The organism is Streptomyces sp. NPDC001606 (genome assembly GCF_053596835.1).
Map to the genome: position 1 here is coordinate 1 of NZ_JBSFHC010000001.1, position 222,371 is coordinate 222,371.

Annotated in this window: 213 protein-coding genes, 6 pseudogenes and 1 riboswitch (1 of these 220 running past the window's edge); of the genes and pseudogenes, 110 read left to right on the forward strand and 109 right to left on the reverse strand. The window is 71.5% G+C overall.

Annotated elements, in window-relative coordinates; all coding sequences use genetic code 11:
- Positions 1 to 625: 625 nt before the first annotated feature.
- The 4 genes from ACWCV9_RS00005 to ACWCV9_RS00020 all read right to left on the reverse strand — a co-directional run bounded on the left by ACWCV9_RS00005 (position 626) and on the right by ACWCV9_RS00020 (position 3,912).
- Positions 626 to 928, reverse strand: coding sequence for a hypothetical protein (locus tag ACWCV9_RS00005; protein ID WP_450783268.1), 303 nt, complete (start codon positions 926 to 928; stop codon positions 626 to 628).
- A gap of 195 nt (positions 929 to 1,123) precedes the next feature.
- Positions 1,124 to 1,828 carry a DUF4232 domain-containing protein gene (locus ACWCV9_RS00010; protein WP_450783269.1) on the reverse strand — a complete coding sequence of 235 codons (705 nt, stop codon included), beginning with the start codon at positions 1,826 to 1,828 and terminating at the stop codon, positions 1,124 to 1,126.
- Between the two features lie 1,143 nt (positions 1,829 to 2,971).
- Positions 2,972 to 3,466 (reverse strand): DUF3237 domain-containing protein, encoded by a 495-nt coding sequence (locus ACWCV9_RS00015; protein WP_450783270.1) that lies wholly within the window; start codon positions 3,464 to 3,466, stop codon positions 2,972 to 2,974.
- Positions 3,463 to 3,912, reverse strand: coding sequence for an ester cyclase (locus tag ACWCV9_RS00020; RefSeq protein WP_450783271.1), 450 nt, complete (start codon positions 3,910 to 3,912; stop codon positions 3,463 to 3,465). The genes ACWCV9_RS00015 and ACWCV9_RS00020 overlap by 4 nt, the downstream gene beginning before the upstream one ends.
- Positions 3,913 to 3,969: 57 nt before the next feature.
- Between ACWCV9_RS00020 and ACWCV9_RS00025 the strand changes: the two genes are divergently transcribed.
- The 9 genes from ACWCV9_RS00025 to ACWCV9_RS00065 all read left to right on the forward strand — a co-directional run bounded on the left by ACWCV9_RS00025 (position 3,970) and on the right by ACWCV9_RS00065 (position 13,417).
- Complete coding sequence (locus ACWCV9_RS00025; protein ID WP_450783273.1) at positions 3,970 to 4,590, forward strand: TetR family transcriptional regulator C-terminal domain-containing protein; 621 nt, start codon at positions 3,970 to 3,972, stop codon at positions 4,588 to 4,590.
- 15 nt (positions 4,591 to 4,605) lie between these two features.
- Positions 4,606 to 4,791 (forward strand): hypothetical protein, encoded by a 186-nt coding sequence (locus tag ACWCV9_RS00030; RefSeq protein WP_450783274.1) that lies wholly within the window; start codon positions 4,606 to 4,608, stop codon positions 4,789 to 4,791.
- Positions 4,792 to 4,843: 52 nt separating this feature from the next.
- Positions 4,844 to 5,965, forward strand: a complete 1,122-nt coding sequence (locus tag ACWCV9_RS00035) for an epoxide hydrolase family protein (protein WP_450783275.1) — start codon at positions 4,844 to 4,846, stop codon at positions 5,963 to 5,965.
- A 543-nt stretch (positions 5,966 to 6,508) separates the two neighbouring features.
- Positions 6,509 to 7,192: a GNAT family N-acetyltransferase gene (locus tag ACWCV9_RS00040; RefSeq protein ID WP_450783276.1), complete on the forward strand. Its 684-nt coding sequence runs from the start codon at positions 6,509 to 6,511 to the stop codon at positions 7,190 to 7,192.
- A gap of 194 nt (positions 7,193 to 7,386) precedes the next feature.
- Positions 7,387 to 7,632, forward strand: coding sequence for a DUF5133 domain-containing protein (locus tag ACWCV9_RS00045; RefSeq protein WP_450783277.1), 246 nt, complete (start codon positions 7,387 to 7,389; stop codon positions 7,630 to 7,632).
- A gap of 477 nt (positions 7,633 to 8,109) precedes the next feature.
- Positions 8,110 to 9,654, forward strand: a complete 1,545-nt coding sequence (locus tag ACWCV9_RS00050) for an MFS transporter (protein WP_450784204.1) — start codon at positions 8,110 to 8,112, stop codon at positions 9,652 to 9,654.
- A 271-nt stretch (positions 9,655 to 9,925) separates the two neighbouring features.
- The gene (locus ACWCV9_RS00055) at positions 9,926 to 11,680 is read left to right on the forward strand and encodes a diacylglycerol kinase family protein (protein ID WP_450783278.1); all 1,755 of its coding nucleotides are present in this window, start codon (positions 9,926 to 9,928) and stop codon (positions 11,678 to 11,680) included.
- Positions 11,681 to 12,634, forward strand: a complete 954-nt coding sequence (locus tag ACWCV9_RS00060; RefSeq protein ID WP_450783279.1) for a YihY/virulence factor BrkB family protein — start codon at positions 11,681 to 11,683, stop codon at positions 12,632 to 12,634.
- The gene (locus tag ACWCV9_RS00065) at positions 12,635 to 13,417 is read left to right on the forward strand and encodes a phosphatase PAP2 family protein (protein WP_450783280.1); all 783 of its coding nucleotides are present in this window, start codon (positions 12,635 to 12,637) and stop codon (positions 13,415 to 13,417) included. It abuts the gene before it with no gap.
- Positions 13,418 to 13,534: 117 nt separating this feature from the next.
- Here ACWCV9_RS00065 and ACWCV9_RS00070 read toward each other — a convergent pair whose 3' ends face one another.
- Positions 13,535 to 13,711 carry a hypothetical protein gene (locus ACWCV9_RS00070; protein WP_450783281.1) on the reverse strand — a complete coding sequence of 59 codons (177 nt, stop codon included), beginning with the start codon at positions 13,709 to 13,711 and terminating at the stop codon, positions 13,535 to 13,537.
- Between the two features lie 192 nt (positions 13,712 to 13,903).
- On the opposite strand from ACWCV9_RS00070, the gene ACWCV9_RS00075 reads away from it, so the two are divergent.
- From ACWCV9_RS00075 to glgX, 3 genes are all read left to right on the forward strand, one after another.
- Positions 13,904 to 14,296, forward strand: coding sequence for an STAS domain-containing protein (locus tag ACWCV9_RS00075; protein WP_450783282.1), 393 nt, complete (start codon positions 13,904 to 13,906; stop codon positions 14,294 to 14,296).
- Positions 14,297 to 14,445: 149 nt separating this feature from the next.
- Positions 14,446 to 14,895: a hypothetical protein gene (locus tag ACWCV9_RS00080; RefSeq protein ID WP_450783283.1), complete on the forward strand. Its 450-nt coding sequence runs from the start codon at positions 14,446 to 14,448 to the stop codon at positions 14,893 to 14,895.
- Between the two features lie 155 nt (positions 14,896 to 15,050).
- The gene (gene glgX, locus ACWCV9_RS00085) at positions 15,051 to 17,144 is read left to right on the forward strand and encodes a glycogen debranching protein GlgX (protein WP_450783284.1); all 2,094 of its coding nucleotides are present in this window, start codon (positions 15,051 to 15,053) and stop codon (positions 17,142 to 17,144) included.
- Between the two features lie 286 nt (positions 17,145 to 17,430).
- Here the strand turns inward: glgX and ACWCV9_RS00090 are convergent, their stop codons facing one another.
- From ACWCV9_RS00090 to ACWCV9_RS00110, 5 genes are all read right to left on the reverse strand, one after another.
- Positions 17,431 to 17,847: a helix-turn-helix domain-containing protein gene (locus ACWCV9_RS00090; RefSeq protein ID WP_450783285.1), complete on the reverse strand. Its 417-nt coding sequence runs from the start codon at positions 17,845 to 17,847 to the stop codon at positions 17,431 to 17,433.
- Positions 17,848 to 17,953: 106 nt separating this feature from the next.
- The gene (locus tag ACWCV9_RS00095) at positions 17,954 to 18,382 is read right to left on the reverse strand and encodes a MarR family winged helix-turn-helix transcriptional regulator (protein WP_450783287.1); all 429 of its coding nucleotides are present in this window, start codon (positions 18,380 to 18,382) and stop codon (positions 17,954 to 17,956) included.
- Positions 18,382 to 18,798 (reverse strand): polyketide cyclase, encoded by a 417-nt coding sequence (locus tag ACWCV9_RS00100; protein ID WP_450783288.1) that lies wholly within the window; start codon positions 18,796 to 18,798, stop codon positions 18,382 to 18,384. The genes ACWCV9_RS00095 and ACWCV9_RS00100 overlap by 1 nt, the downstream gene beginning before the upstream one ends.
- A 158-nt stretch (positions 18,799 to 18,956) precedes the next feature.
- A complete protein-coding gene (locus ACWCV9_RS00105; RefSeq protein ID WP_450783289.1) occupies positions 18,957 to 19,886 on the reverse strand; it encodes a YihY/virulence factor BrkB family protein in 930 nt (309 codons plus the stop codon).
- Between the two features lie 150 nt (positions 19,887 to 20,036).
- Positions 20,037 to 20,222: a CsbD family protein gene (locus ACWCV9_RS00110; RefSeq protein WP_031171553.1), complete on the reverse strand. Its 186-nt coding sequence runs from the start codon at positions 20,220 to 20,222 to the stop codon at positions 20,037 to 20,039.
- Positions 20,223 to 20,348: 126 nt separating this feature from the next.
- On the opposite strand from ACWCV9_RS00110, the pseudogene ACWCV9_RS00115 reads away from it, so the two are divergent.
- From ACWCV9_RS00115 to ACWCV9_RS00150, 8 genes and pseudogenes are all read left to right on the forward strand, one after another.
- A pseudogene (locus ACWCV9_RS00115) lies at positions 20,349 to 20,429 on the forward strand (DNA-binding response regulator); the annotation flags it as partial.
- 369 nt (positions 20,430 to 20,798) lie between these two features.
- Positions 20,799 to 22,265, forward strand: a complete 1,467-nt coding sequence (locus ACWCV9_RS00120; protein WP_450783290.1) for an NUDIX domain-containing protein — start codon at positions 20,799 to 20,801, stop codon at positions 22,263 to 22,265.
- A 485-nt stretch (positions 22,266 to 22,750) separates the two neighbouring features.
- A pseudogene (locus ACWCV9_RS00125) lies at positions 22,751 to 22,876 on the forward strand (protein-L-isoaspartate O-methyltransferase); the annotation flags it as partial.
- A gap of 139 nt (positions 22,877 to 23,015) precedes the next feature.
- A pseudogene (locus tag ACWCV9_RS00130) lies at positions 23,016 to 23,612 on the forward strand (protein-L-isoaspartate O-methyltransferase); the annotation flags it as partial.
- On the forward strand, positions 23,609 to 24,088 hold the full coding sequence (locus tag ACWCV9_RS00135) for a hypothetical protein (protein WP_450783291.1): 480 nt from the start codon (positions 23,609 to 23,611) through the stop codon (positions 24,086 to 24,088). The pseudogene ACWCV9_RS00130 and the gene ACWCV9_RS00135, both read left to right, overlap by 4 nt.
- Positions 24,085 to 24,699, forward strand: coding sequence for an NUDIX hydrolase (locus ACWCV9_RS00140; protein WP_450783292.1), 615 nt, complete (start codon positions 24,085 to 24,087; stop codon positions 24,697 to 24,699). The genes ACWCV9_RS00135 and ACWCV9_RS00140 overlap by 4 nt, the downstream gene beginning before the upstream one ends.
- A 371-nt stretch (positions 24,700 to 25,070) precedes the next feature.
- The gene (gene fxlM / locus ACWCV9_RS00145; RefSeq protein ID WP_450783293.1) at positions 25,071 to 27,446 is read left to right on the forward strand and encodes a methyltransferase, FxLD system; all 2,376 of its coding nucleotides are present in this window, start codon (positions 25,071 to 25,073) and stop codon (positions 27,444 to 27,446) included.
- Complete coding sequence (locus ACWCV9_RS00150; protein ID WP_450783295.1) at positions 27,443 to 27,784, forward strand: AAA family ATPase; 342 nt, start codon at positions 27,443 to 27,445, stop codon at positions 27,782 to 27,784. Before fxlM ends, ACWCV9_RS00150 begins: the two co-directional genes overlap by 4 nt.
- Positions 27,785 to 27,943: 159 nt before the next feature.
- On the opposite strand, the gene ACWCV9_RS00155 is transcribed toward ACWCV9_RS00150, so the two are convergent.
- The 18 genes from ACWCV9_RS00155 to ACWCV9_RS00240 all read right to left on the reverse strand — a co-directional run bounded on the left by ACWCV9_RS00155 (position 27,944) and on the right by ACWCV9_RS00240 (position 44,894).
- Positions 27,944 to 28,540, reverse strand: a complete 597-nt coding sequence (locus ACWCV9_RS00155) for a dihydrofolate reductase family protein (RefSeq protein ID WP_450783296.1) — start codon at positions 28,538 to 28,540, stop codon at positions 27,944 to 27,946.
- Positions 28,541 to 28,793: 253 nt separating this feature from the next.
- Positions 28,794 to 29,954, reverse strand: coding sequence for an LLM class flavin-dependent oxidoreductase (locus ACWCV9_RS00160; protein WP_450783297.1), 1,161 nt, complete (start codon positions 29,952 to 29,954; stop codon positions 28,794 to 28,796).
- A gap of 93 nt (positions 29,955 to 30,047) precedes the next feature.
- Positions 30,048 to 30,605: an NADPH-dependent FMN reductase gene (gene ssuE / locus ACWCV9_RS00165; protein ID WP_385846896.1), complete on the reverse strand. Its 558-nt coding sequence runs from the start codon at positions 30,603 to 30,605 to the stop codon at positions 30,048 to 30,050.
- Between the two features lie 51 nt (positions 30,606 to 30,656).
- Positions 30,657 to 31,808 carry an LLM class flavin-dependent oxidoreductase gene (locus ACWCV9_RS00170; protein WP_450783298.1) on the reverse strand — a complete coding sequence of 384 codons (1,152 nt, stop codon included), beginning with the start codon at positions 31,806 to 31,808 and terminating at the stop codon, positions 30,657 to 30,659.
- A complete protein-coding gene (locus tag ACWCV9_RS00175) occupies positions 31,801 to 32,892 on the reverse strand; it encodes an LLM class flavin-dependent oxidoreductase (protein WP_450783299.1) in 1,092 nt (363 codons plus the stop codon). The genes ACWCV9_RS00170 and ACWCV9_RS00175 overlap by 8 nt, the downstream gene beginning before the upstream one ends.
- The gene (locus tag ACWCV9_RS00180; RefSeq protein WP_450783300.1) at positions 32,889 to 34,262 is read right to left on the reverse strand and encodes an NtaA/DmoA family FMN-dependent monooxygenase; all 1,374 of its coding nucleotides are present in this window, start codon (positions 34,260 to 34,262) and stop codon (positions 32,889 to 32,891) included. The genes ACWCV9_RS00175 and ACWCV9_RS00180 overlap by 4 nt, the downstream gene beginning before the upstream one ends.
- A 22-nt stretch (positions 34,263 to 34,284) precedes the next feature.
- On the reverse strand, positions 34,285 to 35,493 hold the full coding sequence (locus ACWCV9_RS00185; protein WP_450783302.1) for an LLM class flavin-dependent oxidoreductase: 1,209 nt from the start codon (positions 35,491 to 35,493) through the stop codon (positions 34,285 to 34,287).
- Positions 35,494 to 35,570: 77 nt separating this feature from the next.
- Positions 35,571 to 35,657, reverse strand: coding sequence for a putative leader peptide (locus ACWCV9_RS00190; RefSeq protein ID WP_450784205.1), 87 nt, complete (start codon positions 35,655 to 35,657; stop codon positions 35,571 to 35,573).
- A gap of 59 nt (positions 35,658 to 35,716) precedes the next feature.
- A complete protein-coding gene (locus tag ACWCV9_RS00195) occupies positions 35,717 to 36,442 on the reverse strand; it encodes a GNAT family N-acetyltransferase (protein WP_450783303.1) in 726 nt (241 codons plus the stop codon).
- A gap of 91 nt (positions 36,443 to 36,533) precedes the next feature.
- Complete coding sequence (locus ACWCV9_RS00200) at positions 36,534 to 37,562, reverse strand: transporter substrate-binding domain-containing protein (protein WP_450783304.1); 1,029 nt, start codon at positions 37,560 to 37,562, stop codon at positions 36,534 to 36,536.
- Positions 37,563 to 37,631: 69 nt separating this feature from the next.
- Positions 37,632 to 38,429, reverse strand: coding sequence for an amino acid ABC transporter ATP-binding protein (locus tag ACWCV9_RS00205; RefSeq protein ID WP_450783305.1), 798 nt, complete (start codon positions 38,427 to 38,429; stop codon positions 37,632 to 37,634).
- A complete protein-coding gene (locus tag ACWCV9_RS00210) occupies positions 38,426 to 39,406 on the reverse strand; it encodes an amino acid ABC transporter permease (RefSeq protein ID WP_450783306.1) in 981 nt (326 codons plus the stop codon). Before ACWCV9_RS00210 ends, ACWCV9_RS00205 begins: the two co-directional genes overlap by 4 nt.
- 324 nt (positions 39,407 to 39,730) lie before the next feature.
- A riboswitch (SAM riboswitch) is annotated at positions 39,731 to 39,839 on the reverse strand.
- A gap of 65 nt (positions 39,840 to 39,904) precedes the next feature.
- Positions 39,905 to 40,768 carry a glutathione S-transferase family protein gene (locus ACWCV9_RS00215; protein WP_450783307.1) on the reverse strand — a complete coding sequence of 288 codons (864 nt, stop codon included), beginning with the start codon at positions 40,766 to 40,768 and terminating at the stop codon, positions 39,905 to 39,907.
- Between the two features lie 223 nt (positions 40,769 to 40,991).
- A complete protein-coding gene (locus ACWCV9_RS00220; RefSeq protein WP_385846909.1) occupies positions 40,992 to 41,102 on the reverse strand; it encodes a putative leader peptide in 111 nt (36 codons plus the stop codon).
- Between the two features lie 176 nt (positions 41,103 to 41,278).
- Positions 41,279 to 42,337 carry an aliphatic sulfonate ABC transporter substrate-binding protein gene (locus ACWCV9_RS00225; RefSeq protein ID WP_450783308.1) on the reverse strand — a complete coding sequence of 353 codons (1,059 nt, stop codon included), beginning with the start codon at positions 42,335 to 42,337 and terminating at the stop codon, positions 41,279 to 41,281.
- Positions 42,338 to 42,379: 42 nt separating this feature from the next.
- Positions 42,380 to 43,111 (reverse strand): ABC transporter ATP-binding protein, encoded by a 732-nt coding sequence (locus ACWCV9_RS00230; protein ID WP_450783309.1) that lies wholly within the window; start codon positions 43,109 to 43,111, stop codon positions 42,380 to 42,382.
- On the reverse strand, positions 43,108 to 44,001 hold the full coding sequence (locus ACWCV9_RS00235; RefSeq protein ID WP_450783310.1) for an ABC transporter permease: 894 nt from the start codon (positions 43,999 to 44,001) through the stop codon (positions 43,108 to 43,110). Before ACWCV9_RS00235 ends, ACWCV9_RS00230 begins: the two co-directional genes overlap by 4 nt.
- Positions 43,998 to 44,894 carry a TauD/TfdA dioxygenase family protein gene (locus ACWCV9_RS00240; protein ID WP_450783311.1) on the reverse strand — a complete coding sequence of 299 codons (897 nt, stop codon included), beginning with the start codon at positions 44,892 to 44,894 and terminating at the stop codon, positions 43,998 to 44,000. The genes ACWCV9_RS00235 and ACWCV9_RS00240 overlap by 4 nt, the downstream gene beginning before the upstream one ends.
- A 1,061-nt stretch (positions 44,895 to 45,955) precedes the next feature.
- Between ACWCV9_RS00240 and ACWCV9_RS00245 the strand changes: the two genes are divergently transcribed.
- The 4 genes from ACWCV9_RS00245 to ACWCV9_RS00260 all read left to right on the forward strand — a co-directional run bounded on the left by ACWCV9_RS00245 (position 45,956) and on the right by ACWCV9_RS00260 (position 50,278).
- Complete coding sequence (locus ACWCV9_RS00245) at positions 45,956 to 46,879, forward strand: LLM class F420-dependent oxidoreductase (RefSeq protein ID WP_450783312.1); 924 nt, start codon at positions 45,956 to 45,958, stop codon at positions 46,877 to 46,879.
- Positions 46,880 to 47,016: 137 nt separating this feature from the next.
- Positions 47,017 to 47,841, forward strand: coding sequence for a DUF1684 domain-containing protein (locus ACWCV9_RS00250; protein ID WP_450783313.1), 825 nt, complete (start codon positions 47,017 to 47,019; stop codon positions 47,839 to 47,841).
- Between the two features lie 334 nt (positions 47,842 to 48,175).
- A complete protein-coding gene (locus ACWCV9_RS00255) occupies positions 48,176 to 48,736 on the forward strand; it encodes an HdeD family acid-resistance protein (RefSeq protein ID WP_450783314.1) in 561 nt (186 codons plus the stop codon).
- Positions 48,737 to 49,144: 408 nt separating this feature from the next.
- The gene (locus ACWCV9_RS00260; protein WP_450783316.1) at positions 49,145 to 50,278 is read left to right on the forward strand and encodes an FUSC family protein; all 1,134 of its coding nucleotides are present in this window, start codon (positions 49,145 to 49,147) and stop codon (positions 50,276 to 50,278) included.
- 59 nt (positions 50,279 to 50,337) lie between these two features.
- Here ACWCV9_RS00260 and ACWCV9_RS00265 read toward each other — a convergent pair whose 3' ends face one another.
- Entirely contained in the window at positions 50,338 to 51,540 is a 1,203-nt protein-coding gene (locus ACWCV9_RS00265; RefSeq protein WP_450783318.1) for a PucR family transcriptional regulator, read from the reverse strand.
- A gap of 149 nt (positions 51,541 to 51,689) precedes the next feature.
- On the opposite strand from ACWCV9_RS00265, the gene ACWCV9_RS00270 reads away from it, so the two are divergent.
- A complete protein-coding gene (locus ACWCV9_RS00270; protein ID WP_450783320.1) occupies positions 51,690 to 53,087 on the forward strand; it encodes an alkyl sulfatase dimerization domain-containing protein in 1,398 nt (465 codons plus the stop codon).
- A gap of 311 nt (positions 53,088 to 53,398) precedes the next feature.
- Here the strand turns inward: ACWCV9_RS00270 and ACWCV9_RS00275 are convergent, their stop codons facing one another.
- Together ACWCV9_RS00275 and ACWCV9_RS00280 are read right to left on the reverse strand one after the other, a co-directional pair.
- Positions 53,399 to 54,463 carry a sodium:calcium antiporter gene (locus tag ACWCV9_RS00275; RefSeq protein ID WP_450783321.1) on the reverse strand — a complete coding sequence of 355 codons (1,065 nt, stop codon included), beginning with the start codon at positions 54,461 to 54,463 and terminating at the stop codon, positions 53,399 to 53,401.
- An 87-nt stretch (positions 54,464 to 54,550) separates the two neighbouring features.
- Positions 54,551 to 55,762, reverse strand: coding sequence for a PP2C family protein-serine/threonine phosphatase (locus tag ACWCV9_RS00280; RefSeq protein ID WP_450784206.1), 1,212 nt, complete (start codon positions 55,760 to 55,762; stop codon positions 54,551 to 54,553).
- A gap of 109 nt (positions 55,763 to 55,871) precedes the next feature.
- Here ACWCV9_RS00280 and ACWCV9_RS00285 point away from each other — a divergent pair, with 109 nt between their 5' ends.
- From ACWCV9_RS00285 to ACWCV9_RS00300, 4 genes are all read left to right on the forward strand, one after another.
- Positions 55,872 to 56,243 carry a DUF6207 family protein gene (locus tag ACWCV9_RS00285; RefSeq protein WP_450783322.1) on the forward strand — a complete coding sequence of 124 codons (372 nt, stop codon included), beginning with the start codon at positions 55,872 to 55,874 and terminating at the stop codon, positions 56,241 to 56,243.
- A 122-nt stretch (positions 56,244 to 56,365) separates the two neighbouring features.
- A complete protein-coding gene (locus tag ACWCV9_RS00290) occupies positions 56,366 to 56,908 on the forward strand; it encodes a peptidase inhibitor family I36 protein (RefSeq protein WP_450783324.1) in 543 nt (180 codons plus the stop codon).
- Positions 56,909 to 57,080: 172 nt separating this feature from the next.
- The gene (locus tag ACWCV9_RS00295) at positions 57,081 to 57,665 is read left to right on the forward strand and encodes a DinB family protein (protein WP_450783326.1); all 585 of its coding nucleotides are present in this window, start codon (positions 57,081 to 57,083) and stop codon (positions 57,663 to 57,665) included.
- 624 nt (positions 57,666 to 58,289) lie between these two features.
- The gene (locus ACWCV9_RS00300; RefSeq protein WP_450783328.1) at positions 58,290 to 58,652 is read left to right on the forward strand and encodes a DUF1330 domain-containing protein; all 363 of its coding nucleotides are present in this window, start codon (positions 58,290 to 58,292) and stop codon (positions 58,650 to 58,652) included.
- A gap of 202 nt (positions 58,653 to 58,854) precedes the next feature.
- On the opposite strand, the gene ACWCV9_RS00305 is transcribed toward ACWCV9_RS00300, so the two are convergent.
- Positions 58,855 to 59,403 carry a MarR family winged helix-turn-helix transcriptional regulator gene (locus tag ACWCV9_RS00305; protein WP_385846927.1) on the reverse strand — a complete coding sequence of 183 codons (549 nt, stop codon included), beginning with the start codon at positions 59,401 to 59,403 and terminating at the stop codon, positions 58,855 to 58,857.
- 69 nt (positions 59,404 to 59,472) lie between these two features.
- Between ACWCV9_RS00305 and ACWCV9_RS00310 the strand changes: the two genes are divergently transcribed.
- Complete coding sequence (locus tag ACWCV9_RS00310; protein WP_450783329.1) at positions 59,473 to 60,765, forward strand: MFS transporter; 1,293 nt, start codon at positions 59,473 to 59,475, stop codon at positions 60,763 to 60,765.
- Positions 60,766 to 60,960: 195 nt separating this feature from the next.
- Here ACWCV9_RS00310 and ACWCV9_RS00315 read toward each other — a convergent pair whose 3' ends face one another.
- Positions 60,961 to 61,581, reverse strand: coding sequence for a hypothetical protein (locus ACWCV9_RS00315; protein ID WP_450783330.1), 621 nt, complete (start codon positions 61,579 to 61,581; stop codon positions 60,961 to 60,963).
- Positions 61,582 to 61,890: 309 nt separating this feature from the next.
- On the opposite strand from ACWCV9_RS00315, the gene ACWCV9_RS00320 reads away from it, so the two are divergent.
- From ACWCV9_RS00320 to ACWCV9_RS00365, 10 genes are all read left to right on the forward strand, one after another.
- The gene (locus ACWCV9_RS00320; RefSeq protein ID WP_450783332.1) at positions 61,891 to 63,012 is read left to right on the forward strand and encodes an FAD-dependent oxidoreductase; all 1,122 of its coding nucleotides are present in this window, start codon (positions 61,891 to 61,893) and stop codon (positions 63,010 to 63,012) included.
- A 265-nt stretch (positions 63,013 to 63,277) separates the two neighbouring features.
- A complete protein-coding gene (locus ACWCV9_RS00325; protein WP_450783334.1) occupies positions 63,278 to 63,958 on the forward strand; it encodes a hypothetical protein in 681 nt (226 codons plus the stop codon).
- Positions 63,959 to 64,030: 72 nt separating this feature from the next.
- On the forward strand, positions 64,031 to 64,564 hold the full coding sequence (locus ACWCV9_RS00330; protein ID WP_450783335.1) for a kinase: 534 nt from the start codon (positions 64,031 to 64,033) through the stop codon (positions 64,562 to 64,564).
- An 824-nt stretch (positions 64,565 to 65,388) separates the two neighbouring features.
- Positions 65,389 to 66,552, forward strand: coding sequence for a 4-hydroxyphenylpyruvate dioxygenase (gene hppD / locus ACWCV9_RS00335; RefSeq protein ID WP_450783336.1), 1,164 nt, complete (start codon positions 65,389 to 65,391; stop codon positions 66,550 to 66,552).
- Between the two features lie 37 nt (positions 66,553 to 66,589).
- Positions 66,590 to 67,816 (forward strand): acyltransferase family protein, encoded by a 1,227-nt coding sequence (locus ACWCV9_RS00340; protein WP_450783337.1) that lies wholly within the window; start codon positions 66,590 to 66,592, stop codon positions 67,814 to 67,816.
- A gap of 3 nt (positions 67,817 to 67,819) precedes the next feature.
- On the forward strand, positions 67,820 to 68,890 hold the full coding sequence (locus ACWCV9_RS00345; protein WP_450783339.1) for a prenyltransferase: 1,071 nt from the start codon (positions 67,820 to 67,822) through the stop codon (positions 68,888 to 68,890).
- Between the two features lie 157 nt (positions 68,891 to 69,047).
- Positions 69,048 to 70,109, forward strand: a complete 1,062-nt coding sequence (locus tag ACWCV9_RS00350) for a polyprenyl synthetase family protein (protein WP_450784207.1) — start codon at positions 69,048 to 69,050, stop codon at positions 70,107 to 70,109.
- A gap of 58 nt (positions 70,110 to 70,167) precedes the next feature.
- Complete coding sequence (locus ACWCV9_RS00355; protein WP_450783340.1) at positions 70,168 to 71,904, forward strand: prenyltransferase/squalene oxidase repeat-containing protein; 1,737 nt, start codon at positions 70,168 to 70,170, stop codon at positions 71,902 to 71,904.
- Complete coding sequence (locus ACWCV9_RS00360) at positions 71,901 to 73,235, forward strand: FAD-dependent oxidoreductase (RefSeq protein ID WP_450783341.1); 1,335 nt, start codon at positions 71,901 to 71,903, stop codon at positions 73,233 to 73,235. The genes ACWCV9_RS00355 and ACWCV9_RS00360 overlap by 4 nt, the downstream gene beginning before the upstream one ends.
- On the forward strand, positions 73,232 to 74,758 hold the full coding sequence (locus tag ACWCV9_RS00365) for an FAD-dependent oxidoreductase (RefSeq protein ID WP_450783343.1): 1,527 nt from the start codon (positions 73,232 to 73,234) through the stop codon (positions 74,756 to 74,758). The genes ACWCV9_RS00360 and ACWCV9_RS00365 overlap by 4 nt, the downstream gene beginning before the upstream one ends.
- Positions 74,759 to 74,805: 47 nt before the next feature.
- Here ACWCV9_RS00365 and ACWCV9_RS00370 read toward each other — a convergent pair whose 3' ends face one another.
- Positions 74,806 to 75,939 (reverse strand): hypothetical protein, encoded by a 1,134-nt coding sequence (locus ACWCV9_RS00370; protein ID WP_450783345.1) that lies wholly within the window; start codon positions 75,937 to 75,939, stop codon positions 74,806 to 74,808.
- A gap of 398 nt (positions 75,940 to 76,337) precedes the next feature.
- Here ACWCV9_RS00370 and ACWCV9_RS00375 point away from each other — a divergent pair, with 398 nt between their 5' ends.
- From ACWCV9_RS00375 to ACWCV9_RS00385, 3 genes are all read left to right on the forward strand, one after another.
- Positions 76,338 to 76,886 carry a hypothetical protein gene (locus ACWCV9_RS00375; protein ID WP_450783346.1) on the forward strand — a complete coding sequence of 183 codons (549 nt, stop codon included), beginning with the start codon at positions 76,338 to 76,340 and terminating at the stop codon, positions 76,884 to 76,886.
- A 443-nt stretch (positions 76,887 to 77,329) separates the two neighbouring features.
- Positions 77,330 to 78,589, forward strand: coding sequence for a PP2C family protein-serine/threonine phosphatase (locus tag ACWCV9_RS00380; RefSeq protein ID WP_450783347.1), 1,260 nt, complete (start codon positions 77,330 to 77,332; stop codon positions 78,587 to 78,589).
- Between the two features lie 68 nt (positions 78,590 to 78,657).
- A complete protein-coding gene (locus ACWCV9_RS00385; RefSeq protein ID WP_450783349.1) occupies positions 78,658 to 79,239 on the forward strand; it encodes a GNAT family N-acetyltransferase in 582 nt (193 codons plus the stop codon).
- Positions 79,240 to 79,272: 33 nt separating this feature from the next.
- Here the strand turns inward: ACWCV9_RS00385 and ACWCV9_RS00390 are convergent, their stop codons facing one another.
- Positions 79,273 to 80,397 carry an MFS transporter gene (locus ACWCV9_RS00390; RefSeq protein WP_450783350.1) on the reverse strand — a complete coding sequence of 375 codons (1,125 nt, stop codon included), beginning with the start codon at positions 80,395 to 80,397 and terminating at the stop codon, positions 79,273 to 79,275.
- Between the two features lie 137 nt (positions 80,398 to 80,534).
- Entirely contained in the window at positions 80,535 to 81,776 is a 1,242-nt protein-coding gene (locus ACWCV9_RS00395) for a M20 metallopeptidase family protein (RefSeq protein WP_450783351.1), read from the reverse strand.
- Between the two features lie 143 nt (positions 81,777 to 81,919).
- Here ACWCV9_RS00395 and ACWCV9_RS00400 point away from each other — a divergent pair.
- Both ACWCV9_RS00400 and ACWCV9_RS00405 read left to right on the forward strand, forming a co-directional pair.
- A pseudogene (locus ACWCV9_RS00400) lies at positions 81,920 to 81,982 on the forward strand (hypothetical protein); the annotation flags it as partial.
- A 22-nt stretch (positions 81,983 to 82,004) separates the two neighbouring features.
- Entirely contained in the window at positions 82,005 to 82,790 is a 786-nt protein-coding gene (locus ACWCV9_RS00405) for an AsnC family transcriptional regulator (RefSeq protein WP_450783352.1), read from the forward strand.
- Between the two features lie 94 nt (positions 82,791 to 82,884).
- Here the strand turns inward: ACWCV9_RS00405 and ACWCV9_RS00410 are convergent, their stop codons facing one another.
- The gene (locus ACWCV9_RS00410; protein ID WP_450783354.1) at positions 82,885 to 83,319 is read right to left on the reverse strand and encodes an ArsI/CadI family heavy metal resistance metalloenzyme; all 435 of its coding nucleotides are present in this window, start codon (positions 83,317 to 83,319) and stop codon (positions 82,885 to 82,887) included.
- An 82-nt stretch (positions 83,320 to 83,401) separates the two neighbouring features.
- Here ACWCV9_RS00410 and ACWCV9_RS00415 point away from each other — a divergent pair, with 82 nt between their 5' ends.
- The 3 genes from ACWCV9_RS00415 to ACWCV9_RS00425 are packed head-to-tail and all read left to right on the forward strand — an operon-like array spanning position 83,402 to position 84,965.
- A complete protein-coding gene (locus tag ACWCV9_RS00415) occupies positions 83,402 to 83,782 on the forward strand; it encodes an ArsR/SmtB family transcription factor (RefSeq protein WP_450783355.1) in 381 nt (126 codons plus the stop codon).
- A complete protein-coding gene (locus ACWCV9_RS00420; protein ID WP_450783357.1) occupies positions 83,779 to 84,552 on the forward strand; it encodes an aquaporin in 774 nt (257 codons plus the stop codon). Before ACWCV9_RS00415 ends, ACWCV9_RS00420 begins: the two co-directional genes overlap by 4 nt.
- Complete coding sequence (locus ACWCV9_RS00425; protein ID WP_450783359.1) at positions 84,549 to 84,965, forward strand: arsenate reductase ArsC; 417 nt, start codon at positions 84,549 to 84,551, stop codon at positions 84,963 to 84,965. The genes ACWCV9_RS00420 and ACWCV9_RS00425 overlap by 4 nt, the downstream gene beginning before the upstream one ends.
- Before the next feature lie 74 nt (positions 84,966 to 85,039).
- Here ACWCV9_RS00425 and ACWCV9_RS00430 read toward each other — a convergent pair whose 3' ends face one another.
- The 7 genes from ACWCV9_RS00430 to ACWCV9_RS00460 form a co-directional block, all read right to left on the reverse strand.
- Positions 85,040 to 85,801, reverse strand: coding sequence for a maleylpyruvate isomerase family mycothiol-dependent enzyme (locus ACWCV9_RS00430; RefSeq protein ID WP_450783360.1), 762 nt, complete (start codon positions 85,799 to 85,801; stop codon positions 85,040 to 85,042).
- Between the two features lie 75 nt (positions 85,802 to 85,876).
- Entirely contained in the window at positions 85,877 to 87,112 is a 1,236-nt protein-coding gene (locus ACWCV9_RS00435) for a hypothetical protein (RefSeq protein ID WP_450783361.1), read from the reverse strand.
- On the reverse strand, positions 87,102 to 88,349 hold the full coding sequence (locus ACWCV9_RS00440) for a hypothetical protein (RefSeq protein ID WP_450783362.1): 1,248 nt from the start codon (positions 88,347 to 88,349) through the stop codon (positions 87,102 to 87,104). The genes ACWCV9_RS00435 and ACWCV9_RS00440 overlap by 11 nt, the downstream gene beginning before the upstream one ends.
- On the reverse strand, positions 88,346 to 90,688 hold the full coding sequence (locus tag ACWCV9_RS00445) for a B12-binding domain-containing radical SAM protein (protein ID WP_450783363.1): 2,343 nt from the start codon (positions 90,686 to 90,688) through the stop codon (positions 88,346 to 88,348). The genes ACWCV9_RS00440 and ACWCV9_RS00445 overlap by 4 nt, the downstream gene beginning before the upstream one ends.
- A gap of 76 nt (positions 90,689 to 90,764) precedes the next feature.
- Entirely contained in the window at positions 90,765 to 90,920 is a 156-nt protein-coding gene (locus tag ACWCV9_RS00450) for a hypothetical protein (protein WP_385846952.1), read from the reverse strand.
- On the reverse strand, positions 90,917 to 91,246 hold the full coding sequence (locus tag ACWCV9_RS00455) for a PqqD family protein (protein ID WP_450783364.1): 330 nt from the start codon (positions 91,244 to 91,246) through the stop codon (positions 90,917 to 90,919). The genes ACWCV9_RS00450 and ACWCV9_RS00455 overlap by 4 nt, the downstream gene beginning before the upstream one ends.
- Positions 91,247 to 91,249: 3 nt before the next feature.
- The gene (locus ACWCV9_RS00460; RefSeq protein ID WP_450783365.1) at positions 91,250 to 92,245 is read right to left on the reverse strand and encodes a radical SAM protein; all 996 of its coding nucleotides are present in this window, start codon (positions 92,243 to 92,245) and stop codon (positions 91,250 to 91,252) included.
- 206 nt (positions 92,246 to 92,451) lie between these two features.
- Between ACWCV9_RS00460 and ACWCV9_RS00465 the strand changes: the two genes are divergently transcribed.
- Positions 92,452 to 93,882, forward strand: a complete 1,431-nt coding sequence (locus ACWCV9_RS00465) for a GNAT family N-acetyltransferase (RefSeq protein WP_450783367.1) — start codon at positions 92,452 to 92,454, stop codon at positions 93,880 to 93,882.
- A 229-nt stretch (positions 93,883 to 94,111) separates the two neighbouring features.
- Here the strand turns inward: ACWCV9_RS00465 and ACWCV9_RS00470 are convergent, their stop codons facing one another.
- Both ACWCV9_RS00470 and ACWCV9_RS00475 read right to left on the reverse strand, forming a co-directional pair.
- The gene (locus tag ACWCV9_RS00470; protein ID WP_450783368.1) at positions 94,112 to 94,663 is read right to left on the reverse strand and encodes an SRPBCC family protein; all 552 of its coding nucleotides are present in this window, start codon (positions 94,661 to 94,663) and stop codon (positions 94,112 to 94,114) included.
- Positions 94,664 to 94,893: 230 nt separating this feature from the next.
- On the reverse strand, positions 94,894 to 95,838 hold the full coding sequence (locus ACWCV9_RS00475; protein WP_450784208.1) for a helix-turn-helix domain-containing protein: 945 nt from the start codon (positions 95,836 to 95,838) through the stop codon (positions 94,894 to 94,896).
- A gap of 112 nt (positions 95,839 to 95,950) precedes the next feature.
- Here ACWCV9_RS00475 and ACWCV9_RS00480 point away from each other — a divergent pair, with 112 nt between their 5' ends.
- Complete coding sequence (locus ACWCV9_RS00480; protein ID WP_450783369.1) at positions 95,951 to 97,474, forward strand: dienelactone hydrolase family protein; 1,524 nt, start codon at positions 95,951 to 95,953, stop codon at positions 97,472 to 97,474.
- 83 nt (positions 97,475 to 97,557) lie between these two features.
- On the opposite strand, the gene ACWCV9_RS00485 is transcribed toward ACWCV9_RS00480, so the two are convergent.
- Positions 97,558 to 97,764 (reverse strand): DivIVA domain-containing protein, encoded by a 207-nt coding sequence (locus tag ACWCV9_RS00485; RefSeq protein ID WP_450783370.1) that lies wholly within the window; start codon positions 97,762 to 97,764, stop codon positions 97,558 to 97,560.
- 1,103 nt (positions 97,765 to 98,867) lie between these two features.
- On the opposite strand from ACWCV9_RS00485, the gene ACWCV9_RS00490 reads away from it, so the two are divergent.
- Both ACWCV9_RS00490 and ACWCV9_RS00495 read left to right on the forward strand, forming a co-directional pair.
- On the forward strand, positions 98,868 to 99,380 hold the full coding sequence (locus ACWCV9_RS00490) for a hypothetical protein (protein WP_450783371.1): 513 nt from the start codon (positions 98,868 to 98,870) through the stop codon (positions 99,378 to 99,380).
- Between the two features lie 340 nt (positions 99,381 to 99,720).
- Positions 99,721 to 100,932: a serine hydrolase domain-containing protein gene (locus ACWCV9_RS00495; protein WP_450784209.1), complete on the forward strand. Its 1,212-nt coding sequence runs from the start codon at positions 99,721 to 99,723 to the stop codon at positions 100,930 to 100,932.
- A 7-nt stretch (positions 100,933 to 100,939) separates the two neighbouring features.
- Here ACWCV9_RS00495 and ACWCV9_RS00500 read toward each other — a convergent pair whose 3' ends face one another.
- Positions 100,940 to 102,190 (reverse strand): MFS transporter, encoded by a 1,251-nt coding sequence (locus tag ACWCV9_RS00500; RefSeq protein ID WP_450783372.1) that lies wholly within the window; start codon positions 102,188 to 102,190, stop codon positions 100,940 to 100,942.
- A gap of 100 nt (positions 102,191 to 102,290) precedes the next feature.
- On the opposite strand from ACWCV9_RS00500, the gene ACWCV9_RS00505 reads away from it, so the two are divergent.
- Positions 102,291 to 102,743 carry a winged helix-turn-helix transcriptional regulator gene (locus ACWCV9_RS00505; protein WP_450783373.1) on the forward strand — a complete coding sequence of 151 codons (453 nt, stop codon included), beginning with the start codon at positions 102,291 to 102,293 and terminating at the stop codon, positions 102,741 to 102,743.
- Positions 102,744 to 102,890: 147 nt separating this feature from the next.
- Here ACWCV9_RS00505 and ACWCV9_RS00510 read toward each other — a convergent pair whose 3' ends face one another.
- Positions 102,891 to 103,253 (reverse strand): MerR family transcriptional regulator, encoded by a 363-nt coding sequence (locus ACWCV9_RS00510; RefSeq protein WP_450783374.1) that lies wholly within the window; start codon positions 103,251 to 103,253, stop codon positions 102,891 to 102,893.
- 59 nt (positions 103,254 to 103,312) lie between these two features.
- Here ACWCV9_RS00510 and ACWCV9_RS00515 point away from each other — a divergent pair, with 59 nt between their 5' ends.
- Positions 103,313 to 104,518, forward strand: a complete 1,206-nt coding sequence (locus ACWCV9_RS00515) for an MFS transporter (RefSeq protein ID WP_450783375.1) — start codon at positions 103,313 to 103,315, stop codon at positions 104,516 to 104,518.
- A gap of 36 nt (positions 104,519 to 104,554) precedes the next feature.
- Positions 104,555 to 105,346: an alpha/beta fold hydrolase gene (locus ACWCV9_RS00520; RefSeq protein ID WP_450783376.1), complete on the forward strand. Its 792-nt coding sequence runs from the start codon at positions 104,555 to 104,557 to the stop codon at positions 105,344 to 105,346.
- Between the two features lie 128 nt (positions 105,347 to 105,474).
- Here ACWCV9_RS00520 and ACWCV9_RS00525 read toward each other — a convergent pair whose 3' ends face one another.
- A complete protein-coding gene (locus ACWCV9_RS00525) occupies positions 105,475 to 106,137 on the reverse strand; it encodes a TetR/AcrR family transcriptional regulator (protein WP_450783377.1) in 663 nt (220 codons plus the stop codon).
- Positions 106,138 to 106,288: 151 nt separating this feature from the next.
- On the opposite strand from ACWCV9_RS00525, the gene ACWCV9_RS00530 reads away from it, so the two are divergent.
- Positions 106,289 to 106,966 (forward strand): hypothetical protein, encoded by a 678-nt coding sequence (locus ACWCV9_RS00530; RefSeq protein ID WP_450783379.1) that lies wholly within the window; start codon positions 106,289 to 106,291, stop codon positions 106,964 to 106,966.
- A 148-nt stretch (positions 106,967 to 107,114) separates the two neighbouring features.
- On the opposite strand, the gene ACWCV9_RS00535 is transcribed toward ACWCV9_RS00530, so the two are convergent.
- On the reverse strand, positions 107,115 to 107,393 hold the full coding sequence (locus tag ACWCV9_RS00535; RefSeq protein WP_450783380.1) for a hypothetical protein: 279 nt from the start codon (positions 107,391 to 107,393) through the stop codon (positions 107,115 to 107,117).
- A 143-nt stretch (positions 107,394 to 107,536) separates the two neighbouring features.
- Here ACWCV9_RS00535 and ACWCV9_RS00540 point away from each other — a divergent pair, with 143 nt between their 5' ends.
- Positions 107,537 to 108,031: a GNAT family N-acetyltransferase gene (locus ACWCV9_RS00540; protein WP_450783382.1), complete on the forward strand. Its 495-nt coding sequence runs from the start codon at positions 107,537 to 107,539 to the stop codon at positions 108,029 to 108,031.
- Positions 108,032 to 108,125: 94 nt separating this feature from the next.
- Here ACWCV9_RS00540 and ACWCV9_RS00545 read toward each other — a convergent pair whose 3' ends face one another.
- On the reverse strand, positions 108,126 to 109,004 hold the full coding sequence (locus ACWCV9_RS00545) for a GNAT family N-acetyltransferase (RefSeq protein WP_450783384.1): 879 nt from the start codon (positions 109,002 to 109,004) through the stop codon (positions 108,126 to 108,128).
- 600 nt (positions 109,005 to 109,604) lie between these two features.
- Here ACWCV9_RS00545 and ACWCV9_RS00550 point away from each other — a divergent pair.
- The 3 genes from ACWCV9_RS00550 to ACWCV9_RS00560 are packed head-to-tail and all read left to right on the forward strand — an operon-like array spanning position 109,605 to position 110,757.
- A complete protein-coding gene (locus tag ACWCV9_RS00550) occupies positions 109,605 to 109,976 on the forward strand; it encodes a phage holin family protein (RefSeq protein ID WP_450784210.1) in 372 nt (123 codons plus the stop codon).
- The gene (locus ACWCV9_RS00555) at positions 109,973 to 110,485 is read left to right on the forward strand and encodes a DUF3618 domain-containing protein (RefSeq protein WP_450783385.1); all 513 of its coding nucleotides are present in this window, start codon (positions 109,973 to 109,975) and stop codon (positions 110,483 to 110,485) included. The genes ACWCV9_RS00550 and ACWCV9_RS00555 overlap by 4 nt, the downstream gene beginning before the upstream one ends.
- A 5-nt stretch (positions 110,486 to 110,490) precedes the next feature.
- Complete coding sequence (locus ACWCV9_RS00560; protein WP_385846976.1) at positions 110,491 to 110,757, forward strand: DUF4235 domain-containing protein; 267 nt, start codon at positions 110,491 to 110,493, stop codon at positions 110,755 to 110,757.
- A gap of 491 nt (positions 110,758 to 111,248) precedes the next feature.
- Here the strand turns inward: ACWCV9_RS00560 and ACWCV9_RS00565 are convergent, their stop codons facing one another.
- Complete coding sequence (locus ACWCV9_RS00565; protein ID WP_450783387.1) at positions 111,249 to 112,451, reverse strand: GH25 family lysozyme; 1,203 nt, start codon at positions 112,449 to 112,451, stop codon at positions 111,249 to 111,251.
- 92 nt (positions 112,452 to 112,543) lie between these two features.
- Positions 112,544 to 113,488 (reverse strand): peptidoglycan-binding protein, encoded by a 945-nt coding sequence (locus tag ACWCV9_RS00570; RefSeq protein WP_450783389.1) that lies wholly within the window; start codon positions 113,486 to 113,488, stop codon positions 112,544 to 112,546.
- A 266-nt stretch (positions 113,489 to 113,754) separates the two neighbouring features.
- Between ACWCV9_RS00570 and ACWCV9_RS00575 the strand changes: the two genes are divergently transcribed.
- The 4 genes from ACWCV9_RS00575 to ACWCV9_RS00590 all read left to right on the forward strand — a co-directional run bounded on the left by ACWCV9_RS00575 (position 113,755) and on the right by ACWCV9_RS00590 (position 120,317).
- Positions 113,755 to 117,597 (forward strand): nSTAND1 domain-containing NTPase, encoded by a 3,843-nt coding sequence (locus tag ACWCV9_RS00575; RefSeq protein WP_450783390.1) that lies wholly within the window; start codon positions 113,755 to 113,757, stop codon positions 117,595 to 117,597.
- 213 nt (positions 117,598 to 117,810) lie between these two features.
- A complete protein-coding gene (locus ACWCV9_RS00580; protein WP_450783391.1) occupies positions 117,811 to 118,275 on the forward strand; it encodes a hypothetical protein in 465 nt (154 codons plus the stop codon).
- A gap of 81 nt (positions 118,276 to 118,356) precedes the next feature.
- A complete protein-coding gene (locus ACWCV9_RS00585; protein WP_450783392.1) occupies positions 118,357 to 119,391 on the forward strand; it encodes a hypothetical protein in 1,035 nt (344 codons plus the stop codon).
- Between the two features lie 161 nt (positions 119,392 to 119,552).
- Positions 119,553 to 120,317 carry a MerR family transcriptional regulator gene (locus ACWCV9_RS00590; protein ID WP_450784211.1) on the forward strand — a complete coding sequence of 255 codons (765 nt, stop codon included), beginning with the start codon at positions 119,553 to 119,555 and terminating at the stop codon, positions 120,315 to 120,317.
- 89 nt (positions 120,318 to 120,406) lie between these two features.
- Here the strand turns inward: ACWCV9_RS00590 and ACWCV9_RS00595 are convergent, their stop codons facing one another.
- The 5 genes from ACWCV9_RS00595 to ACWCV9_RS00615 all read right to left on the reverse strand — a co-directional run bounded on the left by ACWCV9_RS00595 (position 120,407) and on the right by ACWCV9_RS00615 (position 124,045).
- On the reverse strand, positions 120,407 to 120,634 hold the full coding sequence (locus ACWCV9_RS00595; RefSeq protein WP_450783394.1) for a hypothetical protein: 228 nt from the start codon (positions 120,632 to 120,634) through the stop codon (positions 120,407 to 120,409).
- 140 nt (positions 120,635 to 120,774) lie between these two features.
- Positions 120,775 to 121,419: a response regulator gene (locus tag ACWCV9_RS00600; protein WP_450783395.1), complete on the reverse strand. Its 645-nt coding sequence runs from the start codon at positions 121,417 to 121,419 to the stop codon at positions 120,775 to 120,777.
- On the reverse strand, positions 121,371 to 122,648 hold the full coding sequence (locus tag ACWCV9_RS00605; protein WP_450783396.1) for a sensor domain-containing protein: 1,278 nt from the start codon (positions 122,646 to 122,648) through the stop codon (positions 121,371 to 121,373). Before ACWCV9_RS00605 ends, ACWCV9_RS00600 begins: the two co-directional genes overlap by 49 nt.
- A 12-nt stretch (positions 122,649 to 122,660) precedes the next feature.
- Positions 122,661 to 123,458 (reverse strand): CPBP family intramembrane glutamic endopeptidase, encoded by a 798-nt coding sequence (locus ACWCV9_RS00610; protein ID WP_450783397.1) that lies wholly within the window; start codon positions 123,456 to 123,458, stop codon positions 122,661 to 122,663.
- Positions 123,459 to 123,622: 164 nt separating this feature from the next.
- Positions 123,623 to 124,045 carry a MerR family transcriptional regulator gene (locus tag ACWCV9_RS00615; RefSeq protein WP_450783398.1) on the reverse strand — a complete coding sequence of 141 codons (423 nt, stop codon included), beginning with the start codon at positions 124,043 to 124,045 and terminating at the stop codon, positions 123,623 to 123,625.
- A 55-nt stretch (positions 124,046 to 124,100) separates the two neighbouring features.
- On the opposite strand from ACWCV9_RS00615, the gene ACWCV9_RS00620 reads away from it, so the two are divergent.
- The gene (locus ACWCV9_RS00620) at positions 124,101 to 125,072 is read left to right on the forward strand and encodes an SDR family NAD(P)-dependent oxidoreductase (protein WP_450783399.1); all 972 of its coding nucleotides are present in this window, start codon (positions 124,101 to 124,103) and stop codon (positions 125,070 to 125,072) included.
- Positions 125,073 to 125,122: 50 nt separating this feature from the next.
- Here ACWCV9_RS00620 and ACWCV9_RS00625 read toward each other — a convergent pair whose 3' ends face one another.
- The 3 genes and pseudogenes from ACWCV9_RS00625 to ACWCV9_RS00635 form a co-directional block, all read right to left on the reverse strand.
- Positions 125,123 to 126,016, reverse strand: coding sequence for an aminoglycoside phosphotransferase family protein (locus ACWCV9_RS00625; RefSeq protein ID WP_450783400.1), 894 nt, complete (start codon positions 126,014 to 126,016; stop codon positions 125,123 to 125,125).
- Between the two features lie 38 nt (positions 126,017 to 126,054).
- Positions 126,055 to 126,255, reverse strand: a complete 201-nt coding sequence (locus tag ACWCV9_RS00630) for a DUF3117 domain-containing protein (protein WP_450784212.1) — start codon at positions 126,253 to 126,255, stop codon at positions 126,055 to 126,057.
- Positions 126,250 to 126,444: pseudogene (locus ACWCV9_RS00635) on the reverse strand (DUF3117 domain-containing protein); the annotation flags it as partial. The gene ACWCV9_RS00630 and the pseudogene ACWCV9_RS00635, both read right to left, overlap by 6 nt.
- A gap of 680 nt (positions 126,445 to 127,124) precedes the next feature.
- On the opposite strand from ACWCV9_RS00635, the gene ACWCV9_RS00640 reads away from it, so the two are divergent.
- The 3 genes from ACWCV9_RS00640 (at position 127,125) to ACWCV9_RS00650 (ending at position 129,982) form a co-directional block, all read left to right on the forward strand.
- Complete coding sequence (locus tag ACWCV9_RS00640; protein WP_450783401.1) at positions 127,125 to 127,832, forward strand: VC0807 family protein; 708 nt, start codon at positions 127,125 to 127,127, stop codon at positions 127,830 to 127,832.
- A 315-nt stretch (positions 127,833 to 128,147) separates the two neighbouring features.
- Positions 128,148 to 128,687, forward strand: a complete 540-nt coding sequence (locus ACWCV9_RS00645) for an ArsR/SmtB family transcription factor (RefSeq protein ID WP_385842773.1) — start codon at positions 128,148 to 128,150, stop codon at positions 128,685 to 128,687.
- Complete coding sequence (locus ACWCV9_RS00650) at positions 128,684 to 129,982, forward strand: MFS transporter (RefSeq protein WP_450783402.1); 1,299 nt, start codon at positions 128,684 to 128,686, stop codon at positions 129,980 to 129,982. Before ACWCV9_RS00645 ends, ACWCV9_RS00650 begins: the two co-directional genes overlap by 4 nt.
- 353 nt (positions 129,983 to 130,335) lie before the next feature.
- Here the strand turns inward: ACWCV9_RS00650 and ACWCV9_RS00655 are convergent, their stop codons facing one another.
- A complete protein-coding gene (locus ACWCV9_RS00655; protein WP_450783404.1) occupies positions 130,336 to 131,313 on the reverse strand; it encodes an L-threonylcarbamoyladenylate synthase in 978 nt (325 codons plus the stop codon).
- Positions 131,314 to 131,705: 392 nt separating this feature from the next.
- On the opposite strand from ACWCV9_RS00655, the gene ACWCV9_RS00660 reads away from it, so the two are divergent.
- From ACWCV9_RS00660 to ACWCV9_RS00670, 3 genes and pseudogenes are all read left to right on the forward strand, one after another.
- The gene (locus ACWCV9_RS00660) at positions 131,706 to 133,649 is read left to right on the forward strand and encodes a LodA/GoxA family CTQ-dependent oxidase (RefSeq protein WP_450783405.1); all 1,944 of its coding nucleotides are present in this window, start codon (positions 131,706 to 131,708) and stop codon (positions 133,647 to 133,649) included.
- Entirely contained in the window at positions 133,646 to 134,767 is a 1,122-nt protein-coding gene (locus ACWCV9_RS00665; protein ID WP_450783407.1) for a tryptophan 7-halogenase, read from the forward strand. Before ACWCV9_RS00660 ends, ACWCV9_RS00665 begins: the two co-directional genes overlap by 4 nt.
- Before the next feature lie 222 nt (positions 134,768 to 134,989).
- Positions 134,990 to 135,094, forward strand: a pseudogene (locus tag ACWCV9_RS00670) (IS5/IS1182 family transposase); the annotation flags it as partial.
- 42 nt (positions 135,095 to 135,136) lie between these two features.
- On the opposite strand, the gene ACWCV9_RS00675 reads toward ACWCV9_RS00670, so the two are convergent.
- The 3 genes from ACWCV9_RS00675 to ACWCV9_RS00685 form a co-directional block, all read right to left on the reverse strand.
- Positions 135,137 to 135,880, reverse strand: a complete 744-nt coding sequence (locus ACWCV9_RS00675; protein WP_450783408.1) for a class I SAM-dependent methyltransferase — start codon at positions 135,878 to 135,880, stop codon at positions 135,137 to 135,139.
- Positions 135,881 to 135,972: 92 nt separating this feature from the next.
- Entirely contained in the window at positions 135,973 to 136,407 is a 435-nt protein-coding gene (locus ACWCV9_RS00680; protein ID WP_450783409.1) for an ASCH domain-containing protein, read from the reverse strand.
- A gap of 342 nt (positions 136,408 to 136,749) precedes the next feature.
- Positions 136,750 to 136,923 (reverse strand): hypothetical protein, encoded by a 174-nt coding sequence (locus tag ACWCV9_RS00685; RefSeq protein WP_450783410.1) that lies wholly within the window; start codon positions 136,921 to 136,923, stop codon positions 136,750 to 136,752.
- Between the two features lie 63 nt (positions 136,924 to 136,986).
- Between ACWCV9_RS00685 and ACWCV9_RS00690 the strand changes: the two genes are divergently transcribed.
- Together ACWCV9_RS00690 and ACWCV9_RS00695 are read left to right on the forward strand one after the other, a co-directional pair.
- A complete protein-coding gene (locus ACWCV9_RS00690) occupies positions 136,987 to 137,145 on the forward strand; it encodes a hypothetical protein (protein ID WP_450783411.1) in 159 nt (52 codons plus the stop codon).
- Positions 137,146 to 137,254: 109 nt separating this feature from the next.
- Positions 137,255 to 137,710 (forward strand): hypothetical protein, encoded by a 456-nt coding sequence (locus ACWCV9_RS00695; protein ID WP_450783412.1) that lies wholly within the window; start codon positions 137,255 to 137,257, stop codon positions 137,708 to 137,710.
- Between the two features lie 115 nt (positions 137,711 to 137,825).
- Here the strand turns inward: ACWCV9_RS00695 and ACWCV9_RS00700 are convergent, their stop codons facing one another.
- Together ACWCV9_RS00700 and ACWCV9_RS00705 are read right to left on the reverse strand one after the other, a co-directional pair.
- A complete protein-coding gene (locus tag ACWCV9_RS00700) occupies positions 137,826 to 138,410 on the reverse strand; it encodes a Clp protease N-terminal domain-containing protein (RefSeq protein ID WP_450783413.1) in 585 nt (194 codons plus the stop codon).
- Positions 138,410 to 138,619: a helix-turn-helix domain-containing protein gene (locus ACWCV9_RS00705; protein WP_450783415.1), complete on the reverse strand. Its 210-nt coding sequence runs from the start codon at positions 138,617 to 138,619 to the stop codon at positions 138,410 to 138,412. Before ACWCV9_RS00705 ends, ACWCV9_RS00700 begins: the two co-directional genes overlap by 1 nt.
- A 126-nt stretch (positions 138,620 to 138,745) precedes the next feature.
- On the opposite strand from ACWCV9_RS00705, the gene ACWCV9_RS00710 reads away from it, so the two are divergent.
- The 3 genes from ACWCV9_RS00710 (at position 138,746) to ACWCV9_RS00720 (ending at position 141,067) form a co-directional block, all read left to right on the forward strand.
- Entirely contained in the window at positions 138,746 to 139,351 is a 606-nt protein-coding gene (locus ACWCV9_RS00710) for a hypothetical protein (RefSeq protein WP_450784213.1), read from the forward strand.
- A gap of 240 nt (positions 139,352 to 139,591) precedes the next feature.
- Entirely contained in the window at positions 139,592 to 140,032 is a 441-nt protein-coding gene (locus tag ACWCV9_RS00715; protein WP_450783416.1) for an N-acetyltransferase family protein, read from the forward strand.
- 225 nt (positions 140,033 to 140,257) lie between these two features.
- Complete coding sequence (locus ACWCV9_RS00720; protein WP_450783417.1) at positions 140,258 to 141,067, forward strand: hypothetical protein; 810 nt, start codon at positions 140,258 to 140,260, stop codon at positions 141,065 to 141,067.
- A gap of 37 nt (positions 141,068 to 141,104) precedes the next feature.
- Here ACWCV9_RS00720 and ACWCV9_RS00725 read toward each other — a convergent pair whose 3' ends face one another.
- On the reverse strand, positions 141,105 to 141,986 hold the full coding sequence (locus ACWCV9_RS00725) for a TIGR03620 family F420-dependent LLM class oxidoreductase (protein WP_450783418.1): 882 nt from the start codon (positions 141,984 to 141,986) through the stop codon (positions 141,105 to 141,107).
- Entirely contained in the window at positions 141,983 to 142,909 is a 927-nt protein-coding gene (locus ACWCV9_RS00730; protein WP_450783419.1) for an NmrA/HSCARG family protein, read from the reverse strand. The genes ACWCV9_RS00725 and ACWCV9_RS00730 overlap by 4 nt, the downstream gene beginning before the upstream one ends.
- A gap of 119 nt (positions 142,910 to 143,028) precedes the next feature.
- Between ACWCV9_RS00730 and ACWCV9_RS00735 the strand changes: the two genes are divergently transcribed.
- Together ACWCV9_RS00735 and ACWCV9_RS00740 are read left to right on the forward strand one after the other, a co-directional pair.
- Complete coding sequence (locus tag ACWCV9_RS00735) at positions 143,029 to 143,616, forward strand: TetR/AcrR family transcriptional regulator (RefSeq protein ID WP_450783420.1); 588 nt, start codon at positions 143,029 to 143,031, stop codon at positions 143,614 to 143,616.
- A 112-nt stretch (positions 143,617 to 143,728) separates the two neighbouring features.
- The gene (locus ACWCV9_RS00740) at positions 143,729 to 144,550 is read left to right on the forward strand and encodes a MerR family transcriptional regulator (protein ID WP_450783421.1); all 822 of its coding nucleotides are present in this window, start codon (positions 143,729 to 143,731) and stop codon (positions 144,548 to 144,550) included.
- 154 nt (positions 144,551 to 144,704) lie between these two features.
- Here the strand turns inward: ACWCV9_RS00740 and ACWCV9_RS00745 are convergent, their stop codons facing one another.
- A complete protein-coding gene (locus ACWCV9_RS00745; RefSeq protein ID WP_450783423.1) occupies positions 144,705 to 145,223 on the reverse strand; it encodes a transposase family protein in 519 nt (172 codons plus the stop codon).
- 304 nt (positions 145,224 to 145,527) lie between these two features.
- Positions 145,528 to 146,097: a GNAT family N-acetyltransferase gene (locus tag ACWCV9_RS00750; protein WP_450783424.1), complete on the reverse strand. Its 570-nt coding sequence runs from the start codon at positions 146,095 to 146,097 to the stop codon at positions 145,528 to 145,530.
- 295 nt (positions 146,098 to 146,392) lie between these two features.
- Here ACWCV9_RS00750 and ACWCV9_RS00755 point away from each other — a divergent pair, with 295 nt between their 5' ends.
- Together ACWCV9_RS00755 and ACWCV9_RS00760 are read left to right on the forward strand one after the other, a co-directional pair.
- A complete protein-coding gene (locus ACWCV9_RS00755; RefSeq protein ID WP_450783425.1) occupies positions 146,393 to 147,832 on the forward strand; it encodes a hypothetical protein in 1,440 nt (479 codons plus the stop codon).
- Positions 147,829 to 148,989 (forward strand): ARPP-2 domain-containing protein, encoded by a 1,161-nt coding sequence (locus tag ACWCV9_RS00760; RefSeq protein WP_450783427.1) that lies wholly within the window; start codon positions 147,829 to 147,831, stop codon positions 148,987 to 148,989. Before ACWCV9_RS00755 ends, ACWCV9_RS00760 begins: the two co-directional genes overlap by 4 nt.
- Here the strand turns inward: ACWCV9_RS00760 and ACWCV9_RS00765 are convergent.
- The 5 genes from ACWCV9_RS00765 to ACWCV9_RS00785 all read right to left on the reverse strand — a co-directional run bounded on the left by ACWCV9_RS00765 (position 148,980) and on the right by ACWCV9_RS00785 (position 152,550).
- Positions 148,980 to 149,441: a hypothetical protein gene (locus ACWCV9_RS00765; protein ID WP_450783428.1), complete on the reverse strand. Its 462-nt coding sequence runs from the start codon at positions 149,439 to 149,441 to the stop codon at positions 148,980 to 148,982. The two genes, ACWCV9_RS00760 and ACWCV9_RS00765, sit on opposite strands and share 10 nt — an antisense overlap.
- 78 nt (positions 149,442 to 149,519) lie before the next feature.
- A complete protein-coding gene (locus ACWCV9_RS00770) occupies positions 149,520 to 149,921 on the reverse strand; it encodes an aromatic prenyltransferase (protein WP_450783430.1) in 402 nt (133 codons plus the stop codon).
- A complete protein-coding gene (locus ACWCV9_RS00775; RefSeq protein WP_450784214.1) occupies positions 149,918 to 150,211 on the reverse strand; it encodes an aromatic prenyltransferase in 294 nt (97 codons plus the stop codon). The genes ACWCV9_RS00770 and ACWCV9_RS00775 overlap by 4 nt, the downstream gene beginning before the upstream one ends.
- Positions 150,212 to 150,292: 81 nt before the next feature.
- On the reverse strand, positions 150,293 to 151,555 hold the full coding sequence (locus ACWCV9_RS00780) for a phosphatase PAP2 family protein (protein ID WP_450783432.1): 1,263 nt from the start codon (positions 151,553 to 151,555) through the stop codon (positions 150,293 to 150,295).
- Between the two features lie 296 nt (positions 151,556 to 151,851).
- Positions 151,852 to 152,550 carry a restriction endonuclease gene (locus tag ACWCV9_RS00785; RefSeq protein WP_450783433.1) on the reverse strand — a complete coding sequence of 233 codons (699 nt, stop codon included), beginning with the start codon at positions 152,548 to 152,550 and terminating at the stop codon, positions 151,852 to 151,854.
- 209 nt (positions 152,551 to 152,759) lie between these two features.
- On the opposite strand from ACWCV9_RS00785, the gene ACWCV9_RS00790 reads away from it, so the two are divergent.
- On the forward strand, positions 152,760 to 153,149 hold the full coding sequence (locus tag ACWCV9_RS00790) for a cupin domain-containing protein (RefSeq protein WP_385842740.1): 390 nt from the start codon (positions 152,760 to 152,762) through the stop codon (positions 153,147 to 153,149).
- 73 nt (positions 153,150 to 153,222) lie between these two features.
- Here ACWCV9_RS00790 and ACWCV9_RS00795 read toward each other — a convergent pair whose 3' ends face one another.
- From ACWCV9_RS00795 to ACWCV9_RS00805, 3 genes are read right to left on the reverse strand one after another with little or no spacing between them, the layout of a single operon-like run.
- Positions 153,223 to 155,979, reverse strand: coding sequence for an alkaline phosphatase family protein (locus ACWCV9_RS00795; RefSeq protein ID WP_450783435.1), 2,757 nt, complete (start codon positions 155,977 to 155,979; stop codon positions 153,223 to 153,225).
- Positions 155,980 to 156,028: 49 nt separating this feature from the next.
- Positions 156,029 to 157,396 (reverse strand): ABC transporter permease, encoded by a 1,368-nt coding sequence (locus ACWCV9_RS00800; protein ID WP_450783436.1) that lies wholly within the window; start codon positions 157,394 to 157,396, stop codon positions 156,029 to 156,031.
- Between the two features lie 34 nt (positions 157,397 to 157,430).
- A complete protein-coding gene (locus tag ACWCV9_RS00805) occupies positions 157,431 to 158,480 on the reverse strand; it encodes an ABC transporter ATP-binding protein (RefSeq protein ID WP_450783438.1) in 1,050 nt (349 codons plus the stop codon).
- Between the two features lie 318 nt (positions 158,481 to 158,798).
- Between ACWCV9_RS00805 and ACWCV9_RS00810 the strand changes: the two genes are divergently transcribed.
- Entirely contained in the window at positions 158,799 to 159,359 is a 561-nt protein-coding gene (locus ACWCV9_RS00810) for a hypothetical protein (RefSeq protein WP_450783439.1), read from the forward strand.
- 86 nt (positions 159,360 to 159,445) lie between these two features.
- On the opposite strand, the gene ACWCV9_RS00815 is transcribed toward ACWCV9_RS00810, so the two are convergent.
- Both ACWCV9_RS00815 and ACWCV9_RS00820 read right to left on the reverse strand, forming a co-directional pair.
- Complete coding sequence (locus ACWCV9_RS00815) at positions 159,446 to 160,111, reverse strand: acetate uptake transporter (RefSeq protein WP_450783440.1); 666 nt, start codon at positions 160,109 to 160,111, stop codon at positions 159,446 to 159,448.
- A 564-nt stretch (positions 160,112 to 160,675) separates the two neighbouring features.
- Positions 160,676 to 161,683, reverse strand: coding sequence for an alpha/beta hydrolase (locus tag ACWCV9_RS00820; RefSeq protein ID WP_450783441.1), 1,008 nt, complete (start codon positions 161,681 to 161,683; stop codon positions 160,676 to 160,678).
- Positions 161,684 to 161,781: 98 nt separating this feature from the next.
- Here ACWCV9_RS00820 and ACWCV9_RS00825 point away from each other — a divergent pair, with 98 nt between their 5' ends.
- Positions 161,782 to 162,231, forward strand: coding sequence for an HIT family protein (locus tag ACWCV9_RS00825; protein ID WP_450783442.1), 450 nt, complete (start codon positions 161,782 to 161,784; stop codon positions 162,229 to 162,231).
- Positions 162,232 to 162,418: 187 nt separating this feature from the next.
- Positions 162,419 to 163,726 (forward strand): alpha/beta hydrolase family protein, encoded by a 1,308-nt coding sequence (locus ACWCV9_RS00830; RefSeq protein ID WP_450783444.1) that lies wholly within the window; start codon positions 162,419 to 162,421, stop codon positions 163,724 to 163,726.
- A 26-nt stretch (positions 163,727 to 163,752) separates the two neighbouring features.
- Here the strand turns inward: ACWCV9_RS00830 and ACWCV9_RS00835 are convergent, their stop codons facing one another.
- The gene (locus tag ACWCV9_RS00835; RefSeq protein ID WP_450783445.1) at positions 163,753 to 164,061 is read right to left on the reverse strand and encodes a hypothetical protein; all 309 of its coding nucleotides are present in this window, start codon (positions 164,059 to 164,061) and stop codon (positions 163,753 to 163,755) included.
- A 295-nt stretch (positions 164,062 to 164,356) separates the two neighbouring features.
- On the opposite strand from ACWCV9_RS00835, the gene ctaD reads away from it, so the two are divergent.
- Positions 164,357 to 166,093 (forward strand): aa3-type cytochrome oxidase subunit I, encoded by a 1,737-nt coding sequence (ctaD, locus tag ACWCV9_RS00840; RefSeq protein WP_450783446.1) that lies wholly within the window; start codon positions 164,357 to 164,359, stop codon positions 166,091 to 166,093.
- Complete coding sequence (locus ACWCV9_RS00845) at positions 166,090 to 166,467, forward strand: hypothetical protein (RefSeq protein WP_450783447.1); 378 nt, start codon at positions 166,090 to 166,092, stop codon at positions 166,465 to 166,467. Before ctaD ends, ACWCV9_RS00845 begins: the two co-directional genes overlap by 4 nt.
- A gap of 125 nt (positions 166,468 to 166,592) precedes the next feature.
- Here the strand turns inward: ACWCV9_RS00845 and ACWCV9_RS00850 are convergent, their stop codons facing one another.
- A complete protein-coding gene (locus tag ACWCV9_RS00850) occupies positions 166,593 to 168,827 on the reverse strand; it encodes an MMPL family transporter (RefSeq protein ID WP_450783448.1) in 2,235 nt (744 codons plus the stop codon).
- A 211-nt stretch (positions 168,828 to 169,038) separates the two neighbouring features.
- On the opposite strand from ACWCV9_RS00850, the gene ACWCV9_RS00855 reads away from it, so the two are divergent.
- Positions 169,039 to 169,704, forward strand: coding sequence for a TetR family transcriptional regulator (locus ACWCV9_RS00855; RefSeq protein ID WP_450783449.1), 666 nt, complete (start codon positions 169,039 to 169,041; stop codon positions 169,702 to 169,704).
- 78 nt (positions 169,705 to 169,782) lie between these two features.
- On the opposite strand, the gene ACWCV9_RS00860 is transcribed toward ACWCV9_RS00855, so the two are convergent.
- Positions 169,783 to 170,157: a VOC family protein gene (locus ACWCV9_RS00860; protein WP_450784215.1), complete on the reverse strand. Its 375-nt coding sequence runs from the start codon at positions 170,155 to 170,157 to the stop codon at positions 169,783 to 169,785.
- A 276-nt stretch (positions 170,158 to 170,433) separates the two neighbouring features.
- Complete coding sequence (locus tag ACWCV9_RS00865; RefSeq protein WP_450783451.1) at positions 170,434 to 171,432, reverse strand: asparaginase; 999 nt, start codon at positions 171,430 to 171,432, stop codon at positions 170,434 to 170,436.
- Positions 171,433 to 171,697: 265 nt separating this feature from the next.
- Between ACWCV9_RS00865 and ACWCV9_RS00870 the strand changes: the two genes are divergently transcribed.
- On the forward strand, positions 171,698 to 172,651 hold the full coding sequence (locus ACWCV9_RS00870) for an SDR family NAD(P)-dependent oxidoreductase (protein WP_450783452.1): 954 nt from the start codon (positions 171,698 to 171,700) through the stop codon (positions 172,649 to 172,651).
- Between the two features lie 58 nt (positions 172,652 to 172,709).
- On the opposite strand, the gene ACWCV9_RS00875 is transcribed toward ACWCV9_RS00870, so the two are convergent.
- Positions 172,710 to 173,642, reverse strand: a complete 933-nt coding sequence (locus ACWCV9_RS00875) for a LysR family transcriptional regulator (RefSeq protein WP_450784216.1) — start codon at positions 173,640 to 173,642, stop codon at positions 172,710 to 172,712.
- A gap of 150 nt (positions 173,643 to 173,792) precedes the next feature.
- Here ACWCV9_RS00875 and ACWCV9_RS00880 point away from each other — a divergent pair, with 150 nt between their 5' ends.
- On the forward strand, positions 173,793 to 174,842 hold the full coding sequence (locus ACWCV9_RS00880; RefSeq protein WP_450783453.1) for a YncE family protein: 1,050 nt from the start codon (positions 173,793 to 173,795) through the stop codon (positions 174,840 to 174,842).
- A gap of 20 nt (positions 174,843 to 174,862) precedes the next feature.
- Here the strand turns inward: ACWCV9_RS00880 and ACWCV9_RS00885 are convergent, their stop codons facing one another.
- On the reverse strand, positions 174,863 to 175,435 hold the full coding sequence (locus ACWCV9_RS00885) for a TetR family transcriptional regulator (RefSeq protein ID WP_450783454.1): 573 nt from the start codon (positions 175,433 to 175,435) through the stop codon (positions 174,863 to 174,865).
- An 87-nt stretch (positions 175,436 to 175,522) separates the two neighbouring features.
- Between ACWCV9_RS00885 and ACWCV9_RS00890 the strand changes: the two genes are divergently transcribed.
- Entirely contained in the window at positions 175,523 to 176,437 is a 915-nt protein-coding gene (locus ACWCV9_RS00890; RefSeq protein WP_450783455.1) for an SDR family oxidoreductase, read from the forward strand.
- A gap of 39 nt (positions 176,438 to 176,476) precedes the next feature.
- Here ACWCV9_RS00890 and ACWCV9_RS00895 read toward each other — a convergent pair whose 3' ends face one another.
- From ACWCV9_RS00895 to ACWCV9_RS00915, 5 genes are all read right to left on the reverse strand, one after another.
- A complete protein-coding gene (locus ACWCV9_RS00895; protein WP_450783456.1) occupies positions 176,477 to 177,184 on the reverse strand; it encodes an LmeA family phospholipid-binding protein in 708 nt (235 codons plus the stop codon).
- A gap of 166 nt (positions 177,185 to 177,350) precedes the next feature.
- Positions 177,351 to 178,574, reverse strand: coding sequence for a lanthionine synthetase LanC family protein (locus tag ACWCV9_RS00900; protein WP_450783457.1), 1,224 nt, complete (start codon positions 178,572 to 178,574; stop codon positions 177,351 to 177,353).
- A gap of 145 nt (positions 178,575 to 178,719) precedes the next feature.
- Positions 178,720 to 178,890, reverse strand: a complete 171-nt coding sequence (locus ACWCV9_RS00905) for a hypothetical protein (RefSeq protein WP_385842712.1) — start codon at positions 178,888 to 178,890, stop codon at positions 178,720 to 178,722.
- A gap of 12 nt (positions 178,891 to 178,902) precedes the next feature.
- The gene (locus ACWCV9_RS00910; protein WP_450783459.1) at positions 178,903 to 181,677 is read right to left on the reverse strand and encodes a lantibiotic dehydratase; all 2,775 of its coding nucleotides are present in this window, start codon (positions 181,675 to 181,677) and stop codon (positions 178,903 to 178,905) included.
- A 1-nt stretch (position 181,678) separates the two neighbouring features.
- A complete protein-coding gene (locus tag ACWCV9_RS00915) occupies positions 181,679 to 182,644 on the reverse strand; it encodes a thiopeptide-type bacteriocin biosynthesis protein (RefSeq protein WP_450783461.1) in 966 nt (321 codons plus the stop codon).
- Positions 182,645 to 182,862: 218 nt separating this feature from the next.
- Between ACWCV9_RS00915 and ACWCV9_RS00920 the strand changes: the two genes are divergently transcribed.
- Positions 182,863 to 183,864, forward strand: a complete 1,002-nt coding sequence (locus ACWCV9_RS00920) for an NAD-dependent epimerase/dehydratase family protein (protein WP_450783462.1) — start codon at positions 182,863 to 182,865, stop codon at positions 183,862 to 183,864.
- Between the two features lie 12 nt (positions 183,865 to 183,876).
- On the opposite strand, the gene ACWCV9_RS00925 is transcribed toward ACWCV9_RS00920, so the two are convergent.
- Together ACWCV9_RS00925 and ACWCV9_RS00930 are read right to left on the reverse strand one after the other, a co-directional pair.
- Complete coding sequence (locus ACWCV9_RS00925) at positions 183,877 to 184,986, reverse strand: sensor histidine kinase (protein WP_450783464.1); 1,110 nt, start codon at positions 184,984 to 184,986, stop codon at positions 183,877 to 183,879.
- Between the two features lie 2 nt (positions 184,987 to 184,988).
- Positions 184,989 to 185,723, reverse strand: coding sequence for a response regulator transcription factor (locus tag ACWCV9_RS00930; protein ID WP_450783466.1), 735 nt, complete (start codon positions 185,721 to 185,723; stop codon positions 184,989 to 184,991).
- 112 nt (positions 185,724 to 185,835) lie between these two features.
- On the opposite strand from ACWCV9_RS00930, the gene ACWCV9_RS00935 reads away from it, so the two are divergent.
- From ACWCV9_RS00935 to ACWCV9_RS00945, 3 genes are read left to right on the forward strand one after another with little or no spacing between them, the layout of a single operon-like run.
- Positions 185,836 to 186,528: a glycosyltransferase family 2 protein gene (locus tag ACWCV9_RS00935; RefSeq protein ID WP_450783467.1), complete on the forward strand. Its 693-nt coding sequence runs from the start codon at positions 185,836 to 185,838 to the stop codon at positions 186,526 to 186,528.
- Entirely contained in the window at positions 186,525 to 187,142 is a 618-nt protein-coding gene (locus tag ACWCV9_RS00940) for a TIGR04282 family arsenosugar biosynthesis glycosyltransferase (RefSeq protein ID WP_450783469.1), read from the forward strand. Before ACWCV9_RS00935 ends, ACWCV9_RS00940 begins: the two co-directional genes overlap by 4 nt.
- Positions 187,139 to 187,891: a class I SAM-dependent methyltransferase gene (locus ACWCV9_RS00945; RefSeq protein WP_450783470.1), complete on the forward strand. Its 753-nt coding sequence runs from the start codon at positions 187,139 to 187,141 to the stop codon at positions 187,889 to 187,891. The genes ACWCV9_RS00940 and ACWCV9_RS00945 overlap by 4 nt, the downstream gene beginning before the upstream one ends.
- Positions 187,892 to 188,204: 313 nt before the next feature.
- Here ACWCV9_RS00945 and ACWCV9_RS00950 read toward each other — a convergent pair whose 3' ends face one another.
- Positions 188,205 to 189,503, reverse strand: a complete 1,299-nt coding sequence (locus ACWCV9_RS00950; RefSeq protein WP_450783471.1) for a molybdopterin-dependent oxidoreductase — start codon at positions 189,501 to 189,503, stop codon at positions 188,205 to 188,207.
- A gap of 113 nt (positions 189,504 to 189,616) precedes the next feature.
- Here ACWCV9_RS00950 and ACWCV9_RS00955 point away from each other — a divergent pair, with 113 nt between their 5' ends.
- The 3 genes from ACWCV9_RS00955 (at position 189,617) to ACWCV9_RS00965 (ending at position 193,282) form a co-directional block, all read left to right on the forward strand.
- Positions 189,617 to 190,960, forward strand: coding sequence for a hypothetical protein (locus ACWCV9_RS00955; RefSeq protein WP_450783472.1), 1,344 nt, complete (start codon positions 189,617 to 189,619; stop codon positions 190,958 to 190,960).
- A gap of 62 nt (positions 190,961 to 191,022) precedes the next feature.
- A complete protein-coding gene (locus tag ACWCV9_RS00960) occupies positions 191,023 to 191,496 on the forward strand; it encodes a MarR family winged helix-turn-helix transcriptional regulator (protein WP_450783473.1) in 474 nt (157 codons plus the stop codon).
- 199 nt (positions 191,497 to 191,695) lie between these two features.
- Complete coding sequence (locus ACWCV9_RS00965) at positions 191,696 to 193,282, forward strand: MFS transporter (RefSeq protein ID WP_450783475.1); 1,587 nt, start codon at positions 191,696 to 191,698, stop codon at positions 193,280 to 193,282.
- A 188-nt stretch (positions 193,283 to 193,470) separates the two neighbouring features.
- On the opposite strand, the gene ACWCV9_RS00970 is transcribed toward ACWCV9_RS00965, so the two are convergent.
- Together ACWCV9_RS00970 and ACWCV9_RS00975 are read right to left on the reverse strand one after the other, a co-directional pair.
- Positions 193,471 to 194,187 (reverse strand): class I SAM-dependent methyltransferase, encoded by a 717-nt coding sequence (locus ACWCV9_RS00970; RefSeq protein ID WP_450783477.1) that lies wholly within the window; start codon positions 194,185 to 194,187, stop codon positions 193,471 to 193,473.
- A gap of 53 nt (positions 194,188 to 194,240) precedes the next feature.
- Positions 194,241 to 194,720 carry a hypothetical protein gene (locus ACWCV9_RS00975; protein ID WP_450783479.1) on the reverse strand — a complete coding sequence of 160 codons (480 nt, stop codon included), beginning with the start codon at positions 194,718 to 194,720 and terminating at the stop codon, positions 194,241 to 194,243.
- A 171-nt stretch (positions 194,721 to 194,891) separates the two neighbouring features.
- Here ACWCV9_RS00975 and ACWCV9_RS00980 point away from each other — a divergent pair, with 171 nt between their 5' ends.
- Both ACWCV9_RS00980 and ACWCV9_RS00985 read left to right on the forward strand, forming a co-directional pair.
- Positions 194,892 to 196,163, forward strand: a complete 1,272-nt coding sequence (locus ACWCV9_RS00980; protein WP_450783480.1) for a histidine kinase — start codon at positions 194,892 to 194,894, stop codon at positions 196,161 to 196,163.
- Positions 196,151 to 196,801, forward strand: a complete 651-nt coding sequence (locus ACWCV9_RS00985; protein ID WP_450783481.1) for a response regulator transcription factor — start codon at positions 196,151 to 196,153, stop codon at positions 196,799 to 196,801. Before ACWCV9_RS00980 ends, ACWCV9_RS00985 begins: the two co-directional genes overlap by 13 nt.
- A 261-nt stretch (positions 196,802 to 197,062) precedes the next feature.
- On the opposite strand, the gene ACWCV9_RS00990 is transcribed toward ACWCV9_RS00985, so the two are convergent.
- The 3 genes from ACWCV9_RS00990 to ACWCV9_RS01000 form a co-directional block, all read right to left on the reverse strand.
- Positions 197,063 to 198,361 (reverse strand): SLC13 family permease, encoded by a 1,299-nt coding sequence (locus tag ACWCV9_RS00990; protein ID WP_450783482.1) that lies wholly within the window; start codon positions 198,359 to 198,361, stop codon positions 197,063 to 197,065.
- 147 nt (positions 198,362 to 198,508) lie between these two features.
- Positions 198,509 to 198,970 carry a CBS domain-containing protein gene (locus ACWCV9_RS00995; RefSeq protein WP_450783483.1) on the reverse strand — a complete coding sequence of 154 codons (462 nt, stop codon included), beginning with the start codon at positions 198,968 to 198,970 and terminating at the stop codon, positions 198,509 to 198,511.
- Between the two features lie 76 nt (positions 198,971 to 199,046).
- Complete coding sequence (locus ACWCV9_RS01000; RefSeq protein ID WP_450784217.1) at positions 199,047 to 200,273, reverse strand: PP2C family protein-serine/threonine phosphatase; 1,227 nt, start codon at positions 200,271 to 200,273, stop codon at positions 199,047 to 199,049.
- Positions 200,274 to 200,323: 50 nt separating this feature from the next.
- On the opposite strand from ACWCV9_RS01000, the gene ACWCV9_RS01005 reads away from it, so the two are divergent.
- Positions 200,324 to 200,683 (forward strand): hypothetical protein, encoded by a 360-nt coding sequence (locus ACWCV9_RS01005; protein ID WP_450783484.1) that lies wholly within the window; start codon positions 200,324 to 200,326, stop codon positions 200,681 to 200,683.
- 61 nt (positions 200,684 to 200,744) lie between these two features.
- Here ACWCV9_RS01005 and ACWCV9_RS01010 read toward each other — a convergent pair whose 3' ends face one another.
- Positions 200,745 to 202,238, reverse strand: coding sequence for a long-chain-fatty-acid--CoA ligase (locus ACWCV9_RS01010; RefSeq protein ID WP_450783485.1), 1,494 nt, complete (start codon positions 202,236 to 202,238; stop codon positions 200,745 to 200,747).
- Between the two features lie 395 nt (positions 202,239 to 202,633).
- Here ACWCV9_RS01010 and ACWCV9_RS01015 point away from each other — a divergent pair, with 395 nt between their 5' ends.
- From ACWCV9_RS01015 to ACWCV9_RS01040, 6 genes are all read left to right on the forward strand, one after another.
- Entirely contained in the window at positions 202,634 to 203,725 is a 1,092-nt protein-coding gene (locus ACWCV9_RS01015; protein WP_450783486.1) for a hypothetical protein, read from the forward strand.
- 91 nt (positions 203,726 to 203,816) lie between these two features.
- Positions 203,817 to 205,463, forward strand: a complete 1,647-nt coding sequence (locus tag ACWCV9_RS01020; RefSeq protein WP_385842687.1) for an APC family permease — start codon at positions 203,817 to 203,819, stop codon at positions 205,461 to 205,463.
- 273 nt (positions 205,464 to 205,736) lie between these two features.
- Positions 205,737 to 206,369, forward strand: coding sequence for a hypothetical protein (locus ACWCV9_RS01025; protein ID WP_450783487.1), 633 nt, complete (start codon positions 205,737 to 205,739; stop codon positions 206,367 to 206,369).
- 239 nt (positions 206,370 to 206,608) lie between these two features.
- The gene (locus tag ACWCV9_RS01030) at positions 206,609 to 209,455 is read left to right on the forward strand and encodes a lectin (RefSeq protein WP_450783488.1); all 2,847 of its coding nucleotides are present in this window, start codon (positions 206,609 to 206,611) and stop codon (positions 209,453 to 209,455) included.
- 313 nt (positions 209,456 to 209,768) lie between these two features.
- Complete coding sequence (locus tag ACWCV9_RS01035; protein ID WP_450783489.1) at positions 209,769 to 210,569, forward strand: thioesterase family protein; 801 nt, start codon at positions 209,769 to 209,771, stop codon at positions 210,567 to 210,569.
- A 169-nt stretch (positions 210,570 to 210,738) separates the two neighbouring features.
- A complete protein-coding gene (locus tag ACWCV9_RS01040) occupies positions 210,739 to 211,455 on the forward strand; it encodes a hypothetical protein (RefSeq protein ID WP_450783490.1) in 717 nt (238 codons plus the stop codon).
- A gap of 6 nt (positions 211,456 to 211,461) precedes the next feature.
- On the opposite strand, the gene ACWCV9_RS01045 is transcribed toward ACWCV9_RS01040, so the two are convergent.
- Positions 211,462 to 212,415: a hypothetical protein gene (locus ACWCV9_RS01045; RefSeq protein ID WP_450783492.1), complete on the reverse strand. Its 954-nt coding sequence runs from the start codon at positions 212,413 to 212,415 to the stop codon at positions 211,462 to 211,464.
- A gap of 222 nt (positions 212,416 to 212,637) precedes the next feature.
- Between ACWCV9_RS01045 and ACWCV9_RS01050 the strand changes: the two genes are divergently transcribed.
- Positions 212,638 to 213,378: a flavodoxin family protein gene (locus ACWCV9_RS01050; protein ID WP_450783493.1), complete on the forward strand. Its 741-nt coding sequence runs from the start codon at positions 212,638 to 212,640 to the stop codon at positions 213,376 to 213,378.
- An 8-nt stretch (positions 213,379 to 213,386) separates the two neighbouring features.
- Here the strand turns inward: ACWCV9_RS01050 and ACWCV9_RS01055 are convergent, their stop codons facing one another.
- Entirely contained in the window at positions 213,387 to 215,873 is a 2,487-nt protein-coding gene (locus tag ACWCV9_RS01055; protein WP_450783494.1) for an ATP-dependent Clp protease ATP-binding subunit, read from the reverse strand.
- 137 nt (positions 215,874 to 216,010) lie between these two features.
- On the opposite strand from ACWCV9_RS01055, the gene ACWCV9_RS01060 reads away from it, so the two are divergent.
- Positions 216,011 to 216,370 (forward strand): thioesterase family protein, encoded by a 360-nt coding sequence (locus ACWCV9_RS01060; protein WP_450783495.1) that lies wholly within the window; start codon positions 216,011 to 216,013, stop codon positions 216,368 to 216,370.
- A gap of 78 nt (positions 216,371 to 216,448) precedes the next feature.
- Here ACWCV9_RS01060 and ACWCV9_RS01065 read toward each other — a convergent pair whose 3' ends face one another.
- From ACWCV9_RS01065 to ACWCV9_RS01075, 3 genes are all read right to left on the reverse strand, one after another.
- Positions 216,449 to 216,826 (reverse strand): NUDIX domain-containing protein, encoded by a 378-nt coding sequence (locus ACWCV9_RS01065; RefSeq protein ID WP_450783496.1) that lies wholly within the window; start codon positions 216,824 to 216,826, stop codon positions 216,449 to 216,451.
- Between the two features lie 29 nt (positions 216,827 to 216,855).
- The gene (locus tag ACWCV9_RS01070) at positions 216,856 to 217,770 is read right to left on the reverse strand and encodes a diacylglycerol kinase family protein (protein ID WP_450783498.1); all 915 of its coding nucleotides are present in this window, start codon (positions 217,768 to 217,770) and stop codon (positions 216,856 to 216,858) included.
- A gap of 111 nt (positions 217,771 to 217,881) precedes the next feature.
- On the reverse strand, positions 217,882 to 219,474 hold the full coding sequence (locus ACWCV9_RS01075; protein ID WP_450783500.1) for an FAD-binding oxidoreductase: 1,593 nt from the start codon (positions 219,472 to 219,474) through the stop codon (positions 217,882 to 217,884).
- Between the two features lie 97 nt (positions 219,475 to 219,571).
- On the opposite strand from ACWCV9_RS01075, the gene ACWCV9_RS01080 reads away from it, so the two are divergent.
- Both ACWCV9_RS01080 and ACWCV9_RS01085 read left to right on the forward strand, forming a co-directional pair.
- Entirely contained in the window at positions 219,572 to 220,207 is a 636-nt protein-coding gene (locus ACWCV9_RS01080; protein WP_450783502.1) for a TetR/AcrR family transcriptional regulator, read from the forward strand.
- Complete coding sequence (locus ACWCV9_RS01085) at positions 220,204 to 221,775, forward strand: glycerol-3-phosphate dehydrogenase/oxidase (RefSeq protein ID WP_450783503.1); 1,572 nt, start codon at positions 220,204 to 220,206, stop codon at positions 221,773 to 221,775. The genes ACWCV9_RS01080 and ACWCV9_RS01085 overlap by 4 nt, the downstream gene beginning before the upstream one ends.
- A 40-nt stretch (positions 221,776 to 221,815) precedes the next feature.
- Here the strand turns inward: ACWCV9_RS01085 and ACWCV9_RS01090 are convergent, their stop codons facing one another.
- Together ACWCV9_RS01090 and ACWCV9_RS01095 are read right to left on the reverse strand one after the other, a co-directional pair.
- Complete coding sequence (locus ACWCV9_RS01090; RefSeq protein WP_450783504.1) at positions 221,816 to 222,289, reverse strand: hypothetical protein; 474 nt, start codon at positions 222,287 to 222,289, stop codon at positions 221,816 to 221,818.
- Positions 222,290 to 222,347: 58 nt separating this feature from the next.
- Positions 222,348 to 222,371, reverse strand: the end of a protein-coding gene (locus ACWCV9_RS01095; protein WP_385842667.1) for a WGR domain-containing protein. The gene runs 1,428 nt beyond the window's last position; only the last 24 of its 1,452 coding nucleotides appear in the window; the start codon falls outside the window, past its right edge — the gene reads right to left on this strand; its stop codon occupies positions 222,348 to 222,350.

The following is a 222,371-nucleotide window of genomic DNA, read 5'->3' on the forward strand; positions in this document are numbered from 1 at the left end:
GCCCGTTCGGGCTCGTGGCGCCTGGCGACGTCCTCAAGACAAGCAGCCCGCACAGCCGTCCGCAATGACCCCTTTTACTAGTTGTGGCCGGATCGGGGGGAAATATCGGCTCTGTGGCGTGGGTCTCAAAGTGCAGGTCAGAAGGGGTGCCCGAAAGGATGTATCGGACATTTAGGGCTACGGCTCCGGGTCGTAGGTGACCTGCGTCATGTGGGGTGCTTCACCGTCTCACTCACGGCCCGCACGGAACCCGTCACCCACAGGTCACCGCCCGGGACCCTCGAATGTGACCGCGGACACCGGGCGGCCTGCCGTGTGGCCCGACGCAGCGCCCACAACCCATAAACCGAGCACCGCAGTCACCACGACCGCGGCAAGGCCTGCACAACAGGCCTGCACCAACTGATCGAGTAGCGCCAGCCGCGGCCCAGCAGGCCGCCCTGCCCCGCGAGGGGGATGAAGCCGTCGGTGCTGTCGTTGATGGCTGCTGCGGACCACCAGGCCAGGTGCGCGGCCTGCTCCTCGTGACTCGCACTGCTGTCACGGGTGAAGCGGCGGATCTTCTTGGGTTCGACGCCGCTGCAGCGACGGCCGCGCCCCCCTAAGGATCAGGGATCGCGCTTCGTCAGGTGTTCTGAGCGACGCGCGCACAGACACGTTCCGAGTGGCGGGCGCGGCGCCGTGCCCGCGGCTCCTCCAAGGTGCCTGTCGCCTCGACCACCAGACGGACGCAACACGAGAAGGCAGTGAGGAGGGCCGACGCCAGGAACGCCCCGTCCCAGACGACGGTGCTCAGGACGAGGAGCGCCACCCCCCACACCGCAGCGGCGGCGGCCCCTGCCCGGCGGCGCATCGGAAACAGCAGCCACGGGACGACCGGAGCAAAGAAGAACATGGCGAAGCCTATGAGCAGTGCTGCGGCGGCCATGGTGGAAACCTCGCTCTTCTCTTACGAACAAAGGGGTCGCGCCCGCCCCGGTCGCGAGGGCCACCTTCATGGAGGTCGCCGCACTGCTGCCGCTGCGAGCCCCGCCGGCCGAAGTGCCGGAAGAAGTACAGGCGCCGACCGGGTGCCGGATCCCCTCTATCGCCGACGTGTGCGGTGGACGGGACGAAGCCGCTGCTACTTGGTCGTGTGCGTGGGGTAGACCTCGACGTCGGTGTAGGCGCCCTTGATCTGCCCCGCGCCCGCCGGCCACTTCAGGGTAACGGTGTGGGTCTCGTTCGGCGGCGTCACGAGGATGTCGGTCGGAGACGTGAGGCTCTTGCCGGTGGTGTCGATATCGTAGGCGAGGTCGAAGACAGCGGCGTCGCCGGGCTTGAGGATCGTAAGACGCGGCTGGGCGTGGCCGCGCTTGATGGGGCTCGAAGTGTGGTCGGCGTCCTTGATGTCGACGCCCGCGAAGCCCGTCGCCGAGCACGTGGTCGAACCCCGGTTGGTCATGGTGATGTCGATCCTCCCGGAGGTCTTGTCGGGCGCGGCGTTCCTGGCATCGATGGCCAGGTCTGCCGTCTTGCAGAAGGTGACTTTGCCGCCGGCCTCCTTCGCACCGCCCCCGGCGCCGGCCTCGGTGCCCTTGCCGGAGGCCGCCTGGCTGGAGCCGCCATTTGCGTTGCTGGAGCCCGCCGTTTCCTTGCTGGCCGTCGAGCTGCCGGAGCCCGAACCGCCCTCGGTCTTCGAGTCACTCTCCGACGACGAGGAGGCCGAGGAAGCCGAGGACCTCTTGGGCGACGAGTCCTTTCCGGAGCCGTCGCTGCCACAGGCGGTGAGCGAGAGGGCGGCGGCCATACCGATGGCGGTGAGCGCAGTGACGCGGGCGTACTTCACGGTGTTCCCCCAGGACTGGCACGGTTCATGCGGTCGGAGATATTTGTATCCCGCACCGAGTTACGAGCGGTCCACCGCGAGGTCTTCGTTCTGTCACAGGCGTCGTGCTCGAACGCTGCACCAAGACGGCCCCAGCCTGTTCCGCCCTGCCCACACGCATGACCGGCTCAGTCCCGGACCAAGACGTTGAACCCGCCCGCCGGATGAGCAACAGTGCTCAGACGCTGCACCATGTCAGTGGCCGGGCTATGAGGCACCCACGCAGATGTCCCGCCCCCGGCCATCGCGCACTCCCCCTCTCCTCCGGCGTCGCGACGTCGGCGAACTCCGGAACCCGGAAACCCTCACCGAATCCGAGCATCTCCAGCTCAAGGCCGTCCAGGCTCACTGCCCCGAACTCGACGCTCTGGCCTGGCACGTCCGCTCCTTCGCGGACATGGTCGCCGGCCGCCAGGGCGAGCGCCTGACGGACTGGCTCCATGTCGTCCGTCAGGACGACCTGTTCCAGGCATACACGGTCTGCCAGCCGGTCACTCGTATCGCTGATACAGCCGGGACATCGGCTTCCGCCATAGCTCGGACAGTCAACATCTCGGCACCGTACGAGACCCGTGACCGCGACCGCCCGGCAATGACGGCCGAGCAGCCGTAGCAACCACACAGAGTGGCCGCTGCACGGGAGCTGTGCCAGAACCCGAGTCGTCAGTGCTTCACCGCCCAACACCCCCCACGCGTCCGGGCATGTGTCCGCGGTCTCGAACACGGTCCTCCGGCGGGCGGCGCAGCGTGCCCCGCCCGCGGACCGAGCGCCACGGTCAGGACGACCGTGCCAGGACCTGCACAACAAGGCAGCACCAACTGATCCAGTAACCAACAGCAGCCCAGCAGACCCCTGCTCGGCCACCGCCCCCGCCATACGGACTGCCGTCCACCCGGCCGACACCAGGCCATCCCAGCAGGCACCGACACCCTGCCGCCGGCGAGGTCGTCATCCAGGCAAGCGGGCAGTCGTCGCGCGGTGCCCCGTACTGCACCCCGCAGGTCGAACAGATCGGAAGCTGTAGACCCGCCACCGACACGGTGCGTTTCGAATGCAGCACGGGCACTTCTCCCTGAGTGGAGCCCGCCATCTCAAGAACCGGCTCATTCAACCTGGGCGACCTTATAGGCGACCCCGCCTTCGATGAGGTAACCCGCTCCGATGCAGACGATGTCGTTCAGCCATGCGTACTTCTGCGATCCGGTCTCGAAAAGCGGGTTGGTGCGGAAGTAGTAGCGGGCCGGGTCGATGTCGTACCTCTTGGCCGGATCGGCGATGTCGGCCCGCAATTCGGGCGGGGTGACCCAGCGGCCGCCGTAGCTCATGTACACCAGGGCGCCGTCGTGGGTGCGCAGGGTGAGGCGCACGTCCAGTGACAGCGTCCCGTCGGGGCGGAGCAGTGCCCAGTCGCCGCCGATCGGGAGCACGTCGCCGTGCAGGCGCGGTCCGTGGAAGGTGCCTCCCGTGTCGCCGAAGAGGGTTCTGCGGCCGAGCGGGCCGGTGCCGAAGTCCAGTCGGGGGCTGAGGTCGATGACGAGGTCGAAGAGGTGGCACGTGGTGATCTCGCCGATGGTCTTGGTGCGGGGGTCGGGGGTCATGCGCTGCCTCCCAGCAGGGTGTGCCGGACCTGGTCGGTGGAGACGCCCGACTGGGCGCACAGCTCGGCGAGGTCGAGGAAGAACCGCTCGCCGGCGATCAGGCCGTCAGCAAAAGTGAACTGGAGGAACACCGGCAGTTCGGCGCGCCTGCCGTTGGGCGCCACGCCGAACCGGTCACCGGTCATGGTCATGCGTGCCGTTCCCCAGCAGGCAAGGGTGTCGTCGTTGCCGGCATGCCCGTCGAGGGTGACCTCGTAGTCGGGAAAGGACGCGAAGAAGCGTGCCAGCGCCTTCTCGTTGTCGGGCAGGCCGCGGGCCTTGGTGCCGAAGGGTGGCGACTCCAGCAGTACGTCCTGGTGCAGGAGCCGGAGCGCCGCGGGCAGGTCCTGACGGCTCTTGGCGTGCGCCAATGCCTGGGCCAACTCGAACATCTGATGGGTGTTCACGAAGAAAACGTACGGTCGTACGTACGTTTTTCGCAAGGGGGTGGCACAATGAGGTAGGTGAGCGAGGATGTGCAGGACGGGCGCCTGCTTCGAGGGCTGCGGTCGCGACGGACGATCGTGCGGCACGCCGTCGACACGGCGTCGTTGGAGGGGCTCGACGGGCTCAGCTTCGGCCGGCTCGCGACGGATCTGAACGTGGGCAAGAGCAGCGTCCAGACGCTCTTCTCCACGAAGGAGAAGCTCCAACTGGCCGTGATCGAGGCGGCACGCGAGGCCTTCGAGGAGGCCGTGATCCGCCCCGCGCTGACCCGACCCCAGGGCGCCGAGCGGCTGCGCGCCCTGGTCGAGCACTGGCTCGCCTACGCCGAGCAGCCGCTTTTCCCGGGCGGCTGCTTCTGGGCGGCGAACCTGCCCGAATTCGACAGTCGGCCGGGCCCAGTGCGGGACATGCTGGCCGGCCAGCAACGGGCCTGGCGCGACCGCATCGCCGCCGAACTGCGACACGCCATCGACGATGCGGGGACGAGTGCCGGCCTCGACGCCGACCTCGCAGCGTTCCAGATCGACGCCGTGCTCACCGCCGCGAACACCGCGATGCGCCTGGGCGACGACACGGCAGCCGCGAAGGTCCGCCGCGTCGTCGACAGCCTCCTCGCGCCGCTGACCGCGCCCGGCTGAGAAGTGATCAGTGTCATGAACGCCCTGGGCGGCGGGATCAGTCCGGCCGCTGTCGCGGGTCTGTCCGGCATCGTGCCGGTGCCGGTGGCCCTCGCCGCGCTCGCGGCACTCCCCCTGTCCGGACTCGTCCTCAGCCTGACCCGGCGCCCTACCGCCGACCGCCGCCCCGAACCCGGTACCACGCGTGGGAGCCCGCGCTGACAGTCCACCTGCAACTGATCCGAGAACGCCTCGACCAGCAAGGAGCCGTGCCATGTCCGCCGAGCCATTCGAGGTCAGCATCACCGAAGCCGAGATCGCGGAGCTGCGTGAACGACTGCGACGGACACGGTGGCCCGAGCGCGAGCCGGTGGACGACTGGTCGCAGGGGCTGCCGCTGGCGTATGCACAGGAGCTGTGCCGCAGCTGGGCCGAGGACTACGACTTCGGGTTCGCCGAGCGGCTGAACGTGTTCCCGCAGTACCGCGACACCATCGACGGGCTGGGCATCCACTTCCTGCACGTCCGCTCGCCGGAGCCGGACGCGTTCCCGCTCGTGCTCACGCACGGGTGGCCGGGTTCGGTGCTCGAATTCCTGGAGGTCCTCGGCCCGCTGACCGACCCCCGCGCGCACGGCGGTGACCCGGCGGACGCCTTCCACGTGGTCGCGCCGTCGTTGCCCGGGTACGGCTGGAGTGACAAGCCGTCGACGACCGGCTGGGGCATCACTCGCATCGCGCGCGCCTGGGACACGTTGATGGTCTCGCTGGGTTACGAACGGTACGGCGCGCAGGGCGGTGACTGGGGTTCGGCGGTGTCCGCGGCGCTGGGCGAGGTGGCGCCCGAGCGGGTCGCCGGCGTCCACCTGAACCTGGGATCCGTGGCGGCGGGCACGTTCGACGACCCGACGCCCGCGGAGCGGGCGAATCTCGAGGCCGAGAAGGAGATGCAGCGCACCGGCCGGGGATACTCGGCGATCCAGGCGACCCGGCCGCAGACGCTCGGCTACGGCCTCACCGACTCCCCGGCCGGGCAGGCGGCCTGGATCGCCGAGAAGTTCTGGGCGTGGACGGACAACGACGGCCATCCCGAGGACGCGTTGTCGCGGCAGACGATCCTCGACGAGATCTCGGTCTATTGGTTCACCGCGTCGGCCACCTCGTCGGCGCGCCTGTACTGGGAGAGCTTCGCCAACTTCCGGGACAAGGTGACCGCGCCCTCCGGGCTGTCGGTCTACCCGCGCGACATAACCCGCCCGTCGAGGCGGGAGGCCGAGCTGCGGTTCACCGACCTGCGCTGGTTCGAGGAGCTGCCGCACGGCGGCCACTTCGCCGCGCTGGAGCAGCCGGAGTCGCTGGTCCAGCAGGTGCGCGGATTCTTCCGCCTGTTCCGCTGACGGTCCGTCCCCCCTGGGAAGCCCGCGCCCGGGAGATGGTCCTGTCCGTCCCCCGGGTCAACGGCAAAACGACGGCCGCGCACCGCGTTCTCCTGAATGACCGTGAAGCCCCGGCCGGTAGCCCGTGCCGCGGCAGGAGCGCCGGGGGACATGCTCTCGTGAACAGCGGTCGGTGCCCTCCAGCGAACTCGGCAGCAGGCGCTGGACGCGGTGCGACGGCCTGGCACCGGGCTGTGTCCCTGTCGGCCGGACGCGATCCGGAGGCTCTTGGAGCAACCCCATCCGCTCAGGCTGTGTTTTCGGCGGCACTCGGAGCGGGTTTGCTTACAGTCAGGGGGTGGTTGGCGAGTTCTTCGCGGAGTGCGGGGACGAGGGTGAGGCGTGCGGTGTGGGGTACTTCGTCGCGCATCTCCCGCTCCGGGTTGTCGGGCCGGGAGCCTGTGGTTCGGGCACATGGGAAGGGAGGGCGGCGTCTCCTGACGGTGGCCGGCCGGGGATGGTTATTCGCCCGTCCACCGGTTGCCGTCATGCTCTAATCACCGGATGACGAAGATCGACTCAGAGCTGATACGACGCTGGGTGAACGGCTGGACCGTGGCCCGCTCCCTGCCCGAGGCCGAGCCGGTCGGACCCGCCGGGGACGGCCTGCGGTCCGAGTGCGATCAACCCGGCCGCGAGGTCGAGGTCTTCGCACTCCGCGCGGACGAAAACCCCGAGTCCCTGGCACAGCTGGCAGCAACCGTCGCCACCGCAGACAAGACCACCTGGCTCACGGTACCTACGCTGCGCCCGGGCGCCGTCGAAGCCGTAGTCGGCGCCGCCGGACTGGAGTTGCTCCACCGGTCGGAGTGGTTCATGACGACCGATCTGGCCGAGCACCCGCAGCACACGCCCGCCGCGCCGTACGAGCGCGAGGTCCAGGTGCAGGGACCGGTTACGGTCGTCTCCCTCCACGACTCCTCCGGGTACGTGGCGGCGCGCGGCACCATCGCCGTGGTCGGCGCTGATGCGATCGCCGATCGCATCGAGACGGACCCGGCGCACCGGCGACGCGGCCTGGGCCGCGCCATGATGAGCGCTCTGGCGGAAGCCGCCGTGGCCCAGGGCGCCCGTACCGGTCTGCTCATCGCCAGTGAGGAAGGCCAGCGCCTGTACTCCACCCTCGGCTGGCGCCGCGAAGCCGACGTCCTGATCGCCCGGGGACCAGTGGCGCCCTCCAACCGGTAGGCATGGCTTCGCTGGCCGACCAGTCCTCGCGCAGGGAACGTCGCGGCGGGCGATGCTTACGGTGCGTCTGCGGGGGCACACGAGTCACCGGAGAGAGGTGTGCTCCATTTCGGCTGGGGTGCCACCTGTTGGGTGAGCGCTCACGGATGTAGCAGGCCCTGGGAGTGGCCTGCCTGACGAGGGAGGGCGTCGCAGTGTTGCTGCCGGCGGAGAAGGAACTGCGTGCTGTATTGGCTCGTTTCGCGGCGGCCCGCCTCAACCATGACCGGCAGCCCACCGGCTCCTCAAACCGGGAACTGGAAGATGCCTCCTACACCTTGTGCGTCATCACCGGCACCCGGTCCGTGGACCAGGCGCTCTTGGCGGCCGACGCCCTCCTGCAACAGCTGCGAGTGAACCGCTCTACGACCGCCACAACGCCCCAGGTCTTGGCGGCTTGACGACACCCTCGGGTGTGCCCCGGCCGTCGCCGCGCACAGGGCTCCGGCCGGGACACGTCCGTGACCGCGCCGCGGCCTCGGACCTGCCGGTGAGCACTCCCCGACCGAGCCGAGGCCTTGGCTTTCGAGAGCGCGACTGGATTACGCCCTGGACACGCATCAGGCCCCGCTTGTCGAGGAGCTGAAACATCTCGCTGGCTGAACCAGCGCCGCTATGCCGACACCATGCGGATCCCGCTGCCGTCGTCGCCGCCCGAAGGAATGGAGGCGGCCTCACCTGTGGGGGACAGGAGGCAGGCCCCCTACGGGTGCGGTCCGCCCAACAGCACCCGTGGTCACCGTTGACACGTGCGTGACTTCGATCTTCTCGGGCAGCAGATCCTGTGCGGGGTATTCACACTCGCCCCAGAGATCGCTTCAGCAAAACGTGTGGTCGTGGAAGAGGGTGGCAAGGTGGCCGAGACCGTACCCGACACAATGGGCGAAGCCGGGTCGACGAGGTTGCAGAAGCCGGTCGAGTTGCCCCGGCAGGTCCGCGACGAGCTCTTGCAGAGACTGCGACGGAACAAGCGGGCTTTCCGCGTCGATGACGTGCAGGTCGTCGAGCCTGCACTGCTGCGGCGTGCGGTCGGCGCGTCGGCGCTCGGCAACTGCATGGAATGGTTCGATTTCGGCGTCTACAGCTACCTGGCCGCGGTCATCGGCAAGGTCTTCTTCCCCGGCGCGTCCCCCAGCGCGCAGGTGATCTCGTCGTTCGCCACCTTCGCGGCGGCCTTCGTGGTCCGCCCGCTCGGCGGGCTCGTGTTCGGGCCACTCGGCGACCGCGTCGGCCGGCAGAAGGTGCTGGCCACCACCATGATCATGATGGCCGTGGGCACGTTCGCCATCGGTCTCATCCCCAGCTACGCAACGATCGGCATAGCCGCCCCGATCCTGCTCCTGCTGGCCCGAATGGTGCAGGGATTCTCCACCGGTGGGGAATACGGCGGGGCCACCACGTTCGTCGCCGAGTACTCACCGGACCGGCGCCGCGGCTTCCTCTCCAGCTGGCTCGACTTCGGCACCTTCGTCGGCTACGCACTCGGCTCCGCGCTCGTCACCGCTCTGCATCTGCTGCTCACCGACCACCAGATGCTCACTTGGGGATGGCGTCTGCCGTTCCTGATCGCCGGGCCGCTCGGTGTGATCGGCCTGTACATGCGGCTCAAGCTGGAAGAATCGCCGGCGTTCCAGCAGCAACTGGACGGACACAAAAAGACCGTCGCCCAGGAGTCCGCGGGCAGCGAGTTCAGGACCATCGTCACGCGGCACTGGCGTCCACTGCTCATCTGCATGGGTCTGGTGCTGCTCTACAACGTCACCAATTACATGGTCACCGGGTTCTTGCCGACGTACCAGACGGAGACTCTCCATCGGTCCAGTGGCTCGGCCGACCTCTTCGTGCTGATCGGCATGGTGTGGATCGCGCTGTTGATCACCTTCGTCGGACGGCTCAGTGACCGGTTCGGACGGCGGCCCGTCTACGGGATCTCGTCGGTTGCCATGATCGTGCTTGCCGTACCGTCCTTCCAGCTGGTCAAGGCACACGGCATCTGGCTGCCGGTCCTCGGCGTACTGATCCTCTCCTCGTTGTTGGCCTGCTTCGCCGCACCGAGCGCGGCCACGCTGCCGGCGCTGTTCCCCACGGCTGTTCGTTATGCTGCGATGGGCATCGGTTTCAACATCGCGGTCGCGGCTTTCGGCGGTACCACGCCGCTGGTGACCGAAGCGCTGATCAGCGCCTCAGGGGACGACCTCATGCCCGCCTACTACCTCATGCTGGCCGGTGCGATCGGCCTGGTCACCGTACGGTTTCTGCCGGAGACCGCGCAGGTGCCACTCGACGGGTCGCGGCCCATGGTCGGTTCGGGCAAGGAGCAACGCGAGCTGATCGGCGTGTCCAAGGTGCTGTACCGGGCAGCTTCGCCGCTTCCGGGGAACGGCGGACGCCCGTCGTCGTCCACGCACTCGTCGCTGTCCTGATGGCGCACGTCGTGGGGGTGTGAGGGCGTCAGGGCGGGCGCATCGACTCGATCTGAACGATCTCGAGCCAGATCTGGTTCCGCACGGTGTCGTGGAGAGTGGCAGTCACCGGCACGTTCGGCGCCCCAGGTGCCGCCGCGCCGGCCAACGCCCGTCCCCCTTCGCGAACTTCAGCGCGCCCGCCTGCTTCCGAGCAGAGCGGGCATACGGCGGTGAGCCGGAGGACGACCTCCGGCCGAACCTTCCGCGAGATGTTGATCAGGGGGTACGGATGCCGACCGCTGTATCGGGGACACCTGCCGAGTTGCCCGGGGACAGACCTGGGCACCGCCCCGGCGTCGCCAGGAGCGGGCACTCCGCAGTGCCGCACGGAATCGGCTGGTCCGCTGGATGGATCGGCGCGCTGACCGCCTGTCAGGCGGCGTTGATGGTGGGCATCGGCCTGCTGATCACCGGACCCGCCCACGGTGTGTGGCCGCTGACGGTCGAGGACAAGGTCAATGAGGCCTTCGAACGGATGCGCACAGGCTCCTTCACCGCGCTGTCCTCGGTCGCGTCGGAGGCCGGCAACACCCCGACGGTGATCGCCGTGACTCTGTTGAGTTGTCTGGGCCTGATCCTGATCCCCAGGCTGCCGATGTGGCGGCAGGCAGCCTTCCTCGCTGTCGCCGTGTCGTTGCAGTCGCTGGTCTTCCTGGTCATCACCGTGGCGGTCGACCGTCACCGTCCGGACGTGCACCGTCTCGACGGTTCGTTGCCCACCTCCAGTTACACCTCCGGTCACACCGGCGCGGCCACGGCACTCTATGGCGGCCTGGCGGTGCTGGTGCTGTCCCGGTTGCGCGGTCCTTGGCGGAGAGTCGTGGCCGGCCTGCTGTTCCTCATACCCGTCGCGGTGGGCCTCGCCCGGCTGTACCGGGGCATGCACCACCCCACCGATGTCGTGGGCGGGCTCATGAACGGCGGCCTGTCCCTGCTGATCGTCGGACGCGCCCTGCTCACGGACGGACTCGTCACTGCTCCGCCCGCCGCCTCCCCGCTTCCCGCCGTCTCCGACCACGCGGGGCGGCCGCCCGGTCACGCCGCCGTGATCTTCAATCCCACCGTCACCGACCGGACCGACCGTGACGCCCTGAGCCGGATCCTGGAACGACACGGCTATGACGCACCGGTGTTCAAGGAGACCTCCGCCGACGACCCAGGGGGTGGCCAGACGGCCGACGCTGTCCGCCAAGGTGCCGTGCTCGTGGTGGTCTGCGGCGGCGACGGCACAGTTCGGGCTGCCGCCGACGCCCTGGCGGGCAGCGAGGTCCCTCTCGTCCTGGTGCCCTGCGGGACCGGCAACCTCCTCGCCCGTAACCTCGGCCTGCCGTTGTCCCCTGCCGACGCCCTCGATGCCGCGCTGCGCGGTACGACTCACCGCGTCGACCTCGGCCTCATCGACGGCGACGGCCTGGCCGCCACCCACTTCGCCGCCATGTGCGGGGCCGGCCTCGACGCCGCGATGCTGGAGCGCGCCAACCACAGCGCCCGCACCAAATCCGTGCTGGGCTGGCCCGCCTACGCCGTGGCAGTTCTCCGCGTGCTGCGCACCCCTCGGATGGGGGTGAGCATCCGCCTCGACGACGCGCCGGCCCTGCGCCGTACGGCTCGCATGGTGCTCCTCGGCAATATCGGCACCGTACAGGGCGGTATGACGCTGCTGCCGGGTGCCCGCCCCGACGACGGGCGGCTCAACCTACTGATCCTGGACCCACAGGGCACGAGCGGCTGGATGCGCGCCGTATGGACGCTGCTGCGAGGCAGAACCGTGGAACCACCGTCGGCCGCGGCCACGGTTCCCGCACAGAACGGCCGCACGGACGGCGCATCCGTGGAGTTCTTCGCCTTCCGGCGTGCCGAGATCACCTTCGACGACGCACAGCCCCGCGAACTCGACGGCGATCCCATCGCGTGCGGCCGCCGTCTGACCGCAGAGGTCAGGCCGGGTGCCCTGACCATGCTGCTGCCGGCGCGGGGGGAATGAATGGGTACCGCCACCAAGGTCCCGGAGACACGGGACATGAGCGGAGAAGAACTGTCCGCAGACGAGGCCTGGGCCGCACTGCGCCGTTACGGCGGCTGGTCGCTGTTGCGCGATGCCTTCCTCCGCTTCCGCTACGCCGACGGCTTCACTCACGCCCGGGCTCTCGCCCTCCAGACGGTATTCGCGGTTATCCCCCTGGTCATCGCCTTCGTCGGTCTGTCCACCACACTCCACACCGAGAAGGTCGGCAGACTCGCCGAACTGACGATCCACCGGATGGCACAGGGTCCCAGCGCCGGCGTCGTCGACAACGCACTCGACGGCAGTCGCCGCACGTCGGGCGGCGGCGCAGAGGTCGCCCTCTGGTTCGGCGCCGCGTTCTCCCTGGTCAACGTCACCACCGCCATGGGACAGATCGAGCGTGGCGCCAACCGGATCTACGGCAACGAACGCGATCGCCTCTTCCACCACAAGTATCTGCGCGGCCTGGTGATGTCCGTCAGCGCCGGTCTTCCGCTCGGCCTCGGGTTCGTCGCCCTGGTCGCCGGCGACGACCTGGCCTCGGCGGCGGTCACGGTCTACCACCTGGGCGGCAGCGCCCAGAAGGCCTGGGACATCGTGCGCTGGCCGTTCGGGCTGCTGCTGGCGTTGATCTCCGCGAGCGCCGTCTTCCGTCGCTCCCCACGCCGCAGGCAATCCGGCTACACCTGGCTCGCCTTCGGTGCGGCCGTGTACCTGGTGCTGTGGATGACACTGACTTGGCTGCTGAGCCTCTACCTCAACCTCAGCGGCTCCTTCGACACCATCTACGGCCCGCTGAGCGCCTTCATGTCGCTGCTGCTGTGGGCCTACCTGACGTCGATCGCCCTGTTCCTCGGACTGTCCTTCGCCGCCCAGCTGGAAGCGGCACGCGGCCGGCGTCCCGGCCCCGTCCAAGAAGATCCAGGAGTCTGAATGGGCACGCTGACCGCCCTACGGCAGCTCAGTGAACGTCGCCGGCAGGCCGACCGTAGGTTCGGTGCACGGCTGCTGGCCTCCACCGCCGTCGCCGCTGCGGCCGCGGTTCCCTTCGCATTGATCCTCGTACTGGTCGAGGCGCAGTGGACGCCCTTGCGGCGCATCGACATCGGCGCCGCACAACGCCTGCACGACATCGCCGTCCGCCACCCGTCCTGGACCGCCGTCCTGCACCTGCTGTCCGACCGAGTCTGGGACCCCGTCACTCTCCGCATGGCCGTCGCAGCCCTGACCGCCTGGCTGCTGCACCGCAGGGCGTGGCGCCTGGCCGCCTGGGCGGCGGTGACCGCCGTGGCCGGCGGGCTGATCGGCTTGCTGGTCAAGGCGGTGGTGGAACGTGCCCGCCCGGCTCTGCGGGACCCGGTGGCGCACGCCCCGGGCTACTCCTTCCCCTCCGGCCACGCCCTGACGGCCACCACGTCCTTCGCCATCTTCATCCTGGTGCTCCTGCCCCTGGTACCGAAGGTCTGGCGGACTGCCTGCCGGTGCGTCGCCGTGTTCAGCGTGCTCGGCGTCGGCTTCACCAGAGTCGCCCTCGGTGTGCACTGGTTCAGCGACGTGCTGGGCGGCTGGCTTCTCGGCCTGGCCGTCGTCGCCGTCACCACCTGGGCCTTCGAAGCGTGGCGTATCGAAGCCGGTCTGGGGCACACCCCGGCGAGCGAGGGCCTGGAACCCGAACTCGCGGAAGCCACGCCTGAGCCGGGCCGGTCACGCTGGTAGGCCGACGCCGCGAGGTTGGCCAGCATGAACCGGCCCGCCCGGGTCAGGATCTCGTCCGTCACCGTCTCGACCAGGCGATCGGACAGGTGCCGGCCGACGGGGATCCCGGAGAGGTCTTCAGCGTCTGCGACCGCGGACAGTCCAGCCGCCTCCCAGTCCCGCAAGGTGCAGGGCCAGAACTGTGAGGCCAAGGAGCATGACGTTGGTCGAGGTGAAGGTGTGGTTGGTCGTGATATCCGCCGCGTTGATCAAAAAGGCGATGAAGAACAGGACAGCAGAAACAATGGCCGGCATGGTTTGTCTCCTCGTCGGGTGACGTGCGTGGTGCACTGCACTGCGAATTCCCGGCACCTGAGGACTCATACCGGCTGTGAGCAGACCCGCCGAGTCTCGTCGGCACCGTCGCGGTTGGGTGGAGACATGTAGGGCAGACGGTCCTCCACGGGTGCGACCTGCGTACCATGAAGAATGGCGGGGAGGGCTCGGATGCCCAGTGTTCCTTCGGTCAGGACGACCCACGCCGACCACTGGCTAGTGGCTTCCTTCAATGGCGACATGGATTACCTGACCGGGCCGATGTTTCGAACCGAGTTCTTGAACCTCATCGATTCCGGCGCGCGGTTCATCGTGCTGGACCTCGCTGGTGTCCCGTTCTGCGATTCGGCTGGGCTGAATGCCCTTCTGGCGGCCCGTCGGCATGCACATGAGACCGGTGTGAGGTTGGCACTGGCCAGGGTGCAGGTGCAGCTGCGACAGCTACTGAAACTCACCGGCGTCGACAGGATTCTTGACGTCTACGACGCTACGGAAGACGCCCTGACGGACCTGGCGAGCCGCCGTGGCAACAATTCGAGGAAGGAGGGAAATGTCGACCCTTGAACGGGAGCTGCATCACCCAATTGACCGAACAGTTCTCTATACGATTCACCTCTCGCCCCAGCTCACAGCACCTTCGAACACATAGGCGGGGCTGACGGTCCGTCGGTCGGGTAAGCGCGTACGCAACGGCATCGAGGAAAGGGGAAGCCATGTCAGTGGAACCCGAACATGCCGAAGCGGGCCCTACGGCGGAACACGCCGCCCAAGCGCTGATCAACTTGTGGAAGCGGGCCCATGAGGACGTCGCTCCCACGGTTTCCGAGGAGCAGATGCGCGTCCTGCTCGCCCTGGGCACCGAGCCAACCGGTCCTGATCGCATTGCCGGGGACCTCTGTGTCAGCGCCTTGTGGGCAACCGGTGTGCTCGACCGCTTGGCTCAGCGCAGGCTGGTACGACGGCTCCCGTCCGGCGAGTTCTCTCTCAGCGGCGCCGGACAGTGTGTGCTCGAAGCGACGCGTCAGCGCCGTCGGCAACTTCTGGAACAGACACTGGTGACCGCCGCGCCACCGGACCGCCCGGTACTGCGGGACGTGTTCAACCAGCTGTACGGAGTTGCGAGCCCCCTGACGCGAGTGCCGCGCAGCCGCTCGCCGCTCTGATCACCCTCGGACGTACAGGGCGCCATGCGCATGCTTACCGGGGAGGAGGGCAAAAGGGAACGAACAAGGCGGGGCTGCCCACCATCCGTGTTGGGGAGGGGCGTGACGTGCGTATCTGGCAGGAAAGCATCGAGGTAGGCCCGCGACCGGGACAGATGTCGCCCTTGGGCGCGGCCTTCGACGGTGCCGGGACGAACTTCGCCGTGTTCTCCGAAGTAGCGGAGCGCGTGGAGCTGTGTCTCTTCGACGAGGACGGCGCCGAGGAGCGCATCGCGCTGAAGGAAGTGGACGGCTTCGTCCACCACGTCTACTTGCCGGACGTCGGCCCGGGCCGGCGCTACGGGTTCCGCGTCCACGGCCCGTACCGGCCCGAGTGCGGTCAGCGCTGCAACCCGAGCAAACTGCTGCTCGACCCTTACGCCAGAGCGATCGAGGGCGGGGTCGAGTGGAACGAGGCGCTGTTCCCCTACCACTTCGACGATCGCGGCCAACGCAACACCCTCGACTCGGCGCCGTACGTGCCGAAGTCGGTGGTGGTGAACCCCTTCTTCGACTGGGGCAACGACCACCCACCGCACACCCCGTATCACGAGACCGTCATCTACGAGGCCCATGTGAAGGGCATGACGAGGACGCACCCGGCGATACCGGAGGCGATGCGCGGCACGTACGCCGCACTGGCGCACCCGGCCATGCTCGACTACTTCGTCAAGCTGGGTGTCACCGCGGTGGAGTTGATGCCGGTCCACCAGTTCGTCCAGGACCACGCGCTGGTGGAGCGGGGGCTGTCCAACTACTGGGGGTACAACACCATCGGCTTCTTCGCCCCGCACAACGCATACTGCTCGTCCGGGCAGCGGGGCGAACAGGTGCAGGAGTTCCGCTCGATGGTCAAGGCCCTGCACGAAGCGGGGATCGAGGTCATCCTCGACGTCGTCTACAACCACACGGCCGAGGGCAACCACCTCGGGCCCGTGCTGTCGCTGCGGGGACTGGACAACGCGGCGTACTACCGCCTGTCCCCGGAGGATCCGCGCTTCTACTGGGACACCACGGGTACGGGCAACAGCCTGCGGATGAACCACCCGCACACCCTGCAACTGATCATGGATTCGCTTCGCTACTGGGTGACCGAGATGCACGTCGACGGCTTCCGCTTCGACCTGGCCGCCACCCTGGCCCGCCAGTTCCACGAGGTGGACCGGCTGTCGTCGTTCTTCGACCTCGTCCAGCAGGACCCGGTCATCTCCCGGGTGAAGCTCATCGCCGAGCCCTGGGACGTCGGCGACGGCGGCTACCAGGTCGGCAACTTCCCGCCGCTGTGGACCGAGTGGAACGGCAAGTACCGCGACACCGTACGCGACTTCTGGCGCGGCGAGGGCGGCACGCTCGGTGAATTCGCCTCCCGTCTCACCGGTTCCTCCGACCTGTACCAGAACGACGGCCGCCGGCCCTACGCCTCGGTCAACTTCGTCACCGCGCACGACGGTTTCACCCTGCGCGACCTCGTCTCGTACAACGGCAAGCACAACGAGGCCAACGGCGAGGGCAACCGCGACGGCGAGGACCACAACCGCTCGTGGAACTGCGGCGCGGAAGGCCTCACCGACGATCGCGGCATTCTCGCCCTCCGCGCCCGCCAGCAGCGCAACCTCCTCGCCACCCTGCTGCTCTCCCAGGGCGTCCCCATGTTGCTGCATGGGGACGAACTCGGCCGCACCCAGCGCGGCAACAACAACGCCTACTGCCAGGACAACGAACTGACCTGGGTCGACTGGGCACAGGTCACCGAAGGCAGCGAGCTGCTCGACTTCACCCGCAAACTGATCTCCCTGCGCCGCGAGCACCCGGTCTTCCGTCGGCGACGGTTCTTCAGGGGACGGGCGGCCCAGGCATCCGGCGAGGCGGTGCAGGACATCACCTGGTTCACCCCTGCCGGCCGGGAGATGACCGACACGGACTGGGACACCGGCTTCGCCAGGTCCCTGATGGTCCATCTCAACGGCAGGGCCATCACGGAACCGGACCTGCGGGGCCTGCGTGTGGAGGACGACTCGTTCCTCCTCCTCTTCAACGCCCACAGCCAGGCTCTCGGCTTCACCGTTCCCGAGGAGCTCGATCCGTGGTGGGCAGTGGAGGTGGACACCGCCATCCCGTACACCGAGTACCGGCCATTGATCAAGGGCGGCAGCGAGGTAGAGGTCGAGGGCCGCGCCATGCTCGTCCTCCGAGCTCTCCAGGATGGTTGATCTCACCTCACGTGCACCCGCGGCCGTTGCTCCGGGTCCCGGTCGGCGCGGCGCAGTACCTCGCGGGTGACCGGAGCCACACCTCACCGTCGCCGCAGACCAGCGGAGCAGAGGGCCCACGGGGCCGCCCTCGGACCAGCTGAAGTACACATCGGCCATTCTCGGCTTCGGGAACGCGCTGGTCAGGCGGGTGATGCCCTTCCGGCCACGGTGGGACGAGCCGTTGCCGACGACCCAGGAGACGCGCTTGGCGCTGGCGGAGGGCTCGGTGCTCATGCGCCTTGAGTCAGCGGTGCACGGTGGAGGCCGACATGGCCGGGGCGATGGCCCGGGCGACCACCTCGCGGGCCAGTTCCGGGCACGACCAGCGTGACAGCGGGGCCCCGGTCTCGGGGGGTAACTGGCGGGCCAACGCCTTGACTTCGGCGACGTACAGATCGAGGGCGGTCGGCCCCGAGTGCCTGCGGTCGGACAGGGGAGGCAGGCCGCCGGCGGCGAACCGGCCCCGCCAGATGCGCACCCTGTCCACGTGCATCCTCGTCTGCGCGGCCATCCGGGCGTGGGGGCAGACTCGGGCCGCCAGAAGCACGATGGTTGCCCGCTGTCGGGCCTGATGCGGCGTCTTGTGACCATAGGCCGTCTTCTTCAGCCGGTGGCGCCCGGAGACGGTCAGTGCGACGGCCACGGCGCGGGTGGCAGGCATGAGAGGAGGGCGGCCGCTCCTTTTGGGTCGGTGGGGATGGCCTGTTGCAGATGCCACCGACCGGTGGATTCGGGTTCGGTGGCTTGCAGTTGTCAGTGAGGGCGTTTCAGGTTTCGGGATGAGCCAGACGGCCGAGCAGGGCCACCGCGTCGTCGATGGGCACCGGCTGGAAGAACCGCGCGTCGGCGCGCTCAACAGCAGCAATCGCGCGGGGGGCCAGGTCGGCGCCGGCGTCGGTGACGCGCAGTCGTTTGGCGCGGGTGTCGGCCGGATCGACTTCACGCTCGATGAGTCCTTTGTGTTCCAGGGTGCGGAGTACCTGGGAGGTCATCTTGACGTCGGTGCCGGCTTGGCGGGCGAGGGCCAGCTGGTTGGGGTGCTCGCCCTGGGTGTTGAGCCACCAGGTGCAGGAGAGCAGCACGAACTGCACGTGGGTGAGATCGAGCGGGGCCAGAGCTGTGGCGATGTCGCGCTGCCAGCGCAGGGTGGCGTGCCACAGCAGGAATCCGGGGCTGTCGCCGGGGCTGAGGGGCATCAGCGAAGCGCCAGCTCGGCCAGCGAGGCCATCGTCTCGGGCCAGTCGGCGGTGATGCCCGGGCCGATCTGCGGGCCGGCCTCGTCGGCGCCGGTGCCGGTGATCTCCATCCGGTACACCACGCGGATCCGGTCCTGGTCGATCCGGTCGATCCGGTGCATGGTGCGCAGCAGCAGGCCGTTGAAGCGCGCCTCGTCGACGAACAGTTCGTCCTCGACCGCCTCGGCGATGCGCAGCAGTACCGGGTCGTCCCCGGGCGGCGTCATCGTGATCTGCGTGCCCGCCGCGAACGGACCATTCATCTCGATCTTCTCGATCTCGGCGTTCCAGGTGCCCCAGTTCTCAACGTCGGCCCAGAGCCGCCAGATCGCCTCGGGGGTGGCGCTGGTCTCGATGCTGTGCTCGTACTCCCACATGAGTGGTCTCCTCGACTAGATGATCCATCTGTAGATTATCTGCGCAGAGACTATCTGTCCAAGGGGTACGGCCCCCCTCCCGCGGCGCCGCGCTCACCCACCCGAATCACCGCCCGCGCCCGCGCCACCCTGGGGGCCTGCCATTGGGGCCGACCAGCTCAGGCGCCGTGGTCGTCCTGAAGGAGACGATCAGCCGGGAGGCTGTGGGTCGGCGACGCTGAGGCGGTCATCGCTTTCGATCGATGCGGGGTGGGTTTCGCCAGCTCCACGTTGAACTGCGCGCCGATCAAGAGGGCCAGGTTGGACAGCCACAGCCAGATGAGGAAGACCACCACGCCGGCCAGTGAGCCGTACAGACGGTGGTAGGTGCTCACGTGCGAGGTGTAGAGAGTGAAACCGAGGGAGATGGTCAGCAGAAGCACGATCGCCAGACCACCACCCGGCGCCATTTTCCGCACCGGCCGCGAAGACGCAGGACCCGACCGATAGAGGACCAAGACCAGGGCGACCGCCACCGCCGCCAGAACGGCCCAGCGCAGCGCGTCCCACGCGGTCTGAGGCACGGTGCCCAGGTTGAACGCCCGCCCCAGGCGCCTGGCGAGGCTCCCGCTCACCAACAGCGCGAGAGTCGTGGTCAGCAGCAGGCTGATCAGTACGATCGCGGTGACGACGATGCGGGGAGCGGTGCGCCACACCGGCCGGTGCGCGTCGACGTGGTGGATCGCGTGCAGGGCCCTGCGGAAGACACTCAGATAGCTGCAGCCCGACCACAACGCCCCCACGGCACCGAAGAAGACCAGCATCCATGCGGCGGACGACTGTTGGGCCATCTCCAGAAGAGCGCTGCGCAGCAGCCCGCGGGAGGTGGCCGGGACAGCCTGCGTCACCCGGTCGATCACCTCGGGGGTCGCCGTGGGCATGGTCAGTCCCAGAACCGAGAGGATCACCAGCAAGACGGGGAACAGCGCGAGGACGGCGTAGTAGGTCAGAGCGGCGGCCCAGTCGGTGACGTCATCGTTCCAGACGGCCAGCGGTGTGCGGCCCAGTGCCGCCCACCACCCCTGCTTTCGACCGTCAGCACCATCCATGATCGCCTACTTCCCACAGGAATGACCAGGCACTCTCACAGCCGCCGTACCGGTCCGCTGCCGCGCGACTGCGCTGTCGAACCGTGGGCTGCGCGCGGAAGGCGGGCCGCAGCCGGATGAGCCCTGGCCCGCCTTCGTCGGGAATGCGACTCAGTCCCTGAAGAGGTCCTTCGCCGCGTCCTTGGCCTTCTCTCCGGCCTGCTTGACGTCGCCTTCGACCTGGTCGGCCTTGCCTTCCGCTTGCAGGCGCTCGTTGCCGACCGCCTTGCCGACCGCTTCCTTCGCCTTGCCCTTGATCTTGTCGCCGGCGTTGCCGGCCTTGTCCGCAGTGCTCATCGAAACCCTCCTCCTCAGCCCGCGCTCGTCGCGGTCCCTGCCCCTCTACCCCCGCCGCCTCAGGTGATGTCCGCTCCGCGTCCGGACCACCCATGCGGCCTCCCCACCGACGACACGCCGGTGACAGAGCTTGACCTGCCCGTGGCCGAGGCGGACCACCGCCGCGTCCTGGCCGTGCTGCGGTTCCTCGGAGCGTCCCGGGCCTGACCTTTGGCCGCGACGACCGAGCGTCGGCGTTTCGGCCAACTCGCCTGCACCTGCGTGCTCTTGCGTGGCAAGGGTCGGTGCACTGCGCACCTTCCCGCACCCGCGGAATTCCGGTGCGCGAAAGCCGTCCGAAAGAACACGTGCTCGAAACCAGGGCTGACTCGTTGAGCACGCTGACGCCACCACCACATCTCCGGGAGGGAACACATTGACGCACGTCGAACCGGGCAGCGACACGACCGCGACTTCGCTGAAGGCCGCCGCGGTGGCCCCGGCCGGGATCCCGGACGCCGAGCGCGAGACGGCGAGCTGACCAGCCAAGGCGTCCTCCACAGCCCAGGCCCCTACGTCGAAGGTGAGACGACACTCGTGCCTCCCAGCTCCTCCTCGATCCGTAAGACCGTCGAGGCGTACCTTGGCCGCCACCCTGACGAGCGTGATGCCCTGGCCGGGCTGCTCGCCGCCCTGGACCGGCCCGTCGACGTGACCGCCCGCACGACGCTGCCCGGCCATATCACGTGCAGTGCCGTCGTCGTGGACCGGCGGTGCCGGGTCCTGCACATCCGGCACCGGGCCACCGGCGGCCTGATGCTCACCCCCGGCGGTCACATCGAGCCTGAGGACCGCACGCTGCTCGCCGCGGCGCTGCGCGAGGTGGCGGAGGAGGCAGGGATCGCACCTGGGGCCTTGTGCCTGACCCCGCAGACGCTCGGCTCGCCCGTCGACATCGACGTCCACGACATCGACGCCAGCCCTTCGAAGGGCGAACCGGGCCACCAGCACTACGACTTCCGCTACGTGTTCTACCTCGCCGCCGACGAGCCGCCGGCGATCACCCTCCAGAACGAGGAGGTGTCCGGCTCACGGTGGCTCGCCATGCCGGAGGTCACCTCGCTCACGTTGCGCACGAAGCTCCTGCGCGCCCAGTGGGACGGTCGGCCGGAGCCGGTGAACGCGTCCGCACTGATCCACGACGGGCAGGGCCGGTACCTCCTCCATCTGCGCGATCACAAGCCTGGCATCCGGCAGCCGGGGGCGTTCGACCTGCTTGGCGGCGGCCGCACGCACGACGACCCGGGCCTTGAGGGCACGTTGCTGCGGGAGCTGTCCGAGGAGGTCCCCGACCTCCGCCTGGAGAAGCTGGAGCCGTACGCCGTGGAGACGGCGACGAGTGTCGACGGGCTCAGCATCCCGATCCAGGTGTTCACGGGCCGGTGGCGCGGCAACCCTGATCGCCTCCGACTGCGCGAGGGCGTGCTGCTGCGGTGGTTCACCACCGACGCACTGGACCGGCTCCGCCTGAGCCCCGCCACGCGAGACCTCATCCGCCGGCACGCGGCCGAGAACCCTCCCAGCGGCACGCCCGGCGCCGCCCCTGTGCCGGGGGACGCGGGCGGCCGGCCCGTGCTCAACGGCATCGGCGTCCACCTCCACCTGGAGGACGACGACGGGCGGGTGCTCCTGGGCCTGCGCCACCCCAATTCGCGTTTCGCGGGGAACACGTGGCACTACCTGGCCGGCAAGTGCGAACAGGAGTCCGCGGTTGCGTGCCTGGTGCGGGAGGCACGGGAGGAAGCCGGGCTGGTCATCGACCCCGCGGACGTGGATCTCGCGCACGTCGTGCACGTCGTCGACACCACGGGCGGACCGCCGTTGATGCACCTCGTGTTCCGCACGCGCCGCTGGGAGGGAGAGCCGAGGGTCCTGGAGACCGACAAGTGCCTGGCCTGGCGGTGGTGGCCGCGGCACGAGCTGCCGGAGCGGCTCGTCTCCTACACCCGGACGGCCCTGGCCGGCATCGCCGAAGGCCGCGTCTACTCCCAGCTGGGCTGGTGAACGGCGTGAGCACACCAGTCGGGAGCGGGCCCGAGCCGCACGCCGCAGTGCTGACGTCCGCCGTGCCCGCCCCAGCTGAGCCCCACGAGTGCGACGGGCGCAGTGACACCGCCTTGTCCGCCGCGCCCCTCCTGCCGCCGCAGTCCTCCGCCGACACGCCCGGGGCCGCGCACGCCCGGGCGGCGATGGTCGCCCGGCTCGAGTCGAGCGGAGAGCTGCGGCCCGGGCCGGTGCGTGAGGCTCTGCTGGCGTTGCCCCGCCAGGTCCTGATGCCCCAGGCGTATGTGCGGCGCAGCGCTCCGGACGAGACCCCGCCGCGCTGGGATCTGCTGGACTGGACCCGCCCGGCCGACCAAGAGGAGCTGCTGGAGCGGCTGCACAGCGGTGACAGTGTCGCGATCCAGCACGACGGGGAGCCGATCCTCGGCCGTACTGCCGGGTCGCGCCGCGGGGGCCTGATGACCGCGATGTCGAGCACGATGGGCATGACCGCGGAGCTGCTCCAGCTCCTGGACCTGCGGGCCGGGCAGCGCGTGCTGGACGTCGGGACCGGTGCCGGGGTGACCGCGGCGGTGGCGTGCTTCGTGTGCGGTGACGCAGGCGTCGTCACCCTCGACATCGACCCGCACGTCACCGCGGCCGCCCGCGAGCGCCTGTCCGCAATCGGCCACCAGCCGGCCGCGGTGACCGGGGAACGGCACCGCAGGCTGGCCCGACGCGGGCCCGTACGAGAGGGTCTTCGTCTCCTTCGCCGTCCGCCGCGTACCGACAGCCCTGGTGGAGCAGCTGGCGCCGGGCGGGCGGGCCCTGATGACGCTCGGGACGTCGTCGCCGTCGTGGCCGGGCCTGGCCGTGATCGACAAACGGCCGGACGGGACCGTGGAGGCGGAGCTGCGCGCGGTCGAGTTCGGGCACCGCGCCGGTGCCGGCTTCGACCGGCTGTTCCTGTCCGCCTCCTTCCGTCATACGATCGCCACGGCCGACGGGTGGACGCGGCGCACCCTGCTTGCGCCGCCGGCGGACACGGCGCGCGGCATGTGGCTGGCCCTGGACGCCCTGTATCCGGGGCTGGTGCGTCACTTCGGGGCCGAGGACCTGACGATCGGCGCGCCCGAGTGCGGGTCGTGGATGCGCGTGCGAGCCGCCGGCCACCGCCGGTGGGACGTGACGACCTGCGGCCCCCGGGATATCTGGGCGGAGATCCAGGACGTCGCCGCCCGCTGGCGGGCGGCCGGTGAACCGGCCGCCTACCGGCTCCACCTCGACACCGACGACGTCCAGCGGGTCACCAGCCCGGATGGCTCCCTGACCTGGCAGCTCCCCCACGCTCCTGGAGATGCACGATGACCCGCCCCGACCAACCGGCCTCTGCGGCGGTCTCGTACCACGCTCTGTTCGGGTTCGAGGCCGACGACTGCGCCCGCTCCCGTCCCGGCACGAGTGAAGGCGTGTCCCGCCCGGAGGTCCTGGTCATGGTGGACCGGGTGGCCGCGGCGTACGTGGTGGTGATCACGGGAGACGGCAGCCTGTGGACCCACGAATCGGGATGGACCGCCGCCCTTCGGGGGCTGATCCGGACCTACCTCGGAGACGACCGGCGCGCGGGCACCCGCAGCACGTACACCGGAACCGGCCGCTCCTACGAAGACATCCTCGGCTACCTGCGCACCACCAGCCTCGCCCTCCCCGCCCTCTTCGCCAGCCGGCACCACGAGGTCGAGGCCGCGGCGGTCCGGCTGCTCCGGGGCTCTGCCTGCGGCGGCTCCCTGAAGGAGGACGCAGCGTTCACGGTGCTCGCCCACCGCCCCGGTGGTGACGTGTGACCCGCACCCAGCGGCACACCGAGCCGCTCGACGTTCACCTCATCGCCCTGCGCGACGGCCCGGCCGGACCCGAGGTGCTGCTGTCCCGGCGGGCCGGCGACGTGTACGCGGCGGGATGCTGGCATCTGGTCAGCGGTCACCTGGACGGGCCGTGGGAGGACATGGTCACGGCCCTGGTGCGCGAAACCCGGGAAGAGGCCGGCATCGTCGTCGATCCGACCGACGTCCGCGCAGCCGTCACCGTGCACCACCGCTCCCCCGCCGGGGCTGCCCGGCTTGGGGTGTTCTTCGAGGTGAGGCGCTGGGACGGCGCCCCAAGGGTTATGGAGCCCCAGGTGTGCGACGCCATGGGCTGGTTCGCGTTCGACAAGCTTCCGGAGCCCATGGTCGCGTACTGCCGGGCCGGGCTGGACGCCTACCGGGCCGGTGCGCGGATGGCCGTGCACTTCCAGGAGCCCGGCGACCCGATCGCCTACACCTTGTCCGCCGACCGGCTGACCCTCGTCCCCGAACCCGGCCCGCCTCGGGGCGGTCCCGCAGGAGGTGCGCACCTTCGCCGAGCGGGCGGTGGGCCGGTTCACCGACCGGACGGACGTGTCCAGGGCGCGTGAGGAGAGTCGCGTGTGGCGGGCGTGCGACGCTGCGGGCGGCGCGTGGTAGGTCAAGGTCCATCAGAACGCCCGCTTCCACCAGCGGGAAGTCGCCGCGCTCCGCGGCTGGGTGCCGGGTCTCGGCCCGGCCGCGCCCCAGCTCATGGCTGCGGACGCGCAACTGCGGGCCGCGGTGGGAGGCCGGTCCCTGCACGGCGCCACGTACTCGCCCGAGCAGCAGCGCCACATCTTTTGGATTCCGTCTCCGGCATCTCCTACGGCGCCGTCCACGGCGATCCCGAACTCGTCGAGCGCGGCCGACGCACCGTGGCCCGGCTCCGCGCCGCACAACGCCCCTGACCCCACCGCACCTATCCACGAGGAGCAGCACATTGACGTACACCGTCCGCGATCAGTGGGAGCAGCACTTCCGCGACGGCAAGGGGTTCCGGCGGGTCGGTGAGCGGGAGCGGGAGCTCCTCGTCGAACACACCCCCGCCCCGGACGGCGGTGGCCGGGCGCTCGACGTGGGTTGCGGCACCGGCGAGCTGGCCGTCTGCCTCGCCTCCCTCGGCTACACCGTGGACGCCGTCGACTTCACCGAGAGCGCGCTCGCCCGGGCCCGTACCGAGCACAGCGACGTGCAGGGCGTGCGCTGGCTGCAACTGGACATCGAGCGCGACGACCCCGTCCCGCTGCACGAGGAGGGGTACGACCTGGTCGTCATGCGCCTGATGTACCCGTTCCTGAAGGACCGTGGCCGCGTCCTTCACGGGCTGGGTGAGCGGCTCCGGGACGGCGGCGCTCTCGTCATCATCACCCCGGTGGCGGCGAACACACCCGAGGAGCGGCGCGGCATCGCCTTGGACGAGGACGAGATCACCGTGCTCGCCGCCGGATGGGAGACGGTGGAGCGGATGGACGCGGACGGTCTGGCCTTCCTGGTCCTGCGCGGCCCCTGTCACTCCGGCACCCGGGCCGTCGAGAAGCGGCCGACCACCGCCCATGCCCTGACCGGCGCCCTCGCTGTCGTCACCGACGGCGCCGGGCGGGTCCTGCTCGGCCGGTCCCGCCGCGGCATGCTCGAGCTTCCCGGCGGCAAGACCCGCGGCCCGGAGGGCTTCGCCGCCGCGGCGGTCCGCGAACTCGCCGAGGAGACGGGCCTGGTCGCCGACCCGGCCGACGCGTACGTGGTGACGATGCTGGTCGACGACAGCCACGGCATCCCACGGCTCACCGCCGTCGTCCGCATCACCGCGTGGACGGGCACCCTGACCAACCCGGAGGAGGACAAGTTCGCCCGCTGGGAGTTCTTCGACCTGCACGCTCTCGCCTGTGCCGGAGACATCTTCGTCCCCGCCGCGTCCGCGTTGGATGCGGTGTGGCCCGGCGTGATCCCGGACCTGCCGCCCGTGATCTCCTACCCGCTCGCCCCCGACCGTCCGCCGGTGCCGGGTGAGCCGGCCGAAGCCGTCCGACTGCGGCAGGCGATGGCCCAGATGGTGATCGACGGCGGCTGGGCCCCGTCCGAGCCGGTCCGCGACGCGCTGCGGACCGTGCCCCGCCACCGTTTCGCCCCGGAAGCGAACCTGGCGGCCGCGTACGACGGCGGCGACCGCGCCGTCGTCACCCGCCGCGACGAGACCGGAACGGCCATCAGCTCGGTGTCCGCGGCCTGGCTCCAGGCCGACATGCTCGAAGGCCTGCGCCTGAAACCGGGCGCGATCGTGTTCGAGGCGGGCTCCGGTGGCTACGACGCCGAGCTGATCGCTCACGTCGCCGGGCCCGAGGGGCGAGTGGTGACCGCCGACATCGACCCGTGGGTCGTACGCCGCACCCGCGCCTTCCTCACAGAGACCGGCAGTGGACGCGTCACCGCCGTCGAGGCCGATGCGACGCTCGGCGCCCCCGCCCACCTCGCGCCCCGCGGCGGCTTCGACGGCAGCGTGATCACGTACAACTGCCGGGACGTCGCCCCGGCCTGGCGCGAGCAGCTGGCCGAAGGCGGCCACCTCGTCCTGCCGCTGGCGATGGGCGGCTACACCCGGACGATCGCGTTCGAGCGGCGCGGCGAGGTGCTGCACGCCCGCCGCTTCACCTACTCCGGCTTCGTCCGCGACCAGGGGCAGCGGGCCCGTGCCGTCGCGGTCGTCCCTCTTCTCGGCGGCGGGCTGACCCTTCGCTTCGACGACGGCGCCGCCGCCGACACGGAGGGCCTGGAGGAGGCGCTGCGCGGGCGGCGGCACGAGGTCGCGACCGGCGTGACCATGGGGGCGGGCGCCTATTTCGGCTCCCTTCAGCTGTACGCGGCCACCACCCTGCCCGCCTTCTGCCGCCTGGTTGCCCACCAGGACCGGGAGGAGGGGGTGACCGGCGTCGCGAAGGATCGGGACGCACCCGCCATCGTCGGCGACGCCTCGCTCGCCTATCTGATCCACATCCAGACCAAGGACGGTGACCGCCCGGAGGACAAGGAGTGGGAGTGGGTCGTGCACGCCTTCGGCGAGGAGGGCCCGCAGCTCGCCGATCAGCTCGCGGCCACGGTCCGGGCTTGGGACCGCCATGTTCGCGCCGAGGACAACGACCAGCACGCCGATCCCGTGCTGACGGTCCACCCGGCCGGCACGCCCGACCATCTGCTCCCTGCCGGGGACGTCTTGGACAAGGAGCACTCCCGGCTGGTGTTCCGGTGGCCGGGCCGGGGCGGACACCTCCCGGCCCCGGGCCGGGGCACCGACACGGTCACCGCGACAACGGGGGATGCGTGATCGTCTGGCTGAACGGCCCCTCCGGCGGCGGCAAGACCACCCTCGCCGCCGGGTTGTGCCGCGCTGTGCCCGGCGCGACGGTCGCCGACCCGGAGGGCGTCGGCGACCTGCTGCGCAGCGCGCTCGCCGGATACGCCCTGCGCCCCAGCGACTACCAGGACCTGCCGCTGTGGCGGCAGTTGACCGGCGCCTTCGTCGCCGGCCTGGCCCGGCACGCCGGCGGCCACGTCATCGACACCAGCGCCCTCACCCCCGAGCAGACCCTGCACACGGCCCTCGCTCACCTGCGTCTTCCAGTCCCCCACACGGCCCGACGGCCGGAGGCACCCCAGACATGACCGTCACCAGTTGCTTCAAGGCGACGCCCACCGGCCCGGACCGGTGGGCTGACAGGGCCGCACCCTGGGTCGCAGGGCCCTGGCATGCGGTACGGCGGCGCTTGCGTGACCCGGAGCGCGCCCGCGCCCCGCCTCCACAAGCGCCGCCCCTCCGGAGCGTCAGCTGTCGGCGCGCGTGTAGGTGAGGAACACTGCGCCGCTCTTGAGGACGGTGTGGTCCGCGAGTGTCCAGGTACGGGGGTCGAAGGCAGCCTTGCGGGAGAACAGCGGGATGCCGTCGCCAATGGTCAGCGGGCCGACTTTGAGGATGAGCGTGTCGATCTCGGCGTACAGGGAGCCCGCGAGCTCGGCGCCGCCCAGCAGCCAGATGTCCTTGCCTTCCTGCTGCTTGAGTTCGCGCACGGTCGCCACCGGGTCGTCGGCCACCAGTTCCACGGCCGGGTCCGGGCTCTCGGTCAGGGTCCGGGAGAACACCAGGTGGCGCAGGTGGGGGTAGGCGTCGGGGATGCCGGCCGCAAGTCCGATCTCGTAGCTGCGCCGCCCCTCCAGCACGGTGTCGAAGTGCGTGCCCTCCGCCGTGACGGACAGTGCCTGCCGGGCCTGGACGGGCAGTGTCTCCGGGTACTCGGCCACGAGGTGCTGTATGTAGTCCTCCGCTATGGGCCAGAAGCCGTTGGGACCGGTGGGGTCTCCGCCGTCCGGGCCCGCGATGAAGCCATCGAGCGTGGTGGCGATGTAGTGGACGAGTTTGCGCATGCCGGGTCCCTCCGTTGGTCACGCTGTCGCGTTGCGGCCCGGCACTGCCGGATGGCGTGCCAAGGTGCGAGGCCGCTGAGTGATCATGGCACCTGCCCAGCCGGCGCGAGCACCGTGCCGTCGAATCTCGTGAGGATTCGTCCGCGCACCAGGGCTCAACTGCTGCCCGAATAGCCACCGCCCGGTCGGGGGCTTCGTGCTTCCTGGGGGCCTCCCGGAGCCCACCCGTTCGCCGAGTCGGCGATCACCTACGTCATCGCGCGCTCCCGGCACCAGCGAAGGAAACCTGGGCCGCAGGGGCCGCCTGCCGTCCCTGCGGGTGCCTCCACAGGCCCTGTGCCTGAAGCTTCGGCAGTACGCCCTCGCCGAACCAGTACGCCTCCTCCAGGTGCGGATACCCGGAGAAGATGAACTCCTCGATCCCCAGGGCGGCGTACTCCTTGATCCGTTCGGCGACCTCGGTGTGACTGCCGACCAGGGCGGTCCCCGCCCCACCGCGCACCAGTCCGATGCCCGCCCACAGATTGGGGTGAATCTCCAGCCCGTCCCGGCTCCCGCCCCCGTGCAGGGCCAGCATCCGTTGCTGGCCCTCGGACTCGCTGCGGGCAAGCCCCGCCTGCACCTGCCGTACCGTCTCCGCGTCGAAGCCCGCCAGCAGCCGCTCCGCCTCGGCCCAGGCCTGCTCGGAGGTGTCGCGGGTGATGACGTGCAGCCGGATTCCGAAGCGGAGGCTGCGGCCCTGCTGCGCGGCCAGCTTCCTGATCCAGGCGATCTTCTCGGCGACCTGGGCGGGCGGCTCGCCCCAGGTGAGGTAGACGTCGGCGTGGCGTGCGGCGATCTCCCCGGCGATCGGGGAGGACCCGCCGAAGTACACCTCCGGGATCGGATCGGGTAGCCGCGCCAGCCTGGCGTCCTCGACCCGGAGATGGTCGCCGTGCAGGTCGACGGTCTTGCCCTCCCACAACTCCCGTACGACCTGGAGGAATTCGCCGGTACGGCGGTAGCGGGCGTCCTTGTCGAGGAAGTCGCCATAGGCCCGCTGCTCGTGACTCTCGCCGCCGGTGACGACGTTCAGCAGCAGCCGTCCGCCGCTCTGCCGCTGGAAGGTGGAGGCCATCTGGGCGGCCAGCGTGGGCGAGACGAAGCCGGGGCGGAAGGCGACCAGGAACTTCAGCCGCTCGGTGTGCCGGCTGACCATCGCGGTGGTCAGCCACGCGTCCTCGCACCAGGCGCCGGTCGGGGTGAGCACGCCGACGAAGCCCAGGTCCTCGGCGGCGCCCGCGATCCGGCTGAGATGGGCGACCGTCGGCGGCCGGTCCTGTCCGGAGGCGGTGGCGGGGGTGCCGTGACCGCCGCCGACGACATGGCGGCTGTCACCGTTGGTGGGCAGGAACCAGTGAAAGGTGAGGGTCACGCGGGGACTCCGATCGGCCGGTTGTCGGGGTGCGTCACAGCAGGTGGTGGCGGGGCGGCCCTGAGGCAGCGCCGCCCAGGACCGCCGCGCCACTCAGCCGGTGGCCGCCAGCAGCGTCGTACGACCGCCCAGCGCGGCCGAGAACTGGTCGGTGACCTGGAACAGCGCCTCGGCCGAGCCCGGCGCGACAGTCACCGTGCCGTTGTCGCCCACGGTGATGTCCTTGTCGAGGGTGAACCAGCCGGGGGTGATGTGGGCGGGGCCCATGGAGGCGAGGACCGGGCGCAGGGCGTAGTCGATGGCCAGGACATGGGCGGTGCTGCCGCCGGTGGCCAGCGGCAGGACGGTCTTGCCCACCAGCGCGTACTGCGGCAGCAGGTCCAGCAGCGCCTTCAGCAGCCCGGAGTAGGCTGCCTTGTAGACGGGGGTGCCGATCACGACGCCCTCCGCCTGCTCGAACAGGGCCGCGGCCCGGACTATCGCGGGATGGCCGAAATCGGCGTGCAGCAGGGCCTCCGGGGGGAGGGTGCGCACGTCCAGCGGGATCACCTCGTGTCCCTGGGCGGTGAGCCGCTGGTCGAGGTGGCGGAGCAGCCGTCCGGTGCGGGAGGTCGGGGAGGGGCTTCCGGAGACGGACAGGATGGTGGCCATGACGGGACCTTTCGGGCGGTCGGGGGGCTTCCTCGGGGACAGGCGTGAGCATCAGCTCGGCGGCTGGGACGAGTGACCCCTTCGGCGCCATTCCTCCGCGAGCAGTTCGTAGGAGCGGACCCGGTCCTTGTGGTCGTGGGTGATCGTCGTGATGAGCAACTCGTCCGCGCCCGTGGCCTCCTGGAGCTGCTCCAGCCGGTCGGCCACCCGGCCCGGCGAGCCGACGAACTGGGTGTCGAGACGGTCCTGGACGAGAGCCTGGTCCTCCTCGGTCCAGGTGCGGGCGCGCGCCTCCTGCGGCGTGGGGAACTCGATGGCGCCCTCGGCGGTGCGGATGCTGCGCACCCACGGGCCGTACCCGGTGGCGAGTTCGCGGGCGGTGGCGTCGTCGTCGGCCACGACGACGTCGGCCGAGACGCTGACGTAGGGCTTGTCGAGCACCTCGGAGGGCTGGAAGTAGGCCCGGTAGCCCTCTACCGCCTCCAGCACCGTGGCGGGGCTGACGTGGTAGTTCGCCGCGAACCGCAGGCCGTTGCGGCCCGCGACGGACGCGCTCTCGCCGCCGCTGCTGCCCAGGATCCACACCTGGAGATCGGCGCCCTCTCCGGGCACGACGTGCGCTTCGACGCCCTCCGGGGAGCGGTAGGTGCCGGCGAGCAGGGCCAGGATGTCGTCGATCTGCTCGCTGTAGTCCTGCGATTCGGCGCCCGGCAGCAGGAGCAACCTGCGCTGGAGGGCGATGCGGGGGGAGCCGAGCAGCTGCGCGAAAGAGAAGGGGGGCGGGATCAGCAGGCCGTTCGGGGCGCGGCCGTCGACGACCGGGGTGGTCGTGGGCCGCGGTGTGTCCGACGGACCGGGCGGGCGGCCCCCGGAGCGGCCCAGGCCCAGATCGAAGCGGCCCGGGTGCAGCGCGTCGAGCAGACCGAACTCCTCGACGGTGGACAGCGCGGTGCGGTGACCGAGCTGCACGGCTCCGGAGCCGAGCCGGATGGTCGAGGTGGCAGAGGCGGTCAGGGCCAGGACGACGGCGGGTGAGGTTCCGGCCACGCCCGGGTTGAGGTGGTGCTCGGCGAACCAGTAGCGGGCGTATCCCAGGCGCTCGGCCTGCTGCGCGAGGTCGATCGAGTTGCGCAGGGCATCGGCCGCCGTCGAGCCGGACGGGATGGGGACCAGATCGAGGACGCCGAGGGCGATGTCAGACATGGACGGACTCCTGGGTGAGTGGTTGCGTCGGAAGCACGGGGCCCCACGCGAACGGCGGGTCGGGGATCTCGCGGCGCAGTACGGGGGCGACGTCGGACTGGAACAGTTCGAGGGAGGCGCGATGCGCGGCGTCGGACAGTCCCCCGGCGTCGGCGTGGAGATGAAGCACCGTGTGCCCGAACTCCTCGTGGTAGCGCCGCACTTTCTCGATGACCTGCTGCGGGCTCCCGATCAGGGCGGAGCTGCGGGTGACGAAGTCCTCCAGGGTCTCGAAGACCACCGGCAGGCCCGCCTGCTTGGCGTGCGCCAGATTGGCCTCGAAGACCGGCCGGTAGGCGGCGAGGGCCTGCTGGGAGGTCGGGGCGACGTGGACACCGGCCGTGCCGGCACCGACCGCGATCCGCGCCGGATCGTGACCGTAGTGCTCCCAGCGTTCCCGATAGTGGCGGATCAGCTCGGCGTACGGCTCGATGGGGTGGGTGACGTTCGCCGAGAACAGCGGGTCGCCGTAGCGGGCGGCCAGGTCGACCGACTCCTTGCTGGTGGCGCTGCCGTGCCAGACCCGGATCGGCTGCTGATACGGCCGCGGCCACACCTCGGCGTCCGTCAGTGGGGGGCGGAACCGGGTGTCGGCGGTGACCTTGTCCTGCCGCCAGGTCTTCCGGAACACCTCGTAGCTCTCGGCGTTGCGCTCCCACTGGTCCTCGGGCGTGACCTGGAACAGTTCGCGCTGGGCGGTGCCGTTGCCCTTGCCGATGATCAGGTCGAGGCGTCCGTCGGAGAGGTGGTCGAGGGTGGCGTAGTCCTCGTACGCGCGGACCGGGTCGAGCAGGCTGAGCGTCGTGACGGCCGTGAACAGGCGGATGCGCCTGGTCAGGGCGGCCACATGGCTGAGTACGACGGTCGGGGACGAGGAGATGAACGGCCGCTCGTGCCGCTCCCCCACGCCGAAGCCGTCGAAGCCCAGCTCCTCGGCCAGGACCGCGTTGTCGAGCACCTCGCGGAAGCGGTCGTGGGTGGACTTCTGCACCCCGGTGACCGGGTCCGGGCGGTGGGTGATGAGGGTGATGGCGAGGAACCTCACGACGCCACCCGGTCGTCGACGGCGTCGGGGTGTGCGATCCCCAGGTGGTGGCGGAGGGTGGGGCCCTCGTACTCGGTGCGGAAGACGCCCTGTTCCTGAAGGAGCGGGACGACCTTGTCGGCGAAGTCGTCGAGGCCGGTGGGGGTGATGTGCGGCACGAGGATGAAGCCGTCGCTGGCGTCGGCCTGGACGTGGTCGTTGATGGCCCTGGCGATGGTCGCCGGGGAGCCGACGAAGGTCTGCCGGTTGCCGGTGTTGATGACCAGGTCGCGGATGGACCAGTTGTTGGCGGCGGCCAGCTCGCGCCACTCCCGGGCGGTGGCCAGCGGGTCGCGGTACATGCGCACCTGGGCACGGCCCTTGGAGATGTGCTCGTCGCTGACGTCCGGGTCGATGTCGGGCAGCGGCCCTTCGGGGTCGTAGGAGGACAGGTCCCGGTTCCAGACGAACTCCAGGTGCTTGATGGCGGTGGCGCCGCTGACCTGCTGGCGGCGCACCTCCCGTGCGAGTTCCTCGGCCTCGGCGTCGGTGTCGGCGAGTGCGAAGGAGGCGGCGGGCAGGATCAGCAGCTGGTCGTGGCGGCGGCCGTACTTGGCAAGGCGGTTCTTGACGTCCGTGTAGAAGGCCTGCCCCGCCTCCAGGGTGGCGTGCCGGCTGAAGATGGCGTCGGCGCTGGAAGCGGCGAACTCACGGCCCTCCTCGGAGTCGCCGGCCTGGAAGATCACCGGGCGTCCCTGCGGGGAGCGCGGGACATTGAACTGGCCGTGGATGTCGAAGTGTTGGCCGGTGTGGGTGAAGGAGCCGGCCTTCGCGTCGCGCAGGAAGACGCCGGTGGCCTGGTCGGCGACGATCTCGTCGCCGTGCCAGGAGTCGAAGAGCTCGTGCGCGGTGGCTAGGAACTCCTTGGCGCGGGAGTAGCGCTGGTCCTGGGGGAGGAAGCCGCCGCGGCGGAAGTTCTCGCCGGTGAAGGCGTCCCAGGAGGTGACGACGTTCCAGGCGGCCCGGCCGCCGGAGAGGTGGTCGAGGCTGGCGAACTGGCGGGCCACCTCGTAGGGCTCGTTGAACGTCGAGTTGATGGTGCCGGTCAGGCCGAGGTGGTCGGTGACGGCGGCGAGCGCGGCCAGCACGGTGAAGGTGTCGGGGCGGCCGACGACGTCCAGGTCGTAGATCTTTCCGCCCTGTTCGCGCAGGCGCAGTCCCTCGGCGAGGAACAGGAAGTCGAATTTGGCGCGTTCGGCGGTGCGGGCGAAGTGGGCGAAGGAGCTGAACTCGATGTGGCTGCCGGCCTTCGGGTCGCTCCACACGGTGGTGTTGTTGACGCCGGGGAAGTGGGCGGCCAGGTGGATCTGCTTCAGCGGTTTGCTGGTCATGTCGGTGCGGGGTCCTTCCGGCTCAGGCGGCGGCGTAGCGGTTGGCGGGGCGGGCGAGGCCCAGCAGGCCGCGCAGGGTGTCGGCCTCGTAGGCGGTGCGGAAGACACCCCGGCGCTGGAGTTCGGGGACCAGACCGCGGGTGATGGCCGGCAGGTCGTGTCCGGCGACGGCGGGCCGCAGCCGGAACCCGCTCAGGCCCTGCTCCGCCCACTCCTGCAACAGGTCGGCGAGTTGTGCAGGGGTGCCGGCGAAGATGCGGGCGTCGCTGGTGTACGGCTCACCGGCGAGGGCGTCGAGCCGTGCCCGGCGGTCCTCCGCGGCGGTCTGCTCGTCGTCCAGGAAGACGACCAGGTCACCGAAGACATGCAGAGGTTCGCCGGCCCGCCCGGCGGCCTCCTGCTCGGCCCGGATCTCGGCGACGATCGCCCGGGCGTGCGCGGTGTCCTGCGGGGTGACGTAGCCGACGTCTGCCTGGCGGGCCACCAGCCGGTAGGGAAGGGTCCGGTGGGCGAGGGCGGTCACCAGGGGCTGGCCCTGGGGCGGGCGCGGGGTGATGGAGGGCCCCTTGACGCTGAAGTGCTTGCCCTGGAAATCGATGTAGTGCAGCTTGTCGCGGTCGATGAAGCGTCCGGTGGCGGCGTCCCGGATCTCCGCGTCGTCCTCCCAGCTGTCCCAGAGCCGGCGCACGACCTCGACGTAGTCCGCGGCCTCGTCGAAGAGTTCGGTGAGGCGTTCCTGCCCGGTCGGGCTGTCCAGTTCGCTCAGCTCGATCGGCGGGAAGGTACGGCGGCCGAAGTGGTCGAACTCGTGGGGCCGGGCGGAGACCTGGACGCGCAGGCCCGCGCGGCCGGTGCTCACGTAGTCGAGGGTGGCGATCGCCTTGGAGATGTGGAACGGCTCGGTGTGGGTGGCGATCACGGTCGGCACCAGGCCGATGTGCCGGGTCAGGGGTGCGATCCGGGCGGCGGTCAGTACGGCGTCCAGCCGGCCACGGACCTGGTCGGTGCGGCCGTCGAGTTCGCGGTAGTCGGAGGATTGCAGGCCGAGGCCGTCCTCGAAGGTGACGAAGTCGAGCAGTCCGCGCTCGGCCTCGGCGACGAGGTTCGCCCAGTGTCCGGCGGTGAACAGGTCGCGGGGCCGGGCGACTTGCTCGCGCCAGGAGGCGGGATGCCAGCCGGTTCCGTCGAGGGCGACGGCAAGGTGCAGAGGAGAAACTGGAGTTGAGGACACGAGAGTGCCTTCCTGGAGGTCCGTACGAGATCGCCGGCCCGCGGAAGTCTGGGCGCACGGCGGCTGGGGAAACGGGGTCAGGAGCTACAGAGGGAGCCGGCCACGCGCTGGAGGTCGATGTGGGGCCGGGAGTGCAGGAGAACGGCACGCAGTACACGTGTCATGTCTCGCACCTCCGTCGACGTGGGCCGCGCACTCACCCTCGACAAGGACAACGACACGGCTATGCCGTTTCTTCCGGCGCGGCGGCCCCGATGTGCCGGACGAGTGAGAAGACCGTGCGGCTGCGCAGGGTGAAGCCGATCGACTCGTACAGCCGGATCGCGTTCGCGTTGGTGGCCGCGGCGTGCAGGAAGGGCTGTTCCCCGCGTTCCTTGATGCCTGCGGCGACGGCACGGACCAGGCGGGTGGCCAGCCCCCGGCCCCGGTGGTCGGGGTCGGTGCACACGGCGCTGATCTCCGTCCAGCCGGGCGGGTGCAGCCGCTCGCCGGCCAGGGCGATCAGCCGGCCGCGGTGACGGATGCCGAGGTAGGTGCCCATCTCGACGGTGCGGCGCCGGTAGGGGCCGGGTTCGGTGCGGGCGACCAGGTCGAGGATCTGGGGTACGTCGTCGGGGCCGAGGCGTACTGCCTCGGGGTCGGGCTCGGCGCGCAGGGAGGTGTCCACGAGCTGGACGCCTTGTACGACGTTGACGACCTCCCAGCCGTCGGGCGCCTCGGTGACGCCTCGTACCGCGGCGGTGCCGCCGGGACCGACGAGGCGGGCCAGGTCGGCCCAGGCGCGCGGGTCGTCCTCGTCGGAGAGGGCGTGGAAGGGGGATACGTCCTGGGGGTAGCGGGCGGCGTCGCCGATGCGTTCGGCGAAGTGGGCATGGGGTCCGGTGAGGGCGGCCCAGGCGGGGTTGTCCAGGACGTGCGAGGACGTGGCGTCGACGGTGGTGACGGACATGGCGTGGCGGTCTCCGGGGTACGGCTCGGGGTGTCCGGCGTACCGGGGACCCCACCGGGAGGTGGGTGGTGGGGTCCCCGGCACGCGGTGGTCAGGAGTTGTCGAGCGGGAGTCCGGGCGGGTTGACCTCGGACGTGGCGACGGCCTCGTTGGAGAGGTTGTAGGCCTTGAGCCACTCGGCGTACTGACCGTTCTTGATCAGGTGGTTGATGGCGTCGGCGAGCGGCTTGGCCAGGCCGCTGTCCTTCTTGGCGGTGGCCGCGATCAGGCCCTGGAGGCTCGCTCCGGCGCCCGAGTAGGTGCCCGCGGTGCGGGTGGCGTTGGGCGTGTTCGCGGTCTGCCTGTTGTGGTAGGCGATGCCGGGGTTGGGGCCGAAGTACGCGTCGATCTTGCCGCCGGACAGGGCCAGGTAGACGCTGTTGCTGTCCTGGAAGTACTTGACGGTGAGCTTCTTGCCCTCCTTGGCCAGCTTTGCCTTCCACTCCAGGAGGATCTTCTCCTGGTTGGTCCCGGCGCTCACGGAGATGGTCCTGCCGGCGAGGTTCTCGTAGGTGCCGCCGAAGTTCCAGGTGCTCTTCTTCGGCACGGCGAAGGCGAGGTTGTCCTGCCGGTAGGAGGCGAACTCGTACTTCTTCTTGCGCTCTTCGGTGTCGGTGACGTTGGAGAACGCCACGTCGACCTTGCCGCTGTCGATGCCGACGAAGAGGTTCTCCCATGTGGAGTTCTTCACCTCGGGCTTGAGGCCGAGGACCGCGGCGACCAGCCGGCCGAAGTCGGGCTCCGCGCCGGTGAGGGTCTTCTGGTCGCTGCCCACGTAGGCCAGCGGCGGGAAGCCGGCGGGCAGGGCGCCGATGCCGATCTCCAGCTTGCCGCTCTTCCTGAGGGCGGCGGGCAGTTCGGCGCTGATGGACTTGACCTCGGAGACCTTGATGGTGGTCTGCTGGGCGGCGCCGTTGGAGGCCTGGCCGATGACGACCTCGCCGGGCTGGGCGACGGTGTCGGTGGTGGTGGCCGCGTCGCTGTTGCCACCGCAGGCGGCGAGCCCGGTGGCCAGGGAGGCGACGGCGGTCGCCGCGGTGATGCCGCGTATCAGGCTGCGTCGGGTGACGTGGGTGCGCATGGCCGTTCCTTGTCGCTCAGGGGCGGTGATGAGGGTGGTGGCGTGGGGGGAGGTCGTGGGGGCGGCGGGTCACAGGACCTTGCTGAGGAAGTCCCGGGTCCGCTCGTGCCGTGGTGTGTCGAGTACTTCGGAGGGCGGTCCCTGCTCGATGATCTTGCCGCCGTCGATGAAGACGACCCGGTCGGCGATCTCGCGGGCGAAGCCGATCTCGTGGGTGACGATGACGAGGGTGGTGCCGCTGGAGGCCAGGTCCCGGATGACGGCGAGGACTTCGCCGACGAGTTCGGGGTCCAGGGCGGAGGTGGGCTCGTCGAAGAGGATGACGCCGGGGCGTAGCGCCAGGGCGCGGGCGATGGCGACGCGCTGCTGCTGGCCGCCGGAGAGCTGGCGCGGGTAGGCGCCGGTCTTGTCGGCGAGGCCGACCCGGCCGAGGAGTTCGCGGGCCAGTTCCTGGGCTTCGGCCCGGGCGAGCCGCCCGGTGGCGACGGGGGCCGCGGCCACGTTGTCCAGGACGGTCAGGTGCGGGAAGAGGTTGAAGTTCTGGAAGACGAACCCGATCCGTCCGCGCTGGGTGAGGATGGCCCGCTCGCTCAGCTCCTTCAGCCGGTCGCCCTGCCGCTTCACACCGATCAGCTCGCCGTTGATGCTGACGTGGCCGATCTCGGGCTTCTCCAGGTGGTTGATGACCCGCAGCAGGGTGGACTTGCCGGAGCCGGAGGGGCCGAGGATCACGGTGACCTCGCCCGGACGGACCGTCAGGTCGACGCCGTCCAGGACGCGGTGGGTGCCGTACCACTTGTGCACGTCGTGGACCTCGACGGTGGCGGCTTCGACGTCCGCCAGCGCGTCGGCGGTCTTGGCGGTCATACGGCGGCCTCCCGGCGGATGCGGGCCCGCAGGTCGGTGAGACCGGTGCGGAGCTTCTGGAGGGGCGTGGGCGGCAGGCTGCGGGTGGCGCCGCGGGCGTAGTACCGCTCGACGTAGAACTGGATGACGGAGACGACGCTGGTCAGGATCAGGTACCAGGCGGTGACGACGAGCAGCAGCGGCACGATGTCGCCGGGATAGGTGGAGCCCATGGTCTGCGCGGAGCCGAACAGGTCCAGCAGGGAGACGTAGAAGACCAGCGAGGTGCCCTTGATCAGGCCGATGAGCTGGTTGACGTAGTTGGGGATGATGGAGCGCAGCGCCTGCGGAAGGACGATTCTGCGGAACTGGTAGACCTTGGGCAGGCCGAGGGCGGCGGCCGCCTCGTGCTGGCCCTGGTCGACGGAGAGGATGCCGCCGCGCACCACCTCGGCCGCGTAGGCGGCCTCGTTGAGGCTGAGGCCGACGACGGCGACGACCATGTCGGTGGCGAGTTTCGACTCGTCGAAGGAGAAGAAGGCCGGCCCGAAGGGGATGCCGACGCTCAACGTCTTGTACAGGGCGCTGAAGTTGTAGAGGAAGATCAGGACCACGATGAGCGGGATGGAGCGGAACGCCCAGACATAGGTCCAGCTGACCGCGCGCAGCACCGGGCTCTTCGACAGCCGGGCCAGGGCGAGCAGGACACCGCCGACGAGGCCCAGCACGGCGCTGTAGGCGGTGACTTCGAGGGTGATGAGCAGGCCGTCGAGGATGGTCGGCCGCAGGAACCAGTAGCTCCAGCGGTCCCACTGGTAGAAGGGGTTGGTCACCAGCCCGTGTGCGAACTGGGCGACCAGGACCAGGACGACCGCGGTGGCGATCCAGCGTCCCGGCCTGCGCAACGGCTGCACTCGCTGGGCGGTGAGGGCCTTGGGCGGTTCGGTGGCGGTAGGCGCCTCGGGCAACGTGACGGTGGCGCCAGGGGGTTCGCTCATGGTGGGCTCCGGCTGGGTGGGAACACCCCGGCGGCACGCCGGTGTGCGGGGACGCACGGGTCGGCGGGAGACCGGGAGTGGGAAGGGCGACGGCACACCGCGCGGGCGGTGTCGGTCAGGGAGTGCGGGGGCTGTGGGGAGGTGTCAGCCCCGACAGCGGGCACGGCCCGGTGCGGTACACAGCGCGCTGTTGACGCGGAGCAGATCGACGGCGCGGTCGGCGACGAGCAGGCTCGTGTACGTCCGTACGCAGCCCGGGGAACGGCGTGCGGCCGTTCTGGGAGCTGCGTACATGGTGTCACCGTCACTGTTCCGGCCCTGTGGGCCTCGCGCTTACCGATGTGTCATCGGCCGGGTCGTCACCTGGGGCACCCCACCGCGGTGCGAGGGTTGCCGGTCAGCCAGCCAGGGCTTGTCGCTGACACTCATGACCGTTCTGGGCCGTAGTTAAGACAATGGCCCGAACGTATGTCAACGCCGGTCCACCAGGTGGAACGGCTAACGGGCCGAGTGTGCCGCCCAGTCGAGGATCTGGACGGCCGATCCGGCGGCCTCCAGCCCGCGGCACTGGGCGTGGTGGCGTCGGTCGATGCCGTCGAGGTCGAGGTGGGCGCCGAAGGCGGGGTGGGCGGTCACACGGCGGGCGTAGGACCACAGCGCCGGGTGGCCGGCGATGCGCTGGACCGCGGCGGCGTCGAGATGGTGCCGGTGCACGGTGTCGAGCCGGACCAGGGCGACCCACAACTCGACGTCGGCGGCGGCGACTTCGTCGCGGATCAGGTAGGTGCGGCCGACCAGCCAGCGGTCGAGGGCGCCGAGGGTCTCCAGCAGCGTGGCGAGTGCCATGTCACGTTCCGCCGTGTCCGCTCCCACGGCTCCGGCCCGCTGCGCCGCTCCCTCGATGCCCTCCCTGCACATCTGCTCCACGGCCTCGATCTCCGACTCCGCGTCGCACGGGTAGAGCGAGGGGGCGCAGGTGTCGAAGCGGTGGGCGAGGTCGCGCATGATGTCCCGGTCGTGGGTGCTGACGATCCGCCCGGACCAGCCGTCGCTGAGCACCGGCGCCGCGGCCGGACCGGAGTAGCGGTGCGCGCTCGCCTCGTACAGCGGACGCAGGGCCGAGTAGCCGCCCTCGGGACAGTCGGGGACGGCGGGCAGGAAGGTGACCGGACAGATGTCGTCCAGGCCGAGCAGGGTGTGGGTGACGGCGATGCGCAGGCCGTCGGGACACGCGGTCGACAGATGGAGCCGGTAGCGGCCTGGCACCGGGTAGTGGCCGCTGCGTGCGTCCCTGCCGATGCGGCCGCGGAAGGCGGGCGCGGGCCGGACGGAAACGTGGGCGGCCGGCGTGGTGACGGTCATGACTCTCCCCGAAAGCGGGCGCGGACGTACGCGCGGCGGATGCGACATCGGGCTGGGCCCCGTGGCCGGATCCCCCTCCTTCGCCCGGAGGGCGTGCCCGGCACTCGGTGCCGGGCACGCCGGGGCTACGGGGATACGACGACGGAACCCTGAGCGGGGCTCACCTGGGCACGCCGAACGGCACGACGTTGCGTGGAAGGCGTCGGCGTGGCAGCTGCGCAGGTCAGCCCATGCGGCCGAGCGCGCTGCAGACGCGGAGCAGGTCGATGTGACGTCGGGAAGTCAGCAGAGGCGAACGGCTCACTCGGACGGTGACCGGAGCAAGGCGCCTCATATTTCCCTACCTGTTCGCTAGGATTCCTTACCGAGTGTCGATGCGCCGGCCACGGACGTCAAGGGGTCCGTCCCGCATGGCGGACATCCCGATGGACGGCGGCTCGCCCGCCGTGGCCACCCGGTCGGTTCCGGTCGCTCCGGGAGGGGGTCAGGCATGGGCACTCGCCGGTGCGCTCATGAGGTGACCTTGAGCTTGGAACTGTCGTAACCGGCGGGGAGGAGGTTGTCGGTGATCGATTCGACGTCGACCTTCTTGGTGATCTGGCCCGCGTCCAGGAAGGCGTCGGCGAGGTGCTGTTCCAGTGCGATGTCCGGCTGCTCCACCGGGGTGACCCGGTTCGAGTAGGCGGCCAGGGAGGCCTTGGCGTCGGCGAGCGGGATGCCCTGCTCCTTCGACAGGGCCTGCGCGTACTTCTCCGGGTTCTTGACGCCCCAGGCGAACTCCCGCGACAGCCTCTTCAGGACGTCCGTGAGGGCCGCGCGCTTGGCCTTGTCCTTCAGGGAGGAGTCACTGGCGACGTAGTAACTGCTCGTCTGGTCGATCGGCGGGAGCCCCTTCACCAGGATCCGGGCACCGTTCTTGACCGCGATCGCGGACTGCGGGTTCCAGATCGACCAGGCGTCCACCTTGCCGGTGTTGAACGCGGTCGCGCCGGCCGCCGGGTCGAGGAAGACCAGCTTCACGTCCTTGGGGGTGAGGCCGACGCTCTTCAGGGCGTTGAGGGCCAGACCGTGGGCCGAACTGCCCTGCGGGACGGCGATCTTCTTGCCCTTGAGGTCCGCGGCCGTCCTCAGCTCGGAGCCCTTGGGCACGATGATGTTCTCGACCGCCTGGTCGGGCGTGAGCGAGCGGTTCACGGCGACGATCTTGAAGCCGTACTCCTTCGCGGCACCGGTGATCGGCGGTACGTCACCGACGCTGCCGAGGTCGATGTCGCCGGAGGCGGCGGCCTGGATGAGCGGCGGGCCGTAGGTGAAGCGGGCGAACTTCACCTTGTAGGGGGCGTTGTCGAACACGCCCGTGACCTTGGCCAGTTCCTGGCTGCCGTCCCCGCCGTTGTCGCCGATGGTGAAGGTGTACTTGCTCCACTCGGGGTGCTTGGCATCGCTTGCGTCGGCGGCGTTGCTCAGTGGCGCGGCCGTGTCCGACGACGACGATCCGCAGGCGACGAGGGTGCCCGCCAGGGTGAGCGAGCCGAGGGCGCCGATGAGTCCGGTGGTTGTTCTGCGCATGGTCGTCGTTCTTTCTGTGCCGGGTGAGGGTGTTCGCGGAGGTCAGTGGCGGCCGGCGAGGCCGAGGTCTTCCAGGAGCCGGGCGCGGAGTTCCTCGCGGGCGACGCTCGCTTCGCGGTCGGCGGCGGGGAGCTGGACCTCGTGCGAGGAGCCGATGCGGCCGTTGCTCATGACGACGATGCGGTCCGCCAGGGCGATGGCCTCGTCGACGTCGTGGGTGACGAGCAGCATGGCGGCCTGGTGCCTGGTGCGCAGCGCGCGGACGAGGTCGTGCATGCGCAGCCTGGTGATGGCGTCGAGCGCCGCGAACGGTTCGTCGAGCAGCACGAGTTCGGGCTCCGAGACCAATGCCCGGGCGAGGGAGACCCGCCCGGCCTCGCCGCCGGAGAGTTCCTTCGGCCACGCCTTCTCGCGGCCTGCGAGGCCGACCTCGGCGAGCACGTCGCGGGCCCGTTGTTCGGCGTCGGGCCCGTGCAGGCCGAGCGTGACGTTGCGCAGCACCCGCTGCCACGGCAGCAGCCGGTCGGCCTGGAAGACGATCGCGCGCCGGGCCGGGACCTCCACCCGCCCGCCGTCGGGCCGGTCGAGGCCGGCGAGCAGACGCAGCAGGGTGCTCTTGCCGCAGCCCGAGGGGCCGAGCAGGATCACCAACTCACCGTCGGCGATGGTGAGATCGAGGCCGTCGAGTACCGTCCGGTCGCCGAAGCGGCGGACCACCTGCTCGACGACGACTCCGGTCCGCCGGCGGAACTCCGTTGCGGCCGTGCTGCTCATGACGCCTCATAACCGGGGCGCCACCGCAGCAGCACCCGCTCGAGAGCCCGCACGAACTGGTCGGCGAGCAGTCCGAGGAGCGAGTAGATGACCAGCCCCACGAAGACCTGGTTGGTCTGTAGATACGTCTGTCCCTGGGTGATGAGGAAGCCGAGTCCCTGGTCGGCGTTGACCGTCTCCGCCGCGACGAGCCCCAGGACGCTGTACGCGAGGGAGAACCGCAGGCCGACCAGGAACCCCGGCAGGGCGCCGGGCACCAGCACGCGTGTCACCAGGCGCCAGGTGCCCGCTCCCGTGGTGCGCGCCATCTCGATCAGCCGCTGGTCGACGCCCCGGATGGCGGCGAACAGGTTGAGGTACATCGGCACGCCGGCGCCGAAGGAGATCAGCAGCACCTTGGTGAGTTCGTCGATGCCGAACCACACGATCATCAGCGGCAGCACGGCGAGGAGGGGGATCGTGTTGAGCACCTGCACGAGCCCGTTGAACAGGTACTCGCCGCTGCGCAGCAGGCCGCCGAGCACGCCGGTGACGATGCCCGCCGTCAGGCCGATGGCGAGACCGATACCGGCCCGCTGGAGCGAGATGGCCAGGTCGGGTCCGAGGACGCCCTGCTGCCACAGGTCGACGGCCGACCGCACGACCGAGGTCGGCGCAGGAGCGTACGTCTTCGACACCACCCCGGCCCGGGCGAGTACCTCCCAGGCGACGAGGACCGCGACCGGGGTCGTGTAGATGCCCAGCGGCCAGCGCAGGCGCTCGCGCAGTCTGCTGAGTGGCGTCCGGCGGCGGGCGCCGCGCGGCAGGAACACCTCCCGTGACCGCGTGCTCGTCGCCCCGGCGGCCGGGCGCTCGGCGGCGGCCGGCGCCTTCAGGCCCAGCTCGGTCATGCCGCCACCGCCAGCACACCGCTGTAGTGCGAGGAGTCGCCGACGAGTTGCTCGCTGCGGCGCCCGTCGACACCGGTCGGCACCTCACCGGCGACCGTCACCCGGTTGAGGCGGCGCGGGTGGTCGTCGTAGTTGTCGACGCCGTAGTGCTGGGTGATGCGGTTGTCGAAGATCAGCAGCTGGTTCGGGGACCACTTCCAGCGCAGGATGTTCTCCGGCCGCGTCACGTACGACTGGAGGACGCGCAGCAGATCGGCCGACTCGCCGCTCGGCAGGCCGACGATCCGCTTGGCGAACCCGCCGATGAACAGGCCGCGTTCGCCCGTCAGGGGGTGCACCCGTACGACCGGGTGCTCCGCCTCGTACGGCGTCGAGACGAAGACGCGGTCGTACTCCTGTTGTTCGGCGGTCGCGGACGGGGGGCGCGCGTAGTCGTACTGGTTGGTGTGCACGACGCGCAGCGAGTCCGCCAGGGTGCGCAGCGCCTCCGGCAGATCGCGGTACGCCGCGGCGGCGTTGGCGATGAGCGTCTCGCCGCCGTACGGCGGGACCACCACGGACCGCAGTGTGGTGAGCTGCGGCGGGTTGACGACGAAGGTGACGTCCGTGTGCCATTCGTTGGCCTTGGAGGTCGCGCTGTCGACGGCGAGCACGTTGGTCGTGCCGTCCGCGGCGGGCACGTTGGGATGAGCGGTCGTCAGCTCGCCGAACCAGCCGGCCACGCGTTCCTGGCCGGCGTTGTCGAGGCGCACGTCGTCGAACACGATCGCCTTGTGCTCGTTGAGGGCGTCTCGGAGGGTGGTGATCGTCGCGAAGTCCGGCGACGCCGTGAGGTCGACGCCCTCGACGACTGCGCCGATACGGCCGGTGAGCTTGCGGATGGACACAGACATGAGAGGTCCCTCTCGGTCGGACGGGCACACCGCGGTGTGCCGGACGTCTGGGTGAGCGCTGACAGTGCGCAGGGCTGATCGACCGGCACGCGGAGTCGTCCGGGCCGGTCAGGAAGATGCGGGTGGTCGCGGGACCGCTACGGCCGCTGTCCCGGCGACCGAGCCGGCGTACGCGGGCGGGCTCCCCGCTCGTACGGCGCGAAGAGCTACCAGCGGATGGCTGGGCCAGTCCCGTGGGAAGGCAGCGCGGGAGGGGCGGATTCACCCGCCTCGGGCCGCAGCGCGCTGACTACGCGCCCCCGCCCCCGCCCCCGCCGGCGACCACTCGACGGGTCAGCGACAACAAAACGCGCTGGAGACGTGCGCCAGATCGATGTGGCGCCGTCGGGTGAGGTCCACGCGCGGGTTCATGGCAGGGGAGTTCAGCAGAAGCCCACCTGGTCGGTCAATGCCTGTCCGGACCGGTCTTGCATTGCGGACACGCGGTGCCGCACACATCCCGGCCGGACCTGGCCGGAGGTGACTCCGCCGCGTCCGACCTTGACACTCGCCGGGGCAGGCGACGTACGTTGAAAAGGAGATCCCCGACATCCGGAGGCTTTGATGCACGTACAGGGCGCGGTACCGCGCGGTGCGTGCACCGGTGCGCGGCTCATCACCCGGCGGCATGTCGACTTCTGCCGTACCTCCTCCGCGGTCTGTCCTTCCGTACACATCTGACACCTGTGACACCTGCCGGCCGTCCCGCCGGCCGTCCCACTCGTGGCCCTGTCGCCGCGAGTCCTCGTGTGTTCCCCGGAAGGAACCCCGTTGTCCGGCCCTGCCCTGCACCTCGCCGTGGAGATCGACGGTGACGGCACCCATCCCGCGGCCCGGCGCCGCGCCGCCCACTCCCCCGACGGCATCGTCGACCTGCTCGTCCCGGAGCCACACGAACGCGGGGACGCGGGGTCTACCGCACCGCGCGCTCCTCGGCACCCGGGACCACGACACATGGTCGACACGAAGCTGTCACACGCGGACCGGAATGCGGCTGCGTCCGGCGCCCGTTCTGGACTGACATGACTGTTGGAGTAGCGCTCAACGCGGCCGACGCGCCCAACCAGATCGACGCCACCGTCCAACTCGCCAAGGGGGCAGCGGAGTTCGGGCTCACGTCGGCCTGGTTCGGGCAGACCTTCGGCGCGGACTCACCCCAGCTCGCGGCCATTGTCGGACGCGAAGTGCCCGGGCTACAGGTCGGCACCTCGGCGATCCCCGTCTTCGGCCGGCACCCGCTGCTGGTCTCCAGCCAGGCCCAGACCGCCCAGGCCGCAACCCACGGCCGTTACCACCTCGGGCTGGCCCTGGGCACGAAGCTGCTGACGGAGACCAGCTTCGGCCTGCCCTTCGAACGGCCCATCGCCCGACTGCGCGAATTCCTCACCGCCCTGCGGCAGTTGCTCGAGACCGGCACGGCCGACTTCCACGGCGAGCTGCTGACGGCCACCACTCCGAGCCCCGCACGGGTCCCGGGCGCGGAGGGCGGTGTGCCCCTGCTGGTCGCCGCGATGGGGCCGCAGGCGCTGCGGGTCAGCGGCGCGCTGGCGGACGGGATCCTGCCCTACCTGGCGGGCCCGCGCGCTCTGGCGGATCACATCGTGCCCGCCCTGCACGCGGCCGCCGAGGCCGCGGGCCGCCCGGCGCCCCGGGTCGTGGCGCTGGTGCCCGGTGTCGTCACGGACGACGTGGACGCCGTGCGGGCCACGGCCACCGAGAAGCTCGCGTTCTACGAGCAGTTCCCGTCCTACGCCCGCGCCATCGAGCTGTCGGGCGGGCGGCGGGCCGCCGACCTGGCGGTGATCGGCGACGAGAAGACCGTCGAGGCCGAGGTACGGCGCTATCGCGACGCCGGCGCCACGGAGGTCGTGTTCTCGTCCACCGAGATCGCCGGAGAAGCGGACCGCCGACGCACCTGGCGACTCCTGGGCCAATTGGCCCGCTGAGCAGGCCCGTCGGGCCCCGCACCCGACAACCCCGTCGAACGAAGGCCAACCCGACAGCCGCCTTGGCGAAGGCACCCCGACGCGCCTGACACCCCTGCACCGCACCGAAGCACAGCCCGACACGAAGGAGACCACCCATGACCACCGAGGCCACCCCCACGGACCTCCATGTCTTCACCGAGACATGGCTGGAGTGGTACCGCGCCCAGGAGGCCCGCCTCGCCGACCCGCACGGGTTCCTGGCGGTCACCGGCCTGCACTGGCTCGACGACCGGCCGCAGCGGTTCCCCGACGCGCCCGGCGCCTGGCACACCGGCCCCGAGGGGGTCGTCGTAGCCCTGGACGACGGCGAGGAACTGGTCGTCGACGGAACCCCGGTGCACGGCTTGCACCACTTCGGGGTGATCCCCGAGCGCGGCGGTGTCAACGCCGTCTGGGGAGACGCCGTGATCGAGGTCGCGCGGCGCGGCGGACAGGACATCGTGCGCCCCCGGCACCCCGACGCACCGCTGCGCACAGGCTTCACCGGAACCCCCGCCTATGCCCCCGACCCTCGCTGGGCTGTCACCGGCCGCTACATCCCCTTCGACACACCGCGGCCGACCACCGTGGGCGCTGCGGTCGAGGGCCTGGAGCACGTCTACGACGCCCCGGGCAGGATCGAGTTCGAGCTGGACGGGCACCAGTTGTCGCTGACGGCGTTCCCGGGCTCCGGTGAGGGCCGGCTCCTGGTGCTGTTCACCGACGCGACCTCCGGCGTCACCACGTACGCGGCCAACCGGGCCCTGACCGTCGAACCGCCCGCCGCCGACGGCACGGTCGTCCTGGACTTCAACCGGGCCTCGAACCTGCCGTGCGCCTACACCGACCTGGCCACCTGCCCGCTGCCCCCGGCCGAGAACCGGCTGCCGGTGGCGATCGAGGCCGGGCAGAAGATCCCCCGGGAGCGCGGCGGTTCCTGAGCCCGGCCCGGTCACCGGTCGCGTCAGGGCATCCGCCGTCGCCGTACCCGTCGCGCCCGATCTCCGTCCGTCTCCAGACCCGTCTGCCTCTGCCCCCGTCTGCACAGTGGCTCCCGGCCGCAGCGTCGTGCCGCTCGGCCTGAACGGAGCACCGGTCCGGAGGGTGCCGCGGGCCGGCGGGCGTCCAGGCCTTCGGTCACGCCCCGTCGATCGGCACGAACGCTGCGCGCCGCGCCGGGTACCCGCGCCTCCCGCGGCCTCGACCCTCGCCGGTAGGGGCCGGAAGTCGGGGTACGCGTGACGGAACGGTTCGACCGAGCGAAGGGATGAGCGAGTGCGTCAGCAGCTGATGTGGATGCTGGTACTGCGGGGTGCGGCGGCCTTGTTGTTCGGGATCGCCGCACTGGTGTGGCCGGGGGTGACGGTGCTGGCGCTGGCGCTGCTGTTCGGCGCCTACGCGCTCGTCGACGGCGTGGCGCTGCTGGTGAGCGCCTTCCGCAGGGAAGGGGACAAACTACACCGCCTGGCGCATGCGGTCGGCGGTGTCCTGAGCATCGCGGCCGGCCTGATCACTATCGCCTGGCCCGGACTGACCGCGCTGGCCCTGGTCGCCCTCGTCGGCGCCTGGGCCGTGATCACCGGCATCGCCGAGATCTGGGCAGCGGTGCACTTCCGCCGGGAGCTGCACCATGAGTGGTTGCTGTTCCTGGCCGGTGCCGCCTCCGTGATCGCCGGGGTGCTGATCTGGGCCCGGCCGGACGTGGGCGCGATCACCGTCGCACAGATCATCGGGCTCTACGCGCTGATCTCCGGCGCGCTGGTACTGGGTACGGCCTGGCGGCTGCACGCCAGCACCGCCCCAGCGCATACGGCCCGCCACGCCCGGCACGCCTAGCGATCCACGCGCCCGCTGCGGTCGGGCCCGCGAAGAAGCAGGGGGCCCGACCGTCTCAAGGCGTGGCGATGCGCCCGGACTGAAGGCCAGCTCCGTGACGTACCCAGTTCGCAGGCGCTGATCGTTTGAACACAGCCTTCGACGGCCACACGGTCACCGATGTGATCGTCGAGGCCTACGCGGAGGCCGTAGCCCAGGTACGCACCGCTCTGACGGAGCCGGGGCGGTGCGTCTTCTCGTCCGCACGGGCCGACATGACCGAGCGGATCCACTCGCTCAAGCGCGAGGTCGGCAGCGGGCGTTTTGTCGCAACGGCCGGCTGCGACGAAGCCGCCCGACGCCCCGGCGGCCCTCCTGATCCGACCCGCATCGGCATAGGCACCCCCGACCGGTGGCACCTGCACTGGCATGCAGGTGATACGAGCAGCAGTGCACGGGGTGCGGCGCCCGGGGCAGGCGGTGAGGCGGGCGTGCGCGGGGCCGTGCCGCGAGCGGGACCTGGCCGTGCAGGCGGGAAAGGCGGCGCTGGCCGCCTGGATCGCCTGGGCGCTGGCAGGCTGGTGGCTCAAGGCCCCCATGGCCTTCGTCGCACCGTGGGTGGCGGTCGCGCTGGTGGAGTCGACCGTCTTCCGGTCCGTCGCGCATGGGCTCCAGCAGCTGGCAGCGATCGCCACGGGCACCATCGTGGCCACCGCGACCGCGCTGCTGCTGCACAACACCATGCTGACGATGGCCCTGGTACTGCCCACGGTGGTGCTGCTGGGCCAGTGGCAGCGCCTTGGCAGCCAGGGAATCTACGCGGCCACCGGCGCTCTGTTCGTGCTCACCGGCGGTTCCGTCAGCATCGCCACCTCCACCGCCCGCATCACCGAGTCCGCCTTCGGTGCCGTCGTCGGCATCACCGTCAACGCGCTGATCCGTCCCCCGCTCTACCTGGGGGACGTCCGGGCCGCGTTGCAGGACGCCACCCGCGAGGCACACGACATCCTTCAGGCGGTGGCCGAAGGCCTGGCCGAGCAACGGTGGAACGCCGACGAGGCCGGCACCTGGCACGAGCGCGCCCTGCGGCTGCAACGCCTGGTCGAACAGGCCCGTACCACCCTTGGCCACAGCCGGGAGAGCCAGCGCATCAATCTCCGCCGCCGCATCGGTGTCAAGTCCGCTCCCGGCGAGGACTACGGCGACGTGGTGCTCGTCCTGGAATACGCCGCGGTCCACACCGCCGGTGTCACCCGTACCGTGCTGGAGGCCACCGCCGAAGACCGCCCCGCCGCCCGGCCCCGCCCCACCCTCGCCCGCCACTACGCCGACTTCCTGCGCCGGACCGCTCACGCCCTCCACCTCTACAGCCACTGCCGCTTCGGCCATCGAAGCGACCACGAGCTGCGTGAGGCGGTCGCCGAGCTGCACACGACGCTCGACGCGCTGCGCCGCCACGTGACCCACTCCGGACCGAACGACCCCGACGAAGTCGCCACCTACGGCGCCCTGCTGTCCCAGGCCCACCGCCTCGCCGACCAGCTCGTCACCTCACCGTCGTGACCCCGGCCGGCGCGGCACCGAACCGGCGTCGCCACGCCTGTGTCTCTGCCACCGAGGCCTCAGAGACCGGTCTCCCGCAGCAGCAGCGCGGCGATGGCGGTGGCCGTCCCCTTCGGGGTGGTGAGGTCGATGCCGGTGCGCTCCGTCGTCCTGGCGAGGCGGTTGTCGACCGTGTTGGGGTGCAGCCCGAGGGCGACGGCCGTGGCCCGGCGGTCCTGGCCGTGAGCCAGGTGGACGCGGAGGGTCTCCAGCAGTTCGGGGCGGTCTGCGACCGGGTCGAGGAGCGCGGCGATCCGGCGGCCGCTCTCGCCGGGCCGGGACAAGTGGTACTCCAGGAGCACGTCGTCCAGCCAGTGCAGTCCCGGAGGCAGGCCGCAGGCCCGCGCCACGCGCAGGATCTCCCCGGCGGTGCGGGCCGCGCCGGGCACGTCGACGGGGGTCGGGGCCGGTGCGACGGCGAGTCGCACCGGGCCGCCCGCCGCCCTGGCCAGCCGCCGGACCAGATCCTCCGGCAGCTCCCCCGCCCCCGGTACGATCGCACGGCCGCTGTCCGCCCCGGCGTCGAGGAGGGCGGGCACCTCGCGCCCGAAGGCCTGGTCGAGCACAGTCTGGAGGCGGCGCAGCCGGCGGCGGACGGCGACGGCGCCCTCGACCGGCCTCGCCGTGGGCGCGGTGATCCCACCGACCGCGAGGACGAGGCACGGGCCGTCGAGGCCGAGCTGTTCGATCAGGACGTGGCTGGGAGGCAGCGTCCCGTCGAGGAGGCCGCGCACCAGCGAGCGGCGGTGTGCGTGCCGCTCGGCGTCGATCGCGGAGCGCTCGTCGAGATATGTCTCGGCGACGGCGCCCACGAGGCTGTGGTGGGAGCCGAGCAGGACGTCGGTGAGTTCCACGAGGGCGGCCTCGTCCCCGGGGCCCGCCGCTTCCCGCAGTGCCTGCCACAGCACGTACACGCCGAGCGCGTGGCTGCGCAGAAGCAGGTGGAGCGGCATGCCCTCCTCGGCGCGCTGAGCCGCGCGCTCGAGGAAGAGCCCGTGGTCGCCGCGGGTCGCCGCCGTGTCCGGCTCCAGGACGCGCCGCAGGAAGAGCCGGACCCCGTGCCGTATGGTCGCCGCGATCTCCAGGTCCTTCATCTCGGCGGGCAGTTCCGCGTACCCGGGGAGCCTTTCGAAGGAGTCACGGGTCATCCGGCGGGCGAGGTCGTTGACCCTGGGCTCGCAGCGCAGGGCGAGGGCCCGGGCCGCCTCGGACACCTCGTGCACGGTCGCTCCTCCCGGGACGTCGCGAGGGTGTGACGGGTCACAGTACTCACCGCTCGGGGCTGTGACGCGAAGGGGTGCCGCGGCCGACATGGGCAGCCGAAACTTGTCGTCCTGGCATGGCGCCACACCTCACCGAAGGAGCAGCTGGTATGACCGAGCACAGGGCGACCGGCGGTCCCGAGTCGATGGACTACCTGTCCTACGCCGACCGTGTGTGGCGGGGGGAGGAGACCCTGCTGCCCCACCTGACCGGCACGTTCACCTCGGACCAGCTGATCGCGATCGGCGAACGCACCGGCTTCTTCCCGGCCTTCGCGAACGTGGCCGTGTTCGACACCGGAGCGGGGCTCGTCCTGGTCGACTCCGGCGACGTCCGGACCGCGACACAACTGCACACTGCGGTACGGGCCTTCAGCCCCGACCCGGTGCGGGCCGTGGTCTACACACACGGCCACATCGATCACGTCTTCGGGGTCACCCCTTTCGATGCCGAGCGGATACGCCCGGAGGTGATCGCCCACGAGGGCGTCGCCGACCGCTTCGACCGCTATGCGGCGACCGCCGGCTACAACTCCTGGATCAACCGGCGCCAGTTCGGCGTCCCCGGCCTGGAGTGGCCGACTGCGTACCGGTATCCCGACACGACCTACCGCGACCGGATGACGGTGCGGCACGGTGACATGACCTTCGAGCTGCTCCACGCTCGCGGGGAGACGGACGACCACACCTATGTGTGGGTGCCGGAACTCCGCACGCTCTGCACGGGTGACCTCTTCATATGGAACTCGCCCAACGCCGGCAATCCGCAGAAGGTGCAGCGCTACCCGGAGGAGTGGGCTCGGGCCCTGCGGGCCATGGGCGCGCTGGGCGCCGAGGTGCTGCTGCCGGGACACGGCATCCCCATCGTGGGAGCGGACCGGGTCGCGCAGGCCCTGGACGACACCGCACGCCTGCTGGAGTCGTTGTGCGCGCAGACCCGCGAGCTGATGAACGCGGGTCTGCGCCTGGACGCCGTCATCCACGGGGTGAAGGCGCCCGAGGAGTTGCTGGCGAAGCCGTACCTGCACCCTGCCTACGACGAGCCGGAGTTCGTCGTGCGGAACCTGTGGCGGCTGTGGGGCGGCTGGTACGACCAGAACCCGGCGAGCCTCAAGCCGGCGCCGGAGGCTGCGGTCGCCGCGGAGCTCGCGGACGCGGCCGGCGGAGCGCTCGTCCTGGCGGAGCGCGCGGTGCGCCTCCTGGCGGAGGGAAAGCTGCGGCTCGCGTCGCACCTGGCGGAGACGGCCGCCCTCGCGGCTCCTGGGAACACCGTGGTGGCCGGGATCCGGGCACAGGTGTACGCGGCCCGGGCCGAGCGGGAGACATCGACGATGGCGCGGGGGGTGTTCCACTGGGCGGCGGCGGAGTCGGCGGCGGTCGTCGAGGGGACGGACGTGGCCACCGAACTGACGCGCTCGGCCGGAGGCCGGGCCCGGGCCGCGGGGGCGATCAGCGTGGGTGTGGTCGCCGCTCCGGCCGGTAGCGGCCCCACGGACGCGTGCTGCTGACGGGGGCGACGGCAAAAGGCTGCCTGGGCGGGCGACTTGGCTACTGCTCCTCTTCATGCTGGTCAACTTCGCGGACAAAGCGGTCCTCGGGCTCGGCGGCCCGATGGCCATGCGTGAGTTCGGCATCTCCCGGCAGGAGTCAGGGGTCGGTGCGTCGTCGCCCCGGCGGTGTCCTGGCACCGCCGATCCTGGGGGCCGTCGTGGACGCGGCCCCCACCAATCCGGCAGTGCTGTCGGAACGGCTGACTCCACCACGCCCTGCCGCCATGGCCATCACAGCGCGAGGGTGTCCCCGACCGGCCACGGCCTGGTCAGCCACCGATGGTGGTCAGGCCGGCGATGCCGACGGCGTACAGGACCAGGACGGCGATGCTGTCGACACCCATCCGCAGATACTGCCGCCGTGGCCGGAAGATCAGCCCGGCGATGTAGACGGTGGTCAGGATGATGCCGAGCGCGGTGAGGTAGATGTCGGTGTGATGCGCCGCGGGAAGCACCGGCTTGCCGGAGATCACGGTGGCGAGCAGGAACAGCACCGGAAGGAAGGCGTTGCCGCCGAAGATGTCGCTGATGGCGAGCTGGTAGTCGCCCAGCTTGGTCGAGGTCAGCCCGGTGCTGATCTCCGGCAGGGAGGTCGCGGTGGCCAGCACCGTGGCACCGAAGAGGACGCCGCCCAGGCCCTGCCGGGCGAAGAACTCCTCACCGCTTCGCTCGATCACCACACCGGCTACCAGCGTCGCCACCGCGGCGGCGGTGAAGACCAGCACCGCTCGCCCGGTGCCGACCCCCTTGCCGGTGGCGGCCTTCTCCTTCTTGCCCTTGGAATGACCCCGCGGCTCCGGCTGGGCGCCGGGCGCGTCCCCGCCCTCGCGCCACGCCAGCCCCTTGCCGGCCCGGTTCAGCAGCAGCAGACCGACGACCCAGAACACGGCGATGCTCACGTCTGCCGGGCTGAGCCGGGCGAAGGCCAGGCCACCGGGCAACTGCGTGCCCATGACCACCACGCCGAGCACGGCGATGACCAGCGCCCCCTCCAGGACCAGGACCAGGCTGGCGGCCATACGGGTCAGCGGGGCACGCGGCCGTACCCCTGCTGCGTCCAGGACCACCAGCACCACCGTCTGGACGGCTATTCCGCCCAGGATGTTGCCCACCGCCACGCCGAGCTGACCGGCCACGGCCGCGCTGGCCGTGATGGCGAGCTCGGGCAGGTTCGTGGCGATCGCCAGAAGGATCAAGCCGCCCAACGCGCTGCCGAGGTGGAGGCGTTCGGAGAGCACGTCGGTGTTGTCGGACAGCTTGATCCCGGCGTACCAGATCACGGCCGCGCTGGCCAAGAACAGCACCAGCAGTACAGGTGAGCTCAGAGATCCCATGAGTCGCCGGGTACCCGAGGCGAGGGGAAGTATCGATCTTCGGCGCGCCCCGTGGCCACGCGGAAGAGTCCCATGGCAGCCCTTGGTTCACAGGTTCCCTCTGGTGTTGGAGCCGCCGCTGGTGTGGCGCTGTCCGGTACGGCTGCCGTGCCAGTCGAGGACCATCGTGGTGGCATCGTCAGGCAGAGATCCTGCGCAGGCTTCATGGACCGCCCCCGTCAGGGTTCGCACCACTTCGCGGGGGTGTTCGTCGCGGGTGGCGTGGATCAGGGCGGAAAGGTCGACGCTTGCGGCTGCGCGTTCCCGCATGCCGTCGGTGATCAGGACCAGGCGGTCGCCGGGCTCCAGACGCAGCCGCTGAATCTGGTAGGTGACCGGGGCGGGCACGCCGAACGGCATGTTCACTGTGAGGGTCAGCTCCTCCACGTCGTTGCCGCGCAGGCGCAGCGGCCAGGGGTGGCCGGCGTTGACCAGTTCGCAGGTGCCGGTTTCCAGCTGGATGCGCAGCAGTTGGCCGGTGGTCATGCCGTGGCCGTGGCTGGTGATCGCCTGGTGGGCGGCATGGGCTTGGTCGAGAAGGCCGTACCCGGCGCGGCGGGCGCCGCGCAGGGCGTTCACGGTCAGTGTGGCCAGCAGCGCGGAGGCGGTGTCGTGGCCCATCGCGTCGGTGATCGACAGGTAGAGGGCGTCTTGGTCGAGGGCGTAGTCGTAGGTGTCGCCGCCGATGTCGTCAGCCGGTACCAGACCACCCACGAGGGTGAATTGCGCGGCCTCGCAGCAGGACGCCGTCGGCAGCAGCTGGTGCTGGATCTCCGCGGCCAGACTCATCGTGGTGGTGCGCCGGCCCCGGTGGTAGAGGTCGGTGAAGCGCCGGTCGGTGACCACGATGTACGCCAGCGCGTGTGCGGCCTGCGTCACCCCCTCCCGCACCGCGTCGTCGGCTTCGGGTACGACCATGTCCAGGACGCCGATACAGTCGCCGCGGTTGGTCACCGGGGCCACCAGCCGACAGCCGCCCTCTTCGTCCCGCTCCTGGTGCAGGCGCTGGGAGCGCAGCACCCGGTCGTAGACGCTGCCCACGAGCCTGAGTCTCTCCGCCGTGCCCCGCGCCTGCGCGGCCGTACCCGCTCTGGGCAGCCGTACGGCGTCCTGCCCGATCATGTCCACGAGCCAGAACGACACCTCGTTCGCCGAGAACCTCTTCTCCAGGTTGCGGGCCACGACGTCGACCGACTCCACCGGCGCGCCATCCTCGGCCGCCCGCAGCACCTCATCCAGGCCCAACCCCTCGCCATCCAGCACAGCCACCTCCCAGTCCACCATCCCGAATTCCCGGCAGACCGGCCCGGGATGCCGACCATCCACCCGCAGGCTCCTGCCGACCCGCCGTGACCGGGTACGACGTCGTGTGCCGCACTCCACCAGGCGGGGCCGCTGGCGCGGGGGCCGGACTGGGCGCGGATCGGTCCATGCGGACCGCACGACCCGGGAGCCCGGCCAGCCTGGCGTGTGGCTGCGCTGCTTCCTGGACCTGCGCCAGGAGCCCGACCCGCAGCCGCCCGGACCGTCCCCGGCTTTCGGGCCCCTCCCCCGGCCACCGCAGCGTGCGCCGGGAACAGCGGGAGCAAGCTGCGCACTTACCTCAGCGTCGCGCAGAACCCGCAGCGCCTCCCATCAGGCCTTGCTCCTCCGCACGCCCACACCACCCCTCGAACAGCCCGACACTGGTGAAAGGGACGGTAGGAGCAGGGCCGCAGTCAGCACGCCGGTGAAGCCCTGATTCGAACCCCCGGGTCGGGTGAGCCTGGGAGTCACTGGGTGAGATCGTCAGCCCTCTGTGTAGGTCCGACACTCGTTCCGGTCACTGCCCAGGGCGACACGCTGATGATCGGTGGGGAGCCGGTGGACGATGCCGTAGTAATCAACGAAAGGCTGGGCATCCGTCCGCTCGCTGGCAGTCGTCCGCGCCGAGGTGGCGGGCGGGTCACCGAGCGGCGGCTGCACGAGCGCGCCGTCGCCGCAGCCCTTCCTCTTCATCTCGACACCGACCGAAGGGTCTTTCCTGTGAAGCGTCCTACCGCTGTTCTGGCCGCTGCGCTGCTTGCCGCCGGAGCTCTGGCTACTGCCCCTGCCCCCGCCTCAGCCACCTCAGCCGCCGCCTGCCCCGACGGGTACTTCTGCGTGTGGACCGGACCGAACTTCACCGGCCAACGGTTCGTCTTCAGCGGCGACGATGAAGAGTGGGAAAACGCCATGTCGAAGAAGGACGCCTCCTGGGCCAACCACGGCCAGTCCAGCCCCGGAGTCAAGGACCACGTGAAGGTCTACAGCGGGCGCGACTACACAGGCGAGGTCACTCTCTGCCTCGGGCCCGGCCAGGAAGTCTCCAACAACAGCGTGGCTGCCGGTCGGGGAGCGTCCAGCGAATGGACGACGTCCTGCTGACCGACGTCCGACCGCAACGCCAGGACAGACCCCGGTAGGCCGCCCCGGAAGCCCTGGCCGGGCACACCAACCTGCTCGGCTCGGACAGCACGTCGACCGAGCAGGCCGCCGCAGCCACCATCCACGTACGGGATCTTGAGGCCGCGAGTAGTCCATGGCAGGCTCATGCCGCATGATCGATGAATTCGCCAAGGACAGCCTGCACGGGAGACTGCGGCGGGACCGCAAGGCGCTGCTCTGGAAGCTTGACGGCTTGTCAGAATACGACGCCCGCCGGCCGTTGACAGCGACCGGGACCAACCTCCTCGGCCTGGTCAAACACATGGCCAGCGTCGAGGCCAGGTACTTCGGCGAGGTCTTCGACCGTCCTTCCCCGGAACCGCTGCCTCGGTGGCAGGACCATGACGGCAGCGATCTGTGGGCGACTGCGGACGAGACCCGCGATCAGATCGTCGAGTTCTACCGGCGCACATGGGAACACTCAGACGCGACGATCAATGAGCTTCCCCTCGAGGCCCCCGGCCACGTGCCGTGGTGGCCGGACCCTTATCCCAACACGAACCTGTTCGCCATCCTGGTCCACCTCCTGGGCGAGACCAACCGGCATGCCGGGCACGCCGACATCCTGCGCGAAGGCGTCGATGGCCGAACCGGGATGCGGCCCGAACACGAGATGCAGATCGATCAGGAAGCCCGCGACGCCTACTGCGCGAAGATCGAGCAGGCCGCCCGATCGGCCGCATCGGTCAAGGCATAGAAGGCTGTGCCACGTGACGTGATGTTCGAGCGGCATGATGCCGACCGGGAGTGCTGATTGTCGAAGCGGCTGGCTCCTGATGAGCTCTGGGAGCTGGTCGCCCCGTTACTGCCGACGTTCACGGCTCGACCACAAGGGTGGCGGGACCGCTCAGCATCTGCCGCAGACGTTCGGCATGTCCTCCGCCACCGCGCATCGCCGCTTCATGGTATGGACCGGGGTCAGCCTGGGGCGCCGGCTGCATCGGGCGGTGCTGGACGAACTCGGAGCCCGAGGCTAGGTGTTCTGGACCTCGGCGATTGTCGACGTGGCCTCCGTTCGCGCCAAAGGGGGGATCTCTGACGGGTCCGAACCCGGTCGCTCGCGGCAAGAAAGGCAGCAAGCTGCACGTGCTGTCCGATGCCCAGGGAGCCCGCTCGCCGTCGCCGGTCAGGTGCGAACAGGCACGACAGTCTCGCCCTCAAGCCGGCCGCTCATCGCCGGCATCCCCGCAGTCCGGTCACCCGCCAGCCTTTATCCCAGACAGCGGCCATTACCTGCGAGGTAATCGCCTTCTTTCCTCGCCCCCGTCTACGTTCTGGTCGGGGCCCCGCCCTAGGACGAACGGAACGAAGGAGCCCGACCATGTCCGCTTATGGCTTCGCCCATCTCCGTAGCCGCCGCCATCACGCCGACATCCTCGAGTATCTGGAGCGCATCCAGGCCACCCTCGACCCCTTCGCAGGCCGCTTCCTCATCCACGGTACGCCGGCCGAGGTGGTGGAGGGCACATGGCCCGGCACCATGGTGCTGATCGAGTTCCCCAGCCTGACCGAGGCGCGTGCCTGGTACGACTCGCCCGCCTACCGAGACATCCTGCGGCTGCGTACCGATCACATCGAGGGCGATCTGCTGCTGATCGAGGGCGTCGGACCGGACTACCACCCGGCCGAGCGGGCCGCCAAGCTCCGCGCCGAGGCCGAGCAGAGGGAGCAGCGATCCGCATAGTCTCCTTCGCCGAGCTCAAGGAGTACGAGGGGAGCGCGTTCGACGCGGCCTATCGCCTCGACCCGGCACGCCGACCACGCTGTGTCGCGGATCCGGCAGGAGGAACCCGGGGATCCGTGGCCTGGCAACCGCCCGGCCCTCCCCTCAGTCGCTGTTTTCAATCCGCTCTTGTGGGGTGCCGGTCGAACGCGCGACTCGGGGTTCACCGGTGGCGGCTGTCCGCCTCCGCCTGGATCAGCATCCGCTTGAGCAGGGCGCTGAGTGCGTCCTGCTCTGCCGGGTCGAGCGGGGCGACCATCGAGTCCTCCGCCTGCCCGCGCAGCTCCATCGCGGCCAGCCAGCGGGCGCGCCCCGCCTCGGTCAGCTCCACGTCCACCCGGCGGCGGTCCTGGCTGCTGCGCACACGCCGCACCAGCCCTGACTGTTCCAGGGTGTCCAGGCGGCCTGTCATGCCGGCAGGGGACAGCATGAGTTCGGCCGCCAGCTCGGAGGGGGTGGCCCGCCCCGGGGCCTCGCGCGCGACGAGCCGGTGCAGCGTGGCGAACTCGAACTCCTGTAGGCCGACCTCGGCCAGGGCGCGGTCTTTGGCTTGGCCGACGTGCTTGGCCAGGAGCTGAATGCGGGTGATGATCCCCTCCACCCGCGCGTCGAACGGGGCCTTGCCGCGCCAGCGTGCAAGGTGCACGTCGACGGAGTCGTCCCCTTCTGCGGGTTCTGCGGGCCGCTCCCGGCCCCGACTCTCGGTGTCCATGCCTTTCAGTATGCTACGCCAACTTATATTTCGTTGCCAAATGATTAGCTGACGAAATACTCTGAGCCCATGACGCAACCCATGCGCCGACTGCTGGTCGGCCGTACCTGCGCGGCGCTGGCCACCGCGCTGATACCCACCACGCTCACGCTCGCGCTGCTCCGAGGACACGCCGCAGGCTCGACGGGGTCGGCAGGGGACTTGGGGCTGGTGCTGGCATGCGAACTGCTGCCCATGCTGGTGCTGCTGCCGGTCGCCGGCGTGCTGGCGGACCGCTTCCCGCCACAGCGGGTCGTGCTCGCTGCCGATCTCCTCAGGGGCGCGGCACAGACCGTGATCGGCGCGGAGCTGCTCTGCGGCCTGGTCCGGGTGTCCGACCTCGCCGTGCTCGCCGCGGTCACCGGCGCCGCGGTCGCCTTCGGCACCCCAGCGGTCCGCACCCTGGTCGCGGCGACCGTCGACGCCGACCAGCGGCTGCGGCTGAACTCGCGGCTGGACGTCGCCACCGGCCTGGCCCAGACCGCCGGCCCTGCTACTGCGGGCGGCATGATGCTGATGCTCGGCGCCGGCTGGTCCTCGCTCCTGACCGGCGCGCTCTTCATCGGCTCTGCGACCACCCTGGGCGGCCTGCACACCCGCCGGGTCACCGGGCCGACCGACGGCGGACACGCGGGGTTCCGGGCGCAGTTGCGCGAAGGCTGGACCGAGACCCGGCGCCACCGCTGGTTCCTCACCAATGTGCTGGGCCATGGCGTCTGGCATCTGGCGGCCGGCTTCCTGCTCACCCTGGGACCGCTGATCGCCGTCCGGAGCATGGGTGGTGACGGCGCGTGGGTCCTGGTGGCCCAGCTGGGGACCGTCGGCATGCTGGTCGGCGCCTTTGCCGCAGGACGGCTGCCGATCCGCCGCCCGCTCGTCGGCGTGGCCGTGGGCGCGGCCGTCTTCGCGCTGCCGCTGGCGGCCTTCGGGCTGGAACTGGCGCTGGCCTGGGCGGCGTCTGCGTACTTCGTGGCGATGTTCGGTCTAGGGGTGCTCAGCCCGCTGTGGGAGACCGCCATCCAACGCCGCATCCCGCAGGAGGTGCTCGGGCGCGTAGGCTCCTTCGACTCGCTGATCTCGTTTGCCGCCCGCCCGTTGGGCCTGGCCGTGGCTGTTCCGGTTGCCACCCTCGTCGGCACCTCGGCACCGCTGCTGGCAGGTGCGGTGCTGGTGGCAGCGGCGAACCTGGCCGTGCTGCTGCTGCCCGAGGCATGGGAGGACCCGGAGCCGGTCACGGCACGGGGCGATGCCCGGCGCGAACCTGTGGCCGCGCCGGGCCAGGGTCAGTCGGAGGCCGGCTCCAGGGCAGCGGACAGCAGGTAGCCGGAGGAATGGAGACCCGGTCTCGGCCCGCGCCGTTGCCTGACTGGCTGTCGTCGTGCCCATCCTGATGGCCACGGCGGGGCGCCGATGAGGGTGATGGGGCAACTGCCGTGCAGGCCGCGCTGTCGACCGGACCGGGTCCGGGCCGACAAGGCCTACGGGTCCCGAGCCCACCGCGGCTACCGGCTGTGATCGCTACCGCGGTCCGCCACTTGCTGGGCCGGAGTGCGACCCTCCGATCCAGAAGGTCAGCGCCTTCCGTCCACCTCCCAGCGACCGCCGCATCGCATTGACCAGTCGCACCTGCGCCTGAGCTACCTCCGCGCTGGCCTCCCGGAACGCCTCTTCGCCGAGTGGCGTACGGACCGGATCGACCTCCCGCGCGACGCGGTCCAAGAAGCGGTCGACCGACTGCCCAAAGCTGTCGACCTCTCCCGCAACCTCTGCGGGAGCGATCAAGCTGACCCGCGTCAGTACGGCGCTCCACTCGGCCCAGTCGTAGTCCCAGCCGCGATGGTCGGCGTGTGCTCGCTTGATCACCATTGTGAACTTGGCGTAGTGGCTCAGGAGTTCTTGGTAAGCCACCAGCTGCTGATCCCGCGACCACTGATGGTCCTGGCCCCGTCTGGTGACGATCCCGCCCACCAGCACTCCGACGGTCGCCGAGGCCGCTCCAGTAACGGTCGTGATCAGCGCTTCCAGCAAAGCCACCCCAGCCCCCGTGCCCAGCAACCTGCGTTCGATCCCCGGTCGGAAGGTAACACTGGTGCGTCTTGGCGCGTCAGAGCATGCGATGACCTCGTAGCGGGCGATCATCGGCGGCCGGCCGACGCTTTTGAAACATGCCCTCATGCGAAGCCGCCGCCTCGTGCGCGCATTCGACCAACCAGCCCCGGTCACCAGCCGCTGTGGATGACGGCCCGGAACGTGTCGCTCGCTTGGTTGCGGGCTCAATCAGGGGGACCTGTCTGGCCTGACACCAGCTGATCTGTGGTGTCGGTGCCATGTCGGAGCAGTGTCGGCGGGCTGTCGGTCGGATATCGGTGGCTCGTCGGCGGGGGCTGGCACCTTTCCAGAAGCGGCCGACCGGAGCTCACCGGGCGGCCCGATCCGGAAGGAACCACCATGCACACAGCAGTCACGATCATCGGTGCCGGACTCGGCGGACTCACGCTGGCCCGCGTCCTGCACGTCCACGGGATCCCCGTCACGGTCTACGAGGCGGAGTCCTCCCCCTCGGCCCGCGCGCAGGGCGGACTGCTCGACATCCACGACTACAACGGGCAGCTCGCACTCAAGGCAGCCGGGTTGATGGACGAGTTCCACGCCATCGTTCTGGAGGGCCGTCAGGCTCTGCGGGTCCTCGACCGGGACGGGACCGTCCTGTTCGACCAACCGGACGACGGCACCGGCGGGCGCCCTGAGGTGCAGCGCGGCGATCTGCGACAGATCCTGCTCGACTCGCTCCCGGCAGGCACCGTGCAGTGGGGGCACAAGGTCAGCCGGACCCGTGCGCTCGGCAAGGGGCGCCACGAGGTGACCTTCGCCGCCGGCGGCACCGTCGTCACCAGCCTGCTGGTCGGCGCGGACGGCGCGTGGTCACGGGTCCGGCCGCTGCTGTCCACCGCCATACCCGAGTACATCGGCAAATCGGTCGTCGAGACCTACCTCTACGACGCTGGTACACGGCACCCGGCCGCCGCGAAAGCGGTCGGCGGCGGGATGCTGATCGCTCCTTCACCGGGCCAGGAGATCTTCGCTCACCGGGAGAAGGACGACACCCTGCACGGCTACGTGGGGCTGTCCAAGCCTCAGGACTGGTTCGCCGCCATCGATTTCGCCGTTGCCGCCACGGCCACCGCACGGATCGCGCAGGAATTCGACGGCTGGGCGCCGGAGCTCACCGCGCTGATCACCGACAGCGACGTCGCGCCGGTCCTGCGCCCCCTCTATGCTCTGCCGACCGGGCACCGGTGGGACCGGGTTCCAGGGGTGACCCTGCTCGGCGACGCCGCCCACCTCGCGGCTCCCAACGGCGAGGGCGCCAACCTGGCCATGCTCGACGGCGCCGAACTCGGCACGGCCCTCGCCGCGCATCCCGACGAGATCGAGACGGCGCTCACGGAGTACGAGCAGGCCATGTTCCGCCGCAGCGCCGAGACCAACACCGACGAGATGCCCGGGATCGACTCCGCCGACAACACAGCCCAGGGCCTGATCAAGATTTTCGCCGAGAAGGGCCAATGAGCCACTCCGGCCTGGATCGTCGAATAGCTGTCGCTTTCTGAGGATCGCCCTGCGAGGCCGTACGGTCCGCAGGGCGATCCTCGGTCCCTTCAAGGACCGGCGTCATTCAACAACCCCGGGCCACCGTAGGCCGGTCGTGGACGTGCTGCCGACCCCACCTCCGAGGCGTTCGCGGCCTGGCTCAAGGACCATCCCGGCACGGAGATCATCAGTAGGCTGCACACCGACTATCAGATCGTGTTGCCACGACAAGGGCGGGGGTTCCGTGTCGGATGCAGTGCTGAATGTCGTGATCGGGCTGATCACGAGCGTGGTCAGCGGCGGGTCCGTCTGGGCCTGGAAGCGTGTGAGCGCCGCTCGCATCCTGCACCAGAAGCAGGCACTCCTTGGCCTGCGGCCCGGCGTACCGTGCGTCATCATCCTGAACAGCCACTGGCAGATGCCCACCGTTACCGAGCATGGTGACGTCTACGCGATCATCGAACTTGCGATGCTCGCCGAGGAGTCAGGGTGTGCGTTCTCTCTCGTTGCCGCAGAAGCACCGGAGCTCAATGGGGATCGCACCGAACTGAGTATCGGTGGCCTGGGGTCGAACCGACGCAACGTCGAGTACCTGGCGAGGCATCTGCCCGGTGTGAAGGTCAATCAACGTGGTGACTTCACCGTCGGTGATGAGCGCTTCCTCCACAAGTACGGTCGCACGGACCATGCGCTGGTCGCGAAGTTCACCCCTTCCCAGTCCGCACAGCCGGTGCTCATGATCATGGGGCAGTCGGCGATCGCCAACCGTGCGGCGGTACACCTGCTCAAGCACGACTACAAGCGTCTCACCAGGGAGATCGACTCCCTCGATCGATTCTGTCTCATGCTGCGCGTCGACGCCGCGGATACCTACGGGTACCAGGCCGTCGAAGTCGCCGGCGACCTGTCGGCTGTCGCGTTCTAGCGCAGCCGCGCCCCTGCGGAGGCCGGCCGGCTCCGGAGAACCTTCTCGGCCATCGGTAACGTGACCGCCGTGATGGTGGGCAGCGAAGATACCCGGCTGGTCGTTCTGCGCGGCAACAGCGCCTCAGGGAAGTCGTCCGTTGCCGCCGGTCTGCGCGAGCGGTTCGGCCGCGGCCTGGCCCTGGTCGCCCAGGACAACCTCCGCCGCGTCGTGCTCCGCGAACGCGACCGGCCCGGCGCCGCGAACATCGGCCTGATCGACCTGACCGCCCGCTACGCCCTGGACGCCGGATTCCACGTCGTGATCGAAGGCATCCTCTACTCCGACCGCTACGGCGACATGCTCGCCCGACTGCGCGCCGACCACCGCGGCTCCACCCACGGCTACTACCTGGACGTGCCGTTCGCCGAAACCCTCACCCGGCACGCCACCAAGCCGATCGCCGACGACGTCAACGAGACCCAGCTGCGCGACTGGTACCGGGAGCGCGATCTCCTGCCCGGCGGCATCGAGACCGTCATCGGAGCCGACAGTGCTCTGCACGAGACGGTCGACCGCATCATGAACGACACCGGCCTGGTCCACCTGCCCGCCGTGGACCGCTGACCCGGCACCTGCGCCAGAGGTGCCCCTACGTGTCGTAACGGCCATGTCTGGCCATGGCGGGAAAGCCTGCTGCGCCGTACCCGGGCCCAAGTCGTCGAGGGTGTGTGGATCTGTGTGGGAAACGGGACTTCGCCAAGCGACCCAGACGAGCCTGGAGGCGTCAGGTCACGGTCGGCCGACCCAGCTGCCACAGCAGCAGCTGCACCCGGTCGACCCGTATGTTCCGGTGAAGGGAAGAGACGTCATGGGGGAGCCCTTTGAAGGGATTTGCGGGCGTCATCGATGCCATAGGTGTTCCACCACCGCTGGCTGTCGCGGCCCGTGAGCATTCGACACGCCTTCCGCGCCGAGCGGCCCGGCGGGAGCGGACTCGTGAATTCCGGCACGAGGAACTTCTGACGGACTCGCAGGCTCACCACGCGAGGCCGTTCACCGGCGCCGGTGAACGCCGGGTCACCCCGGCCTGCCCTGCCTGACCCCCGTCGCCGCACAGTAGCGCTCCGGCGGAACCCTCCCGCACCCGCGCCGCATCCACCTCGCCGGTCCGGCTCCCACGGACGCCTGGCCGACGCGCGCCCCGCCGTCGCACACCCGAGCGCCGTACGCCTCACCGCCGTACACATCACCGTCATGCGCACCACTGTCGTGCGCCCCACCGTCATGCGCACCCCCGTCATGCGCATCACTGTCGCCCCCCAGCGCCACGAGCCGCGCCCGCCTGCCAGGCAGCCGGTCCGCCCGGCAAGCGCTCCGGTCACCCCTGCCCCGCTCCCCCGCCCCCGCGCGCCGGGGCCGGAGCCGGGGCTCTCCTCGAAGGGAACCCGATGACAGATCTCCTGCTGCCCTCCACCGCCCCGGCACACCCGGCCGAAAGGCTCCCGCCCGCCGGGGAGTTTCCGATCCTGGGCATCGACGCGGTCGAGTTCGCGGTCGGCAACGCCCGGCAGGCCGCGCACTACTACTCCGCCGCGTTCGGCATGCGGCTGGTCGCCTACCGTGGCCCGGAGACCGGCTGCCCCGAGACGGCGTCCTACGTCCTGGTCTCCGGGGGCATCCGCTTCGTCCTCACCTCGGTGGTCCGTGCGGTCGGCGAGGAGGCCGCCTTCCTCGCCGACCATGTCGCCCGCCACGGCGACGGCGTGGTCGACGTGGCGCTCGCCGTTCCGGACGCCCGCCACGCCCATGACCTCGCGGTGGCCCGGGGCGCGACCAGCCTGCTCGCGCCGCGCGAGGCGGCCGACGAGCACGGCACCGTGCGCACCGCCGCGATCGCCGCGTACGGCGACACCCGGCACAGCTTCGTCGAGCGGACCGGCTACGACGGCCCCTACCTGCCGGGCTACGTGCACCGCGCACCGCTGCTGCCCGCTCCCACGCGACCGCTGCTGACGGGGATCGACCACTGCGTGGGCAACGTCGAGCTGGGCCGGATGGACGACTGGGTGGCCTTCTACCAGCGGGTGCTGGGCTTCACCACCATGCGGGAGTTCATCGGCGACGACATCGCCACCGAGTACTCCGCGCTGATGTCCAAGGTCGTCGCCGACGGCGGACGCGTCGTCAAGTTCCCGCTCAACGAGCCGGCCGCCTCCCGCAGGAAGTCCCAGATCGACGAGTACCTGGAGTTCTACGGCGGGCCGGGCGTCCAGCACATCGCCCTGGCGACCGGGGACATCGTCACCGCCGTGCGCGAGCTGCGCGCCCGGGGAGTCGAGTTCCTGGACACCCCCGACAGCTACTACGACGCGCTCGGCTCCTGGGTCGGCGAGACCAGGGTCGCCGTCGACGAGCTGCGCGCGTGCGGGATCCTCGCCGACCGCGACGAGGACGGCTACCTGTTGCAGATCTTCACCAGACCCGTGCAGGACCGGCCGACGGTGTTCTTCGAACTCATCGAGCGCCATGGCTCCCAGGGCTTCGGCAAGGGCAACTTCAAGGCCCTGTTCGAGGCCATCGAGCGTGAGCAGGAACGCCGCGGCAATCTCTGAGCCGCCGCGGCAAACAACGACCTCGAAGGGAGAACTCGTGCTCGACGAACAGTCGGAGAGTCAAGCGGGGCAGCGGCTGGACCGGTTCCCGTCCCTCACCGGGCTGCGGTTCCTCTGCGCGCTCGGGGTGTTCCTCACCCACGCCTGGTATGTGGCGAAGGTCTTCCGGGACGACCGGGCCCAGCAGGCCGTCAAGGCCGTGCTTCCACTGGGCATGGTGGGCGTCTCGGTGTTCTTCGTCCTGAGCGGATTCGTGCTCACCTGGTCCGCCCGCGACGGCGAGCCCGTCAGCGCGTTCTGGCGGCGCCGGGCCGCCAAGGTCTATCCCAACCACCTGGTGGTGTGGGTGCTGCTCCTGGTGTTCGTCCTGGCGACCGGTTCCGCGGTGACGGGCGGGCCGGGCGGCGGCTTCCCCTGGCTGCCCGCGCTGGCCAACCTGTTGCTCCTGCACGCGTGGCTGCCCGACCCCGGGTTCACCGCCGGACTGAACATCGTCACCTGGTCGCTGGCCGTCGAGGCCTTCTGCTACCTGCTCTTCCCCTTCCTGCTGTCCCGGCTGCGGCGGCTGCGCCCGGAGCGGCTGTGGCCGGCGGCCGGTGCAGCGGTGCTGGCGGTGTGGCTGGTGGCCCTGACGGCCTCGCTGCTGCACGGCGGCCGCACCGTCCCGGAGGTCGGGGTCTCCCAGTGGCAGTTCTGGATCCCCTATTTCTTCCCGCTCGGCCGGCTGCCGGAGTTCGTCCTCGGCATGCTGCTGGCACGGATCGTCCGGGCCGGCCGGGGCGTCTCGCCGCGCGCCGCGCTCTGCGCGGTGGCGCTGGTGCTCGCCCTGGGCACGGCGCTGGCCACGCTGCCGTTCTCCTTCCTGCCGGCCGCCGCGACGATCGTGCCCGTGTGCGCCCTGATCCTCTCGGCGGCCGCCGCGGACCGTGCCGGCCGCCGGTCCTGGCTGCGCCGCCCGGCGCTGGTACGGCTGGGCGAGGAGTCGTTCGCCTTCTACGTGGTGCACTGGCCCGTGATCATGGCTGTCCATTGGGCCCTCGGCGGCGGCCGCTGGTCCACCCCCGTCGCCCTGGCCGCGACCGTGCTGTTCCTCGCCCTCTCCCTGCTCGCGGCCCGCCTGCTCCACCGGTACGTCGAACTCCCCGCGATGCGCCGGTTCGCCCGGCCGCGCCCACCGGCCCCGCCGGCCCCGTCGAACCCGCCCGCCCCTCTCGACGGGCCACACCGCGCCGCCGTCCCGCTGCCCCACAGCGAAGGGAGCTGACCCGTGAACCGCACAGGAAGCGCCGTACCGGCCACCGCCGCCGCGCCCGCCCTGCCGCGCGCCGAGCGCGTGCGCGCCCTCGTCCGGCTGGGCCGTCCCAAGTTCCTCGTCCAGAGCATGATGGTGGTCGGCCTCGGCGTCAGCATGTCGGTGCACGACGGCCACGCCTTCCGGCCCGGGTGGTTCGCCCTCACCCTGGCCTTCGCCTGGTGCACCCATCTGATGACGCACTACTGCAACGAGTACTTCGACCTCGAGGCCGACCGGGCCAACGGCGCGCCGACCTCCTGGACCGGCGGCAGCCGGGTGCTGGTGAGCGGCCTGCTGCGTCCCGTGGTCAGCCTCTCCGCGGCCTTCGTGCTGCTCTTCGTCTCGATCGCCCTGATCGCCGTCATGCCGACGACCGGCACCCGGGTCATGGCGGTCGCGATCGCCTCGCTCTCCTGGTTCTACACGGCCCCTCCGTTGCGGCTGAACTACCACGCGCTCGGCGAGACGGCCTGTGCGCTGGTGTTGTACGGCCTCGGGCCGCTGCTCGCTTGCGCCGTGCAGTCGGGTTCGGTGACCGGGGCGGACCTGGGCTACGCCGGTGTGGTCTGCGCGCTCCAGTTCCTGCGGATGTCGGTGATGAACCTCGCCGACATCGAGGGCGACCGGCAGACCGGCAAGCACACCCTCGCGGTCGCCCTCGACGGGCCGGCCCTGATCCGCCTCTACCTCGGCGGCCAGCTCGTCGTCCTCGCCGGGATGCTGACGCTCGCCGGGCTCGGCGTCGTTGCGCCGACCTGCGCGCTCGCGACCGTCGCGACCGCACCGGTCGCGCTCTGGGTCGCCCGCCGGCTGCTCACCGGCGCGCTGCGCCGGCCCGGGGAGGCGAACGCCGTGACGTTCTGGGCCTCCATGCACATGCCGCTCACCGCCTGCGCGATCACGCTCGGCCTGCTGGGCGGCGCCCTGGCCGGCGGCCGCGCGGTACCCGGCGGCTGGCTGGCCGTCTACGGCGTCACCCTCGCCGCCTTCCTGGTCTGGCTGGCCGGCGCCGTCCGCGGCAACGTCCGCCGTCGCCCGGCGTGAATCCAGCCGGCCACATCCACCAACGCCCGGCGCGAACCCGGCCGACCACATCCGACCCGCCCGCGCCGCCGGGCCGCCGGGCCGGGTTCCCGGCCCGCTCCCCCGCCCTGCCACGCCAAGCCGACCACCGCGACCGGGAAGGTCCGCCATGACGACGATCACCCCTGCCCCGTCCCCGCACTCGCTGGCCGTCCTCACCACGGGGCGGGCCCGGGCGCTCACCGAACCGTTGCTGCGCGAGGCGGTCGCCCTGCTGGAGCCCTGGACCGCCCGGATCAGCTCCTACCACCTCGGCTGGTGCCGCGCCGACGGTTCGCCGGCGAACGCCGACCCGGGCAAGGCCGTACGGCCCGCCCTCGCCGTACTGGCCGCCGAAGCCGTCGGAGGACGGGCCGAGGACGCGCTGCCCGGCGCGGCGGCGGTCGAGCTGATCCACAACTTCAGCCTGATCCACGACGACATCATGGACGGTGACGAGGCCCGCCGCCGACGCCCCACGGCCTGGAAGGAGTTCGGCGTCAGCGGAGCGATCCTGGCGGGCGACGCGCTTCAGGTCCTGGCCTTCGACCTGCTGCTCGCCCGCGGCGGTCGGCTCGGTCCCGCCGCGGCCGGCCATCTCGCGGTGGCCCTGCGTGAACTGGTGGCCGGCCAGGCGCACGACATCCAGTTCACCGCCCGCCCCTGGACCGGCCCCGGCGCGGTGACCGTCGTCGAGTACCGGGCCATGGCGATGGCCAAGACCGGCGCCCTGCTGGCCGGCGCGAGCGCGATGGGCGCCGTGCTCGGCGGAGCCGACGAGCCGCTGGTCGACGCCCTGGCCGAAGCAGCCGGCCAGCTGGGCCTCGCCTTCCAGTGCGTCGACGACATCCTGGGCATCTGGGGCGACCCGGCCGTCACCGGCAAGCCCGTGCGCGGCGACCTGCGTGAGCGCAAGAAGAGCCTGCCCGTGGTCGCCGCGCTGGCCGCCTCCGAGAGCGCCGCCCACCGCCTGGAATCCCTGCTGGCCGACAGCGACTCCCCGGGCGGCGACGACGCCGAGGCAGCGCTGCTGGCGGCCGCCGACCTGATCGAGGAGTGCGGCGGCCGGCGGGCCTGCGAACGCGAGGCCCAACTGGCCCTGGCCAGGGCGCACTCCAGCCTCGACCTGGTGCCGATGCCCGCCCCCGTCCGGGCGCAGTACACCGCGCTCGCCGACTCCTTCGTCGCCCGCGTGGCATGACGCGCCGCCGCCCCCCTCACCCCGAGTCCGGCCACCACACCACCCCGTCGGAGCGCCGATGACCACCCACCCGAACGAGCACCCGCACGAGGACCCCGACCGCAAGGCCCGGCTCGAGAAAGCGATCGCCGCGAGCACCGGCCTCCTCCTCACCACCCAGCTGCCCAACGGCTCCTGGACCAACCCCCGCCCCGCCGCCGTTTCCGGCACCGCGGGCGCCGCCCTCGCCCTGCACCTCGCGGGCACCGGGGCGGACCGCGCCCTGGCGCAACGCGGCTGCGACTGGCTGCTCAAGGTGCGCAACCCCGACGGCGGCTGGGGCACCCTCGAAGGCTTCCCCTCGGACACCGTGGCCACCTGCATGGCGACGGCCGCCCTCACCCTGATACCCCGGGCCGGCACCGACGGGCGCGCCGAGGCCGCCGAGGCCGTGTCGGCCGCCCTCTCCCGGCTGCGCGCCGCCGGCGGCGTCGAGGCCGTGGAGGACCGCACCGTACGGCAGTTGTGCACGCTCGTGCTGGCCCTGGCCGGCCACGGCGACGCCACCCGGCTGCGCCGCGTCCCGGTCGAGCTGGCGCTGCTGCCCGCCCCGCTGCGCCGCAGGGTGCTGTCGTACCTGACACCCCCCTTCGTCGCCCTGGCCCTGCTCCAGTCACGCCTCGGCGCTCCCGGACCGCTCGCCCGCGGCGCGCTCGCCGCCGCGCGCCCCGCGGCCGTCCGGCTGCTGGGCGAGGTGCAGCGCCAGGAGGGCGGCGTCGGCTCCTACGGCGGCGACCCCTGGCTCACCGGCCTGGTCGTCACGGCCCTGGCCGGCACCGGCTCCACCCTGCCGCCCGCCGGACGCGGGCTGGTCGCCGCCGGACTCGACTACCTGCGGACCACCGTCCAGCCCGACGGCTCCTGGTGCATGATCCACGGGATGGAGAAGGCCAGGGTCGAGGTCACCGGCCCGGCCTTCGCGGCCGCGGCGCTCGGCGCGGTCGGCCTGCGCGAGGACCCGAGGCTCAGGCGGGCCAGGGACTGGCTGGCCGGCTGCCGCCAGACCACCCCCTTCCCCCTCTACGACTGCCCGCCCGGCGGTTGGACCTGGTCCGGCCACAAGGGCTGGCCGAACGTCCTCGACTCGCTCGCCGTGCTCGAGGTCCTGCTCCAGGGCGACCGAGACGCCCCCGCACTGCGCGAGGGCCTGGCATGGCTGCGCGCACGGCAGGACCGGCGCGGCTCGTGGAGCACCTTCGTGCGGGACACCCTGGTCCCGCTGGACGGACCGTGCCCGTACATCACCGCGAAGGCACTGCTGGTCCTCGTCGAGGCCGGCGTGCCCCTGAGCGACCCCCGACTGGCGCGCGGACTGCGCTGGCTGGTCCGCCGCCAGCGCCCGGACGGCGGCTTCCTCGCCCTGTGGCACCGGGGCGTGGTCCCGGCCACCGCCGCCGTGCTCCGGTTGCTCGCGGCGCTCGGCCGCACCGGGAGCCCGGTGGCCCGGCGCGCCGCCGACTGCCTGCGCCGGGCCCAGCTCCCGGACGGATCCTGGTCCACCGGCGACCCGCGGGAGCCCGGAACAGCAGACGAGACCGGCCGCGCGGTCCTGGCACTCGCGGCCTGCGGCGAACGGGACCGGGCCCTGCGCGGCGCCGACTGGCTGGTGGAGCACCAACGGCCGGACGGCAGCTGGGAACCCGGCCGGACCTGCGTGTACATCCGCGGCCACGTCCACTACAGCGACTTCCTGATGGCCCAGGGCCTGGCACTCTCCGCGCTGGCGGCCTGCGCCGGGCGAGGGGAGGCGCGATGAACCCGGCGCCGGGCGCTGCGCCGCCGTCCTGGGACGTGATCGTCTGCGGAGCCGGCGTGGCCGGTCTGGCCACCGCCCGCGCCCTGGACCTCGCCGGCCTGCGGGTGCTCCTGCTGGAGAAGCAGCGGGTGCCTGCGCCGATCGCCAAGGGCGAGGTGCTTCAGCCGAGTTCGGTGCGGATCCTGCGCGACTGGGGCGTGCTGCCGCTGCTGCTGCGCCGCGGCGCCGTCCCGCTCGGCCGGCTGATGATCCGCGACGCGGACGGCCGGCGCCTCCTGCTCTTCGACTACCGGACGATCCCCGGCGCCGACCGCGTGCTGTTCTCGCTCGACTACCCGGAGATCCTGGCGGCCCTGCGGGAGTCGCTGGGGGAGCGTGTCGAGACCTGGACGGGCGCCCGGGCCGAGGCGCCGGTGTGGGAGGGGCGGCGGGTGTCCGGCGTCCGCGTCTCCTGGCAGGGGCGGGTGCGGGAGCTGAACGCGCCCCTGGTGGTGGCCGCCGACGGCCGCTCCTCCGGGCTGCGCCGCGCGGCGGGCATCGCCACGGCCTCCACCGAGTACCCGCACCGGCTGGTCTCCTTCGACATCGGCGGCGTCCCGGCCGCCGTACCCGAGGTGACGAGCTACGTCACCGACCAGGGGTTGCGGCTCGCGTATCCGCTGCCCGGCGCGCGGATGCGGCTCTACGCCCAGGTGCGCCCCGACGCGCTGCGCGGCGCGGGTCCGGAGCAGCTGGAACGCTGGTCCCGCGAGCTGCTCGCCGGCACACCCGCGCTGCGCCCGCTCGGGGAGCGGCTGCGGGAGAGCCTCGGCAGCCGGCAGCTGCTCAACCTGTGGCGGTTCACCGCATCGGCGCTGGCCGCGCCCGGGCTCGCCCTGGTCGGCGAGGCGGCGCACTGCGTCCACCCGATGGCGGCCCAGGGCATGAACACCGCCATCGCCGACGCGGAGGCCCTGGCCCGGCGGCTGTCCGAGCGGGGCTTCGCCACCTGCCCGTCCGCCCCCGCCGCCGACCTGGCACTGGCGGCGTACCGGACGGAACGTTCCGGCTGGGTGCGGCACATGGACCGGATGAGCCACGACGCGACCCGGATGATCACTCAGCTCTCCCGGCCCGGCCAGGCGATCGGGCGGAGGGTGCTGCGGCGCATGGACAGGAACCCGAGGCTTCGGTTCCAGGCCACCTACAACATGGCGGGGCTCGGGATCCGCCCGTTCACCGCACTGGACCGGCTGCATCAGCTGGGCCTGCCGGACCCGCGTGCCCGGCGCGTGCCGGACTGGGGCGTGACCGGGGCAGCGACCGACGGGGACGGAGGGACCGAGCGATGAACCGACCTGTGGGCCGACGCGTGGACCGAGGGGCGGACCGGGCGGGGCGCCCCGTGCTCCGCCGCGCCGTCGTGCTGGGCGCGGGCTTCACCGGCATGCTGACCGCCTCGGTGCTCGCCCGGCACGCGCAGCGCGTCGTCGTGGTCGACCGGGACCGGCTGCCGGCCGGCCCGGCGCCCCGGGCGGGCCTGCCCCAGGCCCGCCACGGGCACCTGCTGATGGCCGCGGGCGCGGCGAGCCTGGAGACGCTGCTGCCCGGCTTCACCGAAACGCTCGCCGCCTCGGGCGCCCGCCGTCTCGCCCTGCCCACCGACCTGGTGGCACTCACCCCGCACGGCTGGCTGCCCAGGATCGGCGAGGCCTCCCACGGCTGGTGTCTCAGCCGCGACCTGCTGGACTGGATCGTCCGCAGCCGGGTCCTCGCCGACCCCGCGATCGAACTCGTCCAGGGCGTGCGGGCCGAGGGGCTGCGCGGGACCGCCCGGCGGGTGACCGGAGCACGGGTGCGCGGCGACGCGTGGCCGGACGGCCACGAGCTCACCGCGGACCTGGTGGTCGACGCCACCGGGCGCGGCTCCCGGGCCGCGCACTGGCTCACCGGGCTCGGCCTGCCCGAAGCCCCCGAGGAGCGCGTGGACTGCGGCCTGGTCTACGCGACGCTGCTGGTGCGCGCGCCCGACGCCGCCGCCGGCTTCCCCTCGGTGTCGATCGGATCGGGCCCGGGCGCCGGCCCCGGGCGGGCGGGCGTCATCTTCCCGATCGAGGACGGCCGCTGGCTGATCACCCTCTCCGCCACCCGCGGGGCGCGAGTCCCGCGCGACGAGCGCGAGTTCCACGCCTTCGCCGCGGCCCTGCCGCACCCGCTGATCGCCGACCTGCTGCCGCTCTGCCGCCCGCTCGACCGGGTGCGCCGTTACGGCAACACCGCCGACCGCCGACGCCGCTACGACCGGTGCCGTCGGTGGCCGGACGGCTTCGCGGTGCTGGGGGACGCCGTCGCCCACACCAGCCCCGCGTACGGGCACGGCCTGTCCGTCGCGGCGGCCGGCGTGCTGGCGCTCGCCCGCGAGCTCGAACGCCGCGGCCCGGACGCCGGGGGTCTCGCCGGCCACGTCCAGCGGGCCGTCTTCCACGGCACCCGGGCCGCCTGGAGCCTGGCCACCGGCGAGGACGTGCGGTACCCGAACGTCACCGGAGCCCGGCCCACTCGGGCCGACGCGCTGCGCGCGCGGCTCGGCGACCGGCTCCAGGCGGTGTCGGTACGCGCCGACGGCGGCGGGGGCGACGCGGACGCCGTGCTCGGCGCCCTCGTCCGCCTGGGCACCCTGGAAGGGCGGCCCACCGAACTCGCCCGTCCGCGCGCGCTGCGCGCACTGCTGCGCGGCCCGGCGCCGACGCCCGTCACGCCTCCCGAACCTCCGCTGAGCACCAGCGAGTCGGCGGCCCTCGGGCCCGGCCGCGCCCCCTCCGGCACACCCGTCGCGCCCGGGCGCGCCACCCCGCACGAACTGGAGGCCCGCTGATTGCCGCCTCCCAGGCTCTTGTCCAACACGGCGCGGTGCGGGCTGTATCACCGGTGGCGGCCGGGGCGGTACCGGTCGAGTACCGGCTTGAGTCCTTCCTCCACAGCCGATCGGACCACACCGCCGGGTCTGTTCCGGCTGCGGCCTGCGCCGAAGAGTACGAAGTGCGGGCTCCAGTCGGCATCGAAGTACACCGCGCCCTTCAACGTGAGGTCGGCTGGAGGTTCGCGGTCTGGGTAGGGCGGCAGGGCGGGTGGTGACCAGGCACCCCCCGCCTGCCCCGCCCGCACTGTGTCGTGCCCGGGTGGCGCCGCCGCCTGGGCCCGGAACGTCTCGTACTCGTCACGACCGGGGACGAGGAGAACGACTCGTTCTCCGGACAGCAGCCGTGTCGCCTCCCTGAACTCCCACAGCAGTCCGGGACCCAGCCCCACAGCCATCACCACGAGCCGCGCTCGCCCCATCAAGTCCCGGACGGTGTCCTGCCAGTCGTCGATCGGCAGATACAACCGCCGGGCACCGACCAGAGGAAGCCGCTCTCCCGGCCGGCCCACGGCCACCATCGGTGCCACCAGCTTCAGTGCCTGTGCCAGTTGCTCCTCCTCGGTCCGCGCAGACAGAGGCAGGTCCGACAGCACCGCGCCCGGCCCGGGGGCCGGATGCCGGTTCTCCTCCAGGGCCGTACGCCCGACGTCGTCCTCGAAGGACCTCAAATAGAGGGTGAACGAGTCCCTGCGGAGTTCTCCCGGAGACCGGATGATCTCCGCGAGATGCTGCCGTCCGAGCACGGCGAGACGACGCGCGCCGAACAACAGGGTATGGGCACACACCACAACGAGGGGAACGAGGAGGTCGAGGTCCCACCAGGGCACCAGCGAGTCCCTCCCCACACCGTAGACCGCGTCGAACGCCATGACCGGCAGGAAGAGCCGCAGACGACTGAAACCCTGGGCGCTCGGAGGACATCGCAGCACCACAGCGCGTACGGCCCCGAGCGCCACAGTCCCGGCCACGATCACCCCCGCGGCAATGACCGTCGCGTACCACCAGGGAGCACGCAGCGCGACCGCATAGGCGGCCAGCCTGGGCGGGAACCGGGCGGCCTGCCAGTGGTTGAACGCGGCCAGGGCAAACCCCAATCCCACAAGGCCCGTCAGCCAAGCAGCGGCCAGGAGCAGCACACCCCGGACCCGGGACTGCCTCGGTACGGAGGGCCGTAAGCCCCCACTTGCTGCTCCGCCCGCCGCCATCTCGGCGCGGTCCCCCCGCTTCTTCCTCACTGCCTTGCCTCTCCTCCCGAATGACTGCCCGCCAGCTCCCACGGGCTGCCGACACCGCTGTGCATGGTGCCCGACCGGCGGGACGAACGCACTCGGCTTCGGACACCCGGACGCACCGGACTTCAACCCTGGTGCGGGAGGCGCTCGGTCAGGGTGACCAGTTCGGCGTCGCTGAGCTCGGGTGTATCGGCGAGAACGGCTTCTGAGGCGTTGATGTCGACGATAATTCTCGTTGCCCGTGCCACCGAATCTTCAGGAGTTGGCCAATGCGGAGGCTGTTACCCGTCGCTGCTGTGTGCATGCTGGCACTCTGCGCCTGCACTGGTGGAGGCAGCGATGCGAAGAACCCGCAGCCCAGCGCATCAGCGTCCACTGCCGCCCTTCCAGCGGTGCCGGGAATCAAGACCCTCAAGGTTCCTGCTCTGAGGTGCAAGGATCCCAAACATGGCACTGGCACAGAAGAGGTGATCACCCCAGACCTGAAAGTGGTCACCACCGACAGCGACCGAGACGCCCCTGGCGATGCCGAGCTTTACGACCAACGCCTCATGCTCTACAAGGGCAACTCCTGCCGTGACGACGTCAACGACACCTGGTCCACGCTCGACTTCGCGGAAGACACAAAGGGCCTTGTCGGTTCTATCCCCGCCAACGACAATGAGTGCATTGCCGCTGCCCGGAACCAGAACTGGGACAGCAACTTCGACCAGGACGTCCGGAACCTGGACGGAAAGACCGTGTGTGTCCTTGACTTCGGCAAGACGTTCGCCGTGAGCATCGCCGTCGACCGGGAATCCTCCAACGATCCGCACCTTCCCTCCCTTGAGCTTCACGTGAAGCTGTACTGAGGACGCGCGGACCGACGGCGACCACGCGAACCGGATCCCCAAGTGCGACGTGGTGCTGAAGCGGGATACCGGGCTGCTGGGTGTGCGGCGGCGGGGCCGTCGCCGGGCAGGCCGTGGTCGGGGGCCGTGGATGAGGGCGCGCTCCCGGCCGGCGGGCGCGACCACGGCCGCACAGTGGAAGCGCCCCCCGGCAAGGAAGATGCGTACGCAGCCTCGCCCTCTGGACCGCCGTCGGTCGAGCCCCGGGCTGTGGATGAGTGACGCCGGGCGCCTCGGGGCCTCGCCGGCGACGTACGGAGTGAGCGCTTCGCCCCCCCCGAGCAGCGAGGGAGGTTCCTGGACGCATGCGGGCACCTTGCGGAGGGGCTGCGAGTGGGCTCGGCGGGCGGGGGACCCGGACCTTCCGTAGATTGAGGAGCGAGCGACTGGCAGGAAAAGTGCGCGTGATGCCGGAGATCGACTATCCGGGGGTGTTCGCCGCCCTTCCGAGCCCGTGCCTGGTGCTCGGCACGGACCTGGTGATCGCGGCTGCCAACCAGGCATTTTGCGAGGTCACCGGGCGAAGCCGGGTCGAGCTGCTCGGGAAGTATCTTTTCGATGCCTTCCCGGACGACCCCGCCGACCCGGAGGCGGACGGGGTGGACACGCTGAAAGCCTCACTGCACCGGGTCCTGCTCTCCGGCGAGACGGATCACATGGCGTTGCAGAAGTACGACATCCCGGTCGCCGGCAATCCCGAGGTGTTCAAGGAGCGGTGGTGGACCGCGATCAACGTGCCGATCCTGGGGCCGGACGGAAAGGTCACCTGGATCATCCACCGGTCGGAGGACATGACCGACGTCGTCCGTGCCCACCACACGGCAGACCCGCCGTCGGTCAGTCCCGGGCGGGAAGCGGCCATGGAGGCCGAGCTGTACGCCAGGGCGCGGCAGCTACAGCAGCTGAACGAGGAACTGCGGCAGGCCCACGCCCGTGAACGGCGGGTCGCCGTCGCCCTGCAAGAGGCCATGCTTTACTCCCCCGACCTGGCCCGGCACCCGGATATCGCCGTGCGCTACCTGCCCGCGACCGGCTCGCTGAACGTATGCGGAGACTGGTACGACGCGGTGGACCTGCCCTCGGACCGTTTCACCGTCGCAGTCGGTGACGTGGTCGGCCACGGGCTGTCGGCCGCCACCGTCATGGGCCGGCTCCGCAGCGCGCTGAGCGCCGCCACCCGCGCCGTCCACGGCCCCGCCCAGGCCCTGGAGGTGCTGGGACTCTACGCCCGCTCGGTGGAGGGGGCACTGGCCGCCACCGCCGTACAGGTCCTCGTCGACTGCCACAGCCAGCTCCTCGTCTACAGCAGCGCCGGCCACCCCCCACCCGTCCTGCTCCACCCCAACGGCTCCTGCGAGCTGCTCGACCAGGCCACCGACCCACCGCTGGGCGCCCGCCCCGAACACGTCCCGCGCCCCCAGGCCAATGCGTCCTACACCCCCGGCGACACCCTCGTCCTCTACACCGACGGCCTGATCGAACGTCGCGGTGAGGACATCGACACCGGTCTGAGCCGCCTGACCTCCGCGCTCGCCACCTGCGCCGACTTCGGCGCGGAACACCTCGCCGACGCCCTCCTCGCCCGCCTGGGCCTCACCAGCGGCGCAGACGACGACATCGCCATCGTCGTGGTCCGACTGGAACGAATGACCCGTCCATACTGATGTAGCCGCGTGTGATCATCGTCGGCTAAATCGCTTGCGCTTGCGCGGGGCCCGAGCACAATCGGCGCGTGCAGATCTTGTCCTTCCCGGAAGCAGCCGCCCCCGCCGACCTGCGGGTCCAGGTGAGAGAGATCCAGGAGCAGGCATGGCCGTCCGAGTCCGGGCCGGACGCTCCTGTAGACGCCCCGATCCACGATCCTGCACTGCGCCCGTTGTCGCTGCTGCTTGTGGACGAGGGGACCGTGCTCGCCGCGCTGGACATCCTGTTCAAAGAGATCGTCCATGCCGGTCAGTGCTTTTCGGCTGGTGGGCTGAGCACGGTGGCGACGAGCAAGGGGGCGCGTGGTCGTGGGTATGGCCGGCAGCTGGTGACAGCGGCCCGAGAGAGGATGATCACCCAGGGCCTGGACGTGGGCCTGTTCACGTGTGATCGCCCACTGCAAGCCTTCTACGAAAGCGCCGGCTGGCGTGTGCTTCCGGGAACCGTACTCATCGGAGGAACACCACAGGCTCCCTTTCCCAGCGATCAGCCCGGCTTCGACAAGGTCACGATGGCAGACTTCTTCTCGGCTGCGGGCCGGCAGGCGCAGGCGTCGTTCCCTCACTCCCGCATCGAGCTGTATCCAGGGGAGATCGACAAGCTTTGGTGATGGGCGCCAACCGGAGCAGCAGCCGACTGGCCGTCAGTCTGCCGTGTCTGTCGGGCGTGGAAGGCGCAGGGCCGCCGCGAGGCCGAGCAGGGCCACTCCGGTGCCGACCGTCCAGACGGTCCGATAGCCGGGGAGGTTCGCGCCCTGTGCGGCCAGGACCGCCGCAGTGGTGGCCGAGCCGACGGCGATGCCCAGGCTGACCAGCAGTTCGAACAGGCCCTCGGCGGCGGCGGTCTCCTCGACGCGCACGCCGTCGATCACCAGGACCCGGGTGGCGCCCGTGATCAGCCCCAGCCCGGCGCCCGCGAGGACGAGCGCCGCCGCGACCTCGACCGCGGTGGACGGTCGCAGGAGCATGTCCACCGTGCCCGCGCCCAACAGTCCCGCGCCGGTCACGGTGACCCGCCGGAAGCCGGCGACCCGCCCGAACCGGCTGGTCAGCGCGCTGAACGCGACCATCGCACAGAAGGCCGGCAGCAATACCAGCCCAGCGGCGGTCGGTTTCAGTCCGAGCCCGCCACGGTCCGTCAGATAGGCGGCGTAGGAGACCTGGCCGCCGATGACGACGAAGTTCACGCAGCAGCCGACCGCGAACACCGCTAGCAGGCTCGGCCGGAACAGCCGGCGTACGTCGATCAACGGTGCGGAGGAGCGCAGTTGGAGCGCCGTCCAGGCGGCGAGCAGCAACAGGCCGGTGGCGAGGCAGGCGAGCGTTGCGGGTGCCGTCCAGCCCCAGAGCGCGCCCTGGTGCAGTGCGAGCACCGCGAGCACGAGGCCGGCCGACAGCAGTGCCGATCCGGCCCAGTCGACGCCGCCTGCCGCAGACACGTCGCCGGACGGCTCGTCGCGGGGCACCGTCCCCAGCAGGGCGAGCCCCGCGCGTGTGCCGACGGCGGGTACCCACAGCGCCGGCACGGGACCGGCCGCGTGCAGCAGCAATGAGGTGCTCACGCTGCCGAGCAGGAGGCCCAGCATCAGCGCCCCGGACAGGGAGGCGACGCCCCGCCGGGTGTCCTCGATCGTGGTCCGGAGCCGGACGAGGCCGAACATCAGCGGCAGGTACCCGGCGAGGGTGCCCTGAAGCGCCCGCCCCACCAGCAGTGTTTCCAGCAGGGCTACTTCACTCCGCTGCTGCCGGCCGTGGGTGAGCGGTTCCATGTCGGTGTGACCGCCCTGGCCCGGACATCCACTGAACGGTTCGACGAGTAGCAGGGCCGCCAGCGTCCGGCGCAGGCCCGGTCCCGTGGCGGCAGACCGCCCGGCCACACCGGTGCGGCCGCCCGTCGGGGCCGCTCTCACCGGGCCTCGGCCTTCGTGGACGTTCCGACCGCCCGCCGCTCGGCCTGGGCGAGGCGCCGCAGCGCCAGTTCGGCGAACAGGGCCGCACCGTCGGCCAGTACGGAGTCGTCGAACACCGCCTGCGGTGAGTGGTTCTGGGCGGCGGTGGAGAAGTCGCGGTCCGGCGGGCAGGCGCCCAGCATCAGGTAGGCGCCGGGGATCTGGTCCAGGACGAACGCCATGTCCTCCCCGCCCGGCGTGCGCGTCCGCGCGTCGAGGTAGCGCGCCGCGCCGAACAGGTCGGTGACGGCACCCGCGGCCAGCCCCGACTCGGCCGGATCGTTGACCAGCGCCGGGTACCCGTCCTCGTACTCCACCTCAGCGGTAAGCCCGTGAGCTGCGGCGATGCCGGTGAGCAGGGTACGAGTGCCCTCCCGCATCAGCTCCCGGGCCGCGCGGGAGAAAGTCCGCACGGTCGCCTCGAAGAAGCCGTGCTCGGGGATCACGTTGCGCTTGGTTCCGGCGTGGATGGTGCCCACGGTGAGCACCACCGGGTCCTGGGCGTCGAAGCGGCGGGTGACGAAGGTCTGCAAGGCCATCACCATCTCGCACAGCACCGGCACCGGATCGGCGGACGCATGCGGTGCGGAGCCGTGGCCGCCCTTGCCGCGCACCGTCACCGCCAGCCCGTCGGAGGCGGCCCCCGCCGTCCCGGCCCGGCCGGCGAACAGGCCGCGCGGCAGCCGGTTCGAGGCCACGTGCAGCGCGTACGCCGCCACCGGCCGCTGCCCGGAGGCCTCCAGCACGCCCTCCTCGAGCATCGGCACGGCGCCGCCGCCGTCCGTGCCCTCCTCGTCCGGCTGGAACATGAACACCACCGAACCGGCCAGCTCCTGCTGTCGTCCGGCCAGCAGCCGCGCCGCGCCCACCAGCATCGCGGTGTGCAGGTCGTGGCCGCAGGCGTGCATCGCTCCGGGCACCTTCGAGGCGTACGGCAGTCCGGTGTCCTCGGTGATCGGCAGTGCGTCCATGTCCGCGCGCAGCAGGACAGTCGGCCCCGGCCGGCGGCCGCGCAGCACGGCGGTCACCGAGGACAGCTCACGGCCGGTGGTGATCTCCAGCGGCAGTCCGTGCAGCGCGGCCAGCACCCGCTGCTGGGTGCGGGGCAGCTGACGGCCGAGTTCGGGGTCGGCGTGGATCTCACGTCGTAGGGCGACCAGATCGTCGGCCAGAGCGTGGGCGGCCTCGCGCACGGACATGGCAGCGCTCCTAGAGGTGGGGCGGAAGGACTCACCTAGGATGAGCAGCAAGCTACCGATGAGCCCTGATGCGCAGGATTTCGTCGTCCATCGTGTCTTCGTAGCGAGGATCCTGGGGAAGGGCCGGCTGCGAAGGGGGCTCCATGCAGGAACTCGTCGACGAGCTCGACCTAGAGCTGGTGCACGCGCTGCAACTCAACGCCCGGGCGTCGTGGAGGGTGGTGGCCCGTGCGCTGGGCGTGGATCCGGTCACACGTCATCTACCTGCACCACCTGACCGGTACCCGCTCGCTGCTGGCCACGGTGGCCGTGGCCGACCTGGCTTCCTCCTCCGCCTATCTACGACGGGAACTGGACGTGGTGCCGGGCGTGCGCGCCCACCACGCCGAACTGCTGGTCACCACGTACGGCGAGGCCAGCCGCTGGCGCCTGGGCACCCTCGAACCGGCCCAGCGCGAAACGGTGATCGGCGACACCGCGGCCCGCGACGAGCCGGTCCGCCCCCTGGACGAACGCGACGAACAGCTGATCCGCACGCTGACGACCGACGCGCGCCTGCCGAACACCGAGCTGGCCACGCGCCTCGGGGTGAGCGAACCGACCGCACGGCGCCGTCTGGGGCGGCTGTTGTCCGAGGGGCGGATGCGGATGCGCTGCGAGATCGCCCAGTCGGTCTCCGGCTGGCCGGTGACGGCCGTGCTCCGCTGCCGCGTGCCGGCGGCGCGACTGGACAGCGTGGCCCGCTCCGTGGCGGCGCTCCCGGAGATCAGGCTCAGCGTCGGCCTGACCGGACCGGAGAACCTGCACCTGATCGCCTGGCTGCGCGACGCCTCCGGGCTCCCCGCGCTGGAAGCGTCCCTGGCCACCCGCTTCCCCGAACTCACCGTGGTCCGTAGCGCGGTGTCACTGCGCACTCTCAAGCACATGGGCCGACTCCTCGACGAACGCGGCCTCGCCGTCGGCTCGACGCCGATGGACATCTGGCGGCCCCCGGTGGCAACGCGGCAGGGCTGACCGGGGAGGGTCCCGCAGAGAAAGGTCCGGCTGGGGTCTCGCCAGTGGCGGCCTTGGGCTCGGCCAGGGTGTGAGCCGGGTCGATGGCCTGCCGTCAGGGGGTGCCGCAGGCGCTCATGCCGCAGCACGCGTCGGCGGCGGTGCCGGCCTTCTCCAGCGTGTCGGCGTCGGCCTTGACCACGTACACCTCCCAGGGCTCCTTGCCGGGGCCGGTGACCCACACCTTGTCCTGGAGGGCGTAGCAGCAGGAGGTGTCGCTTTCCTCGAAGGCGGCCAGGCCGGCGTCCTCGAGCCTGGTGGTGGCGGCGTAGACGTCCTCGGTGGTGGCTACCTCGACGCCGAGGTGGTCGAGGCGGGTGTCCTCGCCGGTCCCGCCCTCGATGAGGACGAGCTTGAGCGGGGGCTCGGTGATGGCGAAGTTGGCGTAGCCCTCGCGGCGCTTGGCCGGCTCGGTGCCGAACAGCTTGGAGTAGAAGGCGATGGAGGCTTCGAGGTCGGCGACGCGCAGGGTGAGCTGAACACGGGACATGGCGGTCTCCCCACGACTTGTTTCGACGTCTGTCGATACAGCTGACCTTGCCGCCTGGATCGACGGCTGTCAATATTGAAGAATGTCGAAACAAGCTGGTCTTCCGGTGCTCGGGCAGGACGCTGCGGTGTGCTGCGCGCCGATGGTCCGCGAGCCGGTGGGCGAGGAGGCTGCGGCCGAGCTGTCGCGGATGTTCAAGGCGCTGTCGGACCCGATCCGGCTGCGGCTGCTGTCGCTGATCGCCTCCCACGAAGGCGGCGAGGCGTGTGTGTGCGACCTCATCGGCCCGTTCGACGTCTCCCAGCCCACGATCTCCCATCACCTGAAGGTGCTGCGCGAGGCCGGGCTGGTCGGCTCCGAGCGGCGTGGGACCTGGGTGTACTACTGGGTTCTCCCCGAAGCCCTGGCGAAGCTGTCCGCTCTGCTCCAGATCCCGGCCGTGTCCGCGAAGGCCTCGGCGTGAGCGCGCCGGCCCCGCTGCTGCGGCGGGCGGCGGTCGAGGGGCTGGGGACGGCGGCGCTGGTCGCGGTGGTGGTCGGCTCCGGGATCCAGGCCACCGAGCTGACCCATGATGTCGGGGTGCAGCTGCTGGCGAACTCCCTGGCCACCGTCTTCGGTCTCGGCGTGCTGATCGCCCTGCTCGGCTCGGTGTCGGGGGCGCACTTCAACCCCGCGGTCACCCTCGTGGCCTGGTTCACCGGCCGCCGCACCGACGGCCCCACCCTGCGGGACGTCGCCGCGTACGTGCCTGCCCAGGTCGCCGGGGCGATCGCCGGGTCCGTGCTGGCCGACGCCATGTTCGGCAAACCGCTGGTGCGCTTCTCCACTCACGACCGGTGGGCCGGACACCTGTGGCTGGCGGAGGTCGTGGCCACCGCCGGGCTCGTCTGGCTTGTCTTCGGCGTGGCCCGGGCCGGCCGCCCGCATCTGGCGCCGCTGCTGGTCGCCTCCTACATCGGAGCCGCGTACTGGTTCACGTCTTCTACCAGCTTCGCCAACCCGGCCGTCACGATCGGCCGCGCATTCACCGACACCTTCGCCGGCATCGCCCCCACCTCCGTGCCGCCGTTCCTCGCCGCCCAGCTGGTCGGCGCCGCCGCCGGGCTCGGCCTGGTGGTCGTCTGTTTCGGCCGGCCGGCCGCCGTGCGCGAGGATGAGGTCATCGTCCCCCACGGCGGGCCGCAGCCCTCCGCTCCCGCCCGTTCCCCCGAAGAAAGCGCACCAGCCCGATGAGCTCCGCCGTTCCTTCCGTGCTGTTCGTCTGCGTGCACAACGCCGGCCGGTCCCAGATGGCCGCCGCCTTCCTCACCCGTCTCGGCGCAGGCCGGGTCGAGGTCCGCTCGGCCGGGTCCGCCCCCGCCGACATCGTGAACCCGGCCGTGGTCGAGGCCATGGCCGAGGCGGGAATCGACATCTCTGCCGAGACGCCCAAGATCCTCACCGCAGAGGCGGTGCAGTCGTCAGACGTGGTGATCACGATGGGCTGCGGCGACGCCTGCCCGTACTTCCCCGGCAAGCGGTACCTGGACTGGCAGCTCGACGACCCGGCCGGCCAAGGCGTCACCGCCGTGCGGCCGATTCGCGACGAGATCGAGCGGCGCGTTCGCGGCCTGCTCACCGAACTCGGCATCGAGCCCGCAGCATGACGGCGCATCCGCCGCCGCCACGGCAGGACCAGCTAAGGGACGCCATCGAGGCCGTCCGCCGGCGGTACTGACCGCTACTCCTCGGGCTCCCAGGCGATCAGATGCTCGAACACCTGCGGGTCGCCCTCGATCTTCAGGTCGCTCATCGTGAGGCGGCCCCAGACGAAGAGGAGCAGCTGCTCGGCCGTGCCCGTGGCCGAAGCGGAGGCGGGCGGGGCGTCGTCCGTCAGGGGTGCGGGCCAGGCGCCGCTGCCGTCCAGCGCGAGGAGCCAGGAGCGGCCCTCGGTGGCGTGGTAGTGGAGGATGGCGGGCTCGTGCGGCCAGGCCGCCGGGGTGGAGTTGCAGGTGTCGAGAAACTCGGCCACGCCGTCGATCGCGACGTCCGCCGGCATCGGCTGCACGGAGCCTGCGGCGAGCTGGGCGTCGTACGTGTGCACCAGCACCTCGTGCACCCGGCGCCGGGCGACGCCCCACGCATTCGCCGGCGACACACCGGCGCTCCACCACGTCCAGCACCCGCGCTCCGGGCCGGCCTCGCGCAGCGCGCTCAGCAGCAGTTCGTTCGACTCGGCGTACCAGGCCAGCAGCGCCTCGAGGTCGCGCGGCGCCTCCGCGGCATCCTTGGCCGGCGGAGCCTCGGCCGGGCCCGCGGCGACGATCGCGGCCCACCAGCGCTGGCCCTTACCCAGGTGCTGCACCAGGTCGAACACCGTCCACTCGGGGCAGGACGGCACCGGCGCGTCAAGGCTGGGCGCGGCGGCAACCGCACTCCGGAACGCAGCCGACCGCTCGTCGATCAGTTGCAGCAGGGCGGAAAACTCAAGACTCTCTGTCACATCGCTTCCCTATCACCCCGGCTGTGCCGACCACACCCTGATTTCCAGGCCGTCAGCTGCGCGAGTGGGAGCACCTCATGCAGAGCGACCGGCCCCTCCCCCAGCGTCAGCGGCCCGCGTGTCAGGCCTGCGGAGGCGCGGTCGGCTGGGATCTGCCGCGCGGGTCCGCAGGGCGATGGGCACGGTGGCGAGGGCTGCGCACAGGGCCACGGCGCCGCCGACGGTGTAGGCCGGGGCGCTGGCGTCTTCGGCGAAGGGAGTCGTGACGAGGATGCCGCACAGGACGGCGGCGTTGACGCCGGCGGTGAAGGCGCCGAAGGCGCGGGCGGCCTGCGCCGGGCCGGTCATGCGGTAGATGGCGGCACGCAGGGTGGTGTTGAACACGGCGTTGGCGATGCCGCCGACGACGAACGTGGTCAGCAGGACGGTGGCGGTGGGGGCGAGCCCGCAGACGAGGTAGACGGCGCCGATGACCGAGCCGGAGAGGGCGAGGCGGGCAACGGGTGGTGTGGAGGCGAGGCGGCCGGCCAGGGCGCTGCCGGCGAGGATGCCGACGGCCCACGCGGCGGTGGCGAATCCGAACACGGCGACGGCGGAGCCGGGTGCGTGCTCACGGACGAGGAAGACGAACGCCACGTCGGTTCCTGCCGTGGCGGCGATGACCACGAACACCAGGCCGAGGGCGAGGAGTGAGCCGCCGGTGAGTCCCCCGCGTCCGGACGCGGAGTCGGATTCGGTGTCGTCCGGAATCAGTTCTACGGTGCGCACCGCTACGCCGTACGCCGTTACCGTCAGGAACGTCGCTGCGTCGGCCAGCAGGGCGCCGCGGATGCCGAGGGTCGCGAACAGGGCCGAGCCCGCCAGCGGGCCCAGCACCATGGCCAGTGAGCCGGCCGACTGTGCGAGGCCGTAGGCCTTCTCGGCTACGTCGGTGCCCGCCAGCACCGGCAGAGCCGCGTTCAGCGCCGTGACGCTGACGGTGTTCACGGCCGCCAGCAGGGCCACGCCCGCGACGGTGCCGCCCGGCGGCAGGCCGGACGACAGTACGACGGTGATGGCCGCCTGGGCGGCGGACGCCATGGCCAGCACCGGTCCCGGCCTGCGTCCCACCAGCGCCCTGCCCACGGGCCGTCCCAGAAGCACCCCCGGCAGGAGACCGGCGATCTGGAGGATCCCGACGAAGTAGGCGCCGGAGGGCGCCAGGTGGAAGGTGAGGGCGAAGACAGCGACCTCGTCGCCCCCGGAGGAAGCGAGCAGGACGGCGAAGAGCAGGGCCGCGCGCAGGCGGATGCGAGAGGGGCTAGCGGGCATCCCTGTCCAGGACGTCGATCGCGCGCCACGAGCGCAGCCGGTAGAGGACGGCATCGACGATATCAGCGAAGTCCCCTGCCACGCCGGGATGTTCGCGCGTCAGGTCCGCCGGGGTGGCGATCTCCCCGCTGTTGAGCCGGTCGAGGACGGCGGGCAGCGCGGGGTGGTCGGGCAGGCGGGCGAGGTGGCCGTTGGCCGATACGAGCAGGCGCCCCTTGGACCGCTGGTGGACCACCGGGAATCGGTGCAGCCGCACGGGCAGGTCGTGGTCGACCGGCGCGACCTCGAGCGGGTCGGGGACGTGGCCGAAGCCGCGGGCGCTGAGCTTGCGCAGCCAGGTGGCCAGCAGCCGGTCGGCGATGTCGGCCCGGTCGATGCGGGCCAGGGCGTGGTCGAGCAGGTCGGCCACCGTCTCGGGCAGCTCCGTGCCGTTCGGACGGACGAGTTGGTCGTACGGCGGGCGGGGCGTGCCGGCGAGTGACGCGGCCACGGCGGCGGTGGCGGTGTCGAGTGGGTCGCCGTCGAAGAAGAGGGCGATGTTGAAGGTGGCGGACGAGGCGTCCGGGGAGGATCCGACGTGCCAGAAGCGGGAGGGGAAGTAGCCCATGTCGGTGGTACTGGCGCGCAGTGTCTGCCCGGTGTGGCGTGCGGAGGACCAGTCGCTGCGGTGCAGGGGCAGCCACTCGCCGTCGGAGGGCGGCCAGACGATGAGGTCCTTCGGGCCGGCGACGCCGAACATGAAGTTGGCGGCGTTGTCGCAGTGGATGCCGCCGCGTGTGCCGGCGTACCGGCCGAGGAAGATGTCGGTGTCGGCGTAGCCGGAGGGGAAGCCGCCGAGTGCGCTCCACAGCTCCTCGGTGAAGACTGCGGCCCGCTCCCACAGCTCGAAGCTGGTGCGGTGCAGCCTGCTCAGCCCGATGCTCCACTCCGCTCCCCCGGTCTCGCCGTCCATGCGGGCGAGGAACCCGGCGACGGAGCCGTCCTCGGCGCGGGGCAGATAGCGGGCCCGGTCGGTGTGCGGGCTCCTGCCGGCGACCGACAGCCGCAGCAGCGGTCCCTCACCCTTTTCCCCCGCGGCGGCCGCCGCGACGACGGCCTGGAAGAACCAGTCGCCGCCCAGGCCGAGGTCGACCGGCGGGGGGCCGACGATGCCCGCCTCGCGTTCCCAGTACCGCTTCAAGAAGGCACGCCAGTAGGCGAGCCGGTTGCCGTCGCCGACGGTCTCCACGGTTGTCATGCGCCTTCCCGTTCCGTTTGCCGGCCGGATCCGGCTTCCGTCATCACCGGGTCGTCTGTGCGGTACGCCTGGAGGAGTTCGACTTTGATCATGTCGGCCACCGCGTGCCAGTCGGCCGCTGCGGGTTGCCCTCCCTCGGTGTGGTCGAGCCACAGCAGGAAGGCGTGGACGTTGAGTTCCACTTCGCGTCCGGTCACCAGGCTGGTCATCCGCGCCCGGCCGGTGTCGGGGTCGACGGAGCGGCGCCAGCCGGGCGCGGCCCTGACGCGCAGCCCGGGGGTGGGCCCGGTGGGGAGGGCCGTGGCGTGGCGCCACGGGTCCGCGAGGAACCCGAACGTCCAGAGCGTGCAGAGCACTCTCAGAACGTCGTCGTCGCGCCGTCCGCCGTCCCGTTCGCCGGGCCGGACGCCTTCGTCCAGGTCGGACAGGAGTCCGGCGTACCGGCTGGGCAGGCGCAGGATGCTGTCGGCTCCGGCGGCGTACAGCCCGACCGTCCTGGCATCGGCCGACACCCGCCAGGTCACCCCCTCCGCCAGTCGGAGCGGATCACCGGGCGCCGGCGTGAACACGGTGGCTCCGGCGAGGGGACGCCCGGGCGGTACGCCGGTGTCGAGGACGCAGCGCAGGAAGGCGTACTCCTCGGACTCGCCGATCAGGCCGCGGTGCTGCAACGGCGCTGTGCGGCCGGTGTCGGGCAGGGCGTCTGCCTCCGCGGCCAGCGCCGCGGCCTCGGTCCCGGTCAGCCCGGACGCGCTCACGTAGTCCGCGCTCAGCGCCAGGTCCTCGTCCGGGCCGGGGTGCAGCACCTTGATGCCGAACCGCTCCGGGTGTTCGCCGACCGGGGAGAGCAGGTCCAGCACGAACGGCCCGTTGACACTGGTCGAGTACGGCAGGCCGAACTCCTCCTTGGAACGGCGCAGGGTGTGTTCCACGAACGCGGCGGTGCGGCGGGCCTCCTCGGCCGTCTCTCCGGGGAAGCCGGTGATGCAGAACAGGTGCACGGGCACACCCGCGCGCAGCAGCGCCTCGACGCTGGGCTGGATGTGCTCGATGCGGGTGCCCTTGCGCATGAGGTCGAGCACCCGCTGGTTGTACGACTCCAGGCCGAGGTCGAGTCTGCGGCAGCCGGACTTGTAGAGCGTGGCGGCCAGGGCATCGTCCAGTCCGGCGGAGAAGCGGGTCTCGCCGTACCAGTGCAGACCGGCCTCGCGGCGTACCAGTTCGGCGCCGACCTCGCGCAGCGTCCGCTGGGTCATGATCTCGTCGACGAACATGAACGACGTCGAGCCGTACCGCCGCGCCAGGTGTTGCATCTCGTCCACGACGGTGACGGCGTCCCGGTGACGGTAGCGGTTGCTGGCGAAGGGGATCGAGCAGAACGCGCAGTTCCAGGCGCAGCTGCGGGAGGCCAGTACGGGCAGCACGGGGCCGGGGGCCAGGTAGGAGTCGAGGTCGTAGTCGTCGAAGTCGGGGGCGGGCAGCGTGGCCAGGTCGACGTCGCGGGCAGGGGCGAAGTCCAGTCGCCCGTCGGAGGTGAGCGAGCTGCGGCCGGGCACCGGACGGGAACCGCCCTCGAAGAGGTTCTCGCACAGTGCGACGATCGCGTCCTCGCCCTCGTAGAGCACGAAGTCGTCGACCAGGTCGAAGAAGGGGTGCCGGTCCCGCCAGCGTCCGGCGATGCGGGTGATGTAGTTGCCGCCCATGACGATCCTCAGGTCCGGGCGGTGTTCCCGGACGAGCGCGGCCGCCGTCATGGCCGGGATGAGCTGCGTGTCGGCCGACACCGAGATGCCCACCATGCCCAGGTGGGGGTCGGCGAGCCGGGACGGGAGCAGGGTCTCGAACGCCCAGCGGTACGGGTTGCGGTCCGGGTCGCGGGTGGCGGCGAGCACCGACGCGCTGGACCACTCGCTGTAGTGCTGGCGGTTGGAGCGCAGGTCGCAGTGGAATCCGGCGAAGGCCGCGGAGTGGCACACCAGGGCGTTGCCGAGGGTGCGGGCAGCCCGGGTGAACGCGGCGTGGTCGCGCAGACCGGCGGGATCGTGCACGGCGGCCCAGGCGGCCTCGACGTCGGCGCACACCGAGGGCAGCAGCAGCCGGGCCTCGTCCACGGCGGCCGGGTCGAGGCCCAGTTCGTCCGCACGGTCGTAGCGTGCGCAGAGGCCGGCCACCGTCCGGGCCGTCAGCATCCACCGCAGGTGGACGGCGCCGAGGTCGAGAGCGGTGACCGGCCAACCGTGGTTGCGCAGCGAGGCGGTGAGCAGTGGCACCGCCAGATGCGGCGCGTAGACGTTCCACAGCGGTGGGTTCACCAGCAGCGTACGAGGACGACCTGCCATGGAACCTCCGCGTGCCTGGGGCGAAAGGGAACTACCGTGCCCGGCGGGTCGTCGACCGCGCCGGGCGCTCGTCAGCTCAGGACTCGTCCTCCAGCGCGGACATGTCCTTGGGCTCGGGGAACAGCGCGTACTTGGAGGTCCGGACCTGGGGGTCCATCGTGGAGACCTCGGGGCGCTCGTTGTCCTCGGCGGCGATCGCCTTGAGCTTTTCGATGTCGATGTGTTTGCTCATCGGTTCTTCACCTCCTTCCCTGCCGGGGTGCTTCCGGCGTCGGTGCTCGCGTGGATGAGGTTCTTCCGCTCCAGGTCTTCGATGCAGCCCATGGTGGAGGCGAGGACGTCGTCGCGGTCGGGCATGACCTCCGCGATCGTCTCGGCGATCTCCTCGAGTGTGCGGCCGTCGCACAACTCCAGGACGAGCCACGAATGGGAATTCAGCCAGTGCAGGGCAGGTTTGTCCGGCGTGTAGGCCATCACTGCGTGCCAGGGTTCGAACGGCCGCAGCCGCAGCAGGGAATTCTGCGTATACACGGTACGTGCCGGGGATTCGGTCGTCACGGGTCACACCCCTGACATGGTCGGCGGTGCACCGAACGGGAGATCGGCTATCCGGCCGGGAAGGCGGGTCAGGTCCGTGCCGTTGTTCATGTGGGTGCAGTACGGGTCCGGTGCGTCCCAGGCTCCTCCGAAGGCGTATGCGGTCGACCGGCAGCCGCCGGAGCGGTTGCGGTCGTTCGCCGCGCATTCGGGACACGCGTTCACCGCGCTCGCCCCGCGCACCTGTTTGTAGATCGGATTGCGCCAGGTCTCCATGAACGATGTCTGCCGGATATTGCCGTAGTTGGCGAAGTCACGCAGGTACGGGCAGCCGATGCTGTTGCCGTATGCGTCGACGGCCGCCATCTGCCAGCAGCAGTTGGGGTCGTTGGGATGCCAGGACTGCATCAGCTGCACCCCGTCGGGCACCCTGATCGCCTCGAGCGCGGCCATCTGCCGGGGCAGCGGCACCGAGAGCCGGGACCAGTTGGCGCGGGCCCGGCCCAGTGGGTAGAGCCTGAGGACCCCGAGCTTCTCCGCGCCGGTGCCGGCCGTCAGGTCGGCCAGTGCCTGCAACTGGTCGATGTTGTGGCTGGTCAGGATGGTGGTGATGAAGGTGGTGACGCCGGCGTCGACCAGGTGCCGGACCCCCTCGACCGCTCGGTCGAACGCGCCGGGCAGGCCGACGAGCGTGTCGTGGGTGGCCGCGTCACCGCCCTCGATGTCCACGCACACGACTCCCACGCTCGCGGCCTTGAGTCTGCGGGCGGTCTCGGCCGTCACCAGGGTTCCGTTGGTCCGCACCATGGTGAAGGCGTTGGGTGTGGCGTATTCGACCATGTCGAGGAAGTCATCACGCAGGAAGGGTTCGCCGCCCTCGAAGAAGACGCTGATGACGTTCTGGTCGAACATCTCCTGCATCAACCCGGCGACTTCCTCGAAGGTGAGTTCGGATTCGGCCGGGTCGTGCACGTCATAGGCCATGATGCTGTCGAGATTGGTGCGTTTCGTGGGTTGCACCCAAAAGCTGAACGGCGCGGGCATTTGAATGACCATCTGATTGCTCCCGCGATTTCGGTCCGGTATCGGCCGGTTCGAGTTCGGCTCACATTCGCCGTACGAGTAGCAATACGGGATCCTAGGTGCTCTGTTGGCAACCGGCAACAGTACTTGCTAAGTTGGCGACTCACTATCGTGAAATGCCAGGGCACGACCGAGGGAGAGCGGTGACGCTTCGCGTAACGCTGCCGAATGATCGCCAACTGGTCGCTCTGACGCCCGAGGACGGGCCCGCGCTACAGGATCTGCTGGAGAGGTGCGACGATTACTCCCGGCTCAATTTCGGTATTCCGACCGGAGCGGCGGACGCGCAGAGCCAGTTCCTCGAAGGTCTTCAGCACGTCCCGGAAGAACTCAAGCACCTCATGGGATGCCGGGTCGACGGCCGTCTGGTCGCCGCCGCCGATCTGCTGGAGGGCCACCCCGACGCGCGGACGGCGGCGCTGGGCATGCTGGTGGTCGATCCGGAGTGGCGCGGCCGCGGCCTCGGCACGGGCATCCTGCTGGGGCTGAGCACGGCACTGGCCGGGCGCGGTGTGCAGCGACTGCGGGTGGACTGCCACGTGGCCGAGAACACCCGGGCCGTGCCGCTGCTGCGGCGGCTGGGATTCATCGAGGCCTCACGCGAAGAGATCGCCGTGGCAGCAGGGCAGAGCCGCACCCGGGTGCTGTGGACGGCCGACCTGCCGTTGCTCCCGCGCCGGGAGGCGCCCGTGACCGCGCGATCCGACTACAGCCGCGCCGGAACACCGGTGCCGCAGCCCGTCCCGCCGCTGGACCGGCTCTTCGAGCTGCCCGGCGTCAGCGTCCGGGTCGAGCCGTACTACTTCGACGCCCCGCTCTTCGACGACTACGAGCGCGACGTGGAGCGCCGCACCGGCGAAACCGACTGGGACCTCGACGGCCTGGCCTGTGCCGTGGACAAAGGGGCACGGGTGCTGGAGGTGGGCTGCGGGACGGGACGCGCCCTGGTCCACGTGGCCACTGCCACGGAAGCGTCCCTGCTGGTGGGCATCGACACCTCCGAGCCCGCGCTCCAGCGCGCCCGGGCACGGGCCACGGCCGCCGGTGCCGACCGGGTGGAGTTCGTGACGGGCGACTTCCTGTCCTACCGCCCGGACACCGCCTTCGACACGGTGCTGCTGGCCGACTGCACCCTCAACGGTTTCACGGAGCCGTCGGTCGTGGTCGGGCTGCTCACCCACGCCCGCTCCCTGCTGGCCCCCGGCGGGCGTATCGCGGTGAGCGTCTTCGACGACGGCGCACCGGCCACGATGTCCCCTCTGGACGGCCGCATGGTGGTGGACTCGTTCACAGACCGCGAGGGGATCCACCACATCGTCATCTGGTCCATGCGCTTCGACGCAGCCAGCGGGCTACTGCACCGCACGGCGGCCGTACCGCGCACCGCGACGGCACCGGGCGAGCCGGTGCAGTGCGTGATCGCGGACATGAACGACCGCATCTGGACGCCGTCGATCCTCGCCCCGCTGTTCACGGCAGCCGGTCTGTCGGTCACCGGCAAGGAGACGGCCACGTTGAACTCCGGCGCCGCGGACGGCGCCCCGATGGCCACGCTCGTTCTCACCCGGGCCTGAGGGCGGGAGTGCGGCCGGCCGGCTGTTCACAGGCCGCCGCTGATCGCGCTCTCCAGGTGAAGGGCGGCGGCATCCCGGTGGGTGCCGCCGCCCTGCGTTGACGCCGGGGACGCCGGGGTCATGGCGGGAGCCGCCGGCGATCCCATGGCACGGGCGCCGCGCACGAGGGGGCGCGGCGCCCGGTCGACCGGCGCCGGCCTCCCCCACGCGGTGTGGCGGCGCCAGGGGGTCAGAGAGTCGTGCCGCCGGGCATACCACCCGTGGTGCCCCCAGGCATACCACCGGTGGTGCCGCCGGGCATGCCGCCCGTGGTGCCGCCGGTGTCACCGGGCGCGATGCGGCCGCGCCACGCGCCGGACTCGGCGCCACGCTTCTCGATGTAGTTCTTGAAGCGCTTCATGTCGCCCTTGACGCGGCGGTCGATGGTGCCGACGAGATCCCCCACCTTCTCGACCGCGCCGCTGGGCTCGACGTCCATCACGAGCTCCACGCGCGTGTGCGTGTCGTCCACCCGCTGGAAGCGGACACTGCCCCTCTGCTGGGTGTCACCGCTGGTGGTGCGCCACGTGATGCGCTCGTCGGGAAGCTGGTCGACGATCTCCGTGTCGAACTCCCGCTTGACGCCGCCGACCTTCATGGTCCAGTGGTTGTGGCGGGCGTCCAGCTGCCTGACCTCCTCGACGCCCTCCATGAACTGCGGGAACTCCTCGAACTGCGTCCACTGGTTGTAGGCGGTGTGGATCGGGACGTCGACCTCGACCGTTTCCTTGACCGTGCTCATCTGTGTTCCTCCGTGGTCCCGGGGTGACGGTTCGGTACGCGGTGACGGGTACCCGCCTGTGCGCCGGTTCCACATGGTGACTCAGTCGTCCTCCGGACACCCCGCGTGACGGCTCCCTCGTCTCCGGCGCCAGGACCCGGCACGCCCGGCCCACCAGGGCGCGGCCCTCCGCCGAAACCGCACCGTCTCCCAGCACCGGGCGGCAGGGAGGCGGCCACGACGATCACGTGCTACGCCGCTTGCGCGTTGTCCCCGTCCAGCGCCGCGCGCAGCCAGGTGTCCGCGGAGCCCGGGGTCGGCTCCGGCCGGCCGCCCGGGGGCGTGAGCACGGCGGCGGTCAGCTCCCAGTAGCGGTCCAGGCGCGGCTCGGCGGCGAGCAGACGCGTCAGCCTGCGGCGGAAGTCGCGGGTGTCCCGGGTGCCGTACGCGGTCGCGTAGGCGGCCACATAGGCGTCCAGCGCCTCTCCCGGCCGCGGCGTGCGCTCCCGGCGCAGGTGCGGGCCCGCCAGGTCGTACGCCTCGGCGAGCCCCGAGTACAGCGCGGCCGAGCCGCCGGAACCGGCCACCTGATGCACCTCCGGCCGAGGCTGCCGACCGCCCGGGCAGGGCCGGCTGACCAGGGCGTTCAGCCGGGCGAAGGCGAGCACCTGCGCCGGATGCGGTTCGGCGGGCGGCTGCGGAACCGCCAGCTCCAGGAAGGCGGACGTCGCCGGGGCCGGCATCCGCGCCGGCAGCCAGGCACGCCAGAATTGGGCCAGCGGGGCGGTGCTCGGCGGGGTGTCCAGCGCGCCCAGCAGCCCGAGCCGGTCGGCCCGCTCCCGGGGCGGGGAGTCCCGCACCAGGCGCAGGGCCGCCTCCCGCCAGCGCAGCGCCCGCAGCTCGGAGCCGAGCGCCCGCAGCCGCCCGGCCACCGCGTCCTCCAGAATCCGCCCCGCACCGTCGTCCTCGTCCAGCACCCGGCGCACCTCGGGCAGCGGCAGGTCGAGGCCGCGCAGGGAGCGGATCAGCCGTAGGCGCTCCAGTGCGTCGGGGCCGTACCGGCGATGGCCGCCGCCGCTGCGGGAGGCCTCCGGCAGCAGGCCTTGGTCGGAATAGAAGCGGACGGTCTTGACGGTGACGGCCGCTCGCTCGGCGAGCTCGCCGATGCTCCACAGCACCTCGTGCGACACGGGCAGTTGAACCTCCCTCTGGGGGAGTTTCTACGGTACCGGCGCGCGGGCCGGGCGACCGGCCCGTGGACGACGGCGTACGCGACAGGCGCGGCGCCACCCGAGGGAGGAGAGGGCCATGACCGTCTTCATCATGGTCGCGGGCGCGTTCACCGGCGCCCACGTGTGGGAGGCGACCGCCGCGCGGCTGGTCGAGGCGGGCAGCGAGGCGTACGCCGTCCCGCTCACCGGGCTCGACCCGGACCGCCCCGCCGAGGGGATCCGCGTCGGCCTGGAGACGCACATCGCGGACGTGGTCGCGGCGATCGACGCGGTCGACCCGGCGTCCGGCCGGGCAATCGTGCTGGTCGGACACGACTACGGCATCCACCCCGTGCTGGGGGCCGCCGATCGCCGGGCCGAGCGCATCGACCGCGTGGTGTACTTGGACGCCGGGATGCCGCAGAACGGTGTGCCCGCCCTGGCCGCCGTACCCGACCAGGAGCTGCGCGCGCAGCTGGCCGAGCGGGCCCGGCGAGGAGAGGGGGACGGGGAGCTGGCGCCGCCCGTCACGCGGGAGCAGTGGCAGCGCTGGGGCAGCACCGGCGGCGTCACCGACGCGGCGCTGGACCGGCTCGCGGCCCTGGCCGCGCCGCAGCCGCTGGCCACCCTGCTGGAGCCGCTGCGGCTGGCCGGACCGGTGGCCGCCGTGCCCACCACCGGCATCCTGTGCCTCGCCAACGGGGTGAGCGTCGAACTGGTGCAACGGCTCGTCGACTTCGGCGACCCGGCCCTCCAGCCTCTGACCGACCCCCGGGTCACGTTCTTCGAACTGCCCACCGGGCACTGGCCGATGCTGTCCACCCCCGCGGAGCTGGCCGAATCCCTGCTGCTGGCGGCGGCGGGCGAGGGACGCCGCCTGCGGCCGGCCAGCACCTGCGAACCACCCGCCCACCTGCGACCGTTCCCGCTGGACGTGCCGGAAGTGCCCCGCGAGCGCCACGGACACGTCGACCTGTACGTCCCTGATGCCGAGGGCCCGCGGCCGGCCGTGGTGTTCGTGCACGGCGGCCCGCTGCCCGCCGGGGCCCGGCCCACCCCGCGCGAGTGGCCCACTTTCATCGGGTACGCCCGTCACGCCGCCGCCGAGGGCCTGGTCGGTGTGACCCTCGACCACCGGCTGCACGACGTCACCGACTATGAGCGCGCCGCCGCGGACGTCACCGCCGCGGTGGAGCTCGTGCGGGCCGACCCACGGGTGGACGCCGACCGGATCGCCCTGTGGGTCTTCTCCGGCGGCGGCCTGCTCACCGCCCCGTGGCTGGCGGCGCCGCCGCCGTGGCTGCGCTGCGTGGCCGCGAGCTATCCGATCCTGGCGCCGCTGCCCAACTGGGGCCTGTCGGACGCCCGGTTCCAGCCCGTGCGCGCGCTCGCGCACGCGGGCGACCTGCCCGTCGTACTCCTGCGGGCCGGACGGGAGTCACCGGAGATCGCGGCCACCGTCGAGGAGTTCGTGAAGGCCGCCAAGGACTGCGGGGCGCACCTGGAACTGGTCGACGTGCCCGGCGGCCGCCACGGCTTCGAAACCCTCGACCCGTCCGAGGAGGTCAGCCCGGCACTGCGGCAGGCGATGCGGTCGGTGGTGGGCCACCTGACCGGCTGACCGCCGCGGCCGGCCGCCGTCTCACGCCTCGCGCCCTCCGGCAGTTCGTGGAGCGGGTAGCACTCCAGACGCTGTACGGCGTGCTATCCGCTGGCGCCTCCGCCCCGGAGGAGTTCCGCGATTCGCGCGTCAACCTGCCGACGGTCGTAGCCCCGAAGAACGACCCGGAACGCCGGGAGGGGCTCCGGCGAGTCGCCCTGGGCCAGGGCCTTGAGGTAGCGGTCCACTTGACGGCGGTCGTAACCCCGCAACACCACGTCGAAGCCACGGAACTCAGACGAAGTCGACACTGCCGAGCCACTCCAACCTTTGGGAATCCACGATCGGACTCATCATCATGGAACAACGGATACGAAGACGGGGCGGTCGCCGTCGATCGGTCGACGCGGAGACCTGAGGGTGCCGGCCACGCCGTAGGACGGGGCGTTGAGCCTGCGAGCGGCGGCCGTTCGGCCGGCTCACACATCCGGCAGAACGAGGAAGACTTCGGAGAACGTGAGGCTGTGCCGGTCGGTCACCTGCCCGCACGGGCACCCCAGAGTCACCCGATGCCAGTCGCAGGCCACCGTCCAAGGGCCGTCCGCACGCGCGCACCCGGAGCAGCGCAAGGTGTCGGCCGTCCACACATCGCGGGCGGGTCTGCCGTAGTGCCGGAACCTGCCCGCGTGCTGGACCTGCCAGGGAACCGCTGCGGGTGTGCGTGGAGCGGTTCCGGGCGGGCTCGGGGCCGCCAGTGCGGCGAACAGTGCGATCAGGTCGGGGAGCAGGGCTTCACCCGCCTCCGTCGGCACAATCGGCGAGCCATCCACCGTGTCCTGGAGAGTCGGGTAGCGCGGAGCCGCCGCAGCGGCCGGCGGATTGGGGGCAGCGGACCAGGGAAGGAGGGCGCGAGCCACAGCGGCCAGAAGGGCGGCGGTCGGCGGACTCACTGCGCCGGCGTCGAGGTGGTGAACTGCGGCCCGGAAGATTCGCTGGAGCCGCCGGTCGCGGTCCACGGCCCGCGCCCGTACGCTGCCGGCCTTGCGACCGGGGAGTGGGGCGGACAGCCGGGCGAGGACCTTGGCCGCCGCGTCGGTGTCCTCCGCGGCAGGGCGCCATTCCCCGGCAGCCAGCAGCTGCCGGGCTCGTTCCGACTCGCGGGTCAGCGCGAGGACCGGCAGCAGTTGCGTGCGGGAGGGTGTCACTGAAGTGCCCTGACTGTTCAACACCGCGCTCCGCCCCGTCGTCCCGTCTCCGCCTTGCCGCGCCACGCACATGAGATCACACGACCGCGCGGACACCGGCCCGCACCGATGAGGCCGGCCGCCGCCGAGGCCGCGGTTTCTGTCTTCGCCGGACTCGCCGCACAACTGGACGACTACGTGGCCGACCAGGGCTCGCCGCGCTCGTCCTGGTGGCGCCGCAGGCCGCCGAGGCACTGCCCGAACTGTGCGCCGTACTGCCCTGGTTCCCGTACGCCGCCACCCCGAGCACCGCTGTCGCCGCCCCCATCGGGCCGGAGCAGCGGGAGCAGGTCGGCGCCGGGAAGCTGTTCGTGGCGCCGGCCCTGCGGACAGCGCTCGCCCGGTGGCGGATCGTCGGGGATGCGGCCGAGGTCGTCCCGGTGCTGGCCTCGGTGTTCGACATCTGCGGGGGCCGTCAGTGGTTCCACTGGACGGCCGCCCCTGCTGTCGCCCGCGGTATCGCCGTACTCGGCCCGGCCGGGCGCCCCCTGACTGCCCGACTCGAAGCGCTCCTCGACGACCCAGCACAGGCACCCTCGGCCGTCCTCGGGCTGCTCGCCGTCGCTGATCCGGCCGGTCCCGACCGCGCCCGGCTCGCCGAGGCGGCGCTGCACTCGGCCGACACCCGCGCCGAGCTCAGGTCGCCTGCGATGCCCTGCAAGCGCTCGGCGCCGCCGTGCTGACGTCTGACGCCGGAGCAGCACAGCCGACTGGCCGCGCTCGCCACCGGGGACCGCCGCCTGGTCGTCTCCGGATCCGACCACGCGCGGTTCTCGTCGGGCCCGCGCCGGGTGCCCGCCGACGCGCATCCGGGGGGGGCTTTCCCCACCGTGCAACCGGTGGGCAGCAGGCTGCTCAGCACCGGTCCGGCTCTTCGATACTCGGTCGCAGGCAGCAGCCGTCACCCACTGATCCCAGAGGAGTACTTCCGTGTCCCAGCGTGCACATGCAGTGGACGGTCCGCATCCTCCCCGCCGGGAGGAACCCCAGGGGCGGGGAGCGACGCCTGCCGCCCGGGCCGAGGTGGCGTCGGGCGGGCGCCCGAGGTACGCGGTGCGCAGGGCGCGGAGACTGCGGCTCGGGGCCGCCGGGATGCTGGCGGCGGCGGTCATGGCGACCGGTGCGGCGATACCGGCCCAGGCGGCCCCCGCCACGGAGGCCGCGAGTGGCCACCGCGCCACTCAAGAGGCGCTCGACGGGGTGGTGCGGGACGGGGCTCCCGGTGGTGTCGCGGTCGCCGAGGACCGGCACGGGACGTGGGCGGGCCGCTCCGGCACCGCCGACCTGCGGACGGGGAGGTCACCACGGGTCGAGGACCGGTTCCGGGCGGGCTCCATCACCAAGACCTTCGTGGCCACGGTGATGCTCCAACTGGAGGGCGAAGGGAGACTGAGTCTGGACGACACGGTGGACCACTGGCTCCCGGGACTGGTCGAGGGACACGGACACGACGGCCGGCAGATCACCCTGCGCCAACTCCTCAACCACACCAGCGGCGTCTACAGCTACACCGAGGACGAGGATTTCAAGCGGCGTGAGTTCGGCACCGCCTTTCTCCGTCACCGCTACGACACCTGGACGCCGGAGCAGATCGTCCGGCTCGCCATGACCCATCGGCCCATCTCCGCCCCCGGCGACAAGTGGAGTTACTCCGACACCAACTACATCCTCGCGGGCATGGTGATCCGGAAGGTCACGGGTCGCTCATACGCTGACGAGATCGAACGGCGCATCCTGCGTCCCCTGCACCTGAACTCCACCGTCCTGCCTGGGACTCGGTCCTCCCTGCCCGGGCCCGCGGGCAGGGCCTATTCCAAACTGACCGGCGAACTCGCAGGCCCCGGCGAGCCGGGCGGCAGGACGTACGACGTCACCGTACTCAACCCGTCCCTGGCGGGCGCTGCCGGTGAGATCGTCACCACTGCACCTGATCTCAACCGGTTCTACCGGGCGCTGCTCACCGGAAGGCTCCTCAAAACGCGCCAGCTGACGGAGATGACCACCACCGTGCAGGTGCCCGAGGCGCCGGGCTTCTCCTACGGCCTCGGCATCATGAAGCTGAAGCTGTCCTGCGGTGTCGAGGTGTGGGGTCACAGCGGCGGCATCCAGGGATCGATATCGGAGGCCCTGACCACCGCGGACGGCAGGCACGCCCTGGCGCTGAACTTCAACGGGGACTGGAACGTGCACGAGCAGCGGGTCGTCGACGCCGAGTTCTGCGACACGCGACCGTAGTCCACCGTCAGGTGACCTTGGCGGCGGAATCCGGGATGCCGTGTCGAGTGAACGCCCACAGCACGAGCCCGAGGCAGCTGAAGGCGGCACCCAGTGCGCATACGGCGTTCCAGCCACCCACCGTGTAGAGGGAGGTCGCAGCAATGGCACCGGTGGCGCTGCCGATCGAGTAGAAGACCATGTATCCGCCGATCAGCCGGCTGCCCGCGTCCGGGTGCAGCGCGTAGATCAGCGTCTGGTTGGTGACATGGACCGCCTGCACGGCGAGGTCAAGGAGGATCACCCCGACGATCAGTGCCCAAAGCGAGCTGCGGGTGAAGTACAAGGGCAACCACGAGACGAGGAGCAACGCCAGGGCGATGCCGGTGGTCCAGCGGGAGAGGCCGCGGTCGTTCAGGCGGCCCGCCACGGTCGCGGCCAGGGCGCCCACGACACCGATCAGGCCGAACGCCCCGATCGCGCTGTGGGACAGGAAGTACGGGGCCTCGCTGAGCGGCAGCGCGATACTGCTCCACAGGGTGCTGAACGCGGCGAAAATCAGCAGACAGAGCAGGGCCCGGAGTCGCAGCAGTCGTTCCCGCACGAAGAGGGTGATCGTGGAGCGCAGGAGCTGTCCGTAGCCCAGAGTTGTCGGCTGGGCGCCACTGCGGCGCGGCAGCACTCGGTGCAGGACCAGGGCGAGCAGAGCGGTGAGCGACGCCGAGGCGAGGTAGACGGAGCGCCAGCCCGCGAGATCGGCCAGGAGGCCGGACGCGGTGCGGGCGAGCAGAATTCCGGTGACCACGCCGCTGGTGACCAGACCGACGACCCGTCCGCGCTCGGCCGGAGGGGCCAGTGATGCCGCGAAGGCCACCAGAGTCTGTGTGACCACCGCGAGAAGCCCCACCGTGGCCATGCCCGCGAGCAGGACCGCCGCCGTGTGGGCGGCGGCTACCCCGGCCAGTGCCACCACCAGGAGCAGCAAGTGGGCCACGATGAGCCGTCTGCGGTCGGTCACATCGCCCAGCGGCACGAGAAAGAAGAGTCCCAGCGCATATCCGACCTGAGTGAGGGTGACCACGCTGCCGAGAAGTGCCGGGCTCATGGCGAGGTCGTGACCCATGGTCACCAGGAGCGGCTGGGAGAAGTAGACGTTGGCCACGGCCGCACCGCCCGCGACAGCGAACAGGAGAACGACGCCACGGGACAGGACGGACGCGGAACCTTCATCGCTTCGGGCAGCGATCCCGGGTGTCACAGCCTCACCGCTGTCAGCCATCACTGTCGCCCCTCCACGGATCTGGTTGCATCTTGATACCGGCGGCGACAGTAGCCCTCCCTGGTAGCATGTTGCAACCACAGCGAGAGTGAGGGACGCCATGGTGAGCAGGACGCGCTTCGACGACAGCGAATGTCCCGTCGCCCGGTCGGTGGACGCGATCGGCGACTGGTGGTCCCTGCTGATCGTGCGGGACGCCTTCGACGGAAGCCGGCGCTTCGGAGAGTTCCAGCGCAGCCTCGGCGTGGCGAAGAACATCCTCACCGCGCGTCTGCGCACGCTGGTCGCCGGCGGCGTCCTCGAATCCGTACCCGCCTCGGACGGCAGCACCTACCGCGAGTACGTACTGACGCCGAAAGGCAAGGCGCTCTTCCCCGTCATCGTGGCACTGCGGCAATGGGGTGAACAGCACTTCTTCGCCCCCGGTGAACCGCATTCAGAGCTGGTCGACCGCCGCCAGGGACAGCGCCTCCGCCCACTGGAAGTACTGTCTGCGGACGGGCGCCGACTGAACCCCGACGACACCACCGTCCACAAGATCACAACCCATTGATCCGAGCCGGAGACCCGGCACCGGCACGCCGCCCGAGGGGCAACTGCCCATGTGCGCCCATCCGCTGGCCGGGCGCGTGCCTACGGCGTGGGGTGGGCGGCCGGGACTTGGTCGTTCACGCCTCGTCGGCCGCCGGCTGCGGGCCGTTCAGTCGGTGTCGGTCGGACCTGCCGCGATGACTGTGTCGAGCATGCGTTGCGATGTCTGGAGGGCCTTGATCGCGTCGGTGATGCGTTCGCGCTCGCGGCGCAGTTGTGCCACCAGGTCGGAGCACACCGGCGCGAGGGTTGTCCCGTTGTCACGGATGCACGGCAGGACTTGGGCGATGGTGGCGGTCGGCAGGCCGGCGGCGAGCAGGGTGCGGATGCGTCGGACGGTGTCCACGTCCGCGTCGCTGTAGACGCGGTAGCCGCTGGACAACCTCGTGGGCGTCAGCAAGCCCTGCTCCTCGTAGTAGCGCAGCAGCCGCTCGCTGACCCCGGTCCGGCGGACCATCTCCCCGATGCGCACGTGATCTGCACCTCACCGCGTTGACTCTGACACTGATGTGAGACTCTAGCGTCGCGGTCATGACCACCACCGCACCTCCGGCGACAGAGATCCCCTGCCCGCCTGTATGGCGCCGCCGCGCTGCTTCGGCGGTGCTGACCGCGTGCGTGTTCGTCGTGGGCACCGCCGAGTGGGTCATGGTCGGGCTGCTGCCGCAACTGTCGGCCGACTGGCACCGTCCGCTGCCCGTGGTCGGTTCCCTGGTCACCTGGTACGCCCTGGTGGTCACCGTCGCCGGGCCGCTGGTGACGGTGGGGATGCTGCGGCTGGCACGACGCCGGGCGCTGCTGGTGCTGCTGGGTGTATTCGTCGTCGGCAACCTCGCCGCAGCCCTGGTGGGCAGCTTCGACGCCCTGATGGCGGCCCGGATGCTGACCGCGCTCACACACAGCACGGCCTTCGCAACGGCGATGGTGATCGCGGTGGGTATGGTGCCGACGGCCCGCCGCGGCCGTGCCGTCGCCGTCGTGACGGCCGGCTGGAATCTGGCCACGGTCCTCGGCGCACCGCTGGGCACCTGGATCGGCGACCACTACGGCTGGCGTACGACCTTCTGGGCCATCGCGGCCCTCGCCGCTGTCGTGCTCTGCGGCGTGGCCGCCCTCGTCCGGACGCCGGCGCCGTACGAGACCGCTCGTCCGGGGGGCGAGGTGCGGGGTCTGCTCCGGCCCCGGGTGGCCCCGGTGTTGACGATCACCGTGGTGGCACAGGGCGGGCTGTTCACCGCCTACACCTACATCGCGCCCTTGTTGCAGCAGGTCAGCGGCTTCACCCCGGCCGCGGTCACCACCCTGCTCGCCCTGTTCGGGGTGGGTGCGGTCGGCGGCAACGTCCTCGGCGGCCGGCTGACCGACCACACCTCGTGGGCCGGGCTGTGCGCCCTGCTGCTCGGCCTGGCCGGCGTACTCGCCGCGTTCAGCCTGACCAGCCGGATCCGGTGGACGGCCGCCGTCACCGTACTGGTCCTCGGCGTGATCGCGGCCGCCCTCATCCCGCTACTGCAAGACCGGGCACTGGCCGCCGCCCCGGACGCACCCACCCTGGTCACCGCGATCAGCGCCTCCGCATTCAACCTGGGCGTCGCCGGGGGCTCCCATCTCGGCGGCCACGCCCTCACCGCCGGCCTCGGCCTGACCGATCTGCCCTGGATCGGCGCTCTGCTCGTCGGCGGCGCCGTGCTCGTCGCCGCCGCAACCGTCCGCCACCACCGCACCAGCCGGCACTGATCACGCACTGCCGGAAGTCAAGGAGAAGAAACGACCATGTCCCCTGCTCTGCCGACCTCTCGCCTCGGCCGCATCGTGCGCGGCACCGGCCCCGGCCTGCTCCTGGCCCACGGTGCCGGCGGCGGCATCGACGCCAACTACGGCCCCGTCATGGAAGCCCTGTCTGCCCATCACACTGTGATCGGCCCCGACTATCCGGGCACCGGCCGCACCGAACGCGCCGAGGCGCCGCTCACCCTCGACGGCCTCGCCGATGCCCTGGTCGCCACCGCCGTCGAAGAGGGGCAGGGCACCTTCGCCATCGCCGGGTACTCACTCGGCAGCCCGGTCGCCATCAGGGCCGCCACCCGCCACCCCGACCGGGTCACCGCCCTCGTTCTGACCGCCGGCTTCGCCCACCCCAACCCGCGTTTCCGCCTCGCCGCCACACTGTGGCGCGACCTGCTGGGCGCCGGCGATCGGGAGCAGCTGGCCGCCTTCCTCTCGTTGATCGGACTCAGCGCACCGGCCCTGGACGCCATCGGCCAGGACGACCTGGACACCGCCCTGAAGACCACCGCGGCCACCGTCCCACCCGGCACGCCTGAACACCTCGACCTGCTCAACCACGTCGACGTCCGGGCCGACCTCGCCGCGCTGACCGTGCCGACCCTCGTCATCTCCACCACGCTCGATCAGCTCGTGACCCCGCACCACCACCGGCAACTCGCCGAAGCCATCCCCGGAGCGCGCTACGCCGAACTCGCCACCGGGCACCTCCCGTTCGTCGAGCAGCCCGAACAATGGGCCACCCTTATCTGCGACTTCCTGCGCGACAGCCACATCTGACGGCCGTTGACCGGCTGCCGGCGACCTCCACTGTGGCGTCGCCGGGCAGCCGGTCCTGCCTTCAACGGATCCTTTGCACACAGGACAGCGACGCGTCCGGCCTCTTGGCGGCGCGTCCGTGTCGGCGCCTACTGACGCAGGTGACCGAGGCCGTCGAGGATGAGGTCGAGTCCGAACTCGAACTCGTCGGCGAAGTTGAACCCTGTCTTCGCCAGTTCCGCGACCACCTCGGCGAGGTAGGGGTAGTCGTCGATCTCTGACGGTTGCCGGTCGGCGATGGCTTTCCGTCGTCGCGCTGCCTCGGCCGGGATGTCGCCGGCGAGGGTCTTCTCCTGAAGGGCGAACCCGTAGATGTAGGCGTCCATCAGGTTGTAGGCGTGCACGGCCACGGGGAACGGGAAGCCTGCGTCGCGGCGGAGGCACCGCATCACGGCGTTGTGGTGGCACAGGTTCGCCGGCCCCGGAGTGCCAGTCTCCATCCGGCCGACTGCCCACGGGTGACGGAGCAGCGCCTGCCGCATCGACGAGGCGCGTGTGCGCAGAGCGGTACGCCAGTCGGCGTCTTCGGGCATCTCGACCTCGGCGAAGACCAGGTCGACCATGCCGTCGAGCAGCTCATGCTTGTCCGCCACGTGCTTGTAGAGCGCCATGGGTACGACGCCGAGCCGGGCCGCCAGCCTGCGCATAGTGAGCGCGTCGAAACCGCCCTCATCCGCCAACTCGGCGGCCGCACGCAACACCTTGGCGCGGTTGAGCCGCTCCCGGCCGACGCCTGCGGCGCTGTCCTGCATCTGCGTCCTCTTCGGCCTGACCGATCTCCAGCCTTGACAGGTGTACACGGTACACCTAATTTGACCGCAGCAAAGGTGTACGTCGTACACCTCATGGAGGAGGCGCACCATGAGCTCGACGCCAGGACGCATCGGGACGAAGCAGCCCCTGATGACCATCACCACCGCGAGGCTCATGCGGGCCGCTGGAGTCTCTGCCGCGATCGCCGGACTGCTGTTCATCGGTGTCCAGGTCAACCACCCACCCATGGATGTCTCGTCGGTGACCACCACCGACTGGGCCGTTCGCAGCACCGCAAAGGCGCTCATGGCCGCACTGGCGCTTGCCGGCATCACCGGCATGTACCTGCGTCAGGTCCGGCAGACAGGGATCATCGGCTTCATCGGCTACTCGCTGTTCGCCGCCGGTTATCTGCTCATGCTGAGCGTCGAGGTCGTCGCGGCCGCGGTTCTCCCCTCGCTGGCGCACACCTCGCCCCACTACGTCCACGACGTCCTTGCCGTCGCCTTCGGCGGCACCGCGACCCATGGCATCGGAGCCATGCAGACGGTGTTCGTCCTCAGCTCCGTCGGCTACCTTGCGGGCGGCTGCCTGTTCGGTATCGCGCTGTTCCGGGCGCGCATACTCGCACGGTGGGCCGCGGCCCTCCTCTCCGCCGGCACCGTCGCCACGGTCGCGCTCGCGGTACTTCCGGAGTCGTTCAACCGGCCGTTGGCCGTTCCGACCGGAGTGGCCTTGATCGGTCTGGGCATCTCGCTGTGGCGCAACCAGCCGACCACCGTCGGCGACAACCAACAGCCTCCCCGCGTCGATTACGCTGCCGCGTGATGCTCGCCCAGCAGGTGAGGACTCAGCAACGCACCCAGCGGACCTGGCCCCTCTCGGCGGCCCTGATCGCCCTCAGCGCCATCCCGTGATCGCCGGACCGGCCGTCGGCGAGGTGGAAGAAGGCTCCTTCGATCACGCCGGCCCGGCACTACACGTCGCGGACCGCGAGCAGTTCGACCGCTGCTCCAGACGATTCCAGCAGCGGTGCCGCGGCAGAACGCCTGGGATCCGCCCGGTAGGCAGCGAGATCCTCGCTGTTGGGAAAGGTGATGACGTGGGCCTCGACCCGATCGTCCGGAGTGCGCAGGCGTCGCTCAAGGCGCCCTCCGTACTCGGCAAGGAGTGGCAGAACGGCGCTTTCATAAGCGTCGAAGGCGTCCAAGCCTCCTTCAGGTAGCCGCGCGAGCATCAAGTAGGTGACGGCCATGGGTCCCTCACAGCGCTCTGAAGACGGTGATCTTCGGAGCCTATTGCTCCAGCCGTAGAGCGTTATGTGCCCTGATCTTGGGGCTGTCTGCCACGGGCGGAAACTCAGGTGGTTTCAGCGAACCATCCGGATAGAGTCGGGCAATGCCCGAGCTGAAGCGGCTGCACGCCGACCACGCCCCGGCGGTCCTGGCCTTCGAGCTGGCGAATCGCAGCTACTTCGCTACCTCGGTCCCCGACCGCGGCGACGACTTCTTCGACCGGTTCACTGACCGGTACAAGGCCCTGCTGGCCGAGCAGGAGGCCGGCATCTGCGCCTTCTACGTGCTCGTCACCGAGGAGGGCTCGGTACTCGGCAGGTTCAACCTGTACGACGTGGAGGACAGCACGGCGACACTCGGCTACCGCGTCGCTCAGCAGGTCGCCGGCCGTGGCGTGGCGACCGCGACCGTCCAGGAGCTTTGCCGGTTGGCGGCGGCGCGACTCGGGCTGCGCACGCTGCGGGCGGCCACCTCCCACGACAACGTTGCGTCCCAGAGGGTGTTGACCAAGGCCGGCTTCGTCCCGGTCGGCCCGGCCGCCCCCTCCGACCTCGGCGGCAAGTCAGGCACCTGGTACCAGCGCGACCTTCAGCTGTAGAGCGTCATGCCCTTGATGGTGCGCTGGGGTGTGTGTCGAGAGCGCGGACAGGCCGGGCGGGGTGATGCCCCGGGCCCGGCCCGGCCGCTCGCTGCTAAAGGTCGAGCTGATGCTGGTGTGTCGTGTGTGTGGGTGCGTAGCCGAGACTGTCGTTGATCTGTCGCATGTGCGTGTTGCTGTCGGCGGTGTCGGTCAGGAGGCCAGCGAGGTGCGGATAGTCACTGTGGGCCTGTCGGATCGACTCGGCCTTCATCCATCGGCCCAGGCCGTGTCCACGGTGCTCGGGCAGCACGCCGGTGCCGTAGTGCTGGCCGTCACCTGCGCCGTTGCCGGGGATGACGAGTTCGGTGAACCCGGCGATCGAGCCGTTGGAGGCATCGATGGCGACGACGGTGTGCAGGTGGTCGCCGCGCTGTTCGACGGCCTTCGCCGCGGCCCGCACGCGGTCCACGTCCCAGGTCACGGTGCCGTAGTCGGTGTCGTCCATGGGCATGTCGTCCATGGCGCGGCGTGAGGCGGCGAAGGTCTGGGCGAGGTCGTCGGGGACGGTTCCCTGCCAGGACATCAGCCGGTAGCCGGGATGCGGACGCTCGATGATCTCGGCGAGGACGGCGGTATCCACGTCAGCCAGCGGCAAGCGGGTGAACCTCAAGGTGAGGACCTTCCGGAATCCACGCGCTGCCAGGAAGTGGTCGCCGGGCGATCCGGCTTCCGCCTGCGCGACAACGCAACGCCGGGCGTTGTCCCGAGCGGTGGCCACGGCGGCGTCGAGGAGCCGGGAGCCGACGCCCTCGCGGCGCTCCGCGGGATGCACACGGAGGTCGAGCTCGGCCAGGTGCTCTTGTCCGCCGTCGAACAGGCGCAGAAAGGCCGTCCCGACAGGAATGGAATCGGCGTCCGATGCCAACCAGGCAAGGCGTCGGCCGTGCGGCCCGTGAGCGGGGTCGGTCAGTGGGGTGATGCGAAGGGACAAGGTGTCTCCGTCGTGAGGAGGTGGCAAAGGTCAGTACGCGAGCTCGGCTCCTGGGCACTCCTGCGCATGTGCTCCACACCTCCTGGTCGACAGCGCCGACCTGCACTGATGCAGGCGGCTGGGTGACCCTAGCTGGCCGATTGACCCCTGGGCAAAGGGTTATCGCCCAGGCGGATAACCGACCGTGATCCCTCTGGTGCGGGTGGTCAGACAGGTGTCGCCGTACTTCTTCCGCGGCCCGACAACGCACTGGGCGGACGCCTGGGTGCGGCACCGGACCGCGAGTCCGGCCCTGGTTGTCGGACGCCGTCGTCGGCGTCGATCCACGGCCCACGGCCGAGAACGAGTTCCCGTACGACGTACAGGCCGCTGGAACCGCCTCCGCCGCCGCCCGCGACCACACGCACGGGCCGCGGTCAGGTCATGCCGCCCGCTCTGAACTGCTCGGCTCGGGGTACTCGCGTCCGCAACGGATGGTCGGGCGCATGTCGCAGCCCGGCCTGCGGGAACTCAGACAGACGGGAGGTGGCCACGGTGTCGAGCACGCAGCCGCACCATGCCGGGTCCGGCCAGGGCGCGGACCGCGTGGGCCAGGAGCCGGTGGGCGAGCTGGTGCAGCGGGCCTCGCAGCAGCTGACCGAGCTGGTGCGCGGCGAACTGCGCCTGGCACAGGCGGAGATGAAGGAGAAGGGCAAGCGGTACGGCAAGGGCGGCGGTCTGTTCGGCGGCGCCGGCATGGTCGGCTTCCTGATGGCGCAGGCGCTGGTCGCGACCGTGATCGCCGCGCTGGCGGTGGCGCTGCCGGTGTGGGCAGCCGGGCTGATCGTCACAGCCGCGCTGGGTGTGATCGCCGCGGTGCTGGCCATGAGTGGAAAGAAGCAGGTCGACCGGGCTGCGCCGCCCATGCCCGCGCAGACGGTCGAGAACGTGAAGGCCGACGTGGCCGAGATCAAGGAGAGCGCACACCGATGACCCAGCCGCCCCACGACGAACCCACCGCTTCGAGCCCCGAGGAACTGCGCGAGCAGGTCGAGCAGACCCGGGCCGAACTCGGCGAGACGGTAGAGGCGCTCGCAGCGAAGACCGATGTCAAGGCGCGCGCCCAGGAGAAGGCCGCCGAGGTCAAGGAACAGGCAGCAGTCAAAGCCGGCGAGCTGAAGGAGCAGGCAGCAGCGAAAGCCGGCGAAGTGAAGGAGCAGGCCGCCCTGAAGGCCGGGGAGCTGAAGGCGAAGGCTGCCGACCTGGCCCACCAGGCACAGGACCGGCTGCCCGACCCGGTCAGGGACAAGGCCGCCCAGGCCGCCGAGCAGGCCCGGGCCAAGGCCGCCCAGGCCGGCCGGCTGTGGCAGGACAAGACGCCCGAGCCGGTGCGCCGTACGACCGCCCAGGGGGCGCGGCTGGCGCGTGGCAACCGCGGGGTGCTGCTGGCCGCAGCGGGTGTGACCGTGGTGGTGTGGCTGGCCTGCCGCCGAAAGGGGTGAGCCGGGTGAAGGCGTCGAAGATCGCTTACAAGCCGGTCGGTCTCGCGCTCGGCGCCGTCAGCGGCATGGCCGCGGGAGCGCTGTTCAAGCAGACGTGGAAGATGCTCGGCCATGACGAGGACGCCCCGGACGCCACTGACGAAGAGCGCTCCTGGTACGAGGTGCTGCTCGCCGCCACGCTCCAGGGCGCGATCTTCGCCGGAGTCAAAGCGGCCGTCGACCGCGCCGGAGCCACCGCCGTCCGTCGCCTGACCGGAACCTGGCCCGGCTGACGCGTATGAGGAGTCGGGAGGGCTGGTGGTACAGCACCACCGGCTCTCCCATCCCCCCGTCCAGGACGCTTAGGAAGGGCCTCGCACAGTCATGTCAGATCATCATGCGGCTGCCGCGCTGACCGCCGCAGCAGTCACCGCCGCGATCCTGGTCGCCCGGGCAGTCGTCCTCCACCAGGGCGACCGGAGGTGGAACGGGCGCGTATCCGACCCTCGCGTCGCACCTCACGCCGCAAAGGCCACGTCACCTGCGGACGCGCTCTCGGACCCCGCCTCCTACGCCGTGCGAGAAGCTGAAGAGCACATCCAGCACTGTTGGCAGCAACTCCACACCCGCGCCGACCCGTCCGAGTGACCCACGCGCGGGTCCCGATTCAAGGACGGCTGGCACCGCTGACCGCCTAGGCCCGTCGTAGACGATCACCAACGCGCACCCAATCCGCCGCGGAGCATGCGGCGGACCGGGCGGCGGCCGGACGGCGCGGGCGGCGTCAGCTCACCAGGGCCATCCAGGTGTTCGGGCCGACGACGCCGTCCGGGGTCAGCCGCCTGGACTTCTGGAAGGTGATCACGGCGTCCCGGGTTGCGGTCCCGAACCGGCCGTCCGCGGTCAGGGACGCGCCGTGGGCCTTCAGCTCGTCCTGGACCGCCTTCACGGCCGCACCGCTGTCGCCCTGCCGCACGGTGACGACCAGGCGCTGCCAGGTGTTCGGCCCGACGATGCCGTCGGCGGTCAGCTGCTGGCTCCTCTGGAACGAGACCACGGCGGCCCGGGTCCCCGCACCGAACTGCCCGTCCGCCGCGAGGGAAGCCCCGTGCGCGTCGAGCAGGTACTGCACGGTGACGACTTGGCGGCCCGTCTGGCCCTGCTGCACCAGAGGCCAGCTCGGGGCGGGCGGCGGAGGCGTGTAGTCGCCCAGGGCGAAGGTCTTCAGGTCCTTCAGGGTGCCGTTGAAGACGTCCTGGTCCCCCGGGAAGGGGCCCGAGTCGGCAGTCTGCCAGACGGTGTAGGTGTTCCAGCCGGCGGCCAGCGGGGTGGGCGTACCGGACTGGTTGACGATCCACAGCGGGACGGTGCGGCCGAATCCCCGGTAGTTGCCGGTGCAGGACGCCCACCAGCCGGCGGAGGTGTAGATCACCGGCTGGCGGCCCGCCCGTGCGCGGTACTCCTTCACGAAGGCCGCGATCCAGTTGGTCATGGCGCTGCGGCTGAGCCCCCAGCAGGCGTCGCCGTGCCCGTTGGCCTCGATGTCCAGGGCGCCGGGAAGGGTCTTGCCGTCGCGCTTCCACATGCCGCCGTGGGCCAGGAAGTAGTCGGCCTGGGCGCGTCCCCCGGAGGCGTCCGGGCGGGCGAAGTGGTAGGCGCCGCGGATGAGTCCGGCGCCGGCCGCCCCTTTGTACTGCTGCGGGAAGTAGCTGTTGGTGTAGGTGATCCCTTCGGTCGCCTTCACATAGGCGAAGGCGGCGCCCATGGTGGCCGTCTTCTTCCAGTCGATCGTCGGGTTGTAGCCGCTCACGTCGAGCCCCCGCACCGATGCGGTGGCCCGGCTCACCCGGGGCGTCGCGGTGGTGTCCGCGTGGGCCACGCCCGCGCCGCCGGCGCACAGGGCTGTCAGCGCGGCGACCGCCGCCGCGCCGCGGGCCCGCCACCCGGCTCTTGCCCGGGCGGCACCGCGCCCGTGGGGATCCGTCATCGCTGTCTCTCCGTTCGTGTTCCGTGGCAGGTCAGGGCCTGCCCCTGCCGGACGCACCGGCAGGGGCAGGCGGGGCAGCCGGGCGTGGCCCGCTACGGGCGCACCAGGCCGTAGAAGACGGAGCCGGACAGCGAGTAGGTCTTGTCGTAGACGCCGTAGCGGCCGGAACCGGCGGGATCGCTCGTGTTGCCCGAGATGACGCGCACGGTCGAGCCGTTGACCTGGTCGACGACGCCGATGTGGTACCGGTTGTGCGCGCTGCCGAAGATGATCAGGTCACCGGGCTTGGCGGACTTCAGACCGCTGGTGCCGACCCACCTGTTGTGCTGGACGGCCCAGTCGTAGACGTTGGGCACGTACGTCATGAAGGGGATGCTGACTCCGGACTGCCGCCAGACCCACGTGGCGAAGGCCGCGCACCACTCGGTGCACACGCTGTACGGCTTGCCGGGAACGCACTGGTGGGAGTCGGCCGTGACCCCGATCTGGCTGCGGGCAGTCTTCACGATCTTGGTGCGGAGCGCCGACGTGGTGTGGCAGCTCTTGACGAGCCGCTCGATGCCCATGGCCTTCATCGTCTGCTCGCCGGCGATGCCGTCCGCCGACAGGTGGTGCTTGGACTGGTACTTCTTCACCGCGCTCGTGGTGCCGCTCCCGTAGTCGCCGTCGGCCTCCACCCCGGCCTTGGTCTGCACCTGCTTCACCTCGGAGGTGAGCCCGGCGAGCGTCTGCGACCCGATGACGCCGTCGACGGCGAGGCACCGGTCGCTCTGGAAGGACTGCGTCGCCGCCTTGGTCCTGGGGCCGCCGATACCGTCCACCTGACCGGCGCCGTAGGCCAGGCCGTTCAGGTCCCGCTGGGCCAGCTTGATCTGGGTGGAGGTGGCAGCCGGCCGGGCGGTCGTCGAGACGGTCGCCGAAGCCGGGCCCGGGGCAGCCGCCAGGGCGCCGGTCGCGACCGCGGCGGTCAGCAGACCGAGAACGGCCCGCCGGGTGCGCCGCACCGGGCGGGCGGCCGCAGGAGTGTTCTTCAGCATGTCCGGTACTCCTCGGGTTCAGGGAGAAGAGAAGGTGAACTCGGGAAGAGGGCGCCCTGCGTTGCCTTGCAGCTGTACGGCCATCGCCCTCTTCCCGGGCGGCGCCGGCCACTCCCCCGCAGCAGCCGGTCGCCACTTCGGTTCTACGGCAGGACACGTTGTCCGGTGTCGGTGAAGAGCCTTCGGACAACCGTCTCCGGACAAGTAGGCTCCCGGCGACGCTTCTCGAACCTTGGGGGTATCAAGTGCCGCGCAGAGAAAAGCCGTTGGAGGACGATGGCAGCGCACTGACCGGCTTCGCCGCCGAGCTGCGCCGGTTACGGGACGCGGCCGGCAAGCCCACCTACCGTCAGCTCGCGGCGGCGGCGCACTACTCGTCGACGACGCTCGCCGACGCGGCCGGTGGGAGGAAGCTGCCCACTTTGGAGGTCACGCTCGCCTTCGTCCGGGCGTGCGGCGGCGACGAGGAGGATTGGAAGGCGCGCTGGCACGAGGTCGCCGCGGGTCTGGCCTCCGCCTCGCCGCACGAAGAGGACGACGCGGGCCGGGAGCAGGACCGGCCGTGCCCCTATGTGGGGCTGTCGGCCTTCCAGCCGGAGGACGCGGACCGGTTCTTCGGGCGGGAGAGACTCACGGACGACCTGGTCGCGCGGGTCCGCGCAGCCCGGTTCGTCGCCGTGTTCGGGGCGTCGGGATCCGGTAAGTCCTCGCTGCTGCGCGCCGGTCTGATCCCTCGTCTGCGCGAGGGCGATACGGTCGGCGGTCCGGGCCTGCCGGTCCTGCTGTTCACCCCTGGCGCGCATCCGCTGGAGGAGTGTGCCGCCCGGCTCTCGGCCTTCGCCGGGGGCACGGCGTCTGCCCTGCACAGGGAGCTCGGCGCCGACTCCCGGTCCCTGCACCAGGCGGTCCTCCAGGGACTCGCCGGCGCGGACTGCCCCGACGACACGGATCTGCTGCTGGTCGTGGACCAGTTCGAAGAGATCTTCACCCTGTGCCGGAGCAAGGACGAACGGGACCGTTTCGTCAGCGCGTTGCTCACAGCGGCCCAGGCCGCCAACAGCCGTACCCGCGTGGTCATCGGTGTGCGGGCCGACTTCTACGCGAGCTGCTCCCAGCACCCCGAACTCGTGGCGGCTCTCCAGGACGCCCAGTTGCTGGTCGGCCCCATGTCCACGGAGGAGCTGCGCCGCGCCGTCAGCCAGCCGGCGGTCCGCTCCGAGTGCGCCGTGGAGACAGCCCTGCTGGCCCGGGTCGTGGCGGAGGCCACCGGAGAGCCGGGCGTCCTGCCGCTGGTCTCCCATGCCATGCGGGAGACCTGGCTGCGCCGTCGCGGCAACACGCTGACCCTGAGCGGTTACGAGGCCGCGGGCGGCATCCCGCACGCCCTGGCCAACACCGCCGAGGCCCTCTACGAGCAGATGACGGCCGAGCAGCGCCGGCTCACCCGCTCCGTGCTGCTGCGGATGGTGTCCCTCGGCGACGGAACCGACGACACCAAACGGCCCGTGTCGCGCGAGGACCTCGGCCCGGACACCGGCGCCGTGCTGGACCTGCTGGCCCAGGCGCGGCTGGTCACCCTGGACAGGGACAGCGCCGAAATCACTCACGAGGCGCTGCTGCACGCCTGGCCCAGGCTGCGCGGGTGGATCGACGAGGACCGGGCGGGTCTGCTGATGCACCAGCAGATCACCGAGGCGGCCGCCGTCTGGCAACGGCAGGGCCGCGACCCCGGTGCCCTGTACCGGGGCGGCGTGCTGGCCGCGGCGCGGCAATGGGCCGCCACCCGTGGCGACGGTCCGGCCGCCGGCCCCCGGGTGGAGGAGTTCCTCGCCGCGTCCATCCGGCACGCGGGCCGTGCGGCACGTCTGCGCCGCGCCGGAATCACCGCCGTGTGCGTGCTGGCCCTCGTCGCGTCCGTGGCCGCCGGAGTGGCGTTCAAGAAGACCGCGACCGCCCAGGCCGAACGGAACAACGCCATCGCCGGAGAGGTGCAGACCGAGGCCAGTCAGTTACGGCAGACCGATCCCTCGCTCGCCGCCCAACTGGACATCGCCGCCTACCGCATCCGTCCGCGGCCCGAGCTGCAAACCGACCTGATCAGCGCCGCCGGCGCCCCGGTGTCCAGGGTGCTGCCCGCGGGAACCGGCACCGTGTTCGCGGTCGCGTTCAGTCCCGACCACCGCACCCTCGCCGCCGGGGGCGCGGACGGGCGGATCCGGTTGTGGAACGTCGCGGACCCGACCCACCCGGTGCCGATCGGCCGCCCCGTCGACAGCCACAGCACGTGGGTCTACTGGCTTGCCTTCAGCCCCGACGGCCGCACCCTGGCGTCCGCCGGACGCGACCGCACGGTGCGGCTGTGGAACGTCACTCGGCCCACCCACCCCACTGCCTGGGGAGCGCCGCTGACCGGTCACAGCAGCTACGTCTTCTCCGTGGCCTTCAGCCGGGACGGGCACACGCTCGCCAGCGCGAGCGACGACGGTACGGTCCGGCTGTGGAACGTCGCGGACCCGGCGCACCCGCGGCTGCTCGGACACCCCCTCAAGGGACACGACCACGGTGCCGTCGCCTCGGCCGCGTTGAGCCCCGACGGGCACACGCTCGCCAGCGCCGGTCACGATCACACCATCCGGCTGTGGAACGTCACCGACCCCGCCAAGCCGGAGCGTCTGGGGCGGCTCACCGGCTTCCAGGACACCGTGTACTCCGTCGCCTTCAGCCCCGACGGCCGTCTCCTGGCCGGCGCGGGCAACGACCGCACCGTCCACCTGTGGAACGTCACCGACCCGGCCGCACCCGTCCCGCTCGGAAAGCCCCTGGCCGCGCACGACGACACGGTGTACGCGGTCGCCTTCAGCCCGGACGGGCGGGTCATGGCCACCGCCGGAGCCGACCACACCGTCCGCCTGTGGAACGTCATGGACCCGTCCGCACCCGTCCCGCTCGGGCAACCGCTCACCGGTCACACCGAATACATCTACTGGCTGGCGTTCAGCCCGGACGGGCACAGCCTCGCCTCGGCCGGCGCCGACCACACCGTCCGGCTCTGGAGGCTCCCGGACACCGTCATCCCGGACTCGAGCTACGTCAACACCGTGGCGTTCAGCCGGGTGCGGCACATCATGGCCAGCGGCAGCACGGACAGTACCGTCCGGTTGTGGGACGTCACCGACCCGTCACGGCCCACACCCCTCGGCCGCCCGCTGACCGGCCACACCAACGCTGTACGGAAACTGGCGTTCAGCCCCAGCGGGACGATCCTGGCCAGCGCCAGCCGGGACGGCACCATCCGGCTGTGGGACGTACGCGATCCCGCGCGCGCGAAGCTGCTGGGCAGTCCGCTCACCGGCCACCGGGGCGAGGTCAGCTCGGTCGCCTTCAGCCCGGACGGCCGGACGCTGGCGAGCGGAGGCAAGAGCGACCAGCAGGTCCGCTTGTGGGACGTCTCCCGTCCGGCGCACGCGGCCGGCATCGGTGAGCCGCTCACCGCGCACAAAGGAGCGGTCACCGCCCTGGCCTTCCGTCCGCAGGGACACGTACTGGCCACGGCCTCCGCGGACGACACCACCCGCCTGTGGGACGTGACCCGCCCTTACCGGCCTGTCCCGCTGGGCCATCCCCTCGCCGCCCGAAGCGGCGGTGCGTACGGCGTGGCGTTCAGCCCCGACGGCCGGACCCTGGCCACCGCCAACGTCGACCACACGGTGCGGCTGTGGAACGTCAGCGACCCCGCACGGCCGCTGGCCCTGGCCGAGCCCCTGCTCGGCCACACCAGCTTCGTGTACGGGGTCGCGTTCAGCCCGGACGGCCGCACTCTGGCCAGCAGCAGCGACGACCACACCCTGGCTCTGTGGAACGTCACCGATCCGGGCCACCCGTCCCAACTGGGCACCTCCCTCGTCGGCCACACCGCACCGATCGACGACGTGGCGTTCAGCCCGGACGGCCACACTCTCGCGAGCGCGAGCGACGACCACACCGTGCGGTTGTGGAACCTCGACGTCAGCCAGGCGATCCGCCGCCTGTGCGCCTCGACCGGCGCCGTCACCGCACGGCAGTGGCACCGGTACATGCCCGAACCGTCACTGGAGCAGCCCTGCCCATGACGCGCCCTGTACGGGCAGTGCACCGGCCCCACTCTCCTGACCTGCGGGTCTGAGTCGTCGTTGTCCGGCCCATGTTGTCCGGTGCCGGCTCACCGGCACCGGACAACGACGACGCGCTAGACCGGTTGCAGGTGCCGGCCGGCCGGGACGGCGGCAGCACCTGGCCGCACCGCAGAGGTTGTGGTTCCACACAGACACCGGGAGAGAACGAACATGACGATCATGAAGCGGCTGCCCGCCCGTGCCGGAGTGCTCATGGCCACGGCGGCGCTGGCGCTGGGCGCCGTGGCCGGACACGCGGAGGCCCGCAGCGCGGACATCTCCAGCTGGAACAGCAGGTCCGACTGCGACATCAAGAGCCCGTACGACCTCTGCCTGTACTACTCCCCCAACGCCAAGAACGCGGCGTACCGGACGAAGCTGCTCCAGGTCGGCGACCTGGGGACGAAGAGGTTCGGCGGCAGCGGGGCCGGCTCCGGCCAGCGGGTCCGCAACAACGCCGCCTCCGCGCAGAACGGCACGGTCTGCAACGTGGGCATCTGGTACTCGACGAACTTCCGCGGGGACTCCAACTGGCTGGCGCCCCACAAGGGCGGCAACCTCACGAGCTGGATGCGCAACAACGAGGCGTCCATCGCCGTCTCGGACCACACCCGCTGCCCCGGTCTCGGTCACTGAGCAGTCCCCAGACCTGTGAGCACGCGGTGCCCCGTCGGTGGGCGGGGCACCGCGTCCCCGACTTCCGAGGAAGCGATGGCCATGGCGTACGTCTCCGCACCCGCCCCCGCACAACCGGCACGGCATGTACGACGCGCACCGCGTCGATGGCTGCCACGACGCGTCGCACTCGCGGGCGGCGCGCTGGCGCTGGCGGCCCTGAGCGCCTGCTCCTCCCCGTCGGCCCAGCCGTCCCATCAGACTGCACCACCCGTGGTGGGCGCGATTCCGCGGATCGTCGGGGTGGAGCACCTCCATCTGCCCATCGAGCGTTACATGTTGACCCCGCGGCAGGCACTGGAATACGACGAGGCGGACGACGCGGCAGTACGGGCCTGCATGCGGCGGCTCTCCGTGCCGTACCCTGCGGCGGCCCGCCTCCCGGCAGGGTCGGCGGCGGAGCGTGAGGCGCTGGACGCGTACACCGTGCTGTACCGGCGGTACGGGCTCACCGACGCCGCGGAGGCTCGGACCTGGGGCTACCACACCCCCACCGCCGCATCCTCCGGGACCACGGCGGCGAAGGCCGCGAAGGTGGCGAAGCCCCGGTCCCTCTCGACGGCGGCCCGAGGTGTCCTCACGGGGGTGGACACCTCGGGCACGCCCCTCACCGCGTACCGTGGCCGGCCGGTCCCCAGGGGCGGATGCCTGGACGAGGCCGAGCGGCTGCTCGGCGCCGGGGGTTCGCAGGGTCCGGGCACCGATACGGACGGAATCGTCACCAGCATCAAGGCCGACGGCTTCGAACGGTCCATGTCCGATCCGCGGGTCACGAAGGTCTTCTCGGCATGGTCGGCGTGCATGACCTCCCGGGGCTTCAGGATGAGCACCCCCATGGACGAGGTGCCGTCGTCGAACGGTGCGACGCCGTCCCGCAGCGAGATCGCCCAGGCGCGGGCGGACGTCGCCTGCAAGGCGCGCACCAACCTCGTAGGAGTCTGGTTCGCGGTCGAGTCGGCCTACGAACTGGCCGCGATCGCAGAGCACCGCGCGGAGCTGGACCGGCTGGTGAAAGCCCGCGACGCCACGATCCGCGCGATCGCCCGGCTGTCGCACGGCGACGAGAACCAGTCATGAGGCCGCGGCGCGTTCGCTGAGGCTGTCGGCGCTCGCGACCCGGGGGCCCGTGGTGAAGGGGGACACCACGGGCCCCTTTCAGGCTTGCGCTTTCCGTTGCGGCAACTTCTACGGTCATGCGTGTGGCCGGAGAGACCGGCCCGGCGAAGGAGGCACCGGTCATGGCCTGGTCGATCGCGGAGGTGGCGCGGATGTCCAAGGTGACATCGCGGACGCTGCGGCACTACGACGAGATCGGGCTGCTGCCGCCTGCGTGGATCGGGAGCAACGGGCACCGCTACTACGAGGAGGCCGATCTGCTGCGGTTGCAGCAGATCCTGCTGATGCGGGAGCTGGGCCTGGGGCTGCGCGAGATCCAGGCGGTCCTGGACAGCCAGCTCGACCAGGTGGCCGTGCTCCGTGAGCACCACGCACGGCTGCTCGCGGAACGGGACCGGCTGGAGACGCTGGCCCGTACGGTCGGGCGCACCATCGCCGAACTGGAAGAAGGCAGAGGCAAGGACCATATGACCAAGATCAACAAGCCGGAGAACCTGTTCGAGGGGTTCCAGGCGCCCTCCGAGGCCGAGGCCGAGGTGCGGGAGCGGTGGCCGCAGGCGTGGGAGCAGTCCCGGCGGGCCGTCGAGGCGATGACCTCCGAGGACATGGAGAGCTGGCAGCGTGAGGTGACGGCGCAGATGATCCGTATGGCGGAGTTCATGGTGGCCGGCACGCCGGTGTCCGACCCTGCGGTACAGGCCGAGGTGGACGCCAACTACCGGGGCATCTGCCGGTTCTGGACCCCGTCCGCGGCCGCGTACAAGGGAGTGGGCCAGAGCTATGTCGACGACCCGCAGATGCGGGCGAACTTCGACAAGATCGCCGAGGGTCTCGCCGTCTACCAGCGCGATGCGATGACCGTGTACGCCGACACCCGGCTGAGCTGACCGCACGCGCGTACCTGGTGGGCCGACCACCCCGGCTGCCACGGTGCCGGCTGTTGACCCGCTGAGGACCGGGATGGCCTGACGTCGTCCTACGCCGCGGTGCCCGGCCCGGCTTCCCGTGGGTCCCCGAGTGGCCGGGTCAGCCCGTCGTCGTCGGCCACCCGGCGCCACGGTTCCGTCTCGTCCAGCTCCCAGTAGTCCCGGCAGTCATCACACCGGTACTCCGCGCTGCCCGCATCGGTCCTCAGCACGGCCCCGTGCGGGCAGCGACTGCCGTCCCCGCGGCCGGCGCACTCCTGTTCCCAGGTGTCCCCCATGGGATCGACCGTGCGGTGTGCCGACGGCAGCCAGACAGAGGGCGTGCAGGGCGCACAGGCGCTCACCATCGGCAACACACCCCAGAACGCCTCAACAGCCCCGCCAGGCGTCATCCGGCGGCAAAAAGGCACCAGGGCGTTCAGCTCTTCAGGTATGCCAGCACCGCCAGCACTCTGCGGTTCACCTCCGGAGAGGGATCCAGGCGGAGCTTTCCGAAGATCGCTGCTATGTGCTTCGCCACGGCGCTCTCGCTGATGTGGAGGGTGTGGGCGATGGAGGTGTTGGAGTGTCCCTCGGCCATGCCGGCGAGGACCTCGTGTTCGCGCGGGGTCAGTGAGTCGATGCGGCCGCGTTTCTCGCTGCGGGACAGAAGCTTGGCGATCACGGTGGGGTCCATGACCGTGCCGCCGGCGGCGACGGTGCGCAGGGCGTCGAGGAAGGTGGTGGTGTGGGTGACGCGGTCCTTGAGGAGGTAGCCGACGGCGCCCTCTCCCGAGGAGAGCAGCTCGTGGGCGTAGAGCTGGTCGAGGTACTGGGAGAGGATCAGCACCGGGAGGCCGGGGCGGACACGGCGGGCTTCCAGCGCCGCCTTCAAGCCCTCGTCCGTATGGGTCGGTGGCAGGCGTACGTCGATCAACGCGACGTCCAACTCGCGTTCCGTGAGGGCTCTCAGCAGTTCGGGACCGTTGTCCACCGAGGCGACGATCTCGCAGCCGTGTTCGTGCAGGATGCGTGTCAGGCCGTCGCGGAGGAGGAAGAGGTCTTCGGCGAGGACGACGCGCACGGTATCTCCAGGGTCGCGGTGGTCGGACCACCCGGCGGGCTGTGCAGGGCGAGCACGCCGTCGAAGATATCCAACCGCCGTCGTACTCCGGCCAGTCCGCTGCCACCGGCGGGGTCCGCACCGCCCCGGCCGTCGTCCATGACCGTGACGCGCAGGTGGGTGGTGTCGTGCGCCAGGATGATACGCACCCTCGTGGCCTCCGCGTGCTTGGCCGCATTGGCGAGGAGCTCAGAAACCGCGAAGTAGGCTGCCGCTTCGACCGGAGCGGGCAGGCGTGGCAGGGGCGGGCTCGCGGACACGTCCACGTCCAGGTGGCTGTCCAGGGCCATGGAGCGCACGGCGTCGGTGAGGCCCCGGTCGGTGAGGACCGGCGGGTGGATGCCGTGCACCAGGTCGCGCAGATCCTGGAGGGCGCGTTCGGAGGCGGCACGGACGTCCAGGAGCAGGGCACGGGCGGTCGCCGGGTCGGTGTCGAGCAGGCCGGTCGCCTGATCCAGGGTCAGCCCGAGAGCGACCAGGCGTGCTTGCGCACCGTCGTGCAGATCGCGTTCGATACGGGTGATCTCCGCCGCGTGCGCATCCAGGACGGTGGCCCTGTTGTCGGTGAGCCGCGCCACCCGCCGTGCCAACTCGGTCGTACGCGGCGCGGAGAGCAGACGGCGGCTCAGACGGCCGTGCAGGGCCAGGACGGGAACCGAAAGGCGCAGGCCGGCTGCTGCGAAGGCCAGGCCCAGCAGCAGTGCCGCCAGCGCCGTCGGCGTCGAGGTGACCGGTATGAAGGCGTACCAGTTGCCGTCGCCCAACTGCCGCCAGATAAGCGGCTGGACCAGGGCGCCGAACGCCCCGTACCCAATCAGTGTCGGCGGCACGGAGGCGAGCGGACCGCCCGTCAACGGCTCGAGCCAGGCCCACCGCAGATCGCGCCAGAAGCCGTCGTCGCCGAGGATCGCGGCACCGGTGCGATGTACCGGGCCGCGGTCGGGCAGGGGTTCGGGCGGGCTGAGGGGGCGGCCGCTCCAGTGGACGGTGCGCGTGCGGTGACGGTCGGCGACGCGGCGCAGGCAGGCGGCGGAGGGCGGCAGCAGCCGGAGGCCGAGGCCCACCGGCACGAGCAGCAGGGCGAGGCCCACCAGCAGCCCGGCGCCGGCCACCTCGAAACCCGACAACCCCGTCAGTTGGCATCGGCCCAGCGCGACCGCCTCGTCGCGCCAGGACCACGTCACCCGCACGCCCCCGCCTCCTCATTCCACCGCCGCGGGGACCGTCAGCGCCCTGCTGCCGAACACCCATGCCCCCGCCACCAGCGCGCACGCTACCCCGAAGAGCACCATCGGCGCCGTACGGCCCGTCTCCTCGTCCATGAACAGGAGCATCCCGAGGTTCACCAGGGCGTGGAAGGTACCTGCCAGGAGCAGCCGGGCCATGCCGCCCGTCGCCTCCAGGGCCAGGCCCAGGACGATGGACATCGCGATCGTGGCGAGCAGGAAACCCGCCGCGTACGCCGGGGCCTCGGTCAGTACCTGGACGTGCCACAGCCCCCACACCACGCCGACCGTGGCCGACGCGGTCAGCGCGCTGAACCTGGTGCGCAGCAACGGCTGTAGGTAGCAGCGCCAGCCGATCTCCTCACCGCACGCTCCGAGGAGTTGCGCCACGGCTATGAGCAGGAAGGAGTGGTGCAGTGTGCGCGGGTCGGTGGCGTGGGGCGCGCCCGTGAGCAGGGCGTAGGGGCCCGCCGACAGCAGGATGATCAGAAAGGGCGAGGCGAGCAGAGGCCAGGCGGAGGTCAACCGTGTCCGGGGCCCGGAGACCAGCGCCCGGGTGCCTGCCGGCCACAGCAGAGCCGCCAGCGCCACCGCCAGCGCCGGGCCGAACTGGGTGAGTTGCACCACCTCGGGAGGGATCCCCGTCGCCGGTTGCAGTGCCCCCAGCGCTCCGGCCGCCAGGAAGGCCACCGTCAGATAGACCGCTGTCCGTACGGTCGGGCCCTCACCCTGTCGCGTCGTCCCGGCCGTTCGCATCGTTCTTGTCGTCCGCATGACCTTCACGATGCCGGGCTGCCATGCGCCGCGGACTGTAGCTGGATACCGAAGACCGTGTACTTAGGTACACCCTTTCACCGCATCGACAGGGGAAGCGGAGCCCCGGAGCCGACCGGCCCGCTCTTCGACGGCCTGAACGAGTGCCACCCCGGGGCATGTGGTCAGACCGTCGGGTCCCAGAGCCCGCCCGCCTCGCCGCGGGCAAGGTGTTCGGCGTAGACGCCGACCTTCCAGGCGATGACAGAACGGCACTCCTCCAGCGCCTGGATCTGCGCCTCGACGCGCTGCTGATGTGCGTCGAGGAGCTCCAGCCGTTCCGCCTCATTGCCCGGGCCATGCCGTACCAGCTCGGCGAACCGTTTGAGGTCGGCCAGCGGCATGCCGGATTCACGCAGTTTGACGCAGATCAGCAGCCAGTCGACATCGGCGGTGGTGTACCGCCGCCGGCCGCCCGCGGTGCGCTGGACCGGTCCGACGAGCAGCCCTTCACGCTCGTAGAAGCGCAATGCATGCACACTGAGGCCGGTCCGCTCGGCCACCTCGCCGATGCTCAGTTGCTCCGCACGGGTTTCGACAGTCGCCATGCCGCCCAGCCTAGGACTTGATCTAGACCACGCTCTAGATTCTAGCGTCGTCGGCATGACCATCAGTGATCAGCAGCCGCTCGGCTCGCCCTTCTCCGCCACCAGCACCGCCGAGGACGTCCTCGCCGGCCTCGACCTGTCCGGCGCCACCGCCGTCGTGACCGGGGGCTACTCCGGACTCGGCCTGGAAACCACCCGAGGCCTGGCTGCCGCCGGGGCCCAGGTCATCGTTCCGGCACGCCGGCCCGGCCTCGCCCGCGCCGCTCTCGCAGACGTGGACGGCTGCGACGTCATCCCCATGGACCTGGCGGACCTCGCCAGCGTGCGCGCCGCCGCCGCACACATCAATGACTCCCTCAGCAAACTCGACTTGCTCATGGCCGTCGCAGGCGTCATGGCCACCCCTGAGCAACGCGTCGGGCCCGGCTGGGAAGGCCAGCTCGCCATCAACCACTTCGGACACTTCACCCTCGCCTGCGAGCTCTACCCTCTCCTGGCCGCCGCCGACGGTGCGCGGGTCGTCGTCAACAGCTCCGCCGGGCACGCCTTGACCGACATCCGCTGGCACGACCCGCACTTTTGCACCGGCTACGACAAGTGGCTGGCCTACGGTCAGGCGAAGACCGCCAACGCCCTGTTCGCCGTGCAGCTCGACGCCCTCGGACGCGACGACGGCGTCCGGACGTTCGCTCTCCACCCGGGCAAGATCATCACCGGGCTCCAGCGAGACATGACTCTCCAGGAACAGATCGAACGTGGATGGGTGGACGAGCACGGCAACGTGATCGGCGCCGACTTCAAGACACCCTCCCAGGGCGCCGCCACCGGCCTGTGGGCCGCCACCTCCCCGCTCCTCGGCAACCGAGGCGGCCTCTACCTCGAGGACTGCGACGTCGCCCGCGTTGCCGCCCCCGCCGCACCCATGGACGACGGCGGCGTCCGCGCCTACGCCATCGACCCGGAGGCAGCGGCACGGCTGTGGGGATTGTCCGTCGCGGCGACCGGCGCTACCCCGGTCACGCGCTAGCCGGGTCTCCGGCCCGGTGTCGCGTTCCGCGTCTCCAGTCAGCCCCCACATCAGCCTCTCAGAACACGGTCGAGCGCTGCCCGGCCTGCGGGTCCCCACGTCGGCTTGCCGCCAGGAAGGCCTTGGTCCCCGTTCTGGCCCATCAGCATGAGGAACAGGCTCTTCAGGGCGGCCAGCCCGCGGGCGCGCCGGATCGTCCCCTCGTCCGCCTGCGCGTACACATCGAAGAAGCGTGAGGTCGCGCCTGAGGGGAGGATGACCCATGCGGCGGCGAGGTCCCACGCCGGATCGCCGGCGAACAGGGAACCGAAATCGATCACGCCCGAGAGCATCCCGTCCGAGACGACGACATTCGCCGGATGCAGGTCGCCATGTACCCACACCGGCGGCCCCTCCCACTCGGGCGCCGCGACGGCGTCATCCCAGACGGCTCGGACATCGTCGGCGAGGTCGTCGGGGACGACGGCGTGGAAGAAGTGGTCGAAGCCGTCCGTGCACTGCTTGAGGTGGCCGCCGCGGTCTTCACTGATCGGCGCGTCAGCGGGTGCCTCCACGTGGAGTGCCGTGAGGAAGCCCGCCAGGGTGCCGGCCGCGTGGTCGCCGCGACTGATCGCAGAGCAGTCCAGCGGCTCGCCGGGAACCCACGTCATCACGGTCCAGTGCTTGGGGAAGCGCGCGGACGGTTCACCGAACCGCACCGGGGTCGGCACCGGGAGCGGCAGGCGCGGGGCCAGCACGGGCAGCCACCGCCGCTCCTTGAGCTGGAACTCCGGGGTGGGGTCCATGCGCTGCATGCGCACGGCCAACTCGTCCCCGAGACGCCACATTTGGTTGCCCCAGCCGCCCGCCACCTCGCGGATGGCGAGCCCCGCAAGGTCCGGATGCTGCTCCGTCAGCAGGTCGCGGACCAGGTCGGCGGTGATCTCGATCTCGGAGTCGGTCATGCAAAGCCACAGTACTGGGGCACGCCCGACCAATGACATCAGCCAACGACGTTGTGGAGGACGTCGGTGAGGGCACCGGCGTCGGCCGGGCTCAGTTCGAACACGACCCGACCGCCGCCTTCGACCGGTATGCGCATGACGATGATCTGCCCCTCCTGGGTGACCTCCAGTGGGCCGTCGCCCGTACGCGGCCTGATCCTGGCGCTGAAGCACGCAGTGGATTTACCGGTGTGGACCAGTTGCTGGAGCCCGTCGGTGAGCGCACTGGCCTCCTCCGGGGTCAGTACGAGCACGAACCGACCGCCGCCTTCAAGCGGTAGGCGCATCACGAAGCCCGATCCCTCCTTGGTGACCTCCAGCGGGCCGTCGCCCGTGCGCGGCCTGATAGCGGCGCGCGGCTGAGAGAATCCACCGCCGTTGAGGGTCAGCGCCTGCCTCCCGTTGCCCTCGGTCTTGACTGTGCACGTCCCCGCACCGGGTGCCGCGGTGGCGGCAGGCGCCAGGACCACCATGCTCCCCAGGACGAACGATGAGGCGACGAGCGAGATGACGGCGTTGCGCCAGATGCACCGGGCCATGGTGGGTGTCCTCCCTCGCGATGCGTGGAGGGCGCCGCGGAACACGGGGGCAAGTCACCGCGCCAGCTGTCCGGGACTGTCCCTCCAGCGACAACGGGATGTACGACTGTGACGCCGGACTGATGGGTAAGGCGCCGCTCCCCCATCCTCCACCTCCCCGCACCCGGTGTCGACCGGACGACCCTGGCCCGGTGAGCCGACCTGATGGCCAGGCTCGGCAGGTCGCCGCAGGGCGTGTTCGAGTCGTCCGGTTCCTCGCCTGCGGCGCCTTGGGACCACCGCCAGGACAGGCGGTGCGGAGGCTCGACTGTCTGGATTCGGGCGGGAATGACGCCGTGGACGCCGTGGTCGAAGACCAAGAGGCCGCCGGGGCGCAGGTGCATGGGTCCCGGCAAGCTTCGAGCACCCGCTTCGTACTAGCCATCACAGTCCAAGATCGGCAAGAATGTGCGCGGTTCAGACGTCCGCCGGATCACGCCGGCCGCCTCTGCACGTGCCTTCTGCACCATTCATTCCTCGGGGGAAAACGCATGTCCAGTGCTACTTCGCAGCCTCCTGCCCGAAAGCGGTCGACCGCCGCTGTCGGCTGGTTCCTCACCATCGCTCTCAACGTGGTCGCACCCATCCTCATCTACAACCAGTTGCACGACCACGGCTACAGCGAGTCCACCGCCATCCTCGTCTCCGGTCTCGGCCCGGTGCTGGACATCGTGATCTACCTCGCCTGGCACCGGCGGATCGACGAATTCGCCATCGTCTCACTGCTTTTCGTGGCGCTCACCCTCGTCATCTCGTTCATCGGACCCGACGACCCGCGGCTGCTGCTGGCCAAGGACTCCTTCGTGACCGGTCTGGTCGGCGTGGTGTACCTGGCCACGCTGGCCGCGCCGCGCCCGCTGATGTTCTACTTCGGCCGCAAGTTCGCCACGGACGGCACTCCGCAGATGATCGACTGGTGGAACGGCATGTGGCAGTACCCGGGGTTCCGGCGAGTGCAGCGCAATCTCACGATCGTCTGGGGCTTGGCGTTCATCGTGGAGGCGGTGCTGCGGATCGTGCTTGTGTACCGGCTGTCCCACAGCCAGATGGTGACCGTCAACAGTTTCCTGCCGTACGTCGTGATCGGCGTGCTGGTCTACTGGACGATGACCTACGCCCGGCGGGCGAGCGCCCGCGGCCGCGCCGCAACCGCAGCAGCCCAGGCCACCGCAACAGCGGGCGTCGACCATTCCGTCTGAGCCCAGCACCTGTTGAGCTGCCGCGACACACAACCCTGACCACCGCGAGGGTGGTGAGACGAACAAGAAGATCGCCGCCCTCCCTGCGGATGAGCGCGCGGTCGGTGGAATGGTGCCCCTGGCCCGGCCGCGATCGCGGCCGGGCCAGGGTGCTGTCGGAGGGCTCGCCGGTCCGACCGAAGCTCAGCGAGACACAAGAACCGCTGCTGGAGCGGGAGTTGGAGCGACAGCCTCACCTGCTCGACAGCCGATCCGGGAAGCCGGAAAGCAAAACTCCCTTGCGCAATGGTCAAGAAGCGTTGACCATTGGGGTCCATGCCTACCGATGACCTTCCCGAGACGTTTCACGTCACCACTGACGAGCAGCTACGCGCCGTTTCCAACCTCACGCGTCACCGGATCATGGCCGTGCTCCGCTTCGAGCCCGCGACGATCACGCAGATCGCCGAGCGCGTGGGCCTTGCGAAGGGCAGTTCCAGCTACCACGTACGGCTGCTCGAACGGGCCGGCCTGGTGAAGGTCGTACGAACGCGGAAGGTCCGGGGTGTCACCGAGCGGTACTACGCCATGGCCGCGCGGGCGATCGTGCTGCCGGATCCGGGTGAGGGAGGCCCGGATGTGCTGATGCGGCATGCGGTGGCCGACCTGGAGGCAGCCCCGGTGGACGGCGAGCGGTATGTGCGGATGGCGCATCTGCGGCTCACCGACGAGCAGTTCGCGGAGCTGGGGGCACGGCTGGAGGCACTGGCGGACGAGTACCGGGAGCTGTCCGATCCGTCGCTGCCGGACGCGTCGCTCGTCTTCGCACTGTTCCACCCCGCATCGGGCGGACAGACCGAAGGGGACGACAAGTGACTTCAGCCCTTCGGAAGCTGCCGACCGGGTTCGGACGGCTGTGGACTGCGCAGACGGTGTCCTCCCTCGGTGACGGGGTGTCGCATGCCGCGCTGCCGCTGCTCGCCTTGACGTTGACGCGGGACCCGCTGGCGCTCGCCGTCGTCACGGCCGCCGGAACGCTGCCGTGGCTGCTCTTCGGGGTGCTCGGTGGTGCGCTGGTGGACCGCTGGGACCGTCGGCGCACGATGTGGGTCACGGACGCGGCGCGTGCGGTGCTGCTCGCGATACCCGCGGCAGCGGCCGGGCTGGACGTGCTGAGCATTCCCCTGCTCGCGGCCGTCGCCTTCCTCCTCGGCCTCGGCGGACTCTTCTTCGACACCGCCGCCACGGCCTACCTACCGGATCTACTCGGCCGCGACCCCGCGCTCCTGGAACGCGCCAACTCCCGCCTGCGCGGCTCCCAGACCGCCGCCTCCGGGTTCGCCGGGCCGCCCGCCGGCAGTGCCCTGCTCGCGATCGGGCGGTCCGTTCCGCTGCTCGCCGACGCGGTCTCGTTCGCGCTCTCCGCACTGCTCGTACGGTCGCTGCCCGCTGCGCCCCGGCCCGTACCGCAGGCCGCCCGTGAGTCGCTGCTGCGGCAGGCGCGGGCCGGAGCCTCGTACGTCTTCCGGGACCAGTTGCTCCTCGGGCTCGCGCTGCGTCCGGCGGTCGGGAACATCGCCTTCCTCGCCGTGGAAACCGTACTCGCCCTCTTCGCGCACGATCGTCTCGGCATCCACACCTTCGGCTTCGGCCTGCTCCTCACGGCGGAGGCCACCGGCGGGCTGCTCGGCGCAGGCATCGCCTCCTTCCTCGGCCGGCGACTCGGCACCGGCACCGCGCTGACCTGCACGGCCGCAGTCGAGGGACTCGCCGTCCTGGGTCTTGCCGCCGCCCCGGACCCGTACGTCGCCGGCCTCGCGCTCGCCGTCTGCGGCGCGGGCATGGGCGCCACGATGGTGCTCGGCCCGTCCCTCCGGCAGGCGATCGTTCCCGCCCACCTGATGGGCCGGGTCGCCTCCACCTCCCGCATGCTCGCCATGTGCGCCGCCCCGTTCGGCGCCTTCCTCAGCGGCTGGCTGGCCACCACCTACGACGTGCGTACCCCGCTCTACACCGCCGCCGGCCTCCTCCTCACCATGACCATCGTCACCGCGACCATGACCAGCAACCGCCGGGTCGAGGCGGCGCTGCGTGCCGCCGCTCCGGCCGGTGATCAAGACCAACCGGAATCCCGGGGTCCTGCTCAGGAGCGTGCCGTGCAGGGCCCGTAGAGGTCGTCGAGCCAGTGCTGAACCCAGACGGCCCCAGGGTCACCCGGAAACGGGGAAGGTGCGTGCGCCCCTTAGTCATTGCAGCCCATCGGGTGGCGGCTGCGAGGTTTCCGCTCAGGCTCCGCAGGAGTAGGTCCTCGAAGGCGACCCCGCGCCGTCGGGCCATCACCCGCAGCTCCGCCAGCTGGACGGCGTCTCCCTGCTGGGTGGCGGCCGCCGTCCGGGCTCGCCGGCGCGGGGCAAGGCGGGCGCAGCTGTGCCGGCCTGTCGGACCGGCGGAAGCTCGGCCGAATCCGCCACGCATCCGCCAGGCCTCCGCATCCGGGAGCACTAAGGAACGGCGTCGGCGCTGGTCAGACGGTGGGCCGGGGACCTGCGGCGCGCCGGAGCCGGTTGGCGATCGCCAGTCCCAGCCCTTCCTCCACCGGCAGGGACGCGACGATGAGGTCGCACCCCTGCTGGTCGAGTTCCCGCAGATACCCGTACAGCCCCCGCGCATAGGCGGCCATCGAGCGGGGGACGTGCACCACCGCGTGCGCCTTCACCTCAGCGTCGGCGAAGGACGCGGGAAGAAAGACGCCCACCCGGTGTCCCAGCTCCTGCGCCAGCTCCGCCTCGGCGACGACCTTCTCCGGCTCGACCAGGACGACCCGCGCGTCCGGTGCGTAGTGCGACGGATGCTGGCCCGGCACCCGGACCCGACTCGTCGCAGGGACCGCGAGCGGGCGCCCCAGCACCGCTTCGAGATCCTCGCGCGTCACCCCGCCGGGCCGCAGGATGGCCGGGACCTCGCCCGTGGCGTCGACGATGGTCGACTCGACACCGACCTCGCAGGGGCCGCCGTCCAGCACGAAGTCGACGGCGTCACCCAGCTCCGCACGGACATGGTCCGCGGTCGTGGGGCTCACCGAGCCGAAGCGGTTGGCGGACGGGGCCGTGACACCCCCGCCGAAGGCCGACAGCAGCTCGAGTGCCACGGGGTGGTCGGGCACGCGCACGGCCACCGTCTCCAAGCCACCGGTCGCTTCGAGGGGCACCCGGCGACCACGCCGCAGGACCAGCGTGAGGGGGCCCGGCCAGAAGTGTTCGGCCAGCAGGCGGGCCGTGGCAGGTACGCCCTGGACCCAGTCGTCCAGGTGCTCCGCCCCGCCGATGTGGACGATCAGCGGGTGGGAAGGCGGCCGCCCCTTGACCTGGAAGATGCGCGAGACAGCGGCGGGGTCCTCGGCGTTGGCGCCCAGTCCGTACACGGTCTCGGTCGGGAGAGCTACCAGGCCGCCTGCGCGCAGCACGCCGGCTGCCTTCTCGATGTCACTGCTTCTTGCCGTCACCCTCGCAATCCTAGGTGCGTCACCGGGCAGCCCTGAACCTGCACCCGACCGGTCACCCACCGCACCCGGCCATGCCGCAACCACGCATCCGACGCGGGCGCACGCACCCGCAAGCCGCCGGGCCAGGGGGTGATCCCCGATGTGCGGCCGGGCCGCAGACCTGCCTATCGTGGTGAGTGGTCTTCCTCACACTCTTTCGGTGTGGGCGAGCGCCTCCGAGGCCTTGTGTCCGTTCTCGCGTCCCCTGTGTGCAGATGCTGTCCGCCTTGTGCCCGGGGCGCCTTTCCCATCCAAGCCACCGGCGGTTCCGGGCCAGGCCCGGTTGCCCGTGAGGCGTGGTGCCCGGTGCGGCGGTTTGCCGGTGGTTCTGCAAGATCAGCTGGAGCGCACCCATGTCGGACATCGCGTATGTGAAGATCCATCCCGCGATCGGTATCGCGCGGGTCGGCAACGGCGAGGGGGTGTTCCTCGGCCCCGAGAGCCCGGACGAGCCGCCGAGGGAGCCTGGCTTCTCGAAGGACAGCGTCTCCGCGATCAAGAGGCAGGCGGCCCGGTTCCGCGTGTACGGGTACGACTCCGACGGCAATGTCCTGCGGGAGATCAAGCACGGGGACGACGGCGCCGGCGTGACGTGGACCGTCTCGCTCGCGAACAAGAAGGCGGCCTGGTACGCCTTCTCCCTCGCACTGGACATCCCCGAGGCCCGGAACCTGCCGGTCGCCCAGTTCGGGCGTCGCAACGCCGCCACAGCCGATCGAAGCCGCCTGAAGAACACCCCGCCCGCACAGTCGATCTCCGGCCTCGGTCAGATCGGCAAGCCCTTCGAGGGGGCCGTCAACGGTGTCGGTGTGTACCTGGGCGAGTTGCGGACCGACGAGGCGGGCAGGCTCAAGGTGCTGGGTGGCCGGGGGACCTCCGCCTCCTTCACCGATCCCCCGACCGAGCTCACCTCGTTCGGCAACAACGACGGCTGGTACGACGACACTTCTGACGGTCCGGTCACCGCCGAGGTCACGATCGGGGACCAGGTCTACACGGCGGCACCGGCCTGGGTGGTGGTCGCGCCGCCGAACTATGCGCCGGACGTCAGAGGCATCGTGACGCTCTACGACCTGCTGTACGACCTGTTCGTCAGGAACCAGGAGATCCCCCTGCCCGACCCGGTGACCTTCGACGAGCACATCAAACCTCTGCTGTTGCGGTTCACCGGCCTCCAGTGGGTCAACGAGGGCTTCGCGGCCGAGTACGGCTGGGGCGCCGCCAACGACTTCGCCTCCCCCCAGGCCCTGGCCACGCTCGGCAGCAACAAACCCCAGTACCAGGACCTCCGCCAGCGCGTCTACTACCACATGCGCAACTACGACCGGGACGGCATGTCCCCCCTGCCCTGGCCGTGGTTGTACGGCGACGCCATGTCCACCCACCCCAGCTCGGTGCGCCAGCACAACGTGATCACCCCGACCCAGGACGCGCTCCTGCAAATGTGGGTGAACGGAGACTTCGACACCACGCCCTACACTCCGCACCCCGACCTCGACCAAGCGCCCGTCGCCCTACAGCCCGGGCTCCTCGACCGGGCGATGCTGGAATCCTGCCTCGCCGACGCCTTCCACCCGGGCTGCGAGGTCACCTGGCCCATCCGCCACCGCACGTTGTACCAGGAGCCCTTCCGCATCCTGCACCGCACCGACGGCCAGGATCCGGACTACGGCGCCCTGCTGACGCCCGACAAGGCGCTGGCGTCCAACGGCCCGCTGCACGCCCAGGGACCGGGCGACCTGACCCGCTGGATGGGGCTGCCCTGGCAGACCGACACGGCGAGCTGCCGCTCGGGCTACGAACTCGCGGCCAATATCGGCCCCCGCTACAGCCCGTACCTGCCGACCTTCTGGCCCGCCCGGGTGCCCAACCACGTCCTGAAGCAGGAGGACTTCGACACCGTCAACGACCCCGGCAACAGCGACGACGAGCGGCAGCAGGCCTTCGCCCGTCGCGCGGTCTGGCTGCGCTTCCTCCATCCGGCAAAGCCCCAGGCGTACCACGACATGGTCAAGGGGTGGGCCGGGTTCGGCATCGTCGAGACGCACACGTACACCGCCAAGGACAACAAGTTCCCCGTCAGCATCCTGGTGGAGTCCACCCCCGCCTTCCCGCCGGTCAGCGACCGCCGGAACCTGGTCAACGTCCACGTTCCCGAAGCCGGCCCCGTCGCACCCGCGGCGCCCAGCGCGGCCGAGCGGGTCACGCGGGAGGTCGTTCGCAGGACGCGCTTCGAGGAGGAGGAGATCTCGGCCGGCTACGTCGACAAGGTCGACCCGTTCCGGGAGAGCAGGTGACCGCCGTACCCGCCGACGGCAGGTACTACGAAGCGGTGATCGCCGGCGGCGGTCCCTCCGGTGCCGCCGCGGCCATCACCCTGGCCGCCGCCGGGCGCAGTGTCCTGCTCGCCGATGCGGGCACCGGGCCGCCGAAAACGGGTGAGTCCCTCGTGCCTGCCGCCCGGATGCTGCTGCGCGACCTCGGTGTCGACCCCGGCACACTGGACCGCGACCACCGTGTGTGCCAGGGCACTGTCTCCGCCTGGGGTTCGTCCGATCCGCAGCAGGTCCACTTCATCAACGACCCCCACGGTCACGGCTGGCACCTTGACCGGCCCGCCTTCGACCGCCTGCTCCGTTCCCGTGCCCTGGCCCACGGCGCCCAGGTCGCCGAGCACACCACCGTGGGACACCCCGCACGCGATCCCGACGGCGGCTGGCGGGTGACACTGACGGCCGCCGGCGTACACCGGACGCTGCACTGCCGGTGGCTGGTCGACGCCACCGGCCGGCGCGCCCGCGTCGCCGTGCGCTGCGGAGCCCTGCGCCACCGCTACGACCGGCTCCTCGCCGTCCACCTCCAACTCGCCGACGACCCGCGGGACACCGAGCACCTGTCCCTGGTCGAGTCCGCAGCCGACGGATGGTGGTACACCGCCCCGTGCCACCCCACCGGCCGCCTTGTCACCTTCTTCACCGACACCGATCTCACCCCGGCCGGCCTCACCACCCCCGAGGTCTTCCTCAGCCGGCTCGCCGCCACCGTGCACACCGCCGCGCGCGCCGTAGACCGGCCGCCCCGTCCCGGCCACCTGCCGCTGCGCTGCGCCGCCCACACCGCTCGGCTGGACCCGGCGGTCGGCGACGGGTGGATTGCCGTCGGCGACGCGGCGGCCGCGTACGACCCGGTCTCCTCCCAGGGCGTCCTCACCGCGCTCTACACCGGTACCTGCGCCGGCCGGACGGTGCACGCGCACCTCGACGGCGAGCCGCACGCCCTGGCCCGCTACACCGCGCAGCTCCAGGAGACCTTCGACGCCTATCTGCTCGGCCACCGCGCCGTCCACTCCTGGGAGCGACGCTGGCCCACCAGTCCTTTCTGGCGACGCCGACAGGTCCTCGTGCCTCCCGCCTGACCGGGCGGCCCTGGCGTACGACATGCTTCGCACAGGCGGCGCCGCCTACCTCGTCCATCTGGGGGGCCACGGGCACTCGCGTCCTCTGAATGAGCCTGATTCCGCAGTTCATACGGCGAAGGCGCCGCCGCCAAGGCCGCGTCCGCCGCCGCCGGGTCGCCCCGGAGACGATCCGCCGTGTCCTGGACGCCGCGGGCGCCCGCGAACTGACCGAGCAGCTCGAGGAACGAAGTGGAGCGGACTATCAACGCGTTGAAGATCTTCCAGGCCGTGGCCGCACGCTTCGGCAAACGGGCGTACGTCTTCCACGGGACCGTCACCCGCGCCTGCCCGGCGAGCGGATCCTTCATGTCTAGGCGCGGCGGAACCTTACGGTTTGTGGGTTACCCAGAGCAGTTCCGCCGGCCAGCGGTGTGCCCAGTCAGGTGGGTCGGTTTCGTTGTAGCCGTTGGGTATGCCGGGTTCGGGCCGCGGCTCGATGAGGTCGTCGATGACGAGACCCGCCCCGCGCAGGACCCTGACCCAGTCGCCGTAGGTGAGCTGATAGCTGGTCGCGCCGTCGTCTTCTTCGGCGATGGTGTTCAGCCCGAAGTAGTCCTTCTGTAGCGTCGTACTCACGCGGCTGGCGGCTTCGTCGTAGCAAACTTCGAACCATGGGCTGGCGACGTTGAACACCAGGCGCCCACCGCGACGCAAGACGCGTGCGGCCTGCGGGACGGCCAGGTGCGGGGGCGCCCAGCTGAGCCCACCGAAGTCGCAGAACACCAGGTCGAAGCTGTCAGCGGCGAACGGGAGTTGTTCGGCTGCGCCTTGCACCAGCGGGTAGCGGGCCGATCCCATCGCGCGGGCCGCGGCGGCGAGTTGCGTGTCGGACAGGTCGAGCCCGACCATGGTGGCGCCCTCGGCGGCGAGGGCCCTGGACCACTGGCCGGCGCCGCAGCCGAGTTCGAGGACGCGCTTGCCGGTGACGTCGCCCAGGGCGTGCAGGTGCGCGTCAGGTATGGAGTACATGCCCCACAGCCGGGGCGCGGCGCCGATGTGCGGGTCGTGCTTGCGCTGGTAGGCGCTGCTGATCTGGTTCCAGAACCGCCGGTTGGCGGGGATGCTGTTCACGTGCCGACTCCAGCACTGCCTGCCGACGGCGGTCAACGCGATAAGGGCACCTGACGGCCCCCGCCTCGGTCCGCCCCTGGCTCGGCCCGTGATCAGCCGGACGATCCCTGGACCGTGTGCACCAGCCGGAAGCGCTGGGCCAGCACCTGGGTGTCGTCGTCGACGGTGAATTCGGGGTCGCCCAGTTCCTCTCGCACATCCGCGCTGTGCCAGAACGCTTCGTGCCCGGCCCGCCACTCGGCCACCGATGTGTCGCCTTCGCCCTCGTCGAGAGCATGCTGGAGTCCGATGTCGGCGAGTCGAACCACCCGGACCTCGGTCATTTCGATCACCGCGACCCGCAGCCCTTCGGAGTCGACCACGGCCAGCCGCTGGCCGACCGTGGGCAACGGCTCGTTCTCTCGCTCGTATCCCAGCACCAGCGCCGAGGTGGTGGTCTTGACACCGGACAGGATCGCGGCGACCAACTGGTCCCGCAATGGCCCGGGGAAGGCGAACTCCGCCACCGGAAGATCATGGATGTCCATGCTCCGCAGACTACCGAGCCTGCGGCGGACGCCCACGCTGGCGTGACCACCGGTTCGGCTACGGCCTTCGGATCCAACCGCCGTGCCCGATGGCCGAGTTCGAGCACGGTCCGCCACGGCGGCGGTCAGCCGTTCCGCCCGGGCTGCGAGCAGGGCCCTGGGGATCGCCGGTGGCCAGAGGTCGGTCGAGCCGCCCGGTGAGTCGGCGACGGAGGGCAGGCCGTACACAACCCAGCCGGAACATTGACGCCGGCGATACACACGAACCCCCAACCTCTCGACGGCCTCGGTCTCCCCCGAGGGTGCGGCAGACTCTGGGCGGGTTCAAGCGGTGCCGGAAGCTCAGTCCTGGCCGACGCGGTAGATCCGTTCGCGGAGTTGCGTCTCGGCCCAGTCCAGGTCGGCTCGTAGGTCGAACCAGACCCGGTCCTTGCGTTCCCCGGGCCGGTCGAGGCCGACGGCGACCCAGGAGAACACGCCCTGGAGGATCTCCCGTTCGCGTCCGGGGCTGGTCACGCCGAGCGCGAAGGACAGGGCGCTGCCGGCGGGGCGATGCCGAGCTGCCGGGCGAGTTCACGGTTGGACCGCCGCGCATCTGTCTGGCAGGACCTCGACCACCTGCACGCCTTCCTGACCGACCGGCTCAGCAAGCGCAGCGAAATCACCGGCTTTCGTACCTCGGTCGTTTTTGAGCAGGTGAGCAACACCGCGCCAGAACGCCTTCCCGCGCCCGACTAGGGCGCGCATCGAGTCGTGATCAATGAGTGCGGTACGTCCTGGCCCTGGTCCGGCGAAAGTGATGTGACGTACTCTCACAGTGGCGGCCTACGCATCGGAGGTGCACCTGATGGCAGGCCTGTTCGCCCTCATCTTCTGGGTCTCCGTGGGTTGCTTGGCCTGGCAGGGGATCAAGGGATGGCTCCAGGACAAGCCTCCTGCGAAGTCTCCCGCCCCGGTCGCCCGGCAGAAGCCGTCCTCGCCCCCCGCCCCGCGCCCGCCCAGCCCGGCGCCGAAGGAGAAGGGGAATGGGAAGGGGAAGCTGAACGAGAACGGTGCGGCAACGGCGGCGTCCACGGGATCCAGCGCCGCCCACCAAATCCCCGGCCACATCCACGACCAGGACATCGGCGGGGCGTCGCAGCCGACCCACCATCACACTCATCACTCCGGCGGTGGAAGCAGCCACGGGCACCACTCCGCGCACCACGACGGGGGCGGACACCACAGCACGCACCACGACGGGGGCGGCAGCCACCACAGCGGAGGCCACGACGGCGGCCACTTCGACGGCGGCGCGTTCTGACACCTGCCGGGGCCTTCGAACTGCGGCGTGGCCTTCGGACTGCGGCGAACGCCGCAGCCCTGGACGAGCCTTGACACCCTGCGCATCAAGAACGACGCGTCCGTCGTGGTGATCCCTACCTCCCGGCCAGCCCGGCCGAGTGCCCCGGTGGGCACACCCTCGTCACTCCCTCGAACGTCACCCCGCTGTCCGCCAGCGCTTCCCCTGCCGTGCCCGGCAGCGCGGTGAGCGCCAGCAGCAGGTGCTCGTCCCCGAGGTGCCGCTCACGCCGGGCGACCGCTACCCGCAGGGCGCTCTTCAGCACGCCCTTCGCGTCCCGGCCGAAACCCGGCCGCCGCCCGGACCGGCGGCGTCCGCCCGCCCGGTGACCGTCGGCGCCCCCGGACATCGCTCCGGCGCCGTGCGCCTCCTCCACCCGCGCCACGACCTCCCCCACGTCGATGCCCAGCCCCGCCAGTGCGTCGGCCTCGGCCCGGGTGAGACCGGCGCGCCGCTCCGTCTCCCGCAGGGCCCGGCGAACGCCGTCCCGGCACCCGGCCGACCCCAGTGCGGACAGCGCGAAGGACGCCCGGCTCCCCTCGCGGTCGAGGAGCGCGAGCAGCAGGTGCTCGGCGCCGACGGTGCCCGCCCGGCCCTCCCTCGCGTAGTCGATCGCGCCGTCGACCACAGCCCGGGCATCCTTGGTGAACCGCTCGAACATCAACGCCTCCCGTACTTCTTGTGCACGGCCTGCCTGCTGACACTCAACTCCGCGGCGATCTCCTGCCACGACCAGCCCTGGTTTCGCGCACTGCGCACCTGTACCGCCTCCAGCTGCTCCAGCAGCCGGCGCAGCGCGGCCACGGCCCGCAGTCCGACCCGCGGATCATGGTCACCGGCACGCTCGGCGAGCTCGGTTGCCTCACTCATAATGTCAATCTAGGTTGACATCGGCGTTGCGTCAACCGTGGTTGACGGTCAGGGGGCGCGAAAGGCGGGCCCGGTCTCCTCCGGGGCCCGCCTCGGTTGGGGCACCCAACGAGCCCGATCCTTATGATGACGGTCGTGCAGGTACTCAGTGTGAGCAGTGAGGAGGAGATGGTCGCCTGCTTCCTGAGTGGCGAGCTGCCCAGCCGGAGGTTCGGCCAGAATCTCCGGTCCCGGTTGGCGGCAGCCGGGCAGGCCGAGGAGTTGCTGACGCATCCGGACCTCTCCGACACTGACGCGAACCTCGCACGATGGGCCCTGCTCGCTGCGACACGCGGCTACGGCGAGAACCGCGACCTGTTCGAGAACTTCCCCACTCACGTCGCGTGGACCAGGGCACTCCTGTCCGCGGACGAGGCGGCCAGTGTTCGCTACCTCGACTACTCCTACTGGGTCGAACTATCGGGTGGCAGCCGCCGGCCGGCCGACGCGGCCGCACGCATCCGGGCAGGGCTACGGGCGTTCGACGTGCCCAACGAGCCGTTCTTCGACGCGGCCCACGCGTTCATCAGAGGCGAGCGGTTTCCCCCGCTCATCCTCGTCGGCGAGAGGCAGGACGACCTGGTCTGCCTTGAGGGTCATTTGCGCCTGACCGCGTACGCCCTCGCCGGCTTCCCCACCGACGTCGAGTGCCTGATCGGCACCGCGCCGGCCATGGGACGCTGGGCGAAGTAGTCCAAGCGCGCCAAGCTCTCGGCGATCCTGATCAACAGCAATTGTCAACACATGACGACCAGTGAGCTCACCGGGCTGCGCCGTCAACGCCTCCGCCCTGCGCAACCTGGTCGGCGACCCAGGCACCATCTCGGCCCACACCCGCAACCGGCCGTACTGGGACTTCGAACCCCAGCCCACCGGACCGCCGCGTAGCCGCCGTGTGTTGATCTTTGGAGTGCACTCGGGTTTGCTGTTCCGATGTCTGACCTTCGTTTCCAGCCGGCGATCGACGAGGACGTGCTCAGAGACTGGCTGTACGTCCACAACGTGATCATTCCTACCCACGTGCTGTCTCTCGACGAGGCACGGGAACGCGCTGGGCGCAACCACCTCGAGGTCGCCTACCTGGACGATGCGCTGGTGGGCTGCACCACGGTCCGCCCGCCGGTAGGTGACACCCTGACGGCCACCGTGATCGCCCGCGTGCTTCCTGCTCACCGTGGGCGGGGCATCGGCGAGGAACTCTATGCGCGAGGGCTCGACCGGGCCCGGAAGCTGGGCGCCGAGGTGATCGAGACGGTCGTCCTTTCTTCCAATGAGGATGGACTGCGCTTCGCGCTGAAGCACGGTTTCGTAGAGACCGAGCGATACCTGTTGCCGGGCGACACCATCCCCTGGATCGACTTGCGCCTCTCCTGACACAGGCCTGACCGCTGGTGGAAGCCGTCCGAGGGTCTGGTGCCGGCCCTCCCGGTACGACCGCAGGGCGAAGGCCGGCGTCGATGCGATGACCGGGCTCTGCTGACGGCCTTCACCCTCTCCAGCCGCACCGCTTGCGAGACGCTCCGCCGAGATCCACCCTTCGAGATGGATCACACTGCGGAAAGCAGCCGGAGCACAGCAACGAGAGGCAGAGTGGTGGTCATGGTCCTGTCCGATTCGGCCCTGGCCGCGATACCTGTGGGGCAGGGGCCGAAGGGCGTGGCTGTATCGCCTGACGGACGCCACCTGTACGTAGCCAACCACGATTCGCGCTCCATAAGTGTGGTCGACACGGTGGCCGGTGCGGTGGAAACCGTTATCCCGTTGGACCACAATCCCTGGGGGATAGCGATCACGCCAGACGGCCGGCGCGCCTACGTATCCCTGACCCCGGACAGAGTGGGCGTGCTCGACCTCCTCACCCACGAGGTCGTCACCAGCATCAGCGTGCCGGGATTTCCCGCAGGCGTGGCCCTGACTCCGAACGGAGAGCGTGCCTATGCTGCGCTCAGCTTGGGTGAAAGCTTGTCCATTATTGACACTGCCGGCAATACGCTGACCGGACACACCGAGTCGATGGAGGGCGCTCCGATAGCGGTGGCGATCACCAGGGATGGGCGTCACGCCTACGTGCCAACAGACGGATCGTGTCTCATCGAAATCATCGCAACGGAGACCGACACAGTCAGTTCCGACCCGCCCATCGTGGTGGGTTGTGCGGCGACGGATGTGACGTTTACTCCGGACGGACGCTATGCCTTTTTATTGAGCGACACTCTGGACGAGGCAGCCGAGTTGTACGTCATTGACGTCGCGACAAAAAAGGCCGGCCACCCCGTCATCGTAGGAAACTCGTCGTTTGGGGTTGCTGTCGCCCAGGATATGAGGAGCACCTATATCACCGCTCCTGACTCCGGCTCAGTACTCGTTGTTTTGACGGCGGACATCCTTAAGTCGGCGGTTCCGCACTGACACACAGATGAGTGGTGCCGCGGTGGGGCGGATCCGGTCAGTGCAGCAGGTGGGTGGCCATGTGTTCCCACTGACGGATGGGGGCGGTGCCCGGTGTCGGGGTCAGGAGGTGGAGGCTGACGTGGTCGGCTCCGGCGTCGAAGTGCTGTTGGACGCGGTGGGCGATGTCCTCGGCACTGCCGTGGGCCACCAGTGCGTCGACCAGCCGGTCGTCGAGCGCGTCCGGGTCCTCGTATCCAAGTCCCCGGAGCAGTCCGCCGCGGTTCGGCAGGGCGGCCGCGGCCGTGGTGCGGGCCAGTTCTGAGGTGTCTGCATGGTCGTTGCCGAGCACGCACAAAAGGGTGACGGCCAACAGGGCATCGTCTCCCAGGACGGTTCTGGAGGTGCGCGTGTAGTCGACGGGCATGCCCAGCACCGTTGCGCCCCGGGTTCGTTCGGCGGCAAGGGCGAGCATGTCGGAACGCAGGGCCGCGAGTACGCGGTGGGGTGATGCGGTCGCGCCGGGTGGCCCGAACGGGGCGGTGTCCAGCGCGTCGAGGTAGGAGCGCATGGTGGCCAGGGGCGGCCCGAAGCGGTGGCCGCGGATGTCCTCGGCGAGGCTGGGGTGGCTGTCCCACAGGCCGAGCAGGAACCGTCCGGGGAATGCCTCGTCCAGGGTGCGCTGCGCGGCGGCGGCCGTGACCGGGTCGCGGGCGTAGATGTCGGTCATGCCGGCGGCCACGATCATGTGCCGGGTGGCAGACAGGAGGATCGCGGCCTGTGCCATCGCCTCCCGTCCCGTGGTCTCGGGGAACCACAGGGTGCCGTAGCCGAGGTCTTCGATCGTGGCGGCAGCCTTACAGAGCTGGGATGCGGGAAGGTGGTCGAAGTCCCCTGCCCAGATCCCGATGCGGCCGAGGCCGTGGGGACGGGCGCTCACGCGTCCTGCCCTGCGGTGCGCGTGGAGTCCAGGAACGCGGCGATCCGGGACGCGCCGGTGCGCTCCAGCCAGGTGCCGAAGTCCATCGTGGCGGGGTGGATCTTCCGGGTGGCGGGAATGTCGGCGCGGTAGCCGAGTGTGTTGAGCCACTCGTTGGCGTAGGCGAAGTCTTCGCTCAGGACCCGGATCGCGTCGATCGGTACCTGAACATAGGGCAGCGATATGCCGAGCGCCTTCCCGATGGCGGCAGCGATCTGAACCGGCGTCAGTTCGTCCCCGGCCAGGGAGACGTTGCGGCCGATCCACTCCTTCGGCCGGGCGAACACCAGCGCGGCGACGGCGCCGACATCGTCGACGGCCATGAACTGCTGCGGAACCTCCGGCGCGAGCCCGGTGGAGAGGCTTCCGTTCCGCAGCGCATATCCGCCGGTGAAGTTCTCCATGAAGGACACCGGCCTGACGATCGTCGCGGGCAGACCGAGCGCGGCGATGTGCTGCTCGATCCGCCACTTGCTGACCAGGTTCACCGGAAGCTTCTCCTCAAGGTGCCGGTCCGCTTCGGCGACCGACGTGAAGACGAAGTGCCCGATGCCCGCTGCGTGCGCGGCCTCGGCGACGTTCGCCCCCCAGCGCACCTCGTCCTCGGCGGTGAAGTCCGGCGCGGTGCCTGGTGAGCCGACGGTGGGCTGGACGCTGAACAGGCCCCAGGCGCCCTCGGCCGCGACGGCCAGGGAGTCGACGTCCTCCATCTGCGCCCGCACCACCTCCGCTCCCGCTTGCGCCAGCGCGGTGGCCCGAGCCCCGTACGGGTCCCGCGTCAGCGCGCGTACCTGCCAGCCGTCCAGGAGCAGGTGATGTGTCACGGCCCTGCCCTGAAGGCCGGTCGCCCCCACCACGACGACGGTCTTTCCTGTCGGTTCCACGGATCTCTCCGTATCGCATGCCGACGAGGGGCCACGTCCCGATAAGTGGGGTGGCCCTCCGGTTATCGGTCGCTACGATATGGAGGGCCACCCCAGTTAGCAAGCCGTCAGGAGTTTCTGTGCCCCACAGTGCAGCCGGCCCCGCTCCGAGGCCGATGCGTGCCGACGCGCGCCGCAACTACGAGCGGATCGTCGCCGCCGCCGAGACCGTGGTCGCCGAGCACGGCGCCGACGCCTCGCTGGAGGAGATCGCCCGGCACGCCGGCGTCGGCTCAGCCACACTCCACCGTCACTTTCCCTCCCGGCAGCTGCTCCTCGAAGCCGTCTTCAACGGCCGGGTCGAGACCCTCTGCGCCAAGGCCCACGACCTGCTGCCCGCGCCCGACCCGGGAGCCGCACTCGTCACCTGGCTCCGCGCCGTCAGTGCACACGCCGTAGCCAACCGGGGTCTGGGAGCATCCCTCATGCACGGTGCCCGCGACGGCGACCCCACGCTGGGAAGCACCTGCCACGCCATGATCACCAGCGCCGGCGGCGAACTGCTCGACCGCGCCCGCCGCATGAACGCCGTGCGCCCCGACGTCACCATCGCCCAGTTGCTCAAACTCGTCGGCGCCATCGCTTTGGCCACCGAGGATGATCCCGACGGCCCAGGCGAGGCCGACCGGCTCCTCACCCTGGCCCTCGACGGAGTACGCGCACGCTGAAGCTCCCTCCCGCGGCTGTGGGCGCGGATCGAGCCGTTTCTCCTGCGGAGAGCGCCTTCATACTCAGTGCGTTGACCCTCACACCGTGTCAGGCGGTCAGCTCGGAGACATCATGTTCACCATCGGAGACTTCGCCCGGCATGGCCGCGTCTCGGTCCGGATGCTGCGTCACTACGACGCGACCGGACTGCTGCGCCCGGCTCACGTCGACCCCTTCAGCGGCTATCGCTACTACACCGCTGCCCAGCTCACCCGCCTCAACAGGATCATCGCGCTCAAGGACCTCGGATTCACCCTCCAGCAGGTCCACGACATCGTGGACGAGAAGGTCACCCTCGAGGAACTGCGCGGCATGCTGCGGCTGCGGCGGGCCGAACTGGAGACCGCGATGGCTGCCGCGGAAGCACGGCTGGTCCGGGTCGAGGCGAGGCTCCGAGCGATCGAGAGTGAGGGGCACATGCCCACGAACGACGTCGTCATCAAGAGCGTCCCTTCCGTCCGAGTGGCGGAGCTGACCGCAACCGCCGCGAGTTTCGAGCCAGAAGACATCGGCCCGGTCATCGGGCCGCTCTACGACGAGCTGTTCCGGTGCCTGGACTCAGCGGGTATCGCCCCCACCGGCCCCGGCATCGCCTACTACGAGGACGCCCCGGAGGGCGGAGGCAGGATCAGCGTCCACGCCGCCGTCCAGGTCTCCGCCCCTCTCCAGGACGGCACCTTCCGGATCCTCGACCTGCCGTCCCTCGACCAGGCAGCCACCATCGTGCACCGCGGTTCGATGGACGCCGTACTCCCGACCGCCCAGGCCCTGGCCCGCTGGATCGACGCCAACGGCTACCAGTCGACCGGATACCCGCGCGAGATCAACCTGGAGTGCCCGGAAGACCGTGACGACTGGGTGACGGAACTCCAGGCTCCGGTGACCCGGGCCTGACCCATCGCGCCCCCAACCTCACTTGGCCACGTTGGGGCAGCGGAAGACCGCTACGGTCCCCCGCTGCCCGACCTCGATACTGCGCCAGCCTCTAACGGCTTGGGGAGCGATAAGAATCTGGGCCGGCCCGGCTGAGCAATCCGCCTGGGACTGATCAGCAGGACGTCCGGTCGGCGGACTGTGCTCGGCGTTCGTGCCGCCAGGCGTGCTGTTCGCCGAGGGTCGCGTCCCTCTTCGGCTTGCGGGGTGGGGCGGTGACCTGTTGTGGGAACTGGTTGGCCAGGCCTCGATCGCCCTCGTCGACATGCACCTTGACGCCGGGGCGGCAGCGCAGCTGCTCGGCGATGCCCTCGGTGCACACCGCGGTCTGGTCGTGCATCCGTCCTGGCCCCACGACCCCGCAGAAGAGGGTGCGCCCCTGGCCGTCGCTGAGCGTAGTGGCCTTGACGGTGTTCTGCTTGCGCTTGCCGGACACGAACGCCTTGCGGCATGGACGTCCGGCCTTCGGGCGTCTCACCTGCACGTCGGTGCCGTCGATGCGCAGCTCGACGTCCTCGGCCTCGGCGTAGGCGAACACGTCCTCGATGGTGCGCAGCCGGATGCCGGGCTGGTCGGGCAGGGCGAACCCGCGCGCCGCCAGCAGCGGCCGAACCTGCCGGATCGCGGCGGACACCGTGGAGCGGTCAACTCCTCACAGCACAGCCAGGGCCGAGTGCGGAAGATCGTGTCGCAGGTGCGCCAGCGTGGCCGGCACCCGGTCGACGAACACCAGACGATGCTTCGGGCCAGCACCAGCCTCGCGGCGCGATCGCCGCCGCGCCGCTCCCGCAGCGCAGACTCCTGCTGCGCCTCCCATGCCGGGCGAACTCAGCGACGAGTTCGGCGAGATGCTGTCGGGATACGCCCGATGGGGCAGGATGAGACAAGGCCGTGCGGGCTGATGACTTCACATCCACGGGCGCCGCGCCTCGCGCCGCCTACGCCTGCCGCCGCTCCCACTGCTCCTTCGTGATCTCGTACCGCACACCCCCGTGCTCGGAACCCTCGACCGCCATCATGTCGTCCGGCGTGGGGATGCTCTCCGCGAGTGTCATCCCGAGCTTCTCCATGACCTTGCGCGAAGGGCGGTTCACGGTCATCGTCTCGGCCCAGACCATGCGGATGCCGAGCTCGGCGAACCCCTTCGTCAGCAGCGCCTGCGAGACCTCGGTGGCGTAGCCCCGGCCCCAGGCCGCCTGGCGCAGGCGGTAGCCGAGTTCGGCCTCCTCGCGCGGGCCGCTGCGCAGCGGACGCAGGCAGAACCAGCCGACGAACGCGCCGCCGTCCTTCTCGTACGCCGCGAACAGGCCGAGGTCGTGATCCCAGCGCTCGTAGCCGGCGAGGATGCTGGGGATGGCGAGGTCGCGGACCTCCTCCGGCGGGGTCGGAGCACCGCCGGTCAGGTAGCGCATCACCGCCGGGTCGCTGTCCAGCTCGATCAGCAGGTCCGCGTCGGCGGCGGCGAAGGGGCGCAGGGTCAGGCGCTCCGACTCGAGGTAGGTGGTCACGTGAGGATCATGGCCGAGACGGGTCTGACGGTCCAAGGCTTTTTCGGGCTGCGCCTGTCACCGGGGCTGGAGGAGTAGCAGCATGGCACTGCCGCCTGCACATCACGGCCAAGGACCCGCGTCCATCGCTCCCCACGTCGTAAGTCACTGGAGGCCCTGTGGCCTGCTCTGTTACGGTCCTGGGGCCGGCCGCGGGACTCCGGTGCGACTTCCGGAACCTGCCTATAAAGCAATGATTCGCAGTTCGTGCCCCCATTCCCCGGCCGGCGTCAGCACTCCTGGGGGAAAGATCTGGATGGATTCGTACGGGGACCTCCTGGCAGCCGACGATGTGCTGCTCTTCGTCAACGCGGCGATCACCTCCACCGGACAGCGTGAGTTCCACAGCGACGCGGGCGAGCAGCAGCTGTCCCTGGACTTTCTCCATGCGTACATGCTGGGGAACTACCGCGACCTGTACGCCGGGGTCCTCGCGCTCGACATCAACGACCACAACGCAGTCCTGATCATCCGACGGCTGCTGGAGACCGGCGGCGAGGCCACTGCCGAGCAGCGCCGCAACGAGGGCCGTCTGATCGCGTCCCGTCTTGCGACACTGCCGCCCCAACGCGTCTACGGACTGTTCGACGACCTGCGCCGGGCCAGGGTGAACAACCGTCGCTGCCGCGCGATCATGCGTGACTGGCTGTCCGCCCGCCCCGATCTGGCATTCGACGCCGTGAAGTACCGCAGTGGCCTCAAGCGAGCCCTTCGCCATGCACACCTGGCCCCCGCCACCGAAGAGCTGGGGACGTTCCTGTTCGCGCCACTGACCCGCCCGCACTATGCGACACCCCTCTTGGAGACATGGCGCCGTGCGCACTATGAGCAGGCCGCCCTGTACGAACTGCCCTATACGGTCGCCGAGGGCTTCGCCGCCAAGTACGGCATTGCCCGCGATGTCTTCCTGGAACGAATAGCTCCGCGGATGACCCGGCTGGAGACCTTGCGGCTCCAGGAGTCCGCGCACAAACGTGGGGCCACCGGCGTGCAGGCGGACCTGGCGGGGATGCCGCTGACGCGACTGGTGACCTATGTGCTGTCGCTGCCGGTCGAGGACCGTCGGCGTCGGCGTGCCGAGTTGACCCACGCCCTGGAATCGGCCGCCGACCGGGTGGCCAGCGTTCACCGCGGGAGGTGGGGCAAGGTCACCGCCGTACTGGATGACAGCTTTTCCTCCTACGGGTCGGCTCACAAACGGCGTCGGCCACTGGCCGTGGCCCTGGCCTGCCACTATCTGCTCGGGGCCCTGGCCGGCGACTACACCGGGCTGTGGACGTCCGGGCGGACCGACGCGCTGCTGACCCGTCCGCACGGGCCGACACCGGTCGGCCTGCGGATTCTCGACGCGCTGGACACCGCCCCGTCGAGGCTGGTGATCGTCTCCGACGGATGGGACAACGCGCCTCCCGGCCTGGCCGCCGAGGTGCTGCGCATCTGGCGGACCCGGCTGGACCCCGAGCGCCGCACCAGCATCGTCCATCTCAACCCGGTGTACGACGCGGCCGACTTCGATGTGCGCCGGCTGTCCGCGACGGTGCCCACCGCGGGTATCCGTGACGCCGAGGATCTTCCCGCGTTGGTCGAACTCGCCCAGTTCGCGGAAGGCCGCACTGGCCTGGCCGAACTGAAAACCTACATGGACACCCGGGTGAACCGGATGATCAGCGAGCATGAGCGGGAGCGGGCGCGATGACGACACTGGACCTGACCGGCCTGGCCACCCGCCCCTCCCAGGTCTGGAACGCCGTCAGACTGGTGCCGCTCGTGCGTGACGAACCTATGGACGACCTGCGTCTGCACTCGCAGCTCTACGACGATGCCGTCGGGCTGGTCGAGGTCGGCCCGCGCCGTGCCTACGTCTCCTATGTCCCGCACGGTTTCGTCGCCACGTGGACCGATGACGGCACGCCGGCGGCCGCCTACGGCACACAGCTCTCCGCCGACGAGAACACGGCTCCCCCGGCCACGATGGGTCTGCGCTTCCACCGCAGAATGGCCCGCCGTCAGGCCAAGGACCGGCTGCGGTTCCTGCCCATGCACCTAGCGCTGGAAGGCTACCTGGCGCTGCACTTCGGCGGACCCACCATCGCCTGGGAGGAGTGGTCGCAGCGTGCGGTCCGCCAAGGACTCTCTCCCCGCGTCGAGGAGGCCTATACGGGCGCCGAGGTACGGGGGCTCGCCGACGCACTGCGCATCTTCGAGATCCACCCCGGCCAGTGTGGCGTGATGGTCTACGTCGCCGACGCGCTCGCTGCCGTGTTCGTGGTTCCGCATCCCGACGACTACCGTGCCCTTCACCCGACGCTCCTGAAGGACCTGTACGGCGAACTGATCCACCACTACGCCACGCTGATGCCTCCGGTGCCGGACTTCCGGGCCCGCATACCCGACCAGCAGATCCGCTCCCTGACCGACCTGCGCACGGCGGTTGCCGAGCAGGAACATGCCTGGACGCGTTTCCACGACACCACCATGGCGACCGGCCTGCTGGAACACACCTACACCTGGCAGTCGGTCTACCGGATGGGGCGCTTCACCCTCTCCCGCTTCCTGCCCGCCTTCCGCCCCAAGCAGGAGAACCACATCGGTGAGGCCATCACCGACGACAGCGGCCGGATCGCCTACCTCAAGACCTTTCGCCTGTCCGAGAACCAGGTTCGTCGCGGTCACCTTCTGAGCAGGCTTGCCGCCCACGACTGGCACCTGGCCGACACCGCAGCCGATCTCGGTATCGGTGAGGCGCAGCTGGGCCTGCGACTGGAGTCCGCCGGGTTCGGTTTCCTGCTGCGCCAGGACGTCCTGGACGGATACCGCAAGCAGCAAAGACGAACCCGGGCCCATCAGTCGTAGAAGAACAGCTCGAGGGCCTCCACGGAACCCGGCCCGGTCAGGAATCCCTCGGCCAAGGCGATCTCGTTCTCCGCCGGGAACCGGCCTTTCAGGAGCTGACTCATCCATATCTCGCCCTGCTCGCCGATCGCGTAGATTCCGGAGAGCAGTTCGGCCATTCCGGCGGGCTGTGCCGGGCTGCGCCCGACGACGGGCTGGAGTTCCCATCCGCCCGCCCGGGCGGCCAGCCGGAGCACCCCGGCCCAGTTGGAGATCCGCCCGATGCGCACGTGCCACGAGTCCGCGGTGAACGGCGCCGGCCTGCCGCCGTGCAGGGCGTTGGTGGCAGCCCTGATGTCCGCCATCACCTGCCGTTCCACGGCATCACGGACCCAGCTGCCCTCCTGTGCCTCCTCGATGGCGGCGGACCACCACTCCCATGCGCCCTCCAGCCGGGCCGTGAACGTATCCATCGCGCCAGGTTTTCACGCGCCCTGCCGTCGGCCTTCACGGGGAGCCCGAACAGCCGAGAAACCTCGCCACGCCGCCGGTCATTGGAGGATGAACGTGTCCCGGTGATTGGCGGTGTAGTCGGACTGGACCTTGCGGTAGCCGCCGTTGGGGCCGTAGGTGGTGTAGTGGACGAACTCCCGCTCGCCGGTCGCGTCGGCTGCGAATGGCGCGTTTTCGACGAACTGCCGGAGGACCGGATGGCAATGCATCGGGAACTCGTCGGCGGTATAGCGCACCGGGAAGCACAGGCGGCGCACGCCCGACTCGTTCCAGCTGAACGGCTGGTACACGTGGAACGCCCGGGTGTTCCGCTCCCGTTCTTCCTCGTCCGGCAGGGTGAAACCGAGGCCCGAGATGACGTCCTCGACGGTTGCGGAAGTCAGCGTTCCGGGAGGAAAGACCGGCGAATAGATGTTGAGGGCGCGGTGCCCGAAGCTCACCGGTCCACGAGTTTGTCGAGCAGGCTCTCCATGGGATGGCCGTCGAAGCGCAGCAGTCCGGCTTCGCGCAGCCGGGGCACCGGATGGACGGGCCGGCGGTAGCACACCCGGAGGTTGACGTCCCGCTTCTCCGCCGGCTGGGTCGTGGTGCGCATACCGAGCCATGCGCCCTCACACAGGTCGCCCACGACGCTCATCCATCGGTCCACCGCGGCGGTGTTGAACGGGACGTCCACTGCCCGGGCGCAGCGGCGTAAGTCGTCCCGGAGTTTGATCAGGCCGGGCTCCAGGGGTAAGGGGACGGTCTAGGACATGCTGCATCTCCTTCATCAGGTGCCGGGCGGACGTGAAGTGCGGAGAAGGCCATGGCTTCAGACGGGTTCGGGCTGCGGTTCGGGGCGGGGTACCGGGAGGACCTTCGTCTCCCAGTGGCCGGTGGTGCGCACATAGGCGTAGACGACCGAGGCCGTGGCGAGGAGCAGCAGGGGGCCGAACAACCAGGGGTGCTGGGCCATGTGGAGGGGCAGGTAGCGGTACGACAGCAGGAGCACGGCGAAGACCAGCGTGCCGTGGACGACCAGCTGGATTCCCGACCGGTCCCACCCTTGCGCGGACGACCGCAGCGCTGTCTCGACCGTGAGGGCGAACACCGCGCCGGCCAGCAGGTCCGCGCCGTAGTGGTAACCGAAACCGAGCGTCGCGGCGAGGGTGGCGACCAGCCAGAAGGTGCCCGCGTACCGGAGGAATCGCGGGCCTTTCCGGGAGTGGATGAAGATGGTGGTGGCCCATGCCGTGTGCAGGCTGGGCATGCAGTTGCGCGGTGTGATCCCGTCGAAAAGGATGGCGTGCGGGGCCCCGACCGGCTGCGGCACATTCGGCCACACGTCCGCCGCTGCCCAGTGCCCGCCGCTCGGACCGTACGCGAACACCGGACCCACCACCGGGAAGACCATGTAGACAGCCGGTCCGATCAGGCCGATGGCGAGGAACGTACGGACCAGATGGTGGCGTGGGAAGCGGCGCTCGACGGCCACATCGCGCAGTTGGTAGGCCGCTACCGCGACCGCGGCCACCGCGAGCTGGATGTAGACGTAGTCCAGGAGATGGGTGCCGATCGGGCCGGTCGCCGCCACGATCCGGCCCATCACCCATGAGGGGTTGCCGAGCGCGTGGTCGGCCATCGCCACATAGGGATCCAGGACTTCCGGGCGGGTCTTCGAGGTGATCAGCAGCCAGGTGTCGCCGGTCTTGCGGCCGGCCACCAGCAGCAGGCCCAGTCCGACGCCTTTCAGGAGCAGGACGCGTTCCGGGCCGGAGCGGCGGGTGATCCCGATCACCGCCCAGGCCAGCACCACCCACAGTGCGCCGTTGCCGAACGGATGACCGTCGGTCACCTTGATGCCCAGCGCCAGCCGTACCAGCGCGAACAGCACATCGATGCCGACCGCCGCGCCCAGCGATACGAGCCGTTGCCGCCAGGTGAGCACGACCATGGTCAGGGCCAGACTCGCGTACAACAGAAAGCCGGATTTAGGGGGAAATATCACCTCCCGAGCCTGGTTCGAGAGCGGCCCGGGGATTCCATATCGATCCGCGGCGACCTCCAGCACCACGAGGAATCCGAGGACCAGCACGCCCGCCGCAGCCCACAACACCGCCTGCGGCCGACGCCAACCCTCGGCCTCAGCCCCGCGGCCTATTCGCGAAGACACTCACAACACCCTAGAAATCAATGACCCGGCCGATACGTCAGACACTGGACGAGTTATCCCTGCCGATACCGGGCCGACCGGTTTCCCGGTGGAAGACCGACGGCAAGGACGCCCGCCATGAGCCCGATCATGCTAGCCCCGGCGCCGTCGGCAGAGACAGGCGGATACCGGCACAACCCGTGCGGGCTCCGACTCCGGCTTCCGGCCGGAGGGCCTGCTCAGGAGAGGGCGGTCGGCCGGCGCGGGGGCGGGACGGCGCGCAGGTGCTCCCACAAGGGGCGCGAGCCGGACGCCCACGCTCCGAGGGTGTGGCGGTCGACCAGATGGAGGCGCTGCTGGTCGGCGAAGGCCACGGCCGGTGCGGTCACCCGGCCGTTCGTCACGATCACGGCGACATCGGCGCCGTGGACCTGTCGGGCCGTGCCGTTGAGGACCTGGAGGTCCGGTGTCCCCACCGGGGAGCCGGACAGGCCGTTGCGGCGGTGCTTGCACTGGATCACCCAGCGCCGCCCGTAGGGGTCGGTGGCCTTCACGTCCGCGCCCAGGTCCCCGCGGCCGCCGACCCTGACGGCATCCTGGCAGCCGTCACGGCGCATGAGGTCCCGGACCGCGTCCTCGAACCGGGTGTGGTGCAGGGCGTCCAGCTGGGACAGCGCGTACCGCAGGCCCTGCGCGCGGACGGCTTCCCAGCGGGCGTTCTGCTGCTTGCGGTAGAGGTGCCCGGCGCCGGCCAGTGCGGCGAGCGTGCCGGCGAGGAGCAGGAGCCACCGGTGGGCGAGCAGCCAGGTGATCACCGTCACCGTCAGACCGATGGCCAGCGCGGCGGCCAGGAGGAGGCCGGTCAGCTGGTCGTTCTTCCGCTGTCGTCGTTTGCTCGGCCTCCGGGTACGCCGCCGGGCCGGCGGACGCCTGGTCATCGCTGCTCCTTCGTGCCGGGTTTCCTCGTCCCGCCTGGACTGATGCCGGTCGTGAGCCGGCCCAGGAGGGGGTTCTTGTCTGGCCGGAGCCCCACGCAGCCGGAGGTGAAATGCAGGCGAATGGCATGAAGTGTTCGGAGCTGGCCGAATACCGTGCGGCGGGGCACGGGCGACGGCGGGGGCTGCGGTGGCTGTTAGCGTCCCGTCGTGTGAAGGACAGTGTGTACACGGGCAACGCGGGTGCGGACGGGGCCGCGGACCGGGGATGGATTCTGGGGCACTTCAAGGACACCGGCGATCCCCGGCACAGTGAGGCCGTGGAGATCAAGTGGGGTGTCCACCCGCGCGGCGACGAACGGGCGCAGTGGGTGAAGGGGGAAGAGCGCACGGCGCTGCTGGTCCTGATCAGCGGGCGCTTCCGGGTCGAGCTGCCCGACCGCAGCGTTCTCCTGCGCCGCCAGGGCGACTACGTCGTATGGGGTCGCGGTGTCGATCACTCGTGGTTCGCCGAGGAGGAGTCGGTCGTACTGACCGTCCGGTGGCCCTCCGTGCCCGGCTACGCGGTGTCCGGGGTGGACCGGGCGCGACGCTCCGTCTGACCGGAAAACGCCGCAGGGCCCCCTGCCGGCGGTGGTCGCCGACAGGAGGCCCTCGGGGCGGGCCCCCTCGGGGTCAGCCGTCGGACTCCGAGGAGGGGAGGTAGGCGCCCGGGACGTCGTCCGGGGCGTAGATCTTGTTCTCACCGGGGTACGGCTTGGTCCAGTTGTGCGTCTCGTACCAGGTGTAGTGGTTCATCTGGGCGGGGTTGGCGTAGTCGGGGACGGCGTTGGGTCCGGTCAGGCGTTGCTTGGACTTCCAGGTGTCCCACTGGGCGGCGAGTTGCCGCTTGCCGGCCGGCACCTTCGACGGCGGTACGACGGCCGCCTTCGGGTCCTGGGGTGCGGGGGTGTCCACGCCGCAGGGCGGCGGGGTCTTCAGGCCGTCGGTCAGCGAGGTCCGGTTGGGCAGCGCGGTGAACGGGGTGTAGTCCGGGTGCCGGGTGAAGGCCGCGCGCATCGGGGTGGCCGCGCTGTCCTTCTGGTTCATCGGCTCGATCCCGAGGATCTGCTCGATGGTCCGGATCAGGGTGATCTGGGTGTAGTAGTGGCTGTCGACGGTGCCGTGCCGGGCCCAGGGGCTGATGATCTGGATGGGGGCGCGGTGGCCGTCGACGTGGTCGAGGCCGGCCTGGGCGTCGTCCTCGACGACGAAGATCGCCGAGTCCTTCCAGTAGGGGCTGTGCGAGATCTCGTCCACGATCCTGCCGGTGGCGAGGTCGTTGTCGGCGACCTGGGCGGCGGGCCCGGCCGGTCCGCCGGTGTGGTCGCTGGACAGCCAGAACATGTTGAGGTCAGCCGGACCGTTCTGCTCGAAGTCGCGCTTCCAGATCTGGTAGCGGTACACGTCCGGGACGCTGGTGTCGAACTTCGCGAAGCCGTGCACCGAGACGTCGTTGAGGGACGGGATCGGCGAGGAGGAGACCAGGGGGTAGGCGGTGTCCTGCCCGGTCGCCTCCATGTTCTTGCTGTCGCAGTACAGGTTCTGCCAGCTGGAACCGGCCGGCTTGGTCAGGAACTGCTGGAACTCGCCGAAGTCCCGTACGGACTTGCCCGCCGCCTGCGCCCCGGTCCACAGGAACCCGGTGCGCTGGTGGCCGAGGGCGTCGTCCTCGGTGTCGTAGCTGCGCTGGTACTCGCCGGCCGAGGACTCGGTGTACTCCGGGTTGTCGGCCTGCATCAGCCAGTTGTGGCCCTCGGCGGAGTTGGTGCCGATGTCGTACGTGTTGTCGTACAGGCCGAACTGCCGGGCCAGGGCGTGCTGGTTGGGGGTGACGTTCTCACCGAACTCGGCCAGTGACGGGTCGCCGTCGCCCTCGGGGATATCGCCGAGGACCTGGTCGTAGGTGCGGTTCTCCTTGACGATCAGGAACACGTGCTTGATGGTCGAGGGGTCGCCGAGGCGGGTCGGGACGGGCACCGCTCGCGCATGGCTGCTGTTGTCGGTGTGGGTGACCGAGCCCGGGCTCCAGCCGTTCTGCCGGAAGACCTTGGCCGTCTCCGAGCGGATCGTGCGGTCGCTCGGCAGGGTGAACCGCTGCACGCTGGATGTCGTGTCGTGCGTGTTGTGGCCGGCGCTGTTGGTGGGGCGGCGGGCGTCGATGCCGCGGGTGTTGGAGACCAGCACCTGGTCGCCGACGGTGGCGATCTCGGCGGGGAAGTAGTCCGTGGGGAGCAGGCCGATGTAGCTGACCGGTTCCTGCGGGCTGGTGTACCGGTAGACGGCGACGGCGTTGGCGCGGCCGAGCGTCACCAGCAGACGGCCGTCGTCGGTGAGGGTCACCGCGTCGGGTTCGTAGCCGACCGACGCCTCCGGCCACGGCTGGGTGGCGATGGTCTGTACGACCTTGTCGCGGGCGGTGTCGATGACCGAGACGTCGTTGCTCGCGGTGTCCGTGACGAACAGCGACCTGCCCTTGGCGTACAGGGCGGTGGGGTGCAGGCCGACGTCGATGCTGGTGGCGGTGGCGTCGGGGTGGGCCAGGTCGATGACGCTGACCGTGCCGGTGGTGGTGGCGGCGGTCACCGGGTCGGCGGGCACCGGGGTGTTGTAGGAGTTGATCGTGGTGTCGCCGGGCTGGGCGGGGCGGCCGCCCTCGTTGCTGACGTAGAGCTTGGAGCCGGCCTGGACCAGGTCGCGCGGGGCGTTGCCCACGGACCAGCTCTGCTTGATCGCGCCGGTCGCCGCGTCGATGGCGACCACCCGGTTCTGCCCGTTGACCGCGGAGTAGACGGTGGAGCCGTCGGAGGAGAACACGGCGGCGCCCACGAGCGCGTGCCGGGGGCCGTCGGCGGGGATGCGGACGGACACCGGGTTGCCGACGCTGCCGTCGGGGTTGACGGTGAACTTGGTGTAGCCGTCGGTCTGGCCGAGCCAGAGCTGCGTGCCGTCGGGTGAGTACGTGGGGCCTTCCTGGCCGACGCTGTTGCTGCCGATGCGCAGGTCCGCGGTGGCGGAGGTGCCGACGAGCTGCTGCACCTTCCAGTCGTCCAGGTTCACCACGGCCAGCGCCATGCCGCCGTCGGCGACCGAGGCCGCGAGGTGGGTGCCGTCCGGGCTGACCGCCGATGACATGATCTTGCCGTTGTTCACGACGAGGCGGTCGCCGTACGGGTCGATGTACTGGTCGCTGGAGATGACCTGGCCCCGGTCGGTGTCCTGGCCGACCTGGTCGGTGCCGAACTGGCGGGTCTGGGCGAAAGCGGTGCCTGCGGCGAGGACGGCCACCGCGGTGACGGCTGCCGTGGTGAGGGGTATGCGGCGGCCCGCGCGTCTGCCGAGGAGGCGCGAACCGGTTCTCTCGACACGTCTGCGGCGGCGTGTCACCTGCATGGGGTCATCCTTTCGTCATCCCTCGTGCTCATCCCTTCTCATCCCTTCGTCATCCGTTGGGCGTGCCGGGAAGGAGGTCGACGTTGCCGTCGAACTGCCAGAGCGGGTTGGGTGCGTCTCCTGTCGGGGTGCGCACCAGGAAGTAGCCGTTGACTTCCTTCGGTCCGTCGCCGTCGGCGACGTATCGCCCGTCCGCGGTGATGTCGAGCTGGTAGACGGCCGTTCCGGTGGCCTGGACGCCGGGCAGATGCCAGGAGACGACACAGCGCCAGTCGTTGCCCGGCCCCTGCACGGCGTCCGCGGCTCCGCCCTTGGTGCAGGCCGCCACGGCCTTCAGCTGCGCTTCCGGGACGTCGGGGCGGTTGAGCTGCCTGGTCTGCATCCGGTAGAGATGGGCGAACTCCGTGGCGAGCGAGCGCTGGACCGCGTCCTGGCCGATGCCGGTGCCCGTGGTCGTCGCGGTGGTGAGTGCCGCGACGGCCGCGACCGTCACGGCGACCAGTGCGACGAGCGGCAGGGCCGCCGCGGTGACCGCGCGGCGCGCCGAGCCGTCGTCGGTGAGGTTGGTGAAGTCGCGCCGCAGGAACAGCAGATACGCCAGCGCGGTCGCGGTCACGGCCCACACCAGAGCCACCGCCACGCCGATCAGGAGCGGCCCGAGCTGTGCCGGGCTGGTGAACAGGCCGTTCCACGCGATGAAGGCGTACCCGGGCAGGGCGAGCCGTACGGCTACGGGGAGGGGCAGCATCTGGGCGAGCTGCATGGCCAGCGCGAGGAGGGCGGGCAGCAGCAGTCCCATCGGGGACCGGCCGAGGACGACGGATCCGAGCAGGCCGATCGCGGCGAGAGCCAGGGTCGGGGCGAGCGCGCCGGTCCAGGCGAGCAGGACGCTGGCGGCGGCGTCCGCCGGGGCGACGAGGTGGCCGTCGAGGCCGACCAGTGGCTGGTTGCCGACCGCGAGCAGCCCGCCTGCCGTACTGGAAGCGGCCAGTCCTGCCACGAGCAGCAGGATGACGGTGACGCTGGCGAGTGCCTTGGCCACGAAGATCCGGCGCGGCGAGCGGACGGCGACGAGCAGATGGCGCCAGGTGCCGAGCCGGTCCTCGGCGGCGAAGACGTCGCCGGCGACGACGGAGGTGAGGAGCGGCAGCGCCCAGGTACCCGCGAAGCCGAGCGTCACCAGGGGTCCGGCCCATCCTGTGGCGTGCATCCAGCGGCCGAAGAGGGTGTCCGTGGGCAGCGTGCTCTGCCGGCTCACCGCGGCGACGAACACGGCGGGGGCGATCCAGCAGGCGAGGACGAGCAGCCGGATCCGCCAGTGCGAGACGAGTTTGACCAGTTCGAAGCGGTAGGCGCGGGCGACGGAGACGCGGTGGGTGAGGGCGGCCTGGGAGCCGGCGACTGCGGTCGCGGTCATCGGGCGGTCTCCTGCTGCTCGTTGCCGGTCGCGGTCATCGGGCGCTCCCCCGCTGCTCGTCGCCGGTCGCCGGCTGCCGGTGCTTGTCGGCTCCGCGCGTTCGCTGGTGCGGCTCGCTGCCGGTCGTCGGGCTGTGTGGCTGCCCGGCGCCGGTGTCCCGTTGCTCGGTGAGGGCCAGGAAGGCGGCTTCGAGCGGGGACACGAGGGGGGCGAGCTCGCGCAGCGCGATGCCCGCCTGGACGAGTCGTACGACCAGTTCGTCCAGGGCGGGTACCAGCGCACGGACGACGAGCGCCCCGGTGTCGCGGTGTGCCCCGGCCTCTGTGACGGTCCCGATGCCCGGTGTGTCTGCGGCCATTTGCCGCGCGGCGTGCGGGTCGGAGGTGACCAGCCGGTAGTCGAGTGCGCGGTTCTCCGCGGCCAGTTTGCCGAGCGGTCCGGAGAACACGACCTGTCCGGTGGCGAGGATGGTGACCTCCGAGCACAGTGCCTCGAGGTCGTCCATGCGATGGCTCGACAGGACGACACTCGTGCCCTGCGCCGCGAGCCGCGTCAGGACGCCGTGGACGTGTTTCTTGCCGGCCGGGTCCAGCCCGTTGGAGGGTTCGTCGAGGATCAGCAGCCGGGGCCTGGTGAGCAGGGCGGCGGCGAGGCCGAGCCGCTGGCGCATACCCAGGGAGAAGCCCCGCGTCCGGTCGTCGGCGACGTCGGTGAGCCCGACCTGGTCGAGTACGTCGTCGATGCCCGCCGTCCGTGCGTCCTGGCCGCGGAGTGCGGCGAGCGCGACGAGGTTCTGCCGGGCGGTGAGCGACGGGTACAGGCCCGGCCCGTCCACGAACCCGGCGACGCCGGCGGGCGCGGCGAAGGCCCTTCCGACCGGGGTGCCCAGGATCTCCATGCGGCCGCTGTCGGCGACGGCCAGGCCGAGCAGCAGACCCAGCAGTGTCGTCTTGCCCGCGCCGTTCGGTCCGGCCAGGCCATGGATCTGCCCCTGCGCCACATCCAGATCGACCGCGTCGAGCGCGACGACATCCCCGAAACACTTGGTGATCCCGCGTGCCCGGATTGCGAGGAGTGGGTCCATGAGCTCCTTCTTTCGGAAACCTCAAGGACCCTAGGGACAACACACAACACAGGCAGGGGCAAGTGATTGAACGCTGACGGAACGGAAGGCGACCGGAACCCACCCTGTCGTTAGCCGAAATGCCGTTGTTTCAGGGGGATTTCAGGGTGACTGCGGGGAGACGTCGGGGTGTCGTCCGGCCTGCGCCGGGCGTGTTGGGCGTGCCGGCCGGCGTCGGTCGGGGCATCTCTGCGATCAAGCTGGGGTCAGGCCTCCGGCCTGCGGTGATGAGGAGTGGCCCGCATATGCTGATCCCGGGGGTGCGGGACGGGAGTGGCCATGGAGAAGAGAGCGGACATACCCCGGCGCCGGCTGCGGGCCGTGCCCAGCGCCGCGGAGCTGTGGCTCCGCCGCCGGCGGGCGCTGCGCTTCATCGCCCTGTGTGTGATCGTCCTGGTGCCGTGGACGGTCTACCTCGGGTTCTCCCTGCCCGGCCAGTACCGGGCCCGGTACTGGCCGGCGGCGTGGGTCGGCTTCGACGTGCTCCTGCTGCTCTCGCTCGTCGCGGCGGGTGTCGCCGTCTGGCTGGGGCGCCAGCTGCTGATCCCGTGCGCCGTGGTCGCGGCCACGCTGCTGGTGTGCGATGCCTGGTTCGACATCTCGCTGTCCTGGGGTAGCCGCGATGTGTGGGGAGCGGTCGCCTCGGCCGTGCTGTTCGAGATTCCGCTCGCTGTTCTGCTGCTCGTACGGGCGCATCGGGTGCTCCGGGCGACCGTCCAGATGGCGTGGGAGCGGCTGGGGCTGCCCGGGGAGCCGCCTCCGGTGCACCGGCTCCCCCTCTTCGGCGCCTACCACCCGGTCCCCCGCACCGAGCAGGATCCGCCACCCCCGGCCCCGTAAGGGGACTGGTGTGGGTTCCTCGGCTACGGAGTTGTCAGCCCCCTAGGTTCAGGCGCGGGCCTCGGCGCCGTACGGGCGGTGATGGGTCAGGCGGGGCGCTCGCCTCGTACCGGCGGGTTGGCGACGGGGCGGCGGGTGCCCACCGGCAGCAGCGACCGGCCGTGGGTCTCGTTGATGACGGTCGCCGCCGCCGTGTACCAGGCGACGAGTCCGGTGGCGATGCCGAACCAGCCGCCGACCTGCGTCATGGCGTGCGGCTGGCGCCCGGTCTGGAAGGCCCCGATGGCAAGGAAGAGGAAGGTGAGGGCCAGCAGGACGAGCACCGCGAGCACGGCGGTGCTCACGCGGAGCGCGGCGACGGCCATGAAGGCGGTGAAGATGGCCCAGCCGAGGAGGAACAGTCCGAGGGCGTTGTGCGTGTCACCGGCGAACGGCAGGCGCGGGGCGATCCACCAGTAGGACAGCCAGAAGGCCCCGTAGGAGACGAAGGCCGTCGCCCCGAAGGTGTTGCCGCGCCGGAACTCGAACAGTCCGGCGATGAACTGGGCGAGGCCGCCGTAGAACACCGCCAGGCCCAGTACGGGCACGATGGCGCCGGCCTCCTTCAGCAGGTCGGTGTTGATGATCGACAGCAGCAGCGTGGTCAGCGCGAAGCCGGCCAGGCCCAGCGGGGCCGGATCGGCCCAGCTCGCCGGATGCGGTATCTGCCCGGCCGGCTGGTCCGGCTCGAAGCTCCTGGTGTCTTCGTTCATGACCGGCATCCCTTTCAGCAGAGCACGACCGGACGGCGACGCTCGCCGAGCCCGCGCACATGCCCTGGTCGGGCCGCTCGGGCGGGCCGGCGACACGGGAGGGCCGCCCGCTCTTGTCTTTACGGAATGTACCCATTTGTCGCATTCATTAGCCCTGTCCGGGACGCCCTGGCCCTCGGCGGGGAATCAGCGCGCCCGCGACGCCTCGGCCACCGGCGGGGCACCGGCGCCCATGGGGCCGGCCCGCGTCGTCATCCGCCACCGTCGAGGTCGGTGCGCTGACGAACGACCCGCAGCTCGTCGCCGTCGACGGTGTGGCCCTGCATGCCGGGGCCGCTGTCGTCCCGGACCAACGGCCGGCGCTGCCGCCACGGCCCTCTGATGTCTCCGGACTCCGAGCGTCCACTGTGTAGAGGTGATAGGTGCGGGTCTTGGTGTCGGCGACCAGGCAGTGGTCGTGGAACGGCACGTGGGGAAGCCGCAGGGGTCCGGTCTTGGTTTCGGCCACGGCCGTAAGGTAGGCGGGCGTCGTCAACCGCCCTGCACGCCTGCTGGTTGGCCACATCACCGGCGGGCGAGGATGCGCCGCAGCCAGCGGGACCGGGCCTCGCGGGCGTCCTGGCTGAGCGCCGCCTCGGGGGCGAAGGTGTCGAAGCCGTGGCAGGCCCCGGGCCATACGTGCAGTTCGGCGTCTCCCCCGGCCTGCCAGAGCGCCTGCGCGTAGGCCACGCCCTCGTCCCGGAACGTCTCGGCGGACCCGACGTCGATGTAGGCCGGCGGCAGTCCGGAGAGGTCCGTGGCACGGGCAGGGGCCGCGTAGGCAGGCAGGTCCGCGGCGCCGTAGCGGTCGCCCAGGTGTGCCTGCCACGCCATGGCGTTGGAGGTGCGGTCCCAGAGGTCGAGGCCTGCCATCTGATGGCTGGAGAACGTGTCGTTGCGGTCGTCGAGCATCGGGCACATCAGCAGTTGCCCGATCGGCGCGGGTCCGCCCCGGTCGCGGGTGAGCAGGGCGAGGGCGGCGGCCAGCCCGCCACCGGCGCTCTTCCCTCCAAGGATGACGCGGTGGGGGTCGATTCCGAGTGCGGCGGCATGCCCGGCCACCCAGAGCAGTCCGGCGTAACACTCCTCCACGGGACGCGGGTAGCGGGCCCGCGGTGCAAGCGCGTACTCGACCGAGACGACGGCGAGGTGCAGGGGGAGAGACCATTCGCGCAGCAGTCGCGGAAGCACGGACCAGGCGTTGCCCGTGATCATGCCGCCGCCGTGCATGTAGTACAGCACCGGCAGGGGACCTACGATCCCGGCAGGCCGCGCGCTCACCAGGGTGACCTCCGGCCCGTCGGCGACACCCGGCACGCACACCTCCTCCACCTCGAAGCGGCCACCGGCCCGCAGTTCCCCGACCGTCGGCCTCGGCCGGGCCGCGGCGTCCTGCTCCTGCCGGGCCACGAGGTTCTCCGGAGTGACCGGCTCCCTCACGGCGGCGGGCAACGCGCGCAGGGCGAGGCTCAGTTCGGGATCGAAGGGTGGTGCGGGCGCCTCTCCTGCGGGCAACGCTCGTACGGTTCTCATGCGAGGCAGCCAATCACGGCCGACCGGGAAACCGGGATGCGTCCAGGGCTCCGTCCTGACAAGCTCGGCGTTCCTGCGGGGCGCGGAAACCTGACCTGATGCCGGAGGAAGTCGCCGTGACGGACTGTGTGTTCTGCCGGATCGGGGGCGGCGAGGCCGACGAGGACCTGGTCGCGTACCGCTCGGAAAGCGTCTTCGTCGTCCCCACGCTGAAGCAGCGGCGCAACAACCCCGGGCACGCTCTTGTCCTGCCGGTGTCTCACGCGACGGACCTGCACGGACTGCCTGCGGCTCTGCTGCACGAGGTCTTCGACGTCGCGGCACGGGTGACCCGCGCGGTGAAGGACGCCTTCGGGGCTGTCGGAAGCACCGTCATGCAGAACAACCATATTCCAGGGCAGGTGTTCCACCACGTGCATGTCCATGTGGTTCCCCGGTTCGCTGACGACGCGTTCCGGCTGCCCGATCCCGCCTTGCGGGAGACACCCCGTGACGTACGGCTGGCGCGTGCCGCCGCACTGCGCCGCGCACTGGCGACGCACTCCTGAGGCTTCGCCGCGGTCTTCGGAGCGGTGCCCGGCCCGAGGGGCAGCGCCACGACCGGGACCGCTACGAGGACCGCGGTCTGCCGTGCCGCGCATCGCCGCCCGGCTGTGCAGCCCTTAGGGGCCCCGGACGGCAAGATGGGGGCCGTCCCTGATGTACGGAGAGGCTTCGGGCCGTCACGCTTGGTGCATGACCGATGTACGACCATGCGGGCGGCGTAGGTTCGCCGGTGTCCGCGCGCTCGCCGCCTCCGCCGTCGCGGCGCTCTGCGCGCTCGTCACCGCCCTCCCGGCGGCTGCGGCCGACGCGCCCCGCGTATCCTCCGCCATCCCTTCATCCGCAGACCGGCCCGCCACAGCCCTGTCATCCACAGACCGTCTCGCGCTTCCGACGCCGACCGGCCCCTACCGTGTCGGGGAGGTGTCCCTGCACCTGGTGGACCCTGCGCGTCCCGATCCATGGGGGCAGGGGAAGCCCCACCGAGAACTCATGGCCAGCGTGTACTACCCGGCGACCCGCACTGCCGGTCGGCCGCCGGCGCCGTACATGCTGCCCGCCGCGGCAGCGCATTTCGACCGCGTCACCATGAACGACTACCTCGGAATGCAGATTCCGGCCGGCCGAGCCGACTGGGCCGACGCCCTCACCCACGCCGTTCTGGGTGCTCCGGTGGCCGCCGGGCTCCGGGGGCGGCTGCCGGTGGTGGTCTATTCGCCGGGGCTCGGCGAACCGCGTACGTGGGACACCACCCTGGTGACTGATCTGGCCAGCCGCGGCTATGCGGTCGTGACCGTCGACAACACCTACGAGTCGCCCGAGGTCCAGTTCCCCGACGGCTCGCTCGCCACCATGGTGCCGCCCTCCGATCCCGACTCGTACGTCCGCGCATCGCTGGCGGTCCGGGTCAGCGACACCAGCTTCGTCCTGGACCAGCTCCGGCTGCTGAACAGCGGCCGGAACCCCGACGCGGAGGGACAGCGTCTGCCGGACGGCCTGACCGGGGCCCTGGACCTTTCCGAGGTGGGTATGTTCGGCCACTCGATGGGCGGCACCACCGCAGCGCTGGCGATGGACGCCGACAGAAGGATCACCGCCGGGATCAACATGGACGGCAATCTGACGTACGTGGACGGCTCGCTCATGCCGGTCGCCGAGCACGGCCTCGACAGACCGTTCCTGCTCCTGGGCAAGGACGGCGCAACCGACACCGGTCCCGGCTGGCAGGCCTTCCGCGCCCACGCCCGGGGCTGGACCCGCCAGCTGACCCTGCGCGGCTCCGAGCATGCCTCCTTCACCGACGCGGAAGCGCTTCTGCCGCAGCTCCACCTACCGTCGAAGGTGCGGATCGCCGACCTCGGCACCATCGCTCCGGCCACCGCGCTGCGCACCGAGGAAGCCTATGTGGCGGCCTACTTCGACCACTGGTTGCGCGGCCGCAACGGGCGGTTGCTGGAGAGACCGTCGGCGAGGTACCCGGCCATGCTGTTCGTGGACTGATCGCCAAAGCGTGAGGGCCGGCTGTCCTACCGGGCGGAAAACCCGCAGCGTGCCTGCTCCAGCTGGTCCTTCACCCAAGGATCGTAGATCGCCAGCCGCCGCTTGGCCGCCGGGGCGAACTGCGCGATCTGCCCCGCGACCCACGGATCCATGCGCCGGGGAAGGCCACGGTTCGGGCCGCAGGCGTGGCTGCTGAGGTCGGTCGTGGCGCGAGCAGGGCCGTGGGCGGCGGACAGCGGCTGGGCCGCCGCCGCGGGGCCGGTGGCGAGGAGAGCACCTCCAAGCAGGGCAACGGAAGCGCCGACCGAGCCTGTGATGCGTGTCAGTTTCCTCATGGCCTTCTCCTTCCTTTCCTTCACCCCGTTACGTTCCGTGACGGATGCCGGCGGGTGGTCCTGTCACAGCCCGAGCGTCCGGAACAACGGGTACGGGCGCCTACCCGAGGGAACGCGCCGTACTCCTGCGCGGTCGTCGGACCTGGCCAGGCGACATGCCGGGGTTGCTCCGTTCGGGGCGGCCCGTCAGGCGATCGGCCGTATGCAGGGCGTTCCTGGCAGCGGCGCAGGAGGGCCAGCCGCAAGGATGGCGGCCGACAGCGATACGAACCGTGAGCATCGGGAGACCCCACTTGTGAGCATCCTCAACGAACCCGACGGTGCCGCGGCGGCCGAGGACTCGTACGAGAACGAGGTGCCGGTCCGGCGCAAGCAGCCGGGCAATGTCATGGTGAAGTGGCTGACGACCACGGACCACAAGACGATCGGCACGCTGTATCTGGCGACGTCGTTCGCGTTCTTCCTGCTCGGTGGCGTGCTGGCGCTGGTCATGCGCGCCGAGCTGGCCCGGCCGGGCCTGCAAATCGTGTCGAACGAGCAGTTCAACCAGGCGTTCACGCTGCACGGCCTGATCATGCTGCTGATGTTCGCGACGCCGCTGTTCGCCGGCTTCACGAACTGGATCATGCCGCTTCAGATCGGCGCGCCGGACGTGGCGTTCCCGCGGCTGAACATGTTCGCCTACTGGCTGTACCTGTTCGGCTCACTCATTGCCGTGGCCAGCCTCCTCACCCCGGACGGTGCTCCGGACTTCGGCTGGTTCATGTACACGCCCCTGTCGAGCGTGGTGCGCACGCCGGGCGCCGGGGCCGACATGGCCATCATGGGTCTGGCGTTCTCGGGTTTCGGCACCATCCTCGGCTCGGTCAACTTCATCACCACGATCATCTGCATGCGTGCCCCGGGCATGACCATGTTCCGGATGCCGATCTTCTGCTGGAACGTGCTGCTGACCGGTGTGCTGGTCCTGCTCGCCTTCCCGGTCCTCGCGGCCGCGCTCTTCGCCCTGGAAGCCGACCGGAAGTTCGGCGCGCACGTCTTCGACCCGGTCAATGGAGGCACGCTGCTGTGGCAACACCTCTTCTGGTTCTTCGGCCATCCGGAGGTGTACATCATCGCGCTGCCGTTCTTCGGCATCGTCTCCGAGGTCATCCCGGTCTTCTCCCGTAAGCCGATGTTCGGCTACATGGGTCTGATCGCCGCGACGATCGCCATCTCCGGTCTGTCCGTGACGGTGTGGGCCCACCACATGTATGTCACCGGCGGCGTACTGCTTCCGTTCTTCGCTTTCATGACGTTCCTCATCGCCGTGCCCACCGGGGTGAAGTTCTTCAACTGGATCGGCACGATGTGGAAGGGCTCGCTGTCCTTCGAGACGCCGATGCTCTGGGCCGCGGGCTTCCTCGTCACCTTCCTCTTCGGCGGGCTGACGGGTGTCATCCTGGCCTCGCCGCCGATGGACTTCCACGTGTCCGACTCGTACTTCGTGGTGGCCCACTTCCACTACGTGGTCTTCGGTACGGTCGTCTTCGCGATGTTCTCCGGCTTCCACTTCTGGTGGCCGAAGTTCACCGGCAAGATGCTCGACGAGCGCCTCGGCAAGATCAGCTTCTGGACGCTGTTCGTCGGCTTCCACGGCACCTTCCTGGTCCAGCACTGGCTGGGTGCCGAGGGCATGCCGCGCCGGTACGCCGACTATCTCGCCTCCGACGGCTTCACCACGCTGAACACCATCTCCACGATCAGCGCTTTCCTGCTCGGTATGTCGATGCTGCCGTTCCTCTACAACGTGTGGAAGACGGCCAAGTACGGCACGCCGGTCGGGGTGGACGACCCGTGGGGCTACGGCCGTTCGCTCGAGTGGGCGACCTCGTGCCCGCCCCCGCGGCACAACTTCGTCACCCTGCCGCGGATCCGCAGTGAGTCCCCGGCGTTCGATCTCCATCACCCGGAGTTCGCCGAGCTGGAGTACGCGGGCGGTGCAGGTGCGCAGGGCGGCGTGGAGCCGGGGCGCGAAAGCGGTCGGCCTTGACCCGGTCGAGTGGTCGCGGTGCCCCGCTGGACCGGCAGGGCGGGCCACTCGCCAATGAGGTCGAGGGCTACCTCCTGTTGCAGGCGGAGCGGGAGCAGGCGCTGCGGGAGGCCGAGGCACTGTGCGCGCGTCTGCCGTGGCTCACGAGCGGGCAGGCCGAGGACCTCGCCCGGCACTACACCGAGCAGCGCCTGGGCCTGACCCGGCAGGCACTCCAGGCCACGGCCGACCGGGCGAAGCGGCTGCGAGGCGAGTACGAGGCGCGTTATGCCGCGTTGCGGCGCGCTCTGTTCAGACGGCATGCCGCCTGCGCCTGCCTCCTGTTCACCTGCTCGGCCGCGGTCAGTACGGGGGCCTGCCTGCTGGGCAGGTGACCCCGGATCGGATCGGTGCCGGCCGGTGCTCCGCGGTAGGTGATCGGTGGCTCTGGGGAATGCGACGCGGCCGAGGGCGCCTGCCGGTCGGCGGCCAGGGTGTCGGCCGCGTCGCTGCGGTCTCGTCAGGCGCTGTCGGCACCGCTTGCCGCGGTCGTGGGGACGGGCACGACGGTATCCGCGGGTGCGGGGCCCGTCGCGACTCGCTCGCCCTCGATGTCGAGGTCCGGCAGCAGCCGGTCCAGCCACTTCGGCAGCCACCAGCCGGCCCGGCCGACGAGCGCGAGGACGGCCGGGACGAGGGTCATACGGACCAGGAAGGCGTCGAGGAAGACGCCGACGGCGAGGGCGAAGGCGATCGGCTTGAGCATGCTGCTGCCGCCGGGGATGAAGCTCGCGAACACCGCGAACATGATCAGCGCGGCGGCGGTGACCACCCGGGAGGCGTGCCGCGAGCCGGCCAGGACGGCTTCACGGGGCTCGGCGCCGTGGACGTACGCCTCCCGCATGCGGCTGACCATGAACACCTCGTAGTCCATGGCGAGTCCGAACAGGACGGCCATCACGAGGATGGGCAGGATGCTGACCACCGGTCCGGTCTCGGCGACGCCGAGGAGGCCGGAGAGCCAGCCCCACTGGAAGACGGCGACGACGGCACCGAAGGTGGCGGCCACCGAGAGGAGGAACCCGAGGCTGGCCTTCAGCGGCACGATCACCGAGCGGAACACGATCAGCAACAGCAGCAGGGACAGGCCTACGACCACCAGCGTGAAGGGCAGGAGCGAGTTCGCGAGCCGGTCGGAGACGTCGATGTTCACGGCGGTCGTACCGGTGACGGAGATCTCGGCCCCCGTCCGGTGCCGCCAGCCGGGTGCCTCATCCCGGATGCGTTCGACCAGGTGCTTCGTCCGGTCGTCCGCGGGGCCGGTCTTCGGCACCACCTGGATGACGGCAGCATCCCCGTGCTGGACGGGCTGCGGGGCGCCCACCGTGGCGACGCCGTCGGTGGACCTGAGGTCGCGCTCGAGGGCGGCCGTGGCCTGCTGCGGGCTGTCGGCGTGGGAGGTGTCGGCGAGGACCAGGAGCGGGCCGTTGAAGCCGGGGCCGAACGCGGCGGAGACGGTGTCGTAGGCCTGCCGCTGGCCGCTGCCGGCCGGGGCGGAGCCGTTGTCGGGCAGGGCCAGTCGGAGGTCACGGGCGGGCAGGGCGATGGTCAGCAGGGCGATCAGCACGGCCGCGAGGGTGAGCAGCGGTCGGCGGACGGCGATCCTGCCCCAGCGTTCGCCCATCGACCGGCGAGCACCGTGCCCGGCGTCGTGGGCCGCCTGTTCGCGGCGGGCGGCGCGGGAGCCGGGCTTCGGCCGCAGCCGTTCCCCGGCGAAGCCCATGAGGGCGGGCAGGAGCGTGGTCGACACGGCCACCGCGATCAGTACGGCGCCGGCTCCGGCCAGGCCCATCACGGTCAGGAAGGGAATGCGGACGACGGCGAGCCCGCAGAGCGCGATGATCACCGTGAGGCCGGCGAAGACGACGGCGCTGCCCGCGGTGGCGGTGGCCCGGGCCGCCGACTCCTCGGTGTCCGTGCCCGTGGCGAGCTGCGAGCGGTGGCGGGACAGGATGAACAGGGCGTAGTCGATGCCGACGGCCAGCCCGAGCATCGACGCGAGGGAGGGTGCGGTGGCGGAGATGGTGAGGATGCCGGTCAGTGCGGACAGGCCCAGCAGGGTGATCGCGACGCCGGTGACCGCGGTCAGCAGGGGCATGCCTGCGGCGAACAGCGAGCCAAAGGTGATCGTGAGCACCACCACGGCGATGGCCAGGCCGATCAGTTCCTTGGTGTGGCCGGTGCTCTTGCTGCTGCCGTAGGCGGATCCGCCGACCTCGACGGTGAGCCCGGCGTCCTTCGCCGCCTTGGTCCTCTGTTCGAGCGCGCCGAGGCTGTCGTCGTGCAGGTCGGCCTTGCCGACCTGGTAGCGGACCTGGCCGAGCGCGGTCGTACGGTCCGGGGATATCAGCTTGTTCTGTACCGGGTCGGTGACGGCGACGACCTGCGGGGCCTTCTTCGCCTCCGCCATGGTGGCGCTGACGGCACCGGCGTACCGGGGCTCGGTGATCCGGTGGCCCTTCGGGGCGACGAACACGATCTGGGCGCTGGTGCCGGCCGCCGAGGGCAGCTCGCGTTTGAGGGTGTCCATCGCGGTCTGGGCCGGTGAGCCGGGCACGGTGAACTCGTCGTTGGTCTGCCCGCCGAACGTGATCACACAGGTGATCACCGCGGTCAGCACCAGAAGCCAGCCGGCGAGCACTGCCCGGCGATGCCGGAAGGCGCCGCGGCCCAGGCGGTAGAGCAGGGATGCCATGGAAAGGTGCTCCTTGGGGATCTTGTGGAAACGGGCGAGCGGCACGTCGGGAGTCAGGGGGACGGGCAGAGCGGGCGCGGGCGGGACCGGGGCGGTGACGGACCGGCAGGAAAAAGTGTCATGACTGACACGATACCTAAACTGTCAGGGATGACACTTTGCCGGGTCGCGCGTCGATCTTGGGTCAGACGGTCCGTGGCAGGATGAGCGCGTGAGCGAACACGGGACACAGGAGAAGGAGCTGGGACGGCGGGACCGCAAGAAGGCCGCCACGCGCAGGACGCTGCTCCAGACGGCGACCCGCATGTTCGCCGAGCGCGGCTACCACGAGACGACGGTCAAGGACATCGCCGCGGCCGCCGGAGTCACCGAGCGCACGTTCTTCCGCTACTTCCCCTCGAAGGAGGACCTCGTCTTCGCCGAGATCCTGGACTTCGTACCCCTCGTGCAGCGGGAGATCCGCCAACGGCCGGACGGCGAGCCGCCGATCACCGCCGTCCACCACAGCCTGCTCGCAGCCGCGGCCGGGCTCGACGGCGGTCTCGCCATCCTCTTCGTCGGCGCACCGCCCCGCACACTCGGGGGCCAGGGCCGGCCCACTCGCGTCCTGACGGACTTCGAGGACGGCATCGCCACGGCGCTCGCCGAGCGCTTCGCCGCGCACGACCCGCAGGAGCCGGCTCGCTCGCGCGCCCTGCGCGCGTCGGTGGTGGCCCGGGCCTGCGTCGCCGCCGTACGCAGCGCGCTGATCCTGTACACCCGTGGCGCGGAGGGCGGCGGCCCCGGCTCGCGCACGCTCGAGGAGTTCACCGCGCTGCTGGAAGAAGCCTTCGGGGTACTGCTGGCGCAGGGGGATACGGCGGACCGGCCCGCGTGAGTGCGGCCATGAGTGACGTCAGGAGCTGGGCCGGTGCCTGGCCGGGCACAGCGGTGCAGGTGCCCGGCCAGGTACGGGTTACAGGTACGGGCGGGTGATCAGCTCGATCGCGTGGCCGGCGGGGTCCTTGAAGTACACCCCGCGACCGCCGTGCTCGGTGTTGGTCTCGCCCGGGCGGCGCATCTGCGGGTCGGCCCAGTGCTCGATGCCGCCGTCACACAGTCGCCGGTAGGCCCGGTCGAACAGCTCGTCGTCGATCAGGAAGGCGTAGTGCTGCATCTGGATCTCCACCGGCGGCTCGGCGAACTGGAGCAGCACGCCGTCGGAGAGCTGGATGTTGGTGAACGGACCCCAGGACGGCGCTTCCGGGAGCTCCAGCAACTCGCGGAAGAAGCGAGCCGAAGCGTTGCGGTCCTTGGAGGCGATGATGGTGTGGTTGAACGTGACTGTCATGAGGATGGCCTCGCTGGTGTTCGACACGAAAAGAACGGACTCGTGGTGCACAAGCACTGGGAGGTCCGCGTGCCGAACTGGGGTGCCGTCTGCGCACCCGCTGTGCGATCAGCCCTCCACCGGGTAGCCGATCCGTGTGTGGCGTAGCGCCGGTCCGGTGTTCACGTCGAGGACCTTACGCGTTCTTCCACGTCTCCGGCAACTGGGCGCCGGTCGCTGCCCGTTGGCTCATGGCGCGGCCTTGAAGCCGCTCCCGCAACAAGGGCCTGCAAGCCACTAGAACACCGGCCGGATCTCCCCCACCTCGCGACCGCCGCCCAGCAGCGGCAGTCGGCCGACGCGGTCCAGTACCGGTGCTGTGACGCCGATGCGGCGCAGCGCGTGGGACACGACCGGGCCGAGGGCCCGGCCGCCGCCGTCCTCGATCTTCAGGGCCAGTGCCCGGCCGTCGGGCAGGGCGACGGCCTGGACCGCCTCCGCGCCCACCTTCGACAGCACCCCCGGTATCTCCCGCATCAGCCAGGTGTCGTGCCGCCGGGTGCCGGCCACGTGCTCGGGGTGGGCGCGCATCGCGTCGGCGACCCGCCCCTCGGGCGTGCCGGGGTCGGCCAGCACGAAGGCACGGTAGGCACGGGCGAGGCCGGTCAGGCTGATCGCCCACAGCGGCGCTCCGCAGCCGTCGGTGCCGACCGCGGCCGCCGTCTCGCCAGCCGCCTCCTCCAGCACCGTGCGGATCAGGCGCTGCACGGGATGGTCGGGGTCGAGGTAGGAGTCCAGCGGCCAGTTCCGCAGCGCGGCGGCCGCCAGCATGGCGGTGTGCTTGCCGGAGCAGTTCATCGCCACCGGGTCCCGGCGGCCGCCCGCCGCCAGGTAGGCCTCCTGTTCCTCCTGGTCGAGCGGAAGGGCGGGCGGGCACCGCAGTTGCTGCGGGCTCAGCCCGTGCTCCTGGAGCATCGTGCGGACCAGGTCGCGGTGGAAGGGCTCGCCGGAATGGCTGGCGGCGGCCAGGGCCAGTCGCGGGCCGGCGAGTTCGAGCCCGGCCCGCAGCACGCCCGCGGCCTGCATCGGCTTGTTGGCGGAGCGCGGGAAGAGGGGCGACGTGACATCGCCGAGTGCCAGCTCCACCGAGCCGTCGGCGGCGAGCAGCACCAGGCTCCCCCGGTGCCGGCCCTCCACGAACCCGGACCGGACGACTTCGGCGAGGACCGGAGGCGCGGCCGTGCCGTCGCCGGCGTCGGTCCCATGAGTGGCTGAAGCTCCGGCGGACTGGGGCATCGGCGTGACCTTCCGGAAGGGGGTCGGGCCGGTCACGGTACCGGGAGCGGCGCCCGGCGTCTGCTCCGCAACCGGTCACAACGGCGGACGAGACGAGCGGGCGGGGGGCCACGGTGACGGGTGGGTCGGCGCCGGGTGTCGGCGCCATATCGGTCTCGGCACGCGGCTGTCGGTGATGTGTCGGCCCCGGCCGACATGGTGGGCGACGGCTCGCTCCCTCGGAGCGGCCGTGACCGTCTCGTTCTTCCGGAGGGAGCCTTCCGTCATGCCGTCGTCCGCCTTCTCCACCCCGCCCTGGGATGTCCACCGGCTACCGCGTGCCGAGGGCCGCGTCTTTCTGGTCACCGGCGGCAACGCGGGCATCGGGTACTTCATCGCGGAACAGCTGTCCGCGACCGGCGCCACCGTCGTGCTGGGCAGCCGGGACCGGGGAAGAGCCGATGCCGCCGTCTCCTCGATCCGCTCGCGTGTGCCGGGCGCGCGGGTGCGGGCCGTACGGCTGGACCTCGCCGACCTTTCGTCGCTCCGCGCGACGGTGGGAGCCCTGGAGGCGGACCGTCTGGACGCGGTGGTGCACAACGCCGGCGTCGCGCTCGACGACCCGCCGCGCCGCGAGACCGGAGACGGTCATGAGCTCATGTTCGGCACGAACCATCTCGGGCACTTCGCGCTGACCGGCCGGCTGATGCCACTGCTGTCGGCCGCGCCGGCGGCACGCGTCGTGACCGTGGGCAGTTTCGCCGCGAAGTCCGAGCGGCTGGACCTGGACGATCTCCAGTCCCTGCGGGACTACCGGCCCAAACGCGCCTACGGGCGGTCCAAGCTGGCGCAGATGTACTTCGGGCTCGAACTCGACCGTCGCCTGCGTGCCCTCGGCAGCACGGTGGCAAGTGTCGTGGTCCATCCCGGCGGCGCCCTGGACTCCCTCACGCCGTCGCGGCCGCCGGTCCATGTACGGAGTTCCGGGGCGCGGTTGTGCGCGGCACCAGCCGCCCTCCTGGTGCAGGGCAAGGACGCCGGCGCCTGGCCCGCGGTCCGGGCGGTGCTCGACCCGGCCGTCCTCGGGGGGCAGTTGTGGGGACCACGCCGATTCGGCCTGCGCGGCGCGCCTCGCCGAGAAGCGGTGTGGAGTCATCTCACCGACACCGCCGTCGCGGCACGGTTGTGGGACGCCGGCCGCGAGCTGACCGGCGTCGCCCCCGATGTCCTGCATCGATAGATGCAGACCGGCGAGCCGGCGCTCGCCTGGTTCCCAGAGCCTGTCGAGTGCCGCCCCGCTACGGCGTCGTGCTCTGCCGGGTGTCGGGTGGCGTGGGCGTTTCGGACAGCTCCAGGACCGCCGCCGCCAGATGCGCGCGGAACCAGCGGTGGCCGGGATCGGCCGCGTTGCGGGGGTGCCAGGCCATGCCGAGGTCGAGGGGGGCCAGGTCGAGCGGGATCGGGAAGGTGCGCAGGCCGAGGGCGGTGAGGGTGCCGGGGAGCCAGTCGGCCAGGGTGAGGGCGACGAGGTCGGTGTCCCGGGCGAGCAGCATCGCGCTGGTGTGGCTGGGGACGACGACGGCGGTCCGGCGCCGCAGACCGAGGTGCGCGAGGGCGCTGTCGATGGGCCCGAGCCGCTTGCCGAGGCGGGAGATGCCGATGTGGTCGGCGGCGGCGAACCGGCGGGCGTCGATCCGACCGGTGAAGAGGGGGTGCCCGACGCGGGCCACTCCGACCAGCGGTGCCCGGATGAGCTGCCGGGTCCGGATCTCCGGGTCCAGGTGGTCGAGCACGCCCAGTTCGACGTCGACCAGGCCCTGCCGCAGGGCCGGTCCGCCCTCCACCGCTTCCGGCAGGAACACGACGTCGACCTGCGGGGCCTCGGTGTGGATCCGTTCCGTCAGGGTCGCAGCCAGTCCCACCAGCAGCAGCTCGGCCGCCTGCACGGTGAAGGTGCGCTGGAGGTGCGCGGCGTCGAAACCGGCGCCCGGACGCAGGACGTTGTCGCAGCCGCGCAGCAACGCGCTGACCTCGTCGCGGAGTTCGGCGGCTCGCGGGGTCGGGACCAGTCGCTGTCCGGCACGCACCAGCAGCGGGTCGCCGACGGCTCGGCGGAGCCGGGCCAGTGTCCGGCTGACCGCGGCCGGCGAGGTGCCGAGCCGCTCGGCGGCACGGGTCACGCTGTTCTCCTGGAGCAGCGCGTCCAGGACGCGCAGCAGGTTCAGGTCCAGCAAATCCCCTCCTGAGCTGTGCTTTTACGCGTACGGCAAGGATTGGCTGCCCATCTTTGCATTGTCGCCGCACGGGTGTCGCCGTGAGGGTGGAACCGTCCGCGCGGCCATCGCGCGTGACGTTCCGACGAACTCCATGAGGAGCCCTTCATGCAGCAGTCTCCGCGCGCCGGCCGGGAAGGTGACGTGCTGGCCGTGGTCAGCCAGAGCGGGCCCACGGTCTCGTTCTTCGACGCCGCCCACGACCGGCACCTCGGCTCGGTCGAGGTCCTCGCCGAGCCGCACGAGTTGTGCTTCGACCCGCAGCAGCGCCTGCTGTGGTGCACCTCGGCCTACCGCTCCGGCTACTACCACGCCAACAGCGGACGGCGGACGGAGGTGACGGTCATCGACCCGGATGCGCGCCGGATCGTCGAGGTGATCGATCTCGCCCCGGAACACGGTCCGCACGGTCTGGCCCTGGACCCGGCCCGGCACCGCCTCTACGTCAGCGTGGAGGGCTCGGCCGAGCGGCCCGGCGGAGTCGTGGTGATCGACACCCGGACCCGCCGGCCGGTGGGGCGGATCGACACCGGCGCGCCCGGGCCGCACTGGTTCGCCATCGATCCGGCGGGACGGCGGGGGTACGCCACCAACAAGGAGGCGCCGTTCGTGTCGGTGGTCGACCTCGAGCAGGGAGCCATGATCGCGAAGGTCGAGGTGCCGGGCAGTGAGGGGCTGGCCGTCTCGGCCGACGGCACGCAGGTGTTCGTCGCCGCGCCGTACGCCGGGTTCTCCGGCACGGACGAGGAGCGGCCGGCTCCGGGCATCCGGGTCATCGACACCCGGACGGCATCCGTGGTCGGCGTTCTGCCCACCCGCTCGGTGTGCCTACCGGTGCACCTGACGTCGACGGGACGGCTGCTCGCGGGCGAACTGCGCATGACGCCCGACCCGATGTACCGGCTGGGTCAGCACCTGCCGGGCCGGCTCACCGTGTTCGCGGCCGGGACGCACGAGCGGCTGGGCGAGGTCGAGGTCGGGCAGGGCCCGCTGACCATCGGCTCCTCACCGGACGGCCGGCTCGCCTACGTCGCCTGTGTCGCCTCGTCCACCGTCGACATCGTCGACCTGGACACGCTTCAAACGGTGTCCCGGCTGGACCTCGCCAAGCGCGGCGAGCCGGGCGCGCACGGTCTGGCGTACATCCCCCACAGCTGACCCCAGGATTCCCGGCCGGCTCAGGGGCGGCCGTCGGCCAGTGCACCCCTCAGCTCGGTCAGCGATTCCCGGAACAGCTCGGCGATGCCCCGCTCCTCCCCCACGGCGACCCAGCGCTGGAAGCCGACCTTGAAGACGCCCACGCCCGCCTCGGCGAGCAGGCTCGCGGTCGGTGCGGCGACACCCCGTTTGCGCAGGGTCTCGGTGAGCGCGGCCGACAGCGAGGCGAGCTTGATCAGCTCGCGCTCCTGGAGTTCCGCGTTCGCCGTGATCACTGCCTGCCGGCGGCGGGAGAACTCCCGCCGGTCGGCGAACACCTCGGCGACCGCGTCGAGGCCGGCCGCCAGGGCGTCGACCGGCGCCGCGGACTCCGGCGCGCCCTCGACCGCGCCGACCATCAGCGCCTCCAGCTCACCGGCACCGGAGAACAGCACCTCGCGTTTGTCGGCGTAGTGCCGGAAAAAGGTCCGTTCCGTGAGTCCGGCCCGTTTGGCGATCTCCGCCACGGTGGTCTGCTCGAACCCGCGCTCGGCGTACAGCTCCAGCGCCGCGTTCCCCAGCCGCTCGCGCGCGTTCGGCTCCCATCGTCCCATGCACATGATCCTACGCGATGACAGTCACTGACATCCGGGTGTAGTCTCGATGACAGTGACTGACATCGACAGTTTGGGGACCTTCCCATGCGCATCTTCGTGACCGGCGGCTCCGGCTGGATCGGATCCGCCGTCGTACCCGAACTCATCGAGGCGGGACACCAGGTCGTCGGGCTCGCCCGCTCCGACTCCTCCGCCGCCGCGCTCGTCGGGGCAGGGGCGGAGGTGGTCCGTGGCACCCTCGACGACCTCGAGGTGCTGCGGGACGCCGCGGCCGCCTCGGACGGGGTGATCCACCTCGCCTTCCAGCACGACATCGCCTTCTCCGGCGACTTCCGGGGTGCTGCCGAAGCCGATCGGCGTGCCGTCGACGTCTTCGGTGAGGTGCTCGCCGGCACCGGCCGGCCCTTCGTTCTCGCATCCGGGCTGGCCGGCTTCCCGCCCGGTCGGCCGGCCACCGAGCGGGACATGCCCGCGGTCGACGGGTCCCCGCTCTCGATCCGGGCGACGACCGCCCAGGAGGTGCTCCGGCTCGCCGGGCAGGGCGTCCGCTCGTCGGTGGTGCGGCTCTCGGCGACCTGCCACGGCGACGGGGACAACGGCTTCATGGCGACCCTGGTCGGCATCGCCCGCGCCAAGGGCCTCTCAGGCTATGTCGGCGACGGCTCCAACCACTGGCCTGCCGTCCATCGCCTGGACGCCGGGCGGCTGTTCCGCCTGGCCGTCGAGAAGGCGCCCGCCGGCTCCGTGCTGCACGGCGTGGCGGAGGAGGGCGTCGCCCTGCGGGACGTGGCCGAGGTGATCGGCCGGCACCTCGGGGTGCCGGTCGCCTCGGTGGCTCCCGAGGCCGCGGCCGAGCACTTCGGCTGGCTGGCGGGGTTCGTGGGTCTCGACATCCAGGCGTCGAGCACGCTGACCCGCGAACTCCTCGGCTGGGAACCGGTGCAGCCCGGCCTGTTCGCCGACCTCGACAAGGGGCACTACTTCCACACGTCCGCCTGAGCGGCCCGCGGCCGGCCGGTCACCGCCGGCCGGCCGGTGTCATCGCTCGAAGCGCGAGGAACCGAGGTTCACCAGGTGTCCGACCATGGTGATCCTGACACCCTCGGCAGTGGAGCGGGCCTCGGTGAAGCCCGTGTTCTCCGGGAGCAGGACCCGCCAGCCGGCGGCGGGCCGCTCGGCGCCGGGCGCGGTCAGGGACAGCTCATTGCCCTGGGCGAGCAGGGTGCCCGTGCCGTTCACCTGCTGTCCGCCGATGGTGCCCGTGACCTTGAGCCGGGCGGCCTGGCCGGCGGAACCCGGGGCCTGCGACACATGCAGCGGCCCGCCGGCCAGCCGGGTCAGGACGCCGGACAGTTCCTCGTACGACAGGGTCAGCGAGCCGGTGGCGAGGTCCGCCTCGGCGCTGCGCGCGGTCAACGAGGTCACCCGCACATGGCGCAGGTCGAGAACCAGCTCCTTGACGTGCAGGTAGCCGCCCTGCGCATTGGTCGTGGTGTCGATGAGGAACTGCCCTGCCGTCAGCCTGACATGGTCGAAGTCCTGGCTGAAGGCCTGGGTCAGGAAGGGGAAGCCCTCGATGGAGACGTCCATGTGGCCGTCGGTGGTGTTGGCATAGCCGTACTTCTGCTCGGCCAGCCGGGCGACCTCCTTGTTCGCATAGTGCAAGGAGACCCGGTCGGCGATCGTGAAGAGGACGGCCAGCACGACGAGCGTGATCACCAGAACCTTGACCCACCGGCGTTTCATACCCGTCCCCCACGGTGCCTCGACGATCCCTCCCGCGCGTGTGGGGGGCCACCGATCACTCACGACCGGCGACTCGGACAATAGCCGGGCTGACGTGTTCCAGTCACACCCGGGGCAGCCGGTAAGGCCGTAGGGGCCTGACAACCTGCTGGCCGCCCAGTGCGGCTCAGCGCAGGCCGAGGCAGGGCAGCCAGCTGCGTGGGGCGCCGTGGGCTGCGGTGAGCAGGGCGCAGACGGGGCCGGGCGCCCCGCCGAGCAGGCCCATCGTCTCCGCGCCGAGCGCCTCCACCTCGGGCAGGCGGTCCGTCAGCCGGTCGAGCAGCCGGGCCTTCAGTACGGCCGCGGCGGGCAGGCCGGCGTGGCGGTCGAAGGCGTCGGCCACCATCAGCACGCCCGCGGCTCCGTGGCACAGGGCCAGGACGTCGGCCGGGCGGTCGCCGAAGAGGTGGAAGTCCTCGTCGTACCGTTCGGCGAGCGTGGTGAAGGCCTCGCCGGCCCAGGCGGCGGTCCGTCCGTCGCCCGTCGCGTCCGCCGCGTCCCACAGCGCCCAGGACACGCCGGGGGTGCCGTAGCACCAGGCCTGGCGGGCGCGTGGTCCGGCGGGTGGCGGTCCGTCGAGGCCGGCGCCGTCCCAGCTGCGGATCGCGCGGGCGTCGTCGAAGGACTGCCGGACCAGCCATCGGGTGGCGCGGTGCAGGGCGCGGGTCAGGGCGGGACGCGGGCCGATGCGGCGGACCGCGGTGGTGAGCGCCGCGGTGACTCCGGCGGCGCCGTGCCCCATGCCGGTGTTGACCCGTCCGTCCAGCCAGTCCAGGTACGGGTGGCCGGCATAGCCCGCCGTGCGCAGCCGCGGCAGGTCGTCGGCGTCGCAGAGCGCGGTCAAGTGATCTGTGAAAGGGGCGAGTTCGGCCGGTGCCGGGCGGGTGTCCGCACACAGCGCGAGCAGGGTGCCGGAGGGTCCGACGATCAGGTCGTAGTCCGGGAACATGACCCGCTCGCGCCGTCGGCCGCGTTCTGTCTCGGTGCGCACCAGGTGGTCACGGAGCCGGTCGGCGACCGGACGCAGGCCCGGGTGCACCCGGGCGCCGTGGCGCAGGCCGACCAGGGTTCCGGCGAGGCCGCCGTCGTACAGGCCTGGGTGTCCGGGACCGCGGCCGGCGGTGCGGGCCCATACCGCGACGGCGCGTGCCGCGGCGCGTTCGACTTCCGGCGCGCCGGTCGCGTGCGCGAGCGCGGCGAGGACGGGAACGCCCGGGTCACTGGGGTGTTCGGCGGCCGTGGTGCCTTCGCACGACCGGGCGGACCACCGGTCGAGGAGCCGGGCCGCGAGGGCGGTGACGGCCGTGCGGGTGGCTTCGGCGCGCTCGGCGGGGTCGGTGTGCTGCGGCACGGTGTCTCCTCGGGGCGGACGGGCCGGCGCCCCGCCCGGGGGGGGGATGGACAGTGCCGGGCGGGGCGCCGGTGGTGGTGCCTCAGGCCGCCGGGGGTGGTGACACGACGGCCTGAGGGGTTCTCTCAGTTCACCCGGCGGGTGGTCAGCAGATGACGCCGCTACAGATGACGACCGTGTCGCAGACGATGACGGTGCAGACACCGCTGCATCCCGAGCTGTTCGCCTCGGCGGCCGGCAGGGTGCTCTCGGTGATGCGCGCGTCCAAGTCGCCGATCAGGGCGTCGAGGTCGGTGAGTGCCATGGTGTCGGGCATGGTGGTCCTCCTTCAGATGCGGTGCTGGGTGGGGTCCGCCCCGCCGGCCCGTCCACTGGGGGCGAGCGCGCCGGGGACGTCACGGGTGCCGCGCAGTGCGGCGGCGGCGAGGGCCGCGAGCTCCTCGGCGCCCTGGTCGTACGGGAGTCGGAGCTGGAGCTGGGCGGCGACGGCGGCGCCGCCGTGCAGCGGGTCGCGCAGCGACAGGCCGCCGGGCGCGGGGAGCATCTCCTCGAACAGCAGGTCCGTGCCGGGCTGTTGCGCGCAGATCCGCTCCAGCAGGGGTACGGCAGTCAGCGCCGCCAGGTCGACGGGCACCGGCTTCGCCTGGGGCAGGGCCCGTACGAACGCGTACCGGGGCAGCCCGGCGGCGCCGCGCAACAGGGCGAGGGCGCGCACCTTGGCCAGGTCGCTGTCGCCGGGCCGCGCCAGCCGGGTCCGGGGCACGCGCCAGACGGCTGGGCTGACGACCAGGCTTCCGCCGACGGTGAGCCGGGGCAGCCGCTCCGCGCCGGGGAACGCCTCGGCCAGGCCGTCCAGGCGGATCACGCGCGAGCCCGCGGGATGGCCGGCGGACAGCAGCAGTCTGGCCAGGACGTCGTACGGGGGCAGCGGGGTGCGGGTGGCGTGGTGGACCGGGAGGAGGCGGCACCCGTCGGCCTCGGCGACGATGGTCCGGCCCTCCCGGCGCAGGGTGATGCGGTCCAGCGGGAGATAGCGGGCCGTCAGCCCGGCCGGTCCCTGGTAGGGCGCAGGGTCCGGGTCGCCCGTCCACCAACGGGTGAGGGCCGGCCGGCGTACGGCGTTGGCGGCGCGCTCGGCCAGCGGGGGCACCAGCAGCTCGACGAAGCGCGCCCCGGAGAGACGTTCCACGGCCGCGAGGAAGGCCCGGTAGCCGTGCAGGTTGGCGTAGCCGCCGTACAGGGTCTGGAGCGCACCGGCGAACCGGGCGTCCAGTACGCCCGCCGGCGAGGCGGTCTCCAGCACCGCGAGCGGTCCGGGGTCCGGGAGCGGGCGCAGCAGGCAGTCCAGGGGCCAGGCCGGCAGTGCGGTGGCCGCCGGCGGTGCCCCGAGCGCGTCCAGCAGGGCGTCGTCCAGGTCCACCTGTTCGGCGCCGGCCCGGGCGGACAGGTGGGCGAGCAGCCTGGCGTATCCGGAGCCGGAGGTCTCGGCGGGGTGCCAGCCGGTGTACCGGCGCGGGGTCTGCGGCGGGGGCGGCGGGCCGGGGCCGTCGGTCAGGTGGCGGGCGAGGATCTCGCCGAGCGGACACGGCCGTTCGCCGAGGTGGACCAGGTCCGCGGGCAGCCGTGCCGCGTCCGGCGCGGCGAGCCGGTCGGCTTCGCGCAGCCAGGCCACCCGCGCGGCGGTCCCGAGGCAGCGCTGCACCTCGCGGGCGGCTGCTCCGGGGACGGCGGCGGCGAGGGCGCGGTAGGAATCGGTGAACCAGGCTGCGGGTGCGGGCGGCTGTTGTGCCTGCGGTGGCACGGGCGCGGACACGGCCGGTTCGGCCGAGCGTTCCGGGGCCGGTGCCGGTGCCGGGGTGGCTGCGGCAGGCTTGCCGGCGCTCGGCTCCGGCGGGGGGACGGCACAGGGCGTGTGGCGGGGGGCTGTGGCCGGGTCCGGGAGGGGGCGGGGCAGGATGCCCAGGGTGCGGGCCTGCTCGGCGGCGAGCCACTCCGTGGCGCGGCGGCGCGGGGCCGCGCAGACCTGGAGGACGCCGAGTTCGAGCAGGTGGGCGAGGAAGCCGCGGAGCACCGCGGGGCCGGAGGCCGTCGCCCGGATCGCGGCCGTGCCCAGCAGGGCGGCCTCGATGTCGCCCAACGGCCGTGGCCCGTCCGCCAGCAGGGCCAGGACGCCCTCCAGGGGGCGGGTGCGGCGCAGGACGACCTCCCGCATCCGGCCGCGTTCGCGCGGGTCGATGACCCAGCAGCGCAGCACGCCGCTGCCGGTTCCGGTGCCGGCCGGCTCGAGGACGTGCAGCGGTGCCGGGGCGAGCAGGGTGGCCGGGTCGGCGGCCCGCAGGTCGAGGGCGGCCAGCCGGGCGCGGGTCAGATGGACGTTCTCCACGGCTTCGGCGGCCACCGCGCCGAGGGCGGTGCCGGGCGGCAGGAGGCGGGGCGGGCCGGACGGTTCGGTGTCGTCCGGCGCGGTGACCGGCAGTTGGCCCACCTGGCCCGCCCAGCCGCGCGGGGTGGTCTTCGCCGCGGCCCGGCCGACGGCCCGCCACAGGTACGCCCCGCGCTTGCGCAGCCGTTTCCCGCTCCAGGATTCGCCCTCGGCCAGCCGCCGGGCCACATCCGCGGCGGCCCCGGGGTCGGCCTCGTCGAGGAAGGCGCGCATCACCGGGGACGAGCACACCAGGAACCAGCCCAGCGCCGCCACGCGCGTACGTTCGGCCGCGACCGTGCGCTCCAGCTCGCGCAGGCCGGCGGCCGCGGTCTCCGCCGCGCGGGACAGCCGTACGGCCTCCCCGGCGAGGTCCCGGGCGGCGGGCAGCCGGTGCAGCAGCCGGCAGTCGGCCGGGCCCGGCGCGGCGCCGGAGTGCAGCCGGCGCCGCAGGGCCAGCACGGCGCGGCGGTCGGCGGGTGCCAGCCCGGGGTGCGGTACGACGGTGCGGCCCAGCCGGTCGGCCAGGGCGCGGGCCTGGGCTGCCCGCTGTTCCTCGCGCCGGGCGTGCTCGGCGGCCTGCGCGAACAGCTCCGGGTTGCCCGCGGCGGCCCATGCGTCCAGGGGCATGCCGGCCACGCGCAGCAGTGCGGTGCCGCCCAGTACCGGGTCGGTGTGCACGTCAGCACCTCCCGTCGTCGGCGAGGGCGTGGGTGAGCAGGCTCTGCCGGGCCAGGGACAGCCGCCCCCGGTTCCAGTGGAAGACGACGTGGTGCGCGGCGGCGCGGCGCGGGCCGATCAGCGCGTCACCGGACTCGAAATAGCCGGTGCGCCACCGTTCGGCGGCTTGGCGCACGGCGGCCGTGTGCGCTTCGAGCGCGGCCCGCCGCTCGGGCGGCGCGGCGGCGAGCAGGCCCCGGTGCCCGGCCTGCCAGGCGGCGCGGATGCCGGTGGCGGCCCGGCGGGTGTCGGCGTCCTGGTGGGGGCCGAGTCTGCGCCCGGTGTCGTCGCGTACCGCCTCCCAGACCCCGCGGTGCTCCCAGCCGACGATGCCCAGTCCGGCCAGGAGTTCGCCGAGGAGCAGCAGGGAGAGCCGCCAGTCCGCGAGGGGCTGCGGGTGGCCGTCGGCGTCGCCCGTGGCGGTGTGGTGGTCGAGCCAGGCGAAGGAGTCGGCCGTGAACAGCTCGTGCACATGGCGCATCGACGCCGGGCCGCCGAAGAGATAGGTCTCCGGCTCGTACCGGACGCGCAGCGGGGGGCTCAGCTGCCCGTCCAGGTCCTGGAAGCGGCGGGTCAGTTCCTTGTGCAGTTCCTCGTCGTCGGGGCGGGCTGCCTCGAAGCGGAGCCGTAGTCCCGGGGGTTTGTGCATGAAGAAGAAGGAGCGCGCGGTGCCGCGGGCGATCAGCTCGCGGGCCGTGTCGGCGATGGCGCGGTAGGTGCGGTGCCAGGCGGCCGGGCCGGGGGTGAGGTTGAGCTGTGTCCAGCCGGTCTCGGGCAGGTCGTGGCGGAGCGCGGTCAGACCGGCGGTCAGAAAGGTGTGGCGGGCTGCCTGGTAGGCGGGGTCCGAGGCGTCGACCGGCACCGTGCCCAGGGGGAGGTCGCGGGCGTCCCGGAGACAGTCGGCCAATAAGCGTTCGACCTCCAGCATTTTCTGCCTCCTCACGAGGTCCGCTGTTTCTCCTCACCATCGGAATTCCGCACTTACTCCCACCCGAAAAACGGAAGAGAAATCTTCATATTTTGAACAGGGTTACGCCCGGTGCATCCGTGCCGTGCCGTGCGCTCGTGGCGCACCCCGTCTTACGGAGTCATGACGTGCGAGCCGGGTCCGGTGGCCGGGCCGCCGTGCCCGTCTAGCGTGGCCGTATGCGTGTACTGGTCACCGGCGGTGCCGGGTTCATCGGGTCCCATGTCGTCGAGGCGCTGCGGGACGGCGGGCACGATCCGGTCGTGTACGACAGCGCCGCGGATCCGTCGGCCGATGTCCGCAACCCGGTCTCCGTCGCCCGGGCGCTGGCCGGGGTGGACGCGGTCTGCCACCAGGCGGCGATGGTCGGGCTCGGCAACGGGGTCGCCGACGCGGCCGAGTACGTCTCGCGCAACGACCTGGGCACGGCCGTGCTGGTCGCCGCCATGGCGGAGGCGGGGGTACGGCGTCTGGTGCTGGCCGGTTCGATGGTCGTCTACGGGGAGGGGCGGTACACCTGCCCCCGGCACGGGGTCGTACGGCCCGGCCCGCGCGAGGCCGCCGACCTGGCCGCGGGGCGGTTCGAGCCCGGGTGCCCGAGCTGCGGCGCCGACCTCTCCCCCGGCCTGGTCGGGGAGGACACCCCGGCCGATCCGCGGAACGTGTACGCGGCGACCAAGCTCGCCCAGGAGCATCTGGCCGCCACCTGGGCCCGCTGCACGGGCGGTTCGGCGGTGTCGCTGCGCTACCACAACGTGTACGGGCCGCGGATGCCGCGGGACACCCCCTACGCGGGGGTGGCCTCGTTCTTCCGCTCGGCGCTCGCCCGGGGCGAGGCGCCGCGGGTGTTCGAGGACGGGCGACAGCGGCGCGACTTCGTGCATGTGCGGGACGTGGCCGCGGCCAATGTGGCGGCCCTGGAGGCGCAGGCCGCGCCGGGCGCCCTCGCCGTGTACAACACCGGCAGCGGTGAGCCGCACACCGTCGGCGAGATGGCCCGGGCGCTGGCCGTCGCGTACGGCGGTCCGCAGCCGGTGGTGACCGGTGAGTACCGGCTCGGGGACGTCCGGCACATCACGGCGGACTCCTCCCGGCTGCGCACCGAACTGGGCTGGCGGCCACAGGTCGGATTCGCCGAGGGCATGCGGGAGTTCGCGCGGGCCGCGCTGCGGGACGGGTAGCCGCGTCGAGGCTCAGGGCGCGGCCGGCAGGATCACCTCGAAGCGGCAGCCGCCGGGGATGTTGCGGACACTGGCCCGCCCCTGGTGGGCCTCGACGATGCCGCGCACGATGGCCAGGCCCAGCCCCGCGCCGGCCGGCGGGGTGCGGGCGTCGGTGCCGCGCCAGCCGGTGTCGAAGACGCGGGGCAGGTCCTCCTCGGGGATGCCGCCGCAGCCGTCGGTGACGGACAGCACCACGCCCTCGCCGGTGCGCTCGGCGGCGACCGCGACGGTGCCGTCGGGCGGGGTGCGGCGGATGGCGTTGACGAGCAGGTTGCCGAGGACGCGGCTCATCTCCTTGCCGTCCACCTCCACCGGCACCTGGGCGACACGGTCGCCCACCAGCCGTACCCCGTGTTCCCGGGCGAGCGGGTCGGCGCCCGCCAGCGCGTCGCCGACCAGGTCGTACAGGGAGATCCGGGTGGGGCTGAGCGGGAGGGTGCCGGCGTGGATGCGGGAGAGTTCGAAGAGATCGCCGACCATGTCGTTGAGCCGCTCCACCTCGGTGCGGATCTGCCGGAGGTAGCGGTCGGGGTCGGCGGCCACCCCGTCCTCCAGCGCCTCCGACATGGCGCGCAGTCCGGCGAGCGGGGTGCGCAGGTCGTGGGAGATCCAGGCGACCAGCTCGCGCCGGGAGGTCTCCAGGGCCCGTTCCCGCTCCCGGGACTCGGCGAGCCGGGCGCTGGTGGCGGCCAACTGGCGACTGAGCGCCTCGAGTTCCGCGGTGGCCGGGCCATCGGGCGCAGCGAAGGCGCCGCCGTCGCCGAACGAGCGGGCGGCGTCGGCGAGTTCACGGCTGCGGGCCACCACCCAGCGGCCCAGCAGCAGCGCGGTCGCCAGGGAGACCACGGCCGCCATGGCGACGACGGTGGTGACGACGGTCAGGTCGTGCGGGGAGAGGAACATCGCCCACGCGACGGCGAGCGTGCCGGCGAGCATCGCGACGATGCCGACCGCCGCGACGACGGTGACGGAGGCGGTGAGCGAGCGGCGCCGGATCAGCCGCAGCACGGCCGCCCCGGTCAGTCCCGCGGCGGCGGCGCCGGCGAAGGCGTACAGGGCGATGAGGAGCGTGTCTCGCATGGTCAGGCCTCCGCCGCCGGGCCGGACTCGAAGCGGTAGCCCACGCCCCAGACGGTCTGGATGAGCCGGGGCCGGGCCGGGTCGTCCTCGATCTTGCCGCGCAGCCGGCGGACATGCACCGTGACGGTGGACAGGTCGCCGAAGTCCCAGCCCCAGACCTCGCGCATCAGGTCCTCCCGGCTGTAGGCCTGCCCCGGGTGCCGCAGGAAGAAGGCGAGCAGGTCGAACTCGCGGAGGGTGAGGGCGAGTTCGGTGCCGTTCTTGGTGGCCCTGCGGGCGCCGGGGTCGACCGAGAGTCCGGCCGCGGCGAGCCTCCGGCCGGCGGGCGCGGGGCGGCTGCGGCGCAGCACGGACTCCACGCGCAGGACGAGTTCGCGGGGGCTGAAGGGCTTGGTGACGTAGTCGTCGGCGCCGACCTCCAGGCCCAGGATGCGGTCGTCCTCGTCGCCCCGGGCGGTGAGCATGATGACCGGCACGGGTCCGCGGTCGCGCATCCGACGGCACACCTCCAGGCCGTCCATGCCGGGCAGCATCAGGTCCAGCACCACGAGGTCGGGCCGGTGTGCGGCGGCGCGGGTCAGGGCCGTCGGGCCGTCGTCGGCGCGGTCGACGGCGTACCCGGCGCGGTGCAGGTATCCGGTGACGACCTCGGAGACGGTCGGGTCGTCGTCGACGACCAGGATCCGGGCCGCGCCGTCGGCGGTGTCGGCCCCGTCGGGGGCGTACGGCTGTTGCATGTCTCCAGCCTCGCACCGGGTGCGCCGGGCTGCGGGGGCGGTGGGTGCGGCGTCCGCGTTTCGTAAGGTGCGTGCGTCCGGTATGTCCGGTTCCTGTTCGTAGGGTGACACCGTGACGACGACTTCTTCCGACGTCGACGTGGTGCTGCCCTGCCTGGACGAGGCGGAGGCCCTGCCCTGGGTGCTCGCCCGGATCCCGGCCGGCTGGCGCGCCATCGTCGTCGACAACGGTTCCACCGACGGTTCGGCCGGGATCGCCCGGGCGCTCGGCGCGACGGTGGTGCACGAGCCCCGGCGCGGCTTCGGCGCCGCGTGCCATGCCGGCCTCACCGCGGCCACCGGCGACTTCGTGTGCTTCTGCGACTGTGACGCCTCGCTCGACCCGGCGCTGCTGGAGCCCTTCGTGCGGGAGGTGCGGGAGGGCGGGGCCGACCTGGTGCTCGGCAGACGGCGGCCGAGCGGCCGGGGCGCCTGGCCGGCGCACGCCCGGGCCGGCAACCTGGCGCTGGCCCGGATGCTGCGCCGCCGCACGGGGCTGCGGCTGCACGACCTCGGGCCGCTGCGCGCCGCCCGCCGTGAGCCGCTGCTCGCCCTCGGCCTCACGGACCGGCGCAGCGGTTATCCGCTGCAAATGGTGGTGCGTGCGGCCGACGCCGGCTGGCGGGTCACCGAACACGACGTGCCCTATCTGCCGCGCACCGGCGCCTCCAAGGTGACGGGTACCTGGCGCGGCACCTGGCAGGCGGTGCGGGACATGCGCCGGGTGCTGGCCGAGGCCCCGGCCGACGGGAGGGCCGTACGGTGACCACGCTGCTCGTCATCGCCAAGGAGCCGCGCCCCGGACGGGTCAAGACCCGGCTCACCCCGCCGTTCAGCCCCGAGGAGGCGGCACAGCTCGCCCGGGCGGCGCTCATGGACACCCTGCACGCCGTGGCCTCCGCGCCCGCGACCCGGCGGGTGCTGGTCCTGGACGGCGCCCCGGGGCCGTGGCTGCCGCCCGGTTTCGAGGTGCTGCCGCAGTGCCCGGGCGGGCTGGACGCGCGGCTGGCGGACGCCTTCGCCCACTGCACCGGCCCTGCGTTGCTGATCGGGATGGACACCCCGCAGGTCACGCCGGAGCTGCTCAGCGTGGACTTCGCCGGCTGCGACGCGTATTTCGGTCCGGCGGAGGACGGCGGCTTCTGGGCGCTGGGCCTGGCCGCGCCGGAGCCGGCGCTGCTGCGGGGGGTGCCCATGTCCTCGCCGGTGACCGGGGCCGTACAGCGGGAGCGGCTGGTCGGGGCCGGGCTGCGGGTGCGGGATCTGCCCCGGCTGCGGGACGTCGACACCGCCGCGGACGCGCGGGCGGTCGCCGCGCTCGCCCCGCACGGCCGGTTCGCCGCGCGGCTGGCCCGCTGCACCCCGGTCACGCCGCGATGAGCGCCCCTGTCGCCTGGGCGGCCGCCGATCCGTACGCCGCCGCGCTGCGCACCGGCCGGGGGCCGCTGTTCCTGCGCCGCGCCGACGGCTGGCTGCTGCCGCTGGAGGTGGAGCGCTGGTGCGCCCGGGCGGATGCGGTGGACCTGGGGGTGCTGGACCGCTGCGAGGGCGCGGTCCTCGACGTCGGCTGCGGTCCGGGCCGGCTGGTGGCGGAACTCGCCGCCCGGGGCCGTACCGTGCTCGGCATCGACGTCAGCGACGCCGCCGTGGAGCACACCGAGCGGCTCGGCGGCCCGGCCCTGTGCCGGTCGGTCTTCGAGCCACTGCCCGGCACGGGCCGCTGGGACACCGTGCTGCTCATGGACGGCAACATCGGTATCGGCGGCAGCCCGGCCGCCCTCCTCGAGCGGGTGGCCGGGCTGCTGCGGCCGGGCGGGCTGCTGATCGCCGAGACGGTGCCGGTGGACGTCGACGAGCGCACCCAGGTGCAGGTGGTCGACGCCGTCGGCGGCGCGCGCGGCACCGGTACGCCCTTTCCCTGGGCCCGCGTCGGCACCCCGGCCCTGCTGCGGCACGCGCGCAGGGCCGGCTGGCGGCCGGTGGCTCAGTGGGACGCCGGCGGCCGCTGCTTCGCCGCCCTGCGCACCCGCAGGACGAGCAGCAGCGCCGAACCGGCGAAGAGTACGGCGGTGATCAGCAGCCAGCGCGCCAGGAAGCCGTCCGGGGAGAGTCCGGTGGCCAGCCGGTAGCGGCGGTCCACCATCCCCGCGATCAGCGGGAACCAGACGAGGAGCAGCAGGCCGGACAGCGCGGCCGGCACCCGCACATAGGGGGTCCAGTCGCGCCGCCCGGCCGCTTCGAGCGCGCCCACGGCCGTCCGGTCCGCCAGCGCGTACAGCGGCAGCAGCACCAGGTCGTGCAGCAGGGCCGCGCCCACGATCCACAGCGCGACGCCGAACCAGTCACCGGACAGCAGCCGTACCCCCGCATAGCCGGCGAGCGCGAACGAGCAGAGGAGCAGCAGCAGTTGGAAGGGGCTGCCGAGCGGGAGGCGACGCGGCATCACAGGTCTCCGAAGGTCAGTCGGGCCACCCACTTGGTGTTGAGCACACCGGGTGCGGCGGGGACGATGATCCGCGCCGGGTATCCGTGGTCGGGGGACAGATCCTCGCCGTTGACCTGAAGGGCGAGCAGGGAGCGTCCGTCGGCCACCTGGTTGGCGCGCAGCGCCGCACGGCGGAAGGCGCCGTGCCGTTGCAGGGACGTGACGAGCACGTCCGGCGCCGCGTCCTGGTAGCCGACGAGCGCCGCGAGGTCCCGCAGCCGCACCCCGCGCCACCACTGGTCGGCGGTGGACCAGCCCTCCACGCAGGCGATGGGCAACGAGGAGCTGTGCAGGGGCAGTCGGAGCAGGTCGGCGCGGCTGAGCCGGACGGTGCCGGTGCGGCCGGTGACCACGAGCCGCCACGCGTCCTGGTGGGTGTCGGCCGGGGTGATCCCGGCGTACACGGCCGTCTTGTTGATCTGGAAGCCGTTCGGGCCGCCGCCGGGGTCGGCCGTGCCGTGCGGTGCGAGCAGGGCCGTACGGCGGAAGGGGCCGCCCAGGCTCTGCCCGACCGTGGTCAGGAACAGCAGCAGCGAGCCGCCGCCGACCAGGCCCAGGGCGCCGCGCCGGGAGACGGTGGGCGGGGCGGGACGCGGGGAGGCGAGGTCGGTCTCCTTGGGCGGCCAGGAGGCCGGCTCGGTCTCCTGGGGCGGCGGGGAAACCGGGACGGCGTCCTCGGATTCGGGTGAGCGCCGCCGTACGGCTCTCACGGCAGCCGGTGCCTTCAGCACGACGTGGGCCACGAACGCGGCGAAGAAGACCCAGGCGCCGTAGAAGTGCAGCGGATAGAAGGAGCCCGGGAAGACGTAGTCCAGCTGGACGTTGAGCACCCCGGTGGTGAACTCGAACAGGCCGCCGCCGACCAGCAGCACCAGCGAGAGCCGCTCCAGGGCGTGGGTGAGCGAGCGGGCCGGCGGCAGGGCGAACAGCCTCGGCACGACCGACCACAGCTTGGCCAGCAGGACGGGGACCAGGGTGATGCCGAGTGTGACATGGAGGCCCTGGGTGAAGCGGTACAGCCACACCGGGCCGGTCGGCCAGGGGAAGAGGTAGAAGCCGAGGAGCCCCTTGTCCGGGGTGGTGTCGTTGACCGGGGACAGGTCCGGGTTGTAGGCGGCGTAGGACACCAGGCCGGTCAGGAACAGCACCGTGATGCCGGCCAGCAGGACGAGGCCGAGCACGGAGGTGAACCAGGTGCCGCGCAGCGGACTGCGCCAGAAGCCGGGAGAGGTGGGAAGCCGGGGATGGTCGCGCATAGGCCGACCGTAGGCCGGGGGACCCCGCTTCCGGCGGCTGCGACCGATGACGAAACGCTGACGTCCGGCCCGGCCGGGCGCCCCGGGCCGCCCGCTCGGCCTAGCGTGCCGCTGTGACTCGCTCCCTGCGCCGCGACCTGTACGCCGCCGCTGCCGCCGTCGCGCTGGTGACGGCCGCCGTGCTGGCCGGCCGTCGCATCCAGTTCACCCGGCACACCCTGTTCGTGCACTGGCCGCCGCTGTTCGCCGACTGGGACCCGCATGCGGGCCCCGGTACCCCCGCGGCGCTCGCCGTGGCCGTGGCCGTCGTCGCGTACGGCCCTGCCCTCGCCGACCGGCTGCCCTGGCGGACGCTGCTCGCCGCCGCCTGGGCGAGCGCCACCGCCTGGATCCTGTCCCTGGCGCTGGTCGACGGCTGGCAGCGGGGCGTGGCCGGCCGGCTGACCACCCGTGAGGAGTACCTGCGGGTCATCGGCCGCTTCCACGACATCCCGGCCGCCCTGGGGGACTTCACCCGGCACATCGTCAGCGGCGGCCCCGACCCCTGGCCCGCCCATGTCGCCGGCCATCCCCCGGCCGCCACGCTCACCTTCGTCCTGCTGGACCGGGCCGGGCTGCGCGGCGGCGGCTGGGCCGGCACCTGGTGTGTGCTGGTCGGCGCGACGGGCTGTGTGGCGGTGCTGGTCGCGCTGCGCGCGCTGACCGGCGAGAGCCTCGCCCGGCGGGCCGCGCCCTTCCTGGTGCTGGCGCCGGCCGCGGTGTGGCAGGGCGTCTCGGCCGACGGGTACTTCGCGGCCGTCGCCGCCTGGGCCGTGGCACTGCTTGCGCTCGCGCTGACCCGGGGATCGCTCGGGGCGGCCGCGGGATCGGGGTTGCTGTTCGGGCTGACCTGCTATCTCTCGTACGGCCTGACGCTGTTCGCGCTGCTCGGCGCGGCGGTGCTGGTACTGGCCCGGCACGGGCTGCGCCGCCGTCGGGTCCTGCTGCCGGCGCTGCTCGCCGGACTGGCGGTGTTCCCGCTGGTGTTCACGCTCGCGGGCTTCGCCTGGTGGGACGGCTACCACCTGCTGATCACCCGCTACTACCAGGGCGTCGGCGGCACCCGCCCGTACGGCTACTGGGTGTGGGCCAACCTCGCCTGCACGGCGATCCTCACCGGCCCGGCCACGGCGGCGGGGCTACGGCGCACCGGTGCCGTCCTGCTCCGGCGCGAGGGCACCGGGGCCGGCCCGGACGGGGCGCAGACCCGCCTCGCGCTCCTGGTCTGCGCCGCTCTGCTCGCCCTGCTGATCGCCGACCTGTCGGGCATGAGCAAGGCGGAGACGGAACGGATCTGGCTGCCCTTCGCGCTGTGGCTGCTTCCGGCGTGCGCGCTCCTGAGCCACCGGCGCGGCTGGCTCACCGCCCAGGCCGTGCTCGCGCTGCTGATCAACCATCTGCTGCTGACGGGCTGGTGAGGCCGACCCCGACCTCTTTACCTATGTTGACATAGGTATATCGACGTACTTATTCTCGGCGTATGTCCCAGCCCAGGGCGTCCGCCCAGGACCTCGCCGCCATGGCGTCGAGCCTGGTGTCGTGCCTGCCCGCGCTGGCCCGGGCCATCGAGCGCCAGGTCGACCTGGACTATCCGCACCCCAAACCCTCGGAGGCGCAGCTCGCGCTGCTGCGGCACGTGGACACCCACGAAGGGGTCACCGTGCGCGTCGCGGCCGAGGCCCTGCTGATGAAGCCGAACAACGTCAGCGCCCTGGTCACGCAGCTGACCGAGCAGGGGCTGCTGGAGCGGCGGCCGGACCCCGCCGACAAGCGCGTCGCCCATCTGCACCTCACGCCGCTGGCCCGGCACCGCATCGCCGAGGTCAAGGACCTCATGGGCGCCCATGTCGTACGGGCGCTGCACGCTCTGACCGACGGCGAACAGGACGCCCTCGGCTCCGCCCTGGGCGCACTCGCCTCGCTCGAGCGGAATCTGCACAGCCGCGCCGTCTGATCCGGCGCACGGCGTCCCGCCGGGGCGTCGTGCGCTCGTCCGCGCGCTGCCTCTCCCCCAAGCTCCGGCCCGGCCGCTCCTCAGCCGGTCGCCTCGGCGTTGCCCGGCCATTCCTCGGCCGGCCGCCTCCCCACGCCTCGGCGTTCCCCGGGCGGGCCCCGCCCGTCCGTCGTTCTCGCCCGACCCACGAAGGACAGACATGCCCTCCGTCACCTCCGCCGCCCCGCCGACCCCCGGCGCGGCCGCGAACCAGCCCCGCGGCAGGCGGGCCAACCCCTGGCTGACCCTCGTCGCCGTCGCCTTCGGCCTGTTCATGGTCGGCCTCGACGGCTCGGTCGTCTCGATCGCCAACCCCGAGATCGGCCGGGACCTGCACGCGTCCACCGCCGATCTGCAATGGGTGACCAACGCCTATCTGCTGGCCCTCGCCGCCGCCCTGATCCTCGGCGGCAAGCTCGGCGACCGGTTCGGGCGCCGCACCTTGTACCTGACCGGCGTCGCCGGGTTCACCGTGGCGTCCGTGGCCATCGGGCTGTCCGGATCCATCACGGGTGTCATCGTCTTCCGCGCCGTCCAGGGCTTCTTCGGCGCCCTGCTGATGCCGAACACCCTCGGCATGCTGCGGGCGGTGTTCCCGCCGAGGAAGTTCGGCATGGCGGTCGGCATCTGGGCCATGGTCTCCGCCGTCTCCACCGCCCTCGGCCCCATCGTCGGCGGTCTGCTCGTGCAGCACGTCGACTGGGAGTCCGTCTTCTTCGTCAACGCCCCCATCGGCGTCGTCGCGCTCGTCTTCAGCGGCGCCGTGCTGCCGCAGAGCAGGAACACGGCAGCCGCACAGGAGAAGTTCGACATCACCGGCGTCGTGCTGCTGGCCCTCGGGCTGCTCGCCCTCGTGTTCGGCGTCGTCAAGGGCCAGGCGTGGGGCTGGACTTCGGGCGGCACCCTGGGTGCCATCGCGGCCGGCCTGGTGATCCTGGCGGTCTTCGGCGTCCACGAGACCCGTGTCGCGGCACCGCTGCTGCCGATGCGTCTGTTCCGCAGCCCGGCGCTGGCCATCGGCACCCTCATCACCGCGCTGAACTTCTTCGTCCTGCTCGGCGTGATCTTCTTCGTCATGCTGTATCTCCAGAACGTACGCGGCTTCTCCCCCGTCGAGGCCGGGGTGCGCACCCTGCCGCTGAGCCTGGCCTCGGTGGTGGCCTCCCCGCTCGGCGCGGCGCTGACCGACCGGTTCGGGCCCCGGCTCACCATGCCCCTCGGCATGGCCCTCCAGGCCGCCGCCTGCTTCACCATGCTCGGCTGGAGCGCGCACTCCTCGTACACCGCGATGTGGCCGCCGTTCGTCGCGCTCGGCCTGGGTGTCGGGATGGTGATGTCGTCCTCCTCCGACGCGATCGTCGGCAACGCCCCCGTCCGGGACGCCGGTGTGGCGGGCGGTCTCCAGGCGACGGCCCTTCAGATCGGCGGCGCGCTCGGCACCTCCGTGCTGGTCTCGCTCATCGGCAGCCGGGTGGGCTCCACCCTCGCCGGCGAACTGGTCTCCGCCGGTGTCCCCGCCGGTGCGGCCCAGCGCCTGACCGGGGCGCGGGACGCCGTCGCCATGGGGGTCGCCCCGGTCTCCGGCGAGCTGCCGGACCGGCTCGGGGCGGCCGTCGCCGAGGGCAGCCACCAGGCGTTCATGAACGGCGTGCACACCTCCGTGCTGGTCGCCGGTGTGCTGTGTGTCGCCGGTGCCCTGCTCGCGGTGACCGGCGTGCGGCGCGCCCCCGAGCCGGCCGGCCACTGAGCGCGGCGGCATCGCTTCCGGCTCCGACGGAAGCAGGGTGGGACCGAAGTGGTCTTCCCGCTCATGCCGCAGGAACTCACCGATCTCCGCCTGGTCGGCACCCCCCGATGCCGCTGAACCGCCGCCGTCTCCCACCTTGCGGGGGCGCCGCGGCTTTCGTGGCCGGCCGCGGTCCCTGCGCGCGGTGCTCACGCTTGCCCGTCGTTGGTGTCCCGGAAGCTGGGGGCAAGGCGCTCGCTCTGGTGGCCTGGCGCGTCGGCTCCGCAGGGTCGGAAGCGGGCGAGGTAGGCCGGGCTCGGGCCGCGGCGCTCGGTCAGGTGGAGGCCGGCGGCGTCGGCGAGCCGGTGGAGTCGGCCGAAGGGCATCCAGTGCCGGTCGAAGAACTCGCCGATCACCAGCCGCCCGCCTGGTGCCAGCACCCGTGCCGCCTCGCGCAGCACCCGATCCGGCTCGGGGATCTCGCCGAGCGCGGTCACGGCGTACACGGCGTCGAATGTCCCGTCGGCGTAGGGCAGTTCACGTGCATCCGAGCGGGTGGGCCTGATCGTCGCCAGGCCGTCGCGCTCGGCGCGGCCCATCACGTGGTCGAGCATCTCCTGCTGGATGTCGAGCACATCGAGCCGTCCCTCCGGCCCGAGCTGCGGAGCGACGTGCAGCGACTGCAGGCCGGTCCCCGGGCCGATCTCCAGCATCCGCTCCCCCGGTCGCGGCCGCAGTACGGCGTCCATCCGGCCGGCGGTCAGGAACGGCAACGGCACGTCGAGGAGGCCGCGTTGGGCGTACGGATAGGGCGCGGTGTCGCCCAGCCACCAGGCAGCGGCCAGCGCGGCGCCCGCGCCGGCGGCGACCGCCCAACGGGTCCGGGCCGGGATCGGGGCGAGGGGGGCGGGGGTGATGCGATGCACGGTGTTCTCCAGTGGATCGATTCGGTCCGTGGTACGTAGTCGGGCGGCCGGCGTCACGCGGGCCGGCTCAGCGCCCGCAGCGCCAGCCGGCCGCACAGCGCGGCGAGCGGCAGCTCGGCGCCGAGCGCCATGGCGACCGCGGTGGCGAAGTCGCCGCCCGGGGCCGCGGTCGTGGTGTCGAACCAGGCGTCCACCACAAGCAGCGTCGCGGTCGCGGCGGCTGCCAGGGCGTGCCGCCGGTCGCCGCCGGCGGCGAGGAGGCCGGTGGCGATCAGGCCGAGCGCTTCCAGGGCGTCGAGCCCGACCCAGGCGACCGGCCAGTGCGCCGCGGTCGCGGTGGCCGGCAGGCCGGTGGCTACCGCGTACAGCCACGGCAGCAGGGCGAGCCCGCAGGCGAGCAGCAGCCACCCGGCCCGACGCATGCCCCGTGCCGGGCGCGGCTCCTCCGCCTCTTCGTGGAGCGGGATGACGTCGGCGCGGTCCAAGCCCTCGGCACCGGCCCATTCGTCGTTGCACAACACCAGTTGACGCATCGTCTTTCCCCGCTCCCGGCCGGCTCTCCTCTTCACGTGCTCCACCCTCGGCCGCACACCAGGGCGCCGTCAGTCACGCAGGGTTCCGACCCGGGGTGGAGACAAGTGCACCCCCGAACCGGGCGGGAGCGTCATGGCACGGGGATGGCCTGCGGCTTTACCGTTTGACGCATGCAACTCACGACGTGGCTGCACCTGGTGCTGGGCCGGCCGTTCCGCAGGGCGGGACACCGGACCGCGCTCGTCGCCGCCGGCCTGCCGCTCCACCTCGCCGTGGTGCCACTGTGGCTCTGGCTGCTCGGCACGATGGCGGCGTGGGTAAGCGCGCCCGGCGCGGTAGCCGTGACTCCGCTGCCCGTGCTGCTCACGCTCGTGGTGACACCCCTGCTGACCGCCGGGCAGCGGCGGCGCTACCGGGCGCTCGTCGGCAAGGAGCTCCCGCGCCCCGCCGTACCCGGGCCGGGACGCACGTGGAAGTCGGCGGTGCGCCGGCTGACCACGCGGGCCCTGTGGCGGCAGGTCTGCTACCACGCCGTGGCGGGTCCGCTGTTCGCCTTCCTGGACCTTGCCGTCCTCGCCGTCTGGGCCGCCGCTCTCGTGGCCGCCTCCCTCTACGTGTGGATCTGGGTGCTGCCCCCGCAGTGGCGGGGCACCGGCTTCGGGTACACCACGCAGGCCGCGTACATCACCGCCGGCGGCCTCGCCCTGCTGTTCCTCGAGCCCCGGCTGACCGGCGCTCTGGTGCGGCTGGAGACCCGGGCGGCCGAGGCCCTGCTCGGCCCCAGCCGCACGGAGAAGCTGGCCCGCCGGGTCGCCGACCTCGCCGAGAGCCGGGCCGGCGTGCTCGACGCCGCCGACGCCGAGCGGCGGCGGATCGAGCGCGACCTGCACGACGGCGCGCAGCAGCGCCTCGTCTCACTCGCCGTCAACCTGGGCCTGGCCAGGTCCACCCTCGGCGACCTGCCGGAGGACGCCCGCAAGGTGATCGACGAGGCGCACCGCGAGGCGAAGGAGGCGATCGCCGAGCTGAACAACCTGGTGCGCGGCCTGCATCCGGCCGTCCTTGAGGACCGCGGCCTCGACGCCGCGCTGTCCGGGGTCGCCGCCCGCCTCCCGATCCCGGTGCGCGTGGCGGTGGACCTGCCGCAGCGCCCCTCACCCACGGTCGAGGCCGTCGCGTACTTCGTGGTCTCCGAAGCCCTGACCAACGTGGTCAAACACGCCCAGGCGACCCGGGCGGACGTGACCGTGGAGCGGATCGGGGAGACACTGCTGGTCGTCGTCGCGGACGACGGCGCGGGCGGCGCGGATCTCGCGGCGGCCGACGGTACCGGGCTCGCCGGGCTCGCCAAGCGCGTCGCGTCCGTCGACGGCACGTTCTCCTGCCGCAGCCCCGTCGGGGGCCCGACCGTCATCACCGTGGAGCTGCCGTGCGTGCCGTGATCGCCGAGGATTCCCTTTTGCTGCGCATCGGCGTGGTCAAGGTGCTGGAGGCGGCCGGCTTCGAGATGTGCGCGCAAGTCGCCGACGCCGAAGGGCTGCTGGCAGCCGTCGAGGAGCATCGGCCCGACATCGCCGTGGTCGACGTGCGCATGCCGCCCGGCTTCACCGACGAGGGAGTGCGCGCCGCGCTGGTGATCCGCCGCCAGTACCCGCGTACCGCCGTGCTCCTGCTGTCGCAGTACGTGGAGGAGCGGTACGCCGCCGATCTGCTCGCCGCCAACACCTGGGGCGTCGGCTATCTGCTCAAGCAACGGGTCGCCGACGTCGAGGAGTTCGCCGAGGCGGTACGCCGGGTGGCGGCCGGCGGCACCGCGCTCGACCCGCAGGTCGTCGCGCAACTGCTGGTGCGCCGGCACAGCGATCCGCTCGACCGGCTGACACCGCGCGAGCGGGAGGTGCTGGAGCTGATGGCGGGCGGCCGGTCCAACTCCGGTATCGCCGCCGAGCTGGTCGTGAGCGAGAGCGCGGTCGCCAAGCACATCAACAGCATCTTCACCAAGCTCGACCTGCCCAAGGCCGACGCCGACCACCGCCGCGTCCTGGCGGTGCTGCGCTTCCTGGGCGTTGCGACCGCATAGTGCGCGATCACGCCGCATGCCCGACTCCACCTTGCGAGCACCTTCCTCCGAACTGCTGCTGACCAGGCCGGCGTCCTAGGGCCATTCTTTCGGATCAGGTCGGCTGCGGTGGCGGTGCCTTCTCGGCCGACCCGAGCGGGGTCTGGTGCGTGCAGATGCAAGGCGGAGGAGGGAGTCGACGCGGAGCGTCGGCGAGGGACGACAACGCAGCAGATGTGCGTGCCAGGGCCCGCGACGCCGGCAAGATCCGAAAGAGAGGCCCTAAGTCAGGGCGAAGTAGCGCAGCCACACATAGGCCAGCGAGACCGTCACCGTGGCGGCAGTGACGATCAGGCCGTGCCGGGTGAACTGCCAGAAGGAGATGGGCTGGCGGTTGCGTTCGGCGATGCCGAGCACGACGACGTTGGCCGAGGCGCCGATCGCGGTGGCGTTGCCGCCCAGATCGGCGCCGAGCGTGAGGGCCCACCACAGGACGTGGTGGCCGCTGCCGCCCATGTCGTGGACCAGCCCGGAGGTGATCGGCGCCATGGTCGCGACGTACGGGATGTTGTCCACGACGCCGGACAGCACCGCCGAGCCGCCGAGCAGGGTCAGCGCGCCGCCCTGTCGGCTGCCGCCGATCAGGTCCGCCAGCCCGCGGGAGACCTCGTCGATCACCCCGGTGCCGATCAGCCCGCCGATCATGACGAACAGGCCCGCGAAGAAGGCCAGCGTGGGCCACTCCACCTCGGCGAGGACGTCGTTGGTCTCGACCGCGGAGACGGCGACCAGCAGACCGGCGCCGAGCAGGGCGACCACGCTGGGCTCGTAGTGCAGCACCGGGTGGAGCACGAAGCCGGCCACGACCAGGGCGAGGACGGCCAGCCCCTGGATCAGCAGCCGGGGGTCCCGGATGGCCTCGCGCTCCTCCAGTTCCATGATCTCGGCGGCGCGTTCGGCGTCGTAGCCGAGCGCGCCGCGGAACATGATCCGGCACAGCAGGAGCAGCACGAGCAGCAGCAGGACGGCGAGCGGGGCCAGGTGGACGACGAAGTCGTTGAAGGTCAGGCCGGCCCGGCTGCCGATGATGATGTTGGGCGGGTCACCGACCAGGGTCGCGGTGCCGCCGATGTTGGCGGCCATGACCTCGGCGATGAGGAACGGCGCCGAGGACAGCGCGAGGCGTTCGCACACCAGCAGGGTGACCGGCGCGATCAGCAGCACGGTGGTGACGTTGTCCAGCAGGGCCGAGGCGAGGGCGGTGAGGACCACGAGCATCGCGAGGACCCGGAAGGGCCGGGCGTGGGACCGCTTGACCGCCCAGATCGCCAGGTACTCGAACATGCCGGTCTTCTTGAGCACGCCGACGATCGTCATCATGCCGAGCAGCAGGAAGATGACGTTCCAGTCGATGCCCGACTCCTGGGAGTAGAACGCCGAGACGTCGTCGGTGGCGCCGATGGCGAGCATCAGACCCGCGCCGCCCAGGGCCACGGCGACCCGGTGGATCTTCTCGCTGATGATCAGAACGTACGCGCCGACGAAGACGGCGATCGCGGCCCAGCCGTGCCAGTCGCTCACAGTGCTCCGGTTGCTGCTCGTGCCTGAGGGGAGCAAGGGATGGAAGAGACATCTGTCCCCTGCTCGCCGACCAGACTTCCCGGCACACCGGAGCGAACCTTACCGGCCCTTGATGCGTCTTTGACAAGCCCCTGACGCGCCGTCCGTTCAGGAGGCGGCGAGCAGCAGCCGGTCCAGAAGCCGGGACGCGGTGATCACGCCGAGCAGCCGGCGTCCGGCCCCGTCGCCGTCCACGACCGCCACCAGCGGGCTGCGCACCCGCGCCATCAGCGCGGCGACCTCCAGCGCGGTCGCGTCGGGCTCGGCCACCGGCGGCGCGGGCACGCTCCGGGACAGGCAGTCGCGGACCGTACGGCCCTCCAGCGCCCGGCACAGCCGGTCGGCATGGCGTTCGTCCACCACGGCGGCCAGCGTGGGGTCCTCGAGCACATACGCCGGTACCAGAGTCTTGATCATCTGCGAGGCCGGGAGGACCGCCTGCGGCGCGCCCTGCTCGTCCAGGACCAACAGGGCCGGCAGCCGGTGCTCGGCCATCAGCCGTGCCGCGGCGGTCGCGTCGGTGTCGACGCCCACGGTCTCGTACTCCACTGCCAGGTCTCGTGCCCGCACGTCGGCTCCCGTTCCGCTGTGTGTCCCGCGGCCATTGTGCGGCAGCGCGGCCGGGCCGCCGGCGTCCCGGGTGCGCCTACAGGCGGATGACGAGCAGCGCCGTGTCGTCCGTGGCGCCGGCGGCCGGGAGCAGGTCGAGCAGGAGTGCCGCGGCCAGCTCCTCGGGTCCGAGCGCGCGGTGGGCGGCGAGGGAGCGGGCGAGCCGGGCGAAGCCGGCCTCCAGGTCCTCGCCGCGGCGTTCGACCAGCCCGTCCGTGTACAGCACGAGGGTGTCTCCCCCGGCGAAGGCCAGCTCGGCCTGCGGGCGGCGGACGTGGTCGGGGTGGGCGCCGAGCGGCGGGTCGGTGGCCTCGTCCAGGAACACCACGGTGCCGTCCGCGCACAGCAGTGCGGGCGGGGGATGACCGGCGCTGCTGTAGGTGAGGGTGCGGCCGTCCCAGTCGATGTGCACGGACACCACGGTGGTGGACTCGGCGCCCTCGACCGAGCGGGCGTACAGGTCGAGTACGTCCAGGGCCTGGGCGGGGCCCGCCGAGACCCGGGAGGCCGCGCTCAGGGCACTGCGCAGCTGGCCCATGACGCACGCGGCGGCCAGGCCGTGCCCGACGACGTCGCCGACCGCCGCCTGCATGCAGGCACCGGCCAGCTCGACCAGGTCGTACCAGTCGCCGCACACGTTCAGCGCGCCGACCGCGGGCCGGTAGCGCACCGCGATCTGCTCGTGGTCCGTCAGCGGTGGGGCGGGGAGCATGGCGTCCTGGAGGGCGAGGGCGATCTCGCGTTCCCGGGCGTGGGCCCGGCGCAGGCGTTCGTTGACCTCCTGGAGCTCCCGGGACCTGGTGTACAGCTCCGCCTCCAGCACCCGGGCCCGGTCGCCCACCGCGCGGCCCCGGGCCCGGAGCAGCTCCGTGACCTCCTCCACCCGGTGCACCAGCAGGATCACCCGGCCGTCGGTGTCCAGGACCGGTGCGTTGATCGGGCTCCAGTACCGCTCCTCCCACTCGCCGGGGTGCTCCCGCGACTCGACGTCGTAGCGCTGAAGGGCCATGGTGTCCCGCTCGCCCGTGGCCAGGACCCGGCGCAGCGACGCCTCCAGGTTGCGGGCTCCGCTGGCCCCGGCGTCGGTGGGGTTGTCGGGGAACACGTCGAACAGATAGTGGCCGATGAGGTCCTCGCGGGCGCGGCCGGAGTGGCGCAGGAAGTCCTCGTTCGCGTCCAGGTAGACCAGGTCCGGCGTGAGCAGCGCGACCATGCCCGGCAGTGCCTCGAACACCGCCCGGTAGTCGATGCGCGCCTCGCTCACGGTCACGGCCCGCTCCCTCGCAGTGGCAGCCGCGGGGACGCAGCGCCCCGGTGGCACGGCACCGCGCGCCCACGGACGGGCACGGCCACACCGTACGCCGCCTCCGGCACCGGGCGCATTTCGAGGCGGGCGGGACAGCGGTGCGCGGCTGGGGGCGAGGGAAGCGGCAGCGGGTCTTCCGCGGGCCGGACGGCCCCGGGTACGGCCCCACCGCCCGGAAGCGGCAGCCGCACGAGGGGCGGCGCCCAGCCCTCGCTCCCCTATGCCTGGGAGGCTGGCGGCAGGGCGGCCCGGACAGCATGGGCACCCCCGCTCGTCCGCCGGGCGGCATGCTCGCCCGGCACACCCCGCACACCGAGACGGACCGGCTGGTGACCGAACTGCGGTACGCGCGGGCCGAGTTCCGGTAGCCGCGGGTGCGCCCGCCGGGCTGCTCGAGGGCCGCCGTCGCTGTGCCCGGCCCGCACGGGGTCAGGCGGACGGGACCGTGATCTCCCGCTTGAGGATCTTGCCGCTCGGGCCCAGCGGCAGCGCCTCGGTCAGCCAGACCCGCCGCGGGTACTTGTAGGCGGCGACCCGCTCCCGGACGAACTCCCGGAGTTCCTCGGGCTCCGCCTGGGCTCCCGGGCGCAGCACGACCGCCGCCGCCACCTCCTCGCCGAGCCGGGCGTCCGGCACACCGAGGACGGCGGCGAGGGCGACGGCGGGGTGCTCGTGCAGGACCTCCTCGATCTCGCGCGGGTAGACGTTGTAGCCGCCGCGGATGATGAGGTCCTTCTTCCGGTCGACGATGAACAGATAGCCGTCCTCGTCCTGGCGGGCCAGGTCGCCGGTGCGCAGCCAGCCGTCGGGGACGGCCTCGGCGGTCTCCGCGGGCAGGTTCCAGTACCCCTTCATCAGGTTCGGTCCGCGTACGGCCAGTTCGCCGACCTCTCCGGGGGCCACGTCCCGGCCGGTGTCGTCGAGCAGCCGTATCTCGACGTCGCGGATGGGCGTGCCGATGGAGCCGGGCTTGCGCGGGCGGTCGAGGTGGTTGAAGGTGACGACCGGGCTGGTCTCGGACATGCCGAAGCCCTCCAGCACGACGCAGCCGAAGCGCCGTTCGAAGCCGTGCAGGATCTCCACGGGCAGCGAGGCGCCGCCCGAGATGCACTGGCGCAGACTGGACACGTCGGCCTCGGCCGCGGCGGGGTGCTGGAGCAGCGCGGCGTACATGGTGGGCACGCCCTCGAAGACGGTCGCCCGGTGGCGGGCGATGGCGTCGAGCACGGTCGGCGGGTCGAAGCGGGGTATGAGGACGAGCGCCGCGCCGCTGCGGACGGCGACGTTCATCGTGCAGGTCTGCCCGAAGATGTGGAACAGCGGCAGACAGCCGACGATCACGTCCTCATCCGTCACCCGCTGGACGTCGGTGACATTGACCTCGGTGTTGTGGCGGATCCCGGCGTGGGTGAGCGCGGCGCCCTTGGGGCGGCCGGTGGTGCCCGAGGTGTAGAGCAGCACGGCGATGTCGTCGGCGGCCGTGTCCGCCACCTCGGGCCGGGGCTGACGGGCCGCCAGTTCGGCGGCGAGGGCGACGGGTTCGACCGCGAGGCGCCGTACACCGGCGGCGGCCGCGCCCGCGGCGCCCTCGCCGGGCGCCTGGTGCCATTCGAGGAGCAGCACGGCGCCGGAGTCCCGCAGGTGGAACTCGGCCTCGCGCTCCTTGAGCAGCGGGTTCATCGGGACGACGATGGCGCCGGCGCGCAGCACGCCGTAGTAGAAGACGACGAACTCGGGCACGTTCGGCAGCATCAGCGCGACCCGGTCGCCCGGGCGCACGCCCTCCGCCTCCAGCAGGGTGGCGGCCTGGGCGGTCAGCCGGTCGAGTTCGGCGTAGGTGAGGGCCGTCGTGCCCAGCAGCAGCGCCGGCCGGTCGGGCAGCCGTCGGGCCGTCTCGACCAGGAACTCCGCCAGATTGGCCATGATCACTCCTCGCAACCGTGCTCTCGGCGCTCACGGCCCCCGCCGGAAACGCTCACGGCATCGTGGCGTGCGCGGACACGGGCGTCCATATGGCGGAGCCCACAGTGCGCCGAACGCGAACAGCGCCCGGTGCGTCCGGCGGGCGCGAACTGCCGTGTCGCGGCGGCCGGTCGGGGACGGCGCCCGCGGTGGGACGGCGTGCCGGGGTGCGGGAGCGGGATCCGGAGGGGGCTGTACCGCGTGGTCCGTTGCGTCCGCCCGTGGGGTCGATCAGGGTTCGGCGGGTGAGTACGTTTCCACCGCAGCGCCGTGAGTTGTCCGGGAGCCGGGACCCCGGTCCCGCCGTCGGGAGCGAGCGAGGGTGGCCGGTGTGGACCCCCGGTGCCCTTCGGGCGGTGGCGGTGTTCGCGGCCGTACGCCTGGCAGGAGCCGCTCTGGTGGCGCTGGTGAGCCGACTCTCGGGCCACTCAGCGCTGAAGGGTCTGGCCCACTCCTGGGACTCGGTCTGGTATCTGCACATCGCCACGCACGGCTACGGCACCCGGCTCCACATCACCCAGAGCGGCGCGGTGCAGACCGACTGGGCCTTCTTCCCGCTGTATCCGGGGCTCGTCCACGCGGTGACGGCGCTGCTGCCGCTGTCCCCCGCACAGGCAGCCGTGCTGCTCGCGTGGGGTGCCGCCGGGGCGGCGGCGCTCGGTGTCCACTCCCTCGTCCACCGCCTGTACGGCCCCTCGACCGCCGCCGCCCTGGTCGTGCTGTGGGCGGTCCTTCCGCAGTCGGTGGTGCTGAGCCTCGCCTACACCGAGCCGCTGTGCGCCGCCCTCTGCGCATGGTGCCTGTACGCGCTGTTCCAGCGGCGCTGGGCGGCGGCCGGGGTGCTGGCCGGGTTCGCAGGTCTGTCCCGGCCGAACGGCATCGCGGCGGCCGCGGCCGTGATCGTGGTGGCCGGCCGTGAGGTCGTACGGCGCGACGGCCGGGTGCCGGCCGGGCTGTGGGCCGGGGTGCTGGTGGCGCCGCTCGGCTGGGCGGGCTATGTGCTGTGGGTGGGGCACCGGACCGGGGATCTGCTGCACGGGTACTTCCATGTGCAGAACGCGTGGGACACCCGCCTCGACCTCGGTGCCGGGACCCTGCGCTTCCTGGTGTCGCTGCCCTGGCACGGTGGCGACGTCGTGCACGACGTGGCGCTGGTGATCGTCGTGGCGGCCATCGCCCTGTTCTGGCGGTTGTGCCGGGAGCGGGCCCCGCTGGCGCTCCTGGTCTATGCCGGGGTGCTGCTGCTGCCGGTGGTGGCGGTCTCCGGCCCGTTCGAGTCCCGGCCGCGGTTTCTGCTGCCCGCGTTTCCGCTGCTCGTCCCGGCGGCCCGGGCACTGGTGCGGCTGCGGCGGACGCGGCCGGCCCGGTTCCGGCTGGTGGGCGCGGCCCTCACCGTCGTCTCCCTGACCTACGGCACCTATCTGGCCTTCGCGTCCCACTCCCCCTGACCGGCCGGGCCCGCTCGGCACACGGAGAGCCGAGTCCACGACTCCATGTCACCATGGTGCTGAGCATCACCCTACTAAGGGGGTGTGGACCATGGCCGTGTCAGAGCAGACGCCCGGTCCCAGTACCCATCGCCCAGGGCTCAGGCGCGAGATCGGCTTCATCGGACTCATCTGGGCCTCGGAGGGCTCGATCATCGGATCGGGGTGGCTGTTCGGCGCGCAGGGCGCCCTGGCCGCCGCGGGCCCCGCCGCCATCATCTCCTGGGCCATCGGCGGACTCGCGATCCTCATCCTGGCGCTGGTGCACGCCGAACTCGGCGGGATGTACCCGGTGTCGGGCGGCACGGCCCGCTTCCCGCACTACGCCTTCGGGGGCGCCGCGGGCGCGTCCTTCGGCTGGTTCTCCTGGCTCCAGGCGGCCACGGTGGCGCCCATCGAGGTGCTGGCGATGATCACCTACGCCCAGCACTACTCCTGGGCGAGCGGCTGGGAGAAGGTGGAGGGCGGCGAACACGTCCTGACCCCGCCGGGCATCGCCGTGGCGGTGGGGCTGATGGCGGTCATCACGGCCGTCAACTTCCTCAGCATCCGGATGCTGGCCAACACCAACAGCGCCGCGACCTGGTGGAAGGTCGGCGTCCCGCTGCTGACGATCTTCGTGTTCGCCGTGGCCCAGTTCCACACGAGCAACTTCACCGCGGCGGACGGCTTCAACCCGTACGGCGCCAAGGGCATCCTGTCCGCGGTCTCCACCAGCGGCATCATCTTCGCGCTGCTGGGGTTCGAGCAGGCGGACCAGCTGGCCGGCGAGAGCGCCAACCCCAAGCGGGACATCCCGCGGGCGGTGATCGGCTCGATCCTCCTGGGCATCCTGATCTACATCCTGTTGCAGGTCACCTTCCTCGCCGCGCTGCCCGCCTCCCAGATCGGCGCCCACTGGGCGAACTCCGCGTTCACCGCCCTCAGCGGTCCCTTCGCCCAGGTCGCCACCCTGATCAGCCTGGGCTGGCTGGCCACGATCCTCTACCTCGACGCCGTCATCTCCCCGGCCGGCACCGGTCTGATCTACATCACCGGTTCGTCCCGGGTGTCGTACGGCCTGAGCCGCAACGGCTATGTGCCGTCCGTCTTCGAGAGCACCAACCGGCGGGGTGTCCCCTGGGTCGGTCTGATCACCGCCTTCGTGATCGGCTGCATCTGCTTCCTGCCGTTCCCGAGCTGGCGGTCCCTGGTCGGGCTGATCACCAGCGCCAGTGTGCTGATGTACGCCGGTGCCCCGCTGTCCTTCGGGGTGTTCCGCAACCGGCTGCCGGACGCCCACCGCCCCTACCGGCTGCCCGGCGGCGCCTGGATGTCGCCGCTCGCCTTCGTCGTCGCCAACCTGCTGATCCTCTGGTCGGGCTGGACCACCGACTGGAAGCTCGGCGTCGCCATCCTCCTCGGGTACGTCATCCTGGTCGCCAACCGGGTGTTCAAGATGAACCCGATCACCCCGCAGCTCGACCTGCGCGCGGCCCAGTGGCTGCCGGTGTACCTGGTCGGCATGGGCCTGATCGTCTACCTCAGCGACTTCGGTCCGCTCAAGCACCCTTGGTTCCCGCTGTGGTGGGACATCGGTGTGGTGGCCGTCTTCAGTCTGGTCATCTACTACTGGGCCCTGGCGGTCGCACTGCCGAGCGAACAGATCCAGCACCTCATCGACCAGGTCGTCGTACCGGAGGAAGAGGACATCCTCTGACCGGGGGTTCCGTGCCCCTGCCGACGCCCTGCGGGGACACCGGGCCCTGTGGTGGAGCGCCGGACCCGCCGGGGAGCCGGCGGTCCTGGTCGTCCACCGGCGGTACCTCGAGCGCGTCCGCCACATCAAGGGGTGGAAAGGGCGGCGGCCGAACGTGCCGTTCACCGGGGAGCTGATCGTCGTCGCAGGGCAACACGAGAGGCGCACCCCCGTGGGACATTCCGCATATGGCCCAGTCACCTGGCCCTGCTCCCGGATTCCCGGTTCCTGCTGGTGAGCGGACGTACGTTCCGCGACGAGAGCACGGGCACCTGGGCACCCAACGCCGTGGTGTTCTCCCCGTCCGGTACGCCCGAGGCCGAGTTCTGCATCGGTGACGACATCCCGGCCCTCGTCACCGACGCCCGCGGCCGCATCTGGACGGCCCACAGCGACGAGGGCATCCACGGCGGCCATCCCGAGTCGGCGGCGGGCCTCGCGGGATGGGACGCCCGGGGCCGGATCTCCTGGGCCCCCGGGGGCCGGCTGCCCGACGCGCCGCTGCAAGGCTGCACCGCCGCTACCGAGGACGAACACGTATGGCTCGTCTGGTACTCCATCAGCAGCAACGGCGGCACCTTCCTCACCCGCGTCACTCCGTCCACCGGCGAGGTCACCAGCCTGCACAGTCCGATCCGCGCCCCGGACGGATTCGCGGTCCGCGGCACCAGGGCGGTGTTCACCCGCCGGAATCACAACAAGCGGTCCGTCGAACTCGTGGGCGCCCGGCTCGACGGCACCGCCTGGGAGGTGACCAGCCGCCGGAAGGTGCGGGTGCCCGGGCGGGTCGTCGGGCACTGTGGCCAGGGCCGCGACGGTTTCCTGTGGTTGCGCGCAGGCGACGCCTGGCTGCGCATCGCAGCGTGAACCGTCCCTGACGAGCCCCCGGCCCGGCCGGTTCCGGGTCAGGGGGCGGTGGGGGTCCTTGACAGGAGGGGGGTGGGGGGCCACCGTTCCCGGGTGTACTGCCTGTTACCGGACAACGTTGTCGAACGGGCATGCACCGTCGGCCCGTTCGAGCCGTTGCGCCGGTCCGCCGAAGGGACGTGGTCACGATGGCACGACCGAGAAGGTCCAGCAGAGGCTTATGGCCGTCCGTGTGCGCCGTGGGCGCCCTCGTGGCGGCCGTCCTGTCCGTCCCCGCGCCGGCATCCGCCGCGCCCGCGCCGGTCGCCGACCCCGCCTCGCTCGTCGACCCGTTCATCGGCACCTCGCACGCCGCCGACGACTTCCCCGGCGCCGACACACCGTTCGGGATGGTCCAGTGGAGCCCGGACACCGCACCGCACCGGCCGTACGGCGGCGGTTACGAGTACGGCGACTCCGCCGTCAGCGGGTTCAGCCTGACCCACATCGCGGGACCGGGCTGCCGGGCCGCCGGGGACATCCCGGTGCTGCCGACCACCGGCGCGGTGGACACCGGCGCCACCGCCGGTTTCTCGCACACCCGGGAGGCCGCCACCCCGGGCATGTACGCGGTGACGCTGGACAACGGCGTCGGCACCAAGCTGACCGCGACCACCCGCAGCGGCATGGCACGGTTCACCTTTCCCGCAACAGACCGGGCGAACCTCCTCTTCAAGCTGACGGCCAGCCAGAACGGCGTGTCCGACACCCGGTTCACGGTGGTGGGCGACAGCGAGGTGAGCGGCCAGGTCACCAGCGGCAACTTCTGCGGCACCCACAACTCCTACACCGTCTACTTCGACATGCTCTTCGACCGGCCGTTCACGGACAGCGGCACGCCCACCGCCGCGGCGACACCGTCCACCCCCCGGACCGAGGTGCCACCCGACGCTCCCGAGGCGCCGAACAAGCCGGTCCCGCACGGCGCCGCTCCCACCGGCCCGCACGCCTTCGTGCCGCGGGCGAGCGGGACCGACGGCTATGTCACCTTCGACACCACCGCCCGGCGGACCGTCCAGGCCAAGGTCGGTCTCTCCTACGTCTCCGTCGCCGACGCCGTGGACAACCGCACCGCGGAGAACCCCGGCTGGCGCTTCGACGCCGTACGGCGCGCGGCGCACACCAGCTGGAACGCGCTGCTCGGACGGGTGCGGATCGCCGGCGGCACGCGCAGCCGGCAGACGGTGTTCTACACCGCGCTGTACCACGCGCTGCTCCACCCGAACGTGATCAGTGACGTCAACCGGCACTTCCCCGGCTTCGACGGCACCGTGCACACCGTCGACCCGGGCCACGCCGCCGCCTACGCCAACTACTCGGGCTGGGACGTCTACCGCTCCCAGGCCCAGCTGGAGGCGCTGCTCGCCCCGGGCACCGCCTCGGACACCGCCCAGTCGATGGTCGACGACTTCCGGCAGACCGGCCTGCTGCCCAAGTGGTCGGAGAACAACGGGGAGACCCATGTGATGGTCGGCGACCCGGCGGACGCGATCCTGGCCGAGTACTACGCCTTCGGGGCCCGGCACTTCGACACCGCCGCCGCGCTGCGGGCCATGGTCACGGAGGCCACCACCGCGGGCGCCAACCGCCCCGGGCTGAACTACCTGGAACAGCTCGGCTGGCTGCCCGCCAACGGCAGATACGGCTGCTGCAACTTCTACGGAGCCGCCGCCACCACACTCGAGTACGACTCCGCCGACTTCGCCGTCTCCGCGTTCGCCGGGGCCCTCGGCGACCGCGCCGACCAGCACCGGTTCGCCGACCGGGCGCAGCACTGGCAGAACCTGTTCCACTTCGGCAGCGGCTTCGTCCAGCCGCGTGACGCCTCCGGCCGGTGGACCGCGGGCTTCTCCCCCACCTCGGGCAAGTACTTCGTCGAGGGCGACTCCTGGCAGTACACGCCGATGGTGCCCTTCAACCTGCACGGGCTGGCCACCGCCCTGGGCGGCGACCAGGCGACGGCCGCGTTCCTGGACACCGACCTATCCTCGCTGACCGGGGCCGGCGGCCACACCGACCTGGGCAACGAACCGAGCCTCGACATCCCCTGGGAGTACGACTACATCGGCCGCCCCTACCGCACCCAGCAGGTCGTGCGGCAGGTGCAGGACCAGATCTGGACCGACGGCCCGGACGGGCTCGCCGGCAACGACGATCTGGGCGAGATGAGTTCGTGGTTCGTGTGGTCCGCGCTCGGCATGTACCCGGAGACACCCGGCACCGCCGATCTGGCGCTGGGCAGCCCGCTCTTCCCGCGCGCCGTGCTCACCCTGCCGTCCGGCCGCACCCTCACGGTCGACGGCGCGCACGCCGCCGACGACGCGCCCTATGTGCAGTCGGCCACCTGGCAGGGCAGGGCCTGGAACAAGGCCTACCTGCCGGTCGGCGCGCTCACCGGCGGCGGCACGCTCGCCTTCGACCTCGGCACCACCGCCAACCCGGCCTGGGCGGCGGACGGCTCGGCCGCCCCGCCCTCCTACCCCGGGAACCCCACCTACACCGACATCGGGACCTCCGCCGACGCGGCGGCGGACACGGCGAACTTCGACGGGGCCGGGTACAGCTACTCCGCCGAGGCCCTGGCCGCCGCGGGCGTCACCCCGGGATCCCGGATCACCGCCGCCGGTGTCTCGTTCACCTGGCCCGGCGTCGCGCCCGCCACGCCGGACAACTACGAGGCGAACGGTCAGACCGTGCAGGTCTCCGGCTCCGGCACGCTGTCCTTCCTGGGCGCCGCCAACAACGGTCCGTCCTCCGGCACGGCCCTCGTCACCTACACGGACGGCACCACCCAGCAGGTCCCCGTCGCCTTCTCCGACTGGACCCTCAACGCCGGCACCGCGACACCGCTGCCCGGCGACACCGTCGCGGTGACCACCGGACACCGCAACCACGCGGGCTCGGCTCCCGACCCGGCCAGGGCCTATGTCTTCGCCACGGCTCCGGTGACCCTGGCCGCGGGCAGGACGGTCCGCAGTGTGCGCCTGCCGTCCGATGTCACCGCGGGCGGCCTGCACATCTTCGCGCTCGGCTTCGGCTCCGGCTGACCGGTCCGGCGGCGGTGGTGCGAAAGGCCCCGGGCGCGGGGAGGCGGACCGGGGCTCGCCGTCGACGTTATGCCCTGCCTCCCCTGCGGTGGCGGGCCCTGACGGGACTCTGACGGGGACCTCGGTCCTCTTGACGGGACGCTGACGCCGCCGCCCGCCCGGGCGGCGAGGGATGGTCAGCCGTCCCCTCCCGTCCGGCCACGGCAAGGATTTCACCCCCTGATCATCTGTACGAGGAGAAGTTTGCGCACGCCCCTCGGATCCGGCCCCCTTTCGCAAACATCTGTCGCGGTTCTCACGGGACGATGGACCCGTGCAGCCCGACGCCTATTACGAACGCATCGACGAACACCGCTTCAAGCCGACCGAGCACGCGAGCGGGGCCTGGGACACCAGCGAGCAGCACTTCAGCCCGCTCGGCGGTCTCGTGGCCCACGCGATCGAGGGTCACCTCGCCGCCCGCCCGGGCGGCGAGGGCCTGGCCGTCTCCCGGATCAGTTACGACATCCTCGGCCGGCTCGCGCTGGACGAGTGCGAGGTCCGGGTGGAGACCGTCCGGCCCGGCCGCACCATCGAACTCCTCGAGGCCACCGTGGACATCGCCGGCCGTACGGCGGTCCGGGCCCGTGCCTGGCTGCTCGCGGCGCAGGACACCGGCGCGGTGGCGGGCGGCGGTGACGACCCGCTCGCGCCGCCCGAGTCGCTCGCGCGGTGGCAGATGGCCGACCAGTGGCCCGGCGGCTACATCGCCTCGCTGGACGTCCGGCCGGTGACACCGCCGCGGCCCGGCCGGGCGACCGCCTGGGTGTCCACGCCGCTCGATCTGGTGGCGGGCGAGTCCGCAGGTCCCCTCGCCTCCTACCTCGCGCTGGTGGACACCGCGAACGGCATCGCCGTACGGCAGCCGCCGACGGCCTGGCTCTACCCGAACGTCGACCTGACGGTTCATCTGCACCGGCAGCCGGTGGGCGACTGGACCGGCCTGGACACCACCGTCGTCTTCGGCCCGGCCGGCCAGGGTCTGACCAGCACGGTGCTGCACGACGTCGAGGGTCCGGTCGGCACGGCCCAGCAGATCCTGACCGTCCGCCCACTGCCCGGTTCCGCCGGCTGACCCCGGGGTGTGCCGTACGGCCGTGACGCACCGAGGTGTCGTCCTCCGGCGGCACGGGGCCTGCCCGCCCCTATCATCGAGGTGTCGGGCGCCCCGCACCGCAACTCCGTTTCCCTGCCCGGCGTCATGGGCCGCGCGGGGCGTGCCGCGGACACATCCGGAGGGAAAGATGCCCGAAAACCCTACCCCGGTCACCGAGTTGACCTCCCAGTACGTCAGCCAGGTCACCAGCGACCTTGAGCGCAACCTCAAGGAACAGGACCGCGTCACGGCCGAAATCTCGGCCCTCCAGGAGCAGTTGACGGCGCTGCGGCACGACCACGCCGTGCTGGTGAGCATGCGTCAGGCGCTCGGCGTCACGGGTGCGGCGGGCGGCGCCGGCACCGCCGAGGGGCCGGTCGTACCCGCTCCGCGCACGACGTCCGCGACCGCGTCCGCGCCGGCCTCGGGGCGCTCGGCGCGGAAGGACGGCGCGGAGCCCGCGGAGACCGGCAAGGAGACCGGCGCCCGGACCGCCGGGAAACCGGCGGCGGAGCAGGCCGCGCCCCGGAAGACACCGGCACGCAGGGCACCGGCCAAGAAGACACCGGCCCGCAAGGCCGCCGCCAAGGCGCCTCAGGTCACCCTCGTGGAACTCGTCCGCGGCCATCTGGCGGAGCAGAGCGAGCCCCGGTCCGCCGCGGAGGTCACCGCGGCGCTCGACCGGGCACACCCCGAGCGGCACGTCCAGACCAAGGTCATCCGCACCGCCCTGGAGAACCTGGTGGCCAGGAACCAGGCGCACCGGGCCAAGCAGGGCAGCTCCGTCTTCTACACGGTCAAGGCCGCACCGGCGACGGAGTCCCCCACGACGGAGGCACCGCCCGCCACGGACACCACCGGGTGACCGTGGTCAGACGCCGGTGACCCGGCGCTGCGCCTGTTCGAACTCGGCCAGGGGGTCGCCGCCGGCCTGCCAGGGCCAGGCGGTGACGACCCCGCCGATCGCCTCGAAGACCGGCCGGGCCTCGGCGCGCCGCTCGGCGGCCGTCAGCGCGTAGGCGAGGAGGTTCAGGTCGGCGAGGGCCTGGGCGTGGCGCAGGAATCCCGGCTGCCCCCAGGTGTGGGCCACGCGGTCGAGGGCGTGCACCGCCGTGCCCTGGGACCAGTGGTTGCGTGCCACCAGCGCCTCGAACCCGCCGCGGTCGAGGATGGAGTGGTACTGCCGGACCTGGGCGGTGAGTTCCGTCGCCACACAGGGCGCGTTGGCGGGCATGCGGGCGCCCAGGGAGTCCACGAACTCCAGCACCTGGAGCCGGGAGCCGGCCCCTTCCGGGCTGAGATAGGACAGCATGGTCATATAGGCCTCGCGGTTCCAGCGGTCCCGGGCGAGCACCTCGTTCCACACGCCGAAGGCCTGGGGCTGCTTCCAGCGTTCCCAGCGGGCCAGCCCGAGCAGGGCCACCCAGGGGGTGGGGTCCTGCGGGGCGAGTTCGGCGGCGCGCAGACAGCTGTCGACGGCGTCGGCGGAGTCGCCCGGCTGGTCCTGGGTGCGGATCTGCGCGACCCGGGTCCAGCCGTACAGCGTGAGCGCTGTGGCGTTGCGGGGCTCGCGGGTGACCCAGGATCTCGGCAGGTTCGACCCGGTGAGGAACTCCGCCAGGACGCTGATGCGGTGCGTGCGGCGGTCCCAGTCGCCGGGGTCCTGGTCCAGCAGCCGGGATATCTGGGCCACACACAGATCAGTGGTGGCGATGGTTCCGGTCCTGGTGGTCGCCACCAGGGACTTCAGCAGCCTGCCCAGCTCCTGGTCGTCGAGTTCGGGGGCGAGGCGTGCCCGTCTGCGGCGGCTTGAAAGAAATCCCATGTGCGGAGGCTAAAACGGATCAGACCACGCACAAGGGCTGAGCCTAGATCGTTATGGATATCGATCATCTTTTGCCATTCCGGCCCGGTGGCGCCCGTGCGGCCGACAGAGTGATTGCGCCGGGCCGGTGGTGCCGGTTCCGGTGCCGCCGCGCGGCCGGCCCGCAGGATGGGCGTACTGCGCCACCCTGACCGGCACGGTGGCACGACCTGCGGAGAGTCCGTGACCATCACGCCGTCGCCGTCCCCCGACGCACCGCCCGCCCGCTACGACGACCTGCGCGCCCTGGTGTTCAACTGCACCCTCAAGCGGTCCCCGGAGCGCAGCAACACCCAGGGACTCATCGACCGCAGCGTGCGCATCATGGAGGCCCAGGGCATGCTGGTCGAGGTCGTCCGCGCGGTCGACCACGACATCGCCACCGGCGTCTGGCCGGACATGACCGAGCACGGCTGGCAGACGGACGCCTGGCCGGCGCTGTACGAGAAGGTCATGGCGGCGGATGTGCTCGTCCTGGCCGGGCCGATCTGGCTGGGTGACAACAGCTCGGTGATGAAGCAGGTCATCGAGCGTCTCTACGCGTGCTCCAGCCTGCTCAACGACGCCGGGCAGTACGCCTATTACGGGCGGGTCGGCGGCTGTCTGATCACCGGGAACGAGGACGGCGTCAAGCACTGCGCCATGAACGTCCTCTACAGCCTCCAGCATCTCGGCTACACCGTCCCGCCGCAGGCCGACGCCGGCTGGATCGGCGAGGCGGGGCCCGGGCCCTCCTACCTCGACCCCGGCTCCGGCGGCCCGGAGAACGACTTCACCAACCGCAACACCACCTTCATGACCTGGAACCTGCTCCACCTGGCCCGCCTGCTGAAGGACGCCGGGGGCGTACCCGCCTACGGCAACCAGCGCACCGCCTGGGACGCCGGCTGCCGCCGCGACTACGAGAACCCCGAGCACCGCTAGCCGAGGGGTCAGCTTCCGGTTCTGCGGACCGTGCAGTGCAGGGAGTCGTGCTGGACGTCGGCGACGATCGTGTCACCGGGGTCGGCCTCGCCGCCGAGCAGCAGGCCGGCGATGCGGTTGTCGAGTTCCGTCTGGATCGTGCGGCGCAGCGGGCGGGCGCCGAACTCGGGCTGGTGCCCGTGGGCGATGAGCAGCTTCTTCGCAGCCTCGGTGACCTCCAGCCGCAGGCCCTGGGCGTGCACCCGGTGGGCGCTGCGGTCGAGGAGCCGGTCCAGGATCCGGCTCAGGTCGTCCTCGGTGAGGGCGTGGAAGACGATGATGTCGTCGATGCGGTTGAGGAACTCGGGCAGGAACCGGTCCCGCAGGTCGTCCATCAGCTGGTCCCTGAGCCCGGACACATCGCCCCGGTGGTCGAGGATGCGGTGCGCGCCGATGTTGGACGTCATGATGACGACGCAGTGCCGGAAGTCGACGGTGCGGCCCTGGGCGTCGGTGAGCCGGCCGTCGTCCAGGATCTGGAGCAGGGTGTTGAAGACATCGGGGTGTGCCTTCTCCACCTCGTCGAACAGCACCACGCTGTACGGCTGCCGGCGGACCTTCTCGGTGAGCTGGCCGGCCTCCTCGTAGCCGACGTAGCCGGGAGGCGCGCCGACGAGCCGGGCGACGGTGTGCTTCTCCTGGAACTCGCTCATGTCGAAGCGGACCATGCGGTCCTCCTCGCCGAAGAGCAGCGCGGCGAGGGTCTTGGCGAGTTCGGTCTTGCCGACGCCGGTGGGGCCGAGGAAGAGGAAGGAGCCCACCGGGCGGTCCGGGTCGCCCATGCCGGCGCGGTTGCGGCGTACGGCCTGGGCGACCGCGGTGACCGCCTCGTCCTGGCCGACGATCCGGGCGTGCATCTCCTCTTCCAGCCGGAGCAGCTTCTCCTTCTCGCCGGCGGTGAGCCGGGAGACCGGGATGCCGGTGCGCCGGGCGACGACGTCCGCGATGTCGGCGGCGGTCACGGAGACGACGCCTTCCCTGCGTTCCTCGATGCCGGCGAGTTCGCCCTCCACCTGCGCGATCTGCCGCTTGAGTTCCGAGGCGTTCTCGAAGTCCTCGGCGGCGACGGCCTGTTCGAGTTCGCGGCGGAGCCGGGCGATGCGGTCCTCGCGGCTGACCACCTCGGTGGAGCGGCCGACGCTGCGCAGCCGTACCCGTGCACCGGCCTGGTCCATCACGTCGATGGCCTTGTCGGGCAGGAACCGGTCGGTGACATAGCGGTCGGACAGTTCGGCGGCGGCCGCCAGCGCCCCGTCGTCGAACCGGACCTGGTGGTGTGCCTCGTAGGCGTCGCGCAGGCCCTCCAGGATCTGCACGGTCTCCTCGACGGTGGGCTCGGGCACCATCACGGGCTGGAAGCGGCGTTCGAGCGCGGCGTCCTTCTCCACGTATCTGCGGTACTCGTCGATGGTCGTGGCGCCCACCACATGGAGGTCTCCGCGGGCGAGGGCGGGCTTGAGCATGTTGCCCGCGTCCATGGCGCCCTCGCCGGTGGCGCCCGCGCCGACGACCGTGTGCAGCTCGTCGATGAACAGGATGATCCGGCCGCCGGCCGCCTGCACGTCCTCGATGACCTTCTTCAGGCGTTCCTCGAACTGGCCCCGGTACTGCGCGCCGGCCACCATGCCCGACAGGTCCAGTGCGACGACGCGCTTGTCCTTGAGGGTGTCGGGGACCTCTCCGGCGACGATGCGCTGGGCGAGTCCCTCCACGATGGCGGTCTTGCCGACTCCGGGTTCACCGATGAGCACCGGGTTGTTCTTGGAGCGCCGGGAGAGGATCTCGACGGTCTGCTCGATCTCCTCGGCCCGGCCGACCACCGGGTCCAGCCGGCCGGCCCTGGCCTCCTCGGTGAGGTCGCGGCCGTACTCGTCCAGGGTGGTGGCCGGGGTCCGGCGTTCGCCGGGGGCGGCCTCGGCGCGGGCCGCCTGCTCGGTCAGGCCGGTGAGCTTGCCGGTGTCCAGTCCCTCGGCCCGCAGCAGCCGGGCGGCACCGGTGTCGCTGTCGCCCAGCAGCGCGCCGAGGATGTGCTCCGGGCCGATGTAGGACACTCCGGACGCCTGGGACCGGGCGTAGGCGGCGCCGAGGGTCCGCTTGGCCGCCGGGGTGAGCCCCGGCCGTGCGGACGGCTCGCCGGACTCGGGCGGCAGCGCCTTGTCGAGCTGGCGGGCGAGGGTGTCGGGGTCCAGGCCCACCTGGGTGAGCAGCCTGCGGGAGGGTTCGACCTGGGTCGCCGCCCAGAGCAGGTGCTCGGTGTCGAGGTCGGAGGTGCCGTCCTCGGCGGCTCTGCGTGCGGCCTTGTTGAGCAGTTCCTGCGCGGACTCGGTGAGCAGCCGGCCGATGGGCACGCGTTGCACCGCCGGCGGCGAGGACGCCGGTGACATTCCGAAGAAATGATTCAGCAGTTCGCTGAACGGATCCGACGAACCGAGCGGTGCACCGAACGACATCGACATACGTGCTCCAGGATGCGCGGGGGGCCGTACTCACTGAAACCCGGCGGCTGACGCCCCGCAAGCGGAGTCTGCGGGGCCTCAGCCGCCGGGTCGCGGATCGCCGTTCCCGGGGCGCCGGGTTGCGTTAGCGTGGCCGTATGCGCCATGAGGTGACCGACGCCGACACCGCGGCGGCGGTGGGCAGCGGTGATGTTCCCGTGCTGGCCACCCCGCGGCTGATCGCCTGGCTGGAGGCGGCGACCGTACACGCCGCCGCTCCGTTCACCGGGCCGGGCCGTACGACGGTGGGTACCGCCGTCCGGGTCGAGCATCTGCGGGCCACCCGGGTGGGCGGCCGCGTGGAGGTGACCGCCGAACCCCCGGCAGCGGTGACGGGACGGCGGCTCACCTTCGCCGTGCGGGCCGTCGACGGGTCCGGCGAGCTGGTCGCGACGGGCGAGATCGACCGGGTGGTCGTCGACCGGGAACGGTTTCTCGGGTCGGCGCCGCAGCCCTGACCGGGGCTCAGGTCGCGAGTGTCCCCCGGGGGGCGGGAACGGTTTCTCGGATCGGGATGCCGCAGCCCTGACCAGGGATCAGGTCGCCGAGTGGCCCCGGAGGTAGTCCCGCACGGCCGGTGGCAGCGCGGAGCGGGCCGCCGTCTCGGTGGCCACCCAGCGCAGCCGCTCGGCGGGGAGCCGGGCGCCGTCCGACGGGGAGCCGCTCAGCAGTTGGCAGACCACCGGCGTCGCCCCGTCCGGCGGGACCGGCCCGGCCGGCTCCAGGGTGGTGGAGCCGTCGACGAGGTAGCCGGTGAGTTCGTAGACGACACGGGCCGCGGTCGCCGTCGCCGTCTCGGCCGGCTCCGGTGTCCCCGAGGGGAGTTCCCAGCCGCCCGCGCGCTCCACCAGCAGCACCCGCCCGTTGTGGACGACCACCGCCTGTACCACACCCTCGACCTGCTCCAGCGTCATGTCACCGCGCCCCTTTCCTGCCGGGACACCTACCCACCGACGGGCGGTGCCGCACCCGTCGGCCGGTAGAGCACCGGAAGATCCCGGGGCCGTACCCGCACGGTCACCGGCAGGGTGGCCTCCACCTCGCCGTCGGCGCCGTAGGGCACGGGACGCGTGGCCTCGATGCGCAGTTCCCGGCCGCGCAGCACACGGACTTCGGGACGGTCGATGTGGGCTCCGGTCTTCAGCTCGTTCATCAGGGCGAAGAACAGCCGGCGCGGTGCCTCGCGGATCATGACGACGTCCAGCAGTCCGTCGTCGAGGCGTGCGTCGGGGGCGATCAGCCGACCCGAGCCGTAGTAGGGGGAGTTGGCGGCGACGACCGTGTAGCCGCGGTGGGGGTGTTCCTCGCCGTCGACGGTGACGCGGTAGTCGGCGGGCCGCCAGCCGGTGACGGCCCGCAGGCCGCCCGCGTAGTAGGAGGCCGGTCCGCGCAGCAGCCGGGCGTGGTTGGCGTGCCGGTTGGCGAGGGCGTCGACCCCGGCGTAGACGCTGCCGAGGGCCACCGTGCCCCGGTGCACGGACGATTCGATCTCGATGGTGTCGACGGGGCTGGGTTCGGCGTGCAGCAGCAGGTCGGCGAGAGCGGCCGGGTCGGTGGGCAGCCGCAGGGCGCGGGCGAAGTCGTTGCCGCGTCCGGCGGGTACCAGGCCCAGTACCGTGCCGGTACCGCTCAGCGCGCCGCCGATGCCACCGGCGATGCCGTCGCCGCCCACGGCCAGCACGACGCGGCCGCGTTCGCCGGCCCGGCGGGCGATGTCCTGGGCGTGGGCGAGGCTGTGGCTGTATTCGGTCTCCAGCCCGGCCCCGGCCGCCCGGAGCAGCCGGGCCACCTGAAGCAGCGTGGCCGCCGCGGTGGAGCCGCCCGCGGTCGGGTTGACGACGGCGGTGAACTGTCGCATCGGTGTGTCTCCGTCAGGCGGGTCGCAAGGGGCGGGGTCGGTCGGGGTCGCAAGGGGCGGGGTCGGCCGGGACCGGTCGCGGTCGGCCGTGGCGCCGTCGGTCACCTCGGGTCAGTCCGTGGGCAGCAGGACGCCGGGGTTGAGCAGACCCTCCGGGTCCAGGGTGCGCTTGACGGCGCGCAGCGCCTCGACGGCGAGCGGTCCGGCCTCGCGGACGTACCAGTCGCGGTGGTCGGTGCCGACGCCGTGGTGGTGGGAGATGGTGCCGCCGGCGGCCAGTACGGCCTCGTTGGCGGCGTGCTTGGCGGGCGTCCAGTGGGCCACCGGGTCCTCGCCCTGGGCGCTGACGACGGTGAAGTACAGCGAGGCCCCGTTCTCGTACACATGGGAGATGTGGCACATCACCAGCGGCGGGGTGCCGGCCTGGGTGAGGGTGTCTGTCAAGGCGGTGCGGACGGCCGCGTACAGGTCGGGGACGCGGGACCAGAACGCGGCGGTCTCCAGGGTCTCGGCGAAGGCGCCGACGTCGAGGAGGGCGTCGCGCAGATACGGCGCGGAGTAGCGGCCGTGGGCCCAGCGTTCGCCGGGTTCCGCGCCGAGGAGGGTGCCGCCGCAGTCGGTCAGGACGGCCGCGGCCTGTGCGCGGCGCCGTGCGGTGTCCTCCTCGGTGCCCTCGTATCCGGTGACGGCGAGGCAGCCCGCGCCGCTCAGGCCCCCCTCGGCGCCGATGGCGTCGGGCTGGGCGAGGCCGATGAGCGTCTCGGTCTCGTCGGACAGCCGCAGCACGGTGGGCCGGGGCCCGTCCTGGGCGAGCCGGCGCAGCGCCGCGGCGCCCGCCTCGAAGGAGTCGAAGCGCCAGCCCTCGTAGACCCGCGTCTCGGGCAGCGGACGGATCCGTACGGCGACGGAGGTGATGACGCCGAAGGCGCCCTCCGAGCCGAGGACGAGCTGGCGCAGGTCGGGGCCGGCCGCGGAGCGCGGGGCGCGGCCCGTCTCCAAGGTGCCCGCGGGCGTGGCGAGGGTCAGACCGAGCACCATCTCGTCGAAGCGGCCGTACCCGGCGGACGCCTGTCCGCTGGAGCGGGCGGCGGCGAAGCCTCCGATGGTGGCCCACTCGAAGGACTGCGGGAAGTGGCCGAGGGTGAAGCCCTCTTCGGCGAGCAGGGCCTCGGCCTCGGGAGCGCGCAGGCCGGGTTGCAGGACGGCGATGCGCGACACGGGGTCCAGGTCGAGCAGGCGGTTCATCCGGCGCAGGTCCAGGGCGACGAAGGCGCCGCGCTCGGGGGCGAGTCCGCCGACGACGGAGGTGCCGCCGCCGAACGGCACGACGGCCAGGCCGTGCGCGGCGCAGACCCGCAGCACGGCGACGACCTCGTCGTGGCCGGCGGGCAGGACCACGGCCTGGGGGACGTCCGAGATGTCACCGGCGCGGATGCGCAGCAGGTCGGGGGTGGACTTGCCGCGGGTGTGCCGGATGCGGCTGTCCGCGTCGGTGCGCACGTGCTGTTCCCCGCCGACGGCCTCGGCGAGCGCCGTGAGGGCGGCGGGAGCGGCCGTGGGGGCGGGCAGGCGGATGTCCTCGAGCGCGAGCGGGGGCGTGCTGACGGGCTTGACGCCGAGCAGGTCGCGCAGCAGTCCGGTCACCGTCTCGGGCAGGGGGGCCGCCTTGGCCGGGTCGCCCCAGCCGTTCCACAGCATGTCCATTGAACGGTCGTCCTCACAAGGTCGGTGTGCTCGGTGCGGGGGCTGCGGCGGCGGTCCGCCGCTTCCGCCCGGCCCCCGGGGCGTTACACTGTGACACATGACGCCTATTCGTCACAACGGTTCGGACGGTCACAGCGGCGCGGACGGCCAGCAGGGCCCGGACAGCAATCCCGTGCTCGACGCGGCACGCGACTGTGTGCTGGCCGTCGGCGTGCGCCGCACCACCCTCGCGGACGTCGCCCGCCGCGCCGGTGTCTCCCGGATGACGCTGTACCGGCGCTGGCCGGACCTGCGGACACTGGTGGGCGATCTGATGACCCGCGAGTGGATCGACGTGGCCACCCGGGCGATCCCCGAGCCCGGCGCCTGCGCACACACCCGCGCGCGGATCGTGGACGGGATGGTGGCGGGCGTCGAGGCGTTCCGCGCGCACCCCCTCTTCCGCAAGATCGTCGACGTCGATCCGGAGCTGCTGCTCCCCTATGTGCTCGACCGGCGCGGGACCAGCCAGGAAGCCCTGCTGGCGCTGCTCGCCGACGCCCTGCGGGAGGGCCACGCGGACGGCTCCGTGCGTCCCGGCCACACCGAACGGCAGGCCCGCGCCCTGCTGCTGACCGTGCAGTCCTTCACCCTGTCCCTGCGCACGATGACCGACGAGGACGATCCGGAGCTGGACTCCGCCGCCTTCCTCGGCGAGCTGCGCACCCTCCTGGAGAGGACCCTCACGCCATGAGCCACACCAGTGCCCGACCCGGCTCGTCCCTCGACGGCGCCCGGCGGGCCCGGGAACTGGCCGAGGCCACGGACGGCCGGGTGGCCGACGTGCTGGTCGTCGGGCTCGGCGCGACCGGGGCCGGGGCCGCCCTGGACGCGGCCGCCCGCGGACTGGACGTCGTCGCCGTGGACGCCCACGACCTGGCCTTCGGCACCTCCCGCTGGAGTTCCAAGCTCATCCACGGCGGGCTGCGCTACCTGGCCTCGGCCCAGTTCGACGTGGCGCACGAGAGCGCGGTCGAACGCGGGGTGCTGATGACGCGCACCGCGCCGCATCTCGTGGCCGCGCAGCCGTTCGTACTGCCGCTGACCCCGCTGGTGTCGCGCGCGCAGGCATCGCTGGCGTGGGCCGGGTTCCGGGCCGGTGACATGCTGCGGCTGGCGGCCCGGACACCGCGGCAGGTGCTGCCCGCGCCGCGCCGGCTGTCGGCGACGGAGGCCCGGCATCTGGCGCCCGGGGTGCGCGCGGACGGCCTGCGCGGCGGGCTGCTGTCCTGGGACGGCCGGCTGACCGACGACGCGCGGCTGGTGACGGCCGTGGCCCGGACGGCCGCCACGCACGGCGCACGGGTGCTGACCCGGGTCAGGGTGCGCGAGCTGACCGGGACGGGCGCACGGATCCGTGACGAACTCACCGGCGAGGAGGGCGAGATCAGGGCCCGCGCGGTCATCAACGCCACGGGTGTGTGGGCGGGCGAACTCGTCGACGGCATCCGGGTACGGCCGTCGCGCGGCACCCATCTGGTGCTGCGCTCCGAGCGGCTCGGGCTGCTGCCGGCGGGTCTGCACATCCCGGTCCCCGGCGAGACCAACCGCTTCGTGCTGGTCCTGCCACAGGGCGACGGCCGGGTGTACGTCGGGCTCACCGACGAGCCGGTGGAGGGCGGCATCCCGGATGTGCCGGAGGTGCCCGAGACGGACATCGGCTTCCTGCTGGACGTCCTCGGCTCCGTCCTGGACACGCCGGTACGACGGGACGAGGTCGTCGGTGCCTTCGCGGGACTGCGGCCCCTGCTGGACACGTCCTCGGGCGGGGCTCCGGCCCGCACCGCCGACGTCTCGCGCCGGCACGCCGTACTGACCTCGTCCGACGGCGTCACCACGGTGGTCGGCGGCAAACTCACCACCTACCGGCGGATGGCCGAGGACGCGGTGGACGCGGCGATCGAGGCGCGCGGCCTGACCGCCGGGCCCTCCCCCACCGCCGGACTGCCCCTGATCGGCGCCGCCGCACCGGCCCGGCTGCGGGCCCTGCCCGCACCCCGGCGGCTGGTCCGCCGCTACGGCACCGAGGCCGTCGCCGTCCACGCGCTCGCCACCGCGGATCCCGCCCTGGCCGAGCCGGTACTGCCGGGCCATCCCGTCACCCGGGCCGAACTCGTGTGGGCGGCCCGGCACGAGGGCGCCCTCGACGTGTCCGACCTCCTGGACCGGCGCACCCGCATCGGCCTGGTCCCGCAGGACCGCGCCGAGGCCCTCGCCGCAGCGCGGACCGCCCTGGACGAGGCGGCGGCCCCGCGGCCCTGATACGGGCCCGGCTGTCCCGCGCAGCGCCCTCGGGCTCCCCTCATGGACCGTCCGCGGGCCGGGGCGCTTGCACATGGTCCACGGCGGTGCCGTCCGGATTCCGCCCGAAGGCCGCCTCCAGCACAGCGGGGAGGTCCGTCTCGGGGACCGTGGCACGGACCTCCGCCAGGACCTGCGGGAAGGTGTCGTCGTCGATGCCGCCCATGTACTCCTGACGGAGCCGGTGAATGATCTCGACGAGTTCGGGCCGCAGCCGCATCCAGGCACGGGAGGTGCGGACCGCCTCGTCGACCTGGTGCATGAACCAGCGCATGACCTCGTAGGGAACGTCCACGTGGGGCTCGTGCGGGTTGAAGCACACCGTCGGCTCCCTGCCCGGATCCTCGTCGGGGACGATCGCCGTCACGAGGTTGCGCTGCCCGGCCACGAGGTCCAGTTCCAGGTACCAGGCGTCATCGGGCACGGAGTACATCTCGGTGATCGTGTAGTCGCCGTCGGGGTGTCTCAAGGCCATGGCCGCATGCTGTCACGCCCGGGACGGGGCGAGGGGGCCGCCCTGGTCGCCGGTGGGCTCACAGCAGGCGACGGATGTCGCC

Excerpts from the sequence above, each read along its gene's own strand:
- ACWCV9_RS00005 (WP_450783268.1), bottom strand. The coding sequence starts at position 928 with ATGGCCGCCGCAGCACTGCTCATAGGCTTCGCCATGTTCTTCTTTGCT.
- ACWCV9_RS00015 (WP_450783270.1), bottom strand. The coding sequence starts at position 3,466 with ATGACCCCCGACCCCCGCACCAAGACCATCGGCGAGATCACCACGTGC.
- ACWCV9_RS00030 (WP_450783274.1), top strand. The coding sequence starts at position 4,606 with ATGAACGCCCTGGGCGGCGGGATCAGTCCGGCCGCTGTCGCGGGTCTG.
- ACWCV9_RS00035 (WP_450783275.1), top strand. The coding sequence starts at position 4,844 with ATGTCCGCCGAGCCATTCGAGGTCAGCATCACCGAAGCCGAGATCGCG.
- ACWCV9_RS00040 (WP_450783276.1), top strand. The coding sequence starts at position 6,509 with ATGACGAAGATCGACTCAGAGCTGATACGACGCTGGGTGAACGGCTGG.
- ACWCV9_RS00050 (WP_450784204.1), top strand. The coding sequence starts at position 8,110 with ATGGGCGAAGCCGGGTCGACGAGGTTGCAGAAGCCGGTCGAGTTGCCC.
- ACWCV9_RS00055 (WP_450783278.1), top strand. The coding sequence starts at position 9,926 with ATGCCGACCGCTGTATCGGGGACACCTGCCGAGTTGCCCGGGGACAGA.
- ACWCV9_RS00060 (WP_450783279.1), top strand. The coding sequence starts at position 11,681 with ATGGGTACCGCCACCAAGGTCCCGGAGACACGGGACATGAGCGGAGAA.
- ACWCV9_RS00065 (WP_450783280.1), top strand. The coding sequence starts at position 12,635 with ATGGGCACGCTGACCGCCCTACGGCAGCTCAGTGAACGTCGCCGGCAG.
- ACWCV9_RS00070 (WP_450783281.1), bottom strand. The coding sequence starts at position 13,711 with ATGCCGGCCATTGTTTCTGCTGTCCTGTTCTTCATCGCCTTTTTGATC.
- ACWCV9_RS00075 (WP_450783282.1), top strand. The coding sequence starts at position 13,904 with ATGCCCAGTGTTCCTTCGGTCAGGACGACCCACGCCGACCACTGGCTA.
- ACWCV9_RS00080 (WP_450783283.1), top strand. The coding sequence starts at position 14,446 with ATGTCAGTGGAACCCGAACATGCCGAAGCGGGCCCTACGGCGGAACAC.
- glgX (WP_450783284.1), top strand. The coding sequence starts at position 15,051 with ATGTCGCCCTTGGGCGCGGCCTTCGACGGTGCCGGGACGAACTTCGCC.
- ACWCV9_RS00090 (WP_450783285.1), bottom strand. The coding sequence starts at position 17,847 with ATGCCTGCCACCCGCGCCGTGGCCGTCGCACTGACCGTCTCCGGGCGC.
- ACWCV9_RS00095 (WP_450783287.1), bottom strand. The coding sequence starts at position 18,382 with ATGCCCCTCAGCCCCGGCGACAGCCCCGGATTCCTGCTGTGGCACGCC.
- ACWCV9_RS00100 (WP_450783288.1), bottom strand. The coding sequence starts at position 18,798 with ATGTGGGAGTACGAGCACAGCATCGAGACCAGCGCCACCCCCGAGGCG.
- ACWCV9_RS00105 (WP_450783289.1), bottom strand. The coding sequence starts at position 19,886 with ATGGATGGTGCTGACGGTCGAAAGCAGGGGTGGTGGGCGGCACTGGGC.
- ACWCV9_RS00110 (WP_031171553.1), bottom strand. The coding sequence starts at position 20,222 with ATGAGCACTGCGGACAAGGCCGGCAACGCCGGCGACAAGATCAAGGGC.
- ACWCV9_RS00135 (WP_450783291.1), top strand. The coding sequence starts at position 23,609 with ATGACCCGCCCCGACCAACCGGCCTCTGCGGCGGTCTCGTACCACGCT.
- ACWCV9_RS00155 (WP_450783296.1), bottom strand. The coding sequence starts at position 28,540 with ATGCGCAAACTCGTCCACTACATCGCCACCACGCTCGATGGCTTCATC.
- ssuE (WP_385846896.1), bottom strand. The coding sequence starts at position 30,605 with ATGGCCACCATCCTGTCCGTCTCCGGAAGCCCCTCCCCGACCTCCCGC.
- ACWCV9_RS00170 (WP_450783298.1), bottom strand. The coding sequence starts at position 31,808 with ATGTCTGACATCGCCCTCGGCGTCCTCGATCTGGTCCCCATCCCGTCC.
- ACWCV9_RS00180 (WP_450783300.1), bottom strand. The coding sequence starts at position 34,262 with ATGACCAGCAAACCGCTGAAGCAGATCCACCTGGCCGCCCACTTCCCC.
- ACWCV9_RS00190 (WP_450784205.1), bottom strand. The coding sequence starts at position 35,657 with ATGACACGTGTACTGCGTGCCGTTCTCCTGCACTCCCGGCCCCACATC.
- ACWCV9_RS00195 (WP_450783303.1), bottom strand. The coding sequence starts at position 36,442 with ATGTCCGTCACCACCGTCGACGCCACGTCCTCGCACGTCCTGGACAAC.
- ACWCV9_RS00200 (WP_450783304.1), bottom strand. The coding sequence starts at position 37,562 with ATGCGCACCCACGTCACCCGACGCAGCCTGATACGCGGCATCACCGCG.
- ACWCV9_RS00205 (WP_450783305.1), bottom strand. The coding sequence starts at position 38,429 with ATGACCGCCAAGACCGCCGACGCGCTGGCGGACGTCGAAGCCGCCACC.
- ACWCV9_RS00210 (WP_450783306.1), bottom strand. The coding sequence starts at position 39,406 with ATGAGCGAACCCCCTGGCGCCACCGTCACGTTGCCCGAGGCGCCTACC.
- ACWCV9_RS00215 (WP_450783307.1), bottom strand. The coding sequence starts at position 40,768 with ATGACCGTCACCACGCCGGCCGCCCACGTTTCCGTCCGGCCCGCGCCC.
- ACWCV9_RS00220 (WP_385846909.1), bottom strand. The coding sequence starts at position 41,102 with ATGAGGCGCCTTGCTCCGGTCACCGTCCGAGTGAGCCGTTCGCCTCTG.
- ACWCV9_RS00225 (WP_450783308.1), bottom strand. The coding sequence starts at position 42,337 with ATGCGCAGAACAACCACCGGACTCATCGGCGCCCTCGGCTCGCTCACC.
- ACWCV9_RS00230 (WP_450783309.1), bottom strand. The coding sequence starts at position 43,111 with ATGAGCAGCACGGCCGCAACGGAGTTCCGCCGGCGGACCGGAGTCGTC.
- ACWCV9_RS00235 (WP_450783310.1), bottom strand. The coding sequence starts at position 44,001 with ATGACCGAGCTGGGCCTGAAGGCGCCGGCCGCCGCCGAGCGCCCGGCC.
- ACWCV9_RS00240 (WP_450783311.1), bottom strand. The coding sequence starts at position 44,894 with ATGTCTGTGTCCATCCGCAAGCTCACCGGCCGTATCGGCGCAGTCGTC.
- ACWCV9_RS00245 (WP_450783312.1), top strand. The coding sequence starts at position 45,956 with ATGACTGTTGGAGTAGCGCTCAACGCGGCCGACGCGCCCAACCAGATC.
- ACWCV9_RS00250 (WP_450783313.1), top strand. The coding sequence starts at position 47,017 with ATGACCACCGAGGCCACCCCCACGGACCTCCATGTCTTCACCGAGACA.
- ACWCV9_RS00260 (WP_450783316.1), top strand. The coding sequence starts at position 49,145 with ATGCAGGTGATACGAGCAGCAGTGCACGGGGTGCGGCGCCCGGGGCAG.
- ACWCV9_RS00270 (WP_450783320.1), top strand. The coding sequence starts at position 51,690 with ATGACCGAGCACAGGGCGACCGGCGGTCCCGAGTCGATGGACTACCTG.
- ACWCV9_RS00275 (WP_450783321.1), bottom strand. The coding sequence starts at position 54,463 with ATGGGATCTCTGAGCTCACCTGTACTGCTGGTGCTGTTCTTGGCCAGC.
- ACWCV9_RS00295 (WP_450783326.1), top strand. The coding sequence starts at position 57,081 with ATGATCGATGAATTCGCCAAGGACAGCCTGCACGGGAGACTGCGGCGG.
- ACWCV9_RS00300 (WP_450783328.1), top strand. The coding sequence starts at position 58,290 with ATGTCCGCTTATGGCTTCGCCCATCTCCGTAGCCGCCGCCATCACGCC.
- ACWCV9_RS00305 (WP_385846927.1), bottom strand. The coding sequence starts at position 59,403 with ATGGACACCGAGAGTCGGGGCCGGGAGCGGCCCGCAGAACCCGCAGAA.
- ACWCV9_RS00310 (WP_450783329.1), top strand. The coding sequence starts at position 59,473 with ATGACGCAACCCATGCGCCGACTGCTGGTCGGCCGTACCTGCGCGGCG.
- ACWCV9_RS00315 (WP_450783330.1), bottom strand. The coding sequence starts at position 61,581 with ATGATCGCCCGCTACGAGGTCATCGCATGCTCTGACGCGCCAAGACGC.
- ACWCV9_RS00320 (WP_450783332.1), top strand. The coding sequence starts at position 61,891 with ATGCACACAGCAGTCACGATCATCGGTGCCGGACTCGGCGGACTCACG.
- ACWCV9_RS00330 (WP_450783335.1), top strand. The coding sequence starts at position 64,031 with ATGGTGGGCAGCGAAGATACCCGGCTGGTCGTTCTGCGCGGCAACAGC.
- hppD (WP_450783336.1), top strand. The coding sequence starts at position 65,389 with ATGACAGATCTCCTGCTGCCCTCCACCGCCCCGGCACACCCGGCCGAA.
- ACWCV9_RS00355 (WP_450783340.1), top strand. The coding sequence starts at position 70,168 with ATGACCACCCACCCGAACGAGCACCCGCACGAGGACCCCGACCGCAAG.
- ACWCV9_RS00360 (WP_450783341.1), top strand. The coding sequence starts at position 71,901 with ATGAACCCGGCGCCGGGCGCTGCGCCGCCGTCCTGGGACGTGATCGTC.
- ACWCV9_RS00365 (WP_450783343.1), top strand. The coding sequence starts at position 73,232 with ATGAACCGACCTGTGGGCCGACGCGTGGACCGAGGGGCGGACCGGGCG.
- ACWCV9_RS00375 (WP_450783346.1), top strand. The coding sequence starts at position 76,338 with ATGCTGGCACTCTGCGCCTGCACTGGTGGAGGCAGCGATGCGAAGAAC.
- ACWCV9_RS00390 (WP_450783350.1), bottom strand. The coding sequence starts at position 80,397 with ATGGAACCGCTCACCCACGGCCGGCAGCAGCGGAGTGAAGTAGCCCTG.
- ACWCV9_RS00395 (WP_450783351.1), bottom strand. The coding sequence starts at position 81,776 with ATGTCCGTGCGCGAGGCCGCCCACGCTCTGGCCGACGATCTGGTCGCC.
- ACWCV9_RS00410 (WP_450783354.1), bottom strand. The coding sequence starts at position 83,319 with ATGTCCCGTGTTCAGCTCACCCTGCGCGTCGCCGACCTCGAAGCCTCC.
- ACWCV9_RS00415 (WP_450783355.1), top strand. The coding sequence starts at position 83,402 with ATGTCGAAACAAGCTGGTCTTCCGGTGCTCGGGCAGGACGCTGCGGTG.
- ACWCV9_RS00425 (WP_450783359.1), top strand. The coding sequence starts at position 84,549 with ATGAGCTCCGCCGTTCCTTCCGTGCTGTTCGTCTGCGTGCACAACGCC.
- ACWCV9_RS00435 (WP_450783361.1), bottom strand. The coding sequence starts at position 87,112 with ATGCCCGCTAGCCCCTCTCGCATCCGCCTGCGCGCGGCCCTGCTCTTC.
- ACWCV9_RS00440 (WP_450783362.1), bottom strand. The coding sequence starts at position 88,349 with ATGACAACCGTGGAGACCGTCGGCGACGGCAACCGGCTCGCCTACTGG.
- ACWCV9_RS00445 (WP_450783363.1), bottom strand. The coding sequence starts at position 90,688 with ATGGCAGGTCGTCCTCGTACGCTGCTGGTGAACCCACCGCTGTGGAAC.
- ACWCV9_RS00450 (WP_385846952.1), bottom strand. The coding sequence starts at position 90,920 with ATGAGCAAACACATCGACATCGAAAAGCTCAAGGCGATCGCCGCCGAG.
- ACWCV9_RS00470 (WP_450783368.1), bottom strand. The coding sequence starts at position 94,663 with ATGAGCACGGTCAAGGAAACGGTCGAGGTCGACGTCCCGATCCACACC.
- ACWCV9_RS00480 (WP_450783369.1), top strand. The coding sequence starts at position 95,951 with ATGACCGTCTTCATCATGGTCGCGGGCGCGTTCACCGGCGCCCACGTG.
- ACWCV9_RS00500 (WP_450783372.1), bottom strand. The coding sequence starts at position 102,190 with ATGGCTGACAGCGGTGAGGCTGTGACACCCGGGATCGCTGCCCGAAGC.
- ACWCV9_RS00505 (WP_450783373.1), top strand. The coding sequence starts at position 102,291 with ATGGTGAGCAGGACGCGCTTCGACGACAGCGAATGTCCCGTCGCCCGG.
- ACWCV9_RS00515 (WP_450783375.1), top strand. The coding sequence starts at position 103,313 with ATGACCACCACCGCACCTCCGGCGACAGAGATCCCCTGCCCGCCTGTA.
- ACWCV9_RS00520 (WP_450783376.1), top strand. The coding sequence starts at position 104,555 with ATGTCCCCTGCTCTGCCGACCTCTCGCCTCGGCCGCATCGTGCGCGGC.
- ACWCV9_RS00525 (WP_450783377.1), bottom strand. The coding sequence starts at position 106,137 with ATGCAGGACAGCGCCGCAGGCGTCGGCCGGGAGCGGCTCAACCGCGCC.
- ACWCV9_RS00530 (WP_450783379.1), top strand. The coding sequence starts at position 106,289 with ATGACCATCACCACCGCGAGGCTCATGCGGGCCGCTGGAGTCTCTGCC.
- ACWCV9_RS00535 (WP_450783380.1), bottom strand. The coding sequence starts at position 107,393 with ATGGCCGTCACCTACTTGATGCTCGCGCGGCTACCTGAAGGAGGCTTG.
- ACWCV9_RS00540 (WP_450783382.1), top strand. The coding sequence starts at position 107,537 with ATGCCCGAGCTGAAGCGGCTGCACGCCGACCACGCCCCGGCGGTCCTG.
- ACWCV9_RS00555 (WP_450783385.1), top strand. The coding sequence starts at position 109,973 with ATGACCCAGCCGCCCCACGACGAACCCACCGCTTCGAGCCCCGAGGAA.
- ACWCV9_RS00565 (WP_450783387.1), bottom strand. The coding sequence starts at position 112,451 with ATGACGGATCCCCACGGGCGCGGTGCCGCCCGGGCAAGAGCCGGGTGG.
- ACWCV9_RS00570 (WP_450783389.1), bottom strand. The coding sequence starts at position 113,488 with ATGCTGAAGAACACTCCTGCGGCCGCCCGCCCGGTGCGGCGCACCCGG.
- ACWCV9_RS00580 (WP_450783391.1), top strand. The coding sequence starts at position 117,811 with ATGACGATCATGAAGCGGCTGCCCGCCCGTGCCGGAGTGCTCATGGCC.
- ACWCV9_RS00585 (WP_450783392.1), top strand. The coding sequence starts at position 118,357 with ATGGCGTACGTCTCCGCACCCGCCCCCGCACAACCGGCACGGCATGTA.
- ACWCV9_RS00590 (WP_450784211.1), top strand. The coding sequence starts at position 119,553 with ATGGCCTGGTCGATCGCGGAGGTGGCGCGGATGTCCAAGGTGACATCG.
- ACWCV9_RS00595 (WP_450783394.1), bottom strand. The coding sequence starts at position 120,634 with ATGGGGGACACCTGGGAACAGGAGTGCGCCGGCCGCGGGGACGGCAGT.
- ACWCV9_RS00610 (WP_450783397.1), bottom strand. The coding sequence starts at position 123,458 with ATGCGGACGACAAGAACGATGCGAACGGCCGGGACGACGCGACAGGGT.
- ACWCV9_RS00615 (WP_450783398.1), bottom strand. The coding sequence starts at position 124,045 with ATGGCGACTGTCGAAACCCGTGCGGAGCAACTGAGCATCGGCGAGGTG.
- ACWCV9_RS00620 (WP_450783399.1), top strand. The coding sequence starts at position 124,101 with ATGACCATCAGTGATCAGCAGCCGCTCGGCTCGCCCTTCTCCGCCACC.
- ACWCV9_RS00625 (WP_450783400.1), bottom strand. The coding sequence starts at position 126,016 with ATGACCGACTCCGAGATCGAGATCACCGCCGACCTGGTCCGCGACCTG.
- ACWCV9_RS00640 (WP_450783401.1), top strand. The coding sequence starts at position 127,125 with ATGTCCAGTGCTACTTCGCAGCCTCCTGCCCGAAAGCGGTCGACCGCC.
- ACWCV9_RS00645 (WP_385842773.1), top strand. The coding sequence starts at position 128,148 with ATGCCTACCGATGACCTTCCCGAGACGTTTCACGTCACCACTGACGAG.
- ACWCV9_RS00660 (WP_450783405.1), top strand. The coding sequence starts at position 131,706 with ATGTCGGACATCGCGTATGTGAAGATCCATCCCGCGATCGGTATCGCG.
- ACWCV9_RS00680 (WP_450783409.1), bottom strand. The coding sequence starts at position 136,407 with ATGGACATCCATGATCTTCCGGTGGCGGAGTTCGCCTTCCCCGGGCCA.
- ACWCV9_RS00695 (WP_450783412.1), top strand. The coding sequence starts at position 137,255 with ATGGCAGGCCTGTTCGCCCTCATCTTCTGGGTCTCCGTGGGTTGCTTG.
- ACWCV9_RS00700 (WP_450783413.1), bottom strand. The coding sequence starts at position 138,410 with ATGTTCGAGCGGTTCACCAAGGATGCCCGGGCTGTGGTCGACGGCGCG.
- ACWCV9_RS00705 (WP_450783415.1), bottom strand. The coding sequence starts at position 138,619 with ATGAGTGAGGCAACCGAGCTCGCCGAGCGTGCCGGTGACCATGATCCG.
- ACWCV9_RS00710 (WP_450784213.1), top strand. The coding sequence starts at position 138,746 with ATGACGGTCGTGCAGGTACTCAGTGTGAGCAGTGAGGAGGAGATGGTC.
- ACWCV9_RS00715 (WP_450783416.1), top strand. The coding sequence starts at position 139,592 with ATGTCTGACCTTCGTTTCCAGCCGGCGATCGACGAGGACGTGCTCAGA.
- ACWCV9_RS00720 (WP_450783417.1), top strand. The coding sequence starts at position 140,258 with ATGGTCCTGTCCGATTCGGCCCTGGCCGCGATACCTGTGGGGCAGGGG.
- ACWCV9_RS00740 (WP_450783421.1), top strand. The coding sequence starts at position 143,729 with ATGTTCACCATCGGAGACTTCGCCCGGCATGGCCGCGTCTCGGTCCGG.
- ACWCV9_RS00755 (WP_450783425.1), top strand. The coding sequence starts at position 146,393 with ATGGATTCGTACGGGGACCTCCTGGCAGCCGACGATGTGCTGCTCTTC.
- ACWCV9_RS00760 (WP_450783427.1), top strand. The coding sequence starts at position 147,829 with ATGACGACACTGGACCTGACCGGCCTGGCCACCCGCCCCTCCCAGGTC.
- ACWCV9_RS00765 (WP_450783428.1), bottom strand. The coding sequence starts at position 149,441 with ATGGATACGTTCACGGCCCGGCTGGAGGGCGCATGGGAGTGGTGGTCC.
- ACWCV9_RS00785 (WP_450783433.1), bottom strand. The coding sequence starts at position 152,550 with ATGACCAGGCGTCCGCCGGCCCGGCGGCGTACCCGGAGGCCGAGCAAA.
- ACWCV9_RS00795 (WP_450783435.1), bottom strand. The coding sequence starts at position 155,979 with ATGCAGGTGACACGCCGCCGCAGACGTGTCGAGAGAACCGGTTCGCGC.
- ACWCV9_RS00800 (WP_450783436.1), bottom strand. The coding sequence starts at position 157,396 with ATGACCGCGACCGCAGTCGCCGGCTCCCAGGCCGCCCTCACCCACCGC.
- ACWCV9_RS00805 (WP_450783438.1), bottom strand. The coding sequence starts at position 158,480 with ATGGACCCACTCCTCGCAATCCGGGCACGCGGGATCACCAAGTGTTTC.
- ACWCV9_RS00810 (WP_450783439.1), top strand. The coding sequence starts at position 158,799 with ATGGAGAAGAGAGCGGACATACCCCGGCGCCGGCTGCGGGCCGTGCCC.
- ACWCV9_RS00815 (WP_450783440.1), bottom strand. The coding sequence starts at position 160,111 with ATGAACGAAGACACCAGGAGCTTCGAGCCGGACCAGCCGGCCGGGCAG.
- ACWCV9_RS00820 (WP_450783441.1), bottom strand. The coding sequence starts at position 161,683 with ATGAGAACCGTACGAGCGTTGCCCGCAGGAGAGGCGCCCGCACCACCC.
- ACWCV9_RS00825 (WP_450783442.1), top strand. The coding sequence starts at position 161,782 with ATGCCGGAGGAAGTCGCCGTGACGGACTGTGTGTTCTGCCGGATCGGG.
- ACWCV9_RS00830 (WP_450783444.1), top strand. The coding sequence starts at position 162,419 with ATGACCGATGTACGACCATGCGGGCGGCGTAGGTTCGCCGGTGTCCGC.
- ACWCV9_RS00835 (WP_450783445.1), bottom strand. The coding sequence starts at position 164,061 with ATGAGGAAACTGACACGCATCACAGGCTCGGTCGGCGCTTCCGTTGCC.
- ACWCV9_RS00850 (WP_450783448.1), bottom strand. The coding sequence starts at position 168,827 with ATGGCATCCCTGCTCTACCGCCTGGGCCGCGGCGCCTTCCGGCATCGC.
- ACWCV9_RS00860 (WP_450784215.1), bottom strand. The coding sequence starts at position 170,157 with ATGACAGTCACGTTCAACCACACCATCATCGCCTCCAAGGACCGCAAC.
- ACWCV9_RS00865 (WP_450783451.1), bottom strand. The coding sequence starts at position 171,432 with ATGCCCCAGTCCGCCGGAGCTTCAGCCACTCATGGGACCGACGCCGGC.
- ACWCV9_RS00870 (WP_450783452.1), top strand. The coding sequence starts at position 171,698 with ATGCCGTCGTCCGCCTTCTCCACCCCGCCCTGGGATGTCCACCGGCTA.
- ACWCV9_RS00880 (WP_450783453.1), top strand. The coding sequence starts at position 173,793 with ATGCAGCAGTCTCCGCGCGCCGGCCGGGAAGGTGACGTGCTGGCCGTG.
- ACWCV9_RS00885 (WP_450783454.1), bottom strand. The coding sequence starts at position 175,435 with ATGGGACGATGGGAGCCGAACGCGCGCGAGCGGCTGGGGAACGCGGCG.
- ACWCV9_RS00890 (WP_450783455.1), top strand. The coding sequence starts at position 175,523 with ATGCGCATCTTCGTGACCGGCGGCTCCGGCTGGATCGGATCCGCCGTC.
- ACWCV9_RS00895 (WP_450783456.1), bottom strand. The coding sequence starts at position 177,184 with ATGAAACGCCGGTGGGTCAAGGTTCTGGTGATCACGCTCGTCGTGCTG.
- ACWCV9_RS00905 (WP_385842712.1), bottom strand. The coding sequence starts at position 178,890 with ATGCCCGACACCATGGCACTCACCGACCTCGACGCCCTGATCGGCGAC.
- ACWCV9_RS00915 (WP_450783461.1), bottom strand. The coding sequence starts at position 182,644 with ATGCTGGAGGTCGAACGCTTATTGGCCGACTGTCTCCGGGACGCCCGC.
- ACWCV9_RS00920 (WP_450783462.1), top strand. The coding sequence starts at position 182,863 with ATGCGTGTACTGGTCACCGGCGGTGCCGGGTTCATCGGGTCCCATGTC.
- ACWCV9_RS00925 (WP_450783464.1), bottom strand. The coding sequence starts at position 184,986 with ATGCGAGACACGCTCCTCATCGCCCTGTACGCCTTCGCCGGCGCCGCC.
- ACWCV9_RS00930 (WP_450783466.1), bottom strand. The coding sequence starts at position 185,723 with ATGCAACAGCCGTACGCCCCCGACGGGGCCGACACCGCCGACGGCGCG.
- ACWCV9_RS00945 (WP_450783470.1), top strand. The coding sequence starts at position 187,139 with ATGAGCGCCCCTGTCGCCTGGGCGGCCGCCGATCCGTACGCCGCCGCG.
- ACWCV9_RS00950 (WP_450783471.1), bottom strand. The coding sequence starts at position 189,503 with ATGCGCGACCATCCCCGGCTTCCCACCTCTCCCGGCTTCTGGCGCAGT.
- ACWCV9_RS00960 (WP_450783473.1), top strand. The coding sequence starts at position 191,023 with ATGTCCCAGCCCAGGGCGTCCGCCCAGGACCTCGCCGCCATGGCGTCG.
- ACWCV9_RS00965 (WP_450783475.1), top strand. The coding sequence starts at position 191,696 with ATGCCCTCCGTCACCTCCGCCGCCCCGCCGACCCCCGGCGCGGCCGCG.
- ACWCV9_RS00975 (WP_450783479.1), bottom strand. The coding sequence starts at position 194,720 with ATGCGTCAACTGGTGTTGTGCAACGACGAATGGGCCGGTGCCGAGGGC.
- ACWCV9_RS00980 (WP_450783480.1), top strand. The coding sequence starts at position 194,892 with ATGCAACTCACGACGTGGCTGCACCTGGTGCTGGGCCGGCCGTTCCGC.
- ACWCV9_RS01010 (WP_450783485.1), bottom strand. The coding sequence starts at position 202,238 with ATGGCCAATCTGGCGGAGTTCCTGGTCGAGACGGCCCGACGGCTGCCC.
- ACWCV9_RS01020 (WP_385842687.1), top strand. The coding sequence starts at position 203,817 with ATGGCCGTGTCAGAGCAGACGCCCGGTCCCAGTACCCATCGCCCAGGG.
- ACWCV9_RS01040 (WP_450783490.1), top strand. The coding sequence starts at position 210,739 with ATGCCCGAAAACCCTACCCCGGTCACCGAGTTGACCTCCCAGTACGTC.
- ACWCV9_RS01045 (WP_450783492.1), bottom strand. The coding sequence starts at position 212,415 with ATGGGATTTCTTTCAAGCCGCCGCAGACGGGCACGCCTCGCCCCCGAA.
- ACWCV9_RS01055 (WP_450783494.1), bottom strand. The coding sequence starts at position 215,873 with ATGTCGATGTCGTTCGGTGCACCGCTCGGTTCGTCGGATCCGTTCAGC.
- ACWCV9_RS01060 (WP_450783495.1), top strand. The coding sequence starts at position 216,011 with ATGCGCCATGAGGTGACCGACGCCGACACCGCGGCGGCGGTGGGCAGC.
- ACWCV9_RS01065 (WP_450783496.1), bottom strand. The coding sequence starts at position 216,826 with ATGACGCTGGAGCAGGTCGAGGGTGTGGTACAGGCGGTGGTCGTCCAC.
- ACWCV9_RS01070 (WP_450783498.1), bottom strand. The coding sequence starts at position 217,770 with ATGCGACAGTTCACCGCCGTCGTCAACCCGACCGCGGGCGGCTCCACC.
- ACWCV9_RS01075 (WP_450783500.1), bottom strand. The coding sequence starts at position 219,474 with ATGGACATGCTGTGGAACGGCTGGGGCGACCCGGCCAAGGCGGCCCCC.
- ACWCV9_RS01080 (WP_450783502.1), top strand. The coding sequence starts at position 219,572 with ATGACGCCTATTCGTCACAACGGTTCGGACGGTCACAGCGGCGCGGAC.
- ACWCV9_RS01085 (WP_450783503.1), top strand. The coding sequence starts at position 220,204 with ATGAGCCACACCAGTGCCCGACCCGGCTCGTCCCTCGACGGCGCCCGG.
- ACWCV9_RS01090 (WP_450783504.1), bottom strand. The coding sequence starts at position 222,289 with ATGGCCTTGAGACACCCCGACGGCGACTACACGATCACCGAGATGTAC.